Annotated in this window: 200 protein-coding genes, 6 tRNA genes and 4 pseudogenes (2 of these 210 only partly in view); 83 read left to right on the top strand and 127 right to left on the bottom strand. The window is 62.1% G+C overall.

The window, feature by feature from the left end; translation table 11 throughout:
* From OO258_RS03615 to bkdR, 3 genes are all read right to left on the bottom strand, one after another.
* Positions 1-804, bottom strand: partial view of an MFS transporter gene (locus tag OO258_RS03615; protein ID WP_110743637.1) — the 5' portion only. The gene continues 537 nt to the left of window position 1, outside the view; 804 of the gene's 1,341 nt are visible here — the first part of the coding sequence; it begins with the start codon at positions 802-804; its stop codon lies beyond the left edge, outside the window.
* A 128-nt stretch (positions 805-932) separates the two neighbouring features.
* On the bottom strand, positions 933-2,174 hold the full coding sequence (locus tag OO258_RS03610; protein WP_266028943.1) for a glutamine synthetase family protein: 1,242 nt from the start codon (positions 2,172-2,174) through the stop codon (positions 933-935).
* A 163-nt stretch (positions 2,175-2,337) separates the two neighbouring features.
* Complete coding sequence (gene bkdR / locus OO258_RS03605) at positions 2,338-2,823, bottom strand: Bkd operon transcriptional regulator BkdR (RefSeq protein WP_012273540.1); 486 nt, start codon at positions 2,821-2,823, stop codon at positions 2,338-2,340.
* A gap of 198 nt (positions 2,824-3,021) precedes the next feature.
* On the opposite strand from bkdR, the gene OO258_RS03600 reads away from it, so the two are divergent.
* The 4 genes from OO258_RS03600 to lpdA are packed head-to-tail and all read left to right on the top strand — an operon-like array spanning position 3,022 to position 7,968.
* Complete coding sequence (locus OO258_RS03600; protein WP_110743639.1) at positions 3,022-4,254, top strand: 3-methyl-2-oxobutanoate dehydrogenase (2-methylpropanoyl-transferring) subunit alpha; 1,233 nt, start codon at positions 3,022-3,024, stop codon at positions 4,252-4,254.
* A 1-nt stretch (position 4,255) separates the two neighbouring features.
* Positions 4,256-5,314, top strand: coding sequence for an alpha-ketoacid dehydrogenase subunit beta (locus OO258_RS03595; protein ID WP_266028879.1), 1,059 nt, complete (start codon positions 4,256-4,258; stop codon positions 5,312-5,314).
* Positions 5,315-6,586, top strand: a complete 1,272-nt coding sequence (locus tag OO258_RS03590; RefSeq protein WP_110743640.1) for a dihydrolipoamide acetyltransferase family protein — start codon at positions 5,315-5,317, stop codon at positions 6,584-6,586.
* Between the two features lie 2 nt (positions 6,587-6,588).
* Positions 6,589-7,968 carry a dihydrolipoyl dehydrogenase gene (gene lpdA, locus OO258_RS03585; RefSeq protein ID WP_266028878.1) on the top strand — a complete coding sequence of 460 codons (1,380 nt, stop codon included), beginning with the start codon at positions 6,589-6,591 and terminating at the stop codon, positions 7,966-7,968.
* Between the two features lie 89 nt (positions 7,969-8,057).
* On the opposite strand, the gene OO258_RS03580 is transcribed toward lpdA, so the two are convergent.
* The gene (locus tag OO258_RS03580) at positions 8,058-9,056 is read right to left on the bottom strand and encodes a sensor domain-containing diguanylate cyclase (RefSeq protein WP_266028877.1); all 999 of its coding nucleotides are present in this window, start codon (positions 9,054-9,056) and stop codon (positions 8,058-8,060) included.
* 213 nt (positions 9,057-9,269) lie between these two features.
* On the opposite strand from OO258_RS03580, the gene OO258_RS03575 reads away from it, so the two are divergent.
* Positions 9,270-9,392: a hypothetical protein gene (locus tag OO258_RS03575; RefSeq protein ID WP_266028876.1), complete on the top strand. Its 123-nt coding sequence runs from the start codon at positions 9,270-9,272 to the stop codon at positions 9,390-9,392.
* Here OO258_RS03575 and OO258_RS03570 read toward each other — a convergent pair.
* The 8 genes and pseudogenes from OO258_RS03570 to pyk all read right to left on the bottom strand — a co-directional run bounded on the left by OO258_RS03570 (position 9,389) and on the right by pyk (position 19,001).
* Complete coding sequence (locus OO258_RS03570; RefSeq protein ID WP_266028875.1) at positions 9,389-9,676, bottom strand: DUF1330 domain-containing protein; 288 nt, start codon at positions 9,674-9,676, stop codon at positions 9,389-9,391. The two genes, OO258_RS03575 and OO258_RS03570, sit on opposite strands and share 4 nt — an antisense overlap.
* 174 nt (positions 9,677-9,850) lie before the next feature.
* Positions 9,851-10,489, bottom strand: a complete 639-nt coding sequence (locus OO258_RS27565) for a methyl-accepting chemotaxis protein (RefSeq protein WP_416309186.1) — start codon at positions 10,487-10,489, stop codon at positions 9,851-9,853.
* Positions 10,490-10,960: 471 nt separating this feature from the next.
* Positions 10,961-11,878: pseudogene (locus tag OO258_RS27560) on the bottom strand (cache domain-containing protein); the annotation flags it as partial.
* A gap of 192 nt (positions 11,879-12,070) precedes the next feature.
* The gene (gene gpmI, locus OO258_RS03560; protein WP_266028873.1) at positions 12,071-13,594 is read right to left on the bottom strand and encodes a 2,3-bisphosphoglycerate-independent phosphoglycerate mutase; all 1,524 of its coding nucleotides are present in this window, start codon (positions 13,592-13,594) and stop codon (positions 12,071-12,073) included.
* A 13-nt stretch (positions 13,595-13,607) separates the two neighbouring features.
* Entirely contained in the window at positions 13,608-15,230 is a 1,623-nt protein-coding gene (locus OO258_RS03555; protein ID WP_266028872.1) for an NADP-dependent glyceraldehyde-3-phosphate dehydrogenase, read from the bottom strand.
* A gap of 70 nt (positions 15,231-15,300) precedes the next feature.
* Positions 15,301-16,056: a triose-phosphate isomerase gene (gene tpiA, locus OO258_RS03550; protein ID WP_266028871.1), complete on the bottom strand. Its 756-nt coding sequence runs from the start codon at positions 16,054-16,056 to the stop codon at positions 15,301-15,303.
* 14 nt (positions 16,057-16,070) lie between these two features.
* Complete coding sequence (gene eno / locus OO258_RS03545; protein WP_416309181.1) at positions 16,071-17,540, bottom strand: phosphopyruvate hydratase; 1,470 nt, start codon at positions 17,538-17,540, stop codon at positions 16,071-16,073.
* Between the two features lie 12 nt (positions 17,541-17,552).
* Positions 17,553-19,001, bottom strand: a complete 1,449-nt coding sequence (gene pyk, locus OO258_RS03540; protein ID WP_266028941.1) for a pyruvate kinase — start codon at positions 18,999-19,001, stop codon at positions 17,553-17,555.
* 611 nt (positions 19,002-19,612) lie between these two features.
* On the opposite strand from pyk, the gene OO258_RS03535 reads away from it, so the two are divergent.
* The 4 genes from OO258_RS03535 (at position 19,613) to OO258_RS03520 (ending at position 25,377) form a co-directional block, all read left to right on the top strand.
* On the top strand, positions 19,613-21,016 hold the full coding sequence (locus OO258_RS03535) for an NAD(P)/FAD-dependent oxidoreductase (RefSeq protein WP_266028870.1): 1,404 nt from the start codon (positions 19,613-19,615) through the stop codon (positions 21,014-21,016).
* Positions 21,003-22,241 (top strand): NAD(P)/FAD-dependent oxidoreductase, encoded by a 1,239-nt coding sequence (locus OO258_RS03530; protein WP_266028869.1) that lies wholly within the window; start codon positions 21,003-21,005, stop codon positions 22,239-22,241. The genes OO258_RS03535 and OO258_RS03530 overlap by 14 nt, the downstream gene beginning before the upstream one ends.
* Before the next feature lie 27 nt (positions 22,242-22,268).
* Positions 22,269-23,684, top strand: a complete 1,416-nt coding sequence (locus OO258_RS03525) for a glycerol kinase (RefSeq protein WP_266028868.1) — start codon at positions 22,269-22,271, stop codon at positions 23,682-23,684.
* Between the two features lie 229 nt (positions 23,685-23,913).
* Entirely contained in the window at positions 23,914-25,377 is a 1,464-nt protein-coding gene (locus tag OO258_RS03520) for an amino acid permease (RefSeq protein WP_266028867.1), read from the top strand.
* Positions 25,378-25,437: 60 nt separating this feature from the next.
* Here OO258_RS03520 and OO258_RS03515 read toward each other — a convergent pair whose 3' ends face one another.
* Positions 25,438-26,214, bottom strand: a complete 777-nt coding sequence (locus OO258_RS03515) for a DeoR/GlpR family DNA-binding transcription regulator (protein ID WP_266028866.1) — start codon at positions 26,212-26,214, stop codon at positions 25,438-25,440.
* A gap of 430 nt (positions 26,215-26,644) precedes the next feature.
* Between OO258_RS03515 and eutH the strand changes: the two genes are divergently transcribed.
* Together eutH and OO258_RS03505 are read left to right on the top strand one after the other, a co-directional pair.
* Positions 26,645-27,889, top strand: coding sequence for an ethanolamine utilization protein EutH (gene eutH / locus OO258_RS03510; protein ID WP_266028940.1), 1,245 nt, complete (start codon positions 26,645-26,647; stop codon positions 27,887-27,889).
* 46 nt (positions 27,890-27,935) lie between these two features.
* Positions 27,936-28,292, top strand: a complete 357-nt coding sequence (locus tag OO258_RS03505; protein ID WP_266028865.1) for a DUF1937 family protein — start codon at positions 27,936-27,938, stop codon at positions 28,290-28,292.
* Here the strand turns inward: OO258_RS03505 and OO258_RS03500 are convergent.
* From OO258_RS03500 to OO258_RS03490, 4 genes and pseudogenes are all read right to left on the bottom strand, one after another.
* A pseudogene (locus OO258_RS03500) lies at positions 28,285-28,503 on the bottom strand (ATP-binding protein); the annotation flags it as partial. The gene OO258_RS03505 and the pseudogene OO258_RS03500 overlap by 8 nt on opposite strands.
* Positions 28,504-28,681: 178 nt before the next feature.
* The gene (locus tag OO258_RS27555; protein ID WP_416309185.1) at positions 28,682-29,470 is read right to left on the bottom strand and encodes a methyl-accepting chemotaxis protein; all 789 of its coding nucleotides are present in this window, start codon (positions 29,468-29,470) and stop codon (positions 28,682-28,684) included.
* 66 nt (positions 29,471-29,536) lie between these two features.
* Positions 29,537-30,304: pseudogene (locus OO258_RS27540) on the bottom strand (HAMP domain-containing protein); the annotation flags it as partial.
* Between the two features lie 106 nt (positions 30,305-30,410).
* Positions 30,411-31,223, bottom strand: a complete 813-nt coding sequence (locus tag OO258_RS03490; protein WP_416309180.1) for a hypothetical protein — start codon at positions 31,221-31,223, stop codon at positions 30,411-30,413.
* Positions 31,224-31,850: 627 nt separating this feature from the next.
* Here OO258_RS03490 and OO258_RS03485 point away from each other — a divergent pair.
* From OO258_RS03485 to OO258_RS03465, 5 genes are all read left to right on the top strand, one after another.
* Entirely contained in the window at positions 31,851-32,876 is a 1,026-nt protein-coding gene (locus OO258_RS03485) for an ABC transporter substrate-binding protein (RefSeq protein WP_266028862.1), read from the top strand.
* Between the two features lie 39 nt (positions 32,877-32,915).
* Positions 32,916-33,941, top strand: a complete 1,026-nt coding sequence (locus tag OO258_RS03480) for an aromatic ring-hydroxylating oxygenase subunit alpha (RefSeq protein WP_266028861.1) — start codon at positions 32,916-32,918, stop codon at positions 33,939-33,941.
* 66 nt (positions 33,942-34,007) lie between these two features.
* On the top strand, positions 34,008-34,862 hold the full coding sequence (locus tag OO258_RS03475; RefSeq protein ID WP_266028860.1) for an ABC transporter ATP-binding protein: 855 nt from the start codon (positions 34,008-34,010) through the stop codon (positions 34,860-34,862).
* Positions 34,863-34,947: 85 nt separating this feature from the next.
* Entirely contained in the window at positions 34,948-35,676 is a 729-nt protein-coding gene (locus OO258_RS03470; RefSeq protein ID WP_323054370.1) for an ABC transporter permease, read from the top strand.
* A gap of 16 nt (positions 35,677-35,692) precedes the next feature.
* A complete protein-coding gene (locus OO258_RS03465) occupies positions 35,693-37,126 on the top strand; it encodes an amidohydrolase family protein (protein ID WP_266028858.1) in 1,434 nt (477 codons plus the stop codon).
* Between the two features lie 283 nt (positions 37,127-37,409).
* On the opposite strand, the gene OO258_RS03460 is transcribed toward OO258_RS03465, so the two are convergent.
* Positions 37,410-37,486 (bottom strand) — tRNA-Arg (locus OO258_RS03460).
* 111 nt (positions 37,487-37,597) lie between these two features.
* On the bottom strand, positions 37,598-38,191 hold the full coding sequence (phnN, locus tag OO258_RS03455) for a phosphonate metabolism protein/1,5-bisphosphokinase (PRPP-forming) PhnN (RefSeq protein ID WP_266028857.1): 594 nt from the start codon (positions 38,189-38,191) through the stop codon (positions 37,598-37,600).
* Positions 38,192-38,536: 345 nt separating this feature from the next.
* On the opposite strand from phnN, the gene OO258_RS03450 reads away from it, so the two are divergent.
* Complete coding sequence (locus OO258_RS03450) at positions 38,537-38,863, top strand: Arc family DNA-binding protein (RefSeq protein ID WP_003254499.1); 327 nt, start codon at positions 38,537-38,539, stop codon at positions 38,861-38,863.
* 126 nt (positions 38,864-38,989) lie between these two features.
* On the opposite strand, the gene mgtE is transcribed toward OO258_RS03450, so the two are convergent.
* The 22 genes from mgtE to acs form a co-directional block, all read right to left on the bottom strand.
* Positions 38,990-40,432 carry a magnesium transporter gene (gene mgtE, locus OO258_RS03445; RefSeq protein ID WP_110743646.1) on the bottom strand — a complete coding sequence of 481 codons (1,443 nt, stop codon included), beginning with the start codon at positions 40,430-40,432 and terminating at the stop codon, positions 38,990-38,992.
* A gap of 421 nt (positions 40,433-40,853) precedes the next feature.
* Positions 40,854-40,930, bottom strand: a tRNA-Arg gene (locus OO258_RS03440).
* A 73-nt stretch (positions 40,931-41,003) separates the two neighbouring features.
* A tRNA-Arg gene (locus OO258_RS03435) sits at positions 41,004-41,080 on the bottom strand.
* 74 nt (positions 41,081-41,154) lie between these two features.
* A tRNA-Arg gene (locus tag OO258_RS03430) sits at positions 41,155-41,231 on the bottom strand.
* A 71-nt stretch (positions 41,232-41,302) separates the two neighbouring features.
* A tRNA-Arg gene (locus OO258_RS03425) sits at positions 41,303-41,379 on the bottom strand.
* A 106-nt stretch (positions 41,380-41,485) separates the two neighbouring features.
* Positions 41,486-41,576, bottom strand: a tRNA-Ser gene (locus tag OO258_RS03420).
* 72 nt (positions 41,577-41,648) lie between these two features.
* Positions 41,649-41,837 carry a carbon storage regulator CsrA gene (csrA, locus tag OO258_RS03415; protein ID WP_003254503.1) on the bottom strand — a complete coding sequence of 63 codons (189 nt, stop codon included), beginning with the start codon at positions 41,835-41,837 and terminating at the stop codon, positions 41,649-41,651.
* A gap of 167 nt (positions 41,838-42,004) precedes the next feature.
* A complete protein-coding gene (locus OO258_RS03410; RefSeq protein ID WP_110743647.1) occupies positions 42,005-43,240 on the bottom strand; it encodes an aspartate kinase in 1,236 nt (411 codons plus the stop codon).
* A 102-nt stretch (positions 43,241-43,342) separates the two neighbouring features.
* A complete protein-coding gene (alaS, locus tag OO258_RS03405; RefSeq protein WP_146230340.1) occupies positions 43,343-45,967 on the bottom strand; it encodes an alanine--tRNA ligase in 2,625 nt (874 codons plus the stop codon).
* Between the two features lie 305 nt (positions 45,968-46,272).
* On the bottom strand, positions 46,273-47,280 hold the full coding sequence (astE, locus tag OO258_RS03400; protein WP_266028856.1) for a succinylglutamate desuccinylase: 1,008 nt from the start codon (positions 47,278-47,280) through the stop codon (positions 46,273-46,275).
* Between the two features lie 10 nt (positions 47,281-47,290).
* Positions 47,291-47,581: a topoisomerase II gene (locus tag OO258_RS03395; RefSeq protein WP_110743650.1), complete on the bottom strand. Its 291-nt coding sequence runs from the start codon at positions 47,579-47,581 to the stop codon at positions 47,291-47,293.
* A gap of 13 nt (positions 47,582-47,594) precedes the next feature.
* Complete coding sequence (astB, locus tag OO258_RS03390) at positions 47,595-48,944, bottom strand: N-succinylarginine dihydrolase (protein WP_266028855.1); 1,350 nt, start codon at positions 48,942-48,944, stop codon at positions 47,595-47,597.
* A 23-nt stretch (positions 48,945-48,967) separates the two neighbouring features.
* Entirely contained in the window at positions 48,968-50,431 is a 1,464-nt protein-coding gene (gene astD / locus OO258_RS03385) for a succinylglutamate-semialdehyde dehydrogenase (RefSeq protein ID WP_266028854.1), read from the bottom strand.
* The gene (gene astA / locus OO258_RS03380; RefSeq protein WP_110743653.1) at positions 50,432-51,460 is read right to left on the bottom strand and encodes an arginine N-succinyltransferase; all 1,029 of its coding nucleotides are present in this window, start codon (positions 51,458-51,460) and stop codon (positions 50,432-50,434) included. It lies immediately after the preceding gene.
* A 78-nt stretch (positions 51,461-51,538) separates the two neighbouring features.
* On the bottom strand, positions 51,539-52,558 hold the full coding sequence (gene aruF / locus OO258_RS03375; protein WP_110743654.1) for an arginine/ornithine succinyltransferase subunit alpha: 1,020 nt from the start codon (positions 52,556-52,558) through the stop codon (positions 51,539-51,541).
* Between the two features lie 135 nt (positions 52,559-52,693).
* Positions 52,694-53,914, bottom strand: a complete 1,221-nt coding sequence (locus OO258_RS03370) for an aspartate aminotransferase family protein (RefSeq protein ID WP_110743655.1) — start codon at positions 53,912-53,914, stop codon at positions 52,694-52,696.
* A gap of 308 nt (positions 53,915-54,222) precedes the next feature.
* Entirely contained in the window at positions 54,223-55,203 is a 981-nt protein-coding gene (gene argR, locus OO258_RS03365) for a transcriptional regulator ArgR (protein WP_266028853.1), read from the bottom strand.
* Positions 55,204-55,301: 98 nt separating this feature from the next.
* Positions 55,302-56,066: an ABC transporter ATP-binding protein gene (locus tag OO258_RS03360; protein WP_016711851.1), complete on the bottom strand. Its 765-nt coding sequence runs from the start codon at positions 56,064-56,066 to the stop codon at positions 55,302-55,304.
* Positions 56,067-56,088: 22 nt separating this feature from the next.
* Positions 56,089-56,787, bottom strand: coding sequence for an ABC transporter permease (locus tag OO258_RS03355; RefSeq protein ID WP_110743657.1), 699 nt, complete (start codon positions 56,785-56,787; stop codon positions 56,089-56,091).
* Positions 56,784-57,473, bottom strand: a complete 690-nt coding sequence (locus tag OO258_RS03350; RefSeq protein ID WP_003254523.1) for an ABC transporter permease — start codon at positions 57,471-57,473, stop codon at positions 56,784-56,786. Before OO258_RS03350 ends, OO258_RS03355 begins: the two co-directional genes overlap by 4 nt.
* 88 nt (positions 57,474-57,561) lie before the next feature.
* Positions 57,562-58,347, bottom strand: a complete 786-nt coding sequence (locus OO258_RS03345; RefSeq protein ID WP_110743658.1) for an ABC transporter substrate-binding protein — start codon at positions 58,345-58,347, stop codon at positions 57,562-57,564.
* 507 nt (positions 58,348-58,854) lie between these two features.
* A complete protein-coding gene (acs, locus tag OO258_RS03340; RefSeq protein WP_110743659.1) occupies positions 58,855-60,816 on the bottom strand; it encodes an acetate--CoA ligase in 1,962 nt (653 codons plus the stop codon).
* 398 nt (positions 60,817-61,214) lie between these two features.
* On the opposite strand from acs, the gene OO258_RS03335 reads away from it, so the two are divergent.
* On the top strand, positions 61,215-61,469 hold the full coding sequence (locus OO258_RS03335; protein WP_003254526.1) for a DUF2790 domain-containing protein: 255 nt from the start codon (positions 61,215-61,217) through the stop codon (positions 61,467-61,469).
* A 152-nt stretch (positions 61,470-61,621) separates the two neighbouring features.
* Here the strand turns inward: OO258_RS03335 and OO258_RS03330 are convergent, their stop codons facing one another.
* Positions 61,622-63,181, bottom strand: coding sequence for a sigma-54-dependent transcriptional regulator (locus OO258_RS03330; RefSeq protein WP_110743660.1), 1,560 nt, complete (start codon positions 63,179-63,181; stop codon positions 61,622-61,624).
* A 256-nt stretch (positions 63,182-63,437) separates the two neighbouring features.
* On the opposite strand from OO258_RS03330, the gene phhA reads away from it, so the two are divergent.
* The 4 genes from phhA to OO258_RS03310 all read left to right on the top strand — a co-directional run bounded on the left by phhA (position 63,438) and on the right by OO258_RS03310 (position 66,232).
* Positions 63,438-64,226 (top strand): phenylalanine 4-monooxygenase, encoded by a 789-nt coding sequence (phhA, locus tag OO258_RS03325; protein ID WP_266028852.1) that lies wholly within the window; start codon positions 63,438-63,440, stop codon positions 64,224-64,226.
* Positions 64,227-64,265: 39 nt separating this feature from the next.
* Positions 64,266-64,622 (top strand): 4a-hydroxytetrahydrobiopterin dehydratase, encoded by a 357-nt coding sequence (locus tag OO258_RS03320; protein ID WP_110743662.1) that lies wholly within the window; start codon positions 64,266-64,268, stop codon positions 64,620-64,622.
* Between the two features lie 190 nt (positions 64,623-64,812).
* On the top strand, positions 64,813-64,941 hold the full coding sequence (locus OO258_RS03315) for a hypothetical protein (RefSeq protein WP_256590512.1): 129 nt from the start codon (positions 64,813-64,815) through the stop codon (positions 64,939-64,941).
* A 91-nt stretch (positions 64,942-65,032) separates the two neighbouring features.
* Positions 65,033-66,232, top strand: coding sequence for an MFS transporter (locus tag OO258_RS03310; protein ID WP_266028851.1), 1,200 nt, complete (start codon positions 65,033-65,035; stop codon positions 66,230-66,232).
* A 1,044-nt stretch (positions 66,233-67,276) separates the two neighbouring features.
* On the opposite strand, the gene OO258_RS03305 is transcribed toward OO258_RS03310, so the two are convergent.
* A complete protein-coding gene (locus OO258_RS03305; protein WP_266028850.1) occupies positions 67,277-70,297 on the bottom strand; it encodes an FAD-binding and (Fe-S)-binding domain-containing protein in 3,021 nt (1,006 codons plus the stop codon).
* 152 nt (positions 70,298-70,449) lie between these two features.
* On the opposite strand from OO258_RS03305, the gene OO258_RS03300 reads away from it, so the two are divergent.
* Entirely contained in the window at positions 70,450-71,334 is an 885-nt protein-coding gene (locus tag OO258_RS03300; protein WP_266028849.1) for a LysR substrate-binding domain-containing protein, read from the top strand.
* A 94-nt stretch (positions 71,335-71,428) separates the two neighbouring features.
* Here the strand turns inward: OO258_RS03300 and OO258_RS03295 are convergent, their stop codons facing one another.
* The 6 genes from OO258_RS03295 to OO258_RS03270 all read right to left on the bottom strand — a co-directional run bounded on the left by OO258_RS03295 (position 71,429) and on the right by OO258_RS03270 (position 77,819).
* Entirely contained in the window at positions 71,429-72,847 is a 1,419-nt protein-coding gene (locus OO258_RS03295) for an amino acid permease (RefSeq protein WP_266028848.1), read from the bottom strand.
* Between the two features lie 643 nt (positions 72,848-73,490).
* Positions 73,491-74,558, bottom strand: coding sequence for a 23S rRNA pseudouridine(2605) synthase RluB (gene rluB / locus OO258_RS03290; RefSeq protein ID WP_110743667.1), 1,068 nt, complete (start codon positions 74,556-74,558; stop codon positions 73,491-73,493).
* A 137-nt stretch (positions 74,559-74,695) separates the two neighbouring features.
* A complete protein-coding gene (gene scpB / locus OO258_RS03285; RefSeq protein ID WP_266028847.1) occupies positions 74,696-75,478 on the bottom strand; it encodes an SMC-Scp complex subunit ScpB in 783 nt (260 codons plus the stop codon).
* Positions 75,468-76,190: a segregation and condensation protein A gene (locus OO258_RS03280; RefSeq protein ID WP_266028939.1), complete on the bottom strand. Its 723-nt coding sequence runs from the start codon at positions 76,188-76,190 to the stop codon at positions 75,468-75,470. The genes scpB and OO258_RS03280 overlap by 11 nt, the downstream gene beginning before the upstream one ends.
* A gap of 125 nt (positions 76,191-76,315) precedes the next feature.
* Positions 76,316-76,945, bottom strand: coding sequence for an L-threonylcarbamoyladenylate synthase (locus tag OO258_RS03275; protein ID WP_110743835.1), 630 nt, complete (start codon positions 76,943-76,945; stop codon positions 76,316-76,318).
* Positions 76,946-76,958: 13 nt separating this feature from the next.
* A complete protein-coding gene (locus OO258_RS03270) occupies positions 76,959-77,819 on the bottom strand; it encodes a PHP domain-containing protein (RefSeq protein WP_110743670.1) in 861 nt (286 codons plus the stop codon).
* Between the two features lie 67 nt (positions 77,820-77,886).
* On the opposite strand from OO258_RS03270, the gene OO258_RS03265 reads away from it, so the two are divergent.
* The 5 genes from OO258_RS03265 to OO258_RS03245 all read left to right on the top strand — a co-directional run bounded on the left by OO258_RS03265 (position 77,887) and on the right by OO258_RS03245 (position 81,498).
* On the top strand, positions 77,887-78,480 hold the full coding sequence (locus OO258_RS03265; RefSeq protein ID WP_110743671.1) for a septation protein A: 594 nt from the start codon (positions 77,887-77,889) through the stop codon (positions 78,478-78,480).
* A 1-nt stretch (position 78,481) separates the two neighbouring features.
* Entirely contained in the window at positions 78,482-78,781 is a 300-nt protein-coding gene (locus OO258_RS03260; protein ID WP_015271283.1) for a YciI family protein, read from the top strand.
* A gap of 121 nt (positions 78,782-78,902) precedes the next feature.
* Entirely contained in the window at positions 78,903-79,580 is a 678-nt protein-coding gene (locus OO258_RS03255; protein WP_051099396.1) for a response regulator transcription factor, read from the top strand.
* 101 nt (positions 79,581-79,681) lie between these two features.
* Positions 79,682-80,098, top strand: coding sequence for a Spy/CpxP family protein refolding chaperone (locus OO258_RS03250; RefSeq protein WP_110743673.1), 417 nt, complete (start codon positions 79,682-79,684; stop codon positions 80,096-80,098).
* A gap of 59 nt (positions 80,099-80,157) precedes the next feature.
* Positions 80,158-81,498: a sensor histidine kinase gene (locus tag OO258_RS03245; RefSeq protein WP_266028846.1), complete on the top strand. Its 1,341-nt coding sequence runs from the start codon at positions 80,158-80,160 to the stop codon at positions 81,496-81,498.
* A gap of 85 nt (positions 81,499-81,583) precedes the next feature.
* On the opposite strand, the gene OO258_RS03240 is transcribed toward OO258_RS03245, so the two are convergent.
* A complete protein-coding gene (locus OO258_RS03240; RefSeq protein ID WP_266028845.1) occupies positions 81,584-82,141 on the bottom strand; it encodes an NAD(P)H nitroreductase in 558 nt (185 codons plus the stop codon).
* A 102-nt stretch (positions 82,142-82,243) separates the two neighbouring features.
* Between OO258_RS03240 and OO258_RS03235 the strand changes: the two genes are divergently transcribed.
* Positions 82,244-83,698, top strand: coding sequence for a TrkH family potassium uptake protein (locus OO258_RS03235; protein WP_266028844.1), 1,455 nt, complete (start codon positions 82,244-82,246; stop codon positions 83,696-83,698).
* On the opposite strand, the gene OO258_RS03230 is transcribed toward OO258_RS03235, so the two are convergent.
* A complete protein-coding gene (locus OO258_RS03230; RefSeq protein WP_266028843.1) occupies positions 83,655-84,716 on the bottom strand; it encodes an AraC family transcriptional regulator in 1,062 nt (353 codons plus the stop codon). The genes OO258_RS03235 and OO258_RS03230 overlap by 44 nt on opposite strands.
* Before the next feature lie 151 nt (positions 84,717-84,867).
* On the opposite strand from OO258_RS03230, the gene OO258_RS03225 reads away from it, so the two are divergent.
* On the top strand, positions 84,868-85,179 hold the full coding sequence (locus OO258_RS03225) for a DUF962 domain-containing protein (protein ID WP_266028842.1): 312 nt from the start codon (positions 84,868-84,870) through the stop codon (positions 85,177-85,179).
* A gap of 40 nt (positions 85,180-85,219) precedes the next feature.
* On the opposite strand, the gene OO258_RS03220 is transcribed toward OO258_RS03225, so the two are convergent.
* The gene (locus OO258_RS03220) at positions 85,220-86,011 is read right to left on the bottom strand and encodes a UDP-2,3-diacylglucosamine diphosphatase (RefSeq protein ID WP_266028841.1); all 792 of its coding nucleotides are present in this window, start codon (positions 86,009-86,011) and stop codon (positions 85,220-85,222) included.
* 126 nt (positions 86,012-86,137) lie between these two features.
* On the opposite strand from OO258_RS03220, the gene OO258_RS03215 reads away from it, so the two are divergent.
* Together OO258_RS03215 and OO258_RS03210 are read left to right on the top strand one after the other, a co-directional pair.
* Positions 86,138-86,905, top strand: a complete 768-nt coding sequence (locus OO258_RS03215; protein ID WP_266028840.1) for a helix-turn-helix transcriptional regulator — start codon at positions 86,138-86,140, stop codon at positions 86,903-86,905.
* A 107-nt stretch (positions 86,906-87,012) separates the two neighbouring features.
* Positions 87,013-87,903, top strand: a complete 891-nt coding sequence (locus tag OO258_RS03210) for a DMT family transporter (protein WP_110743680.1) — start codon at positions 87,013-87,015, stop codon at positions 87,901-87,903.
* Here the strand turns inward: OO258_RS03210 and OO258_RS03205 are convergent, their stop codons facing one another.
* On the bottom strand, positions 87,904-88,185 hold the full coding sequence (locus tag OO258_RS03205; protein WP_266028839.1) for a SelT/SelW/SelH family protein: 282 nt from the start codon (positions 88,183-88,185) through the stop codon (positions 87,904-87,906).
* A gap of 67 nt (positions 88,186-88,252) precedes the next feature.
* On the opposite strand from OO258_RS03205, the gene OO258_RS03200 reads away from it, so the two are divergent.
* On the top strand, positions 88,253-90,439 hold the full coding sequence (locus OO258_RS03200) for a patatin-like phospholipase family protein (RefSeq protein WP_266028838.1): 2,187 nt from the start codon (positions 88,253-88,255) through the stop codon (positions 90,437-90,439).
* A gap of 33 nt (positions 90,440-90,472) precedes the next feature.
* Here the strand turns inward: OO258_RS03200 and OO258_RS03195 are convergent, their stop codons facing one another.
* On the bottom strand, positions 90,473-90,910 hold the full coding sequence (locus tag OO258_RS03195) for a MarR family transcriptional regulator (RefSeq protein ID WP_110743683.1): 438 nt from the start codon (positions 90,908-90,910) through the stop codon (positions 90,473-90,475).
* A gap of 150 nt (positions 90,911-91,060) precedes the next feature.
* A complete protein-coding gene (recQ, locus tag OO258_RS03190) occupies positions 91,061-93,208 on the bottom strand; it encodes a DNA helicase RecQ (protein WP_266028837.1) in 2,148 nt (715 codons plus the stop codon).
* A gap of 244 nt (positions 93,209-93,452) precedes the next feature.
* Here recQ and OO258_RS03185 point away from each other — a divergent pair, with 244 nt between their 5' ends.
* From OO258_RS03185 to OO258_RS03175, 3 genes are all read left to right on the top strand, one after another.
* Positions 93,453-94,040, top strand: coding sequence for a YecA family protein (locus OO258_RS03185; RefSeq protein ID WP_110743685.1), 588 nt, complete (start codon positions 93,453-93,455; stop codon positions 94,038-94,040).
* 7 nt (positions 94,041-94,047) lie between these two features.
* A complete protein-coding gene (locus OO258_RS03180; protein WP_266028836.1) occupies positions 94,048-94,413 on the top strand; it encodes a YbaN family protein in 366 nt (121 codons plus the stop codon).
* Between the two features lie 310 nt (positions 94,414-94,723).
* Positions 94,724-96,082, top strand: a complete 1,359-nt coding sequence (locus tag OO258_RS03175) for a TolC family outer membrane protein (RefSeq protein ID WP_266028835.1) — start codon at positions 94,724-94,726, stop codon at positions 96,080-96,082.
* 114 nt (positions 96,083-96,196) lie between these two features.
* Here the strand turns inward: OO258_RS03175 and OO258_RS03170 are convergent, their stop codons facing one another.
* The 3 genes from OO258_RS03170 to OO258_RS03160 form a co-directional block, all read right to left on the bottom strand.
* Positions 96,197-96,796 (bottom strand): tRNA-uridine aminocarboxypropyltransferase, encoded by a 600-nt coding sequence (locus tag OO258_RS03170; protein WP_266028834.1) that lies wholly within the window; start codon positions 96,794-96,796, stop codon positions 96,197-96,199.
* Between the two features lie 84 nt (positions 96,797-96,880).
* Positions 96,881-98,446 carry a methyl-accepting chemotaxis protein gene (locus OO258_RS03165; RefSeq protein ID WP_266028833.1) on the bottom strand — a complete coding sequence of 522 codons (1,566 nt, stop codon included), beginning with the start codon at positions 98,444-98,446 and terminating at the stop codon, positions 96,881-96,883.
* A gap of 136 nt (positions 98,447-98,582) precedes the next feature.
* Positions 98,583-99,476, bottom strand: a complete 894-nt coding sequence (locus OO258_RS03160) for a LysR family transcriptional regulator (protein ID WP_003254585.1) — start codon at positions 99,474-99,476, stop codon at positions 98,583-98,585.
* 225 nt (positions 99,477-99,701) lie between these two features.
* Here OO258_RS03160 and speB point away from each other — a divergent pair, with 225 nt between their 5' ends.
* The gene (speB, locus tag OO258_RS03155; RefSeq protein WP_110743690.1) at positions 99,702-100,652 is read left to right on the top strand and encodes an agmatinase; all 951 of its coding nucleotides are present in this window, start codon (positions 99,702-99,704) and stop codon (positions 100,650-100,652) included.
* Positions 100,653-100,784: 132 nt separating this feature from the next.
* Complete coding sequence (locus OO258_RS03150; RefSeq protein WP_266028832.1) at positions 100,785-102,164, top strand: sodium:solute symporter; 1,380 nt, start codon at positions 100,785-100,787, stop codon at positions 102,162-102,164.
* Between the two features lie 70 nt (positions 102,165-102,234).
* Here OO258_RS03150 and OO258_RS03145 read toward each other — a convergent pair whose 3' ends face one another.
* Positions 102,235-102,363 carry a PA1414 family protein gene (locus OO258_RS03145; RefSeq protein ID WP_256122388.1) on the bottom strand — a complete coding sequence of 43 codons (129 nt, stop codon included), beginning with the start codon at positions 102,361-102,363 and terminating at the stop codon, positions 102,235-102,237.
* A 124-nt stretch (positions 102,364-102,487) separates the two neighbouring features.
* Complete coding sequence (gene ptrR, locus OO258_RS03140; protein WP_110743692.1) at positions 102,488-103,381, bottom strand: putrescine utilization regulator PtrR; 894 nt, start codon at positions 103,379-103,381, stop codon at positions 102,488-102,490.
* Between the two features lie 106 nt (positions 103,382-103,487).
* Here ptrR and OO258_RS03135 point away from each other — a divergent pair, with 106 nt between their 5' ends.
* Positions 103,488-104,660, top strand: a complete 1,173-nt coding sequence (locus tag OO258_RS03135) for an MFS transporter (RefSeq protein ID WP_266028831.1) — start codon at positions 103,488-103,490, stop codon at positions 104,658-104,660.
* A gap of 57 nt (positions 104,661-104,717) precedes the next feature.
* Here the strand turns inward: OO258_RS03135 and OO258_RS03130 are convergent, their stop codons facing one another.
* The 4 genes and pseudogenes from OO258_RS03130 to OO258_RS03115 all read right to left on the bottom strand — a co-directional run.
* Positions 104,718-105,644 (bottom strand): DMT family transporter, encoded by a 927-nt coding sequence (locus OO258_RS03130; protein ID WP_266028830.1) that lies wholly within the window; start codon positions 105,642-105,644, stop codon positions 104,718-104,720.
* A 105-nt stretch (positions 105,645-105,749) separates the two neighbouring features.
* The gene (locus OO258_RS03125) at positions 105,750-106,145 is read right to left on the bottom strand and encodes a transcriptional regulator (protein ID WP_266028829.1); all 396 of its coding nucleotides are present in this window, start codon (positions 106,143-106,145) and stop codon (positions 105,750-105,752) included.
* Between the two features lie 76 nt (positions 106,146-106,221).
* Entirely contained in the window at positions 106,222-106,476 is a 255-nt protein-coding gene (locus OO258_RS03120) for a BrnA antitoxin family protein (protein ID WP_266028828.1), read from the bottom strand.
* A pseudogene (locus OO258_RS03115) lies at positions 106,454-106,573 on the bottom strand (BrnT family toxin); the annotation flags it as partial. The pseudogene OO258_RS03115 and the gene OO258_RS03120, both read right to left, overlap by 23 nt.
* Before the next feature lie 171 nt (positions 106,574-106,744).
* On the opposite strand from OO258_RS03115, the gene OO258_RS03110 reads away from it, so the two are divergent.
* Positions 106,745-107,017 (top strand): hypothetical protein, encoded by a 273-nt coding sequence (locus tag OO258_RS03110; RefSeq protein WP_266028827.1) that lies wholly within the window; start codon positions 106,745-106,747, stop codon positions 107,015-107,017.
* 124 nt (positions 107,018-107,141) lie between these two features.
* On the opposite strand, the gene OO258_RS03105 is transcribed toward OO258_RS03110, so the two are convergent.
* Entirely contained in the window at positions 107,142-108,464 is a 1,323-nt protein-coding gene (locus tag OO258_RS03105) for a DEAD/DEAH box helicase (protein WP_110743698.1), read from the bottom strand.
* A 142-nt stretch (positions 108,465-108,606) separates the two neighbouring features.
* On the opposite strand from OO258_RS03105, the gene OO258_RS03100 reads away from it, so the two are divergent.
* A complete protein-coding gene (locus OO258_RS03100; RefSeq protein WP_266028826.1) occupies positions 108,607-109,908 on the top strand; it encodes a mechanosensitive ion channel family protein in 1,302 nt (433 codons plus the stop codon).
* Between the two features lie 117 nt (positions 109,909-110,025).
* On the opposite strand, the gene OO258_RS03095 is transcribed toward OO258_RS03100, so the two are convergent.
* From OO258_RS03095 to OO258_RS03080, 4 genes are all read right to left on the bottom strand, one after another.
* Positions 110,026-110,961 (bottom strand): AEC family transporter, encoded by a 936-nt coding sequence (locus OO258_RS03095; RefSeq protein WP_266028825.1) that lies wholly within the window; start codon positions 110,959-110,961, stop codon positions 110,026-110,028.
* A 1-nt stretch (position 110,962) separates the two neighbouring features.
* Positions 110,963-111,838 (bottom strand): carboxylate/amino acid/amine transporter, encoded by an 876-nt coding sequence (locus OO258_RS03090; RefSeq protein ID WP_266028824.1) that lies wholly within the window; start codon positions 111,836-111,838, stop codon positions 110,963-110,965.
* A 254-nt stretch (positions 111,839-112,092) separates the two neighbouring features.
* On the bottom strand, positions 112,093-112,692 hold the full coding sequence (locus OO258_RS03085) for an FMN-dependent NADH-azoreductase (protein WP_003254608.1): 600 nt from the start codon (positions 112,690-112,692) through the stop codon (positions 112,093-112,095).
* Positions 112,693-112,800: 108 nt separating this feature from the next.
* Positions 112,801-113,115: a hypothetical protein gene (locus tag OO258_RS03080; protein ID WP_025753884.1), complete on the bottom strand. Its 315-nt coding sequence runs from the start codon at positions 113,113-113,115 to the stop codon at positions 112,801-112,803.
* A 49-nt stretch (positions 113,116-113,164) separates the two neighbouring features.
* On the opposite strand from OO258_RS03080, the gene OO258_RS03075 reads away from it, so the two are divergent.
* The 4 genes from OO258_RS03075 to OO258_RS03060 all read left to right on the top strand — a co-directional run bounded on the left by OO258_RS03075 (position 113,165) and on the right by OO258_RS03060 (position 117,362).
* A complete protein-coding gene (locus OO258_RS03075) occupies positions 113,165-114,088 on the top strand; it encodes a LysR family transcriptional regulator (RefSeq protein WP_012273620.1) in 924 nt (307 codons plus the stop codon).
* Positions 114,089-114,101: 13 nt separating this feature from the next.
* A complete protein-coding gene (locus OO258_RS03070) occupies positions 114,102-114,914 on the top strand; it encodes an alpha/beta fold hydrolase (RefSeq protein WP_266028823.1) in 813 nt (270 codons plus the stop codon).
* A complete protein-coding gene (locus OO258_RS03065) occupies positions 114,908-115,465 on the top strand; it encodes a peptidylprolyl isomerase (protein WP_110743711.1) in 558 nt (185 codons plus the stop codon). The genes OO258_RS03070 and OO258_RS03065 overlap by 7 nt, the downstream gene beginning before the upstream one ends.
* A gap of 64 nt (positions 115,466-115,529) precedes the next feature.
* Positions 115,530-117,362, top strand: coding sequence for an ABC transporter ATP-binding protein (locus OO258_RS03060; protein WP_110743712.1), 1,833 nt, complete (start codon positions 115,530-115,532; stop codon positions 117,360-117,362).
* A gap of 105 nt (positions 117,363-117,467) precedes the next feature.
* Here the strand turns inward: OO258_RS03060 and OO258_RS03055 are convergent, their stop codons facing one another.
* Positions 117,468-118,595: a GNAT family N-acetyltransferase gene (locus OO258_RS03055; protein WP_266028822.1), complete on the bottom strand. Its 1,128-nt coding sequence runs from the start codon at positions 118,593-118,595 to the stop codon at positions 117,468-117,470.
* 262 nt (positions 118,596-118,857) lie between these two features.
* Here OO258_RS03055 and OO258_RS03050 point away from each other — a divergent pair, with 262 nt between their 5' ends.
* A complete protein-coding gene (locus OO258_RS03050; RefSeq protein WP_266028821.1) occupies positions 118,858-120,102 on the top strand; it encodes a putative porin in 1,245 nt (414 codons plus the stop codon).
* A gap of 201 nt (positions 120,103-120,303) precedes the next feature.
* On the opposite strand, the gene OO258_RS03045 is transcribed toward OO258_RS03050, so the two are convergent.
* Both OO258_RS03045 and hrpA read right to left on the bottom strand, forming a co-directional pair.
* Entirely contained in the window at positions 120,304-121,425 is a 1,122-nt protein-coding gene (locus tag OO258_RS03045) for a beta-ketoacyl-ACP synthase III (protein ID WP_266028820.1), read from the bottom strand.
* 174 nt (positions 121,426-121,599) lie between these two features.
* Positions 121,600-125,505, bottom strand: a complete 3,906-nt coding sequence (gene hrpA, locus OO258_RS03040) for an ATP-dependent RNA helicase HrpA (RefSeq protein ID WP_266028819.1) — start codon at positions 125,503-125,505, stop codon at positions 121,600-121,602.
* Positions 125,506-126,036: 531 nt separating this feature from the next.
* On the opposite strand from hrpA, the gene OO258_RS03035 reads away from it, so the two are divergent.
* The gene (locus OO258_RS03035) at positions 126,037-127,401 is read left to right on the top strand and encodes a glutamine synthetase family protein (RefSeq protein WP_266028818.1); all 1,365 of its coding nucleotides are present in this window, start codon (positions 126,037-126,039) and stop codon (positions 127,399-127,401) included.
* 24 nt (positions 127,402-127,425) lie between these two features.
* Entirely contained in the window at positions 127,426-128,733 is a 1,308-nt protein-coding gene (locus OO258_RS03030; RefSeq protein ID WP_266028817.1) for an NAD(P)/FAD-dependent oxidoreductase, read from the top strand.
* Between the two features lie 336 nt (positions 128,734-129,069).
* Here OO258_RS03030 and fadD1 read toward each other — a convergent pair whose 3' ends face one another.
* Together fadD1 and fadD2 are read right to left on the bottom strand one after the other, a co-directional pair.
* On the bottom strand, positions 129,070-130,767 hold the full coding sequence (fadD1, locus tag OO258_RS03025; protein WP_110743718.1) for a long-chain-fatty-acid--CoA ligase FadD1: 1,698 nt from the start codon (positions 130,765-130,767) through the stop codon (positions 129,070-129,072).
* A 295-nt stretch (positions 130,768-131,062) separates the two neighbouring features.
* Positions 131,063-132,751, bottom strand: a complete 1,689-nt coding sequence (gene fadD2 / locus OO258_RS03020) for a long-chain-fatty-acid--CoA ligase FadD2 (protein ID WP_110743719.1) — start codon at positions 132,749-132,751, stop codon at positions 131,063-131,065.
* Between the two features lie 218 nt (positions 132,752-132,969).
* On the opposite strand from fadD2, the gene OO258_RS03015 reads away from it, so the two are divergent.
* Together OO258_RS03015 and OO258_RS03010 are read left to right on the top strand one after the other, a co-directional pair.
* The gene (locus OO258_RS03015; RefSeq protein ID WP_266028816.1) at positions 132,970-133,914 is read left to right on the top strand and encodes an alpha/beta hydrolase; all 945 of its coding nucleotides are present in this window, start codon (positions 132,970-132,972) and stop codon (positions 133,912-133,914) included.
* Between the two features lie 34 nt (positions 133,915-133,948).
* A complete protein-coding gene (locus OO258_RS03010; RefSeq protein WP_266028815.1) occupies positions 133,949-134,419 on the top strand; it encodes a MaoC family dehydratase in 471 nt (156 codons plus the stop codon).
* A 126-nt stretch (positions 134,420-134,545) separates the two neighbouring features.
* Here OO258_RS03010 and OO258_RS03005 read toward each other — a convergent pair whose 3' ends face one another.
* The 5 genes from OO258_RS03005 to OO258_RS02985 form a co-directional block, all read right to left on the bottom strand.
* Positions 134,546-135,784, bottom strand: a complete 1,239-nt coding sequence (locus tag OO258_RS03005; protein ID WP_266028814.1) for an RNA polymerase sigma factor — start codon at positions 135,782-135,784, stop codon at positions 134,546-134,548.
* Entirely contained in the window at positions 135,784-136,269 is a 486-nt protein-coding gene (locus OO258_RS03000) for an SRPBCC family protein (protein WP_266028813.1), read from the bottom strand. The genes OO258_RS03005 and OO258_RS03000 overlap by 1 nt, the downstream gene beginning before the upstream one ends.
* Before the next feature lie 21 nt (positions 136,270-136,290).
* Complete coding sequence (locus OO258_RS02995) at positions 136,291-136,635, bottom strand: YciI family protein (protein WP_110743723.1); 345 nt, start codon at positions 136,633-136,635, stop codon at positions 136,291-136,293.
* A 44-nt stretch (positions 136,636-136,679) separates the two neighbouring features.
* The gene (locus OO258_RS02990) at positions 136,680-137,105 is read right to left on the bottom strand and encodes a YybH family protein (protein WP_266028812.1); all 426 of its coding nucleotides are present in this window, start codon (positions 137,103-137,105) and stop codon (positions 136,680-136,682) included.
* A 246-nt stretch (positions 137,106-137,351) separates the two neighbouring features.
* Positions 137,352-137,609: a DUF2790 domain-containing protein gene (locus OO258_RS02985; protein ID WP_110743725.1), complete on the bottom strand. Its 258-nt coding sequence runs from the start codon at positions 137,607-137,609 to the stop codon at positions 137,352-137,354.
* Positions 137,610-137,963: 354 nt separating this feature from the next.
* Between OO258_RS02985 and OO258_RS02980 the strand changes: the two genes are divergently transcribed.
* Positions 137,964-138,332, top strand: coding sequence for a GNAT family N-acetyltransferase (locus tag OO258_RS02980; protein WP_266028811.1), 369 nt, complete (start codon positions 137,964-137,966; stop codon positions 138,330-138,332).
* On the opposite strand, the gene def is transcribed toward OO258_RS02980, so the two are convergent.
* The 3 genes from def to OO258_RS02965 all read right to left on the bottom strand — a co-directional run bounded on the left by def (position 138,287) and on the right by OO258_RS02965 (position 140,153).
* Positions 138,287-138,823, bottom strand: coding sequence for a peptide deformylase (gene def, locus OO258_RS02975; RefSeq protein ID WP_266028810.1), 537 nt, complete (start codon positions 138,821-138,823; stop codon positions 138,287-138,289). The two genes, OO258_RS02980 and def, sit on opposite strands and share 46 nt — an antisense overlap.
* Positions 138,820-139,779, bottom strand: a complete 960-nt coding sequence (locus OO258_RS02970) for a YihY/virulence factor BrkB family protein (protein WP_110743728.1) — start codon at positions 139,777-139,779, stop codon at positions 138,820-138,822. The genes def and OO258_RS02970 overlap by 4 nt, the downstream gene beginning before the upstream one ends.
* Before the next feature lie 194 nt (positions 139,780-139,973).
* Positions 139,974-140,153, bottom strand: coding sequence for a CsbD family protein (locus tag OO258_RS02965; protein WP_110743729.1), 180 nt, complete (start codon positions 140,151-140,153; stop codon positions 139,974-139,976).
* A 243-nt stretch (positions 140,154-140,396) separates the two neighbouring features.
* On the opposite strand from OO258_RS02965, the gene OO258_RS02960 reads away from it, so the two are divergent.
* The gene (locus tag OO258_RS02960) at positions 140,397-141,869 is read left to right on the top strand and encodes a right-handed parallel beta-helix repeat-containing protein (protein ID WP_266028809.1); all 1,473 of its coding nucleotides are present in this window, start codon (positions 140,397-140,399) and stop codon (positions 141,867-141,869) included.
* 129 nt (positions 141,870-141,998) lie between these two features.
* Positions 141,999-142,379 carry a hypothetical protein gene (locus tag OO258_RS02955; protein ID WP_110743731.1) on the top strand — a complete coding sequence of 127 codons (381 nt, stop codon included), beginning with the start codon at positions 141,999-142,001 and terminating at the stop codon, positions 142,377-142,379.
* Here OO258_RS02955 and OO258_RS02950 read toward each other — a convergent pair whose 3' ends face one another.
* Positions 142,380-143,216, bottom strand: a complete 837-nt coding sequence (locus OO258_RS02950) for a S1 RNA-binding domain-containing protein (protein WP_110743732.1) — start codon at positions 143,214-143,216, stop codon at positions 142,380-142,382.
* A 129-nt stretch (positions 143,217-143,345) separates the two neighbouring features.
* Between OO258_RS02950 and OO258_RS02945 the strand changes: the two genes are divergently transcribed.
* Positions 143,346-144,206, top strand: coding sequence for a DUF6279 family lipoprotein (locus OO258_RS02945; protein ID WP_266028808.1), 861 nt, complete (start codon positions 143,346-143,348; stop codon positions 144,204-144,206).
* Between the two features lie 383 nt (positions 144,207-144,589).
* Here the strand turns inward: OO258_RS02945 and nadB are convergent, their stop codons facing one another.
* Positions 144,590-146,194, bottom strand: a complete 1,605-nt coding sequence (gene nadB / locus OO258_RS02940) for an L-aspartate oxidase (RefSeq protein ID WP_110742717.1) — start codon at positions 146,192-146,194, stop codon at positions 144,590-144,592.
* A gap of 435 nt (positions 146,195-146,629) precedes the next feature.
* Here nadB and rpoE point away from each other — a divergent pair, with 435 nt between their 5' ends.
* From rpoE to pdxJ, 10 genes are all read left to right on the top strand, one after another.
* Positions 146,630-147,211: an RNA polymerase sigma factor RpoE gene (gene rpoE / locus OO258_RS02935; protein ID WP_003252049.1), complete on the top strand. Its 582-nt coding sequence runs from the start codon at positions 146,630-146,632 to the stop codon at positions 147,209-147,211.
* Positions 147,212-147,242: 31 nt separating this feature from the next.
* Positions 147,243-147,833, top strand: a complete 591-nt coding sequence (locus OO258_RS02930; protein ID WP_110742718.1) for an RseA family anti-sigma factor — start codon at positions 147,243-147,245, stop codon at positions 147,831-147,833.
* A 12-nt stretch (positions 147,834-147,845) separates the two neighbouring features.
* Entirely contained in the window at positions 147,846-148,811 is a 966-nt protein-coding gene (locus OO258_RS02925) for a MucB/RseB C-terminal domain-containing protein (RefSeq protein WP_266028807.1), read from the top strand.
* A 209-nt stretch (positions 148,812-149,020) separates the two neighbouring features.
* A complete protein-coding gene (locus OO258_RS02920) occupies positions 149,021-150,421 on the top strand; it encodes a DegQ family serine endoprotease (RefSeq protein ID WP_416309184.1) in 1,401 nt (466 codons plus the stop codon).
* A 181-nt stretch (positions 150,422-150,602) separates the two neighbouring features.
* The gene (lepA, locus tag OO258_RS02915) at positions 150,603-152,402 is read left to right on the top strand and encodes a translation elongation factor 4 (protein WP_266028805.1); all 1,800 of its coding nucleotides are present in this window, start codon (positions 150,603-150,605) and stop codon (positions 152,400-152,402) included.
* Between the two features lie 5 nt (positions 152,403-152,407).
* Complete coding sequence (gene lepB, locus OO258_RS02910) at positions 152,408-153,262, top strand: signal peptidase I (protein WP_266028804.1); 855 nt, start codon at positions 152,408-152,410, stop codon at positions 153,260-153,262.
* Between the two features lie 163 nt (positions 153,263-153,425).
* Positions 153,426-154,115, top strand: coding sequence for a ribonuclease III (gene rnc, locus OO258_RS02905; protein WP_110742722.1), 690 nt, complete (start codon positions 153,426-153,428; stop codon positions 154,113-154,115).
* On the top strand, positions 154,108-155,010 hold the full coding sequence (gene era, locus OO258_RS02900) for a GTPase Era (RefSeq protein ID WP_003252061.1): 903 nt from the start codon (positions 154,108-154,110) through the stop codon (positions 155,008-155,010). The genes rnc and era overlap by 8 nt, the downstream gene beginning before the upstream one ends.
* 54 nt (positions 155,011-155,064) lie before the next feature.
* Positions 155,065-155,748 carry a DNA repair protein RecO gene (gene recO / locus OO258_RS02895; protein WP_266028803.1) on the top strand — a complete coding sequence of 228 codons (684 nt, stop codon included), beginning with the start codon at positions 155,065-155,067 and terminating at the stop codon, positions 155,746-155,748.
* 61 nt (positions 155,749-155,809) lie between these two features.
* On the top strand, positions 155,810-156,532 hold the full coding sequence (pdxJ, locus tag OO258_RS02890) for a pyridoxine 5'-phosphate synthase (RefSeq protein ID WP_416309183.1): 723 nt from the start codon (positions 155,810-155,812) through the stop codon (positions 156,530-156,532).
* A 49-nt stretch (positions 156,533-156,581) separates the two neighbouring features.
* On the opposite strand, the gene OO258_RS02885 is transcribed toward pdxJ, so the two are convergent.
* Both OO258_RS02885 and OO258_RS02880 read right to left on the bottom strand, forming a co-directional pair.
* Positions 156,582-157,964 (bottom strand): heavy metal sensor histidine kinase, encoded by a 1,383-nt coding sequence (locus OO258_RS02885; RefSeq protein WP_266028801.1) that lies wholly within the window; start codon positions 157,962-157,964, stop codon positions 156,582-156,584.
* Complete coding sequence (locus OO258_RS02880) at positions 157,961-158,635, bottom strand: heavy metal response regulator transcription factor (protein WP_110742726.1); 675 nt, start codon at positions 158,633-158,635, stop codon at positions 157,961-157,963. Before OO258_RS02880 ends, OO258_RS02885 begins: the two co-directional genes overlap by 4 nt.
* A 279-nt stretch (positions 158,636-158,914) precedes the next feature.
* On the opposite strand from OO258_RS02880, the gene OO258_RS02875 reads away from it, so the two are divergent.
* The gene (locus OO258_RS02875) at positions 158,915-159,118 is read left to right on the top strand and encodes a hypothetical protein (RefSeq protein WP_266028800.1); all 204 of its coding nucleotides are present in this window, start codon (positions 158,915-158,917) and stop codon (positions 159,116-159,118) included.
* Positions 159,119-159,186: 68 nt separating this feature from the next.
* Here OO258_RS02875 and cmoB read toward each other — a convergent pair whose 3' ends face one another.
* Complete coding sequence (gene cmoB, locus OO258_RS02870; protein ID WP_266028799.1) at positions 159,187-160,143, bottom strand: tRNA 5-methoxyuridine(34)/uridine 5-oxyacetic acid(34) synthase CmoB; 957 nt, start codon at positions 160,141-160,143, stop codon at positions 159,187-159,189.
* The gene (cmoA, locus tag OO258_RS02865; protein WP_266028798.1) at positions 160,140-160,883 is read right to left on the bottom strand and encodes a carboxy-S-adenosyl-L-methionine synthase CmoA; all 744 of its coding nucleotides are present in this window, start codon (positions 160,881-160,883) and stop codon (positions 160,140-160,142) included. The genes cmoB and cmoA overlap by 4 nt, the downstream gene beginning before the upstream one ends.
* Positions 160,884-161,083: 200 nt before the next feature.
* Between cmoA and OO258_RS02860 the strand changes: the two genes are divergently transcribed.
* A complete protein-coding gene (locus OO258_RS02860) occupies positions 161,084-162,274 on the top strand; it encodes an alpha-xenorhabdolysin family binary toxin subunit A (protein ID WP_266028938.1) in 1,191 nt (396 codons plus the stop codon).
* A 1-nt stretch (position 162,275) separates the two neighbouring features.
* Positions 162,276-163,211: an alpha-xenorhabdolysin family binary toxin subunit B gene (locus OO258_RS02855; RefSeq protein WP_266028797.1), complete on the top strand. Its 936-nt coding sequence runs from the start codon at positions 162,276-162,278 to the stop codon at positions 163,209-163,211.
* Between the two features lie 6 nt (positions 163,212-163,217).
* Here OO258_RS02855 and OO258_RS02850 read toward each other — a convergent pair whose 3' ends face one another.
* The 5 genes from OO258_RS02850 to OO258_RS02830 all read right to left on the bottom strand — a co-directional run bounded on the left by OO258_RS02850 (position 163,218) and on the right by OO258_RS02830 (position 172,523).
* Positions 163,218-163,610 carry a protease inhibitor I42 family protein gene (locus tag OO258_RS02850; protein ID WP_266028796.1) on the bottom strand — a complete coding sequence of 131 codons (393 nt, stop codon included), beginning with the start codon at positions 163,608-163,610 and terminating at the stop codon, positions 163,218-163,220.
* Between the two features lie 134 nt (positions 163,611-163,744).
* Positions 163,745-166,162 (bottom strand): endopeptidase La, encoded by a 2,418-nt coding sequence (gene lon / locus OO258_RS02845; protein ID WP_266028795.1) that lies wholly within the window; start codon positions 166,160-166,162, stop codon positions 163,745-163,747.
* 158 nt (positions 166,163-166,320) lie between these two features.
* Positions 166,321-168,732 carry a glucose/quinate/shikimate family membrane-bound PQQ-dependent dehydrogenase gene (locus tag OO258_RS02840; protein ID WP_110742739.1) on the bottom strand — a complete coding sequence of 804 codons (2,412 nt, stop codon included), beginning with the start codon at positions 168,730-168,732 and terminating at the stop codon, positions 166,321-166,323.
* 30 nt (positions 168,733-168,762) lie between these two features.
* The gene (locus OO258_RS02835; protein ID WP_266028794.1) at positions 168,763-170,097 is read right to left on the bottom strand and encodes a carbohydrate porin; all 1,335 of its coding nucleotides are present in this window, start codon (positions 170,095-170,097) and stop codon (positions 168,763-168,765) included.
* A gap of 386 nt (positions 170,098-170,483) precedes the next feature.
* Entirely contained in the window at positions 170,484-172,523 is a 2,040-nt protein-coding gene (locus OO258_RS02830; RefSeq protein WP_266028793.1) for a TonB-dependent receptor, read from the bottom strand.
* A 164-nt stretch (positions 172,524-172,687) separates the two neighbouring features.
* Here OO258_RS02830 and OO258_RS02825 point away from each other — a divergent pair, with 164 nt between their 5' ends.
* Both OO258_RS02825 and OO258_RS02820 read left to right on the top strand, forming a co-directional pair.
* A complete protein-coding gene (locus tag OO258_RS02825; RefSeq protein ID WP_003252112.1) occupies positions 172,688-172,909 on the top strand; it encodes a VF530 family DNA-binding protein in 222 nt (73 codons plus the stop codon).
* 1 nt (position 172,910) lies between these two features.
* Positions 172,911-173,546 (top strand): Pr6Pr family membrane protein, encoded by a 636-nt coding sequence (locus OO258_RS02820; RefSeq protein ID WP_110742744.1) that lies wholly within the window; start codon positions 172,911-172,913, stop codon positions 173,544-173,546.
* A 107-nt stretch (positions 173,547-173,653) separates the two neighbouring features.
* Here the strand turns inward: OO258_RS02820 and OO258_RS02815 are convergent, their stop codons facing one another.
* From OO258_RS02815 to OO258_RS02805, 3 genes are all read right to left on the bottom strand, one after another.
* Positions 173,654-174,415: a siderophore-interacting protein gene (locus tag OO258_RS02815; RefSeq protein WP_266028792.1), complete on the bottom strand. Its 762-nt coding sequence runs from the start codon at positions 174,413-174,415 to the stop codon at positions 173,654-173,656.
* Entirely contained in the window at positions 174,408-174,953 is a 546-nt protein-coding gene (locus OO258_RS02810) for a PadR family transcriptional regulator (RefSeq protein WP_266028791.1), read from the bottom strand. The genes OO258_RS02815 and OO258_RS02810 overlap by 8 nt, the downstream gene beginning before the upstream one ends.
* A gap of 89 nt (positions 174,954-175,042) precedes the next feature.
* Positions 175,043-178,192, bottom strand: a complete 3,150-nt coding sequence (locus OO258_RS02805) for a transglycosylase domain-containing protein (protein ID WP_266028790.1) — start codon at positions 178,190-178,192, stop codon at positions 175,043-175,045.
* A gap of 368 nt (positions 178,193-178,560) precedes the next feature.
* Between OO258_RS02805 and OO258_RS02800 the strand changes: the two genes are divergently transcribed.
* Positions 178,561-179,979 (top strand): amino acid permease, encoded by a 1,419-nt coding sequence (locus OO258_RS02800; protein WP_110742752.1) that lies wholly within the window; start codon positions 178,561-178,563, stop codon positions 179,977-179,979.
* Between the two features lie 40 nt (positions 179,980-180,019).
* Here the strand turns inward: OO258_RS02800 and OO258_RS02795 are convergent, their stop codons facing one another.
* Together OO258_RS02795 and OO258_RS02790 are read right to left on the bottom strand one after the other, a co-directional pair.
* On the bottom strand, positions 180,020-181,639 hold the full coding sequence (locus OO258_RS02795) for an FMN-binding glutamate synthase family protein (RefSeq protein ID WP_266028789.1): 1,620 nt from the start codon (positions 181,637-181,639) through the stop codon (positions 180,020-180,022).
* A gap of 160 nt (positions 181,640-181,799) precedes the next feature.
* Positions 181,800-186,074 carry a DEAD/DEAH box helicase gene (locus OO258_RS02790; protein ID WP_266028788.1) on the bottom strand — a complete coding sequence of 1,425 codons (4,275 nt, stop codon included), beginning with the start codon at positions 186,072-186,074 and terminating at the stop codon, positions 181,800-181,802.
* Positions 186,075-186,237: 163 nt separating this feature from the next.
* On the opposite strand from OO258_RS02790, the gene OO258_RS02785 reads away from it, so the two are divergent.
* A complete protein-coding gene (locus tag OO258_RS02785; protein WP_266028787.1) occupies positions 186,238-186,651 on the top strand; it encodes an NUDIX hydrolase in 414 nt (137 codons plus the stop codon).
* On the opposite strand, the gene metR is transcribed toward OO258_RS02785, so the two are convergent.
* The gene (metR, locus tag OO258_RS02780; protein WP_110742758.1) at positions 186,635-187,552 is read right to left on the bottom strand and encodes a transcriptional regulator MetR; all 918 of its coding nucleotides are present in this window, start codon (positions 187,550-187,552) and stop codon (positions 186,635-186,637) included. The two genes, OO258_RS02785 and metR, sit on opposite strands and share 17 nt — an antisense overlap.
* A 196-nt stretch (positions 187,553-187,748) precedes the next feature.
* On the opposite strand from metR, the gene OO258_RS02775 reads away from it, so the two are divergent.
* Positions 187,749-188,744 (top strand): alpha/beta fold hydrolase, encoded by a 996-nt coding sequence (locus OO258_RS02775; protein WP_266028786.1) that lies wholly within the window; start codon positions 187,749-187,751, stop codon positions 188,742-188,744.
* Positions 188,745-188,762: 18 nt separating this feature from the next.
* Here the strand turns inward: OO258_RS02775 and OO258_RS02770 are convergent, their stop codons facing one another.
* The 7 genes from OO258_RS02770 to OO258_RS02740 form a co-directional block, all read right to left on the bottom strand.
* Positions 188,763-189,098 (bottom strand): GlpM family protein, encoded by a 336-nt coding sequence (locus OO258_RS02770; protein ID WP_110742762.1) that lies wholly within the window; start codon positions 189,096-189,098, stop codon positions 188,763-188,765.
* Positions 189,099-189,123: 25 nt separating this feature from the next.
* Positions 189,124-190,452 carry a sigma-54-dependent transcriptional regulator gene (locus OO258_RS02765; RefSeq protein WP_266028785.1) on the bottom strand — a complete coding sequence of 443 codons (1,329 nt, stop codon included), beginning with the start codon at positions 190,450-190,452 and terminating at the stop codon, positions 189,124-189,126.
* Positions 190,449-192,353 carry a sensor histidine kinase gene (locus tag OO258_RS02760; RefSeq protein WP_266028784.1) on the bottom strand — a complete coding sequence of 635 codons (1,905 nt, stop codon included), beginning with the start codon at positions 192,351-192,353 and terminating at the stop codon, positions 190,449-190,451. The genes OO258_RS02765 and OO258_RS02760 overlap by 4 nt, the downstream gene beginning before the upstream one ends.
* Before the next feature lie 72 nt (positions 192,354-192,425).
* Positions 192,426-193,160 carry an amino acid ABC transporter ATP-binding protein gene (locus OO258_RS02755; protein WP_266028783.1) on the bottom strand — a complete coding sequence of 245 codons (735 nt, stop codon included), beginning with the start codon at positions 193,158-193,160 and terminating at the stop codon, positions 192,426-192,428.
* Positions 193,157-193,828, bottom strand: a complete 672-nt coding sequence (locus OO258_RS02750; protein ID WP_266028782.1) for an amino acid ABC transporter permease — start codon at positions 193,826-193,828, stop codon at positions 193,157-193,159. Before OO258_RS02750 ends, OO258_RS02755 begins: the two co-directional genes overlap by 4 nt.
* A complete protein-coding gene (locus OO258_RS02745) occupies positions 193,829-194,575 on the bottom strand; it encodes an amino acid ABC transporter permease (RefSeq protein WP_110742772.1) in 747 nt (248 codons plus the stop codon).
* Between the two features lie 146 nt (positions 194,576-194,721).
* Positions 194,722-195,639, bottom strand: coding sequence for a glutamate/aspartate ABC transporter substrate-binding protein (locus OO258_RS02740; RefSeq protein ID WP_110742774.1), 918 nt, complete (start codon positions 195,637-195,639; stop codon positions 194,722-194,724).
* Between the two features lie 331 nt (positions 195,640-195,970).
* On the opposite strand from OO258_RS02740, the gene OO258_RS02735 reads away from it, so the two are divergent.
* Positions 195,971-200,293 carry an NEL-type E3 ubiquitin ligase domain-containing protein gene (locus tag OO258_RS02735; protein ID WP_266028781.1) on the top strand — a complete coding sequence of 1,441 codons (4,323 nt, stop codon included), beginning with the start codon at positions 195,971-195,973 and terminating at the stop codon, positions 200,291-200,293.
* Between the two features lie 27 nt (positions 200,294-200,320).
* Here the strand turns inward: OO258_RS02735 and glpD are convergent, their stop codons facing one another.
* From glpD to OO258_RS02715, 4 genes are all read right to left on the bottom strand, one after another.
* Complete coding sequence (gene glpD / locus OO258_RS02730; protein WP_266028780.1) at positions 200,321-201,859, bottom strand: glycerol-3-phosphate dehydrogenase; 1,539 nt, start codon at positions 201,857-201,859, stop codon at positions 200,321-200,323.
* A 174-nt stretch (positions 201,860-202,033) separates the two neighbouring features.
* Entirely contained in the window at positions 202,034-202,789 is a 756-nt protein-coding gene (gene glpR, locus OO258_RS02725) for a DNA-binding transcriptional repressor GlpR (protein ID WP_266028779.1), read from the bottom strand.
* A gap of 141 nt (positions 202,790-202,930) precedes the next feature.
* Entirely contained in the window at positions 202,931-204,430 is a 1,500-nt protein-coding gene (gene glpK / locus OO258_RS02720; protein ID WP_266028778.1) for a glycerol kinase GlpK, read from the bottom strand.
* 51 nt (positions 204,431-204,481) lie between these two features.
* Positions 204,482-205,333 (bottom strand): MIP/aquaporin family protein, encoded by an 852-nt coding sequence (locus tag OO258_RS02715; RefSeq protein WP_266028777.1) that lies wholly within the window; start codon positions 205,331-205,333, stop codon positions 204,482-204,484.
* Positions 205,334-205,637: 304 nt separating this feature from the next.
* Here OO258_RS02715 and ybaK point away from each other — a divergent pair, with 304 nt between their 5' ends.
* The gene (gene ybaK / locus OO258_RS02710) at positions 205,638-206,108 is read left to right on the top strand and encodes a Cys-tRNA(Pro) deacylase (RefSeq protein ID WP_266028776.1); all 471 of its coding nucleotides are present in this window, start codon (positions 205,638-205,640) and stop codon (positions 206,106-206,108) included.
* A 38-nt stretch (positions 206,109-206,146) separates the two neighbouring features.
* Here the strand turns inward: ybaK and OO258_RS02705 are convergent, their stop codons facing one another.
* Both OO258_RS02705 and argF read right to left on the bottom strand, forming a co-directional pair.
* Entirely contained in the window at positions 206,147-207,256 is a 1,110-nt protein-coding gene (locus OO258_RS02705) for an ABC transporter ATP-binding protein (protein ID WP_266028775.1), read from the bottom strand.
* Entirely contained in the window at positions 207,253-208,173 is a 921-nt protein-coding gene (gene argF / locus OO258_RS02700) for an ornithine carbamoyltransferase (RefSeq protein WP_266028774.1), read from the bottom strand. Before argF ends, OO258_RS02705 begins: the two co-directional genes overlap by 4 nt.
* Positions 208,174-208,558: 385 nt before the next feature.
* Between argF and OO258_RS02695 the strand changes: the two genes are divergently transcribed.
* Entirely contained in the window at positions 208,559-210,667 is a 2,109-nt protein-coding gene (locus OO258_RS02695; protein ID WP_266028773.1) for a molybdopterin oxidoreductase family protein, read from the top strand.
* Between the two features lie 91 nt (positions 210,668-210,758).
* The gene (grxD, locus tag OO258_RS02690) at positions 210,759-211,094 is read left to right on the top strand and encodes a Grx4 family monothiol glutaredoxin (protein ID WP_266028772.1); all 336 of its coding nucleotides are present in this window, start codon (positions 210,759-210,761) and stop codon (positions 211,092-211,094) included.
* A gap of 56 nt (positions 211,095-211,150) precedes the next feature.
* On the opposite strand, the gene bfr is transcribed toward grxD, so the two are convergent.
* On the bottom strand, positions 211,151-211,624 hold the full coding sequence (bfr, locus tag OO258_RS02685) for a bacterioferritin (protein ID WP_110742790.1): 474 nt from the start codon (positions 211,622-211,624) through the stop codon (positions 211,151-211,153).
* A 200-nt stretch (positions 211,625-211,824) separates the two neighbouring features.
* On the bottom strand, positions 211,825-212,043 hold the full coding sequence (locus tag OO258_RS02680) for a bacterioferritin-associated ferredoxin (RefSeq protein ID WP_016488781.1): 219 nt from the start codon (positions 212,041-212,043) through the stop codon (positions 211,825-211,827).
* Between the two features lie 224 nt (positions 212,044-212,267).
* Between OO258_RS02680 and OO258_RS02675 the strand changes: the two genes are divergently transcribed.
* On the top strand, positions 212,268-212,870 hold the full coding sequence (locus tag OO258_RS02675) for a peroxiredoxin (RefSeq protein ID WP_012273884.1): 603 nt from the start codon (positions 212,268-212,270) through the stop codon (positions 212,868-212,870).
* A gap of 87 nt (positions 212,871-212,957) precedes the next feature.
* Here the strand turns inward: OO258_RS02675 and rnt are convergent, their stop codons facing one another.
* Positions 212,958-213,569, bottom strand: a complete 612-nt coding sequence (gene rnt / locus OO258_RS02670; RefSeq protein ID WP_236548543.1) for a ribonuclease T — start codon at positions 213,567-213,569, stop codon at positions 212,958-212,960.
* A 59-nt stretch (positions 213,570-213,628) separates the two neighbouring features.
* Entirely contained in the window at positions 213,629-214,675 is a 1,047-nt protein-coding gene (pyrC, locus tag OO258_RS02665) for a dihydroorotase (RefSeq protein ID WP_266028771.1), read from the bottom strand.
* Between the two features lie 130 nt (positions 214,676-214,805).
* Here pyrC and OO258_RS02660 point away from each other — a divergent pair, with 130 nt between their 5' ends.
* Both OO258_RS02660 and OO258_RS02655 read left to right on the top strand, forming a co-directional pair.
* Positions 214,806-215,768, top strand: coding sequence for a flagellar protein MotY (locus OO258_RS02660; RefSeq protein WP_266028770.1), 963 nt, complete (start codon positions 214,806-214,808; stop codon positions 215,766-215,768).
* 157 nt (positions 215,769-215,925) lie between these two features.
* Positions 215,926-217,143 (top strand): argininosuccinate synthase, encoded by a 1,218-nt coding sequence (locus OO258_RS02655; protein WP_110742796.1) that lies wholly within the window; start codon positions 215,926-215,928, stop codon positions 217,141-217,143.
* Between the two features lie 69 nt (positions 217,144-217,212).
* Here OO258_RS02655 and OO258_RS02650 read toward each other — a convergent pair whose 3' ends face one another.
* Positions 217,213-217,695 (bottom strand): hypothetical protein, encoded by a 483-nt coding sequence (locus tag OO258_RS02650; protein ID WP_266028769.1) that lies wholly within the window; start codon positions 217,693-217,695, stop codon positions 217,213-217,215.
* A 371-nt stretch (positions 217,696-218,066) separates the two neighbouring features.
* Between OO258_RS02650 and OO258_RS02645 the strand changes: the two genes are divergently transcribed.
* Entirely contained in the window at positions 218,067-218,690 is a 624-nt protein-coding gene (locus OO258_RS02645; protein ID WP_266028768.1) for a response regulator transcription factor, read from the top strand.
* 53 nt (positions 218,691-218,743) lie between these two features.
* Here OO258_RS02645 and OO258_RS02640 read toward each other — a convergent pair whose 3' ends face one another.
* The 7 genes from OO258_RS02640 to metG all read right to left on the bottom strand — a co-directional run bounded on the left by OO258_RS02640 (position 218,744) and on the right by metG (position 224,511).
* Positions 218,744-218,920 (bottom strand): PA3496 family putative envelope integrity protein, encoded by a 177-nt coding sequence (locus OO258_RS02640; RefSeq protein WP_177410695.1) that lies wholly within the window; start codon positions 218,918-218,920, stop codon positions 218,744-218,746.
* Positions 218,921-219,024: 104 nt separating this feature from the next.
* A complete protein-coding gene (gene nth / locus OO258_RS02635; RefSeq protein WP_266028767.1) occupies positions 219,025-219,663 on the bottom strand; it encodes an endonuclease III in 639 nt (212 codons plus the stop codon).
* A 4-nt stretch (positions 219,664-219,667) separates the two neighbouring features.
* The gene (locus OO258_RS02630) at positions 219,668-220,192 is read right to left on the bottom strand and encodes an Rnf-Nqr domain containing protein (protein WP_266028766.1); all 525 of its coding nucleotides are present in this window, start codon (positions 220,190-220,192) and stop codon (positions 219,668-219,670) included.
* Positions 220,185-220,787, bottom strand: coding sequence for an RnfABCDGE type electron transport complex subunit G (locus OO258_RS02625; RefSeq protein WP_266028765.1), 603 nt, complete (start codon positions 220,785-220,787; stop codon positions 220,185-220,187). Before OO258_RS02625 ends, OO258_RS02630 begins: the two co-directional genes overlap by 8 nt.
* Positions 220,784-221,758: an RnfABCDGE type electron transport complex subunit D gene (locus OO258_RS02620; RefSeq protein ID WP_266028764.1), complete on the bottom strand. Its 975-nt coding sequence runs from the start codon at positions 221,756-221,758 to the stop codon at positions 220,784-220,786. The genes OO258_RS02625 and OO258_RS02620 overlap by 4 nt, the downstream gene beginning before the upstream one ends.
* On the bottom strand, positions 221,755-222,303 hold the full coding sequence (locus OO258_RS02615) for an Rnf-Nqr domain containing protein (protein ID WP_266028763.1): 549 nt from the start codon (positions 222,301-222,303) through the stop codon (positions 221,755-221,757). The genes OO258_RS02620 and OO258_RS02615 overlap by 4 nt, the downstream gene beginning before the upstream one ends.
* A 168-nt stretch (positions 222,304-222,471) precedes the next feature.
* A complete protein-coding gene (gene metG / locus OO258_RS02610; protein ID WP_266028761.1) occupies positions 222,472-224,511 on the bottom strand; it encodes a methionine--tRNA ligase in 2,040 nt (679 codons plus the stop codon).
* Positions 224,512-224,668: 157 nt separating this feature from the next.
* On the opposite strand from metG, the gene apbC reads away from it, so the two are divergent.
* The gene (gene apbC, locus OO258_RS02605; RefSeq protein ID WP_110742810.1) at positions 224,669-225,763 is read left to right on the top strand and encodes an iron-sulfur cluster carrier protein ApbC; all 1,095 of its coding nucleotides are present in this window, start codon (positions 224,669-224,671) and stop codon (positions 225,761-225,763) included.
* A 206-nt stretch (positions 225,764-225,969) separates the two neighbouring features.
* Here the strand turns inward: apbC and OO258_RS02600 are convergent, their stop codons facing one another.
* Entirely contained in the window at positions 225,970-226,179 is a 210-nt protein-coding gene (locus OO258_RS02600; RefSeq protein WP_003254922.1) for a cold-shock protein, read from the bottom strand.
* Between the two features lie 328 nt (positions 226,180-226,507).
* On the opposite strand from OO258_RS02600, the gene dcd reads away from it, so the two are divergent.
* On the top strand, positions 226,508-227,074 hold the full coding sequence (gene dcd / locus OO258_RS02595; RefSeq protein WP_003258001.1) for a dCTP deaminase: 567 nt from the start codon (positions 226,508-226,510) through the stop codon (positions 227,072-227,074).
* Positions 227,075-227,168: 94 nt separating this feature from the next.
* Entirely contained in the window at positions 227,169-227,396 is a 228-nt protein-coding gene (locus OO258_RS02590) for a hypothetical protein (protein ID WP_110742812.1), read from the top strand.
* A gap of 6 nt (positions 227,397-227,402) precedes the next feature.
* On the opposite strand, the gene pdeM is transcribed toward OO258_RS02590, so the two are convergent.
* Both pdeM and OO258_RS02580 read right to left on the bottom strand, forming a co-directional pair.
* The gene (gene pdeM, locus OO258_RS02585) at positions 227,403-228,053 is read right to left on the bottom strand and encodes a ligase-associated DNA damage response endonuclease PdeM (protein ID WP_266028760.1); all 651 of its coding nucleotides are present in this window, start codon (positions 228,051-228,053) and stop codon (positions 227,403-227,405) included.
* Positions 228,050-229,569, bottom strand: partial view of a ligase-associated DNA damage response DEXH box helicase gene (locus OO258_RS02580; protein WP_266028759.1) — the 3' portion only. 934 nt of this gene lie beyond the right edge of the window; only the last 1,520 of its 2,454 coding nucleotides appear in the window; its start codon lies beyond the right edge, outside the window — the gene reads right to left on this strand; it ends in the stop codon at positions 228,050-228,052. Before OO258_RS02580 ends, pdeM begins: the two co-directional genes overlap by 4 nt.

Here is a 229,569-nt window from a genome sequence, read left to right as displayed (position 1 = left end):
ACTACGGATCAGCACCGCGCGGTCATAACGGTCCGACAACCAGCCCAGCGGCCACTGCACCAGCAGGCCGGCAAAGATGCAGCTGCCCATGAACAGACCGATCTGCTCGGTCGTCATGCCCTGGCTGGAGGCATACAAAGGCGCAAGGCCGTAGAACGAGCCTACTATCAGCCCCGAACCGAGTACCGTGCTGAGCGACTGCGGCACCCGCTTGATGAAGAACTTCGGCTCCATCGGCGCCGGGCGCAACGGCGCTGGGTGAATGCGCCGGGTCATCGCCACCGGTACCAGGCACAGGGCAAAACACATCGCCACCAGCATCAGCAGCTCAGGCCCGAGTTGCGGGTGTACTACCAGGATCAGCTGGCCAAGCACCAGCCCCAGGTACGAGGCAATCATGTAGCCGCTGAACACCGCACCGCGGTGCTTCACATCGGCCTGCTCGTTTAGCCAGCTCTCGATCACCATGTACTGGCACATCATGCCCAGGCCGACGATCATGCGCAGCCCGACCCAGGCCGGCAACCAGTTGGTCAGGCCATGGCCGAGCACCGCCGCACCGACGATACCGGCACAGGTCGCATAGGCGCGTATGTGCCCGACCCGGCCGATCAGCCGGTGTCCGACTTTGCCACCCAGCGCCAGGCCGAAGTAGTTGGCCGCCATCAGCGCACCAATCCACAGGCTGTCGACATGATCAGCGGCCAGGCGCAAAGCCAGGTAGGTACTAAGCAGGCCCGAGCCGATCAACATCATCAGCGCGGCGAAATACAACGACTGAAACGGCTTCCAGATATTTCGCATAGGTCCCGTGAAGCTCCCTTGGTCAGGTGGCGGGGGTGCTAGCAGCATAAGGGCAAAAACCACCTGGCGCAGGCCCCCAACTGCGATTTAACGGCGCTGGGGCGCGTCCGGTGCAGGTCGTGTCGCGATCAGGCCTGTGCTGCCAGCACCCGTCGCTCCCACGGGGTGATCTCGTCGAAGAAATCGCTCAGCTCCAGGGTCTTGCTGGCGATGTAGCCTTCGATGAACTCGCTACCGAACAGTTCCCGCGCCAGCGCACTGCGCTTGAGCCGCTCCAGCGCCGCATGCAGGGTGCAAGGGAGGGTCAGGTGTTCCGGCACCTCGAACTCGCCCTGGATGGCGGGCGACGGCTGCAAGCGCTGCTCGATGCCGTGCAGCCCGGCGGCCAGGCTGGCGGCGATGGCCAGGTACGGGTTGGCATCGGCGCCAGGCAGGCGGTTTTCCACCCGCCGTGCCACCGGCGCACTGGCCGGGATACGCAAGCCGGCGGCGCGGTTGTCCTCAGACCAGCAGGCATTGTTCGGCGAGGCATAGGGGTGGCAAAGGCGTTGGTAAGAATTGACATTGGGCGCGAACAGCGCGGTGAAGTCGGCCATGCACGCCTGCAACCCACCGATGAAGTGGTGGAAGGTGTCGGTCGGCAGGCCTTGCTCGTCGCTGAACACGTTGCGCCCGCTGTCAGCCTCGACCAGGCTCTGGTGAATGTGCATGGAACTGCCGGGCGTGCGCGCCAGCGGCTTGGCCATGCAGACCACCGTCAGCCCGTGCTTGAGCGCCACTTCCTTGAGCAGGTGCTTGAACAGGAAGGTCTGGTCGGCCAGCAGCAACGGGTCGCCGTGCAACAGGTTGATCTCGAACTGGCTGACGCCCATTTCGTGCATGAAGGTGTCACGCGGCAGGCCCAGCGCGGCCATGCACTGGTAGACCTCCTTGAAGAACGGCCGCAGGCCGTTGTTGGAGCTGACGCTAAATGCGCTATGGCCCAACTCGCGGCGGCCGTCGATGCCCAGCGGTGGCTGGAACGGTTGCTGCGGGTCGCTGTTGGGGGCGAACACGAAGAACTCAAGCTCGGTCGCCACCACCGGTGCCAGGCCCAGCGCTGCGTAGCGGTCGATCACCGCCTTGAGCTGGCCACGGGTGGACAGCGCCGAAGGCCGGCCATCCAGTTCGACGGCGTCGCAAATGGCCAAGGCGCGGCCGTCATTGCTCCAGGGCAGGCGGTGGACCTGGTTGCGCTCGGCCACCAGCGCCAGGTCACCGTCGTCGCTGCCGTAATATCTGGCCGCCGGGTAGCCGCCCATGATGCACTGCAGCAGCACGCCCCGGGCCATCTGCAGGCGGCGGCCCTCGAGAAAGCCTTCGGCGGTCATCACCTTGCCACGCGGGACGCCATTGAGGTCGGGGGTGACGCATTCGATTTCATCGATGCCGTGGAGCTGAGCAGTGCTCATGACGCTTGTCCTTGTTGTTGTAGGCTGACAACAACATAGGCTGTGGGTGTTTAAAATATCAAGCACCCTCCTTTACACGCCTCTACTCCCGCAAGGTCATGCCATTGGCCGGCAGTGGCAAGGCGGTCTTGTACCGCACCTGCTTCAAGGCAAAACTCGAGCGAATATTGGCCACCCCCGGCAACCGCGTCAGGTAGTCAAGAAACCGCTCCAGCGCCTGGATGCTCGGCAGCAGTACCCGCAACAGGTAATCCGGGTCCCCGGTCATCAGGTAGCACTCCATCACCTCGGGCCGTTCGGCAATTTCTTCCTCGAAACGGTGCAGCGACTGCTCCACCTGCTTTTCCAGGCTGACATGGATGAACACGTTTACATCCAACCCCAGCGCCTCGGGTGACAACAAGGTCACCTGCTGGCGGATAACCCCCAGCTCCTCCATGGCCCGCACCCGGTTGAAACAGGGCGTGGGCGACAGGTTTACCGAGCGTGCCAGCTCGGCGTTGGTGATGCGGGCGTTCTCCTGCAGGCTGTTGAGAATGCCGATATCGGTACGATCGAGTTTGCGCATGAGACAAAATCACCGGTTTCTTGTGTTTATGCGGAATGTTTATCTGCACCGCTCGGCAAAGGCAATCAACTTGAGAGAAAAATTCTCCTGCCGGACCACTAAGATGTAGATGACGCTGACCTACCAGTCACAAGCCGGTACTCAGCGGCGGCCGCTTCAGAGCTCACAAAAACAAATACCCGAGCGAGCGTAAAAAGCATGAACGAGTACGCCCCCCTGCGTTTGCATGTGCCCGAGCCCACCGGCCGGCCAGGCTGCCAGACCGATTTTTCCTACCTGCGCCTGAATGACGCGGGTCAAGCCCGTAAACCCCCTGTCGATGTGGATGCCGCCGACACCGCCGACCTGTCCTACAGCCTGGTCCGCGTGCTCGATGAGCAAGGCAATGCCCAAGGCCCGTGGGCCGAAGACATCGACCCGCAAATCCTCCGCCAGGGCATGCGCGCCATGCTCAAGACGCGGATCTTCGACAGCCGCATGGTGGTTGCCCAGCGCCAGAAGAAGATGTCTTTCTACATGCAGAGCCTGGGCGAAGAAGCCATCGGCAGTGGCCAGGCGCTGGCGCTGAACCGCACCGACATGTGCTTCCCGACCTACCGCCAGCAAAGCATCCTGATGGCCCGCGACGTGTCGCTGGTAGAGATGATCTGCCAGCTGCTGTCCAACGAGCGCGACCCGCTCAAGGGCCGCCAGCTGCCGATCATGTATTCGGTACGCGAAGCCGGCTTCTTCACCATCAGTGGCAACCTGGCGACTCAGTTCGTGCAGGCCGTCGGCTGGGCCATGGCGTCGGCGATCAAGGGCGATACCAAGATTGCTTCGGCGTGGATCGGTGACGGCGCCACCGCCGAGTCGGACTTCCACACAGCCCTGACCTTTGCCCACGTTTACCGCGCCCCGGTGATCCTCAATGTGGTCAACAACCAGTGGGCGATTTCTACCTTCCAGGCCATTGCCGGTGGCGAGTCGACCACGTTCGCCGGCCGTGGCGTGGGCTGCGGCATTGCCTCGCTGCGGGTTGACGGCAACGACTTCGTCGCCGTATACGCCGCCTCGCGCTGGGCCGCCGAACGCGCCCGCCGCGGCCTGGGCCCAAGCCTGATCGAGTGGGTCACCTACCGTGCCGGCCCGCACTCGACCTCCGACGATCCGTCCAAGTACCGCCCCGCCGATGACTGGAGCCACTTCCCACTGGGCGACCCGATCGCCCGCCTGAAGCAGCACCTGATCAAGATCGGCCACTGGTCCGAGGAAGAACACCAGGCCACCACGGCCGAGTTCGAAGCCGCGGTGATTGCCGCGCAGAAGGAGGCCGAGCAGTACGGCACCCTGGCCAACGGTCACATCCCGAGCGCCGCCTCGATGTTCGAGGACGTGTACAAGGAAATGCCCGACCACCTGCGCCGACAGCGCCAGGAACTGGGGGTTTGAGATGAACGACCATAACAACAGCATCAACCCGGAAACCGCCATGGCCACCACTACCATGACCATGATCCAGGCCCTGCGCTCGGCCATGGATGTCATGCTTGAGCGCGACGACAATGTAGTGGTGTACGGCCAGGACGTCGGTTACTTCGGCGGCGTGTTCCGCTGCACCGAGGGCTTGCAGAGCAAGTACGGCAAGTCCCGCGTGTTCGACGCACCCATCTCCGAAAGTGGCATCGTCGGCACCGCCGTAGGCATGGGTGCCTACGGCCTGCGCCCGGTGGTGGAAATCCAGTTCGCCGACTACTTCTACCCGGCCTCCGACCAGATCGTCTCGGAAATGGCCCGCCTGCGTTACCGTTCAGCCGGCGAATTCATCGCCCCGCTGACCCTGCGCATGCCCTGCGGCGGCGGTATCTATGGCGGACAGACCCACAGCCAGAGCCCCGAAGCGATGTTCACCCAGGTGTGCGGCCTGCGCACCGTCATGCCGTCCAACCCGTATGACGCCAAAGGCCTGCTGATTGCCTCGATCGAATGCGATGACCCGGTAATCTTCCTGGAGCCCAAACGCCTGTACAACGGCCCGTTCGATGGCCACCACGACCGCCCTGTAACACCGTGGTCGAAGCACCCGCACAGCGCCGTGCCCGACGGCTATTACACAGTACCGCTGGACAAGGCCGCCATTACCCGCCCTGGCAATGACGTGACCGTACTGACTTACGGCACCACGGTGTACGTGGCCCAGGTGGCCGCCGAAGAAAGCGGCGTCGACGCCGAGGTGATCGACCTGCGCAGCCTGTGGCCGCTAGACCTGGACACCATCGTCGAGTCGGTGAAAAAGACCGGCCGTTGCGTGGTGGTGCACGAGGCCACCCGCACTTGCGGCTTCGGTGCCGAGCTGGTGTCGCTGGTGCAGGAGCACTGCTTCCACCACCTGGAGGCGCCGATCGAGCGCGTCACCGGCTGGGACACCCCCTACCCTCACGCACAGGAATGGGCTTACTTCCCAGGCCCTTCGCGGGTAGGTGCGGCATTGAAAAAGGTCATGGAGGTCTGAATGGGCACGCACGTCATCAAGATGCCAGACATTGGCGAAGGCATCGCGCAGGTCGAGTTGGTGGAATGGTTCGTCAAGGTCGGCGACATCATCGCCGAGGACCAGGTGGTGGCCGACGTCATGACCGACAAGGCCACCGTGGAAATCCCCTCGCCGGTCAGCGGCAAGGTACTGGCCCTGGGTGGTCAGCCCGGGGAGGTGATGGCGGTCGGCAGCGAGCTGATCCGCATCGAGGTGGAAGGCAGCGGCAACCATGTGGATGTGCCTCAGGCCAAACAGGTCGAAACCCCGGCTGCCCCTGCGGCGGCCAAGCCAGAGCCGCAGAAAGAGGTGAAACTGGCTGCCTGCCAGCCCCCGGCCAGCCACGAGGCCGCGCCCATCGTGCCACGTCAGCCGGGCGACAAGCCGCTGGCGTCGCCAGCCGTGCGCAAGCGCGCCCTGGATGCGGGTATCGAGTTGCGCTACGTGCACGGCAGCGGCCCAGCCGGGCGCATCCTGCACGAAGACCTCGACGCCTTCATGAGCAAACCGCAAAGCAGTGCCGGCCAGGCACCGAATGGCTATGCCAAGCGCACTGACAGTGAACAGGTGCAGGTTATCGGCCTGCGCCGCAAGATCGCCCAGCGCATGCAGGACGCCAAGCGCCGCGTCGCACATTTCAGCTACGTGGAAGAAATCGACGTCACCGCCCTGGAGGCCCTGCGCCAACAGCTCAACAGTAAGCACGGCGACAGCCGCGGCAAACTGACCTTGCTGCCATTCCTGGTGCGCGCCCTGGTCGTGGCCCTGCGGGACTTCCCCCAGATCAACGCTACCTACGACGACGAAGCGCAAATCATCACCCGCCATGGGGCGGTGCATGTCGGCATCGCCACGCAGGGCGACAACGGCCTGATGGTACCGGTGCTGCGCCACGCCGAAGCAGGCAGCCTGTGGACCAACGCCAGCGAGATTTCGCGCCTGGCCAACGCAGCGCGCAGCAACAAGGCCAGCCGCGAGGAGCTGTCCGGCTCGACCATCACCCTCACCAGCCTCGGCGCGTTGGGCGGCATTGTCAGCACGCCGGTGGTCAACACCCCGGAGGTGGCGATCATCGGCGTTAACCGAATGGTTGAACGGCCCGTGGTGATCGATGGCCAGATCGTCGTGCGCAAGATGATGAACCTGTCCAGCTCGTTCGACCACCGCGTGGTCGATGGCATGGACGCCGCGCTGTTCATCCAGGCCGTGCGCGGCCTGCTCGAACAACCCGCCTGCCTGTTCGTGGAGTGAGCATGCAACAGATTATCCAGACTACCCTGCTGATCATCGGCGGCGGCCCAGGCGGCTATGTAGCAGCCATTCGCGCCGGGCAACTGGGCATTCCTACCGTACTGGTGGAAGGCCAGGCACTGGGCGGCACTTGCCTGAACATCGGCTGCATCCCCTCCAAGGCGCTGATCCACGTGGCCGAGCAATTCCACCAGGCCTCACGTTTTACCGAACCCTCGCCGCTGGGCATCAGCGTGGCGTCGCCGCGCCTGGACATCGGCCAGAGCGTCGCCTGGAAGGACGGCATTGTCGACCGCCTGACCACAGGTGTTGCAGCACTGCTGAAAAAGCACGGGGTGAAAGTGGTGCATGGCTGGGCCAAGGTACTGGACGGCAAGCAGGTCGAGGTCGATGGCCAGCGTATCCAGTGCGAGCATCTGTTGCTGGCGACCGGTTCCAGCAGTGTCGAACTGCCGATGCTGCCGCTGGGCGGGCCGGTGATTTCCTCTACCGAAGCCCTGGCACCGAAAACCCTGCCGCAACACCTGGTGGTGGTAGGCGGCGGCTATATCGGCCTGGAGCTGGGCATTGCCTACCGCAAGTTGGGTGCACAGGTCAGTGTGGTGGAAGCGCGCGAGCGCATCCTGCCGACCTACGACAGCGAGCTGACCGCGCCGGTGGCCGAGTCGCTGAAGAAGCTGGGCATCGCTTTGCACCTGGGCCACAGCGTCGAGGGCTACGAAAATGGCTGCCTGTTGGCCAGCGACGGCAAGGGTGGGCAACTGCGCCTTGAGGCCGACCAGGTGCTGGTGGCCGTGGGCCGCCGACCACGCACCAAAGGCTTCAACCTGGAATGCCTGGACCTGAAGATGAACGGCGCCGCCATTGCCATCGACGAGCGCTGTCACACCAGCATGCACAACGTCTGGGCCATCGGCGATGTCGCTGGCGAACCGATGCTGGCGCACCGGGCCATGGCCCAGGGCGAAATGGTGGCCGAGATCATCGCCGGCAAAGCCCGACGCTTCGAGCCGGCAGCGATCGCCGCCGTGTGCTTTACCGACCCGGAGGTGGTGGTGGTCGGCAAGACCCCGGAGCAGGCCAGCCAGCAAGGCCTGGACTGCATCGTCGCGCAGTTCCCGTTTGCCGCCAATGGCCGGGCCATGAGCCTGGAGTCGAAAAGCGGTTTCGTGCGGGTGGTGGCACGCCGTGACAACCACCTGATCGTTGGTTGGCAGGCAGTTGGCGTGGCGGTCTCCGAGCTGTCCACCGCCTTTGCCCAATCGCTGGAGATGGGCGCATGCCTTGAAGATGTGGCCGGTACCATCCATGCCCACCCGACACTGGGTGAGGCGGTACAGGAAGCGGCACTGCGCGCCCTGGGCCACGCCCTGCATATCTGACACTGAAGCGGCCAAGGCCGATTTGGCCCGCTGCGCCGTGAGGCGCCGCGGGTCTTTTTTCATTCAGGCCGCTCCACAATGACCGCGTACTATTCGGCTATGGCGTTCTTGCCGTTGCCCTTGGCCCGGTACAGCGCCTTGTCTGCCCGTGCCAACAGCGCAGGTTGATCCTCTCCGTCCTGCCTCTGCACCACGCCGTAGCTCATGGTCAGCCGGCACTCCCCCACCGGCTCCAGCTGCGCCATTACCTGGCGCAACCGCCCCGCTACATCCAGCGCCTCGCCCAGCCCGGTCTGCGGCAGCACGATGACAAACTCGTCACCCCCCCAACGCGCCAGCAGGTCCAGTTCGCGCAGGCAGCTACCTAGCGCTTGCACCACGCCTACCAATGCTGCATCGCCACGGGCGTGACCGTAACGGTCGTTGATAGGCTTGAAGTCGTCCATATCCATCGCGATCAGCGACAGCGGCTGGCGGAAGCGCTGCGCGCGTTCGCACTCCCGCTGCAAAACCTTCTCCAGCCGATAGCGGTTGGCAACATGGGTCAAGGCATCGCGCTCGGCCAGCTCGCGGTTTTCGTCAAGCTGCCGCTGTAACTGCTGGTTCACCCAGGACAGCTCACGGGTGCGTTCCGCCACCTGGCACTCCAGCGACTGGTTTTTCTGCTCCAGCTGCGCCACCAGGCGCTTGCCGGCGTCGATGTTGCGGTGGGCACCGAGCATGCGCGCTACCGAGCCGTCTGCATTACGGTCGATGATATGGCCGCTGTCTTCGATCCACAGGTAACTGCCATCCTGGCAACGGCACCGGTATTCGATGAGGTAACGTTCATTGCGCTGGCCAATGTAGGCCTCGAAATGCGCCATCACCCGCGGGTAGTCCTCGGGGTGAATGACACTCTCCCAAGTGAAGACGGTGTTGGCCATTGAGTGGCTGGAATAGCCAAGCATGGCGTACCAGCCGGGGTTGCGGTAGACGTAGCCGGTGTTGGCGTTCCAGTCCCAGATGCCATCACTGATCAACTCGAACAAGGTGCGCAGCTGCTGCTCACTGAAGCCGGCGGGTGCCGGCCGGGTTTCCTGATTCATCAACCCTCTCCCTGATGCCCAGCAACTGCGCGCCCACCAAGGGGCTGCCGACAATGTGTAATTAGCCGCAGGCGGCAAGATCCTGCCTCTGACGGGCAAGCATATGCCCACGGCAAGACGACCGGAATAGCTCCAGCGCCCTATTTTTGTGCAGCGCCGTCTGGCATGGCGTTTGCCGGTCTCCCTTGCCACTCACATTTCCAGGAGGATTTCATGACCATTGCCCTCAACGGTCTGGGCTGGCAGGCAGCGGTCAACCCGCAACAACAGACCACCGGCACGGACCCGGCGGCAGCCGATATGCCACAGTTCCGCCCGACAGTGCTGGCCAACTAAAGCTCACCCTCTAGAATGATAAGTTCACGCCGGGACGCCTGGGTGGCGAACGCTTTGGCCTGCACATAAGCTGGGTCGTTGTAGCAAGCTTTGGCCTGTTCCAGACTGGCGAACTCGACGATCAGCACACGCTTAGTGTTCAAGGCTTCGACCAAGCCCCCACCATTCAGCACCTTGAACTTCGCATCATATTTCTCACCGATGGGTTCCCACAGACGCCCGTATTCCGCCTGGGCCGCTTGGTCGACGATCTCACCGCCGAAGATGATCCAATAACCCTTCATTCTGCCATCCTTTCATTGATAACCCGTCGAGACGAGTCAGCCTCAAAGGCGGGGGTCGCTTTCAATGGTCGGATCTTTGCCCCCCAACAGTCCGGCGCTCACATCCAGCCTGTACCTGTGTCGTCCGTTGGGGATGGCAGCGCGTCCAGAACGCTGTTGGCGCCCCCTACATCCTTACTGCTTGCTCACATTAGCTAGACGCCGAGCAAGCCCTTGCATCGTATGGCTTAAACTACGCAACGTTGCGGCATCATGAGCACCTTTTTCACTGGATGAATGGATGCGCACAGCAAGTTCGTTAATTTCTTGTGTGACATGACTCTGCTCGTGTGCGGCAACTGCGATTTGCTGTGCTCGATCGACAATTTCAACGAAACCTGAAATTGCGACCTCGATCGATTGATTAACATTCTCGGACTGATCGCATGCCTGCCGGGTACTGAGTTCACCTGCCACCATCGTCGTTACAGCATTGGAGGAAGCCTGCCTAAGCGCACCGATCATATCTTGAATCTTATTCGCTGACGATTGCGTACGACCTGCCAGCGTTCGAACCTCATCTGCAACAACCGCGAAACCACGGCCTTGTTCACCCGCTCTGGCTGCCTCTATTGCAGCATTCAACGCCAATAAATTGGTTTGGTCAGATATAGATTTAATCACAGCCAGCACCCCGCTGACGTTTTCGATATCGTTTCCCAGCTGGGAGATGGCAGACGCAACGTGGGAAACATCCAAACTTAACGAAAGAATAGTCTCCCCATTCTGCTGCACCTGGAATTGGCTGGTACGGGCACTGCCTAGGGAATTCATAGCTGTCTCGGAGCAGTCGCTTGTGTTTTTAGCAACCTCATAGGCACTCGCAGCCATCTCGGTTACAGCAGTCGCAAGGAGCGCATTATCTTGTCGTTGCTGATCAGCCCTGTCGGCCATGGCAGCGGCTAGTTCTGCAACGGTATCAGCGTGATGCTCTAGCGCCACTGACTCTTGGCCAATGGTATTGAGCATTCCTTGCAAGCGTCCGGCGTACGCGTTGACAGCCTTGCGCAAAAGGCCAATCTCATCATCGCGGTTGATTTTGAGCCCCCCTACATCGCTTTGCGCGCCCAATCTATTGATCTGCTCGGTTGTTTCGCCAATCAATTTTAATAGCGCACGGCCCGCCACCCAGGCAACGCCAAACAGCACGATGAGCAATGGGATCAAAATCACCAGCATCTCGGTTCTGAGCGCACTCGCAATAGCCGTCATTGTGCTCGAAGGCGTGACCAACCCAACAATCCAGCCTGAACCAGGGACTGTTTCCATGCTCACGTATGCGGGTGAGTCAAATGAGGTGTCATGATCAATGTAGAGCGTTTTGGAAGCGTTGCCTTTTTCTTCGCTGCTACGGATAAAATCAGCGAACCAAGGATAGAACTGTAGAGCGGTGGAAGCCGTTGCTGCTTGAACGCCTGGCTCTACTTTCGGTAGGAACAGGACATTACCAGATTGATCGATTGCGAAAGCATACCCGCCAGTAACACTACCATTAGCCTTCAGAAAGTCCGCTATTCCACTGAGCGTCATATCGATCGTCGCGACACCAGAGAACGCCCCCTCCCGTTCGTACTGCACGGAGCAAGTCGTCATCAGAACTTTACTGACGGGATCCAGGTAGGCGTCCGACCACGCACATTTTCCAGGCTGTCCACTCTGCCCCTGCTTATACCAATCAGACGCTTGATAGGATGTTCCCGGAAGATTGTTGTCAGCGGAGAATTCAAGCGACCCTTGATTCGTCCTTGACCAGTACAAGCTATCGAGTTCCGTGCCCGGCGTAAAGGCTCCGGGCGCTGGCCATAACCCTCCCCCTGCTATCGCCTGATTACCTTCGCTATCAATAATTTTAGCTAGCGTAGGCTTCACCAGCTCATGGCTCAATGGTAGTGTTGCACCGACGTTTGCTAGTGCGACAGTACGCCCCTCGACCTCTGCAAGTCTGGCACTCAGTTGTCGAGATAACGCGAGCACGGATTGCTGGGAGGCGTTGACTTGAGAAGCGATAAGCTTCGGCTCCCCACGGAAGACGATCACCGCACAGATGACTAGCGCAATAAGCGTAACAATAAGAATCAAGGCAAGTGAGAATCGCGCAGCTATTGTTTTAGGCACAACCAGCCCGTCCTGGATTAGATATTTAAATGCAACAGCCGTAGGCATCGATACGCGCCAACCATCGTGAAATGCACGCCACATGCAAACTTACTGTTTATGGTTTTGTATTTTTGAGCATGGCGAATTGATTGATCACAGCGATGCAATTTATTCAGCCGGGGCCTTGATCTGTAGTTAGGGGTACTTCCACGGCAGCGCATGGGTGCTTAGCACCCATGCGTTCTCTCCGGGCAAGCGTCACCTGGAAATCAAATTATTTCCACTCATCTCCACTGGCACAGAAAGCTCTAAAATCCCCAAGATGGTAGGCGCCAAGTCGCATAAGCGGCCCTGATTCAAAGCCACACCAATCGCCTCGTTCGCCACATAGATCAACGGCACCGGGTTGGTAGTATGCGCGGTGTGGGCTTGCCTGGACTCAGGGTCAACCATCTGCTCAACGTTGCCGTGGTCAGCGGTGATCAGGCAGTGGCCACCGCTCTGCAAGGTTGCCGCTACCACCCTGGCCAAGCATTGATCGAGAGTCTCCACCGCTTTAACTGCCGCCTCGAATGATCCCGTATGCCCCACCATGTCGCCGTTGGCGTAGTTACAGACGATCAAATCGGTCTCACCGCTCAGGATCTCTTCCTCCAAGCGATCGGTAAGCTCGAAGGCGCTCATCTCAGGCTGCAGCTCATACGAAGCAACCAGAGGTGACTGAATCAGTATCCGCCGCTCACCAGCAAAGGGCTCTTCCCGGCCACCGTTGAAGAAGAATGTCACGTGAGCATATTTTTCGGTTTCTGCGATCCGCAGTTGGGTCTTACCCAGATTTGCCAGGTATTCACCCAAGCTATTCGAGATGGCTTCAGGCGGGAAAGCGCATGGCCCATCCAGATCATCGGCGTATCGGGTCAGCGTCAGCAAACGCTCTTTGGCTATTACCCCACACCGAGAGAACGCGTCGAAGGCAGGGGAAATCAACGCCTCACACAACTGCCGCGCACGGTCAGGACGGAAGTTCATGAAGATGATCGAGTCATCCGCACCGATCGGCTCAGCCGCTCCGATCACCGTGGCCTGGACGAACTCATCGGACTCCCCTCGCTCATAGGCAGCCTGTAGAGCATCACCGGCGGATAAAGCATGGTGTGCTGCTTCGCCTTGCATGATCAGGCGGTACGCCGACTCAACACGGTTCCAACGTTTGTCTCGATCCAATGCGAAGTAACGGCCAATGACGGTTGCGATCCGACCACACTGCTGCTGAGCAAGTGCATCTTCCAGTGCTGATATCGAGTCAGCTGCGCTCCTCGGTGGTGTGTCACGACCGTCAAGGAATGCGTGTACGTAGACCCGCTCGACGCCCTCCCCGGCCAGGATCTGACAGCCAGCAATGATCTGGTCGATGTGGCTGTGAACGCCGCCAGGCGAAAGCAGGCCCATCACATGGATAGCGCCGCCACGGGCTTTGGTGCCGTTCACCATCTCCATCAGGGCAGGATTGCTGGCAAAGGAGCCATCCTCGATGGCTTTGTTGATGCGGGTGAAGTTCTGATAAACGATCCGGCCCGCGCCGAGGTTCATGTGCCCGACCTCGGAGTTGCCCATCTGGCCATCAGGCAGGCCCACCGCTAAGCCCGAGGTCGCAATAAGGCTATGAGGGTATCGCTCGAACAACCCGTCTAACGTGGGCGTGCGGGCAGCGGCAAAGGCATTCGCTTCTACCTCCGCCCGCACACCGACCCCATCGAGGATGATCAGTGTGCAGGTAGCCATTTCAGGTACTCACTCAGAAGATGTAATCAGTGGTGAGGAAGCTCGACTCGCGGTTGCGAATGATGTCACTCACCAGCTCTTTGTTTTGCTCGTTGAACTTGGTGGCCACCAAGGTACGGATCGAGAACACCCGGAGCGCGTCGTGCACAGAGAGCGTCCCTTCGGCGGAGTTCTTGCGCCCGTTGAAGGGGTACGAATCCGGGCCACGCTGGCACTGGGTATTCAGGTTGATCCGCCCTACCTGGTTGGCGAAGACATCGACGAGGCGCCCAACCTGGTTGCGGTTGGTGCCAAAAATACTCAACTGCTGCCCGAAATCGGAATCCAGTACGTAGTCGATGACTGTCTGCAGATCGCGATACGGCACAACCGGTACCAACGGGCCGAACTGCTCTTCCTGGTAGATGCGCATATCAGCTGCGACCGGGTACAGGACTGCTGGGAAGAAGAACGAACCACGGGCTTCACCCCCACCCTGGTTGACGACGCGAGCCCCCTTCTCCAGGGCATCAGCGACCAAGTCATTGAGGAAATCGACCTTCCCCGGCTCTGGCAGCGGCGTCAAGGCAACGCCTGGTTCCCACGGCATACCGGGCTTGAGCGAGGCCAGCTTGTGGTGGAATTTCTCAAGGAACTGCTCGACCACATCCTCATGTACGAAGAGGATTTTCAGGGCGGTGCAGCGCTGGCCGTTGAAGGAGAGAGATCCGGTGACGGCTTCGTTGACCGCATTGTCCAAATCCACTTCGGGCAGGACGATTCCAGGGTTTTTCGCATCCAATCCCAAAGCAGCTCGCAGGCGGTGCGGGCGCGGGTGCAGTTTCTTCAACGCACTTGCGCCCTTGTTGGTACCAATGAATGCGAAGATGTCCACCTTCCCACTGGCCATCAGGGCGCTCACGGTCTCGCGACCACTGCCGTAGATCACGTTGATGACGCCAGCAGGGAAACTGTCGCGGAAGGCCTCCAGTAGCGGACGAATCAGCAAGACGCCGAACTTGGCAGGCTTGAAGACCACAGTGTTGCCCATGATCAGCGCAGGGATCAGTGTGGTGAAGGTTTCGTTCAGTGGGTAGTTGTATGGCCCCATGCAGAGGGTCACGCCCAGCGGTACACGGCGAATCTGGCCCAGAGTGTCCTGCTCCAGTTCGAAACGGCTTGAGCGACGATCGAGGTCTTTCAGGGCGTTGATGGTGTCAACGATATAGTCGCACGTGCGGTCGAACTCCTTCTCGGAGTCCTTGAGGTTTTTGCCGATCTCCCACATCAGCAACTTCACCACAGCAGTACGCTGCTCTCGCATACGAGCCAAGAACGCTTCAACGTGACGAATACGCTCGGCCACCCGCATAGTAGGCCATTCACCTTGACCGTTGTCGTAGGCTTTTACCGCTGCATCCAACGCGACCAGCGCAGCATCAGCATCCATCTCCGGGAAGCTTCCCAACACAACCTGTTGATCACCGTCAGGGGTGGAAAGATAAACAGGGCTGGTGACTTTGAGCAGGCTACCGCCCCAGCGCAGAAGCTGGCCGCCTACCAGATACTCGCGCTGCTCGACGGGCTCTCCCAGTCGATACGCTTCAGGGATCTCATTTACGGAAGGGAAGAGGTTGGCTAAGCGGTTACTGGTCATTTCGAGTTCTCTTGGAATAGTCTGAATGTTGGCGGGCCGGCACGCAGCCCGCTTCATGCGATCAAAGTTGTCAGGACTGGCCCGCCTTGCAGATGGACAGGAACGACAGTGCGTCCAGCGACGCGCCCCCTACCAGGCCACCATCGATGTCGGGTTGGCTGAACAACTCAGCGGCGTTGTCGCCTTTGACGCTGCCGCCGTAGAGGATGCGAGTTGTCCGCGCGACTTCTGGACTGATCTCGGCGATGTAGCGGCGAATGTGTTGATGTACCTCTTGCGCCTGCAGAGGGGTCGCGGTCTCCCCCGTCCCGATAGCCCAGACAGGCTCATAGGCGATGACACCCTTGCCCAGCTCCTCCACGCCCACGGCGTCCAGCACAGCCAGGAGCTGGTCATTTATGACGTTCAGGGTCTCCCCATCACGGCGCTGATCCAGCGTCTCGCCGACACACAAGACGGGAGTCAGCCCTCCGCTCAGGGCGGCCTTGAATTTGGCCGCCACCAACTCATTGGTTTCGCCGTTCAGGCTGCGACGCTCAGAGTGGCCGACCAGGACGTAGTGACACCCAACGTCCCGTAGCATTGAGCCCGAGATCTCACCGGTGAAAGCCCCTTGCTCTGACTCACTCAGGTTCTGTGCGCCCAAATGGATCGGTGAATGGATGACCAAACCCGCCAATTGCTCCAGATAGATAGCTGGTGGGCAGATGGCGACGTCAACGTTCTCCAGCTGATCCAGAGGTGCTAGAAATTTGGACAAGAACTCGGCATTGCTCCTTCGGGAGCCATTCATTTTCCAGTTGCCGATAACGAGCTTGTTTGCCATGTTCATCCGCCCCTTCACGATCTGCGGGAAAGAAGCGCTTCGGCGCTGTAAGGCGCACGCGCTTCAAGTGCTTCCTCGATGCGCAGGAGGCGGTTGTACTTGCCAACCCGGTCAGAGCGGCAGAGAGAACCTGTTTTGATCTGGCCTGCGCCAGTAGCAACAGCGAGGTCGGCGATGGTGGTGTCTTCGGTTTCGCCGGAACGGTGAGAAATCACCGCTGTGTAGCCTGCTTTCTGCGCCATACGAATGGCGTCGAAGGTTTCGCTCAGGCTGCCGATCTGGTTGAACTTGATCAGGATCGAGTTGGCGATGCCTTGTTGGATACCTTCGTGCAGAATCCGGGTATTGGTGACGAACAGATCATCGCCGACCAACTGAACCTTCTGGCCCAGTCGCTTGGTCAGGTGCGCCCACCCTTCCCAATCACTTTCGTCCATTCCATCTTCGATGGAGATGATCGGATACGCGTCGCACAAGCCAGCCAGATATTCAGCAAACTCAATCGACGAGAACGACTTGCCTTCGCCGGCCAATACGTAGCGCCCATCTTTGTAGAACTCTGAAGCTGCACAATCCAGGGCGAGGGTAATGTCTTTACCCAGCTCATAGCCCGAGCGGGACACGGCTTCCTTGATAACCACCAGCGCTTCTTCGTTAGACCCCAGGGACGGTGCAAAACCGCCCTCATCACCCACGGCGGTGCTCAGGCCGCGCTCACTCAGCACCTTCTTCAAGCAGTGGAACACTTCAGCCCCCATGCGCAAGGCTTCTCGGAAGCTTGTCGCACTCACCGGCTGAATCATGAACTCCTGGATGTCGATGTTGTTGTCAGCGTGCTCACCGCCGTTGATGATATTCATCATTGGAACAGGCATGGCCAAGCGCGGTTCAGCGCTGTACAACGAAGCCAGGTGCTCGTAGAGAGGGACGTTGAGAGATGCCGCAGCAGCTTTCGCCGTTGCCAGGGAGACCGCCAAAATCGAATTGGCACCCAGGATCGATTTCGCATCAGTGCCGTCCAGGGTGATCATTGCCTGATCGATCACCCGTTGGTTCAAAGCGTCGAGCCCCACAATCCGTTCGCGAATTGGATTGTTCACATTCTCCACGGCACGCATCACGCCCTTACCCTGGTAGCGCCAGGAGCCATCACGTAGCTCCAGAGCCTCACGGGATCCTGTCGACGCGCCGGAAGGAACACTCGCCTCCCCCACCACGCCACACTCCAAGGTGACGACGGCTTCAACGGTAGGGTTGCCACGAGAGTCCAGGATTTCGCGGGCGAATACATTTTGGATCAGGGTGTTCTTTTTCACAGGCGGTACCAACGGAGCTTTGTAGGTTGCGGTTTCAGAATCCAGGGTTAGCAGTTCCTGCTGCTCTGCCACTTGCACACGAAAGTCAAAATCACGCGGCCACTCAACAGCGCCTCGTAAATCCTGCTCATCCTGTTGCACAACGGCACTGCTAATCAGGTCGGTCATGGGGCACTCCTCTCAGTTGATGCGATCACCGACACGCACAATGCGCAGGGTATTGGTGCCGCCTTGCGCGTTGAGGTAGCTGCCTTTGGTGATGAGCACGTGATCACCTTCGGTGACTACACCTCGGCTCACCAGTTCATCGATGGCACGCTGGTTAACTTCATCGGTAGGAAGGGTGTCTGCATCGAACGGGACAGTGCTGACGCCACGGAAAAGCGCTACTCGATTCTGGGTGCGCGCATTGCGCGAGAACGCGAAAATGGGCAGGTGAGAGCGAATTCTCGACATGAGTCGCGGGGTATCGCCGGACTCGGTCATGCAGATGATTGCCTTCACGCCATCCAGATGGTTGGCGGCATACATGGCAGACATCGCGATCGACTCATCAATGCGATAGAAGACCTCGTTCATCCGATGCTTGGAGCGGTGAGCCAGAGGATGCTTTTCCGCACCCAGAATGACGCGGCACATGGCCTCGATGGTTTCGATGGGATAGGCGCCCGCTGCTGTTTCGGCTGAGAGCATCACTGCATCGGTGCCATCCAAAACGGCATTCGCGACGTCGAACACTTCTGCACGCGTAGGCAGAGACTGGGTGATCATCGTCTCCATCATCTGGGTTGCCGTGATCACCACACGGTTCAGCGTCCTGGCACGATCGATGATCAGCTTCTGAACAGCGACCAGCTCGGCGTCTCCGATCTCGACTCCAAGGTCACCACGCGCGACCATGACGCCATCGCAAGCCTCGATGATTGCATCCAGAATGGCAGTGTCTTGAACGGTTTCAGCGCGCTCGATTTTCGCTACCAAACCAGCCTGGCCTCCCGCCTCCAGCATCAGCTTGCGCGCCAGGTGCATGTCATCGGCGTCACGCGGGAACGACACGGCCAGGTAGTCAGCTTGCATGAGCGCTGCCGTCTTGATGTCCTCGCGATCCTTTTCGGTGAGGGCCGCAGCCGAAAGACCACCGCCTTTGCGGTTGATGCCCTTGTTGTTCGACAGAGGGCCACCCACCACAACGGTGCAGATCAACGAGCTCTCTCGTACTTCCTGCACCTCAAGCTCGATTCGACCATCATCCAGAAGCAAGATGTCGTGAGGACGGCTGTCGGTGATCAACGCCTTGTAGTCGATACCCACCTGGGTCGCATCACCTTCGTCCCGACCCAACCGGGCATCGAGCGTGAAGGTTTGCCCCTTGGCGAGTACGACCTTGGTGTCGGCGAACCGGGCGATCCGGATCTTGGGGCCTTGAAGGTCGGCCAGGACGGCGACGAAGCGGCCATGTTTCGCCGCCAGAGAGCGCACCAGTGAAGCGCGGCTCATATGGTCTTGCGCAGACCCGTGGGAGAAGTTGAGGCGAACGACATCGACACCGGCCTTGATCAGGCCTTCGATCATTTCAGGCGTATTAGTGGCAGGGCCGAGTGTGGCGACTATTTTGGTTCTGCGTTGCATAGCAGTGACATCTCGTTCAATGGGCACAGCCCAGGCTGGTGGGTGGTGAAACGCCGCACCATTTGTGCCGATGTCACTTTTTGCTGTGGGAATTACAAGCAAAAACACTATTTCAGTCATTATTCAGACATTTTTTTGACTGAACCTTTGTTTTATCGCGCGCACTGGATGTGGACCATGAATTCGAACTTCCACACGTCAAGCGCCTTAAAAGGCACCTGAAAGGGGTAAATCCTCTGGATTATCAGGAGCACAGGGTGTGTATCCGTAACACTTCAAGTTGAAATGTGTAGCACGGTATCAATCAGAGCATGTATGACCGAAGCCACATTTTAATGACCGTTTTTGAAGAATGCCCGATTAGATAGCACGCAATCCAAATCGGGCACCCTGCTCAACAACACCTGACCTAAGCGCAGTTGTCCCCGAAAGGCCGCAAAGCCCCATATAGAAGATGCCTCTATGAAACAGCGATGGATCTTCAGATAACAGAGACCGGGGCAATAACGACCGAATGGTCTTAATAATCGGTCAAAAAACCAACCATTCAGTCAGTGGCATGTGGGATGCACCCTCTTTGGCATAGCTGATTTATCCCAACAGGCAATAACATGACGAAACCATTACCTAATCACACCGATGTCTTCGACGTCGTCGTTGTCGGCGGCGGCGTTGTGGGATGCGCGATGGTGAGGCGTTTCACCTTGGAAGGTGCCAAGGTGCTTCTGCTGGAGAAGAGCTCCGACATTCTGTCGGGCGCCAGTAAAGGCAACAGCGCAATCCTCCATACCGGTTTCGACGCTCCTCGCGATAGCCTCGAACTGCGCTGCATGCAGGATGGTTACCAAGAGTACCTGGACATCCACTCCAAGATGAACCTTCCGCTGCTCAAGTCGGGCGCGATGGTAGTTGCCTGGAGTGAAGAGGATCTGGCGAAACTGCAGGGCATCGTTCAGCAGGCGCATGACAATGGCGTAGCTGACGTGCGGATCATTGACCGTGCACGAGTACGCGCTCTCGAACCTCACCTTGCAAACCATGCACTCGGCGCCGCTGAGGTGCCAGGCGAGTTCTTGATCGACCCTTGGTCTGCCCCGTTGGGCTACCTTCAGCAAGCCATGCTGCTGGGCGCCAAAACCCAGTTCAATGCCGAAGTCCTGGGTGGCCAGTTCGACGGTGAATTGTGGCGACTGCAGACCTCACAAGGGCCTTTCCAGACCCGCACCCTGATCAACTGTGCCGGGTTGTTTGGGGACATCCTTGAGCAGAATCTGCTGGGTGAATCCAGCTTCTCAATTCACCCCCGCAAGGGCCAGTTCGTGGTGTTCGACAAAGCAGCGTCGCGCTACCTCACGAACATCGTGCTGCCCGTGCCGAATGAGCGTACCAAAGGTATCGTGCTCACCAAGACCGTGTACGGCAACCTACTGGTAGGCCCCACCGCCGAAGAGCAGGATGATCGCATTCATGCTCGCCTTGACAGTGAAATTCTCGGCCAACTGGTAGAAGCAGCAGTAGAACGTATTCCAGCACTGGAAGGCATGCCAGTGACCGCGACGTACGCGGCCTTACGCCCTGCTTCTGAGAAAAAGGAGTACCGGGTACGCAAGGTGGAAGGCAAGAACTGGATCACCGTAGGTGGTATCCGCTCGACCGGTCTGACGGCAGCGCTCGGTATCGCCAAGCATGTCTTCAGCCTGTACGACTTCAAACACGAAGCACCTGCTAGCCTCTTGTGGCCCTCAATGCCAAACCTCGCCGAGCACCTCCCTCGTGACTACCAGAACCCCGGTTACGAAGAGATTGTGTGCCACTGCGAAATGGTCACGCTGCGAGAAATCAAAGCAGCCTTGAGCAGCCCTCTACCGCCCGGAGATATCGGCGGGCTCAAACGCCGAACCCGTGCGTGCATGGGACGCTGCCAGGGATTCTATTGTGGAGCGAGGGTCGCGGATCTGAGCGCTGGCCACCTCGCCATTCCTCTTGCTACAGGTGTTTGCCATGAGTCCCACTAACATCGAGAACGTCGACGTCGCCATCATTGGTGGTGGCCCGTCGGGACTTTCTGCAGCCATCGAACTGCGCAAGCAGGGCATCGGTAAGGTTGTAGTGATCGAGCGGGAGCCGGAAGCTGGTGGCATTCCTCGTCATTGTGGTCACCCGCCTTTCGGGTTCTGGGAGTACGGTCGTATCTACAGCGGGCCAGACTACGCCAAGCGCAACGTCAGCGAGGCCAGGAAAGCTGGCGTGGACATTCGCGTGCTGCACTCCGTGACCCGTCTCGGTGCTGATGGCCAACTGGACGTTGTAAGCCCTGCAGGGGCTATGCAGCTCCAGGCAAAACGAGTGCTCATCGCCACCGGTGCACGTGAGACACCACGCTCCGCGCGCCTGGTTGGAGGCGACCGGCCACTGGGCGTCATCAATACCGGTGCCTTCCAGTCCTACATTTACCTTGAGCACTTGAAGCCGTTCGAGCGCCCGCTGATTGTGGGTACCGAGTTGGTCAGCTTGTCCTCGGTGCTCAGCTGCCGAAAAGCGGGTATCAAGCCTGTGGCCATGATCGAGGCGAACCGCCGCGCAACTGCGCGGTGGCCGCTCTCGCTGTTCCCACGCCTGTGCGGTGTACCTATGCACTTTGGCGCGCAGCTTCAGGAAATTCACGGGACTGGCCGAGTCGAGGGCGCGAGCGTGAAGTTGGCAGATGGATCGATCCGCGAGTTTGAATGCGACGGCGTGCTGCTGACCGGGCGCTTTGTTCCTGAGTCCAGCCTGGTAAGGCTGAGTGAGCTCAAGCTTGACCTGAAAAGCGGTGGCCCGGCCATTGATCAATACGGCAGGTGCTCCGATCCAGCCTACTTCGCTGCTGGCAACCTGTTGCGCCCTATTGAGACCGCAGGCTGGTCATACCGTGAAGGTCGCAAGATCGCTTCTCTGATCGTCCGCGACCTGCGTGGAGAGTTGCCGGCCCCGGGCCAAGACATCGAGATCCTCTGCAAAGGCCAACTCAAACTTTGTGTCCCACAGCGCCTCACCCTGTCACCAGTGGAAGGCATGAAGAACCTGCAGATGCGAGTTAACCGCGCAGCACGTGGCCGCCTGCTGATAACCGCCGACGGTAAAGAGCTTTGGTCGCGTACCACGTCTGCTCTACCAGAGCGCCGAATTCTCGTCCCGATTGCATCGTTGAATGTACCGAAGGGCGTGCAGCAGATTGAAGTCGACTTTGTCGGCGAGTAAGAAGATAGCCGAGGAGACAACAAAAACATGCGTATCGCCGCGCTCGATCAAGGTACCACCAGCACCCGTGTCCTGGTCGTCACTCAGAATGGCTCCGCCGACATCCAGCAATCGCTTCGGCACCAACAACATCACCCGCATCCTGGCTGGGTAGAGCACGATCCAATCGAGCTCTTGAACAACCTCCAAAGCTGCCTGGAAGCAACGGGCAAAGTCGATGCCATCGGGATCGCAAACCAAGGCGAAAGCTGCCTGGCATGGGATGCGAAAACCGGTGAGCCGCTCTCACCCGTGATCGTCTGGCAAGATAACCGCACCGCTCCCGAAATCAGCCGTCTGCGCGCTACGGGTGCTGAGGCGCTGACCCTGGAGCGAGCTGGTCTTGCCCTTGACCCGTACTTCTCAGCAAGCAAATTGGCCTGGATTGTCCAGAACCTGCCCGCCGCCCAGCGTGCGCTGAAGGCAGGACGACTTCGCTTGGGCACCACCGACGCCTACTTTCTGGATAGGCTCACCGGTGTGTTTGCTACTGACGTCACAACAGCGTCGCGCACCTCGCTGATGAACCTGGCCACCGGGCAGTGGGATACCGAACTGTGCGAACTGTTCGGCGTGCCGATGGAGGCACTCCCCGAGATCCGCGACACCGTTGGGTTCTTCGGTGAAATCGGCGTTACCCCGGTCACCGCTTCGATCGTCGATCAGCAGGCCTCTTTGTATGGCCACGGCTGCCGTGCCGGCGGAGACGCAAAGATCACCTACGGTACAGGCGCCTTCGCCCTGACCGTCACGGGTGATCAGATCATCCGGGCCCCCGAAAAGGGCTTGCTTGCCACTATCGCCTGGCAAATTGCGGGCAAACCTACCTATGCCATGGACGGGGGTGTTTATGATGCCAGTGCCGCCGTGGAATGGGCGGGTCGACTCGGCCTCTTCAGTGATTTTTCGGAGCTCGCAGCCTTCAGTGAGCCCCCTGCAATTTCGCGCCGGCTTGCCTTCGTGCCAGCCCTCTCGGGCCTTGCTTGTCCGCACTGGGATCGCAGCGCTGCTGCCCTGTGGGTCGGCATGAGCGGCGGCACCACCCGCCAGGACATGTGCCAGGCACTTCTCGAAGGCGTCGCACTGCGCAGCGTCGAAGTGATTTCGGCCATGGACGGTTTCCTCAACGTAACCGACCAACTGTCCATCGATGGTGGCCTTGCACGCAGTCCGTATTTCGCGCAGTTCCTGGCCGATGCACTGCAGCGCTGCATCGTGACCCAGCGATTCGACGAACTGACCTCGTTCGGTTGCGCAGCCCTGGCGGCTAAAGGCATCGGTATTGAGCTCAAGCCTCCACGCAACACCAGCACCAAGTTCCGGCCACGCATCAGCGCGACCGAAGCCCAACAGTGGCGCGAGACCTTCTCCGATGCCGTAAAACGGTGCACAAGCTGGAGGTAAATCAGGCCGGGTAATCAGTGGTCACTCAGGGCAAAGTTTTCAAACTTTGCCCTGTGGTCACCAGCACCTTGGAGACATGCATTTTTGCCCGTTCCAGAAGAGGAAAAAGCACAAAACCACATCATTAAAGTCCATGGCATACCGCGTGCGTCGATAACAATAACTCACCCTGACGATCATGATCGGGACGAGTCTGCTTGATAGTGAACACACTTCAGGAGACATCCATATGTCAGAGAATACTCGGGCTCAGCTGAACGACGGCCCACCCGCCGAAGAGCAATACACGGCACAGTTCGAAAGAACGCTGGGCAAGTTCGAATCCTTCGCTGTCGCCTTCTCCTTCATCTCCATCACCACAGGCCTGTTCTCGACCTATGGCAGTATGCTGACTTCCAGCGGGCCCATTGGCATCTGGACGTGGCCGGTCGTCACCCTGGGCACCATTCTCGTTGCACTTGTGTTTGGGTTGCTGGCGAGCAAAATCCCACTATCCGGATTCAGCTACCAGTGGGCCAGCCGCTTGGTGAATCCGGTGCTGGGATGGTGGTTCGGCTGGGCAAGCTTCGCCTTCCTCTCCATCGTCACCGTGGCAGTAGACTATGGTCTAGCCCAGGTCGCACTGTTCCCCCTACTCGGATGGGAGTACAGCGCCTCTGCCGGCGCACTGACCACCCTCATCCTGATCCTGGTACAGACAGCTCTCATTATCTGGTCGACGCCGATTCTGACCAAAATCAACAATCTCGCCGTCGGCGCCGAAGTTGTCGCGGTGTTCGGACTCATCATTGCCATCGGCGCCGCCGTAGCGTTCTTCGGCAAAGGAAACACGTCCAACTTGCTGTCCACGGGTATTGTCCACAGTGACAACTACTACGGCTGGCTTGGCCCTTTCATGCTCTCGGGCCTGCTCGGTGCATTTACGCTGGTGGGCTGGGAATCGGCTGCCAACCTGGCTGAAGAAACGCACAATCCCAAACAGGTGGTACCCAAGGCGATGGTCAACGCCGTAGTCGTCAGTGGCGTGCTCGGAACGCTGTTCCTGATCGTCGTCAGCCTGGGCCTTGGCGACAACGTAGCCGAACTCACTCGAAGCTCAGCACCTGTAGCAGACGTCATTCGGATGACCCTGGGTGAAACCTTCAGCAAGGTGGTGTTGGTGGTGGTTTGCGTGGCCATCTTCGCCTGCGGTCTTGTGATCATGACCAGCAACAGCCGGCTCATCCATGCCATGGCCCGGGATGGCCGCCTACCCTTCTCTGAAAAACTGTCGATCGTGCCGAGGCCAACAGGCGGCCCATTGTGGGCAACGCTTCTGGCGTGTGTCGTATCGGTTGGCATCGTGCTGAGCTTCTACCGCTCACCTGACGCACTCACCCAATTGCTGGGGGCCGCGACACTGTTCCCGGCGCTGCTCTACAGCGGGACCGTGATGCTGTACATCTTCACCCGTCACAAGCATATCCATCATCCCGACGACTTCACCCTCGGCAAATGGGAATGGCCTGTGGTGGTCGGCGCAAGCGTATGGCTCTTCGTAGAGATGTGCGTCTTCATCATCCCAAATGATTTCCGCGTAGCACAGATGTACGTTCTGGCGTCCCTACTGGTGGGGGTCGTCGTGTTCGCGGCAGTATGGTTGTGCCGTAGAAAACAGCTGGAACGCATGCCCCCATTGGGCACCTATCTGTAACCTCGATCGGCTGGAGTGGCCCCTTGCCTGAGTGGGCCACTTGGTCATTCAGCGATTTACTCACTCCTGCCTATTACTGGCAGGCACTTCATGTACCTCGACATGGGCCTCAGCCAGGGCCTTCGCCAACTCGCCTACCGGCTTGCGATCGATAATCAACCGGTCAATCCGATCCAACGGGAACACCTGGAACAAGGCGCGCTTGCCCATTTTTGAGGAATCGGCGATGACAGTCAGGTAGCGGGTGCGTGCAATCATCGCCCGGGTGATCTCCGCTTCTTCGATCGAGAAGTCGAACGCTCCGTCGGCACTGAGTGCACCGATGGTCACCACGGCGTGCTCCGCGTTGAAGCGGGCGATCTGTTCCATCGCCAACGCCCCTGTGTTCTGAGCTGACTCTGGGCGGTACTCCCCACCAATCATGAAGACACGGTTACCACTTGCCCCAATGCTTTCGGCAATCATCAGCGAGTTCGTGATGACGGTGATCCGGCTCATCTTCGCTAGCTCACGTGCGAAAAAGAGCGTCGTCGTGCCGGTATCGATGAGGATGCTGTCCCCTGGTGAGTAAAGCCCTGCGGCGTAGCGTGCGACCATCCGCTTCTCTGCCGAGAACTCGTTCATGCGGGTTTGGAACGCATTCTCGTGCTCCCCGCGAGGGGGGAGCGATGCCCCTCCATGGTACTTGGTGACCTGGCCTTCTTCTGAAAGCACCGTCAGATCGCGACGGATCGTTTCTTGAGAGGTGCTAAGAGAGCGTGCCAGCTCCTCTACCGATATCCGCTCGCGCTGCCGCAGCAACTCCAATATGTGCTGTCGCCTTTCACTCGGACGCATCTCTACTCCTTATTCACATGCGGATGCCCCCAAAGGAAGCGGTATGTGTTACCGACGCACACATTTCAAGCATCGGTAACGCTCAAAGGCAAACGCTTGCCAACATCGCGCACCAATATTCTTGTGATTTCAGAAAGTTACCCACGGCCCTTGCAGCCCGCGCCCCTGATGGTTCTAGTCACAATACGCCGCCATTTTGACCGAATCCAGCCCAATTGATCCTCAAAACCACAGCAAATCAACGAGTGGCATGTGATGTGGTTAGTAAATGGTCAGAAACGATCGGAAGTCACATAGCCACTTGGTGAATATTCCGGCGATTCGCATTCACGTTGACGGGGTTCCCGATTTTGATCGGGAGCTAAACAAGAAAAATTTCCAAGACTGGCGGGTAATCCCGCTTGGTTATTGGGGGCATGAAGGTGAAGCCATGGCTGAGTTTGGAAATTATGTGATCTATCTGATCATGATGGGTGCGGTGATCGGTGCTTGCGCATCCGTTCTCAAGCCTGAGAGTGGTCTGGGTAAAGAGTTCGTGAACGGAATTCACTCAATCGGGCCCGTCTTCCTCGCTCAGGCGGGGATCATGATCTCCATCCCGTTCCTGTCGAAGTTCATCGAAATGGCCCTCGGCCCATACTTCAGCCTCATGGGATCGGACGTCTCGATCGCGGCACTCTCGATTATCGCAGTGGACATGGGTGGCTATCAGCTCGCGGACGCGATCGCAGCAAACCGCGACGTATGGATCACCGCCATGATTGTCGGCTACACGTCAGGCGCTACCATCGTCTATCTGATCCCGGTCGGCCTGATGATGCTGGATCGCAAGGATCACAAATACCTCGCCCTGGGAGCGATGGCCGGATTGATCAGCATCCCCTTTGCGGTACTTGCATCGCTGGTGATGATCACCTCGTTCAACTTGCCAGTGCGCGAAATCGTATCGACTAACTCGCCGGCTCTGCACTACCTGACGCTGGACTTCGTGGCGTGCCTGAAGCTCCTGACTCCGCTGTTCATCTTCTGTTTCGTGCTAGCCGCAGGCCTGCGCTACAGAGCCAATCTCATGGTCACCGGCTTCTTGGTATTCGGCAAGATCATGGACGCTTTCATCAAGATCATCCTGGCTCTTGCCATCGTGGAGCACTTCACTGGCTTCTTCATGAAGAACTTCGGGGTGTGGGGCTTCGATCCGATGTTTGCAGATCAGAAGGAGCTGTTCCGCGCGATCGAGATCGCGGGCTACATTGGCATCATGCTCGCCGGCACTTTCCCTATCTGCTTCCTGTTCAACAAATATTGCCGCCGCCCGATGGAAGTCCTGGGCAAGCAGCTCGGCCTCTCAGGCCCCGGTGCAGCCGCATTCGTCATGGTGTTCGCCAACATCATTGCGGTCTACCACATGTTCAAAAAACTGAATGCTCGCGACAAGGTGCTTTGCGTTGCACTGGGTGTATGTGCTCAAGCAACCATCGGCGACCACTTGGCATTCACCGCCAACTTCCAGCCCACACTGATCATGCCGGTGCTGCTGGCCAAGCTCTTCGGTGGCCTGCTGGCAGTCGGCATCGCAATTAAGATTTCTGTGCCTGCAGCCCTGCGCTATGAAGCTCAAGAAAGTGCGCAGCAAGATGAACTCGACTGCCCGCAAACAGCACTCCGTTCTGCCTGACCGGTAACCACCAGGCGATCACTCGCCGCCATTAATAGAGGTAAACATGCGTAAAATTTTCCTGGCCTGCCCCTACAGCCACGCCGACGCCAATGTCACCCACCAGCGCTTCCTGGCGTGCAACAAGGTAGCCGCCACCATCGTCGAGTCCGGCAACGCTGTGTTCAGCCAAGTCTCCATGTCCCACCCGATCAACCTGGCCTTCGAAGGCAAGGACAACGCTGCCATCGGCAAGCTCTGGGCACCAGTGGATGCAGTGTTCATGGACGTCATGGAAGAGCTGATCATCCTCGACCTACCAGGTTGGGATCTGAGCTCGGGCATCAAGCGGGAGATCGAGTTCTTCAAAAGCCGCGATCAAAAAGTGAGCTTGTGGTCTGAAGTCAGCCACGAGTTTCAATAACAGAAGGAGGCTGCGCGGCATGGCTCGGTAGCTTAAGATAAACCCGCGTGCCCGCGCCCTCCTCCGATCTGATCCTCACCTGCCCGCCGGATTGTTTGGCGAAACCACAGATCATCGACAAGCCCAGGCCGCTTCCAGCGCCGACCGGTTTTGTCGTGAAGAACGGCTCGAACGCTCTGGCCTGGGTGTCGGCAGTCATGCCCGTGCCAGTAGCGCGTTCTCGACCTGTGCAGGGTCGACCAGGGAGGTGCTCGACTGCGCATTCAACGCTACCCGCAAATTGAGGCGTAGACCACACCGGGGACCGCCGCGGTGAAGGTGCGCAGCAAGGCTGACATGCGGTCGCGTTCGGCCTCGGCTGAGCGGCGCGACTCGATGTCCAGTGCGCCTCACAGCCGAAAGCGCTTCATGATGCCGTTCAAGCCAATCGACAGGCTGGCCAGCTCCTGGCTCGCGGCGCTGATCTGGTCCGCACCCTCTGAGGTTTGTATTGCAAGATCTCTGATGTTCAACAGGTTGCGATCCACTTCCCGTGCCACCTGAGCCTGTTCTTCAGTGGCACTGGCCACCACCAGGTTGCGCTCGTGGATCGTGGTGGCGCCAGTGCTGATCTCGTCCAGTGCCTGCCCGGCCAACTCGGCTATTTGCAAGGTTTGCCCCACTTGCTGGCTATTGCTCTGCATCGCATCCACCACACGCGCCGTGCCGCTGCGGATGGCATTGACCATTTCCTCGATCTCCAGCGTCGAGCTCTGGGTGCGCGCCGCCAGCGCCCGGACTTCATCGGCCACCACGGCAAACCCGCGGCCCGCCTCACCCGCCCTGGCTGCCTCAATGGCGGCGTTGAGCGCCAGCAAGTTGGTTTGCCCGGCGATGGCACCAATCACATCGAGCACCTTGCCAACCTGCTGGGATTGCATCGACAGCGCTTCGATCTGCCGCGATGCCTCGTGCACATCGTCACTCATCTTGCTGATCGTGCTGATCGCCTCACCCACGCGCAGGCGCCCGCGACTGGCGGCGTCTTCCGACTGGCGGGAGATTTCCGAAGTGCTGACGGTGTTGCGCGCCACTTCTTCGACCGCGACACTCATTTCAGTCACGGCGGTGGCTGCCTGCTGAATCTCATCGCTCTGCCGGGTAAGGTCGCGGGAAGCCTGCTGGGTAATCGCCGACATCTCTTCGCTGGCCGCAGCCAACTGGTCAGAGGAATCGCCGATCAGCCGCAAGGCATCCCTGAGGCTGGCCTGCATGGCAGCCAACGCATGCATCAACTGGGTGGCCTCGTCTGCGCCGCTGGCGTGCACGGGGTGGGAAAGGTCGCCGCCTGCAATGTTCTGGGCCACGCCGATGGCTTCGCGCAGCGGGCTGACGATGCTGCGGGTCAACAGCCAGGCAAGGGCAATGGTCAGCACCAGCACCAGGCCGATGACGCCGAAGGTCAGGTACAGGGCGCGCTGGTAATCGTCGCGGGCCTTGGCCGTGTACTGTTCGGCGGTTTCGCTGCTGAGCTTGACCAGGTTGTCGTAGAGTTCGCCGATACGGTTGGAGATGTCCTGCATGGCGCCGCTGAGCATGGCCTGCATCTGTGGCACCTGATTCTGCTCGGACAACCTTTTGTACTGGTCGAGCAGCACGTGGTACTGCCCGATCAGCTGCTGCATTTCGGCAAACACCGGCTGGCCTGCCGCCGGCATCACTGCGCCATAGCCTTTGACGCCGTTGTCCAACAAGCCCTTGAGTACCTCCAGGCGCGCCAGGGTCGGGGCCAGCTGCGCAGGCTCGCGGGCAATGGCCATGCGCAGGGTGATGACCCGCAAACCCAGCATGTGGCTGCGGACCTCGCCCAGATAACGCGTGCCGACATTGGTCACCTGCTCGGTGTACACCACGGCTTCGCGCATGCTGGAGATCTTGTCGATGGAAAACAGCCCGAGCACCACCACAAGGGCGGCGATCAGGCTGAAACTCAGGTAAGAGCGGGTGGCGATGTTGAAGTGGCGCAGAGACATGGCGTCGCATCCGAGTGGCAGTGGAATGTACTGCCCATTACGTTCGGCATGGCTCGCAGAAGGTTGAGTGCCCGAATGCGCTTAGTGATCGATAATCGAACACTACTCAAAAGTGCGCCTTGAGCAACACACTCAGCGCATTCTGATCGGTCGGGAATCCGTGGCTGTCCTCGATCCCATACTTGTCCGACCAGTAATCCCACTCGACCCCCGCGTAAAACAGCTTCGGGGTGTGCCCCAACGCCTTGCCCACGTCGTATTTGACCTGCGGATTGAAGTGAAAACTCTTCGCCACATAGTCCGACGTGCCCTTGCGCCCAACGTCATTCACATACCACTCCAGGTAACCGTCGAAGAGAATGTCCGACCTTCCCAACGGCAGGGTCATCGCCCAGGTCGGGTTGATCTGCCATTGCCCTGATGCCTTGCCGGTGATGCCATCGGGCTTGCGGTAGTAGGTGTTGAGCGAAAAGCGGTCGAAGCCCGGGATCAGCAGGTCCACGGCAGGCCCCAGCAGGTATTTGCGGTTGCGCCCCTCACCGCGCTCGTAGGTGGCGGCGACCAGCACATCCTTGACGATGCCATAGCGCAAGTTCTGCCCGCTGACCTTGCCCAGGGACAAGCGCGGGGAGAATTCACCGTAGTAGGTGTAGCCGTCGTTGCCGGACAACCCGTTCGACCATTTGTTGTCGACGAACAGGAACACGTCGCCCCAGGTCCAGCCGCTGGCATGCTCGAAGGTGATGGTCTGCTGAATGTCGTTGCCGGTGCCGTCGACTTTGTAGTTATGGCCATACAGGTAGCTGAGGCTGTTGTCGCTCCACATCAACGGGCCGGCGTGCGCGCCGGCGCTGGCCAGGGCGCAGAGTGGCAGGAAGCTGTGGCATAGCCAGGCGAGGGGGTCGAGTTTCATGTGCATCCCTTGGGTCGAGGTCGGTGAGGTTCACCGGCAAGGGACGCAGCGGACGGACCTCTCCTCTGGCCACGGTGCAAACAGTGGCGCCACCCCTGCCGGGCGTGCGGCGCGAGGCCGCCAGAGCAATGTCCCATGCCATTTCAGGCACTGACCGCTTCTACTCGGCTTAGCCTTAGCAGGGCGCGTGCCAAGTGATCGAATACAGTCTGCTGCCGTTATTGTGGCCAATATGACTCCTGGATGAATACCAATAAACAGCCATATTGCGCACCTTAATAGCGCTGGCTATTGCTCCCTTGCACCTTCTCGGTTCACGACCTGCCCCCGCCATACGCACCCGGGCGCAGCGTAGGCGGCACTGAGAAATTGGCACGCTTCTGGCTTTGTCTACCCTCGAGTAGAAGCGGTCAGTGCCTGAAATGGCATGGGGCATTGCTCTTGCGCCTCCTATGGGGCGTACATCCGAGCGGATGTTTGCGCGCGGCCTGATGGCCCTGGGCAAGAGAGAAGTGTCGGCCGTGATCGTGCGTGCAATGCGCTATCTCTTGTGCCCCGTTCTTCCCGCTCGGTCCTGTTGCTGGCGTGCTCATGAGCACCCCGGCAGATTTCGAATCGAGGTGGAGAACAATCATGAAAAACCGCTTTGCTTTGACTCACCCGCTTCGCTCGCTGTTGGCAGCGGCGGTGCTCCCGGCAATGGTCGGCAGTGCCCCTCTGGCGATGGCCAACGACAAGGTCGTGTTGCTCACCTCCTGGTACGCACAGGCCGAACAAGGCGGCTTCTACCAGGCCGTGGCCGACGGGTTGTACGCGCAGGAAGGCCTGGATGTCACCATCCGCATGGGCGGCCCGCAGGTCAATGGCATGCAACTGCTGGTGAGCAAGCAGGCCGACTTCATCGTCAACTACGACCTGCAGGTCCTCAAGAGCGTAGAGCAAGGGCTGCCGGTGGTGGCGGTGGCCGCACCGTTCCAGGGTGACCCCCAGGGCTTGATGACTCACGCCGACGTCGCTGCCCTGGAGGGCCTGAAAAACAAGCAAGTGCTGGTGTCCACTTCCGGCCAGCAAACCTGGTGGCCTTGGCTCAAGGGCAAGTACCAGCTCGACGACAACCAGGCGCGGCCCTACACCTTCAACCTGCAGCCGTTTCTGGCAGGCGCCGACACCACCCAGCAGGCCTACGCCAGTTCGGAGCTGTTCCAAGCCATCAAGGCAGGCCAGAAACCCAATTTCTTCCTGTTCGCCGATGCCGGTTACCCGCCCTACGGCTCTACGCTGGTTACCCGCCAGGACGTCATCGAGCAGCATCCGGAACGCGTCGCAGGGTTTGTCCGCGCCTCGCTCCAGGGCTGGAAGCGCTACCTGGAAAACCCCGCTGCAGGCAACGCGCTGATCAAGCGCGACAACCCCAACATGAGCGATGAACTGCTGGCCTGGGGCGTCTCGACCCTCAAGCAGTACCAGCTGGTGACCGGTGGCGAGGCGGCCACCCAGGGCATCGGCACGATGAACGACGCCCGCTGGCAAGCCACGCGCGACTTCATGGTCGAGGCCGGCCTGCTGGGCGCCGCCGCCCCTTGGCAGAAGGCCTATACCACCCGCTTCGTGCAAGGCCTCAAGGTGCTGCCGGGCAACGTCCAGGCCGCCAGCCGCTGAACCCCATAAAAGCATTGAACGCCGTGAGGAAACTGGATCATGTTGGTCACCAAACAACCTGTGTTGCGCCGCTTCTGGTACGCCCTGCTGCCTATGACCGCCCTGGACGACGGGCCAAAACCATTCACCTTGCTCGGTGAAGCCCTGGTGCTGTGGAAGCGCCCCGATGGCACTCCGGTAGCGATGCGCGACCGTTGCTGCCACCGCACCGCCAAACTGTCCAAAGGCTTTGTCAGCGAAGACGGCAACATTGCCTGCGGCTACCACGGCTGGGAATACGACGGCAGCGGCACCTGCGTGAAGATTCCGCAGAACCCCACCGGTGCCATTCCGCCCCGCGCGGCAGTCAAGGCCTATCACTGCCAGGAAAAATACGGCTATGCCTGGGTCGCCCTGGACGATCCGCTGCAGCCGATTCCCGAGTTCCCCGAAGACGGCGCACCCGGCTACCGGCGTATCTTCCAGTTCTATGAGGAGTGGAAAACCAGCCCCCTGCGGGTCATGGAAAACGCCTTCGACAACTCGCATTTTTCCTTTGTGCACAAGGCCAACTTCGGCCTGTTCGACCAGCCGCAACCGGCCCGCTACGAATTTCGCGAAACCGATTACGGCTTCGAGGCGGAAACCCGCGTGCCAGTGCGCAACCCCGAAGAAAGCTTCGCCATCACCGGTACCCGTGCGCCAATCACCGAGCGCCACCTGGTCAACCGCTATTACCTGCCGTTCTCCCGGCGTTTTGGCTGCATGTACCCGGACAGCGGCATCCACCACATCATCTACAACTGCGCCACGCCGATCGATGACGGCCGGCTGATGCTGGTGCAGTGGCTGTACCGCAACGACAGCGAAGCACAGTGCTCGACCCAGGCGCTGATCGACTGGGACGCCGCGATCACCGCCGAAGACCGCGACATCCTCGAGGCCACCGACCCGGACGCCTGCGTCGATACCCGCCGGCGCGTCGAGCTGCACATGCCTTCGGACAAGCCCGGCCTGGTGATCCGCCGGCAACTGCAGGGCCTGCTCGAAGCCCATGGCGAAAGCGAAGTGTTCGCCAGCCACTGACCGCCTGTTCAGCGCCCCGGTGCGCCGGGGCATATGCAACCGCTCATTGCCCGTGGGGAGAGCGCCATGTTGATGCAGACCCTGTCCAAAGCCAGCGCCCAGTTGCAACTACCACCCAATACCGACGCCGTGGGTGCCGATACGCCGCTGTTCGCCAACCAGGTCGAAAAAACCTACGGCAACGGCACTCATGCCCTGAGCCGCGTCAAGCTGGCGATCCAGCGCGGAGAATTCGTGTCGTTGCTGGGCCCTTCGGGCTGCGGCAAAAGCACCTTGCTGAAGATGTTCGCCGGCCTCGAACAGCCCAGCGCCGGCCACGTACGCTGGTGGGGCAAGGATGCCCCCGGCGCTCACCCTCGCGCGGCCAGCGTTGGTCGAAACCTCGCGATGGTGTTCCAGGAAGCCACATTGATGCCGTGGGCCAGGGTGCAGGACAACGTGCGCCTGCCGCTGGACCTGGCGGGTGTGCCCAAACCCCACAGCCAGGCCAAGGTACAGGCCGCACTGGAGCAGGTAGGCCTGGGCGCGTTCGGCAATGTTTACCCGCGTGAATTGTCTGGCGGCATGCAGATGCGTGCGTCGATTGCCCGGGCATTGGCCACCGAGCCAAACCTGCTGCTGATGGACGAACCGTTTGGCGCGCTCGACGAGTTCACCCGCAACAAGCTCGACAGCGACCTGCGCCAGCTTTGGGCCGAGCGTGACCTGACGGTGGTGTTCGTCACCCACAGCATTTTCGAGGCGGTGTATCTCTCGTCGCGGGTCGTGGTGATGGGGGCTCGCCCCGGGCGGGTGATCGCCGATGTCGCCATCGACGGCCCGCAGGTACGCGACGAGGCCTACCGCACCTCCCCGGCGTTCATCGCGCAATGCGCTTACCTGTCCCAGCTGCTGGCCCAGGCCAACGGCGAACCGGCTTGAGGGCCCCTGAATGAGCCAAACCCCTGCTCCCTGGTTACGTAACCCCGTCGTGCTGCGCATCGTCTCGCCACTGCTTGTCGGCACCTTGCTGCTGGGTCTGTGGCAGCTGGCCTGCATCGCCTGGCAGGTACCGGTGTACCTGGTGCCATCCCCTGCAGACATCGGCCGCACGCTGATCATCGACGGCCCGATGCTGCTCGGGGCACTGTGGATGACCCTGAAAATCACCTTCCTGTCGTTCACCCTTGCGGTCGTCATCGGCACCCTGGCTGCGTTCGTGTTCGTGCAAAGCCGGGTGATCGAAGCCAGCCTGTTCCCCTACGCGATTCTGCTGCAGGTGACGCCGGTGGTGGCGATCGCCCCGCTGATCATCATCTGGTGCAGCGACACTACCGTGGCGCTGGTGATCTGCGCCACGTTGGTCGCGGTGTTCCCGATCATCGCCAACACGGTACTGGGCCTGCGCAGCGTCAACCCTGGGCTTGTCAACCTGTTCCGCCTCAACCGCGCCAGCCGCTGGCAGGTGCTGCTGCGCCTGCGCATCCCCAGTGCCTTGCCGTGCTTTTTCGCCGGCCTGCGGATTGCCAGCGGGCTGGCGTTGATCGGCGCCGTGGTGGCGGAGTTCGTGGCTGGCACCGGTGGGACCGGTGCGGGGCTTGCGTACCAGATCCTGCAAGCGGGCTTTCAACTCAACATTCCGCGGCTGTTCGCCGCCCTGGTGCTGATCGCCCTCACCGGCGTCGCGCTGTTCAGCCTGATGGCCCTGCTGGCACGCCTGAGCCTGCGCCACTGGCACGAAAGTGAACTGGGCTAAGCCCCTGGAGCCGTACATGAAGCAACATGCCGACAGCTGGCTGATACGTAACGCCAGCGCCATTCTCACCGGGCTACGCGGCGCGCCAGCGCGGCATGCCGGCCCAGACATCCGCATCAGCCACGGGCGCATCGCGGCCCTCGGGGCGCTGCAACCGCTGCCAGGCGAGCGGGTGCTCGACGCCACCGATTGCGTGGTCTACCCGGGGTGGGTGAACACCCACCATCACCTGTTCCAGTCGCTGCTCAAAGGCATCCCGGAAGGTATCGACCAAAGCCTGGGGGCCTGGTTGGGTGCAGTGCCCTACCGCTACCGCGGCCTGTTCGATGAACACAGCTTCCGCCTGGCGACGCGTATCGGCCTGGTGGAACTGGCCCGCTCCGGCTGCAGCACAGTGGCCGACCACCATTACCTGTACCTGCCAGGCATGGCGTTTGACAGCGCGCAGATCCTGTTCGAAGAGGCCGAGCGGCTAGGCCTGCGCTTCGTGCTGTGCCGGGGCGGGGCAACCCAGGTGCGCCAGGCCGAAGGCGCGGCAAGCGCTGGGCCGGAAACCCTGGATCAATACCTGAGTGACGTCGAGCGGCTGGTGCGCACCTACCACGACCCCGCCGCCGATGCCTGGCGCCGGGTAGTGATGGCCCCCACCAGCCCCCCGTATTCGATGCCCCCCGAGCACCTGCGCGAAACCGCCAGGGCTGCGCGCAGGCTGGGTATCCGCCTGCACAGCCACCTGAGCGAAACGGTGGAGTATCAGAACGAAGTCCAGCGCCGCCACAACCTGTCGCCGGTGGCTTTCTGCGCGGAGCACGAGTGGCTTGGCGCCGACGTGTGGTTCGCCCACCTGGTCAAGCTCAGCCACGAGGAAATCCAGCTGTTGGGCGCTACCGGCACTGGCGTTGCTCATTGCCCGCAGAGCAACGGCCGGCTAGGCAGTGGCATCGCTGACATCGTCGCCATGGAAGCGGCAGGTATGCCGATTTCGATCGGCGTAGACGGTGCCGCCTCCAACGAAGCCTGCGACATGATCAGCGAAACCCACGCCGCCTGGCTGATGCAGCGGGCCAAAGCTGGCGAGCGGGCCTTGCCAGCCTACGCCGGCGGCCAGCAGGAGGGCGGCGCGCATGTTGCCTGCGTGGAAGACGTGGTGCGCTGGGGCACTGCCGGTGGCGCGCAGGTGCTGGGGCTGGATGCACTGGGCACGCTGGAGGTGGGCAAGGCGGCGGACTTGGCGCTGTATCGGCTGGATCAGCCGCGCTACTTCGGCCTGCATGACGTAGGCATTGCGCCGGTAGTGGGCGGTGGCCGGCCGACATTGCGCGCATTGCTGGTAGGCGGGCGCCTGAGCGTGGAGAACGACGCGATTCCTGGTCTGGACCTGGCGGAACTGGGCAGCCAGGCGCGCGAGGCCGTGGTGCGGCTGCAACGGGCGGTGGGGGTGCGGGCGTGAGGTGGACAGTCGCTATTTCCAGAAGCTGGAAGGTGCCTAGGAAACCAGGGGCGATTCAGAGAGAGATTCAGCACCGGCGCAGGTCGGGAATTCGATCTGGGAGCTCATGATATTTCTCATCTAGCCATTGCCGTAGTTGATACTCCTGTGGGAAGCCCCGGCGAGCTAACAAATGCACCCATCGTGCACCCGTAGAGAAATAGGGAATGATCGAGAAAGCGTGAAGGTGCGGAAGGTGCGGAAGGTGCGGAAGGTGCGGAAGGTGCGGAAGGTGCGGAAATTATGGCGTCCCAGGGCAGGTTCGAACTGCCAACCTTCCCCTTAGGAGGGGGATGCTCTATCCAATTGAGCTACTGAGACGCAAGCACCTGCAGCGAGCGCTGCGAAGCGGGACGGCAAGCATGTTAACCAGCCCATTGCCGTTTGTCATGTCTGCGCCGGGCTTTTTCGCGTAATCCTTTTCTGCCACTGCTATGCCGCAGGCAAAACGCCCTGTTCGCGCAGCAATCTGAACAACCCCGAGACTGCATTATCCAGTGTGCTGGAGTTGTCGAGCACATGCACGGACGGGTCGGCCGCAGCCTGCAAGCGTGCGCTACGAGCCAAGCGCTGCTCCACTTCTTCTGCGCTTTCGCGACCACGCGCCAGCAACCGCTGGCGCAGTATCTCGGGTTGGACCTCGACCAACACTGCCAGCAGGTCCGGATAGCGCCGGCGCGCCTCTGCCAGATAGGCCCGCGAGCCATTCACCAGCACTGCCCTGCCTGACCCCAGCCACTGGTCGACCTGCTGTGGAATGCCATAGTCCAGGCCGTTGGCGTGCCAGTGCATGGCAAACGCACCCTGTGCAAGCAGGATCTGAAACTGTTCGGCAGAGACGCCATGCGCATCTTCGCCCCTGGCTTCGGCTGAACGAGTGATGACGCGGCGGGCAATGACCACCCCGGCCGCCGTCAGCCGCTCACGTGAAGCTTCGATCAGGGAATCTTTCCCCGAACCCGACGGTCCTATCAGAAATACCAGCCGCCCTGTCCCTGATCGGCGGTTGCTTGCGTCATGTTGCATAGCCACTATGCTCTATGGAGGGAAACCGGTGCATTTTAGGGGTTTTCCAACCCTTTTGCTGCGTTTTACCAGTTTTTGACGGCAAAAGTCTGACAGTTAGGTAAGCCGGACCATGTAAAACTTTTCAAACCAGTACTCATTTCTGATAATTGGTACTGGCATAAAGCCTTTATCCGGCTCACTATTTGTCACAGAATTGACGCCAAGGAAACGGCGACCATGAGGCAAGATGAACATCCATTTTTCACTGACGGTTGAACATTTTGTCGTCGCCACGGTCGTACTTCCACCCCGTGCGGCCAATTTGAGAACCGCTTCCCCTGAACCAAAATCCGGTCAATTTATATGCGCCCAATGAAACAGGCTATTTATTCGAGCCGCACCGCTGACAAGTTTGTCGTCCGCCTGCCAGACGGGATGCGTGAGCGCATTGCCGAGGTAGCGCGCAACCATCACCGCAGCATGAACTCCGAGATCATCGCACGCCTGGAGCAGAGCCTTATCCAGGAAGGGGCGCTGGGTGACGAGCTGAGCATGCGCCTGGACAGCCCTGAGCTGTCCCTGCATGAGCGCGAGCTGCTGCAACGCTTCCGCCAGCTTTCCCACCGCCAGCAGAACGCCCTGGTCGCCCTCATCGCTCACGATGTGGAAATGGCCGCCGACGCTTCCTGAAGGTTGCAGCGGACGCAAAAAAGCCAGCGCAAGCTGGCTTTTTTTATGGGAGGCCGGTTGCTGCAGCTACTGCACCAAGGCACGCCCTTGATGCAGTGCAAACGCCTTGCAACGGCGACAAACAGGCTACAGCAGGAACAACGTAGCCAGGCCCAGGAAGATGAAGAAACCGCCGCTGTCAGTCACAGCGGTGATCATCACACTCGCCCCCATCGCCGGATCGCGCCCCAGACGGGCCAGGGTCATCGGGATAAGCACACCCATCAGCGCCGCCAGCAACAGGTTCAGGGTCATCGCGGCAGTCATCACCACCCCCAGTGACCAGCTGCCGTATAGCCAGAACGCCACCGCACCAATCACCCCACCCCATACCAGGCCATTGATCAGCGAAACCGCCAACTCCTTGCGCATCAGGCGGCTGGTGTTGCCCGGCGACACCTGGTCAAGCGCCATGGCACGGACGATCATGGTGATGGTCTGGTTACCCGAGTTACCACCAATACCGGCAACGATCGGCATCAATGCAGCCAAAGCCACCAGCTTTTCAATCGAGCCCTCGAACACACCGATCACCCGCGAAGCCAAAAAGGCGGTAATCAGGTTGATCGCAAGCCAAGCCCAACGGTTGCGGAACGAGCGCCAGACCGAAGCGAAGATGTCTTCTTCCTCGCGCAGACCGGCCATGTTGAGGACTTCGCTTTCGCTTTCCTCACGAATCAGGTCGACCATTTCGTCAATGGTCAAACGGCCAATCAGGCGCTCGCCCTTGTCGACTACAGGGGCAGAGACCAGGTCGTAACGTTCAAAGGCTTGGGCTGCATCGTAGGCATCTTCCTCGGGCTGGAAGGACACGGGGTCAGTTGCCATGACCTCCGCTACCTTCTTCTCCGGGTCGTTGACCAGCAGGCGCTTGATCGGCAACACCCCCTTGAGGATGCCGTCGTAATCAACCACGAACAGTTTGTCGGTGTGGTTGGGCAACTCTTTCAGGCGGCGCAGATAGCGCAATACCACTTCCAGGCTCACGTCTTCGCGGATGGTAACCATCTCGAAGTCCATCAGCGCACCGACCTGCTCCTCGTCGTAGCTCAGCGCCGAACGCACACGTTCGCGTTGCTGGGCATCGAGGGTTTCCATCAGCTCGTGAACAACATCACGCGGCAGCTCAGGGGCCAGGTCGGCCAGCTCGTCGGCGTCCATTTCCTTGGCGGCAGCCAACAGCTCGTGATCGTCCATGTCGGCGATCAGCGATTGGCGAACCGAGTCGGACACTTCGAGCAAGATGTCGCCATCGCGATCCGAGCGCACCAGCTGCCAGACCGTCAGGCGATCTTCCAGGGGCAAGGCTTCGAGGATATAGGCGATGTCGGCAGGGTGCAGGTCATCAAGCTTGCGCTGCAGCTCGACGAGGTTCTGGCGGTGGACCAGATTTTCCACCAGGTCGTTGTGCGCGCCTTCCTGACGATGGGTAAGGTCTTCGACCACGCGCTGGCGCTGCAGCAGTTCGATCACCTGGGCCAGGCGATCCTGCAGGCTGTCTTGCGCTTTCTTTACTTCTACTTCAGTCATAGGCGAACTCCACTCCCAGCAGCGGAGCACGCCGGGAGAATCAATCGGTCAGATCTTTCTGTACGAATCTTGTTAGCGAGTAACTACTGGGTAAGTCCATGGTGGTTTTCCACAAGCCCCGGCGGGGCTGACGGGCGCAATCATACACTGCTAAAGCTGTCAGATCGCTTAAATTTTTGGCCAGAACAATCGTTTGCGCGATAAAGCTGGGACAACGCGTGAAGCTATCAGTGCGACGGTTGTTCTGCTTTGGAAAGCACATTTAATTTCGGGATGTGTGGCGCCATGGCGAATTCAGGGCTGCTGCGCGCCCAAGCTACGCCACACTTATTACAGGAGAGCTTAGATCGATACGGCCAACAATTCTGTGGCGCAGAAAAACAAAAAGCCCGCTCAATCGAGCGGGCTTCTTGATGGGGTATGGCGGACTCAGCAGGATTCGAACCTGCGACCGCTCGGTTCGTAGCCGAGTACTCTATCCAGCTGAGCTATGAGTCCGTGATGGTAGTTTTAGACCAGGTTACCACTGGTTGACTGAAATGGCTTTGCAAGCAGAACCACTTCAAGAAAGTGGCGGACTCAGCAGGATTCGAACCTGCGACCGCTCGGTTCGTAGCCGAGTACTCTATCCAGCTGAGCTATGAGTCCGCGATTGGCAGTTTTAAACCAGATTACCGCTGGTTGACTGAAGAAGCCTTGCAAGCATGGCCACTTCAAGAAAGTGGCGGACTCAGCAGGATTCGAACCTGCGACCGCTCGGTTCGTAGCCGAGTACTCTATCCAGCTGAGCTATGAGTCCGCGATTGGCAGTTTTAGACCAGATACCGCTGGTTGATTGAAGCAGCCTTGCAAACAAAGCCACTTCAAAAGTGGCGGACTCAGCAGGATTCGAACCTGCGACCGCTCGGTTCGTAGCCGAGTACTCTATCCAGCTGAGCTATGAGTCCGTGTCTTGCCGCGCATTATAGGTCGCTGAAACATTTTTGCAAGAAGCTTTTCGTTGTAAAACAACTACTTAGCGCTCTTACCGTTTACAGCGCCCTACGCAAATAATGGCGGTGAAGGGGGGATTCGAACCCCCGATACCCTTATGAGGTATACTCCCTTAGCAGGGGAGCGCCTTCGGCCACTCGGCCACCTCACCGCAACACGAGGCGAATATTAAAGAACCTCTTTCACCTTTGCAACCCTTTTTTTGAAAAAAACTTCAAAAAAATTAAAGGCTTGGCTCTTCATCCTTCTCTTTCTTGATCCGCAGGTAGATTTCCTCGCGGTGAACAGCCACTTCTTTCGGGGCGCTGACGCCAATACGCACCTGGTTGCCCTTTACGCCGAGCACCGTCACGGTGATCTCGCCGTCTCCAATGATCAGGCTCTCGGCGCACCGACGAGTCAGAATCAACATAGCTTTCTCCTTACGCAAAACATTCAGGGGTAACAGTCTGGGGTATCAGGGCCGGTCGCGGACGACGACCTGGCCCGGTTACGCGCCGCACAGTGCAGGACAGGGCCTGTACGGCGCGCAGAAACACGAAGGGCGCGGCACCGGCCGCGCCCTTCAAGGGCAGCGCCTTACTCGCCCTGTCGGGCCGGGGCGTCGAGGTCGAACGCGGTGTGCAGCGCGCGAACGGCCAGCTCCAGGTACTTCTCTTCGAGCACCACCGAAACCTTGATTTCGGAAGTGGAGATCATCTGGATGTTGATGCTCTCCTTGGCCAGGGCTTCGAACATGCAGCTGGCAACACCAGCGTGCGAACGCATGCCGACACCGACGATCGAGACCTTGGCGATCTTGGTGTCGCCGATCACTTCACGGGCACCGATTTCGCGGGCGGTGTTTTCCAGCACGCTCTGCGCCTTCTCGTACTCATTGCGGTGTACGGTAAAGGTGAAGTCGGTGGTGTTATCGTGAGCAACGTTCTGCACGATCATGTCCACTTCGATGTTCGAAGCACTGATCGGGCCGAGGATCTTGAAGGCTACGCCCGGGGTGTCCGGCACGCCGCGAATGGTCAGCTTGGCTTCATCACGGTTGAAGGCGATACCGGAAATGATCGGCTGTTCCATGGATTCCTCTTCATCAATGGTAATGAGGGTACCTGGACCCTCTTTGAAGCTGTGCAGCACGCGCAGCGGAACGTTGTACTTGCCGGCAAACTCCACCGAACGGATCTGCAGCACCTTGGAGCCGAGGCTGGCCATTTCCAGCATCTCTTCAAAGGTGATCTTCTCCAGGCGACGGGCCTGTGGCACAACGCGCGGGTCAGTGGTGTAGACGCCATCGACATCGGTGTAGATCTGGCACTCGTCAGCCTTCAACGCCGCCGCCAGGGCCACGCCGGTGGTGTCGGAGCCACCACGACCCAAGGTGGTGATGCTGCCGTGCTCGTCCACACCCTGGAAGCCTGCAACCACGACCACGCGGCCTTCCTTGAGGTCGGCACGAATCTTCTGGTCGTCGATTTGCAGGATGCGCGCCTTGTTGTGCGCGCTGTCGGTGAGAATGCGCACCTGGTTGCCGGTGTAGGACACCGCTGGCACACCACGCTTGATCAAGGCCATGGTCAGCAGGGCGATGGTGACCTGCTCACCGGTCGACACGATCACGTCCAGCTCACGCGGAACCGGCTGATCGGTGATCTGCTTGGCCAGGTCGATCAGGCGATTGGTTTCACCGCTCATGGCCGACAGCACAACTACCAGATCGTCGCCCGCTTCACGGTGTTTCTTGACCTTTTCGGCTACCTGCTCGATCCGCTCGATGGAACCGACAGAGGTGCCGCCAAATTTCTGTACGATCAACGCCATTTCAATGGTGCCTCAGCCCATACAGGGCCCCAAAAAACAATCCAACATGAAGGGGTGGACGGGAGTGGCCTGTGTGGCGACTGGCCCCTCCACCCCTTCATCTCAAAGTCCCTGCTCTGCGAATGGCACGGCCAGCGCCAGGGCCTGGTCCAGTGCAGCGACGTCGACGCCACCACCCTGGGCCATGTCCGGACGGCCACCGCCCTTGCCACCCACCGCCGCAGCGGCTTGCTTCATCAGATCGCCAGCCTTGAGTTGGCTGGAGAGGTCCTTGGTCACGCCGGCCACCAGCACGACCTTGCCCTCATGCTCGCTGCCCAGCAGGATCACTGCGTGGCCGAGCTTGTTCTTCAGCTGATCGACCAGGGCCAGCAGGGCCTTGCCATCCTGCCCATCCAGGCGGGCGGCGAGGACCTTGGCACCCTTGACCTCAACGGCCGCGTTGGAGAGATCATCCCCGGCGGCGCTGGCGGCCTTGGCCTGCAGCTGTTCCAGCTGCTTCTCCAGCTGGCGGTTGCGCTCAAGCACAGCCGACAACTTGTCGATCAGGTTGTCGCGGTTACCCTTGACCAGTTGCGCCGCTTCCTTGACCTGCTCTTCGGCAGCGTTCAGGTAGGCCAGCGCAGCAGCACCGGTAACCGCTTCGATGCGGCGCACACCAGAGGCTACGCCGCCTTCGCTGATGATCTTGAACAGGCTGATGTCACCGGTGCGCTTGGCGTGGATACCGCCGCACAGCTCGACCGAGAAATCGCCGCCCATGCTCAGCACACGCACAGTGTCGCCGTACTTCTCGCCAAACAGCGCCATGGCGCCCTTGGCCTTGGCGGTTTCGATGTCGGTCAGCTCGGTTTCAACCGGGGTGTTCTTGCGAATCTCGCGGTTGACGATGTCTTCCAGCTGCTTGATCTGCTCCGGCTTCACCGCTTCGAAGTGGCTGAAGTCGAAACGCAGGCGCTGGCTGTCGACCAGAGAACCCTTCTGCTGTACGTGCTCGCCCAGCACCTGGCGCAATGCTTCGTGCAACAGGTGGGTGGCGGAGTGATTCAACGAGGTGGCGTGCTGAACGTCGGCATCGACCTTGGCCTCGACTGGCGAACCGATCAGCAGCGCACCGCTGGCCACCACGCCGTGGTGCAGGAAGGCGCCGCCGGTCTTGGTGGTATCACGCACGTCAAAGCGTGCAGCACCTGCCTGCAGGAAGCCGCTATCACCGACCTGGCCACCGGACTCGGCGTAGAACGGCGTGCGGTCGAGCACCACAACGCCCTGCTCGCCTTCCCCCAGCTGGTCAACGGACTGGCCGTCCTTGTACAGCGCGATGATCTTGCCCTGGCCCTCGGTGGCGTCGTAACCGAGGAACTCGGTAGCGCTGTCGACCTTGACCAGGCTGTTGTAGTCCATGCCGAAGGCGCTGGCGGAACGGGCACGCTCACGCTGGGCGTCCATTTCACGCTCGAAGCCGGCTTCGTCGATGGTCAGCTCGCGCTCACGGGCGATGTCGGCAGTCAGGTCCATCGGGAAGCCGTAGGTGTCGTACAGTTTGAACACCACGTCGCCCGGTACCACGTCGCCCTGCAGCTGGGCCAGGTCCTGCTCGAGGATGCGCAGGCCTTGCTCCAGGGTCTTGGCGAACTGTTCTTCTTCGGCCTTGAGCACGCGCTCGATGTGCGCCTGCTGGCTCTTCAGCTCCGGGAAGGCTTCGCCCATTTCGGCGACCAGGGCCGCAACGATCTGGTAGAAGAAGCTGCCCTTGGCGCCCAGCTTGTTGCCGTGGCGGCAAGCGCGGCGAATGATGCGGCGCAGTACGTACCCGCGGCCTTCGTTGGACGGCAGCACGCCGTCGGCAATCAGGAAGCCGCACGAACGGATGTGGTCGGCGACCACTTTCAGCGAGGCCTGGCCGTCATTGCTGCAACCGATGGCCTTGGCTGCGGCAGCCAGCAGGTTCTGGAACAGGTCGATCTCGTAGTTCGAGTGCACGTGCTGCAGCACGGCGCTGACGCGCTCCAGGCCCATGCCGGTGTCCACCGACGGGGCTGGCAGCGGGTGCAGCACGCCATCGGCGGTGCGGTTGAACTGCATGAAGACGTTGTTCCAGATCTCGATGTAGCGGTCACCGTCTTCTTCTGGCGAGCCGGGTGGGCCGCCCCAGATATCCGCGCCGTGGTCGTAGAAGATCTCGGTGCAAGGGCCGCACGGGCCGGTATCGCCCATGGTCCAGAAGTTATCGGAAGCGTACGGCGCACCCTTGTTGTCGCCAATGCGCACCATGCGCTCGGCCGGCACGCCAACTTCCTTGGTCCAGATGTCGTAGGCTTCGTCGTCAGTGGCGTAGACGGTGACCCAGAGCTTTTCCTTGGGCAGGTTCAGCCATTTGTCCGAGGTCAGGAACGTCCAGGCGAACGTGATGGCATCGCGCTTGAAATAGTCGCCGAAGCTGAAGTTGCCCAGCATTTCGAAGAAGGTATGGTGACGCGCGGTGTAACCGACGTTTTCCAGGTCGTTGTGCTTGCCGCCCGCCCGCACGCACTTCTGGCTGCTGACCGCACGGGTGTAGGCACGCTTCTCTGCGCCGAGGAAGCAGTCCTTGAACTGGTTCATGCCTGCGTTGGTGAACAGCAGGGTCGGGTCGTTGTTCGGGATCAGCGAACTGGAGGCGACTCGGGTATGGCCCTGCTCTTCGAAGAAGCGAAGGAAGGCTTCACGGATTTCTGCGCTTTTCATAGGTTCTTCCACGGAAACGGCGGCCCTGTTGGGCAAACGCGTCGACGAAACGACGGCAAAGGGCCGCATTATATCGGTCCTGCGGTCTCGATGCAGTGTGTTTATACGATTGAAACCATCGTTTGGACGGTTTTTCGGGCTATGCAAACGAAAACGACATGACCGGATGCTAAATCCTGTGTTTCGCCACTGGCAAGCCAATTACCGCTTATGGGGAGGGAAAATGGAACAGGCGGTGAATTAAAAGGTTTTCATCATGGATAGGATCCGAAACTGCATCACCCGCGAAGCGGGTGACCCCCGCCTCAGCCCAGCCGCTGCCCAGAGTCCGGCACGATCAGGATCCCGGCGCGCAGGCCGTTCCTGACCTTGGGGTTGGGGAAGATGATGCGCGCGCCCTCCTCCTCGACCACCCAACGCATCTCGGCCAGGTCTTCAGCCAGCAGGTAGCCCTTGCTCAGCTCGGAGAAGTTCTCGATGTCCGCTGGCAGGTGCAGGTGGAAACTGTCGCTGTGCTTGATGATCTCGCGGGCGACACTGAACAGCTGCAGACCATCCAGCGAGCCCTCACCCTCTGGCTCGGTATGTTCGATGATGCGGATGAGCCGCTCTTCGAGCTTGTCGAGGTTGACCTGCTCGTTCTGGCCGAACGGGCGTGCTTTGCCCAGCTCCAGTGTGAAAGCTTCTGCTTCCAGCTGCTCGTAGGTGAAGGCGCTGAAGGTAATGGACGACTTGCTCTGCAGCAACACGGCCTCCATGCCCGCTGCGGCCAGCCGCGCCAACTCGCGGCGGGAATGCTTGCGCCCTTCCTTATAAGGGTACAAGGCAAACTGCTCGATCTTTGAACCCCGGATGGCAGTGTGCAGGTCGTAATGGAGGCGACTGCGCCCCGGCTTGCTGAAAAATACCCGGGCGAATTGCTCCAGCTCGGCAGCACGCAATGCCTCAAACCCGCTGGACAGCTCATGCCGGCCATTGAACAGGCGGTTGATGTCCTGCTCGATGAAGCGCTCGCCCTTGCGGATTGCCGGTGGGTTGCCGAACAGGAACAACACCCGCGCCTTGGGCTTTATCTTGCCATTGGCCACGCCGTGCAGCAGCCGTTCGAGCAACTCGATCGGCGCCGTTTCGTTGCCATGGATGCCGGCCGACAACAGCAAGTCCAGCCCGCAATCATCGGTTTCGGCCGGGCGCACCTCGAGTGCGCCCTCTCCCAACCAGCGCAAACGCGCCCCCTTGGGTGTCACTTGGGTCTTCTCGGCCGGTTCGTGATCGGTGAGGGTCAGCTCAAGCAATTTGCCAAGGGCGAGCATAGGGACTTCCTTAGTGTGTATGGCCGCAGTCGGGGCCATGGACGTGATCGTCGTCTTCAGCGACTTCGGCCGGCTCCATTTCCAGCTGCAGGCTGACCAGGTTGGTGGCCATCGGGCGCAGCAGCAAGTTGGCGTACTCGGTGTCGTCTTCCTCGACATCCACGCCGATCAGCAACTGGCCACGGCCGTCCTGCTGAATCCACACTTCCTTGCCTTGCCACACTACGGCGAACCGGGTGCAGGAGGTTTCCAGCTGGGTGCCGTCTTCGTCTTCGAGGATCAGGCGCAGGGCGTCGGTCATTACAATTCTCTCTTCAAGGTTGGCGTTGGAACGGGTACACCGAGCCCAACTTCAGGATCTGGGTCAAGTCGTCCAGTGCCGTACGGCATTCCAGCAGCAGTTGCGGGTCGGCCAGGTCCGCCTCGACGAGGCGGTCGCGATAGTGCTTGTCGACCCACTGCAACAGGGTGTCGTACAGCGGGGCGGTCATGATAACGCCTTGGTTGACCGCCGCCAGTTCCGTTTCCTTCAATGCCACACGCAAACGCAGGCAAGCCGGCCCACCGCCGTTCTGCATGCTTTGCTTGAGGTCGAACACCTTGACCTCCTTCACCGGGCCGCCCTGGCTGGTCAGCTGGCCGAGGTAGGCCCAGACCCGCTCGTTGTTGCGGCATTCTTCCGGCACCACCAGCAGCATGGAGCCGTCATCACGGCTGAGCAGCTGGCTGTTGAACAGGTAGGAACGCACCGCGTCCTCTACCGTCACCGCCGCCCGGGGCACGCAGATGGCTTGAAAGTTGCCAGCCTTGCTGGCCAGTTTAGCTTGCAGCTGGCCGAGTACCGCGTCGGTCTCGAGGAACGCGTCCTCGTGGTAGAACAGCACCTCCCCGTTCCCCACTGCAATTACGTCATTGTGGAACACCCCCTGGTCAATCACCGCCGGATTCTGTTGAGCGTAGACCACACCGTCATCGCTCAACCCATGCAACCGGGCCACGGCTTGCGAGGCCTCCAGGGTTTGCCGGGCCGGGTATTTCTGCGGTGCCGGGTAACGGTTGTCGAAGGCACTGCGGCCATAGACGAAAAACTCCACGCCAGCTTCGCCATAGTCGCGGCAGAAGCGCGTGTGGTTGGCAGCGCCCTCGTCACCGAACTGTGCCACGGCAGGCAGCGCTGCATGGTGGGCAAAGTGTTGCTCATGGTTGAACATGGCGCCGAGCACGCGGCTGGTGGTCGGGTGCTCGATGCTGCGGTGGTACTTGCAGTTGAGGTTGGCGGCAGTGAAATGCACGCGCCCATCGGCCGTGTCGGCGCTGGGGCTGACCGTGGCGGCGTTCGCCACCCACATGCTTGATGCCGAGCAACTGGCCACCAGCAACGGCATGGCTTCCTTGGCAGCCCGCTGGATCACTTCGGCATCGCTGCCACTGAAGCCCAGGCGGCGCAGCGCGGCCACGTCCGGGCGCTCCTGCGGCGCCAGTACGCCCTGCTTGAAGCCCATGTCGGCCAGCGCCTTCATCTTCGCCAGCCCTTGGCGCGCGGCCTCTCGCGGGTTGGACCCCTGCTGGCTGTTGCTCTGCGAAGCCACGTTGCCATAGGACAGGCCGCCGTAGTTGTGGGTAGGCCCCACCAGGCCATCAAAATTCACTTCATAGGATTTCATCGGCTAGGCTCCGTGACCTGTTGTTATAGGGTGACGCCCGGCGTCAGGGTCGCCGGCAAGGCAAGGCTGGCGGCCTCCAGCGAAGCCACGGGGTAAGCGCAGTAGTCAGCCGCGTAATAGGCACTGGCACGGTGGTTGCCACTGGCACCGACGCCACCGAACGGCGCAGTGCTGGCGGCGCCGGTCAGCTGCTTGTTCCAGTTGACGATGCCGGCACGGCTGCGCAGCCAGAAGTACTGGTAGCGGGCGCGCGAGTCGGACAGCAGCCCGGCGGCCAGGCCATACTGGGTGTTGTTGGCCTCATCGATGGCGGCGTCGAAGTCGGCGTAGCGGATCACTTGCAGCAGCGGGCCAAAGAACTCTTCGTCCGGGCGCTCAACCACCGCGGAGACATCGACAATACCCGGGGTCAGCAGCGCAGCATCGGCGTGCGGCTGGGTCATTTCCAGCAGTTTCACCGCCCCCTTGGCAGCCAGTTCAGCCTGGGCCGCCATCAGTGCCCGGGCCGCCTGCAGCGAAATCACCGAGCCCATGAACGGCGCCGGCTGCTCATCGAATGCCCCCACGGTGATGGTTTTGCACACCTCGACCAGGCGGGTGATCAGCGCATCACCCCAGGTACCTTGCGGTACCAGCAGGCGCCGCGCGCAGGTGCAGCGCTGGCCAGCGGAAATGAACGCTGACTGGATAATGGTGTACACCGCCGCATCGACGTCCTTGACCTCATCGACCACCAACGGGTTGTTGCCGCCCATTTCCAGGGCGAGGATCTTGTCCGGGCGCCCGGCGAACTGCTGGTGCAGCAGGTTGCCGGTGCGGCTGGAGCCGGTGAAGAACAGGCCATCGATACCCGGGTTGGCAGCCAGCGCCACGCCGGTTTCACGCGCGCCTTGCAGCAGGTTGAGCACACCCGCCGGCAGGCCGGCGGCGATCCAGCAGTTGACGGTCAGTTCGGCAACCTTGGGGGTCAGCTCGCTGGGCTTGAACACCACGCAGTTGCCGGCCAGCAGCGCCGGCACGATGTGGCCGTTGGGCAAATGGCCGGGGAAGTTGTAGGGCCCGAACACCGCCACCACGCCGTGCGGCTTGTGCCGCAGCACCGCCGTGGCGTCAGCCAGGGGGCCACTTTTCTCGCCCGTGCGCTCACGGTAGCTTTGTACCGAGATGGCCACCTTGTTGATCATGCTGGTGACTTCGGTCGCCGACTCCCACAGCGGCTTGCCGGTTTCCTCGCCAATGCACTGGGCCATGGCTTCGGCATGCACCTTCAACTGCGCGGCAAATTTCTCCAGGACATCGATGCGTGCCTCAAGGCTCAATTGCGCCCACGCCGGGAAAGCCTGACGCGCAGCCTGCACGGCTGCGTCCACCTGACGGGCATCTGCGCCCTGCCCTTGCCAGATCACGGCCTGGGTCACCGGGTTCAGCGACTGCAGGGTTTCGCCCTGGCCGGCCTGCCAATTACCTGCGATGTAATGCGTGGTCATTTATTGGGCCTCCCGGCTAGCCGACAGCGGCACGGCGCGCACATTGTCGCCGGCGCCCATACGCAGGCGCTTGGCAGTCAGCGGGTCGACCACCAACGTGCCGGCGGCCAGCCGCGCGGGTGCAGCGGTAATGCGGCAGTCGTCGCGCTTGCGGTTGTGAATGATGTAGGGGGTAGCGTCGTCGCCCGGCGTACCGACCGCCAGTACCAGGGTCTGGCTCTCGCGCACCGCGCGGATCCTGGCGGTGTCGCATTCGATGGCGGGGCCGGCATCAAAGATGTCGACGTAGCCCTGGTAGTTGAAACCTTCCTGCTTGAGCATGGCCAGCGCCGGCTCGGTGTCCTTGTGCACACGACCTATCACGTTGCGCGCCGCCTCGGACAGGAAGCAGGTATACAGCGGGAATTTGGGCATCAGCTCGGCGATGAACGACTTGTTGCCTACGCCGGTAAGGTAGTCGGCCTGGCTGAACTCCATCTTGAAGAAGTGCCGGCCCAGGCTTTCCCAGAACGGCGAGCGGCCCTGCTCATCGGACATACCGCGCATTTCGGCGATGATCTTCTTGCCGAACAGCTCGGGGAACTCGGCGATGAACAGCATGCGCGCACGCGACAGCAGGCGCCCGTTGAGCCCGGAGCGGTAGTCGCTGCGCAGGAACAGCGAGCACAGCTCGGAGTTGCCGGTCAGGTCGTTGGCCAGGAACAGCGTGGGGATTTCGCGATAGATCTTCAGCTCCTGCGAAGCACTGACGGTAAGGCCGACGCGGTAGTTGTACCAAGGCTCGCGCAGGCCGACGGCACCGGCAATGGCACTGATACCCACCACCATGCCCTCGTCGTTTTCCAGCACGAACAGGTAGTCGGTGTCGCCACGCTCGGCTTCGCCGCGGAAGCTCTTTTCCGCCCAGCCAACGCGATGCCGCAGGCGCTCTTCGTTGGCCGGCAGCGTGGTCAGCCCGGTAGTACCGGTGCTGCGTGCCAATTCGATCAACGCAGGCAAATCGCTGCTGCGTACAGGACGAACGATCATGCTATCTCCTTGTGCGGCGGCATCGGCCGGCGCGAAACTCTGCTAACGCATCAATCCCGAAACGTCTGTTGCCAGACCTCAGACCGCCACCAGGCGCACACTGGCGCCCTCGCCCACGCCCAGCGCTTCGGCTGCAGCCACGCTCAGGCTGACCGGCTTGCCCGGCACCCAGTCGAGGTCCAGCAATACCGCGCGGTAGTCCTGCAACTGGCCGTTGCACACCAGATAAGGGCGCCCGCCCTTGGCCGGCGCCTCTTCGATCTTCACCGGCACCACCCGGCTCTGGGCGATCGAGCGAATGCCCGAGGTGCGCGCATGCAAGGTCGGGCCGCCGTCGAAGATGTCGATGTAGTGTTCGGTTTCGAAGCCTTCACGCATGAGGATGTCGAAGGTGATCTGCGCCCGCGGGTGCACCTGGCCCATGGCTTCCTGCGCCAGGTCAGGCAGCAGCGGCACATAGATCGGGTAATGCGGCATCAGTTCGGCGAGGAAGGTACGGCTCTTCAGGCCGCACAGGTGCTCGGCATGGGCATAGTTGAGGTCGAAGAAGTTGCGCCCGATGGCATCCCAGAACGGTGATTCGCCTTGCTCGTCGCTGTAGCCGACGATCTCGGTCACTACCGAGTCGGCGAAGCGCTCCGGGTGTGCCGCCATGAACAGCAGGCGACCGCGCGAGTTGAGCTCGGCCCAGCCGCTGTTCACCAGCTCCGGCAACACATAGAAGCTGGTCAGCAGGCTATTGCCGGTGAGGTCATGACACAGCGACAGCACGTGAATCTTGTTGTGGATTTTCAGCTCGCGCGAGGCATGCACGAAGGTCTCGTTACGAAAGCTGTAGAACGGCTCGGAGTAGCCGGCCGAAGCGACGATGGCCGAGCAGCCGGCAAGCTTGCCGGTCTCGCTGTCTTCGAGCACGAAGAAGTAGCTTTCTTCGCCGTTGAAGCTGACCTCTGCGGCGAAGGAAGTCTCGGAGGCGGCAATCTTGTCGCCCAGACGAGCGGTGTCGTCCGGCAGCGAGGTGACACCAATGGGGCTGTCTGCAGCCATGCGCTGCACTTCGTTCAGATCAGCCATTTGCGCGGGGCGCATCACCAGCATGGTGTCACTCCTTTGGAATACGGGCCGCTCATGGCGGCACGGAAAAACGGCAGGCACACGGGCACCTGCACTGGAATCGGGTATCGCCGGCCCGGCACAACCCTGGCCGGGGCCGGCGAAGGGACCGCAGGCGTATCAGCCTTGGGTCAGGGTAGCCACGGCACGCTCGAAGCGGTCCAGGCCTTCATCGATATCGGCGTCTTCCACTACCAGGCTTGGCGCGAAGCGAACCACGTCCGGGCCGGCCTGCAGCACCATCACGCCTTCCTTTTCGGCGGCATTGAGTACGTCCTTGGCCTTGCCCTGCCAGGCTTCGGTCAGCACGCAGCCCAGCAGCAGGCCAACGCCGCGCACTTGGCTGAACAGGCTGTACTTCTGGCCGATCTGCTCCAGGCGGGTCTTGAAACGCGCGTGCTTGGCCTTGATGCCAGCCAGGGTTTCAGGGGTGTTGACCACGTCCAGTACCGCGCAAGCAACGGCGCAGCCCAGTGGGTTGCCGCCGTAGGTGGTGCCGTGGGTACCGACAGCCAGGTGCTTGGCCAGCTCGCTGGTGGTCAGCATGGCGCCGATCGGGAAACCACCGCCCAGGCTCTTGGCGCTGGTCAGGATGTCTGGGGTCACGCCGAAGTGCTGGTAGGCATACAGCGAGCCGGTACGGCCTACGCCGGTCTGCACCTCGTCGAAGATCAGCAGGGCGTTGTGCTCGTCACACAGCTTGCGCGCGCCTTCCAGGTAGGCCTTGTCGGCCGGCACCACGCCGCTTTCGCCCTGGATCGGCTCGATCACCACGGCGCAGGTCTTGTCGGAAATCTGTGCCTTCAGCGCTTCCAGGTCGTTGTAGGGCACGTGGCTGATGCCAGTGATCTTCGGGCCGAAACCATCGGAGTACTTCGGCTGGCCGCCGACACTGACGGTAAACAGGGTACGGCCGTGGAAGCTGTTCACGGTGGCGATGATTTCGTGCTTTTCCGGGCCGAAGCGGTCATGGGCAACGCGACGGGCCAGCTTGAAGGCGGCCTCGTTGGACTCGGCACCGGAGTTGCAGAAGAACGCACGGTCGGCAAAGGTGGCGTCCACCAGCTTGTGCGCCAGGCGCAGGGCCGGCTCGTTGGTGAATACGTTGGAGACGTGCCAGAGGGTGTTGGCCTGTTCGGTCAGGGCCTTGACCAGTGCCGGGTGGCAGTGGCCCAAAGCATTTACCGCGATGCCGCCGGCAAAGTCGATCAGCTCGCGACCCGACTGGTCCCAGACACGGGAACCCTCGCCTCGCACAGGAATGAAGGCCGCCGGAGAATAATTGGGGACCATGACCTGGTCGAAATCGGCACGTTGCACCGGGGCTTGCTCAACGGACATCTGATGAGTCTCCTGAAGAGGAACGCTGGCCTGGAAGTGGCGAGCGATGGGGGGATTGTAAGGACTGATCCGCGCCTGTCCTTGCGGCCAAGCGACAACTTGTTACAGCGCAAAACCCAGTTTTGACAAGGCTTTCGGCAATGCGACAAACACTGTCGCAATCGCGCAGTGTACGGGAGAGCGGGGGCTGGGTGAACGGGTGTTCACAGGCAAAGTGGAGAGGGTCGCGGGTGTGAGGCGTTGTTTTTGTGTTGTGCCGGATATCGAGCGCCGCCCGCGCGGCGCTCGATATCCGCCCTCCCGAAAGCTCAGCCTTTTTCAGCCGGCGCCGAGCTCAACTCAAACGGGCTGCTGCTGCGACGCTGATTACGGTCTTCGCGCGGCGTCGCACCAAAGAAGTTGCGATACGCACTGGAGAAATGCGGCCCCGAGGAGAAACCACAGGACAAGCCAATCTGGATGATCGATTTGCTGGTCTGCATCAGCATCTGACGCGCCTTGTTCAGCCGCAGCTCCAGGTAGTACTGGCTCGGCACGCGGTTCAGGTACTGCTTGAAGATGCGCTCCAGCTGCCGGCGCGAAACGCACACGTGCTGGGCAATTTCGTCGGTGGTCAGCGGCTCTTCGATGTTGGCTTCCATCAGCAACACCGCCTGGGTCAGCTTGGGATGACTGGAGCCCAGGCGATTCTGCAGCGGAATGCGCTGGCGCTCGCCGCCTTCGCGGATACGCTCGACAACCAGCTCCTCCGACACCGCACCGGCCAGCTCCGCGCCATGGTCGCGCGCCAGCACTGCCAGCAGCAGGTCGGTCACGGCCATGCCGCCGCAAGCCGTCAGGCGGTCGCGGTCCCAGTCAAACAGGTGACTGGTGGCGATGACCTTGGGGAAGCGCTCGGCAAAGTCATCCTGCCAGCGCCAATGCACGGCCGCCCGATAACCGTCGAGCAGGCCCAGCATCGCCAGCGGATACACCCCGGCAGACAGCCCGCCGATCATGCAGCCACTGCGTGCCAGCTGCTTGAGCGCCGCCGACAATGCAGCACCCACCGCCACAGGCGGCTCGTCAGCCAGCAGGAACAATTTGTGGTAGCCCTCCAGGCGGCCGTTCCACGGTTCGCCCGGCAATCGCCAGGCACCCTCCTGGGCAGGCTCGGCCTGCAGGAAGGCCATTTCGTAGACGACATCCGGATGCACCCGCTGCGCCACCTGCAACACTTCCTCGGCCAGCGCCAGGGTCAAAGGCCTGGTGCTGGGCCAGATGAGAAAACCGATTCGCTGGGTGCTCATAGGGTACGGTCCGAAACCTGAGGTCGTTCGAGTCTGTGCGCCGGGTCAGGCTGCGCTCGCCGCGCAGCATGCCCTATTCTGGTGCAAAAATGCAGCTTTTACTTCAGGCTGCCCGAAAGGAACTGCTTCAAGCGCTCCGACTGCGGGTTGGCCAGCACTTCGCGCGGGCAGCCGGTTTCTTCCACCAGGCCCTTGTGCAGGAACACCAACTGGTTGGACACCTCGCGGGCAAAACCCATTTCGTGGGTGACCACGACCATGGTTCGGCCTTCCTGCGCCAACGCCTGCATCACCTTCAGCACATCGCCGACCAGCTCCGGGTCGAGCGCCGAGGTCGGCTCGTCGAACAGCATGACCTCAGGCTCCATGGCCAGCGCACGGGCAATTGCCACACGTTGTTGCTCACCACCGGACATGTGACCCGGGAAGGCATCCTTGCGATGGGCAACACCCACCTTGGCCAGGTAATGCTCGGCCTTTTCCAGGGCTTCCTTCTTGTTCACGCCCAGCACATGCACCGGCGCTTCGATGATGTTTTCAAGTGCAGTCATGTGCGACCACAGGTTGAAGTGCTGGAACACCATCGACAGACGCGAGCGCATACGCTGCAGCTGGCGCGGGTCGGCAGCCTTCAGCGCGCCGTCCTTGCCGGCGACCAGCTTCAGCTCTTCGTTGTTGAGCAGGATCTTGCCGGCGTGCGGCTGCTCCAGCAGGTTGATGCAGCGCAGGAAGGTCGACTTGCCCGAACCGCTGGAGCCGATGATGCTGATGACGTCGCCGGCCTTGGCCGCCAGCGACACGCCCTTGAGCACTTCGTGGCTGCCATAGCGCTTGTGCAGGTCTTGGACTTCGAGTTTGTACATGCTGTCGATTCTCACAAAGCGGTCAGTGCTTGCGCGGCGCCAGGTAGCCGAGCCAGCGGCGTTCGGCCATCTTGAACAGGCGCACCAGGATGAAGGTCAGGCACAGGTAGAACACGCCCGCCGTGATGTAGGCCTCGAAAGGCAGGTAGTACTGGGCATTGACCGTGCGCGCGGCACCGGTGATGTCGATCAGGGTGACGATCGACGCCAGGCTGGTGGTCTGCAGCATCATGATCACTTCGTTGCTGTACTGTGGCAGCGCCCGGCGCAGGGCCGATGGCAGCAGGATGCGGCGGTACATCTTCATGCGCGACATGCCCATGGCCTTGGCCGCCTCGATTTCGCCGTGCGGCGTGGCCTTCAGGCTGCCGGCAATGATCTCGGCGGTGTAGGCACTGGTGTTAATGCCGAACGCCAGGCAAGCGCAGAAGGTGGCGCTGGACAGCAGCGGCCAGAATACGCTTGCCCGCACAGCCTCGAACTGGGCCAGGCCATAGTAGATCAGGAACAGCTGCACCAGCATTGGCGTACCGCGAATCACGTAGGTGTACAGCCATGCGGTCATGTTGACCAGCGGCTGCTTGGACACCCGCATCAGGCCCAGCGGTATGGCCGCCAACAGGCCGAAAAACAGCGAAATCGCCAGCAGCTTGAGGGTGGTCAGCAGGCCGCCGAAGTACAGCGGCAGCGCCTCCCAGACGACGTTGTAGTCGAAAATCATAGTTCAGCCACCTTGACGCCCACCGAGTAGCGGCGCTCCAGATACTTCAGCGCCAGCAACGAGACACTGGTCAGCACCAGGTACAGCGCCGCCACAGCCAGGAAGAAGGTGAAAGGCTCGCGGGTGGCGTCGGCCGCCTGCTTGGCCTTGAACATCATGTCCTGCAGGCCGACGACCGAGATCAGCGCGGTGGCCTTGGTCAGTACCAGCCAGTTGTTGGTGAAGCCCGGAATGGCCAGGCGAATCATTTGCGGCACCTGGATGCGGAAGAACACCTGCCGCGGGCTCATGCCATAGGCCACGCCGGCCTCGGCCTGGCCCTTGGGGATGCCCAGGAACGCGCCACGGAAGGTTTCCGACAGGTAGGCGCCAAAGATGAAGCCCAGGGTACCGATGCCCGCGATCAGCGGGTTCAGGTCAATGTAGTCTTCGTAGCCGAGCAGCGGTGCCACCCGGTTGATGATGTCTTGCCCGCCGTAGAAGATCAGCAGGATCAGGACCAGGTCCGGAATGCCACGGATCACCGTGGAATACAGGTCGCCCAGCCAGGCCAGCCAGCGCACCGGCGACAAGCGCAGCGCCACACCGATCAGGCCGAGCACGATGGCCAGGGCCATCGACGACAGGGCGAGCTGCAGCGTCAGCCACGCCCCGTCGAGGATGACTGCCCCGTAGCCTTTCAACATGATGAGGTCCTCGACCTAGAGAATGAAAAATGGTGCAAACCTCAGAGCCTCTGCTGTTTGCACCATTGCACAGGTGAAACCCGACGCCTTAGTTCGAGTCTGGACCGTAGATGTCGAAGTTGAAGTACTTCTTCTCGATTTCTTTGTACTTGCCGTTGGCCCGGATGGCGTCGATGGCCGCGTTGATGCGGTCGACGTTGGCCTTGTCGCCTTTGCGCACGGCAATGCCGATGCCGTCACCGAAGTACTTGGCGTCGGTGAAGGCCGGGCCTACGAAGGCGAAGCCCTTGCCGGCGTCGGTCTTGAGGAAGCCGTCTTCCAGCAAGGTAGCGTCAGCCACGGTGCCATCGAGGCGGCCGGCTGCCACATCCAGGTAGATTTCGTTCTGAGTGCCGTAAGGAACAACGGTGGCACCCTTGGCGCCCAGCACTTCCTTGGCGAAGCGGTCGTGGATCGAGCCGCGCTGCACGCCGATCTTCTTGCCCTTGAGTTCATCCAGGCTGTCGCTGACGCTGGTGCCGTCCTTCATCACCAGGCGTGCCGGGGTCAGGTAGTAGCGCTTGGTGAAGTCGACCGATTTCTTGCGGTCTTCGGTGATCGACATGGACGACAGGATGGCGTCGATCTTGCGCACTTTCAGCGCCGGGATGAGGCCATCGAATTCCTGCTCGACCCAGGTGCACTTGGCTTTCATCTCTTCGCACAGGGCGTTGCCGATGTCGTAGTCGAAGCCGGCGATGCTGCCGTCAGGTTGCTTGAAGGCGAAGGGTGGGTAGGCAGCCTCGATGCCGATTTTCAGCGGCTTTTCATCGGCGTGCGATACCAGGGAAAACACGGACAGCGCCAGGGCGCCAAGCAGTGCAAGCTTCTTCATCAGGTAACTCCATCGGTACGGGGCAATACAAGGCAGGTAACGGCTGCCCGATATGCGAATGAGTACAACGCGAGCCGCGCAGGGTTCGACCAAGGCCGCATACCACGAGCGAGTGAGTGGCATTTTAACGACAGCCCGGTAGTCGATATTTCTTCAAAGCGACAACTACTTACAGAAGCGCCTGAAACCGCTGCGGGCGATGTTGACAGCCATTGCAAAATATGCAAAAGCGCAAGAAATAGAACCTATAGACCTAGCAATTCCTGGGCCTATTATTGGCAAAGCCTTGAACTACGGCAAGTGTAGCGTGCTGTGTTGCACAAAATGGCTAAAGGAATGCACCGAAACGGGCCGGAATTGTTTCCTGAAGCCCCGATAGTGTGCAGGGGCGGTGACAGAACGGTTACCGATGATTGTCGGGTAACAGTAAAGCAAAAACCCCGCCGGTTGCCCGGGCGGGGTTTGTGGACTGCCTCAAACTTTACGGGATCGTATGCGACGCGACGGTCAGGCCGAAGCCAGGTTCATGGCCTTGTGGGTATCGATCAGGTGCTGCACCACACCCGGGTCAGCCAGGGTCGAGATGTCGCCCAGCGCATCGTACTCACCCGTGGCGATCTTGCGCAGGATACGGCGCATGATCTTGCCCGAACGGGTCTTCGGCAACCCCGGCGCCCACTGGATCACGTCCGGCGAAGCGATGGGGCCGATCTCCTTGCGCACCCAGTTCTTCAGCTCCAGGCGCAGCTGCTCGTTGGCCTCTACACCGGCATTCAGGGTGACGTACACATAGATACCCTGCCCCTTGATGTCGTGCGGCACACCCACTACCGCAGCCTCGGCCACCTTCGCGTGGGCCACCATCGCGCTCTCTATCTCCGCAGTGCCCATGCGGTGGCCGGAGACGTTGAGCACGTCATCCACACGCCCAGTGATCCAGTAGTAGCCATCTTCATCGCGGCGCGCACCGTCGCCGGTGAAGTACATGCCACGGAAGGTCTTGAAGTAGGTATCGACGAAACGGTCGTGGTCGCCGTACAACGAACGCGACTGGCCCGGCCACGAGTCGAGGATCACCAAATTGCCCTCGGCAGCACCATCGATCAGGTTGCCCAGGTTGTCCACCAGCGCCGGCACCACACCGAAGAACGGGCGAGTCGCCGAGCCCGGCTTCAGCGCCGTGGCCCCCGGCAGCGGGCTGATCAGTACGCCGCCGGTCTCGGTCTGCCACCAGGTGTCGACGATCGGGCAACGCTCCTTGCCCACGGTCTTGTAGTACCAGTTCCACGCCTCAGGGTTGATCGGCTCACCCACCGACCCCAGCAGGCGCAAGCTGGAGCCATCAGCCCCCTCAACAGCAGCCTGCCCTTCGGCCATCATGGCGCGGATAGCGGTTGGCGCGGTGTAGAGGATGTTGACCTTGTGCTTGTCGACGATCTTCGACACGCGGGTGATGTCCGGGTAGTTCGGCACCCCCTCGAACAGCAGCGTAGTGGCGCCGTTGGCCAGCGGGCCGTAGACGATATAGCTGTGGCCGGTGACCCACCCCACGTCGGCGGTGCACCAGTACACCTCGCCCGGGCGGTAGTCGAATACGCGCTCATGGGTCAGCGCGGCATACACAAGGTAACCGCCAGTGGTGTGCAGCACACCCTTGGGCTTGCCGGTCGAGCCAGAGGTATACAGGATGAACAGTGCCTCCTCGGCACCCATTTCTTTCGGTGCGCAGTGACTGGAGGCCACTTTCATCAGGTCTTCGTACCAGATGTCGCGGTGCTGGTGCCAGGCGATGTCACCACCGGTGCGCTTGCACACGATGATCTTCTGCACACTGTTGGTTTCAGGGTTGGTCAGCGCCAGGTCGACATTGCCCTTGAGCGGGGTACGACGACCACCGCGCAGGCCTTCGTCGGCAGTGATCACCACCTTGGACTTGCAGTCGATGATACGGCCGGCCAGCGCCTCGGGCGAGAAGCCGCCGAACACCACCGAGTGGATCGCACCGATACGGGCACAGGCCAGCATGGCGACCACGGCTTCGGGGATCATCGGCATATAGATGGTGACCACGTCGCCGCGGTGTACGTCCTGGCCACGCAGGGCGTTGGCAAACTTGCAGACCTGCTCGTGCAGCTCGCGGTAGGTGATGTTGCGGTGTTCGGAAGGGTCATCGCCTTCCCAGATGATGGCCAGCTGGTCGCCGCGCTCTTCGAGATGACGGTCCAGGCAGTTGGAGGAGACGTTCAGAGTGCCGTCGGCGAACCATTTGATATCGACGTGGTGGTCGTCAAAGGAGGTCTGCTTGACCTTGGTGAACGGCTTGATCCAGTCGATACGCTGGGCCTGCTCGCGCCAGAAGCCGTCCGGGTTGATCACCGATTGCTGGTACATGGCCTTGTAGGTGGCCTCGTCGGTCAGGGTAGTGGCCGCAACCTCGGGACGAACGGGATACAGTGGAGCCGCACTCATCTGTGTTACCTCGGTGTAATAGTTGTTTTTGTATGGAACCGTTTGTAACTGTACCAGAGCGACAAAAGCCATTCGACGTTGGTAGTAATTTGGCACGACCGTCCCGGCAAAGCGCTCTGGCATGCGCATTACAGCCCGCACAGAAAGAAACCGACCGGCATTGACAGCGGATTGTTACAGATTCTGCCAAAACACTTTATCAAAACACCCACTGTTTCAGCCTTGTGCACAGCCCTAAAATTCACCTCGCCAGCAACGGCAAGGCGATTAACAACTGGTAACAGCCCCCACGAAGGCACACGTTAATCTCCCTCTCATTCCGATAGTTAAAACTTGCTGTACTCGCGGCGCCATAAGCGCCGCGTGCCCCCTCACGACCTTAGACAGGTAAATAGAAAATGAAAGCTTTACTGGTATTGGTACTTGGCAGTCTTTGCGGCGCGGCGATGGCCGGCGAAGCCAAAGATGCCGAGCAGATTCCGGTTGAACAGTACAGTTACTCGCAGCACCTGGACATTGCCCGCGTCATCTCGATGAGCGAAGTGCCCAATGTGTGCGAAGTCGTGCCAGCGCGCATGACCTACGAGGACTCCCAGGGCCAGAAGCACATTCTCGAATACCGCGTGATGGGGAACGGCTGCTCTAACGGCTGATACCTTGGAATCGGGGGCCCTGCGGGCCCCTATCGCGACACAAGGCCGCTCCCACAGGTAATGCGCTCAGCCAGAGTACAGCGTATTACCTGTGGGAGCGGCCTTGTGTCGCGAAAGGACTGCAACGCAGTCCCAGGTTCTTTGCCCAACAACTAATCCGCCGACTTGTTAAGCGAGTAATCCCTCAACTTGTTGGCAATTGTCGTGTGCGAAACACCCAGTCTTTTGCCCAAGGCCCGACTACTGGGAAACTCACCTATCAAACTTTCCAGCACCGCCTTTTCAAAGCGCCCTACTATCTGCGAAAGATCCCCTTCCAGCGAAAACTCACCCAACGGTTGCCGCACGCCATAATCCGGCAAGCGGATATGCTCGCTTTTAACCACGCCGCCGTCACATAACGAAACCGCCTGGAACAAAACGTTTTCCAACTGCCTTACATTACCTGGCCAGTGGTACTGCCCAAGTTTATCCATTGCCGCCGGTGCCAGGCGCGGCATGGCGCAGCCAATCTGTCGACTGGCCTGATCGAGAAAATGCTGCACCAACCCCTCCAGGCCATCCATGCATTCCCGCAAAGGCGGAATGTGCAGCGACAACACGTTGAGGCGGTGATACAGGTCCTGGCGGAACTCGCCACGGGCACACAGTTCGGACAGGTCCACCTGGGTCGCGCAAATCACCCGCACGTCCAGGTACACCTCTTCGTCGCTGCCCACCCGGCGGAAGCAACCGTCCTGCAGAAAACGCAGCAGCTTGACCTGCAGGCGCGGGCTCATTTCCCCTACCCCGTCGAGGAACAGCGTGCCACCGGCAGTCAGCTCCAGCAGCCCGAGCTTGCCCTCCGCCCGCGCCCCTTCGAATGCCCCAGGGCCATACCCGAACAACTCGGTCTCGGCCATCGACTCGGGCAAGCCGGCGCAGTTCAGCGCCATCAACGGCGACTGCCCACGCGGGCTGGCCAGATGGCAGGCGCGCGCCAGCAATTCCTTGCCGGTGCCGGTCTCACCCTCGATCAGCAACGGTGCATCCAGCGGTGCCATGCGCCGCGCTTCGCGCACCACGGCGGCCATGACGCGCGAACTCTGGAAGATACTGTCAAAGCCCCGCAGCTCCTGCTTGCGCACGTTGTAGATGCGCTCGCCGATACGGTCGGCACGGTGCAGGGTAAGCACGGCACCGGCCAGCGCCTCGCTTTCGTCATGCTCGGACTGCAAGGGCGCGATATCGGCCAGAAATACATCGCCCTTCACCTTGATACGCAGGCCATTGATGCGCGACTTGTTGGCCCGCACCAGTTCTGGCAGGTCGAAGTCCTCGACATAGCGTGCAAGCGGCATACCTGGCACCTCGTCCACCCGCACCCCCAGCAGCTGCGCAGCGGCGCGGTTGGCCGCGACGATGCTGCCACCCATGTCGATCGACAGCACCGGGAAGTCCAGCGCCCCTAACAGTGCATTCAGCTCCATGTGACGGCGCTCACTGGGCATCAGGCCCACACGCTTGACGCCGAACACGCCGGCTATGGCCTCGAACTTCGGCCGCAGGGCCTGGAATTGCAGGTTGATCAGGTTGGGGCAGTGTAAATAGATCGCATTGCCATGGTCACCGCCCACCTCGCCACGCAGCACATTGATGCCGTACTCCACCAGCAAATTGAGGATGTCGCGCAGGATGCCAATGCGGTTCTGGCAGTGCACTTTGATACGCATGAGGGGCTCTCGCAGCGCCAATGTTTTTCAACACCGCGCAGAAAAGTCGTAAAGATAAGCTGACAAAAACAACGAAAACGCCAGCCAGATGACCAGGATTTTCCGACACTTGGGCAATTTTGTAAAATTATCGTTACAAAAATGAGCCTGTCGCGCTCTGCCGACCGTTGCCGGCCTCGTGCAAAACAGCCAGCGGAGGGATATTCCTTAGGTATGTCCTGCACATAACAAGAAAAGCCCTCACCAGGAGAGCCTTATGAAACAGACGCAATACGTGGCTCGCGAGCCCGATGCGCATGGTTTTATCGACTACCCGCAGCAAGAGCATGCGGTATGGAACACCCTGATCACCCGCCAGCTGAAAGTGATCGAAGGCCGCGCGTGCCAGGAATACCTGGACGGCATCGACCAGCTGAAACTGCCGCATGACCGCATTCCGCAGCTAGGCGAAGTCAACAAGGTACTGGGCGCCACGACCGGCTGGCAGGTTGCCCGGGTACCGGCGCTGATCCCCTTCCAGACCTTCTTCGAACTGCTGGCCAGCAAGCGCTTCCCGGTCGCCACCTTCATCCGCACCCCGGAGGAGCTGGACTACCTGCAAGAGCCGGACATCTTCCATGAAATCTTTGGTCACTGCCCGCTGCTGACCAACCCATGGTTTGCCGAATTTACCCACACCTACGGCAAGCTTGGCCTGGCCGCGACCAAGGAACAGCGCGTATATCTGGCGCGCCTGTACTGGATGACCATCGAGTTCGGCCTGATGGAAACCACCCAAGGCCGGAAGATCTACGGTGGCGGCATCCTCTCGTCGCCGAAGGAGACCGTCTACAGTCTGTCTGGCGAACCCGAGCACCAGGCCTTCGACCCGGTCGAAGCCATGCGTACGCCGTACCGCATCGACATCCTGCAGCCACTGTACTTCGTACTGCCGAACATGAAACGCCTGTTCGACCTCGCCCACGAAGACATCATGGGCATGGTCCACAAAGCCATGCAGCTGGGGCTGCACGCACCGAAATTTCCACCCAAGGTCGCCGCCTGAGCGACCTTGCCGATAACAACTCGAACCGGAAAAGATCTCATGAATGCCTTGAACCAAGCCCATTGCGAAGCCTGCCGCGCCGACGCCCCGAAAGTCACTGACGAAGAGCTGGCTGTACTGATTCGCGAAATTCCGGATTGGAACATCGAAGTACGTGACGGCCACATGGAGCTGGAGCGCGTGTTCCTGTTCAAGAACTTCAAGCACGCCCTGGCCTTCACCAATGCCGTGGGCGAAATCGCCGAGGCCGAAGGCCACCACCCAGGGCTGCTGACCGAGTGGGGCAAGGTCACCGTGACCTGGTGGAGCCACTCGATCAAAGGCCTGCACCGCAATGACTTCATCATGTGCGCCCGCACTGACAAGCTCGCGGAAGCCGCTGAAGGCCGTAAGTAAGCACCGAGACAAAGGGGCCAGATGGCCCCTTTTTTCATGGGGAAAATGTGCGCTGTTCGCCCGTAAAACCGACAAGCGAACGGGAAAAAATCCAAACTGTCATCCAGACTTGTGTATCCTGCCCCAGCTTTGCGAAGCTTCAAACGCGCCTGGCGCAGACTTTTCAATCACACTTGCGAGGAACGACGAGATGCATGAGATCCCGAATCTTCCCTTCCCAAGCCTGAACCCAGAAGAGCCAACCGTGACCGTTCACGCCGAACCGGCAGCTGCCGTCGAGCAGGATGGTGACGATCAACCCAGCGCTGACCAGGAATAACTGCGCATCCCCCGACTGTGTGAAAACGGCTGACCTGCGGGCCACCCCCGTCATCACGTTTTCACACCGTCCAGAACTTACGTAGGCCCCCATGCCCGACTCACCGCGCCCCCTTGCGGTCACCCTGCAAGTCGTTTCCATCGTCCTTTTCACCTTCATTGGCTACTTGAACATCGGCATCCCGCTGGCCGTGCTGCCTGGCTATGTGCACAACGACCTGGGCTTCAGCGCCGTGGTCGCCGGGCTGGTGATCAGCGTGCAATACCTGGCCACCCTGCTCAGCCGCCCTACCGCCAGCCGCATCATCGACAACCACGGCAGCAAGAAAGCCGTGATGTACGGCCTCGCCGGCTGTGGCCTCAGCGGGGTGTTCATGCTGGCCTGCGCTTTTCTCACGCACATGCCGTGGCTGAGCCTGACCTGCCTGCTGGCCGGCCGTTTGGTGCTGGGTAGCGCCGAAAGCCTGGTAGGCTCGGGCTCGATCGGCTGGGGCATTGGCCGGGTGGGCGCCGCCAACACGGCCAAGGTCATCTCCTGGAACGGCATTGCCAGCTACGGCGCACTGGCCATCGGCGCCCCCCTGGGTGTGCTGATGGTCAAGGCCCTGGGGCTCTGGAGCATGGGCGTGAGCATCATCCTGCTGTGCACGCTCGGCCTACTACTGGCCTGGCCCAAGCAGGCCGCGCCCATTGTCAGCGGCGTGCGCCTGCCGTTCCTGCGGGTGCTGGGCAAGGTGTTTCCGCACGGTTCGGGCCTCGCACTGGGCTCGATCGGCTTTGGCACCATCGCCACATTCATTACCTTGTACTACGCCAGCCGAGGCTGGGCCAATGCCGCACTAACTCTCAGCCTGTTTGGTGCCAGCTTCATCAGCGCACGGCTGCTGTTCGGCAACCTGATCAACCGGATTGGCGGTTTCAGGGTGGCGATCGCTTGCCTGTCGGTTGAAACATTAGGCTTGTTGATACTGTGGCTGGCGCCCAGCGCTGAGTTGGCGTTGGCGGGGGCCGCGCTTAGTGGGTTTGGTTTCTCGCTGGTGTTCCCGGCATTGGGCGTGGAAGCGGTTAACCAGGTGACAGCGGCCAACCGCGGGGCGGCAGTGGGGGCGTATTCGCTGTTCATCGACTTGTCGCTAGGGGTGACCGGGCCGCTGGTGGGCGCAGTGGCGGCAGGGTTCGGGTTTGCTTCGATGTTTCTGTTCGCGGCTGCGGCGGCGGCTTGCGGGCTGGTGTTGAGCTTGTATCTGTACAGGCAGGCGCGGCGGCACAGAGATCGGGTACAAGCACCCTGACGCTCGTGTTGCCTGCACTTGCCCTATTGCCGCAGCAGGGACCGCATCAATCATGACTGACGCGGCCCGCGTGGAAGCAACTGCATTGCTCAATCCTAGAATCTAGCGCGGTCGCTGTGGGCTTGGGGCTGATGCAGTACCTGTGGAAACAACTGGCTTGCTCAATTTCCAGAATCTAGCGCAATCACTGTGGGAGTGGGCTTGTCCCGCGAACACGGGCGAAGCCCGTGCCATCCACCCTGTTGGATGCTTCGCGGGACAAGCCCGCTCCCACAGGTACCCCCGCAGGCTTGAGGCTGATGCAGTACCAGAGGAAACAACTGGCTTGCTCAATTTCCAGAATCTAGCGCAATCCCTGTGGGAATGGGCTTGTACCGTGTTGGATTCTTCGCGGGACAAGCCCGCTCCCACTGGTTACCCCGCAGGCTTGAGGTTGATGCAATACCAGGGGGAAACAACTGGCTTGCTCAACTTCTGGAATCTAGCGCGATCCCCTGTGGGCTTGTCCCGCGAACACCGGCGGAGCCGGTGCCATGCACCGTGTTGGATGCTTCGCGGGACAAGCCCGCTCCCACAGGTACCCCGCAGGCTTGAGGCTGATGCAGTACCTGGGGAATCAACTGGCTTGCTCAATTTCCAGAACATAGCGCAATCCCCTGTGGGAGCGGGCTTGTCCCGCGAACACGGGCGAAGCCCGTGCCATGTACCGTGTTGGATGCTTCGCGGGACAAGCCCGCTCCCACAGGCACACCGCAGGCTTGAGGCTGATGCAGTACCTGGGGGAACAACTGGCTTGCTCAATTTCCAGAATCTAGCGCGATCCCCTGTGGGAGCGGGTTTACCCGCGAACACCGGCGGAGCCGGTGCCATGCACCGTGTTGGATTCTTCGCGGGACAAGCCCGCTCCCACAGGTACCCCCCGCAGGCTTGAGGCTGATGCAGTACCTGGGGAATCAACTGGCTTGCTCAATTTCCAGAATCTAGCGCGAGCCCTGTGGAAACGGGTTTACCCGTGAATGGGCTGCCAAGCAGCCCGCCAAGGGCCTAGCGCCGGGCGTACTGCAAGACCACCTCAAGCGGGTGGCGCATTTTCCGCTCGGTCATGCGCTTGACCTGGCTACGGCATGAATAGCCCGTGGCCAGCGGCTCGCCTTCCTTGTCCAGCTTGGTCGCCCAGCTCTGCTCGAAGATGGTCCGCGAGGTTTCCTGGTTGCGCGCCTCATGCCCGTACGTACCGGACATGCCGCAGCAGCCGGTGGCTTCGGTAACCAGTTTCAGCCCCAAGCGGGCAAATACCTGCTCCCACTGCCGTGTGCTGGCCGGCACGTTGGTCTTCTCGGTGCAGTGCGCCATCAGGCGGAAGTTGCCCGGCGCGGTAGGCGCCTGTTCGGGCAGCACATCCATCAGCCACTCCTGCGGCAACAGCACCTGCGGGCAACCTTCCAGGCCTGGCACCTTCTGGTACTCCTGGCGGTAAACCAGGGTCATGGCAGGGTCCAGGCCCACCAGCGGCACGCCGCAATCCGCCAGGGCCTTGAGCTGGGTGGCATTGCGGATCGCGGCCTTGGCGAACGCACCGAGGAAGCCCTGCACGTGCAGCGGCTTGCCGTTGGCGCTGTACGGTGCCAGGAATACGCGGTGGCCCAGGCGGTGGGCCAGGTCGATGAAGGCCGACAGCAGCGGCGTTTCGAAGTAACGGGTGAAGGCGTCCTGCACCAGCACGATACTGCGCTCGCGCTGGGCAGGGGTCAGCTCACGCAGCGCCGGCACCGTGGCCACGCCAACGCGGCAGCGGGTCAGGGTGGCCTGGAAGTTGAAACGGCTGATCAGCGGGCTATCGACCATGCCGACCTTGTCAGCCAGCAGCTTGCTCACCCACTTCGACCCCATCACTGCGTTATACAGGCCTGGCGCGTGCGCCAGGTAGGGGATGGTGAACTCCAACGAGCCGATCAGGTAGTCGCGCAGCGGGCGCTGGTAGCGGCCGTGGTACAGCTCGAGGAAGCGCGAGCGGAAGTCTGGCACGTTGACCTTGATGGGGCACTGCCCGGCGCACGACTTGCACGCCAGGCAGCCGGCCATGGCGTCGTACACCTCATGGGAGAAATCAGCCTGGCCCTGGTTGCGTGCGCGATTGTTGCGCAGGCGTGCCGGCAGCCCCTTGAGCCACGACACCTTGTTGCGCGCCGCAGCCAGAACGTCGATGTTCGCTTCGCCCTGCAGGCGCAGCCACTCGCGCATCAACGAGGCACGACCCTTGGGCGAATGCTGGCGTTCGCGGGTGGCCTTCCACGACGGGCACATGGCATCGTTGGGGTCGTAGTTGTAGCAGGCACCGTTGCCGTTGCAGTGCACGGCGCTAGGGAAGTCCTGCCACACACGCTCGTCGATGGTGCGGTCGAGGTCGCCACGCAGGGTTACACCATCGACCTTGGTCAGGCCCTCGGAGCTGTCCGGTGGGGTGCAGATCTTGCCCGGGTTGAGCTGGTTGTACGGGTCGAAGGCGCCTTTCAGGCGCTGCAACGCCGGGTACAGTTCACCGAAATACTCCGGCACATATTCCGAACGCAAACCCTTGCCGTGCTCGCCCCACAGCAGGCCGCCGTAACTTTTGGTAAGCGCCGCCACGGCGTCGGAAATCGGCTTGACCAGTGCGGCCTGGGCCGGGTCTTTCATGTCAAGCGCCGGGCGCACGTGGAGCACGCCGGCATCGACGTGGCCAAACATGCCGTAGGCCAGGCCATAACCATCGAGCAGCGCGCGGAAGTCGGCAATGTAGTCGGCCAGTTGCTCCGGTGGTACAGCCGTGTCCTCGACGAAAGGCTGCGGGCGCACTTCGCCTTCGACGTTGCCCAGCAGGCCCACCGAACGCTTGCGCATGGTGTAGACGCGGGTGACCGCCTCAGCGCCCTCGGCCAGGGTGTGGCCCAGGCGCTCGACACTGGTGTCGTTCTGCAGGTGCTGGATGAACGCTTGTACCTTGGCATTGACCTCGGCTGGCTCGTCACCACAGAACTCCACCAGGTTGATCCCCAGGGTCGGGCGCTCAGGGTCGGCCGGGAAATACTCGGCAACGCTGTGCCAGACGATGTCTTTCATCGCCAGCATCAGCACCTTGGAGTCGACCGTCTCGATCGACAGCGGCTTGTGCGCCATCAGCGCATTGGCGTCACGCAGGGCATCCATGAAACTGGAGTAGCGCACGTTGACCAGCACCGCATACTTGGGGATCGGCAGCACGTTGAGCTTGGCTTCGACCACGTAACCCAGCGAGCCCTCGGCGCCACACAGCACACTGTTGAGGTTGAAGCGGCCCTGCTCATCACGCAGGTGCGCCAGGTCGTAGCCGGTCAGGCAACGATTGAGCTTGGGGAAAGTGGTCTCGATCAGCTCGGCCTGGGTTTCCTGGATGTCCCGCGCCATGCGGTACACCTCGCCAACCCGACCAGGCGCGGCGCAGGCCTGCTCCAGTGCGGCATCGTCGATCGGCAGGCTGTGCAGGCGCTCGCCGCCGAGCAGCACGCTGTGCAGCTCCAGCACGTGGTCGCGGGTCTTGCCGTAGGTGCAACTGCCCTGGCCGCTGGCGTCGGTGTTGATCATGCCGCCGACGGTGGCACGGTTGGAGGTGGAGAGCTCAGGCGCGAAGAACAACCCGTGTGGCTTGAGCGCAGCGTTGAGCTGGTCCTTGACGGTACCTGCCTGCACCCGCACCCAACGTTCCTCGACGTTGATTTCGAGAATGTTGTTCATGTGGCGCGACAGGTCGACGACGATGCCGTCGGTCAGCGACTGGCCATTGGTACCGGTACCGCCGCCGCGCGGGGTCAACTTGACCTCCCTGAAGCGTGGCTCGCCCATCAGCGTGGCGACCCGCGCCACATCGTCGGCATCCAGCGGGAACACCGCTGCCTGTGGCAGGCGCTGATAGATCGAGTTATCGGTGGCCAGCACCGTACGGGTGGCATAGTCGGCACTGATCTGGCCACGGAAGCCGCTATGGCGCAGGGCTTCAAGGAATTCGGGGTAGTTGGCGCTCGGTGCAACGGTCGACAGCTGGGCGATCATCGAAGGATGGCCTCTTGATATTGGCTAATTCACGGGATTCCTGACGCCCCGGCATGGGTTCAGGCATGCGGGGATGACGTATAGGCCAATGTTCCTGTAGTTTGGCTTCAGGGGCAAACGGATAATCCTGCCGCTATCAATGACCTTTATGAATGAATTACCGCCACCTGACACCTTCCATGTCGCTGCTGCTGGCATTCGAGGCCGCCGCCCGGCATGAAAGCTACACCCGCGCCGCTGCCGAATTGTCGCTGACCCAAAGCGCGGTCAGCCGGCAAGTGCAGGCACTGGAACAACAACTGGGCCTGACCCTGTTCCGCCGCGAAGGCCGCCAGGTGCAGCTTACCGATGTTGGCCGCCTGTACCAGCGCGAGCTCAGCGAGGCGCTGGGGCGCATCCGCAGCGCCACATTGCAGGCGCTGGCCTACCAGTCCGGGGTCGGCACTTTGCGCCTGGCCACCCTGCCGACATTCGGCTCGAAATGGCTGTTGCCGCGACTGCACGCGTTCTACAGCGCTCACCCGGGTATGCTGGTGCACATCCATTCACGCATCGAAGCCATCAACTTCGACACCAGCGAGATCGATGCCGCCATCGGCGTGGCCAGCCACGACCTGCCAGGGCTGATCTGCCATCGCCTGCATGCCGAGGAACTGGTGGTGATTCTGCCGCCGCAGGCCGCTGCCGACAGTAAAAACTGGAGCCCGGCCAGGATCAGCGAGGAGGTGCTGCTCAACGTGGCCAACAACCCGCATGCCTGGGGCGAGTGGTTCTCGCACCACGGCCTGCCCCACCGAGCGATGCGCCTGGGGCCCAGTTTCGAGCTGACATCGCACCTGATCCAGGCCGTGCGAGCCGGGATCGGAATCGGGCTGGTGCCGCGCATACTGGTGGAGGAAGAACTGGCCAAGGGTGAGCTGCACAGCCCGGGGGTGGCGTTTGCCAGCCAGCGCAGCTATTACCTGATCTACCCGCCGAGGAATGAGGCGCTGCCGTCGCTGCGAGCATTCAGGGGATGGTTGCTGGAACAGATCTGATTGTCGCCTGTACCCGCGCACCGGCCCGCACCGGCAACAAAAAACCCGAAGCCACTCACGTGACTCCGGGTTTTGGCATACCGCCTAGGGTGCCTTACTTGGCCACAGTCTCAACGGTACCGCCCGCATTCAGCTGGCGACGCTGTTTGAGCATGTACACCACGAACATCGCAATCAGCCACACCGGGATCGCGTACACCGACACCTGGATACCCGGAATCATCAGCATGATGCCGAGGATCAGCACCACGAAGGCCAGTACCACATAGTTACCGTACGGGTACCACAACGCCTTGAACAGCGGCTTCTGGCCGGTACGGTCGAGGTGCTGGCGGAACTTCAAGTGCGAGTAGCTGATCATCGCCCAGTTGATCACCAGGGTGGCTACTACCAGCGACATCAGCAGTTCCAGGGCGTTTTGCGGCATCAGGTAGTTGAGCAGCACGGCAACGAAAGTCACGGCAGCCGACACCAGGATCGAACGCACAGGCACGCCGCGCTTGTCGACTTTGGCCAGCGATGCCGGTGCATCGCCCTGCTCGGCCATGCCCAGCAGCATACGCGCGTTGCAGTAGGTACCACTGTTGTACACCGACAGCGCCGCAGTCAGTACCACGAAGTTCAGCAGGTTGGCTGCCACATCACTGCCCAGCAACGAGAACACCTGCACGAACGGGCTGCTGCCATAGCTGCCACCCGAAGCGTCGATGCTGGCGACCAGGTTGTCCCAAGGGGTCAGCGACAACAGCACCACCAGGGCACCGACATAGAAAATCAGGATGCGGTAGATGACCTGGTTGATCGCCTTGGGGATCACGGTCTTCGGCTTGTCGGCCTCGGCAGCGGTAAAGCCGAGCATTTCCAGGCCACCGAAGGAAAACATGATGAAGGCCAGGGCCATTACCAGCCCGCTGACGCCATTCGGGAAGAAGCCGCCGTGCGACCACAGGTTGGCCACGGTGGCGTCAGGGCCGCCGCTGCCGCTGGTCAGCAGGTAGGCACCCAGGCCGATCATGCTGACGATGGCCACCACCTTGATGATGGCAAACCAGAACTCGGCCTCTCCGAAGAACTTCACGTTCATCAGGTTGATGGCGTTGATCAGCACGAAAAACGCTGCGGCGGTCACCCAGGTCGGGATCTCCGGCCACCAGTAGTGAACATACTTGCCGACCGCCGAGAGCTCCGACATGCCCACCAGAATGTACAGCACCCAGCAGTTCCAGCCCGACAGGAAGCCGGCGAAACCGCCCCAATAGGTGTGGGCGAAATGGCTGAACGAGCCGGCCACCGGCTCTTCGACGATCATCTCGCCAAGCTGGCGCATGATCATGAAGGCGATGAAGCCGCAGATAGCGTAGCCAAGGATCATCGACGGGCCGGCGGATTTCATCACGCCTGCCGAGCCGAGGAACAGGCCGGTACCAATCGCGCCGCCGAGGGCGATCAACTGGATGTGGCGGTTCTTCAGGCCCCGTTTGAGCTCGCCTGAATGCATGTTTTGTCCACTCATGAACGAAGTCACCTGCATTGTTTTTATCTGTGACGGAATCGGACCCACCGCGCTCGTGGCGCAGCGGAATGGGCAAGGTGGTTACCTTGGGTTTCTTGACCTCAGGTGCCGCCGGGGCGGGTCAACCAGGCGTGATCAAGAGTGCGCGGTACGCAAGAGGGTCACAGGTAAAACGCGGCGCACTGTATACCCCTGCAAGCGCGCAGGCGTCAACGCGTTGCATCGTTTCCTTGGGAAAAAACGCAGCGATCCTGTGGTATGGGCCTTGATAGGCAACGTGATCGGCGTACATGGCGCCTCCATTTGTTGTTTTGTCAGCCGGCCTCTTCGGGCAGGCTCTTGCACACGGCAATGGCGGCTATAACACCGTGGGGCGGGGGTTTGGGCAAGGGTGGGCAGGACATGGGCGGGGCATTGCCAGCGTCAAGAGCGGCAAGGTTTGTTTACAAGATCGGGCATATTCTGAAATGCAGGCTGAAATAAGCCAGGCTTGTATAGTTTTATTTACAAGGCGGTTCAAGAACTTGCCAGTCATCCGAAAAATTCTTTTTCTTCAATATCTTGAGGTGGTTTTGCCGCCCCCACTTCTCACAGGCATAAAAAAACCAGCCCGAAGGCTGGTTCTCTCTACCGCAAAGGCCTGTCAGCCACGCGGCTTGCCGCGACCACGGCCTGCCGGCTTGTCACCATCAGGCTTGCCCGGGCGCTTGCGCATCTCGCTTGGGCGCTCGGCCACGGCGCTGCCGCGGCTGCCCTTGCGCGGGGCTTCTTCACGCGGTTGACGCGCAGGGCGTTCGCCAGCGGCTGCGCCCTCCTGCGCCGGGCGCAAGTTGCGCACGCGCTCGCCACGGCCCAGTGGGCGAGACGATTTGCGCTGCATACGCTCCATCTTGTCCTTGGCCTTGAGGTTCAGGGTTGGCAGCGCAACTGGCTGCAATCCTACTTCAGCGGCCAGGATGTCGATCTCGCCCTGGGACATTTCCCGCCAGCGGCCCATCGGCAGGTCGGAATTGAGGAACACCGGGCCGAAACGCACGCGCTTCAGGCGGCTGACCACCATGCCCTGGGATTCCCACAGGCGACGCACTTCACGGTTACGACCTTCCATCACCACGCAGTGGTACCAGTGGTTGAAGCCTTCGCCACCGGGTGCCTTCTGGATGTCGGTGAACTTGGCCGGGCCGTCTTCCAGCATCACGCCAGCCTTAAGGCGCTCGATCATCTCGTCATCCACTTCACCACGCACACGTACCGCGTACTCACGGTCCATTTCGTACGACGGGTGCATCAGGCGGTTGGCCAGTTCACCGTCGGTGGTGAACAGCAGCAGCCCGGTGGTGTTGATGTCGAGGCGGCCGATGTTGATCCAGCGGCCTTCTTTCGGCCGTGGCAGGCGGTCGAACACGGTCGGGCGGCCTTCCGGGTCGTCACGGGTGCAGATTTCGCCATCGGGCTTGTTGTACATGATCACCCGGCGAGTGGCCTCGGCGGCTTCCTCGCGCTTGATCAGCTTGCCGTCAACGGCAATGGCGTCGTGCAGGTCGACGCGCTGGCCGAGGGTGGCCTCGACGCCATTGACCTTGATACGGCCCTGGCTGATCCAGGCCTCGACATCACGGCGCGAGCCCACGCCAATGCGTGCCAGCACTTTCTGCAGCTTTTCGCCGGATGGCGGGGTGATCTCGGTATCTTGCAGGTCTTGCTCACTCATCTGGGCACCTCCCGGTGTAGGAATGAAAAAGGGGTTTCTGGCGACGGAAGCGCCAAAAGGTCGCGCATCATACGCGTTTCGCCGTGGGAACGCACTGGAGATTAGAGGGTTTTGTGCGGGCCGGGAGGGGTTTCTGCCTAATGGTGATGGGTTGGCTGTGCCTTGCCCTCTTCTTCCGCAGAAGCCTCGGGCTCTTCTGAACGCAGGTCATCGAAGTCGGTTTTCAACCCCTCTTCCATGGCATCCAGTTCCACCAGCAAGCTGCGGAAGCTGGTTTCCTCCTTCGGCTCGCCCACCGCTTCCTCCTCACCGAGGCTGGCATCGGCCAACGCCTGCAAATGCGCCGGTACCGGCGCATCATCCGGGTCAAGCACAGGCTCGGGCTCCATCTCGCGCAGCTCGGCCAAGGCCGGCAGCTCGTCCAGGCTTTTCAGGTTGAAGTGGTCGAGAAACGCCTTGGTGGTGGCAAACATCGCCGGGCGCCCGGGCACTTCGCGGTAGCCGACCACGCGTATCCACTCGCGCTCCATCATGGTCTTGATGATGTTGCTGTTCACCGCCACGCCACGCACGTCTTCGATCTCACCACGGGTGATCGGTTGGCGGTAGGCGATCAACGCCAGGGTTTCCAGCAAAGCCCGCGAATAGCGCTGCGGGCGCTCCTCCCACAGGCGCCCGACCCAGGGCGCAAAGTCTTCGCGAATTTGCAGGCGGTAGCCGCTGGCCACCTCCTTCAGCTCAAAGGCGCGGCCGTTGCACGACTTGCCCAGCACCTCCAGGGCCTGCTTGAACACCTTGGGCTCGGGGCGCTCGGCCTCCTCGAACAACTCGTAGAGGCGGTCCAGGGATTGCGGTTTGCCCGACGCCAGCAAAAAGGCTTCGATCAGCGACGCCAGGTCGCGGGGTTCATTAAGGTTCATCGGGTTCTTCAACAAGCGCCGGGCGAAGCCGCACATGGATGGCGGCGAAAGGTTCATTCTGCACCAGTTCGATCAGCGATTCCTTCACCAGCTCAAGCACCGCCATGAAGGTCACCACCACGCCCAGCTTGCCTTCGTCTGCGCCGAACAACTCGACGAACGGCACGAAAGCGCCGCCCTTCAGGCGTTCCAGCACCTGGCTCATGCGCTCGCGGGTGGACAGGGTTTCACGGGTGATCTGGTGGCTTTCGAACAGGTCATTGCGGCGCATTACCTCGGCCATGGACACCAGCAGCTCCTCCAGGCTGACCTGCGGCAACAGCTTGCGCACCTTGGCCTGCGGGGCCTCCAGGCGGGGCACTACCACGTCACGGCCAACCCGCGGCAATTCGTCGATGCCCTCGGCGGCGGCCTTGAAGCGCTCGTACTCCTGCAGGCGGCGGATCAGCTCGGCGCGCGGGTCGCCCTCCTCTTCCTCGATGTCGGCGGAGCGCGGCAGCAGCATGCGCGACTTGATCTCGGCGAGCATGGCCGCCATCACCAGGTACTCGGCAGCCAGCTCCAGGCGTACGCTCTTCATCAATTCGACGTAGCCCATGTACTGGCGGGTGATCTCTGCCACCGGGATGTCGAGGATGTCGATGTTCTGCTTGCGGATCAGGTACAGCAACAGGTCCAGCGGGCCTTCGAAGGCTTCAAGGATGACCTCCAGGGCGTCTGGCGGGATGTACAGGTCCAACGGCAGCTCGGTGAGGGCTTCGCCGTAGACCAGCGCCAGTTGTAACTGCCGAGGCTCCTCGGCCTGTTCGGCCGGCGCCTCGGGCGCTTCCACCTGGCTCACGCGTTGACCAGGAACGGTGTCGGATCGCCGCAGCCTTCGCGGATCAGCTCCGGCTCGTCACCGGACAGGTCGATGATGGTCGATGCCTTGAGGTCGCCGAAACCACCGTCGATCACCAGGTCGACATGGTGCTCCAGGCGCTCACGAATTTCGTAGGGGTCGGTCATCGGCTCGTCGTCCCCCGGCAGGATCAGGCTCACGCTCATCAGCGGCTCGCCCAGCTCGGCCAACAGCGCCAGGGTAATGGCGTGGTCCGGCACGCGCAGGCCGATGGTGCGGCGCTTTTCGTGCAACAGCAGGCGCGGCACCTCCCGGGTACCGTTGAGAATGAACGTGTAAGGCCCTGGCACATGGGCCTTGAGCAGGCGGAAGGTGCCTGTGTCGACCTTGGCATACAGCCCCAACTGCGACATATCGCAGCACATCAGGGTGAAGTTGTGGGTCTTGTCCAGGCCGCGCAGGCGCCGCACGCGTTCGATCGCCGCCTTGTCGCCAATCTGGCAACCCAAGGCATAGGCCGAATCGGTGGGATACACCACCACTCCGCCCTTGCGGATGATCTCCACCGCCTGGCGGATCAGCCGCTGCTGCGGGTTCTCCGGATGAATCTGGAAAAATTGGCTCACGTAATCGTCCTGTTCATACCGCCATAGGCTGTTCATGGCTGAATCGGCGCCACAGAGGTGGCAGGTCCTCGGGCAAAGGCCGGTAGGCACCGATCTCGCCCCAGGTGCCGGGGCCGTGGAAATCACTGCCAGCGCTTGCCAGCAGGCCGAACTCACGGGTAAGGATGGACATGGTGCCCACTTGCTCGGCAGGCATCATCCCGTTGACCACTTCGAGCGCCTGCCCACCTGCCTGAATATAGTCGGCAATCAGCCGTCTGCGCTTGCTGCGGGTCAGGTCGTAGTGCATGGGATGCGCCAGGCTCACCCAGGCGTTGGACTGCCGTAGCGTAGCAACGGTTTCGTCAAGGGTCGGCCAATGCTGTTTCACGTCACCCAACTTGCCGGCGCCCAGCCATTTGCGAAACGCCTCGCCCCGGTCCTTGACGTGCCCGGCACGTACCAGGTACTCGGCAAAGTGCGGGCGCGCCGGGGCATTGCCGCTATCGCCCAGCTCGTGCTGCACGGCGCGGGCGCCTTCAAGGGTGCCGGGCATGCCCTTGGCGGCCAACCGTTTGTCAATTTCTTCGGCGCGCAGCCAGCGGCCACGGTGCAACGCTTCGATCGCCGCCAGCAGCGGCGGCGCATCAAGCGGGAAGTCATAGCCGAGCACGTGGATAGTGGCGCCACCCCAGGTACATGACAGCTCTACCCCGCTGACCCAGTGCATGCCCCGCTCAATGCACGCCTGGTGCGCCTCGGGCAGGCCTTCGATGGTGTCATGGTCGGTCAGTGCCAGCGTTTGCACCCCATGCTCATGGGCCCGGGCAACCAGGATCGCGGGCGACAGGGCGCCGTCGGAGGCCGTGCTGTGACAGTGCAGATCAACATTCATGGAGGAGCGCTTTCGCTGGAATCGATGTTTGTTATTATGCCGTCACATCCCGATTCTGGCTGCCATTGTGAAACAATTCATCGATTTCATCCCGCTGCTGCTGTTCTTCATCGTCTACAAGCTCGACCCGCGCCCCATGGAAGTCGCCGGCCACAGCTTCGAATTCGGCGGCATCTACAGCGCCACAGCCATGCTGATCATCAGCTCGCTGGTGGTGTACGGTGCGCTGTTCCTGCGCCAGCGCAAGCTGGAAAAAGGCCAGTGGCTGACCTTGGTCGCCTGCCTGGTCTTCGGCGGCCTGACCCTGACCTTCCACAGTGAAACCTTCCTCAAGTGGAAGGCACCGGTGGTCAACTGGTTGTTCGCCCTGGGCTTTGCCGGCAGCCACTTCATCGGCGACCGGGTACTGATCAAGCGCATCATGGGCCACGCCCTGACCCTGCCGGATGCCATCTGGGCCCGCCTGAACCTGGCCTGGATCGCCTTCTTCCTGTTCTGCGGCGCGGCCAACCTGTTCGTCGCCTTCACCTTCCAGGACTTCTGGGTGGACTTCAAGGTGTTCGGCAGCCTGGGCATGACCGTGATTTTCCTGGTGGCGCAAGGCGTGTACCTGTCGCGCCACCTGCACGACGACCCTTCTACCTCCAAACCCAAGGATTGACATGCTCTACGCCATTATCGCCAGCGACGTCGCAAACTCCCTGGAAAAGCGCCTGGCTGCCCGCCCGGCGCACATCGAGCGCCTGCAGCAGCTCAAGGCCGAAGGCCGCGTGGTGCTGGCCGGCCCGCACCCGGCCATCGACAGCAACGACCCTGGCGAAGCAGGCTTCAGCGGCAGCCTGATCGTTGCCGAGTTCGATTCCCTGGCCGCAGCGCAGGCTTGGGCTGATGCTGATCCGTATATTGCGGCAGGTGTCTACGACAAGGTTGTGGTCAAGCCCTTCAAGCAAGTGCTGCCTTGATCCGAGTCCGCACCGCGTCAGCAGCTTCGCGGTGCGGCAGTTATGCGGTTGCCATCAGTCTGCGGTATCTTTGCCACTGGCGGCCGATATAACCGCCGTCAATGGTTGAATTGAGTGAGTCATGAGCGAGCTGTTACTGATTGATGATGACCAGGAGCTGTGCGAGCTGCTCGGCAGCTGGCTGACCCAGGAAGGGTTCACTGTACGTGCCTGCCACGACGGCCACAGCGCACGCCAGGCCCTGGCCGAGCACGCCCCCGCTGCCGTGGTGCTGGATGTGATGCTGCCCGATGGCAGTGGCCTGGAGTTGCTCAAGCAGCTGCGCAGCGAGCATGCGGAACTGCCGGTGCTCATGCTTTCGGCGCGTGGTGAGCCACTGGACCGCATCCTCGGCCTGGAACTGGGCGCCGACGACTACCTGGCCAAACCCTGCGACCCGCGTGAGCTCACTGCCCGCCTGCGCGCGGTGCTGCGTCGTAGCCACCCCACCGCTACCACCAGCCAGGTAGAGCTGGGCGACCTGGTCTACAGCCCTGCACGTGGCGTGGCCAGTATCGATGGCCGCGAAATGACCCTGACCCTGTCCGAAAGCCGCATTCTCGAAGCCCTGCTGCGCCAGCCCGGCGAACCGCTGGACAAGCAGGAACTCGCGCAGATCGGGCTGGGCCGCAAGCTGACCCTGTACGACCGCAGCCTGGACATGCACGTCAGCAACCTGCGCAAGAAGATCGGCCCCCACGCCGATGGCCGGCCACGCATCGTCGCGCTGCGCAGCCGTGGCTATTACTACTGCCTCTGACCATCTTTACCGAGCCTTTACCATCCGCTGACTGCGCTTGACGGTGATCTCCCTAGACTGTGCTCATCCGGTAACCACCGGCCTATGAAAGGAGAGACACCATGCGCAAGACCCTTATCGCCCTGATGTTCGCCGCCGCCCTGCCGACCGTAGCCATGGCCATGCCTGATGGCGGCCCGCGTCACGACGGCCCGCATCATCGCGGTGACGCGCCTTTCCAGCAACTGGACCTGAGCCGCGACCAGCGCCAGCAGATCGGCAAGCTGATGGGCGAGCAGATGCAACAGCGCCGCGACATCACCGAGCGTTACCTGTCCAAACTGCCGGCCGCCGACCAGAAGGCCATGAAGGACGAACTGCAAGCCAGCCGCACCAAAACCGACACCGCCGTGCGCAACCTGCTCAAGCCTGACCAGCAGAAGAAGTTCGACGAACTGCAAAAGGAACGCGCCGCCAAGAAAGCCGAGTGGCAAGAGTTCCAGGCCTGGAAAGCTGAAAAAGGCAACAAGGCCCAGTAAGCTGTCCGCCCAATGCCCGGCCCGCCCAAGCGCGAGCCGGGCTTTTTCTGTTTTAGGAGGTGCACTTGCGTTCACTGTTCTGGCGCATCCTGGCCAGCTTCTGGCTGGCCATCACCCTGGTCGCAGGCCTGTCGATCCTGCTGGGCCACATGCTCAACCAGGACGCCTGGATCCTCAGCCGCCACCCGGGCCTGAACACGCTGGCCAGCCAGTGGGCGAGGCATTATGAGCAGGAAGGCCTGGAGGCGGCGCAGCAGTTCCTGGAGCAGCGCAAGGGCCGTTACAAGATAGACGTGCAGGTGCTCGACGACAGTGGCGAGGCGGTGGTGCCCGGTACCTTCCCACGCCGCGCGGCAGCCTTCGAGGCGCGCCAGCACAATGACCAGCGGCGCTTGCCGTGGCGCCGGCTGACCGAGGAATACACCAGCCCAGACACCGGCGAAACCTACCTGCTGATCTACCGCATCCCCCACCCGGCACTGGACGCCTGGCATCGTGAAAGCCTGATGTGGCCACTCAGCGCGCTGGGTATTGCCTTGGTGGTACTGACCCTGTTCAGCCTGCTGGTGACCTTGTCCATCACCCGCCCGCTAAGCCGCCTGCGCAGTGCCGTGCACGACCTGGGCCAGAGCACCTACCAGCAGAACAGCCTGGCCCGGCTTGCCGCACGGCGTGACGAGTTCGGGGTACTGGCCAAGGACTTCAACAAGATGGGCGCGCGCCTGCAAAGCACCATTGGCAGCCAGCGCCAGCTGCTGCGCGATGTGTCCCACGAACTGCGCTCGCCGCTGGCCAGGCTGCGTATCGCCCTGGCCCTGGCCGAGCGCGCCGAGCCTGAGCAGCGGCAAGCGCTGTGGCCACGCCTGACCCGCGAGTGCGACCGCCTGGAAGACCTGATCAGCGAAATCCTCACCTTGGCCCGGGTCGACGCCGAACAAGCTCATGCCGAACCGGTCGACATCAACGCCTTGCTCGGCAGCGTGCGCAAGGACGCCCTGCTGAGCGCGCCGGATCAGGACGTGCGCCTGGAGGCGCAGCCGGGGTTGAGTTTGCAGGGTTGGCCAACGTTGATCGAGCGTGCCGTGGACAACCTGCTGCGCAATGCCCTGCGCTTCAATCCGGTGGGCCAACCGGTCGAGGTCAGCGCCGCGCGCGAGCAGGACCGGATCGTGATCAGCGTGCGTGACCACGGGCCTGGGGCGGCAGCAGAGCACCTGGCACAACTGGGCGAGCCGTTCTTCCGCGCGCCGGGGCAAGAAGCGCCGGGGCATGGCCTGGGGTTGGCGATTGCGCGCAAGGCTGCGGAGCGCCATGGCGGTAGTTTGGTGCTGGGCAATCATCCACAGGGTGGGTTTGTGGCCAGGCTGGAGTTGCCCTTGGCGGAAGCGGCAGGCAGTTGATGTGATGTAAAGGCGCCTGGCCTCTTCGCGGGTTCACCCGCGAAGAGGCCGGAAGCCTTGGTACATGAATCAGCCCAAGGCCAGGTTACTCACCCCAGGCACTGACAAAATCAGCCGTTTCCAGGACCGGCGCGGTACGCGGCTCGGTCAGCGGCGTGCCGACATACAGGTAGCCAATCAGCTCCTCGTTCTCAGCCAGCCCCAGGCCCTTGTGCACATGGGCATCAAAGGCCATGTCACCGGTACGCCACACCGCACCGATGCCCTGCGCATGCGCAGCAATCAGAATGCCGTGCGCCGCACAGCCCGCCGCCAGGCGCTGTTCGGACTTGGGCACCTTGAAGTGGTCTTGCAGCGTGGCCACCACCACGATCAGCAACGGCGCGCGCAGCGGCATGGCGCGAGCCTTGTCCAGCGCAGCCTGGCTGGCATCACCCTTTTGCTGCACCGCTTCGGCGAACAGCTCGCCCAATTTCTCGCGGCCCTGGCCTTCGATGGTCAGGAACCGCCACGGCCGCAGCTGGCCATGGTCCGGGGCACGCAAGGCGGCCTGGAACAGCGCCTCGCGCTGGGCGGCATTGGGCGCTGGTTCGGTCAGGCGTGGCACGGAAACACGGTTGAGCAATGCGTCGAGAGCCTCCATCGGCTACCCTCCTGGCAGTTGAATGTGCAGCCATTCTAGCGTTTACATCATCAGACCCATAGGTAGAATGGCGCCCTTCCAAATCGAGTCAGAGCAGATCACATGGCGTTGCCGACCTTAAGGATCATTGGTTTCATCATCGGCATCTTCCTGATTACCCTGGCCGTAGGCATGGCCGTGCCCATGGCGACCCTGGTGATCTTCGAGCGCACCGGCGACATGCCGTCGTTCCTCTGGTCCAGCCTGATCACCTTCATCGCCGGCCTGGCCCTGGTGGTGCCGGGGCGACCCGAACACGTGCACCTGCGCCCGCGCGACATGTACCTGCTCACGGTCAGCAGCTGGCTGGTGGTGTGCATATTCGCCGCCCTGCCGTTCCTGCTGACCCAGCACATCAGCTACACCGACGCCTTCTTCGAGAGCATGTCGGGTATCACCGCCACCGGCGCCACTGTGCTCAGCGGGCTGGATACCATGTCGCCGGGCATTCTCATGTGGCGCTCGATGCTGCACTGGCTTGGCGGCATCGGCTTCATCGCCATGGCGGTAGCGATCCTGCCGCTGCTGCGCATCGGTGGCATGCGTCTGTTCCAGACCGAATCTTCCGACCGCTCCGAGAAGGTCATGCCGCGCTCGCACATGGTCGCCAAGTCGATCGTGGGGGTTTACGTCGGCTTCTCGATCCTCGGCGCACTGGCCTTCTGGTGGGCCGGCATGAGCCCGTTCGATGCCATCAACCATGCGATGTCGGCAATCTCTACAGGCGGCTTTTCCACCTCGGACCAGTCCCTGGCAAAATGGGATATCCCGGCAGTGCACTGGGTGGCAGTGGTGGTGATGATCATGGGCAGCCTGCCGTTCACCCTGTACGTGGCCACCCTGCGTGGCAACCGCAAGGCGCTGATCCGCGACCAGCAGGTACAGGGCTTGCTGGGCATGCTACTGGTCACCTGGCTGGTGCTGGGCACCTGGTACTGGTACAGCACCAACCTGCACTGGCTGGATGCCCTGCGACACGTGGCACTGAACGTGACCTCGGTGGTCACCACCACCGGCTTCGCCCTGGGCGATTACAGCCTCTGGGGCAATTTCTCGCTGATGTTGTTCTTCTACCTGGGCTTCGTTGGTGGCTGCTCCGGTTCGACTGCAGGCGGCATCAAGATCTTCCGCTTCCAGGTCGCCTACATCCTGCTCAAGGCCAGCCTCAACCAGCTGATCCACCCGCGCGCGGTGATCAAGCAGAAATACAACGGCCACCGTCTCGACGAAGACATCGTGCGCTCGATCCTGACATTCTCGTTCTTCTTCGCCATCACCATCTGCGTCATGGCGCTGCTGCTGTCACTGCTGGGCGTGGACTGGATGACCGCATTGACCGGCGCCGCCGGCACGGTTTCGGGTGTGGGCCCGGGCCTCGGCGAAGTGATCGGCCCTTCGGGCAACTACGCTACGCTGCCGGACGCAGCCAAGTGGATCCTCGCCGCCGGCATGCTGCTCGGCCGGCTCGAAATCATCACGGTGCTGGTATTGTGTATGCCGGCGTTCTGGCGTCACTGAGCCCTTCGGCCTCAGTGCCCAGGCGGGCGCGGTACTCGCTGGGCGTGGCATCGAACCAGCGGCGGAACGCCCGGTAGAAATTGCTGGGGTCGGCAAAGCCCAGCAGGTAGGCGGTTTCCAGCAGGGTCATGCCCGGTTGGGCAAGGTACTGTTCGGCCAGTTCGCGGCGGGTGTCGTCGAGCAAGGTCTGGAAGCTGGTGCCCTCCTCCTGCAAGCGCCTTTGCAAGGTGCGCTGCGACAGATGCAGGGCCTGGGCCAGGGTTTCACGCTTGGGCTCACCCTGCGGCAGAATACGGCACAGCACCTGGCGCACGCGGTGGGTAACCCGGCTTTCGGAAAAGCGCGCCAGGTACTCCCCGGCAAAGCGGTCATGCAGCACCGCCATGGCTTCGTTGGCGGTGGGCAGTGGCGCCTCCATGTCGGCCCGCTCGAACACCAACGCATCGTGCGGTGCACCGAACACCAGTGGCGAATGGAACGCCGTCTTGTACGGCTCGACATCCTTGGGCTGCGGCCCCTGCACCAGTACCCGCCGCGGCTGCACCGGCCGGCCGCTCAGCCACTTGCACAGCGCCAGCGCGCAGGCCAGCGAGGCTTCGGCACTGTGCCGGGTCGGCGGCAGGTGGTCGCCATGCACGGTGAGAATCAGCGAATAGCCCTCGGCACCGAGGACGAAGCTGAGGTCGGAGCTTTCGGCGATGATGCGCTGGTACCGCACCAACCGTTCGAAGCCCTCGGCCAGGGTGCGGCTGGACATCAACGCATAGCCCACCACATGGAATGACGCTGGCCGCACCACACGCGCCATGTTCAGGCCGATGGCCTCGTTGCCCGACAACTCCACCGCCAGTTGCCAAAGCCGGGTCATGGAGTCTTGAGGGAAGCGCGCATCAGGGTCGTCGAGGGCGGCGAAGTCCAGCCCCAGCTGCTTGAACATGGCCCGGCAGTCCAGCCCTTCCAGTTCAAGTGCTTTCACGATCCCTGATGCCCAGCTGGCTGACGTGGTTCTTTCACTCATGACAGGCTCTTCCCTGACCGCTCCTGCGGTGAACCCCAAGGATATTCAATTGGCGCCTATTGTCACTGGTAGGCACTGCCAATCACTCTAGACTCGAATCAGGCTCCACGCCGTGCATCTTGTCCAGAAGTATTAATCCCGGAGTACTGCCATGAACAGCACAGCGCAGTTTCGCAGTTTTGCCGAATTCTACCCGTACTACCTGGGGGAGCACAGCAACCCTACTTGTCGCCGCCTGCACTTTGTCGGCACCAGCCTGGTGATCGCCCTGGTGGCCTACACCATCGGCAGTGGCAAATGGTTGCTGCTGCTGGCCGTGCCGGTGTTCGGCTACGGTTTTGCCTGGGTCGGGCATTTCTTTTTCGAGAAGAATCGGCCGGCGACCTTCACCTATCCGCTTTATAGCCTGGCCGGGGATTTCGTGATGTTTCGCGATATTCTGCTCGGCAAGCTCAAGCTGTAGGATTTCCAGGGCCGCGTCGCGGCCCCATGGCCCTCGAGCCTTACACCAACGCCCGCACCGCCGCTTGCGCCTGCGCCAGACGATACAGCTCGATACTGCCATCCCAGTGCTCGATCAACGCCGTGCACGACTCCACCCAATCCCCGCAATTGAGGTACTCCACCTCGCCCACCTTGCGGATCTCGGCGTGGTGGATATGCCCGCACACCACGCCATGAAAACCACGCCGGGTGCACTCGTGGGCAATCGCAGCCTCGAAATCGCTGATGAAGTTCACCGCCCCTTTGACCTTGTGCTTGAGGTACGCGGACAGCGACCAGTACCCGTAGCCGTAACGCGCGCGCCAATGGTTCAGCCAGCGGTTGAGCACCAACGTGAGCTCGTATGCACGGTCACCGAGAAACGCCAGCCAGCGGTGGTAGCGGGTAATCACGTCGAACTGGTCGCCATGGATCACCAACAACCGGCGGCCATCAGCGGTCAGGTGCTCGGCTTCGTCGACCAGCTGGATATTGCCCAGGATCAGCCTGGAATACCGGCGCAGGAACTCGTCATGGTTACCGGTGACGTAGATCACCTCGGTGCCGCGCTTGCTCATGGTCAGCAGCCGGCGAATCACGTTGGTGTGGGCCTGCGGCCAGTAAATCCCGCCACGCAGCTTCCAGCCATCGATGATGTCGCCCACCAGGTATACACGGTCGGCCTGGTAGCCCTTGAGAAACTGCGACAGGTGTTCGGCCTGGCAGTCGCGGGTGCCAAGGTGCACGTCGGATATCCACAAGGTGCGCACGCGTTGCTTGCGCGAGGGGCGGGACAGTTCGGCATGGGTCATGGGCAAGCTCCGGCGCAGTTTGCTGGAGACTGGCAGGCGCGCATGACAGCGCCGTGGCAAATCGGTGACGAGTGATGGTGAGCAGCGAATCGGGCACAATGGGCCTTTGCCTTGCGAGGACGCCCCATGATCGTCGGCCCGATCCTCTCCCTGCGCCACTACCGCGACAGCCTGATCGCCCATAGCCACGAACACCCGCAACTGGTGTTCGGCCTGCGCGGCCGCCTGGCGTTCGAGGTGCAGGGGCAAGGTGCGGGGGTCGCCCGCCAAGGGTTGGTCGTGGTGCCGGCCGGCGCTCACCACACCTGTGCCAGCGATAAGGGCAGCGAATGCCTGGTGCTGGATGTGCCCGGAGACCACTGGCTGCGCGAGCAGCTGGGCGAGCATGCCGACGCCAGCCGGCGCCTGCTCGACCGCCCCGCCACCCTCGCCCTGGATGCACGCCAGCAGCAACTGGTGGACTGGTTGGCGGCCAGCCCCATGGACGACCCGCTGATTGCCCGGCAAGGCGCAGCGCTGTTGCTGGCCAGCCTGAACGCCACGACAGCAGCCAACGTGCGCCCCAGCCAGCGACTGCCCTATGCAGCCTTCGATGCGCACATCGAGCAGCATGCAGCCTACCCGCTGCAGGTCGCCGACCTGGCGCGCATCGCCGGCCTGTCCAGCGCTCGGCTGCACGCGCGCTTTACTGCCGAGTGTGCGATGACGCCAATGGACTACATTCGCCAGCGGCGCTTGCTCAAGGCACGGCGGTTGGTAGTACAGACCGCGCTGCCCATGGGTGAAATTGCGGCGCAGGTGGGGTATGGCTCGCAGAGTGCGTTTTCGGCGGCGATGTTGCGGGCGTTCGGGTGTACGCCATTAGCTTTGCGGCGAGAGCCTGGCGACAACTGACAGCAGTCTTGCGACAGAACGCGTTTGCCTGAGCCTATACACTGAGCCTGTACCGCACCTTTCGTGGGCGCGCCCCACGGCGTGAAGATCTTGAGCAAGGACCCATCATGAACCACCGTACCGCCCTCGGCGCGCTGCACATTGGCGCGCTGTTCTTCGGCCTCACCGGCGTCTTCGGCAAGTTGGCCGCCAGCGCAAGCCCGGCAATCATCGTGTTCGGCCGCGCCGCCTTCGCTGTGCTTGCCCTGGCCCTGTTCGCCAGTGTTGCCGGCCCGGGCTGGCAACGTCTAGGCAGCCAGGACGTGCGCCGACTGTTGCTCGGCGGCGTGCTGCTGGCCGGCCACTGGGTCAGTTTCTTCATCGCCGTCAAAGTCGGCGGCGTGGCCATCGCCACCCTCGGTTTCGCCAGCTTCCCGGCCTTTACCGTGATCCTTGAAGGCCTGCTGTTCCGCGAACGCATTCGCCGCAACGAGGCAGTGCTGGTGCTGCTGGTGAGCATTGGCCTGGTACTGGTCACACCGGCCTTCGACCTGGCCAGCGAGGCCACTGGCGGCCTGCTCTGGGCACTGCTGTCCGGGCTGCTGTTCTCGCTGCTGTCGCTCACCAACCGCGTCGGCTCCGGGCGCTTGCCTGCGGTACAGGCAGCGCTGTGGCAAAACCTGGTGGTAGGCCTTTGCCTGCTGCCGTTCGCAGCACCAGGCCTGCCAGGCGTGGCGCCCATGGACTGGCTGTGGATCGCGCTGCTCGGCATCTTCTGCACCGGCGTGGCACACAGCCTGTTCGTTGCCAGCCTGGCGGTGATCAAAGCACGTACCGCTGCCGTGGTGTTCGGCATGGAGCCGGTCTACGGCATTGCCGTGGCCTGGGTGGTGTTTGCCGAAACCCCCACCGTGCGCATGCTGCTGGGCGGCGCGCTGATCATCTTCGCCATCGTACTGTCCAGCCGCCTGGCGGCCGAGCAGCCCCCCAGGCAGCGGCCAGTGGCCGAGGGCGCCTGATCAGCGATCGTTGTGACCCAGGTCGCGCTGCGGGTCGATCTGGTCGCGGACCCGCTGCTTCAGCACCTTGGCTTCGGGGAAACCACCGTCGGCCTTGCGTTCCCAGATCTGCACTCCATCGCAGGCAATGCGGAAGATGCCGCCGGTACCAGGTTCCAGCGCCACTCGGCCAAGGTCGTCGGCAAAGGTGCTGAGCAGTTCCTGCGCCAGCCAGGCAGCGCGCAGCAGCCACTGGCACTGGGTGCAATACGTGATGACGATTTCCGGCTTGCTGTCGGCCATGGTGAAACATCTCCAGGTGGGGGGCCGCTTATACTAGCGGTCTTTAGCCCACGGTTTGAGACTCACGATGCGCCGTTTGCTGTTCTGTTTCCTGTTCACCCTCACCTCGCTCGCAGCAAGCGCCGCCGAACCGGCCAGGCCCAAGGTCGGCCTGGTTCTATCCGGTGGCGCCGCCCGTGGCCTGGCCCACATCGGCGTGCTCAAGGCCCTCGAAGAACAAGGCGTACGCATCGATGCGATTGCCGGCACCAGCATGGGCGCGGTGGTCGGCGGGCTCTATGCCTCGGGCTACAGTGTCGAGGAACTGGAAAAGCTCGCCACCACACTCGACTGGCAACAGGCACTGTCCGATGCCCCGCCGCGCAAGGACGTACCGTTCCGACGCAAGCAGGATGACCGCGATTTCCTGGTCAAGCAGAAGCTCAGCTTTCGCGATGATGGCAGCCTGGGCCTGCCGCTGGGCGTGATCCAGGGCCAGAACCTGTCACTGCTGCTGGAAAGCAAGCTGGCGCACACCGCCGACACCCGGGATTTCGACAAACTGCCCATCCCTTTCCGCGCGGTGGCCACCGACATCGCCAGTGGCGAAAAGGTGGTGTTCCGCCGTGGTCACCTGCCCCAGGTCATCCGCGCCAGCATGTCGATTCCGGCGGTATTCGCCCCGGTCGAACTGGATGGCCGCCTGCTGGTGGACGGCGGCATGGTCGACAACATACCGGTCGATGTCGCCCGTGAAATGGGTGTGGACCTGGCCATCGTGGTCGATATCGGCACCCCATTGCGGGACCGCAAGCAATTGCTGACCGTAGTCGATGTGCTCAACCAGTCGATCACCCTGATGACCCGACGCAATTCGGAAGAACAACTGGCCAGCCTGCACCGCGACGACATCCTCATCCAGCCGCCACTGGCCGCCTTTGGCGTAACCGACTTCGGCCGCGCGCGGGACATGATCGACGCCGGCTACCGCGCCACCCGCCTGCTCGAGCCTCGCCTCGCCGCCCTGCGCCACCCTGAGGGCGACAGCAGCCTGGCCGTGGCCCGTTCGCCACGCCAGCGCACGCCAACGATCACCGCGATCAGGATCGAGAACGACTCCAAGGTCAGCGACGACGTGATCCGCTCATACATCCGTCAGCCGATCGACGCACCGCTGGAGCTGGACCGCCTGCAAACCGACATGGGCACGCTGTACGGCCTGGACTACTTCGACCGGGTGCAGTACCGCGTGGTGCACAAAGGCGACGACAACACCTTGGTCATCAACGCCCGCGGTCGACGCGGCGGCACCGACTACCTGCGTCTAGGCCTGAACCTGTCGGACGACCTGCGCGGCGACAGCGCCTTCAACCTGGGCGCCAGCTACCGGGTCAACGGCATCAACAGCCTGGGTGCCGAGTGGCTGACCCGTGGCCAGATCGGCGACCAGCAAGAGCTGTACAGCGAGTTTTACCAGCCGCTGGACGTGGGCTCGCGGTACTTCATCGCGCCGTACCTGGACTTCAGCTCACAGAACATCGAGGCCACCCTGGACAACGACCCCGTCGCCGAGTACCGCCTCGAGCGCTATGGCTTTGGCCTTAACCTCGGGCGGCAGATTGGCACCAACGGTGAAGTGCGCCTGGGCGTGGGCAAGGCATGGGGCGAGGCCGAGGTACGCATTGGCGACCAGGACCTGCCCAAGGTCAGCTTCAACGAAGGTTTCTATGAACTCAAGTATTCGTTCGACACGCTCGACAACGTGTATTTTCCGCACAGCGGTGAGGACATTGGCCTGACTTTGCGCAAGTACGACAAGTCACTGGACTCCGACCAGGATTACCGGCAGTGGCTGTTCAACCTGGACAAGGCCATCAGCAGCGGGCCCAACACCTTCGTGCTGGGCGGGCGGTATGGGCGCACGCTGGACGATACCGAAGTGGTGACGTCGAGCTTCGTGATGGGCGGCGCGCGCGAGCTGTCAGGCTTCCGCCAGGACTCGGTGTCGGGCCAGAACGTGAGCCTGATGCGCATGGTCTACTACCGCCGGCTGACGCCGCGGGCCTACGTGCCGCTGGACTTCCCGCTGTACATTGGCGGGTCGCTGGAACGTGGGCGCGCGTGGAACAACGACAACGAGTTCGACAGCGGCTACATCAATGCAGCGAGCATCTTCCTGGGGCTGGAGACACCGTTGGGGCCACTGAACTTCAGCTATGGCACCAACAGTGCGCATGAGCAGGCGGTATACCTGAACCTGGGGCATACCTTCTGAAACGTGCACTGCTCCGGTAACGTTCGGGCTATTTCAGGATTTTTCGAGGTTGGCGAGGATCTTGGCATGCACCCGCATGCACACCTGCAGGTCAGCCTCATCCACGCCGTTGAACAGCTCCACCCGTAGCTGGTTGGCGATGGTTTCGATCTGCTCGATCAGCGGCTTGGCCGGCGGGCACAGCAAGATCTTCTTGGCCCGCCGGTCTTCCACCACCGCCTGCCGGCGCACCAGGCCTTGTGCTTCGAGGCTGTCCAGCAGCCGCGCCAGGGTCGGGCCTTCGACGCCCACGCTCTGGGCCAGCTCACGCTGGGTGGGGGCTTCTTCGAAGCGGGCCAGGTGCAGCAACACCAGCCAGCGCGCCTGGGACAGGTTGAGCCCGGCCAGGCGGCGGTCCAGCTCGGCACGCCAGCCCCGGGACATCTGGGCCAGCTGCATGCCGAAGCGGTGTTGGTTGTCGGTCAGGGGCATAAGCAACTCATTGAGTAGATCTAATTATTAGGCAGCTAACCATGCCCGGCCCCACGAGGCAAGGCTCGGGCACGCTTGCGTGTTCGATAATCGTCAAAAAGCATGACAAAGGTCAGCAGATGGCGCTTTTGCCTTCGATCCTGCCGATGCCTACAGCTCGAACTCCGCCGCCAGCGCCGCGCGGACGCAATACAGCACGCCTTCAGGCACCCGTGCGCCAAACAGCGGGGCAATCGTCGACACCGGGGGCAACTCGCCTTCGCCATCGAGGAAGGCATCCTGCACTTCCATCAGCAGGTCTTCCGGCAGGTCGAGGGCCTGGTCCAGGCTCAACTCCTGTCGCCCCAGCGCCTCGGCCAGCAGGCTGTACACGTTCTTCTCGCTGCAGTTGAGCTGCCCGGCGATCTGTGCCGGGGTCATGCCGGCCCGGGCCAGGCTGACCAGCTCGTGGCGCAGGTCCAGGACCACTTTCGGCGCCTCTTCGGTGCCACCGCTGTTGTTCAGCACCTCGAGGAACGCCTGGCCATAACGCTCCAGCTTGCGCGCGCCCACGCCGCTGACCTGGGCCATGTCGCTGAGGCTGACCGGCTGGCTGCGCAGCATCTCCAGCAGCGTCGAGTCGGGGAAGATGACGTAGGGCGGCACACTGTGCTCTTCGGCCAGCTTGCGCCGCAGGGTACGCAGGGCTTCCCAGAGCTCGCGCTCTTCGGCGCGCACCAGCTGGCTGGCGGGGCTGCCGCCGCCGGAGGACGAGGCCTTGGCGGTTGTCTGCGGCTTGAGGTCACGGCGCAGTTGCAAGGTCACCTCGCCGCGCAACAGTGGCCGGCAGCTGTCGGACAGGCGCAGGCCGCCGTAGCCCTCCAGGTCGATATCGACCAGCCCGCGCGCCACCAACTGGCGGAACAGCGAACGCCACTCGGCTTCGGCCATGCCCTTGCCCACGCCAAACACCGAAAGCTTCTCATGCCCAAAATTGCGCACTTTCTCGGTGTCCTTACCCAACAGCACATCGACCAGGTGGCCGACGCCGTAGCGCTGGCCGGTGCGGAATACCGCCGACAGCGCTTGGCGCGCCGGCTCGGTAGCGTCCCAGGTCTGGATGTTGTCGACGCAGTTGTCACAGTGCCCGCAAGGTTGTTCGAGGGTTTCGTCGAAGTAGGCCAGCAGCGACTGGCGACGGCAGCGGGTTTCTTCGCACAGCGCCAGCATGGCGTCGAGCTTGTGCTGTTCGATGCGCTTGTGGCGCTCGTCGCCTTCCGAGTTCTGCAGCATCTGCTTGAGCATCACCATGTCCTGCAGGCCGTAGGCCATCCAGGCATCGGATGGCAGGCCATCACGGCCGGCACGGCCGGTTTCCTGGTAATAGGCCTCCAGCGACTTTGGCAGGTCGAGGTGGGCAACGAAGCGCACGTTGGGCTTGTCGATGCCCATGCCGAAGGCAATGGTGGCGACCATGATCAGCCCTTCCTCGTTGAGGAAGCGGTGCTGGTTGGCCGCTCGTGTCTCGGCAGCCAGGCCGGCGTGATACGGCAGTGCCGGGAAACCCTGGTCACAAAGGAACGCAGCGGTTTCATCGACCTTCTTGCGCGACAGGCAATAGACAATGCCGGCGTTGCCACGGCGCTCGCCGAGGAATGCCATCAGCTGCTTGCGCGGCGCTTCCTTGGGCACGATGCGGTAGAAGATGTTCGGCCGGTCGAAGCTCGACAGGAAGCGCTCGGCCCCTTGCAGATGCAGGCGCTGGACGATCTCTTCGCGGGTACGCATGTCGGCGGTGGCGGTCAGGGCGATGCGCGGCACATGCGGGAACAGCTCGGCCAGCTGGCCCAATTGCAGGTACTCGGGGCGGAAATCGTGGCCCCATTGCGACACGCAGTGCGCCTCGTCGATGGCGAACAGCGAGATGTCGAGGTCGCGCAGGAAGTCGAGCATGCGCGGCTGCACCAGGCGCTCCGGCGCCAGGTACAGCATTTTCACCTCGCCCCGGCGCAGGCGCCCGGCCAGGTCGCGCTGCTGCTCTGCGGTCAGCGTGGAGTTCAGTGCGGCTGCCGCCACGCCCAGCTCGTCCAGGGTGGCGACCTGGTCGTCCATCAGCGCGATCAGTGGCGAGACCACCACAGTCAGGCCCGGGCGCAGCAGCCCCGGCACCTGAAAACACAACGACTTGCCGCCACCGGTGGGCATCAGTACCAGGGCATCGCCGCCATTGGCCACGCATTCGATGATCGCTGCCTGGCGCCCTCGGAAACTGTCGTAGCCGAAGATATCCTTGAGAACGCGCTGAGCCTGTTCGAGCATGTGCAACTCCAAATCGCCGTACCATCCTGGGGACAGGCTGGACGAAAAACCCGCCCCGCACACGCCAAATGCGTAAGCGGTTTTTGCCAGGCAGCCGGCAAAACCTGCCCCTGGATTGAAAATCGCGGAGTATACCGCAGCACCGCGCTGCGCAGGACACCACGGTGACAGACGTTCCCTTTGCCCCGCTGCCGCTGCAAGGTGCTAGAATTCGTTATCGTTTATTCCCCAAGGTAGCCCTGTAATGTCCTTCGCCGAGCAACTGACCCGCCTGCAAGCCTTCCTCGACGCCGACGAGCTGCACGAAGAAGCGCTGGACTATGTCGCCGCCCACGGCTACCTCACTGCCTTGTCGATCAACGCCGAGGACGTGCCCGAGCGGGAGTGGATCGACGCCCTGTTCGCCGAAGAGCCGCACTACGCCAGCGAAGCCCAGCGCACCGAAATCGAGGCCACCCTGGTGGCGCTGAAAGCGCACATCGCCCGCCAACTGGCCAGCGACGACGAATTCGAACTGCCGTGCGACCTCGACTTGGGCGACGAGCCGGACGATTCCGACCTGCGCGGCTGGTGCATCGGCTTCATGGAAGGCGTATTCCTGCGTGAAGAGGCGTGGTTCGAAAACGCCGAGGAAGAAGTCAGCGAGATGCTGCTGCCGATCATGGTCGGCTCGGGCCTGTTCGACGAGCAGCCAGAGTTCGCCGACATCGCCAGCAACGCCAACCTGCAGGACGACATGATCGTACAGATTCCCGAAGCGCTGACTGCGCTGTTCCTGCTGCTGCACGCTCCTGACGAAAAGCCGGCGTTGCTCAAGCCACGCCACCACTAAGCCGCCTGTGCGCTACCTGCTGCTGGCCACCGGCTGGCTCAGCGTTGCGTTGGGGGTGTTGGGGATATTCCTGCCGGTATTGCCCACCACCCCGTTCCTGCTACTGGCGGCAGCCTGCTTTGCCCGCAGCTCGCCGCGCTTTCACCACTGGCTGGTCCATCACCCCAAGCTCGGGCCATGGATTCGCGACTACCTCAGTGGTGAAGGCATACCCCTCAGGGGCAAGGTCTACGCCATCGGCCTGATGTGGGCCAGCATCGGCCTGTCGTGCTACCTGGTACCGCTGTTCTGGGCGCGTGCCTTCATGTTGACCAGTGCCGTGCTGGTCAGCCTGTACATCCTCCGCCAAAAAACCCTGCACAAACCAAAGTGACAATATTTTGTCGCCAAATATCAAATTTGCCTAACAACCCTTTTATTTATCTGAAATGGTTCTGGAACCGCACGAAACCCTTGCAATCACTGGATCGAATGGATTTCTGCGGGGTCGACAGATGATTATTTGGACAAACGCGTTAGACAATTAAAATATTACATGGCACATTGATATGAATAAATCTTCTTATCTATCGCGGTGAATGTACTTAGCTGTGTGGTTAAAAACCTGCAACACTATATGCGATAAATTATCGTCATTTTTTTGGCGATCAGCAGGATCAATTCCAGGATCAGGGAGATGTACCATGCGCGTTTTGAACCCCATCACCAGTGCATTACTGTTGGCCCTGGCGAGTGCCAACGTACAGGCGATGTCGATCACCGAGGCTGTCCAAAGCGCCGTGGACTACCACCCACAAGTCAGCTCCAACCGTAACAGCAAGCTGTCGGCCGACGAAGACGTGAAGTTCGCGCGTGGTGGCTACTACCCGTCCGTGGACCTGGTCGCCGGCTACGGCCGCCAGCGTTCTGACAACACCACTACCCGTGCTGAAGGTAACCACAACAAGGAAACCCTCAACTACACGCAGTCCGAGCTGCGCCTGCGGCAGATGATCTTCGACGGCTTCAATACCTCGAATGAAGTGGGCCGTACGGAGGCTGTCTCCACCTCTCGCGCCTACTACACCCAAGCAGTGGCCCAGGATGTGGCCCTGCGAGCGGTCGAGGTGTACCTGGAAGTGCTCAAGCGTCGTGAGCTGGTGACCCTGGCCAAGAACAACCTGCAAGCCCACTTGCGGGTCAATGACCAGATCGGCCTGCGTAACGAGCGTGGTGTCGGCAGCACTGCCGACCTTGACCAGTCCCGCGCCCGTCGCGCTCTGGCTGAGAACAACCTGGACACCGCAGAAGTCGACCTGGCCGATGCCGAGGCCAACTTCTTCAGCGTGATCGGCCGCGCGCCGGACGAACTGGAAAGCCCGCAGACCATCAAGGGTGAAGTGCCTGTCACCCTCGACGAAGCACGCGACGGCATGCGCCAGAACAACCCGTACATCAAGTCGGCCCAAGCTGACGTGAACGCCGCCGAGCAGCAGTACGAAGTGGGCAAGTCGACCTTCTACCCGCGCTTCGATGCCATTCTGGCGACCGGTGCCAACAACAACACCGGCGGCGAGAAGGGCCACAACAACAACGACTGGCAAGCCGGCGTCGAGATGAACTACAACCTGTTCCGCGGCGGCAGTGACAAGGCTCGCCTGCAGTCCGACGCGCACAAGATCAACCAGGCCCTGGATATTCGCAACAACGCCCTGCGCGAACTGACCGAGAACCTGAGCCTGGCGTGGAACGCCATGAACAACGCCAGCAAGCAGCTGCCGACTGCGCGTGAATACGCCGAAACAACCAAGCGCGTGCGCGCGGCCTACCAAGACCAGTTCGGCCTGGGCCAGCGTACCCTGCTGGACGTGCTGGACAGTGAGAACGAACTGTACAACGCCGACCGCCGCTACACCGAAGTGCGTTACACCGAGGAGTTCTCGCGCTACCGCGTGCTGGCGACCATGGGTGAATTGCTGACCAAGCAGCGTATTTCACTGCCGCCAGAGGCGCTGGCAACGACCGAAGTACGTACCGAGGCGCGCTTGCCAGAGATGCGTTGATCGGGCTGAGAGTACCGGGGCCGCTTTGCGGCCCTTTTGCGTCTCACGGCCGCGCATTGTAGCCACTTGCCTGCTTCGCGCAGTGAGCCTGCCCCACAGGCCCTCCCTGCCCCCTCATCCGTCACCATGGTTACGTTGATACGTCTCCTCGCCCATGGCCCTGATCTGCCCCTCGATCAAGGCCTCGAACGGTGCCAGCAGCGTATCGAAACAGGCCGGCGGCTCCAGCGCGTTCAACGCCCCCACCACCGCCTCGATGGTCGACAACGCTCCCGCTTCCGGCGCCTTGCGCAAGCGATAGCGTGAAGCTGCCACCTGCCCCAGCGTGACCCGCGGCAAGGTCTCCAGCAACGGGTTCAGGTACAGCAGCTTGCGCGCCTTGCGCCAGGTGCCGTCGGGCACGATCAGCAGCAACGGCTTGTCGCACCCATCGTCATACGCGGTCAGCACCTGGGCGTCGTCGCCAGGGAACAGCAGCGCAGGCCGGTAGCCAGGGGTAGCCAGTAACTGTGCGAGGTCATCGAATACCTCACCTACCCGCAGCTCGGCATTACGCAGGCCAAGGGCGGCCAGCCGGGCAGTATTCAGCGCATGAGCGGTTTCACTGGGGTGCTGCAACAGGATCACTCGGGTACGGCTGTCGAGCGCTGGAATCAGCGGGCATAGGCAATGGTCGAGCGGGCGCTGGCAGCGCTCGCAACGGGGTCTGGGCATGGGGGTCTCCTTGGCGGGGACATTTTGCCACAGAACCTGCGCCCGCTCTGCCAGCGGATGGGCCGCAAGGCGGCCCCAGCGCTTTCAGCGGTTGAACCGTTCCGCCAGGCTATGCAGATACTCTGCCATGCGCTCCAGGTCCTGGCTGATCTCCGCCCCTTGCCTGGCCTGCCCGGCACTCTGATCGCACAGCTGGGCAATCCGCACGATCTGCTGGTTGATGTCCTCGGCCACATGGCTTTGCTGTTCCGACGCCGTGGCCATCTGCTGACTCATGCCAGTGATGCGGCTGACCGCCTGGGCAATCCCGCCCAAGGCGGCCTGCACCGCCTCGACACTGTGCACGCTGTCGCGCGATATCTGCTCACCACGGCTGGCAGTACTCACCGCCCGTTCCGCCCCGGCACGCAACGACGCGATGATCTGGTGAATTTCCTCGGTCGAAGCGCGCGTGCGCTGGGCCAGCGAGCGTACCTCATCGGCCACCACGGCAAACCCTCGCCCCTGCTCGCCGGCGCGCGCCGCTTCAATGGCGGCGTTGAGCGCCAGCAGGTTGGTCTGTTCGGCAATCGAGGTAATCACGTCGACCACGCTGCCAATTGACTGGGTCTGCTCAGCCAAGGCATTCACCGCCTGACCAATGTCGTTGACCGCATCGCTCATGCTGCCCATGGCTTTAAGGCTCTGCAGCGCCAGCTCGCTGCCCTGCTGCGCCAACTGGTCGGCATCTCCTGCGGCATGCGCCGTGCTCTGCACGTTGTGAGTGACCTGCTGGATGGTTGCCGCCATCTGTGCGATGGCCGTGGCCGACTGGTCGGTCTCGCTGCGCTGGCGGTCGAGCATCTGCGCCTGTGCATCGGACAGGTCGGAGGATTGCGCGGCCCGCGACTTCACCCCAACCCCGGCATCCACCAGGCGCGTCAGGGCCGTTTGCAAGCGGGCCTCCTCACTGATGATGGCCAGATCCAGCTGGCCCTGCAGGCCCGGGTTGTCGCTGTAGGTCAGCGCCACCAGCGGGCTGGTGAAGGCCTTGGGGTGCTCGGCCAGCGTGCGGCGGATGGCCTGGTTCTGCCGATGCTCCACCAGGTACCAGGCCAGCAGCAGGCTGGCCATCAGCACCCCGAGCGCCGCGTAAGGCGGTAGCCACAAGTAGCCCGCTGCCGCCACCAGGCCCGCACCCATCAGTGGCCAGCCGTGGCCCAGGCCATGCCCCATGCGGGCTACCCACGATACCGGCGCGCGACCATCGCGCAAGCGCGCGTACAACGCCTCGGCGCGGCGGATCTGCTCACGCGTTGGCACCGAGCGCACCGACTCGTAGCCGCTGATGCGGCCTTGTTCGTAGACCGCCGTGACATAGGCGCTGACCCAGTAATAATCACCGTTCTTCGCCCGGTTCTTGACCACGCCCATCCACGGCTTGCCCTGCTTGATGGTTTCCCACATGTGGCCGAACACCGCCGGCGGCATGTCGGGGTGGCGTACCAGGTTATGCGGTTGACCGACCAGCTCGTCATAGGTGAACCCGCTGATCGCCACGAAGGCGTCGTTGCAATAGGTGATGCGGCTGTTGAGGTCGGTGGTGGATATCAGCCGTTGTTCGCTGGGGAAGGTTCTTTCGTGCTCAGTGACGGGCAAGTTCATGCGCATCTTGGGCGATCCTTGCAGGATGAAATTAAGGGAAATCATCAGCGCAAGTTGATATGTAGCAGAGCGCTATCAGGTTAGCGGTCCGCTTCTGCCGAAATTTAACGCCGCCCGACGGAATACATGAACACGGGGCCACTCAACCCACGTTAAGCTGGCTTTTCAACAGGTCACGGAAGGTCTGGATCAGCGGTTCTCGGCTACGCCCGCGGCGGATGATCAGCGAGAACGGCGCCTGGTAGCCAAAGGTGGACGGCGACAGCACGCGCAGGTCGCCCTTGTCGACCCAGGCCTGGGCATAGTGCTCGGGCAAGTAACCGATATAGGCGCCGGACAGGATCAGGATCAACTGCGCCTCCATACTCTCCACGGTCGCCGCACTGTGCTTGAACCCATGCCGGGCCAGTTCTGCCTGGCTCCAGTAACCACGCCCGACCATGCGCTGCTGGGTCACCACCTGCTCGGGGATACGCCGTTCGGCATACAACGGGTGGCGGCTGCTGCAGTACAGCCAGTGCTGTTCGCGGTACAACGGCTGGTACAGCAGGCCGCTCATGCGCGAGGAAAACGCGCCGATCGCCAGGTCCAGTCGGTTGTCCTGCACACCCAGTTGCAGTTCGTACGGGCTGGACACCGACAAGTGCAAGTGCACCGCCGGGTGCTCCTGACTATAGGCACCGATGGCCTCGGCCAGCGGCAAGGCTCGATCGCCGACCGTGGAGTCGATCACACCCAGGTTGAGGGTGCCGCGCAACTCGCCCTTGAGTGCGGCGGCGTATTGCTCGAAACCATCCAGTTCGGCTAGCAGGCGCAGAGTTTCCTGGTGGAACAGCTCGCCCTTGCTGGTCAGGCTGAAACCACCCCGGCCGCGGTGGCACAGCACGATACCCAGCGCGCCTTCCAGCTGGCTCATGTAGGTACTGATGGCCGACGTCGACAGGTTCAGCTCGCGCTGGGCGTTGGCGAAGCCCTGGTGGCGCACAACGCTGATGAAGATGCGCAGCAGTTTCAGGTCGGGCAAGGTCGAGGCCATGGTGCAACGTTTCCACAAGGGTAGTGCCGCGCAGTCTAACCGCTCTGCCGGGCTTTAGTTCAGAAATTCCTGAACTAAGTATTTGTCGGTAGCGATTCTTCCCCGGCACTACCTTGCGCAGACTTGGCCGAAATGTCCCTGCCCGCCGGCAAAAGCACAGTTGAAAGGCGCGCGGCGGCACAGGTTCGAACAAACAGAACAATCGACCGACTGATGAGGCCCACCGTGGACAAGACTCTCCACCAACCACTGGGCGGCAACGAAATGCCGCGTTTCGGCGGCATCGCCACCATGCTCCGTCTGCCCCACCTGCAAAGCGCCGAAGGCCTGGATGCCGCGTTCATCGGCGTGCCGCTGGACATCGGCACCTCCCTGCGCTCCGGCACCCGCTTCGGCCCACGGCAGATCCGCGCCGAATCGGTGATGATCCGTCCGTATAACATGGCTACCGGGGCTGCGCCGTTCGACTCGCTGTCGGTGGCCGACATCGGCGACGTGGCGATCAACACCTTCAACCTGCTGGATGCCGTACGCATCATCGAAGAAGCGTACGACCAGATCGTCGAGCACAACGTGATCCCGATGACCCTGGGCGGCGACCACACCATTACCCTGCCGATCCTGCGTGCGCTGCACAAGAAGCACGGCAAGATCGGCCTGGTGCACATCGATGCCCACGCCGACGTCAACGACCACATGTTCGGCGAGAAAATCGCCCACGGCACCACCTTCCGCCGCGCCGTCGAAGAAGGCCTGCTCGACTGCGACCGCGTGGTGCAGATCGGCCTGCGCGCCCAAGGCTACACCGCCGACGATTTCAACTGGAGCCGCCGCCAGGGCTTCCGCGTGGTCCAGGCCGAGGAATGCTGGCACAAGTCGCTGGAGCCGTTGATGGCCGAAGTGCGGGAAAAAGTGGGTGGCGGGCCGGTCTACCTGTCGTTCGACATCGACGGCATCGACCCGGCCTGGGCCCCGGGTACCGGTACCCCGGAAATCGGCGGCTTGACCACTATCCAGGCAATGGAGATCATTCGCGGCTGCCACGGCCTGGACCTGATCGGCTGTGACCTTGTCGAGGTCTCCCCACCTTACGACACCACCGGCAACACCTCGCTGCTGGGTGCCAACCTGCTGTTCGAAATGCTCTGCGTGCTGCCTGGCGTGGTGCGTCGCTAATACCGCTCTACCCCGGCAGGAGCCATGAGGGAGGGCCACTGAGGCCCGCCAACACAAGAAAAGACCGCCGGGCGCCGTGCAGACGCCCGCGTGGTCGATCTCGCCATAATAAAGATAATCGGGAGACCCCCAATGGCCTTGGACATCATTGTTGTAATGATCTACACCGCCGGCATGCTAGGGCTTGGCTGGTATGGCATGCGGCGCGCAAAAACCCATGAAGACTACCTGGTAGCCGGGCGCAACCTTGGCCCGGTGCTGTACATGGGTACCATGGCCACGACCGTGCTCGGTGGCGCTTCCACCGTCGGCACCGTGCGCCTGGGCTACGTCCACGGCATCTCCGGGTTCTGGCTGTGCGCAGCCTTGGGCCTGGGCATCATCGCCATCAACCTGTTCCTCGCCAAACCCTTGCTGCGCCTGCGTATCTTCACCGTGACCCAGGTGCTCGAGCAGCGCTATAACCCTACCGCCCGCCAGGCCAGCGCCGTGATCATGCTGGCCTACGCGCTGATGATCGGTGTGACCTCGACCCTGGCCATGGCCACCGTATTGCAGGTACTGCTGGACCTGCCGTTCTGGGCGTCGCTGATGCTCGGTGGCGGCGTGGTGGTGCTGTACTCGACCATCGGCGGGATGTGGTCGCTGACCCTGACCGACATCGTCCAGTTCGTGATCAAGACCGTCGGCCTGATGTTCATCCTGCTGCCGGTGTGCCTGTACAAGGCCGGTGGCTGGGATACCCTGGTGGCCAAACTGCCGGCGGCCAGCTTCCAGCTGACCACCATTGGCTGGGACACCATCATCACCTACTTCCTGATCTACTTCTTTGGCATCCTGATTGGCCAGGACATCTGGCAGCGGGTGTTCACTGCCCGCGATGAAAAGGTCTGCCAGCGTGCCGGTACTACTGCCGGTGTGTACTGCGTACTGTACGGCCTGGCCTGTGCGGCGATCGGCATGGCAGCACACGTGCTGATGCCCGACCTGGCCAACCCGAACAATGCCTTCGCCGAGATGATCAAGACCACCCTGCCAGATGGCATTCGTGGTTTGCTGATGGCGGCAGCCCTGGCGGCCATGATGTCCACCGCAAGCGCCGGCCTGCTGGCGGCCTCGACCACCGTGACCGAAGACCTGCTGCCCAAGCTGCGAGGCGGCAAGCAGTCGAGCCTGGGCATGAGCCGCCTGTTCACCTTGCTCACCGGCCTGGTGGTGCTGGGCATCGCGCTGATGGTGAATGATGTGATCAACGCCCTGACCCTGGCCTACAACCTGCTGGTCGGCGGCATGCTGATCCCGCTGATTGGCGCCATCTTCTGGAAACGTGCAACCACTTCCGGTGCAATTGCCAGCATGTCGCTGGGCTTTGCCACCGCGCTGCTGTTCATGTTCAAGGATGGGCTGGAGGCCAACACGCCGATCTACTACAGCCTGGTCATTGGCCTGGTGAGCTTTGTGGTGGTGAGCCTGCTGTCGCGCAAGCCGGCGGCCGCGGCGACACTGGCCTGATCTACAACCTGTAGGGGCACACACAAAAAGGCCGCTGCACCCACCCAGGTGCAGCGGCCTTTGGTCTTTCTCAGCGACGGCGCGATTGGCGCTTGCGCTGCTCTTCATCAGTCGGGATCGGCACCGGCTGCAAGGGTGGTGGAATCAGCCCCAAGGCGACGGCCAGGTCGTGGAGCCAGTTTGACAGTGGTTTATTCATAATGCCCCCTTGACGGGTCAGCCTCACGGCAAATCAATCCTGCGATGTTTCATACAGATCATAGCCCGATGTCCTGTATTACGCATGCCTCTGCTCTTACAGATATGGGCCATTTTGACTCGGATCAAGCCGTGGCGGCGCATTCCGACGACTGGTCAATCGTTTCGCTTTGTTGCAGGTCGATCCAGGCCTGCAAGTTTGCCCCGCGCATACCTTGGCGCCACATCAGCCAAGTGACCGCCTGATCGAACGGCGCTTGCAATGGATGCACCCTTACCCGATCGCGCCCGGGCAGGCTGTCGAGCATCGACCGGGCCATCATAGCCACCCCCGCGCCAGCGATCACGCACGCCAGCATGCTCTGGTACGACTCGATTTCCATTACCCGGCCCATCGGCGTGTGCGCATGGGCATACCAGGCCTCCAGGCGCATGCGGTACGAACAGCCTTGGCGGAAGGTGAACACCGCCTTGCCCGCCACATCCTTGGCGCCGTGCACTGGCGGGTGTTCAGGGCTGGTGATCAGCACCAGTTGTTCATCGCACAACGGTACACCGTCAAGACCGGCCAGGTTGAGCGGGCCGTCCACCAGAGCAGCATCCAGGCTGTGGTTGAGCAGGCCTTCGAGCAATTCACCGCTGGGCGCGGCGCGCACCTGCAGGTTCACTGCCGGGTAAGCCTGGTGGTAACGCGCCAGCAACGCCGGCAGGTGGGTGGCGGCCGTGCTGTACATGGTCCCCAGCACGAAATCCCCGGCAGGCTGGCCGCCACGCACTGCGGCCAACGCCTCGTCGCGCAGCGCTGACATACGGTTGGCGTAGTCCAGCAGCACCTTGCCTGCCGGTGACAATTGCAAACGCTGGCGCTCACGCAGGAACAGCTCGACGCCCAGCTGTTCTTCAAGCTGGCGCAGGCGCGTCGACAGGTTTGACGGTACCCGATGCAGGCGCTCGGCGGCACGGGTGATGGAACCCTCCTCGGCGACCGCCTGGAAGATACGCAGCTGGCTGAACTCCACGATATTCTCCAAAACAGAACAACTTGATCATCATTATTCAATTTTATTGAAAAAGAAACCGTTCTAACCTGCCGGCCATCGCTTACATACGTGCAGGAGACCTGTCATGTCGCCACTCTCTCAATTGCTGGCCAGCGCTGTGGCGCTGATGATGGCCATGGGTATCGGCCGCTTCGCCCTCACACCACAACTGCCGCAACTGATCGCCGAGGGCCAGTTCGACCTGACGGTCGCTGGACTGGTGGCAGCGGCCAACTACCTGGGTTACTTCATTGGTGCGGTAGACGCCATGTTCGCCCGCTCCCCCGGCCAGGTGCGCCTGCGCCTGCATGGGGGGCTGTGGCTGTGCGTGGTGCTGACCTTGGCCTCGTGGCGCGCCGACGGTTTCTGGCCGCACCTGCTGCTGCGTTTTGGCACTGGCCTGGCCAGCGCCTGGGTGTTGGTGATGATCACCAGCCTCAGCCAGCAGGTGGCCAATGCCCATAACCACCAGCGCCTGGGGGCTCTGGTATTCGCCGGGCCCGGCCTGGGGATTGCCGTCACCGGCCTGCTGGCCCTGGTGGCACATGTGCTGGGACTGGGTTCGGCAGCGCTGTGGCTGATCTACGGCATGGCCGCGCTGGCGATGCTGGTGGCCATGCGGCGATGGCTGCCATGTACGCTGCAAGCGGCGCCAAGCCCAACGCCTGCGCGCCATGGCCCGACCCGCAGTGTCGGCATCGGCCGCCTGGGGTTGGTGTATGCCTTGTATGGCATCGGTTACATCCTGCCGGCCACCTTCCTGTCCCAGATGGCCAACCAGCAGTTCCGCGGGCAGTGGCTGGCCGACCTGTTCTGGCCGGCGTTTGGCCTGGCGGCTGCGCTGGGGGTGCTGCTGGTGAGCCTGCGCCGCGGCGGGCACACTTCGGCTTGGCTCACCGCCACCCTCTGGCTGCAGGGAATCGGTGTGCTGGCTTGCCTGATGGGCGGGGGTATCGGGTTGGCGTTGGGCGTGGTGCTGTGCGGCGGGCCGTTCCTGGCCTGCATGCAATTGGTGATGCAACGCTCGCGGGAGCTGGCGCCGCATGCCACACAGCGCAATGCCGGGCTGCTGACCGCGTGCTTCGCCCTGGGGCAGTTGAGCGGGCCGTTACTGGCGGCGCTCAGCAGCCACTACAGCGGCGGGCTGCAACCGGCGCTGATGCTGGCGGCGGGTGGCTTGGGAGTGGCTGGCGGGCTGGTGCTGATGGCCGGCAGAACACGGCAGGCTGGTGGCTTCCAGGCCAGGGTCACACCCTGAATAATGATTGATTGATCCGGCCTCTTCGCGGGCTCACCCGCGAAGAGCCGGCACACTTCACCCGACAAGCCGTCGCAACTGCTGCTTCACCCAAGGTTCGGCACTCACCAGGACCACACCCAGCAACACCATCAACGCCCCCACCACAAAATTCGCGCTCAGCGGTTCATCCAGCAGCACGACACCAAAGGTCACCCCGAACAATGGGGTAATGAAGGAAAACACCGCCAGGTTCGACGCCAGGTACTTGCGCAGCAGCCAGAACCAGGTGAGGTAGCTGACGAACGACACCACAATCCCCTGGAACAATACGCTGCCCATCGCCAGCGGCGTCAGCGACACCGCGCCGATCTGTCCGCTGAGCAGTGCGATCAGCAACAGCCCAGCAAAACCGACCGCCAGCTGATAGAACAGGGTCAAGGTCGCCGGCGCCTCCGACAATCGCGAGCAGCGCACCACCACCGTGGTCGCGCCCCAGGCCAGCCCGGCGATCACGCCAAACGCGTCACCCAGCAAGGTACGACCGTCCATGTGCTCGAATGACATGCCACCGGCAAACGCCATGGCAATGCCGCCGAATGCCAGCAGAATCCCCAGCCATTGCAGCAGCCGCAAGCGTTCACTGGCCAACCGAAAATGCAGCCCCAACGCGGTGAACACGGGCGCGGTGTAGAGAAACACCGACATGTGTGCCGCCGATGTCAGTTTCAGCCCTTCGGCAATGAACAGAAACTCCACCCCGAACAGCCCGCCCGCCACCAACCCGGCGCGCCAGGTACTGCCGACCTGCTCCCAGCCACCCCGCCAGCACAGCATCAGGCCTACCAGCACAGCGGCAATGCCATTGCGCAGTGCCGCCTGCATCACCGGGGCGATGTCGACGGCGGCGGTCTTGATCAGCACCTGCTGGCAGCCCCATATCAGGCAAAGGCCCAGCATTACCTGGAAGGCAAAGGCGTCAGGGTTCTTGCGGACCGCGCTCATAAGCGGGCCTCTGGGGTGATCGTTGGCATGGGCAAGACTCGGCAGCTTTCAGAAGCGACCGATTATCGGGTTTTGAACGCTGCACATGCCAGCCTTAAAACGACATCAAGCAATCTGTGCCTTCGCAGATACCTGGTCGAATGTCGTTTCGTCCAGCGCATCTTCCTGCTCATCCAGCACCTGGCGCGGGTGCTCGAAGCCGGGGATGCTGCTGTCGATCAGGCTCATCAAGCGCGAGCCGCGTTCGGTCAGGACAAAGTTTTCGCCATTGCCGCCGTCCTCTTCAGGCCGGCATTCAATGAATCCGCGCTCGAATAGCAGCTTTTCATATTCGCATGCACGGGTTTTCAGATGATCCACGTCACCCACCGGCTCACCCTTGGCGGCCAGTGCGGCGGCGTGCTGCTCGGCATAGGGGCGTGGCGTGAAGCTGTGACCGCCGCCGTTCTGCACCTCGTGCAGCAAGCGTTCGATCAGGTCCCAGTCGTAGACGATGCTCATGGCTACGGGCTCCTGCTGTGGACGGAAGGGGTACACAGGTTGGGACCAGCCAGGGTTGCCAAGCGTTCAGAAGCGTTTAGCGCTGACGTTGTTGTGCTTGCATGTACTGGCGCAGCAACTGATTGATCCGGGTCTGGTAGCCGCTGCCCTGCTCCATGAACCAGGCAAGGACATCTGAGTCCAGTCGAATGGTCACCGTCTGCTTGGCGGGAACGCGCAGCTCGGCCTGGCGGAAAAAGTCGTGGTCCAGTTCAGGGATATCTGATGTGTCGATATCCTTGTCGTCCTGTCGAGCCAGGCGGCTCCAGTCAGTTTTCGATGATTTGGTCATAGTACCTGGCCTCCCGTTTGGTGGCTTTTCTTGCAGAAATGATGCGAATCACCTCACCCCGGCTCTCCGTGTACACGACGACACCTATCAGCGCCTTTCCTTTGAGACTAGAGCGATGTAGCGCGCTGCTCAACGGCTCTGGAGGGAGATGGCTGCGTTTCAGAAATGGGCTACGACCATCAAGGAAATCATCCATCGGTCGCAAGCCCTGAACTTCCCTGCACCCACAGCCCTCCACCGGGCACCACCACCGCCGGAGGTTGAAAGGATGAAACCGCTATTGCCCATAGCCTGTGCCACTGCCCTGCTCTGCGCCCTGCCCGCTTGGGCCTGCACACCTGAAGAAGCAACGCAGAAACGTGAGGAACTGGCCGGGCTGGTCACTCAGTTGACCGAGCAGAACCCGCAAAAGGCCAAGGAGATCAATGATGAGCTTCAGGGAATGGAGCTGGGGACGGCGAGCAAAGACTTGCCCGACAAGTGTCAGCTGATCGACAAGCGGATCAAGGAATTGAAGGAAGCGGAAAAGAAGGCTGATTAGTTGTTGGGCCGACGGGCCTTGTAGCGGGTGAACCCGTTCCCACAAGACCGCTCGGCACTCAAGGTCAGTGCGGCACCTGTGGGAGCGGGTTCACCCGCGAAGAAGCCGACAGGGCTACCGGATGTTACTCGGCAGCAGGCTTGCGCTTCTTCAGCGGCGCCAGGCCGTCAGCACTGGCCAGAGGCGCGTTGGCCTTCGGCTTGGCAGTAGGCTTGCGCTTGGCGGCAGCTTTCTTCTCGCCAGTCTTCTTGTCGACTTTCTTCTTCTTGGCGCCTGCCGCCTTACCCGAAGCCTTGACCTTCTTCGGCCCGCTGTAAGTCCCCTTCACTTCCTTGATCACGCGGCGCTCGAACTGTTGCTTGAGGTAGCGCTCGATGCTCGACATCAAGTTCCAGTCGTTATGGGTGATCAGCGAAATCGCCAGGCCTTCACCACCCGCACGGCCGGTACGGCCTACGCGGTGCACGTACTCATCACCGCTGCGGGGCATGTCGAAGTTGATCACCAGGTCGAGGCCGTCGATATCCAGGCCACGGGCTGCCACGTCGGTCGCCACCAGCACCTTGGAGCTGCCCTGCTTGAAGCGCTCGATGGCCAGCTTGCGGTCCTTCTGGTCTTTCTCGCCGTGCAGCACGAAGGCCTTCACATCCTTGGCCACCAGGTGACCGTAGATGCGGTCGGCCATGGCGCGGGTATTGGTGAAGATGATCGCCTTGTCGAAGGTTTCGTTAGCCAGCAACCACTGCGCGATCTGCTCTTTATGCTGGTCGTGGTCAGCGGTGATGATCTGCTGACGGGTGCCTTCAGCCAGCTGCGAGACGCTGTTGAGCATCAGGTGCTCAGGGTCTTTCAGCACCTTGCCAATGATGTCACGCAGCGCTGCGCCACCGGTGGTGGCGGAGAACAGCAGGGTCTGTTCGCGGTTCTCGCACTCCTTGCACAGGCGCTCCATGTCTTCGGCAAAGCCCATGTCGAGCATGCGGTCGGCTTCGTCCAGGATCAGCACCTGCACGTGGGACAGGTCGAGGTTGCCGGCATTGAGCTGCTCGAGCAGACGACCCGGGGTGCCGATCAGCACGTCGGGCACCTTGCGCAGCATGGCGGCCTGTTCCTTGAAGTCTTCACCGCCAGTGACCAGGCCCGACTTGATGTAGGTGAACTGCGAGAACAGCTGTACCTGCTTGAGGGTCTGCTGGGCCAGTTCGCGGGTTGGCAGCAGGATCAGTGCGCGAATCTCCACGCGGCGCTCGCGCAGGTCGACCAGGCGGTTGAGCAACGGCAGCACGAAGGCGGCCGTCTTGCCGCTGCCGGTCTGCGCGGTCACGCGCAGGTCACGCCCTTGCAGGGCCAAGGGGATGGCCGCTGCCTGCACCGGGGTTGGCTCGACAAATTTAAGCTCGGCCACGGCTTTAAGCAGGCGTTCATGCAGGGCGAATTGGGAGAACACGGAGGTAACCTCAGGCTAGTGCGGGAAATTCAGTTGCATAGGGTAACGTTTTCTGCCGCCTTAGCCGAATTTCTTTTGGCAACTTTGTCGCCATCCGCGCTCTAATGGCGCTTCGTTTCGCAAATAGACTGTACGCAAGCCCATGGATATTCAACGAATCTGGCGTGACTCCCTCGACCTGTGGGGCACCCTCGACCAACATCCCATGCTCCATGCAGCCATAGGCCTGGCGGTGCTCCTGCTGATCTCCCTGATCGTCGGGCGTCTGGCACGCTTCCTGATGCTGCACGGTGCCCGCCTGCTGGCCCGCCAGCCTGCGCTGAAATGGCTGGACGACCTGCGCCACAACAAGGTTTTCCACCGCCTGGCGCAAACCACCCCGTCACTGGTGCTGCAGTTCGGCCTGAAGCTGGTGCCTGAGCTGTCCGACACCGCCCAGCACTTCCTCGGCAATGTCGCCCTGGCCTTTACCCTGCTGTTCATGACCATGGCGCTGTCATGCCTGCTGGATGCCTTGCTCGACATCTATGCCCGCACCGAACACGCCCGCACCCGCTCGATCAAGGGCTACGTGCAGTTGGCCAAGATGATGCTGTGGATCTTCGCCTCGATCGTCATCGTCGCTACCCTGATCGACCGCTCGCCGCTGTTACTGCTGTCCGGCCTGGGTGCCATGTCGGCGGTGCTGCTGCTGGTGTACAAGGACACCCTGCTGTCGTTCGTCGCCAGCGTGCAGCTGACCAGCAACGACATGCTGCATGTCGGGGACTGGATCGAGATGCCGCAGGTAGGCGCCGATGGTGACGTGGTGGACATCACCTTGCACACAGTGAAAGTACAGAACTTCGACAAGACCATCGTCTCGATCCCCACCTGGCGCCTGATGAGCGAGTCGTTCCGCAACTACCGCGGCATGCAGCAGTCCGGTGGCCGGCGCATCAAGCGCAGCCTGTTCATCGATGCGGCCGGGGTGCGTTTCCTCACCCGCGAAGAGGAGCAGCGACTGAGCCAGGTGCAGTTGCTGGGCGACTACCTGGCCGGCAAGCGCCAGGAACTGCAAATCTGGAACGACGCCCTGGGGCCTGTCGCCGAGCTGTCGGCCAACCGCCGCAAGCTGACCAACATCGGCACCTTCCGTGCGTTTGCCCTGGCCTATCTGAAGAACCACCCCAATATTCACCCGAACATGACCTGCATGGTGCGGCAAATGCAGACCACCGCCGAGGGCGTGCCGCTGGAAATCTACTGCTTCACCACCACCACGGTGTGGGCGGATTACGAGCGCATCCAGGGGGACATCTTCGACTACCTGCTGGCGGTGTTGCCGGAGTTTGGCTTGAGCTTGTATCAGCAGCCGAGTGGCAATGACATGCGGGTGGGTTTGGCCGGGCGTTCAGCCCAAGAGCCATTGCCTCGTCGCCTGGAAGAAATGAGCGAGGCTTGAGATTGCCGGGCTGCCTTGCCGCCCATTCGCGGGTGAACCCGTCCCCACAGGGACCTCACAGCCTTCAGCCGTGGTGCCATCCTGTGGGAGCGGGTTCACCCGCGAATGGGCCGGCAGCTACCCCCCATACCCCAGCAAGTACAACAGCCCGGTCAAGGTCACCAGCGAGGCCACGGTGGACAACAGGATCGTCCGCGAAATCAACCCCGCCTCACGGTTGTAATACTCCGCCAGCATGAACGGCCCAGTGCCGGTCGGCAGCGCTGCCAGCAGCACTGCCGAAGCCGCCCACATGCTCGGCAGGCTGAACACCTTGTACGCCAGCACCCAGGTCAGCACCGGCTGCCCTACCAGCTTCAAGCCCACCAAAGGCCATGGGCTGGCCTGCGCGCCCGGGCGTTTTTCTGCCAGGAACGCACCCAGCGATATCAAGGCGCAGGGCGTGGTGGCCAGCGCCAGCATATCGAGAAAGTGCAGCACCGGTTCGGCCAGCCCCAATCCGCTCATGGCCCAACCCGCCCCCGCCAGGGGCGAAATGACCAGCGGGTTCTTCGCCAGCGCCTTGCTCACCACCAGGATCGCCCGGCCCACCTGCCGTTCTTCCTGCAACCCGACCTCGATGAAGGTCAGCGAAATGGCAAACACCAGGCACACCACGATCAACGACGAGATCAGCGCCGGCTGCAGGCCCGCCTGGCCGAACAACAGCAGGCACAGCGGAATGCCGATATAGCCGGTGTTGGCGTAACCGGCACTGAGCCCGTCGATGCTCGATGCCACCAGGCCGTGGCCGCTGTACAGGCGCCACAGCAGCGTGACCACGAACATGGCCAGGGCGCCTGCGCCGAAGGCAACGATGAACCCTGGGTGCCAGATCTCGCTCCACGTGGCAGTGGCAGTGACCTTGAACAGCAAGGCCGGCAGGCACAGCCAGACCACCATTTTGTTGATTTCGGCGGCCGCCTTATCACCCAGCTTGTTGGTCTTGCGGCACAGGTAGCCGACCAGGATCAGGGCGAAGATCGGCGCAACGATGACCAAGAGGTTGTGCATGTCAGGCCTTGCCGGCCAGCGGCGCCTGTGCGCGCCCACCCAGGCGGCTCAGCCATACCGAGGCGAGGATGATCGCACCGCCGATGAAGAGCCGCCCCAGTGGTTCATGCTGGTTCCAGATAAGCAGGTTCAGCAGCAGCCCCACCGGCACATGCAGGTTGTTCATCACCGCCAGCGTACCGCCAGAAACCAGGCATGCACCTTTGTTCCACCAGTACAGCCCAAGCGCCGTCGGACAAAGCCCCAGGAACAACAGCACCAGCCATTGCACATCGGTACTCGGCAGATGCTGGGCGTTGCCGAAAAGCAGGAAGGCCGGCAGCACCACCAGCAAGGCGCCGAGGTAGAAGTAACCGAAGCGGGCGTAGTGCGGCAGGTCGCTGGGGTTGCGCGCGACCAGGTGGCGGTACAGCACCTGGCCGGCGGCGTAGGTGAAGTTGGCCAGTTGCAGCAGCAGGAAGCCGATGAAGAACTCACCGCTGATGCTGTCGAAACGGATCACCGCAGCGCCGGCCACGGCGACCAGCGCGGCCACTAGCGCCCAAGCGTTGAAGCGCCGGTTCAGGGCATCTTCGATCAAGGTCACGTGTAGCGGCGTCAGGATCGTGAACAGCAGCACCTCCGGTACGGTGAGCACACGGAAGCTCAGGTACAGGCAGACATAGGTGATGCCGTACTGCAGCGCGCCAATCAGCAGCATGGAACGCATGAAGCGTGGCTCGACCTGGCGCCAGCGGGTCAGCGGCAGGAACACCAGGCCGGCCAGGAGCACCCTGGCGAGCACTGCGAAATAGCTGTCGACGTGCCCGGCCAGGTACTCGCCGATCAGGCTGAAGGAAAACGCCTGGATCAGCGCGACGATTATCAGGTAGCCCATGGTTGCCTCTCGTGGATCAAGGCCGCGACCTTAGCGGGTTGCGGCGAAGAAGTTCAACCATGAGGAATGTAGGGGCTGTACCGGCCTCTTCGCGGGCACGCCCGCTCCCACAGGGACCTGCATATCTTCCGGCGAGCGAATAGGCCGGCACTGACCACCAAAAAACCCCAGGCATAAAAAAGCCCGGCCATACAACCGGGCAGGTACACCCAAAGGAGCAAAAACAGGTGTCAGGTTTGGGAATTCGTGAAGCCTCAGGCCACCGCTGCCAGCTTGGCCTTGGCCTGGTTGACGCCCTTCTCGTGGAACTCGCCACTCATGTTCAGGCCTTCGGCATGGATGAAGTCGACATCGTGGATGCCGATGAAAGCCATGACCTGGCGTAGGTACGGTTCCTGATGGTCACTGCTGGCACCCGCATGGATGCCGCCGCGGGCAGTAAGGACGATGGCACGCTTGCCAGTCAGCAAGCCCTGCGGGCCGGTCGGGGTGTACTTGAACGTGATGCCGGCACGCAGCACATGGTCCAGCCAGGCCTTCAGGGTGCTGGGAATGGTGAAGTTGTACATCGGCGCAGCCATTACCAGCACGTCGGCAGCAAGCAATTCATCAGTCAGTTCGTTGGAACGGGCCAGGGCCTCCAGCTCGGCGGCGCTGCGCTGTTCTTCGGGTTTCATCCAGCCGCCCAGCAGGTTCGCGTCCAGGTGGGGTACCGGGCTTACTGCCAGGTCGCGCACAGTGATCTGATCGGCCGGGTGGGCAGCCTGCCATTGCTGGATGAAATCCTTGGTCAGCTGACGGGAAACGGAATCTTGCTGACGGGCGCTGCTTTCGATGATCAGTACACGGGACATGGGATGCCTCCATCGGCAAAAAGGTTGCGATTCGATGGAGGTGAGATTAAGGCTTGACCTATCGATAAAAAAGCGTAAAAAGTGGGTTCAATCAATCGATTAATCAGTTTATTCCGCGCTGCAGCTCAAGGCGATCCGCAGTTTGATGATCTGCCGGTTGAATTTGGCGGTGACATCGACGCTTTTCCCGGCCGGCACGTTCACCCGGCGCACCCTTGGCGCCTCCGGGCCATTGCGGAAGGTGACCTTGCATGCCGCCGGGACCTGCCCATAGTTGTTGAGGGTGATGGCGCCAATGTCGTAGGCCGTGTCATAGGCGGTGTAGTCGAGCTTGACCCCGGTCAGCTCCTTTTCCACATCGATGGGATAGGCCATTGCCCCCAGGGGCAGGCACATCAGTATTGCCGCACAACATTTCTTCATGGGCCGCTCTCCTTGCAAAGAGCGCAGCTTAGGACAACAGGAGCGAAAGATGAAAGCGCCGCGCGTTACCCTTGACCAGTGGCGAACCCTGCAAGCAGTAGTCGATCACGGCGGGTTTGCCCAGGCCGCCGAGGCATTGCACCGCTCGCAGTCGTCGGTCAGCTACACCGTGGCGCGCATGCAGGAGCAACTGGGCGTACCCCTGCTGCGCATCGACGGGCGCAAGGCGGTGCTGACCGAAGCCGGCAATGTGCTGCTGCGCCGCTCACGCCACCTGGTCAAACAGGCCAGCCAGCTTGAAGACCTCGCCCACCACATGGAGCAGGGCTGGGAAGCCGAAGTACGCCTGGTGGTGGATGCCGCCTACCCCAGTGCCCGCCTGGTGCGTGCACTGGCCGCGTTCATGCCGCAAAGCCGTGGTTGCCGGGTGCGCCTGCGTGAAGAAGTGCTGTCCGGCGTCGAGGAAGTGATGCATGAAGGCATCGCCGACCTGGCCATCAGCAGCTACAGCATCGGCGGCTACCTGGGCGCCGAACTGAGCGCCGTGGAGTTCGTCGCCGTCGCCCACCCCGAGCACAGCCTGCACCGCCTGGGCCGTGAACTGACCTTCCAGGACCTTGAAAGCCAGTTACAGGTCGTGATCCGCGACTCCGGCCGCGCCCAGCCGCGTGACGTCGGCTGGCTGGGCGCCGAGCAGCGCTGGACCGTCGGCAGCCTGGGCACTGCCGCTACCTTCGTCAGCAGCGGCCTGGGCTTCGCCTGGCTCCCTCGGCACATGATCGAGCGCGAACTGCGCGAAGGCGTGCTCAAGCCCTTGCCGCTGGATCAGGGTGGCAGCCGCCACCCACTGTTCTACCTTTATTCGAGCAAAGAAAAGACCTTGGGCCCTGCCACGCAGATTCTCATCGACCTGCTGCGCAACTTCGACACCGCGCCACTGGACGTGCCCTTCGCAGCCCCCCCACAAGCCTGAGAGGACCGCGCCCATGGCCTGTTTCGAACATGAAGGATGCGCACTGCATTACGAGGAATACGGCCAGGGCGAACCACTGGTATTGCTGCATGGGCTGGGCTCCAGTTGCCAGGATTGGGAATTGCAGGTACCCGTGCTGAGCCAGCACTACCGGGTGATCCTCATGGATATCCGCGGCCACGGCCGCTCCGACAAGCCGCGTGACGGCTACCAGATCGCTACCTTCAGTGCCGACCTGCTGGCCCTGCTCGAACACCTGCACACCGGCCCGGTGCACTTCGTTGGCCTGTCCATGGGCGGTATGGTCGGCTTCCAGTTTGCCGTCGACCACCCGCAATGGTTGCGCAGCCTGTGCATCGTCAACAGCGCCCCTGAAGTCAAGCGTCGCACCCGCAGTGACTGGCTGTGGTGGCTCAAGCGCTGGGGCATGGCGCGCATTCTCAGTGTCGAAACCGTCGGCAAGGGCCTGGCCGAACGACTGTTCCCTAAACCTCACCAGGCTGACCTGCGCCAGAAGATGGCCCAGCGCTGGGCGCGCAACGACAAGCGCGCCTACCTGAAAAGCTTCGACGCCATCGTCGACTGGGGCGTACAGGAACGCATCGGCCGCATCAACTGTCCTACGCTGGTCATCGCGGCCGACCACGATTACACCCCGATACAACTGAAACAGCGCTACGTCGCCCTGATGCCCAACGCCAGGCTGGTGGTCGTCGACGATTCCCGGCACGCTACACCCCTCGATCAACCCGAGGTCTTCAACCAGACCCTGCTGCAGTTCCTCGCAGCCGCTTCCACCTCTCAAGGATCTTTGAGCCCATGCTGAAAAAACTCCTGCTCACCGCCTGCTCGGTCGCCTTCGCCACCAGCGTGATGGCCTCCGACAAGACCCCGCACGTTCTGCTGGACACCAGCTTCGGCCAGGTCGAAATCGAACTCAACGCCGAGAAGGCGCCTGTCAGCACCAAGAATTTCCTGCAATACGTCGACAGCGGTTTCTACAACAACACCATTTTCCACCGAGTGATCCCGGGCTTCATGGTTCAGGGCGGGGGGTTCACTGACCAAATGGTGCAAAAAGATACCCAGGCCCCGATCAAGAACGAGGCCAGCAACGGGCTGCAGAACACCCGCGGCACCCTGTCGATGGCACGCACGTCCAACCCGAACTCGGCCACCAGCCAGTTCTTCATCAACGTCGCCGACAACGACTTCCTCAACCCGGGCCGCGACGCCGGTTATGCCGTGTTCGGCAAAGTGACCAAGGGCATGGAAGTGGTCGACCAGATCGTCAACTCGCCGACCACCGTCAAGAAAGGCATGCGTGATGTGCCGAGCGACCCGGTGTACATCAAGTCGGCCAAACGCATCGACTGACCGCAGGCTTTCACAAGGATGTGAAACCGCCTGAGGGCCGGATGGAACAGGAGTGTCATCACCCATGCTGTACCGCCGTTTCGAACAACTGATCGACATCTTTCGCGAAGCCCCCAGCGAATCGCCACCGACGACCGTGTGGCCGTTCTACCTGTACTACCTGCGCCAGGTATGGCCCAGTTTTCTTGCACTGCTGGTGGTCGGCCTGTTCGCCTCGCTGATCGAGGTGGCGATGTTCAGCTACCTCAGCCGCATCATCGACCTTGCACAGGGCGAGCCCAACGCCAACTTTTTCAGCCAGCACAGCGGCGAACTGCTGTGGATGCTGGTGGTGATCCTGCTGCTGCGGCCAGTGTTCTTCGGCCTGCATGACCTGCTGGTGCACCAGACCATAAACCCGGGGATGACCAGCCTGATCCGCTGGCAAAACCACACCTACGTGCTCAAGCAGAGCCTGAACTTCTTCCAGAGCGACTTTGCCGGGCGCATTGCCCAGCGCATCATGCAGACCGGCAACTCGCTGCGCGACTCCGCTGTGCAGGCCGTGGACGCGCTATGGCACGTGCTGATCTACGCCATCACCTCGCTGGTGCTGTTTGCCGAGGCCGACTGGCGCCTGATGCTGCCGCTGCTGCTGTGGATCATTGGCTACATCGCCGCGCTCTGCTACTTCGTGCCGAGGGTGAAGGAGCGCTCGGTGATTTCTTCCGACGCCCGCTCCAAGCTCATGGGGCGAATCGTCGATGGCTACACCAACATCGCCACCCTCAAACTGTTCGCCCACACCGACTACGAGCAGCAATACGCCCGCGAAGCCATCCGCGAGCAGACCGAGAAAACCCAACTGGCTTCACGGGTGGTCACCAGCATGGACGTGGTCATCACCACCCTCAACGGCCTGCTGGTGGTCACCACCACGGGCCTGGCGCTGTGGCTGTGGAGCCAGTCGCTGATCACGGTCGGCGCCATCGCCCTGGCCACTGGTCTGGTGATCCGCATCGTCAACATGTCAGGCTGGATCATGTGGGTGGTGAACGGCATTTTCGAGAACATCGGCATGGTCCAGGACGGCCTGCAGACCATCGCCCAGCCGGTCACCGTCACCGACCGGCCCAATGCCCCGGCACTCAAGGTCAGCCGCGGCGCAGTGCGTTTCGATGATGTCGACTTCCATTACGGCAAGGCTGCCAATGTGATCGAAGGGCTCAACCTGGACATCCGCCCTGGCGAGAAAATCGGCTTGATCGGCCCTTCCGGCGCCGGCAAGTCGACCCTGGTCAACCTGCTGCTGCGTCTGTACGACGTGCAGGGCGGGCGCATCCTGATCGACGGCCAGGACATTGCCGAGGTCAGCCAGGCCAGCTTGCGGGCGCAGATCGGCATGATCACCCAGGATACCTCGCTGCTGCACCGTTCGATTCGCGACAACCTGCTGTACGGCCGCCCCGGTGCCAGCGATGCAGAACTGCAGGAAGCCGTGCGCCGCGCACGGGCTGACGAGTTCATCCCGCAGCTTTCGGATGCCCAGGGCCGCACCGGTTTCGATGCCCATGTAGGCGAACGTGGGGTCAAGCTGTCGGGTGGCCAGCGTCAGCGTATCGCCATTGCCCGGGTGCTGCTGAAGAACGCACCGATCCTGATCATGGACGAGGCCACCTCGGCGCTGGATTCGGAAGTGGAAGCGGCGATCCAGGAAAGCCTGGAGACGCTGATGCAGGGCAAGACGGTAATCGCCATTGCCCACCGGCTTTCCACCATTGCCCGTATGGACCGGCTGGTGGTGCTGGACAAGGGGCGAATTGTGGAGAGTGGCAGCCACAGTGAGTTGCTGGAGCAGCAAGGGCTGTATGCCCGGTTGTGGCACCACCAGACCGGAGGCTTTGTCGGGGTCGATTGACACCTGCGCGGCCTTTTCGCGGGTAAACCCGCTCCTACACAGGTTCGCTATCGTTGTAGGAGCGGGTTTACCCGCGAAAAGGCCGGCACAGGCAACACAGATCTCTCAGTCCCGGCGGTAGGGCAACATCCCCCGCGCCTCCTCGGCATACCCCTTGACCCCTTCCCGTTCCTGCAGCAGAAAATCCTCCACCGCCCGCCGCAACCCCGGGTGCAGCAGGTAATGCCACGACCGCGTCAACACCGGCTCGAACCCGCGGATCAACTTGTGCTCGCCCTGCGCCCCGGCATCGAAACGCTGGTAACCCTCGGCAATGGCAAAGTCCATACCCTGGTAGAAACACGTCTCGAAATGCAGCCGGTCGAACTCATCCAGGCAACCCCAGTAGCGGCCAAACAGGCTGTCGCCACCCACCAGGCTCAAGGCCATGGCCACATCTCGCCCACCCTGGCGGGCCATCACCACGCGCACCGCCTGGGGCATGCGCTCGGCCAGCAGGCTGAAAAATTCGCGCGTCAGGTAGGGGGCACGACGGCGCACCGCATAGGTGTTGGCATAGCACAGAAAGACAAAATCCCACTGTGCCTCGTCCAGTTCATCACCGCGGTACCAGCGGAAGTCGATACCCTGCCCCGCCACCTGCTCGCGCTCCTTGCGCATCTGCTTGCGCTTGCGCGAGCTAAGGCTGTCGAGAAAGTCCTGGAAATCGCGATACCCCCGGTTTTGCCAGTGAAACTGGCAACCCAGGCGCTCCATCCACCCAGGCAGGCCCGCCAACTGCGCGTCCAACGCCGGGTCGGTGAAATTGATGTGCGCGCCGGAAAGCCCACCCTTGCCCAGGTACTCCGGCAGAGCCTGCAGCATCAACAAACCGTCAGCCGGATCAGCCGCCAGCAGCCGTGGGCCGCTGACCGGGCTGAACGGTACAGCGCCAAGCAGTTTTGGGTAGTAGGCGATGCCGGCCCGCTCACAGGCATCGGCCCAGCCATGATCGAACACATACTCGCCATATGAGTGCCACTTACGGTACGCCGGCAACAGTGCCCGTACCTGCCCGTCACGCTCCAGCACCAAGTGCTCGGCGGCCCAGCCGGTGTTGCGCTGCACGCTACCGCTGTCTTCCATCGCGCTGAGGAAGGCATGGCACAGGAACGGTTGGCCCGCCGGCACCAGGGCATCCCAGGTGGCCGCCGGAAGATCACGCAAATGGGCAAGGCTGTACAGGCTGGTCACGGTTTTGGCTCGCGGTCGGAAGGCCTTCAGTATCACCAAGTAATGCCCGCCACTCAAATGACGAACGCCAGGCTGATCCTTTTATTCTCAATTACTTAACAACAGTGCCACTAATTAGACATTAATCTGTCATTGGCCCCCGCAATACTTGCGCCTGTTTTCCGGAACCCAAGAACCTGTCTATTCAGGCCCTTTCCGAAGACATGCCAACGCAGGGGCAGGCGCTTGAGCCTCCCCCATTTTTTTCAGTAGGGAGATCTTTATGCGTCTTGTTTCTACACTTACCGGAGTGAGCCTCACCGGCATGATGCTGGCTCTGAGTGCCCCGGCCAGTGCTGCTGTCGACGCCAAACTGCTCGAAATGCTCCGCGCCAATGGCTCGATCAACCAGGCGCAGTACAACGAACTGCAGGGCGACCTGGCAAAAGAAACCAAGGAAAAGGCCGACCAGAAAGCTCAGTCCGAACGTATGAGCTCCTTTGAACAAAAAGTGGCATGGGCCGCCAAGACCCAGATCAAGGGTGATGTGCGCCTGCGTTACGAAGACGTCAACGTCGACGACCCGAACAGCAGCAGCGGCAACCAGGACCGCCAGCGAGTGCGTGCCCGTGTCGGCTTCTACAGCGAGATCAACCCGCAGGTCGACGCTGGGGTCCGTATAGCCACTGGCAGCAGCGCTGACCGACGTTCGACCAACCAGAGCTTCGACAACTACTTCGACAAGAAGTCGCTGTGGGTCGACCTGGCCTATCTCGACTGGCACCCGACTGCAGTCCCTAACCTGCACCTGATTGGCGGCAAGATGCAACAGCCTTGGGTGAGCATGGGCGACATCATCTGGGATAGCGACATCAACCCGGAAGGTGTGGCTGCCACTTACAAGGCTGACCTGGGCGGGGCCGAAGTCTTTGCCAGCGCCGGTCAGTACACCCTGAAGGACAACGTCGATGGTGATGGTGTCCAGTACAAGCACGATGCGCAGGTTTACCACGGCCAGCTGGGCGCCAAGTTCGCCCCAGCTGATGTGCTCAAGCTCACCGTGGGCGCCAGCATTTATGGTTATGACAACGACAAGGAAGCGACCATCCTGCAGTCGTTCGGCAACACCACCAACGAGTTCAATCTGGTGGAAGGCTTTGGCCAGATCGACTTCACCGGCTTTGCCATTCCATTGTCGGCGTATGGTCAGTATGTAAAGAATACCGAGAGCACCGATGGCGAAGATCAGGCCTGGCTGGCCGGCTTGAAAACCAAAGTGGGCGCCTGGAGCCTGGATTACAACTACCGCGATGTGCAGCGTAATGCGGTGGTCAGCCTGTTCACCGATTCGGACTTTGGCAACGGCTTCACCGGCTCGCGTGGTCACAAGTTCAAGGTCGGTTACGAAATCGACAAGAACTTCTCCCTGGGTGCTGCCTACCTGATGGCCAAGACCGACCTGTCGCAGCTGCCGAACAGCAATGCTGACGTAGACACCCTGCAGGTAGACCTGGAAGCCAAGTTCTAAGCACCACCCTCCTCAGCTTCACGGTGAAGCGGGAAATGCCGACCCCATCCGGCGTTTCCCGCTTTTTTTTGCCTGTGTGAAATGCGCCGGCCCCTTCGCGGGCTTGCCCGCTCCCACAGAATCACCACAGACCTTGAGAACTGTGCTGTACCTGTGGGAGCGGGCAAGCCCGCGAAGAGGCCGTAACAGGCGCCTGATGAATCAGCGCTTGCGCAGAATCACGCTACCAATCGAATACCCCGCACCAAACGAGCTCAACACGCCCAACGAGCCTTTGCCCAGGTCATCCTGGTACAGGTGGAAGGCAATCACCGACCCCGCCGAGCTGGTATTGGCGTAACGGTCCAGAATCACCGGTGCCTCTTCCTCGGACACTTCACGCCCCACCAGTTTCTTGACGATCAACTGGTTCATGCTGAGGTTGGCCTGGTGCAGCCAGAAGCGCTTCACATCGCTCGGCTGCAGGTTGTTTTCCTGCAGGTGCTCGCCGATCAGCTCGGCCACTTTAGGGCACACTTCGCGGAACACCTTGCGGCCTTCCTGGATGAACAGCTTGTCTGCTGCGCCTTCGCCCTCTTCCGCCGCACGGTTGAGAAAGCCGAAATTGTTGCGGATGTTGTTGGAGAACTCGGTCCACAGTTTACTGCTGACGATGTCGAACTGGTGCGCCGAGGTGGCCTTGTCCGCGCGCTCGAGCAATACCGCAGTGGCAGCATCACCAAAGATGAAGTGGCTGTCGCGGTCACGGAAGTTCAGGTGGCCGGTGCACACCTCCGGGTTGACCATCAGCACTGCGCGCGCCTGGCCCAGGGCCACGCTGTTGGCAGCAGTCTGAATACCGAAGGTGGCCGAAGAGCACGCCACGTTCATGTCGAAGGCAAAGCCCTGGATACCCAGCGCCTGTTGCACTTCGATGGCAATCGCGGGGTACGGGCGCTGCAGGTTGGAGCAGGCGACGATCACCCCGTCGACATCGGCAGCGCTGCGGCCTGCGCGCTCCAGCGCCTGGCGGGCAGCTGCCACAGCCATTTCGCAGAGCACCGACGGTTCGTCGTTGCTGCGCTCAGGCAAGCGCGGCTTCATGCGCTGGGGGTCGAGGATGCCAGCCTTGTCCATGACGAAACGGCTCTTGATGCCCGAGGCCTTTTCGATGAACGCCGCGTCGGACACGGGGGCTGCTTCGATTTCGCCACGCTCGATGGCGGCGGCATTCTCCTGGTTGTACTGCTCGGACCAGGCATTGAAAGAGGCCACCAGTTCTTCGTTGGAAATGCTCTGGGCCGGGGTATACAGGCCGGTGCCGCTGATCACGACATTATGCACGGTCGTTCCTCTGGTCAAAGGCCATCGCCACGGGGCGCTGGCTGGAAATATGACAGGATAATGGCACTTCAGTACCAATAAAGGGGCGTACCCCGAACCCTGTGGAGCGGGCTTCCCCGCGAAGGGCCGCACAGCGGCCCCAAACTCACTGAAGTGTGCCACAAATCAAGGAAGTTAGCCTTCCACCTGACTCCACTGCTTGCTCAGTCTCTTGTCGGAAATCGGCACCTTCGTCCCCAACTGCTGGGCAAACAGCGACACCCGGTATTCCTCCAGCCACCAGCGGTACAAGGTCAGCTGTTCATCACGCTTGCCTTCCTGGGCATGCTTGTCGACCCGGGCCTTGTACTGCGCCCACAGGTTGGCCAGCTCGCCGCTCCACACCCGGTCTTTCTGCACTTGCGAACCCAGCTTCTCCAGGCGCAGCTCCACCGCCTTGAGATAGCGCGGCAGCTCCTTGAACCAGGCGGCCGGGGTCTCACGCACAAAGCCCGGGTACACCAGGTTGCCCAGTTGCTGCTTGATGTCGTTCAGCGCCACCGCCTGGCTCAGGTCGATCTTGCCCTTGAAGCGCTTTTGCAAGCCGTGCCACAACTTGAGCACTTCCAGCGTCTGCCGGGCCAGGCGCTCGGCATGCTCGGCCCAACTGCCGCGCTTGCGCTCGGCCAGCCCGGCCAGCGCTGCACCGTCACGCGGCAACGTCGCTTCACCGTCAAGGATGCAACTGTCGAGGCTCGCCAGCAGAATGTCCTCGACCAACGCCTCGACACGGCCCAGTTCGCGGTACAGCAGGCCCAGCTCGGTCAGGCCAGGCAGCTTGCCGCGCAGGAACTTGGCAGGCTCCGCCAACTGCTGCAATAACAAGCGCTGCAGGGCGCGGCGGTGCTGGAACTCGGCTTCAGCCTGGGTCGAGAAGCGGCCCTCACGCACGCTGCCGTTTTCCTCCACCAGTGCCGGGTAAACGGTCATCGACAGGCCGGCGATCTTCTGCTGGGCGGTCTGTTTGACCTCGCTGAACGCCTTGGCCTGCACCGGCTGCTCGCTCTTCTCGGTACGCGGTACGGCCAATGCAGCCTGGCTGGCGGCAGCAAAGCGGGCGGTCAGTTCGGCCAGGTCGCGGCCCTCGCCAAGGAACTTACCCTGGCCATCGACCACTTCGATATTCATGCGCAGGTGGCCCTCGACCAGGTTGACCGACTCGGCCCAGGCCTCATCGGACACCCGCACACCAGTCATGCGCAACAATTCCTGGCCCAGGGCCTGGGGCAGCGCGCCCTGGCCGAAGGCCATCCGCGCCAGCGAAGCCTTGACGAAGTCCGGCACCGGCACAAAGTTCTTGCGCAGGGCCTTGGGCAGGTTGCGCACCAACGCCACGCATTTGGCTTCCAGCAAGCCTGGCACCAACCATTCCAGGCGCTCGCCCGGCAGGCTCGGCAACAGCGGCGCCGGCACCCGCACGGTCACGCCATCACGCGGGTGGCCTGGTTCGAAGTGGTAGGTCAACGGCAGGCGCAGTTCCCCGACTTGCAGGCTGTCCGGGTACTGCGCCGCGGTGACTTCGCTGGCCTCGCGGGCCAGTACGTCTTCCTCGCGCATGATCAGCAGGTTCGGGTCCTTCTGGCTGGTCATGCGGTACCAGGCATCGAAGGTCGCGGTCTGGTGGATCTCCGCTGGCAAGCGCGCCTCGTAGAAGGCGTACAGGGTTTCTTCATCGGCGAGAATGTCGCGCCGACGAGCCTTGGCCTCCAGCTCATCGAGCTCTTCGAGCAGGCGTTTGTTCGCCGCCAGGCACTTGGCCCGCGACTGGATTTCACCGCCAACCAGGCCCTCGCGAATGAACAATTCACGCGAGGTCACCGGGTCGATCGGGCCGAAGTGTACCGGGCGGCGGCCAACCAGGATCAGGCCATACAGGGTGATCTGTTCATAGGCCACCACCTGCCCGCGCTTCTTTTCCCAGTGCGGTTCGAAGTGATTCTTCTTGATCAGGTGGGTAGCCAGCGGCTCGATCCAGTCAGGCTCGATCTTGGCAACCATACGCGCATACAGCTTGGTGGTTTCGACCAGTTCCGCGGCCATTACCCACTGCGGGCGCTTGCGACCGATACCGGAAGACGGATGCACCCAGAAGCGCCGCTGGCGGGCGCCCTGGTAATCGCCCTCTTCGGTTTTCTGGCCAATCTGGCTGAGCAGGCCGCTGAGGATGGCCTTGTGCACCTTCTGATAGTCAGACGGTTCCTTGTTGACTGCCAACTGCAGCTCGCGACAGATCAGCGACAACTGACGATGGGCATCGCGCCACTCGCGCAAGCGCAGGTAGTTGAGGAAATTCTTGCGGCACCAGTTGCGCAACGGGCTGGCAGTCAGGGCCTGGCGTTGCTCTTCGAAACCCCGCCACAAGTTGACCAGCGCGGCGAAGTCGGTATCGGCGTCCTTCCACTGCGCATGCGCCTGATCAGCGGCCTGCTGGCGCTCCGGCGGGCGCTCGCGTGGGTCTTGCACCGACAGCGCACTGGTAACGATCAGCACTTCCTGCAGGCTGCCCTGGCGTGCGCCTTCCAGCAGCATGCGGCCCAACCGCGGGTCAATCGGCAAGCGCGCCAACTGGCGGCCGATCGGCGTCAACTGGTTCTCGCGGTTGACGGCCGAGAGTTCCTGCAACAGGTTGAAGCCGTCGCTGATGGCCTTGCCATCTGGCGGCTCGATGAACGGGAATGCATCAATGGCGCCCAGGCGCAGGTGCAGCATCTGCAGGATTACCGCCGCCAGGTTGGTACGCAGGATCTCCGGGTCGGTAAACGCTGGCCGGCCGTTGAAGTCTTCTTCGCTGTACAGGCGTACGCAAATCCCCGGCTCGACCCGGCCGCAACGGCCCTTACGCTGGTTGGCACTGGCCTGCGACACTGCCTCGATGGGCAGGCGCTGGACCTTGGCGCGGTAGCTGTAGCGGCTGATACGCGCGGTACCGGTGTCGATCACATAGCGGATGCCAGGCACGGTCAGCGAGGTTTCCGCGACGTTGGTGGCCAGGATCACCCGGCGCCCGGTGTGCGACTGGAAGATACGCTGCTGCTCGGCTGGCGACAAACGCGCATACAGCGGCAGGATCTCGGTATGGCGCAACTGCGCCTTGCGCAGGATCTCGGCGGCATCACGGATCTCCCGCTCGCCCGGCAGGAAGATCAGCACATCACCCGGGCCCTTGCCCTCGCTGCGCTCGTGCTGGGCCAGCTCGTCCAGGGTAGCGAGGATGGCCTGGTCGACGGTGAGGTCGTCCTCGATCTGGTTGCCTTCTTCGTCCTGCTCGCTGGTCAGCGGGCGGTACCAGGTTTCCACCGGGAAGGTACGGCCGGAGACCTCGATGATCGGAGCGCCATCGAAGTGCCGGGAGAAGCGCTCCAGGTCAATGGTCGCCGAGGTGATGATCAGCTTCAGCTCTGGCCGGCGGTGCAGCAACGTCTTCAGGTAGCCAAGCAGGAAGTCGATATTCAGGCTGCGTTCGTGGGCTTCGTCGACGATGATCGTGTCGTAGCGTTCAAGGAAGCGATCATGCTGGGTTTCGGCCAGCAGAATGCCGTCGGTCATCAGTTTGACCAGGGTGTTGGCATCGCTCTGGTCTTCGAAGCGCACCTGGTAGCCGACCAGCCCGCCCAGCGGCGTGCCCAGTTCTTCGGCAACGCGCGCCGCCACGCTGCGTGCGGCGATCCGGCGTGGCTGGGTGTGGGCGATCAGGCCATGGCTGCCACGGCCCAGCTCCAGGCAGATCTTCGGCAGCTGGGTCGTCTTGCCCGAGCCGGTTTCACCGGCAATCACCAGCACCTGGTGTTCGGCCAGGGCCTTCTTGATTTCGTCACGCTTGGCGGCGATCGGCAGGTTGTCGTCGTAACGCACGGTCGGCACGCTCTGCTGGCGTGCGGTGACCTGGGCGCAGGAGGCCTGGACCCTTTCCACCCACTGCGCCAGCTTCGCCTCATCGGGGCGCTTGCGCAGTTCGTGCAGTTGCCGGCGCAGGCGATGGCGGTCGGCGATCATGGCGTGGTCGAGGTTTTGCAGCAGTTTGTCGATGGCGTGGTCAGTCATGGGGCTTTTTAATGATGCAGGTGAGCCTGCTTTTTCATGATCGGCATTCGAAGGTTGCGCGATTGTCGCAGATTTGCCGGCTCTCTGCTGCCAGTACCGGCCTCTTCGCGGGTGAACCCGCGCCCGCAGGTACCTCACAGAACTCAGCCCTGAAGCAATCCTGTGGAAGCGGGTTCACCCGCGAAGCGGCCGGCAGCAGTGACACGAATGTTTAGCCACGTGCGATGTGAAGGTTGCCATTCACTGCTTTAATCAACCTTACGCCGCATGTGAGTATCGAAGGCATGACTCCCACCCAGCCCATCGCCCCTCCGTCGTCGCGCCCTTCGCTCCCGAAGGCCCGCAGCCGTGCCGGGGAAAATCCGCTGGTGCACATCATCCTCGCCTTCTGGGCCTTGTGGCATTGCCGCCACGCCCGCCCACCGGACACTTCGCTCACGCCATTGTGAACAAACCCGGCCAGCGTCTGGCCGTTTGACTCAGCTGGGCCGCCTGTTTGCGCGGCCCTGCGCAGCCGTGAGCGAATCGATCATGCACTTTGCACCCATAGAGCACGCCAGCCGTTTCCTGGCCGACAACCCTGATATCGAGCTGTTCGAGCTGTTCATCCTCGACGCCAACGGCGTACCCCGCGGCAAACTGCTGCATCGCGACGAACTGCTGGCCGTCTACCAGACCGGCCGACCGCTGCCCAGCACCATCCTCGGCCTGACCCTGAACGGGGACGATGTGGAAAACTCTGGCCTGGTCTGGGACGTGGGCGATATCGACTGCCGCGCCTACCCGCTTGAAGGCAGCCTTGTACGCCTGCCCTGGCGCCGGGTGCCGACCGCCGCGGTGCAGGTGAGCATGCACCCGAGCGAGGGCTTGCCGGCCAGCATCGCCGACCCGCGCCATGTGCTGCTGCGCACCATCGAGGCACTGAACGCCGACGGCTACTACCCGGTGATGGCCTGCGAGCTGGAGTTCTACCTGCTGGACCAGCAGCGCGATGCCCAGGGCCGCCCGCAACCGGCGCTGGACAACGATGGCGGCCGCCCTCGCAGCACCCAGGTCTACGGCCTGCGCGAGCTTGAGCAGATAGAGCCGTTCCTCGCCGACCTGTACGCTGCCTGCAAGGCCCAAGGCATCCCGGCGCGCACGGCGATTTCCGAATACGCCCCGGGCCAGGTGGAAATCACCCTGGAGCACGGCGATGCACTGCAGGCAATGGACCAGGCGGTGCGCTACAAGCGCCTGGTCAAAGGCGTGGCGCATGCCCACGGCATGCAGGCCTGCTTCATGGCCAAGCCGTTCGCGCAGCTGGCCGGCACCGGCATGCACATGCACCTGAGCCTGGCCGACAACGCCGGCAACAACCTGTTCGCCAGCGACGACAAGGCCGGGACGCCCCTGCTGCGCCAGGCGGTGGCCGGCATGTTGCGGCACTTGCGCGAGTCGCTGTTGCTGTTCTGCCCCAACGCCAACTCGTTCCGTCGCTTCCAGGCCAACAGTTATGCGCCACTGGCGCCGACCTGGGGCGTCGATAACCGCACCGTGAGCCTGCGCGTACCGGGCGGGCCGGCCAACAGCCGGCATGTGGAGCACCGCATCTGCGGCGCCGACGCCAACCCCTACCTGGCTGCTGCGGCGATCCTTGCCGCCAGCCACCGTGGCATCCGCGAACAGCTGGACCCGGGCGCCCCGGTGGAAGGCAATGGCTATGCCCAGGCCACCGAACACCTGCCCACCGACTGGCTGACCGCCCTCGACGCCCTGCAGCATTCGCACTGGGCCCGCGAGGCATTGGGCGAGGACTTCCTTGGCGTGTACCTGAAGGTCAAGCGCGCCGAGTACCGCCAGTTCATGGCTGAAGTCAGCGAACAGGACTGGCGCTGGTACCTGCACCAGGCCTGAGCCCCTACAAAACAAGGAACACCCATGAACGCAGCATTGAACAACGGCCCGGCGCAGCGTGCGCCGTCCTACTACAGCGCCACCCTCAACGACCACACCGAGTACCCGCAACTCAAGGGCACTGTACAGGTGGATGTGGCGATCATCGGCGGCGGCTTCACCGGCGTGGCCACGGCAGTCGAACTGGCCGAACGTGGCTTGAAGGTCGCCATTGTCGAAACCAACCGCATCGGCTGGGGGGCCAGCGGTCGTAATGGTGGCCAGGTCACCGGCAGCCTGTCAGGCGACGAGGCCATGCGCACACAGATGCGCAACCATCTGGGCGCCGAAGTCGATGACTTCATCTGGCACCTGCGCTGGCGTGGCCACCAAGTGATCGAGCAACGCGTGGCGCGCTACGGCATCGACTGCGACCTCAAGCGCGGCCACCTGCATGCAGCGATGAAGCCGTCGCACATGAACGAGTTGCGCGCATTCGAAGCCGAGGCCCACCGCCGGGGCATGGGCGAGCAGGTGCAACTGCTCGACCGCGCTGCTGTGGCTGAGCACCTACAGAGCCCGTTGTACCAGGGCGCGCTGAAGAACCTGCGCAACCTGCACCTGCACCCGCTCAACCTGTGCCTCGGCGAAGCCCGCGCCGCGCACAGCCTGGGCGCGCTGATTTTCGAGAACTCCGAGGTGCTGGACATCGTCCACGGGCCGCGCCCGGCGGTAGTCACCGCCCATGGCCGGGTCGAAGCACGCCAGGTGATGCTGGCCGGCGACGTGTACCACAAGCTGGAAAAGCGCCAGCTCAAGGGCAAGATCTTCCCGGCCATGGGTGGCATCGTCACCACTGCTCCGCTGGGTGAACTGGCCGAGCAGATCAACCCGCAGGACCTGGCGGTGTACGACTGCCGCTTCGTGCTGGACTACTACCGCCTGACGGCCGACAAGCGCCTGCTGTTCGGCGGCGGCGCCAACTACTCCGGCCGTGACTCACGGGATATCGAAGCCGAACTGCGCCCCTGCATCGAACGCACGTTCCCGGCCTTGAAGGGCGTACCGATCGAATTCCAGTGGAGCTGCGCCATGGGCATCGTGGTCAACCGCATCCCCCAGCTGGGCAAGCTGTCGGATAACGTTTGGTATTGCCAGGGTTATTCGGGGCACGGCATTGCCACCAGCCACATCATGGGCGAGATCATGGCCGAAGCGCTGACCGGCACTCTGGAAAAGTTCGACACCTTCGCCCAGTGCAAGCATGTGCGGGTGCCAATGGGGGACTTGCTGGGGAACCCGCTGCTGGCGGCGGGGATGTGGTATTACCAGATGCTTGAGAAGCTGCGCTGAGTTGACGAACTGTGGAGGAGCAACTGGCTTGCTCAATTTCTGCAGTCTAGCGCGATCCCTGGGGCTTGAGGCTGATGCAGTACCTGGGGAAACAACTGGCTTGCTCAATTTCTAGAAGCTAGCGCGACCCCCTGTGGGAGCGGGCTTGTCCCGCGAACACGGGCGAAGCCCGTGCCATGCGCCGTGTTGGATGCTTCGCGGGACAAGCCCGCTCCCACAGGTACCCCCGCAGGCTTGAGGCTGATGCAGTACCTGGAAAGCTGGCACGATAAAGTGGAGCGGCCTTGCGCCCCTTTCGCGACACAAGACTCCCACAATGACCGTTCGGCGTTCTGATCAGGCGATCTTCTTCAAGCCCTGCTTCTTGAGCTCTTCATCACGCAGTTCGCGGCGCAGGATCTTGCCCACGTTGGTGGTCGGCAGCGAATCGCGGAACTCGATCAGGCGTGGCACCTTGTAGCCGGTCACGTTGGCACGCATGTGCTCCATCACCTGCTCCTTGGTCACGGTCATGCCCGGCTTGACCACGATGAAGACCTTGATCACCTCACCCGACTTCTCGTCCGGCACACCAATGGCCGCGCACTGCAATACGCCCGGCAAGGCTGCCAGCACGTCTTCCAGCTCGTTGGGGTATACGTTGAAGCCCGAGACCAGGATCATGTCCTTCTTGCGGTCGACAATTCGCATGTAGCCATCAGGCTGGATCAGGGCGATGTCGCCGGTCTTCAGCCAACCTTGGTTATCGAGAATCTCGGCAGTGGCGTCTTCGCGCTGCCAGTAGCCCTTCATGACCTGCGGGCCCTTGACGCACAGTTCACCCACTTCGCCCAACGGGAGCTCGATGCCAGCGTCGTCGATGACCTTGCACAGGGTCGATGGTACCGGAATACCGATGGTGCCGACCTGGTTGGCCTCCGCCGGGTTCACCGCTGCCACCGGGCTGGTTTCGGTCATGCCGTAGCCTTCGCAGATGGCACAACCGGTAACGGCCTTCCAGCGCTCGGCCACGCTCAGCTGCAAGGCCATGCCGCCCGACAGGGTGATTTTCAGAGCCGAGAAGTCCAGGGCGCGAAACGCTTCGTTATTGCACAGGGCAACGAACAGTGTGTTGAGGCCGACAAACCCGCTGAACTTCCACTTGCCCAGTTCCTTGACCATCGCCGGCAGGTCACGCGGGTTGCTGATCAGCACGTTGTGGTTGCCGATCAGCATCATGGCCATGCAATGGAAGGTAAACGCGTAGATGTGGTACAGCGGCAGCGGGGTGATAAGGATTTCGCAGCCTTCGTGCAGGTTCGAGCCCATCAGCGCCCGGCACTGCAGCATGTTGGCCACCAGGTTGCGGTGGGTCAGCATGGCGCCCTTGGCCACGCCAGTGGTGCCGCCGGTGTACTGCAGCACCGCCACGTCGCTGGCCTGCGGGTTGGCCTCGATTACCGGCTGGCCCCTGCCCAGCGCCAGCGCGTCATTGAAGCGCACGGCCTGCGGCAGGTGGTAGGCCGGCACCATCTTCTTCACGTACTTGATCACGCTGTTGATCAACAGGCGCTTCAGGGGCGGGAGCAGGTCGGCCACTTCTGTGACGATAACGTGCTTGACCTGGGTCTTGGGCACCACCTTTTCGGCCAGGTGGGCCATGTTGGCCAGGCACACCAGGGCCTTGGCGCCCGAATCGTTGAATTGGTGTTCCATCTCCCGCGCCGTGTACAGCGGGTTGGTGTTGACCACGATCAGCCCGGCGCGCATGGCACCGAACACCGCGACCGGGTATTGCAGGACATTGGGCAACTGCACGGCAATGCGGTCACCCGGCTTGAGGTCGGTATGCTGCTGCAGCCAGGCAGCAAACGCCCCCGACAGCGCATACAACTCGCCATAAGTGATAGTCTTGCCCAGGTTGCTAAAGGCCGGTTTGTCGGCAAAGCGTTGGCAGGATTGCTTGAGTACCGCCTGGATGTTGGGGAATTCGTCAGGATTGATTTCCGCCGTAATCCCGGCTGGGTACTTATCCTTCCAAAAATTTTCGATCATGGAAGCCCACTCCTTCAGCAACAGCGAAGTTCGATTCACGCGTCGATGCGTTTATTATTGATATGAGATGACGGCTCATTGCAAACCGGATCATCTGAAAGCGGGCCGAGAGTAACAGCTTTGCCTAGGGTCGCCTAGAGGCCAAAACAGGCTTCACGGTCACAAAAATGACTCAATGAACAATACAAGTCATTTTTAGAGTAATTATCCAAAATGTCGCAGATCAGGCTGTATTCAGCCTGTTAGAGCGGTTTTTAAGCATTCGCGGGCGAGCCCGCGAATGGCTAAGCACGTATCACGCGATATCCCGCAGCTCTCGCCGCAGAATCTTGCCCACCGGCGTCATGGGCAGCGAGTCGCGCAACACGATGTGTTTGGGCACCTTGTAGCCAGTGAAGTTGGCCTTGCAGTAGGCCTTCAACTCTTCCACGCTCAGCCCCCCCTCACGTGGTACCACGAACAGTTTCACTGCCTCACCGGAACGCTCGTCCGGCACGCCGATGGCTGCGCAGTTGGCAACCTTGGGGTGGCCCATCACCACGTCCTCGATCTCGTTGGGGTACACGTTGAAGCCCGAGACGATGATCATGTCCTTCTTGCGGTCGACGATACGGGTGAAGCCGTCCGGGTCGATCACCGCGATATCACCGGTCTTGAACCAGCCGTCTGCATCCAGCGCCTGCGCCGTAGCCTCGGGCTGCTGCCAGTAGCCCTTCATCACCTGAGGCCCTTTGATGCACAGCTCGCCACGCTCCCCCAGCGGCAGTTCGTTGCCGTCATCGTCGATCACCTTGAAGGCTGTGCCGGCAACCGGGATGCCCACTGTGCCCAGGCGCGCCAACTGGCCATAGGGGTTGGTGCTGGCCACCGGCGAGGTTTCGGTCAGGCCGTAACCTTCGACGATACGGCAGCCGGTAATGGCCTCCCAGCGTTCGGCGGTAGCCTTGACCAGCGCTGTGCCGCCGGAGTTGGTGACCTTCAGCGCCGAGAAGTCCAGCTGGCGGAAGCCGGGGTGATCCATCAGGGCGACGAACAGTGTGTTCAACCCCAGCAAGGCCGAGAACCGCCACTTGCCGAGCTCCTTGATGAAACCGGGGATATCCCGCGGGTTGGTGATCAGCACGTTGTGGTTGCCGGTGACCATCATGCACATGCAGTTCGCGGTAAACGCATAGATGTGGTACAGCGGCAGCGGCGCGATCATCACCTCCTGGCCGTCCTTGAGCAGCTTCTGCCCGTCGGGGCCGTGCTGCGAGAAGCAGGCCAGCACCTGCAGCATGTTGGCCACCAGGTTGCCGTGGGTGAGCATGGCGCCCTTGGCCAGGCCAGTAGTGCCGCCGGTGTATTGCAATACGGCGATATCGTCGAGGCTCAGCGGCACCGCTTTGGGCGACAGCCCGCGGCCTTGGCGCAGCACCTGCTTGAACGCAATGGCCTGGGGCAACCGGTAGGCCGGTACCATCTTCTTCAGCTTGTCGACCACCGTGTTGACCAGCCAGCCCTTGGCGGCGGGCAGCAGGTCGCCCATCTTCGCCTCGATCAGGTACTCGATGCCGGTGTCGGGCAGCACCTCCTGGACCCGCTTGCCAAACATGTTCAGGTACACCAACGCACGCGCGCCGCTGTCCTTGAACTGGTGGCGCATTTCGCGCTCGGTGTACAGCGGGTTGGTGTTGACCACGATCAGCCCCGCGCGCATGGCACCGAACACGGCAATGGGGTACTGCAGCACGTTGGGCATCTGCACCGCGATGCGGTCACCCGGCTGGAGATCGGTGTGCTGCTGCAGCCACGCGGCGAAGGCTGCCGAATGGCGCTCCAGGTCCGCGTAGCTGAGGGTGACCCCCAGGTTGCTGAACGCGGGGCGGTCGGCAAAGCGCTTGCAGGAGCGCTCGAACACCTCGACCACCGAGGTGTAGGCATTGATGTCGATGGTGGATGGCACGCCCGCAGGGCGCTTGTCATTCCAGAAGTCGGCTTGCATTTATTATTGTTCCTCTGCCTGGACCTGCACCGCGTCCTTTAGTCCTTTACCTCATCGCCTGCCGGCAAAAAGGCGTTGATCCGACGTTAGCAGGTAAGCCCGAGATGGCATACACGCCAAGTGCCGCCATTAACATTGTGAATCTTATTTGTGCCCTTCCTGCAATCCGGCCGGTTGTGCATACACTGTCCGGGTAACCCTGCGCACAAGGATCCGCCATGCCCCACGACGCCTTCTGGCTGCCCGCCAGTGAGCACTGCAGCCTGTATGTACACCAATGGCTGCCGGCCAAGCCGGTAAAGGCCGTGGTGTTGCTGGCCCACGGCATGGCCGAGCATGCCGGGCGCTACCAGCGGCTGGGCGACGCGTTGAGCGAGGCCGGCTTTGCCCTGTTCGCGGCCGACCAGCGTGGCCACGGGCGCACGGCCGAGCAGGGCAGTCTCGGCCTGTTCGCCCGCCATCATGGCTGGAATGCCGTGGTCAACGACCTCGGCCGGTTGGCCCAGCACATCGGTCAGCAGTACCCGTGCACACCGCTGTTCCTGTTCGGCCACAGCATGGGCAGCTACATCGCCCAGGCCTACTTGCTGCACCACAGCGCCAGCTTGCAGGGGGCGATTCTCAGCGGCTCCAACTTCCAGCCGGCAGCGCTTTATCGGGCGGCCCGGCTGATTGCCCGGCTGGAGGCCTGGCGCCAGGGTTCGCTGGGTAAAAGCGCACTGATCGAGTGGCTGTCGTTTGGTTCGTTCAACAAGCCCTTCACCCCTACCCGCACCGCATTCGACTGGCTCAGCCGCGACCCGGTCGAGGTCGACCTGTACGTCAACGACCCGCTGTGCGGCTTTCGCTGCAGCAACCAGCTTTGGCTCGACCTGCTGCAAGGCTTGGCGCAAATCAGCAAGCCGGGTAACCTCGCGCAAATCGATCCGAACCTGCCGATGCTGGTGATTGGAGGAGAATGTGATCCGGTCAGTGCCGGCAAGCGTCTCACCCACCTGGCTGACGCGCTGCGCGCGACCGGCAATCGACATGTCCAGCTGCGCGTCTACCCTGAAGCGCGGCATGAAGTACTCAACGAAACCAACCGTGACGAGGTCACCGCCGATATTCTCGGCTGGCTTGAACAGGCGCTGGCCCTTGGCCGCCCCGTGCGCAGTGAATGATCGCTGCCCTCGCCCAACGCTTAAGGAAGCACCGATGTCCCAGGTCACCAACACGCCTTACGAAGCCCTCGAAGTTGGCCAGACGGCCGAGTACAAGAAGTCCGTTGAAGAACGTGACATCCAGCTGTTCGCCGCGATGTCCGGTGACCACAACCCGGTTCATCTGGATGCCGAGTTCGCCGCCAAAAGCATGTTTCGCGAGCGTATTGCCCATGGCATGTTCAGCGGCGCGCTGATCAGTGCGGCAGTGGCCTGCACCCTGCCCGGCCCTGGCACCATCTACCTGGGCCAGCAGATGAGCTTCCAGAAGCCGGTTAAAATCGGCGACACCTTGACCGTGCGCCTGAAAATTCTCGAGAAGCTGCCCAAGTTCAAGGTGCGTATTGCCACCAACGTGTACAACCAGAACGATGAGCTGGTGGTGCAGGGCGAGGCCGAGATCCTTGCACCGCGCAAGCAGCAGACCGTCGAGCTGGTGTCGCCACCGAATTTCGTGGCTAGCTGAAGATTGATGTAGACCGCAACGGCCTCTTCGCGGGTAAACCCGCTCCCACAGGTACAGCACAATGCTCAAACCTGTGGTGATCCTGTGGGAGCGGGTTTACCCGCGAAGAGGCCAGCGCAGCCAACATCACTCGATGACTTTCAGGCGCTGCTCGATATGCCGCCGCTCCGGCGCCTGCCGGGTCAGCGCCAGCGCCTGCAGCCACGCCGCACGCGCCTCCCCCACCTGCCCCAGCTGGTAGTGCAGCTCGGCCCGCGCCGCATGCGCCAGGTGATAGTCCAGCAGTTCACCGCGCGCCAGAATCCCTTCGACTTCGCGCAGGCCAACCTCCGGCCCATCCCGCTTCGCGAGTGCCACCGCCCGGTTCAGTTCCACCACCGCTGACGGCCAATGCCGCTGCAACACGTCATACAGGCCGACGATTTCCGCCCAGTCCGTTTCACCTGCGGTTGCCGCTTCAGCATGCACAGCAGCAATAGCCGCCTGCACCGTGTAGGCACCAAAGGCCCGGCTCTGCAGGGCCTGGCGCACCAACTCGCAGCCTTCGGCAATGCGCGGCCGGTCCCACAGGCTCCGGTCCTGCTGCTCCAGCAGCACCAGGTTGCCATCAGCATCGGTGCGCGCCTGCTGCCGGGAGGCGTGCAGCAGCATCAGGGCCAGCAAGCCGACCGCTTCAGGGTCAGGCATCAACTGCACCAGCAACCGCGCAAGGCGGATGGCTTCATCGCTCAGGTCCTGCTGCAAAAGAGTCTCACCCGAAGACGCTGAATACCCCTCGTTGAACACCAGGTAGATGACCCGCAACACACTTTCCAGGCGCTCGGGAAGTTCGCTCAGCTCCGGCACCTGGTAAGGGATGCCGGCATCGCGGATCTTGGCCTTGGCACGGACGATGCGCTGGGCGATGGTGGCCGGGCTTTGCAGGAAGGCGCGGGCGATCTGCTCGGTGGTCAGGTCGCAGACTTCGCGCAGGGTCAACGGCACCTGGGCATCAGCCGACAGGGCCGGGTGGCAACAGGTGAAAATCAGCCGCAAACGGTCATCCGCCAGCAATTCTTCTTCGCTGGGGTCCTGTGCCTGGCTGTCGAGCAGCATGCTCAGGTCGGCCTGGGAGCGGTCGAAGCGGGCGCGCCGACGCAGCGCATCGATGGCCTTGAAACGCCCGGTGGACACCAGCCAAGCGCGCGGGTTGGCTGGGATACCGTCACGTTGCCAGCGCTCGACAGCGATGAAGAAAGCATCGTGCATGGCCTCCTCGGCCAGGTCGAAGTCACCCAGCAGGCGGATCAGCGTCGCCAGGATGCGCCGCGACTCCAGCCGGTACACTGCCTCGAGCTCGGCGCGTACCTGCACCAGTGCCGCCATCAGTCGGGCATCCGCTGGGTCACCACCTCCACCAGGCGGTCCAGGCTTTCTCCCCATCCCTGGTAGAAGCCCATTTCCTCATGGGTCCGGCAATCAGCGGCACTCCAGTGCCAGGCGCGGGCGGTGTAGCGGGTTTTGTCCAGCTCCTCGTCAAAGCTGATCACGGCAGTCATGAACGCCTTGTTCGAGGGGACCCAGCCAGGGCCGAAGGCATCGGTGAATACCAGACGGCGCGGCGCGGCAATTTCCAGAAAAACGCCCTGGTTCGGGTACTCACTGCCATCCGGTGCCCGCATCAGAGTGCGGAACAGGCCACCGGCCCACAACTGCATCTCGCACTCAGGGGTGGTCATGCCGTGCGGCCCCCACCACTGCATCAGCCACTGAGGTTCGGTCCAGGCGCGGAACACCTTGGCCGGTGGCGCGTCGATCAGGCGGCTGATAGACAACTCGTGTTGCGCTTGCGCAGTGGGTGCAAGGCTCATGCTGGTAGTTCTCCGTGGCAGTCAAAGTTGCAGTTCGCGCACTGGTCGCACTTCGACACTGCCCACTCTGGCGGCGGGGATGCCCTTGGCGATGTTCAGCGCTTCATTAAGGTCGCGGGCCTCCACCAGGTAAAAACCGGCCAGTTGCTCTTTGGTTTCAGCGAAAGGGCCGTCGGTCAGGCTCATGTGCCCGTTGCGTACTCGCACGGTGGTGGCTGTCTGCACTGGCTTCAACGCCTCGGCTGCGAGCATTCGCCCGGAGCCATGAATGGCCTCGGCGTAGGCCATGCACTCGGCGTCTTCCGGGCTGTCGGGCAGGCTGTGCAACAGCCCCTCGTCACAATAGACCAGGCACAGGTATTTCATGGTCGCCTCCAGGGCATTGGCAAAGTGCGTTTGGCGATAACGGCTCAGGGCTTGAGATCGAACAGGGCTTTTTGCGTTTGCATGTCGAAGGGGGCTGACCAATGCTCATGGACAACCTGCCATTGACCCGCCTGGCGACGATAACCCACGGTGGCGCGCATGAAGCCGCACTGGCTCTCGTCGTCAGCCGGCCCGCAGCGGTTAAGCCAGTGGGCCAGGGCCAAATCACCGGAGGCATGCACGGTCAGTTCGGCAAGTTCGAAGACCATGGCACCGGGACACATGCCGATGCACATTTGCCAGTGCGCGGTGTAGGCGGCCTTACCCTTGAACTGCAGGGCCTGGATGGCATCGAAGGCGACGATATCGTCAGCGTAGGGGGCGGTAATATTGGGGATGTCGCGATCGCGCACGGCTTGCATCCAGCGCTCGATCAATTGGCGGATCTCGGTTTCGGCTGCGGTGCTCATCGGGGGTTCCTCCGACAGGACAGGGTGTTTTGGCACACTGCGCGCGTGCCTTCACTCATGGTCGAATGGAGGAAGGTGGAATCGACAGAGGTGGAGATTATTTTATGCTGAGAGCATGCATCAGGGCCTAGCTGGTGAATGTTCTCGGGGGTTGGGCGTCTGGGAGATCGAGCGCCGCGCGGGCGGTGCTCGATCCCACAGGCGGTGAAGAGGCTGCGGCGACCACCTGGATCGCCTGACCTGCCGTCAGCCCTGCTGGCAACCCTCACCCATGGCACGATACTGGATGGTATGCACCTGGCCCTGGTGGTCTTCATAGGTCATGGTCGCAGGTACCACTTCGCAGACATTGGGGATGGTCGACAGGTTGATCACCCGCTTGATGTCCAGGTTCATCGAATAGTCGTACTGCTGGGCCACAGGCTGGCTGGAGACAGGTTGGGCCTCATCGGCGAGGGCGAACGAGGACATACCGACCAATGCAAGAATCAGTAATGGTTTCATGTGGTTTTGCCTTTTGAGCGTTCAAGCTGATCGATTGACTTCTATTGCCGTATCCGGCGCGGAGAAGTTGCCATCTACGGTGAAGATGGCACGAAGTACCGATCCCGCTTCGTACTGCCAGGGGGGATGAATAAAAGTCTACTCCCGGCCAACAATAGTTGAACCCCGAACTCGGATATTCACCCTTGCCGGATTTGCAACAATCTGCGACAAAGTGGCCGCAAATCTTCAGGCCAGAGCCTCTGGCCAGCTTTCAGGGTAGGGCGCGTCATTTCTGAAAATTTATCGTGTTCAAAACTTTCGGGCATAGAACGCCGGCTGCTGGACCATTTTTACCGCCAGCACGGCTCACGCATGCGTGCGGCCAGCGACGCCGACCTGTGGGTAACCAGGGGGCCGGGTATCATCGCCGGGCTGAGCCTGAGCAAAGTGGGCGAGGGTTTCTGGCTGACCGGGCTGTTCGTGGCGCCGCAGCGGCGCAGTCAAGGTGTGGCCGGGCGCCTGGTCGAGGCGGCGCTGGCACAGACTGACGGGCCGACCTGGCTGTTCTGCCACCCGGACCTGGCGCCCTTCTATCAACACCTGGGTTTCGCCCTGGCCCAGCAGTTGCCAGAGGCCCTGGCTAGCCGCCTGCAACGCTACCAGCGCAGCAAACGGCTGGTGGCGTTGCAGCGGGATCAGTCGTCGCTGGCTTCGAGCCCCGGGAACAGCACCTCGGTGTAGCCGAACTTGGCAAAGTCCTGGATACGCGACGGGTACAGACGCCCGATCAGGTGGTCGCATTCATGCTGCACCACCCGCGCATGGAAACCATCGGCGAAGCGGCTGATCGGGTTGCCTTGAGGGTCGATGCCTTCGTAACAGATATGCTTGAAGCGCGGGACCACGCCACGCAAGCCGGGCACCGACAGGCAGCCTTCCCAGCCGTCCTCGATCTCGCTTGAAGTCGGCGTGATGACCGGGTTCAGCAGGATGGTCTGCGGCACTGCTTCGGCATCCGGGTAACGCTCGCTGCGTTCAAAGCCGAAGATCACCAGTTGCAGGTCGATGCCGACCTGCGGCGCAGCCAGGCCCACGCCGCCGACATGGCGCATGGTTTCGAACATGTCGTCGATCAGTTGCTGCAGTTCGGCACTGCCGAGCATCTGCTCGGGCACGGGTGGAGCGATGCGCAACAGGCGTTCATCGCCCATCTTGAGGATGTCACGGATCATCTGGGGTTCGGCTCGGAAGGTTGGTGCTGGCTTGGTTGCGGGTGCTCATGACCCAGCACGGTGATGGTTTCCGGGGCCTTGTGCCCTTCGAAATCTTTCTCACCAGGGTTCTTGCCCTCGCTCGACATGTGCTCGATCACCGCGTTCATTTCGGCGCCAAGCAGCAGCACGGCGGCCGAAATATAGAAATACAGCAACAGCACGATGATTGCACCAATGCTGCCGTACATGGCGTTGTAGTCAGCGAAGGTTTTCACGTAGTAGGCAAAGCCCAGCGAGGCGACGATCCATACCACCACCGCCAGCACCGAGCCCGGGGTGATAAAGCGAAACTTCTGCTTTACGTCAGGCATCACGTAGTAGATCAACGCCACCGCCACCATCAACAGGATGACGATCACCGGCCAGCGCAGGATGGTCCACAAGGTGACGATGAACTCCTGCATGCCCACCTGCGACGCGATCCACTCCATCACCTGAGGGCCCAGCACCATCAGCGCAGCAGCCGCCAGCAGCATGCCGGCCAGGCCCACGGTGTAGAAAATGGACAGGGGAATGCGCTTCCAGACTGGCCGGCCTTCAGGCACGTCGTAGGCGGCGTTCATGGCGCTCATCATCAGCCGCACGCCGGCCGACGCGGTCCACAACGCAATCACGATACCCACCGACAACAACCCACCCTTGGACTGCTGCAATTGGTCGATCACCGGGTTGACCTGCTCGAGCGCTTGCGGCGGCAACACCAGTTCCGATTGCAGGCGCAACCAGGAGAAGAAGTCGGGGAGGTGCAGGAAACCGATCAGGGCAATCAGGAACAGCAGGAACGGGAACAGCGAAAACAGCGCCTGGTAAGCCAGCGCCGAGGCGTAGGTGGACATCTCATCGTCGAGGAATTCCTTGACGGTGCGCACCAGCACGCGGTGCAAGGGCAAGCCCTGCAGGGCGGAAAAAATCATAGCGTCTCCTTTCGCCGCTTGATCGATTCAACAGACAAGTCTAATAGACCGTGCCGATGCTGTGCTGCTCCCTGCCGTGTTTGAAGAATTTACTGACGATAATGCCGGCCTATTCGCGGGTGAACCCACAGGCACGCTGGGGGCCCTGTTAAAGCGAGTCTACCCGCGAAGAGGCCGGCACAGGCCTTCTCACATCAAGGCTTCTTCACCGCATCCTTGATGTCACCCTTGACCTGCTGCGCCTCGCCTTTGAGCTCCTGCGCCTTGCCCTCGGCGCGCAGCTTGTCATTGTCGGTCACTTTGCCAACACCCTGTTTCACGTTGCCGATCGCTTCGTTGGCCAGACCTTTCGCTTTGTCTTTAGTACCGCTCATGGCAAAACTCCTGCAAATGGAGACACGTGAACCGTGTCGACAGAGGGTGGACCCAACACCCTCTCCAAGAGTTTCAACGGATTTTCCAGCCACAAGCCGAGCGGTAAAGCTGCGGGCGAATACCGCACCAAATCGCTCTGGTAGCGCTACGCAGCCTGCGCAGCTGCCCTAGAATGCCCCGCAAAAGTCCGCCCCAAGCAGGCTGGCACACCACAAGAACAATGTTTCCGGATACCCGCACCCATGCGTTTGATGCCTGCGCTGGTGGCATTGCTGCCACTGCTCCCCCTGCCCGCCCTGGCCGCTGCACCGGCCAGCCCCGAAACCCTGCGTGTCGAGCGTTACGCCGACGACGGCCAGCCCGGTTCGCTGCGCTGGGCGATCGAAACCAGCAACCAGAATCCCGGCCACTACCGCATCGACATCGCTGCGGTCGGCAAGCCGCCCTATGTCATCCGCCCCAGCCGCGCGCTGCCGGAAATCAAGGGCCCGGTAAGCATCACCGGCCTGCCCTGGGCCCACGACGGCCAATACATCGCCATCGACGGTTCGGCGTACATCAAGGACCAGGGCGTGCGCACCTGCCCCGGCGCCCTGCCCGGCCAGTTCGGCACCAACGTGCGCACCACCACCAACCCCGGGCTGGTGCTGCGAGACACCCAGGGCGTGCACCTGAGCGGCCTGGAAGTACGCAATTTCTGCATCGGCATCCTGGTCAACCGCGCCAGTGGCAACGTGATCGAAGACAACCGCATCGTCGCCAACAAAGGCGGCGCTGGCATCATGCTGACCGGTGACGATGGCGCCGGTAACCCCACCGCTACCACCACGAACAACAACAAGGTGCTGCGCAACCAGCTGATCGACAATGGCGACGGCCTGGAGCTGACCCGTGGCGCGGCATTCAACCTGGTGGCCGACAACCTGTTCCGCTCTACTGCCGCCAACCCCGAGCCCTCCCAAGGCATCGAGATTCTGCTGGGCAACGACAACAGCGTGGTGCACAACCGCTTCGAGAACTACTCTGACGGCCTGCAGATCAACTGGGGCAAACGCAACTACCTGGCCGCCAACACCTTCAGCGGCAACTCGATCGGCGTCAGCGTTACCGGCGAGGGCAATATCCTCGACGCCAACCTGATCCACGGCAACCGCATTGGCGTGGCCCTGCGCCCCGAGCCGGCAGTAACCGCCACGCGCCTGAGCGGCAACCGCATCTGGGGCAACAGCCAGGACATCCGCCGTTGCGAAGCGGGCGGTTCTTGCGTGCCTGGCCAGCGCACAGGCGCGATCGTGTTTGGCGTGCCGGCCCAGGCGCATGCGTTGTACGTGGGTTCACGCGGGGTCGGGGCTGACCTGCCAAAGCAGGACCAGGCGATCATCTGCGACGCCCATGGCGAGCCCAAGCCATGCCTGCCGCTGCCTAACCATAACCAGCAGGCGCCTCGGCTGGTGGCACTGGAGGGCAATGTGCTGCGCGGAGAAGTGCAAGGGCCGGCGTCGAGCCTGTTGCGGGTGGAGTTTTTTGGTAACGCCGAGGCAGAAGGCACCGAGGCGGAGCAGTACCTTGGGGAGGTGCTGGTGAACAGCGACGACCAAGGGCTGGCGCGGTTTGCCCAGGTGCTGGAGAACGTGGACGGGTTGCGCAGCTTCACTGCGACTGTCACTACCGCTGATGGGGCCACTTCCGAGTTGAGCTCGCCGGTTCGGCGATAAGGCTACCGGCCTCTTTGCGGGCAAGCCTGCGAAGAGGCCGGAACAGGTAAAGCAGTTGGCAAACCTTGCTCCACTAACCGCCACCCCTCACAATGCAGGCCTTCATAGCGTCAACCCGCAGGAACCTGCATGAAACTCGACAAACCCGCCGCCATCGCCCGGCGCAACGAAGCACTGGCCCGCCCGGTGCTTAATAGCAGCAACACTTTGTTCGCCATCCTCGATCACAAACGCCACCTGTGGTGGTTCGAAGTGCCGGTGGCGCTGCTGGGCAAAGGCCAGGCCGACTGGGTCAACCTGCTGCTGCACACCCCGGAAAGCGATGAGCTACAGCACCTGAAGGTGCCCACCAATTTCCTCAAGGCGCACCTGGAGCGGATGGAAGTGCGCAAGCCCGGCAAGCGCCGCTCCACCATCAGCCTGGCCCTCAGCGCCGACCGCGACTCGCTGTTGCGCGACACCCGTCCGGGTGGTGAGCAGCTGGACTTCAGCACCTTCGTGCAGGCCTGATCAGGCCTTCTCGATGCGATCGTCATGGATGACGATCAGGCCCTGCTTGAACAACCCGCCAATCGCCTTCTTGAAGTTGCCCTTGCTGACGTTGAACAGCTTGCTGATCAACGCCGGGTCGCTCTTGTCACACACGCCCAGCACCCCGCCTTCAGCTTCCAGACGCGCCATGATCTGCTCTTGCAGGCTGTCGGCCAGCGCCGCACCCACCGGTTGCAGGCTGAGGGCGATCTTGCCGTCGTGGCGCAGCTCCTTGATGAAGCCTTTCTCGTGCATGCCCGAACGCAGGAACTTGAACACCTCGTTCTTGTGGATCAGACCCCAGTGGCGGTTGTTGATGATGGCCTTGAAGCCCATCGGGGTTTCGCCTGCCACCAGCAGCTCGACCGGCTGGCCCACCTTGTAGTCGGCCGGGGCGACGTCGAGGTAGCGGTCCAGACGCGACGTGGCGGTGATACGGCGGGTGCGCTTGTCGAGGTACACGTGCACCACGCAATAGTCGCCGATCTTCAGTGGCCGCGCTTCTTCCGAATACGGCATCAGCAGGTCCTTGGACAGGCCCCAGTCGAGGAAGATGCCGGCACCGTTGATGTCCTTGACCTTGAGGCTGGCAAACTCACCGACCTGCACCTTGGGCTTTTCGGTGGTGGCGATCAGCTGGTCTTCGCTGTCCAGGTAGATGAACACGTTCAGCCAGTCATCCACTTCGGTCTCGGCGTTTTTCGGGATGTAGCGCCCTGGCAGCAGGATCTCGCCATCGGGGCCGCCGTCCAGGTACAGACCGAAGTCCACGTGTTTCACGATTTGCAAACTGTTGTAACGCCCAAGCAGAGCCATTTCCAATGATCCTCAAGTCAAGGCGGCTATTCTACACCTGAAGCCAGCGCGCTGCCCGACCGCCGATGCAGTGGAACCGTCAGCCTCCACTTGCGTCTACCATCGGGCAGCCTCAGCAAGGAACAGCACATGCCCCTTCGCCTGTCCAAAGCCCTGCTTGTCACCATCGGTCTTGCCCTGGCCCTCGCCGCCTGCAGCCGCATGGACCTGGCCTACCGCAACCTCGACCGCCTGGTGCCGTGGTCGCTGGGCGACTACCTGGACATGAACCGCGAACAGAAGGCCCTGCTCGACGACCGCCTGAAGGAGCACCTGGCCTGGCATTGCAAGACTCAGCTGCCCGGTTACCTCGACTGGCTGGACCGGGTACGCGACATGGTCGCGGATGATCAGGTTACCGACCAGGCCCTGCAGCAGCGCACCCGTGAAGCCCGCCAGGCGATTGGCCGGGTCGCCGAAGCAATCACCCCATCGGCCACCGAACTGCTGCGCGGCATGAGCGACGCCCAGGTGGCGGAGATGCGCGAGGCGTTCCGCGAGGACATCGATGAACGGCAGAAAAAGTATGTGGACACCCCGCTGCCAAAACAGATCGCCCGGCGTAGCGAGCGCATGGAGAAACGCCTGACTCCATGGTTTGGCGAGTTGACGCCAGCCCAGAAGCAGCGGGTCCAGGCCTGGTCCACGGCGCTGGGCGACCAGAACCGGGAATGGATCGCCAACCGCGCTCACTGGCAGCAGCAGTTGCTGCTGGCGATGAACCAGCGCAACGACGCCACCTTCGAGCCGCGCCTGGCAACCTTGTTGCAGCGCAAGGAAAGCCTGTGGACACCGGAGTACCGGGCGGCTTACCAAAATACCGAGCAGCAGGCCCGCAGCCTGCTGGTGGACCTGGTGCAGCAGAGCACCCCGCAGCAGCGGCGATTCCTGCAAGAGCGCCTGGATAAGGTGCGTTCCAATTTCAGTGAGCTGAAATGTTTGAAGGGCTAATAGTGCAAAGCAGGCCTGGCCTCTTCGCGGGCCAACCCGTGCTTATAGCGTATTGATTCGGCAGTGACGCTGCAGGAGCAACTGTCGTGCTCAATTTCTAGAATCTCGCGCAATCCCTGTGGGAGCGGGCTTGTCCCGCGAACACCGGCGCAGCCGGTGCCATCCACCGTGTTGGATTCTTCGCGGGCAAGCCCGCTCCCACAGGTACCCCCGCAGGCTTGAGGCTGATGCAGTACCTGGGGAAACAACTGGCTTGCTCAATTTTCAGGATCTAGCGCAATCCCTGTGGGAGCGGGCTTGTCCCGCGAACACGGGCGAAGCCCGTGCCATGCACTGTGTTGGGTTCTTCGCGGGACAAGCCCGCTACGGCCGCGACGCGGTTTTCAGCGCGGGCTGAGGATGGTGTCCTTGGCCTCGTCCAGCATCCCCGGGTAATCCAGGGTGTAGTGCAGCCCGCGGCTTTCCTTGCGCTGCATCGCCGACAAGATCATCAATTCGGCTACCTGCGCCAGGTTGCGCAACTCGATCAGGTCACGGCTGACCTTGTAGTTGCTGTAGAACTCGTCGATTTCATCCAGCAGCAAACGAATGCGATGCTGCGCCCGCTGCAACCGCTTGCTGGTGCGCACGATGCCCACGTAGTCCCACATGAAACGCCGCAGCTCGTCCCAGTTGTGCGCAATGATCACATCCTCGTCCGAATCGGTAACCTGGCTGGCGTCCCAGCCGGGCAGGGCCTTGGGCATGGCCACCTGCTCCAGGTTCGCCTCGATGTCGGCAGCAGCGGCGCGGCCATAGACGAAGCACTCCAACAGCGAGTTGCTGGCCATGCGGTTGGCACCGTGCAGGCCGGTGAAGCTGGTTTCGCCAATGGCATACAGGCCCGCCACGTCGGTGTGGCCACGCTCGTCGACCATCACCCCGCCGCAGGTGTAGTGCGCCGCTGGCACCACCGGGATCGGCTGGCGGGTGATATCGATACCGAACCCCAGGCAGCGCTCGTAAACGGTGGGGAAGTGGCTCTTGATGAAGTCGGCCGGCTTGTGGGTGATGTCCAGGTACACGCAGTCCACGCCCAGGCGCTTCATCTCGTGGTCGATGGCGCGGGCGACGATGTCTCGCGGAGCCAGCTCTTCGCGTGGGTCGAACCGCGGCATGAAGCGTTCACCGTTGGGCAGGCGCAGCAGGGCGCCCTCGCCACGCAGCGCTTCGGTGATCAGAAAACTTTTTGCCTGCGGGTGGTACAGGCAGGTCGGGTGGAACTGATTGAACTCCAGGTTCGCCACCCGGCAACCGGCCCGCCAGGCCATGGCGATGCCGTCGCCGCAAGCACCGTCGGGGTTGCTGGTATAGAGGTAGACCTTGGCCGCGCCACCCGTGGCCAGTACGGTGAATCGCGCGCCGAAGGTGTCCACCTCGCCGGTGTTGCGGTCGAGTACGTAGGCACCCAGGCAGCGCTCGCCGGGCAGCCCAAGGCGCCGCTCGGTGATCAGGTCGACTGCTACGCGCTGTTCCAGCAACTGGATATTCGGGCGCAGGCGAGCCTGTTCCAGCAGCGTGGTAAAGATCGCCGCACCGGTAGCGTCGGCAGCATGGATGATGCGTCGGTGGCTATGGCCGCCCTCACGGGTGAGGTGGAACTCGAAGCCCCCATCGTCGACGCTGTAGTGTTCATCGCGGGTAAAGGGTACACCTTGCTCGATCAGCCACTGGATGGCTTCGCGGCTGTGTTCGACGGTAAAACGCACCGCGTCTTCATGGCACAGGCCACCGCCGGCATTGAGGGTGTCCTCGACATGCGACTGCACGGTATCGGTATTGTCCAGCACGGCGGCGACACCGCCCTGGGCCCAGAACGTCGAGCCATTGGCCAGGTCGCCCTTGCTCAGCACGGCTACGCGCAGGTGGCTGGGGAGGTTAAGTGCCAGGCTGAGACCGGCGGCACCGCTGCCGATCACCAGGACATCATGTTGGAATTGTTGGCTCATGTCGGGACACTAGTAATCTTTGGAAGGGGCACGGCACAATAGTCACGCGCCGATGGCATTGTGAAACTATCGTTAAACTGGGCCGGGTTGCCTTTATAGCAGCCCCGGGTGGCCAATTTCCATGCCACTTGCCAGGTTGCGTCAACCTTTGTGGGAACTTTCCGACATGGCCGGAAATCCTATGAAGGCTGCCCGCACGCCACAATTTGCCGCGGCGACGCAGGGCGGCAGGCCTAACCGGGCTGACCCCTGCGTATTCGAAACCTGATTATCGACGTAGCCGGCCGTGACCGCGCCGCGTCTTCCGTGCTAGCCGACCAAGGGCAGCAGGAAACTTGCTTGGAGGGGAGAACTTTTGCGCAAAGCCCGAGTCTATGGTTGCAAGCCTGAACGATGGCTGATGCAACGCTCCTTCGAGTTCACTGAGGAGTGTTCATGCTAACCCAGGAAGAGGATCAGCAGCTTGTCGAGCGCGTGCAGCGTGGTGACAGGCGAGCGTTCGATCTGTTGGTGCTGAAGTATCAGCACAAGATTCTCGGGTTGATCGTGCGGTTCGTTCACGATACCCACGAGGCCCAGGATGTAGCACAGGAAGCCTTCATCAAGGCCTACCGTGCGCTTGGCAACTTCCGCGGCGACAGTGCGTTTTATACGTGGCTGTACCGCATCGCCATCAACACGGCGAAGAATTACCTGGTGTCCCGTGGAAGACGGCCGCCAGACAGTGATGTGAGCTCCGAGGATGCGGAGTTTTACGACGGCGATCATGGCCTCAAGGATCTCGAGTCCCCAGAGCGCTCGTTGTTGCGGGATGAAATCGAAGGCACCGTCCATCGGACCATCCAGCAACTGCCAGAGGACCTGCGCACGGCATTGACCCTGCGCGAGTTCGACGGACTGAGTTACGAGGACATTGCCAGTGTCATGCAATGCCCGGTGGGTACCGTGCGCTCTCGAATCTTCCGCGCTCGGGAGGCCATAGACAAAGCCCTGCAGCCGTTGTTGCAGGAAACCTGAGACAGCGGCGACAGCCAAGAGAGGAACCGCCATGAGTCGTGAAGCTTTGCAGGAATCGCTGTCCGCGGTGATGGATAACGAAGCGGACGAACTGGAATTGCGTCGGGTGTTGAACGCCGTCGACGATGCCGAAACCCGTGCTACCTGGTCGCGTTACCAGGTTGCCCGTGCAGCCATGCACAAGGAGCTGCTGCTGCCTAACCTGGATCTCGCTTCGGCGGTATCTGCCGCGCTGGCTGACGAAGCCGTGCCGGCCAAGGTCAATAAAGGGCCTTGGCGCAGCATTGCCCGTCTGGCGGTTGCTGCTTCGGTTACCGTGGCCGTACTGGCTGGCGTACGTATGTACAACCAGGACGAGATCACTGGCGCCGAGCTGGCTGCCCAGCAACCTGCTCAGCAGGGCCTGAGCGTGCCACAAGCACAGGGCCCAGCCGTTTTGGCAGGCTATAGTGAAAGCAGTGAGCAACCGACCGGGCCGATGGCCAACGGCGTGCTGCAGAACCAGGCCGGCTGGGATCAGCGTCTGCCAGGCTACCTGCGCCAGCATGCCCAGGAGTCTGCGCTGAAGGGCACTGAAACCGCATTGCCCTACGCTCGCGCCGCTAGCCTGGAAAACCGTTAAGTAAGGAGGATCATGCGCGCGCTACCTCTCTTGTCGCTGCTGATTGGCAGCTGCATGACGGTGCCAGCGTTGGCGGCCAATTCTTCGCCCGAGGCGAGCGAGTGGCTGAACAAGCTGGCACAGGCCGAGCAAAAGCAGAGCTATCAAGGCTCTTTTGTCTACGAACGTAACGGCAGCTTCTCCTCCCATGACATCTGGCACAGGGTCGAAGGCGGCAAGGTCAGCGAGCGGCTGTTGCAGCTCGATGGCGCCGCCCAGGAAATCGTGCGCGTGGATGGCAAGGTGGAATGCGTGAGCGGGGCCCTGGCCAGCAGTGTCTCGGCACCCCCGGACACCTCGTCACGTGTGCTTGATCCCCTCAAACTGATGAGCTGGTACGACTTGAACGTGGCGGGCAAGTCACGGGTCGCCGGGCGCGACGCCGTGATTGTCACGCTCACCCCGCGGGACCAGCATCGCTATGCCTTCGAATTGCACCTGGATAAAAAAACCGGCCTGCCGCTGCGCTCGTTGATGCTCAACGACAAAGGGCAGTTGCTGGAGCGCTTCCAGATGACCCGCCTTGATACCGACGAACTGCCCAGTGATGCCGACATGCGTCCCGGGGCAGAGTGCAAGCCGGTGCGGCATGCCACGGCTACCAGCGACGACAGCGTCGCCGGCTGGCGCTCGGACTGGCTGCCGCCGGGCTTCGAGCTGGTCAACAGCTCGATGCGCAGCGACCCCAAGCGCAACAGCTCGGTCAGCAGCCTGATGTATGACGACGGCCTGGCGCGTTTCTCGGTGTTTCTCGAGCCGGTAAATGATGACGGCGGTACCGACATGCGCACCCAGCTGGGCCCGACTTCGGCGGTTTCACGTCGCCTTAACACCCCCAAGGGTAAGGTGATGGTGACCGTGGTCGGCGAAATTCCGCTGGGTACGGCAGAACGCGTCGCCCTCTCGATGCGCCCTCAGGACGCTCAGGCACGCCAGTAAAGGCGGGCCTTTGCGGGCTGTGCCAAGGTAGGCGGACATGCGGCTGAAATGAAATTAAAGCATTGTCATTTGCAATCCATCGGTAAATTTCCTATAGGTCAGGCTCTCAGGAGCCTGGCCTTTCCTGCTTTGTGCAGGGGCCTTTCTAAACTACCGCTCGTTGTGACGGGAGCCGTATGTCAATACCACGCTTGAAATCCTACCTAACGATGTTCGCCGCCGTGCTGATGCTCGGCCAGGTGCTCAGCGCCCAGGCCGAGGAAGCCCTGCCGGACTTCACCACCTTGGTCGAGCAAGCCTCGCCGGCGGTGGTCAACATCAGTACCAAGCAGAAGCTACCGGACCGCCGCGTCGCCCAAGGCCAGATGCCGGACCTGGAAGGGCTGCCGCCAATGTTCCGCGAGTTCTTCGAGCGCAACATGCCCCAGCAGCCGCGCTCGCCGCGCGGTGACCGCCAGCGTGAGGCGATGTCGCTGGGCTCGGGCTTCATCATTTCCAGCGATGGCTACGTGTTGACCAACAATCACGTGGTGGCCGACGCCGACGAGATCATCGTTCGCCTGTCGGACCGCAGTGAGCTGCAGGCCAAGCTGATCGGCACCGATCCGCGCACCGACGTGGCCCTGCTCAAGGTCGAGGGCAAGAACCTGCCGACCGTGAAGCTGGGTGATTCCGAAAAGCTCAAGGTGGGCGAGTGGGTCCTGGCCATCGGTTCGCCGTTCGGCTTCGACCATTCCGTGACCAAAGGTATCGTCAGCGCCAAGGGCCGTACCTTGCCGAATGACACCTACGTACCGTTCATCCAGACCGACGTGGCCATCAACCCGGGTAACTCCGGCGGCCCGCTCTTCAACATGAAGGGCGAAGTGGTGGGTATCAACTCGCAGATCTTCACCCGTTCCGGCGGTTTCATGGGCCTGTCGTTCGCTATCCCGATCGACGTGGCGATCGACGTTTCCAACCAGCTCAAGAAGGACGGCAAGGTCAGCCGCGGCTGGCTGGGCGTGGTGATTCAGGAGGTCAACAAGGACCTGGCTGAATCCTTCGGCCTGGACAAGCCGGCTGGTGCCCTGGTGGCGCAGGTGCTGGAAGACGGCCCCGCAGCCAAGGGCGGCCTGCAGGTGGGTGACGTGATCCTGAGCATGAACGGCCAGCCGATCGTCATGTCGGCCGACCTGCCGCATCTGGTCGGCAGCCTCAAGGACGGCGAGAAGGCCAAGCTGGAAATCATCCGCAACGGCAAGCGCCAGAACCTGGAGGTTGCCGTGGGTGCAATGCCGGATGACGACGCGGAGATCGGTACCGGCGCCGAAGGCACCGCCGAGCGCAGCAGCAACCGCCTGAGGGTATCGGTAGCCGACCTGACCGCAGAGCAGAAGAAATCCCTTGAGCTCAAGGGCGGCGTGGTCATCAAGGAAGTCCAGGATGGCCCGGCTGCGCTGATTGGTCTGCGCCCGGGCGATGTCATCAGCCACCTGAACAACCAGGCCATCGGTTCGGCCAAGGAGTTCACCGAAATCGCCAAGGAACTGCCGAAAAACCGTTCGGTGTCGATGCGTGTGCTGCGTCAGGGCCGCGCCAGCTTCATTACCTTCAAGCTCGCTGAATAAGCGGCTTGGCAAGGCGAAAAGGGCAGCTTCGGCTGCCCTTTTTCATGAATCTTCACAATTGAGTGAAGCATTGCTGTGTACAGTCGGACAGAGGAATCTCCCATAACCCAGCAGCTTAAGGTACAATTCCCGGCTATTTTTCGGCGGGCGTCCGGCTCGCAGCCTTTTCGAGTGTTGACCCGTGAGTGATTTGAGTCATATCCGCAATTTCTCCATCATCGCCCACATCGACCATGGCAAGTCGACGCTGGCCGACCGTTTCATCCAGATGTGCGGTGGCCTGTCGGCACGCGAGATGGAAGCCCAGGTGCTCGATTCCATGGACCTGGAGCGCGAGCGCGGTATCACCATCAAGGCCCACAGCGTCACGCTTCACTACAAGGCGCAGGACGGCAAGACCTACCAGCTGAACTTCATCGACACCCCCGGCCACGTCGACTTCACATACGAAGTCTCGCGCTCGCTGGCGGCCTGCGAAGGTGCACTGCTGGTTGTCGACGCCGGCCAGGGCGTCGAAGCCCAGTCCGTGGCCAACTGCTACACCGCCATCGAGCAGGGCCTGGAGGTCATGCCGGTCCTGAACAAGATGGACCTGCCCCAGGCTGACCCGGACCGCGTCAAGGACGAGATCGAAAAGATCATCGGCATCGACGCCACCGACGCCGTGGCGTGCAGCGCCAAGAGCGGCATGGGCGTGGACGAGGTGCTCGAGCGCCTGGTGCACTCGATCCCTGCGCCGGTAGGCGAGATCGATGCACCGCTGCAAGCGCTGATCATCGACTCCTGGTTCGACAACTACCTTGGCGTGGTCTCGCTGGTGCGCGTGCGCCAGGGCCGGGTCAAGAAAGGCGACAAGATCCTGGTCAAGTCCACCGGCAAGGTGCACCTGGTCGACAGCGTCGGTGTATTCACCCCGAAACACACCCAGACCGCTGATCTGAAAGCCGGCGAAGTAGGCTTCATCATCGCCAGCATCAAGGACATTCACGGTGCTCCGGTGGGTGACACCCTGACCCTGTCCTCGACCCCTGAGGTCGAAGTGCTGCCAGGCTTCAAGAAAATCCAGCCGCAGGTCTACGCCGGCCTGTTCCCGGTGAGCTCCGACGACTTCGAAGACTTCCGCGATGCCCTGCAGAAGCTGACCCTGAACGATTCGTCGCTGCAGTACATGCCGGAGAGCTCCGACGCCCTGGGCTTCGGCTTCCGTTGCGGCTTCCTCGGCATGCTGCACATGGAGATCATCCAGGAGCGCCTGGAGCGCGAATACGACCTGGACCTGATCACCACCGCGCCAAGCGTGATCTACGAGCTGGAACTGAAAACCGGCGAAACCATCGTCGTCGACAACCCCTCCAAGCTGCCGGACGTGTCGGCCGTGGCCGACTTCCGCGAGCCGATCGTCACCGCGACCATCCTGGTGCCGCAGGAGCACCTGGGTAACGTCATTACCCTGTGCATCGAAAAGCGTGGCGTACAGCGCGACATGCAGTTCCTCGGCAGCCAGGTGCAAGTGCGCTATGACATGCCGATGAACGAGGTGGTACTGGACTTCTTCGACCGCCTCAAATCCACCAGCCGCGGCTATGCTTCGCTGGACTATCATTTCGATCGCTACCAGTCGGCCAACCTGGTCAAGCTGGACGTGCTGATCAACGGCGACAAGGTCGATGCCCTGGCATTGATCGTGCACCGCGACAATGCCGCCTACAAAGGCCGTGCGTTGACCGAGAAGATGAAAGAACTGATCCCTCGGCAGATGTTCGATGTGGCGATCCAGGCAGCCATTGGCGGCCAGATCATTGCGCGGACAACCGTCAAGGCGCTCAGAAAGAACGTACTGGCCAAGTGCTACGGTGGTGACGTCAGCCGTAAGAAGAAGCTGCTTGAGAAGCAGAAGGCCGGTAAGAAACGCATGAAGCAGGTGGGCAACGTGGAAATTCCACAGGAAGCCTTCCTTGCCGTGCTCAGGTTGGATAGCTAGGTCCTATGTCGCTAAATTTCCCGCTGTTGCTGGTTATCGCCGTATTCGTCTGCGGTCTGCTGGGCTTGATCGACCTGCTGTTCCTGGCCCCGCGCCGGCGTGCGGCAATTGCCAACTATCAGGGCAGCGTAAGCCAGCCCGAGATGGCCGTGGTCGAGCGCCTGAACAAAGAGCCGTTGCTGGTCGAATACGGTAAGTCGTTCTTCCCGGTACTGTTCATCGTGCTGGTGCTGCGCTCGTTCCTGGTCGAGCCGTTCCAGATTCCTTCGGGTTCGATGAAACCGACCCTGGAAGTGGGCGACTTCATCCTGGTGAACAAGTTCTCGTACGGTATTCGCTTGCCGGTGATCGACAAGAAGGTCATCGAGGTGGGTGATCCGCAGCGCGGGGATGTAATGGTATTCCGCTACCCGAGCGACCCCAACGTCAACTACATCAAGCGTGTAGTGGGCCTGCCGGGCGATGTGGTGCGCTACACCAACGACAAGCGGTTGTTCGTCAACGGTCAGCCGATTGCCGAACAACTGGTGGGCAGCGAACCGGGCACCCTGGGCAGCGCCGAGCTGTACAAGGAAAAGCTCGGCGAGGCCGAACACCTGATCCGCAAGGAAATGAGCCGTTATCGCATGCCGCCGGACCAGCAGTGGACCGTACCGGCAGGCCATTACTTCATGATGGGCGACAACCGCGACAACTCCAACGACAGCCGTTTCTGGGATGACCCGAACATTCCCAAGGAACTGCACGGCATGGTTCCGGACCGGAACATCGTCGGCAAGGCCTTCGCAGTCTGGATGAGCTGGCCAGAGCCGAAACTCAGCCACCTGCCCAACCTGTCGCGGGTCGGCCTGATCCATTGATACCCTTCGGCGCTGTCCAGCAGACAGCGCCGAATGCATTTCTGACATAGGCTGTGTTCTCAGGGATCGGGAGATTCGCCGCACATCGCGCGGCGGACCACAGCCAAACAGTCTTTCAGGATGTTGATTTGAACAACGCGTTGAACAACCAACGGGTGGCCGCATGAGTGCTTCCCTTGCCCATCTCGAGCGAAAGCTCGGTTACACCTTCAAGAACCAGGACCAGATGCTCCTGGCGCTGACCCATCGCAGCTACGCCGGGCGTAACAACGAGCGCCTGGAGTTTCTCGGTGACGCCATCCTCAACTTCGTTGCAGGCGAAGCGCTGTTCGAGCGCTTCCCGCAGGCCCGCGAAGGCCAGCTTTCGCGCCTGCGTGCCCGCCTGGTCAAGGGTGAAACCCTGGCTCGTCTGGCCCGTGGCTTTGACCTTGGCGAGTACCTGCGCCTGGGTTCCGGTGAACTCAAAAGCGGCGGTTTTCGCCGTGAGTCGATCCTGGCCGATGCCCTGGAGGCGCTGATTGGCGCCATCTACCTGGACGCGAACATGGAAACGGCCCGCGAACGCGTACTGGCCTGGCTGGCAGACGAGTTCGAAGGCCTGACCCTGGTCGACACCAACAAAGATCCGAAAACCCGCCTGCAAGAGTTCCTGCAGTCGCGCAGCTGTGAGCTGCCGCGTTACGAAGTAGTGGATATCCAGGGTGAACCGCACTGCCGGACCTTCTTCGTCGAATGCGAAGTGGTGCTGCTGAACAACAAGAGCCGTGGTCAGGGCGTCAGCCGGCGTATTGCCGAGCAAGTCGCTGCCGCGTCTGCACTGATCGCCCTGGGCGTGGAGAATGGCAATGACTGATAGCAACCCGACCCGCTGTGGCTACGTAGCCATTGTCGGCCGCCCCAACGTCGGCAAGTCGACCCTGCTCAACCACATCCTCGGTCAGAAGCTGGCGATTACCTCGCGCAAGCCGCAGACCACCCGGCACAACATGCTCGGCATCAAGACCGAAGGTGATGTGCAGGCGATCTATGTCGATACCCCGGGCATGCACAAGGCCAACGACAAGGCGCTGAACCGCTACATGAACCGCAACGCCTCGGCGGCCCTCAAGGACGTCGACGTGGTTATCTTCGTGGTCGACCGTACCAAGTGGACCGACGAGGACCAGCTGGTTCTGGAGCGCGTGCAGTATGTGACCGGCCCGCTGATCATCGCGGTCAACAAGACCGACCGCATGGAAGAGAAAGCCGAGCTGATTCCGCACCTGCAGTGGCTCCAAGAGCAACTGCCGAACGCCGAGGTGATGCCGATTTCCGCGCAGCAGGGGCACAACCTTGAAGCGCTGGAAGCACAGATCGCCAAGCACCTGCCCGAGAACGATCATTTCTTCCCCGAAGACCAGATCACCGACCGTAGCAGCCGCTTCCTCGCCGCCGAACTGGTACGCGAGAAAATCATGCGCCAGTTGGGTGCGGAGCTGCCGTACCAGATCACCGTCGAAATCGAGGAATTCAAGCAGCAGGGCCATGTGCTGCACATCCACGCCCTGATCCTGGTGGAGCGCGACGGCCAGAAAAAGATCATCATTGGCGACAAGGGTGAGCGCATCAAGCGTATCGGCTCCGAGGCGCGCAAGGACATGGAAGTGCTGTTCGACTCCAAGGTCATGCTCAACCTGTGGGTCAAGGTGAAGGGCGGCTGGTCCGATGACGAGCGCGCACTGCGTTCGCTGGGCTACGGCGACCTGTAAGCCGCGCGCCGCTCCCACAAGGGCGAGTGCAACCCTCGGGGCGAGTGATTCTTAATGGAACAACCTGTCGGCCAGCCAGCCTATGTGCTGCACAGCCGTGCCTACAAGGAAACCAGCGCGCTGGTGGACTTTTTCACCCCGCAGGGCCGCATGCGCGCCGTGCTGCGTCGTGCACGCGGCAAGGGTGGCAGCCTGGTGCGGCCGTTCGTACCCCTGGAGCTAGAGCTGCGGGGGCGCGGTGAGCTGAAGAATGTCGGTCGCATGGACAGCAGCGGCATCGCCGCCTGGCTGCATGGCGATGCGCTGTTCAGCGGGCTGTACCTGAATGAGTTGCTGATGCGGCTGCTGCCCGCCGAAGCACCGTTTCCGGCAATTTTCGACCACTACACCCTGACCTTGCAGGCCCTGGGCGAAGGCCGCCCGCTGGAACCTCTGCTGCGTTCGTTCGAATGGCGGCTGCTTGATGAGCTGGGGTATGCGTTTTCATTGAGCCAAGACGTCAACGACCAGCCTATCGCTGCCGACGGTCTGTATCGCCTGCGCGTGGATGCCGGCCTGGAGCGGGTCGAGCTGTTGCAGCCCGGCCTGTTTCGCGGGATCGAGTTGCTGGCCCTGGCTGAAGCCGACTGGGACGCACCTGGCGCGTTGCTCGCCGCGAAGCGCCTGATGCGCCAGGCGCTGGCCGTTCACCTGGGGGCAAAACCCCTGGTCAGTCGCGAACTGTTTCGCAAGCGCTGATCACGACGTATGCTGTGTGGCTCAATCTTCAGGAGAGCCTTTCGTGACTCACAGCAACCGCATGCTTCTTGGCGTCAACATCGACCACGTGGCGACCCTGCGCCAGGCCCGCGGCACGCGTTACCCTGACCCGGTCAAGGCTGCTCTGGATGCCGAGGAAGCAGGCGCCGATGGCATCACCGTGCACCTGCGCGAAGACCGCCGGCACATCCAGGAGCGTGATGTGGTGCTGCTCAAGGATGTGCTGCAGACCCGCATGAACTTCGAGATGGGCGTCACCGAAGAGATGATGGCCTTTGCCGAAAAGATTCGCCCGGCGCACATCTGCCTGGTACCGGAAACCCGTCAGGAACTGACCACCGAAGGTGGCCTGGACGTTGCGGGGCAGGAAGCACGGATCAAGGCGGCGGTGGAGCGCCTGGCGCGTACTGGTGCCGAGGTTTCGTTGTTCATCGATGCAGACGAGCGGCAGATCGAGGCTTCGCGTCGGGTAGGCGCGCCGGCCATCGAGTTGCACACCGGCCGTTATGCCGATGCCGAAACCCCGACGGAAGTGGCGCAAGAGCTCCAGCGCATTGTCGATGGCGTGGCTTTTGGCGTGGGCCAGGGGCTGATCGTCAATGCCGGCCATGGCCTGCATTACCACAATGTGGAGGCGGTGGCGGCGATCAAGGGCATTAATGAGTTGAACATTGGCCATGCGCTGGTGGCACATGCCCTGTTCGTTGGTTTCAAGGCTGCTGTAGCCGAGATGAAGGCGCTGATCGTCGCGGCTTCGCGCTGATTTATTGGCTGCCTGTACTGGCCCTTTCGCGGCCAGCGCAGGCAGCCGATCACTCGGCGGCGAATACGAGGGTGAAGCGGGTAGGCCCCAACGGGCTGCTACTCACTTCGACCCTTCCACCGTGCAACTGCATGATCGACCTCACGATCGCCAGCCCCAGCCCGGTTCCGCCCTCCAGCCGCGAGCGCCCCGAGCCCACCCGGTAAAACCGCTCGAACAAGCGCTGCTGGTGCTCGGCCGCGATGCCAGGCCCCCGGTTCTCTACCGATAGACGTATCTCACCGCCCGCGCGCTCGATATGCAATTCGACGGGCTCATGCTCGGGACTGTGCCGAATGGCATTGCTCAGAAGGTTCGACAACACCCGCTGGAACATCAACCGGTCACCGAGCGCCGTGCCCCAGCCGCGAACCCGTAGCTCAACCGCTTTCAGCTCGGCACTGAAGGCAAACAACTCGACAACCCGTGCCGCCTCGTCAGCCAACGCCAAGGGTTTCAGTGCCACCTGCGCCTGCGGCTGGCTGACCTGGGCGAGGAACAACATGTCGTTGATGATGCGGTTGAGCCGGGTCAGCTCATCGATGCTGTCTTCCAGTACTTCGCGGTAGTTGGCGGTGTCCCGCTCACGGGCCAGGGTCACCTGTGCCTTACCCATCAGGTTGCTCAATGGCGTACGCAGTTCGTGGGCCAGATCGTCGGAAAACTGCGACAGCTGGCTGACACCTTGGTCGAGGCGGTCGAGCATCACATTGATACTGTGCGCCAGTTCTTCCAGCTCAAGCGGCAGACCACTGTCGGGCAGGCGATGCTGCAGGTCCTGGGCCGAGACCTGCCCGGCAATGCGCCGAAAGTGCCGCAGCGGCTTGAGGCCGCGCTGCATCAGCCACCAGGCGCCCGCACCGATCAGGACCAGCAGCAGCGGCAGCGCCAGCAAGGTGGAGTGCAGGTAGGCCTGCAACAGGGCGTTATCGTCGGCGCGGTTGAGCGACATCATGACCTTGACCGGGGTGTCGTCGCGCAGCTGCATCAGCCGGGTCACGGTGAGGATCTGGTTACCGCTGCTGTCGCGCCAGGCGTAGAAGGCCAGGCGGGCATGGGTGGGCAAATCGCCGACCTGCGACTCTAGCGCCGGCCCCAGGCTTAGCAAGTGCGGGTGTCGGCTTTCGAGGGCCAGCACGCTGAGGCTGAGGTTATCGTGCCCCATCACCAGGTCGAGCAGTGGGTGGGCCCGGCTGCCCAAATCCTCGCTGCGCAGGTCGACGCGCAGGTTGTGCTCGACCTGCAGCATTTTGCGCGTCAGGTCCTTGCGTGCGCGGCTGTCCAGCTCGTGATCGAGGGCGAACACGGCCAGGCAGCCCAGTAACAGCACCAGCGCAGCGCCCATCAGCGTCACGCTCAGGCCCAGACGTAGCGACAGGCTGGCGGTTTTCAAAAGCGGGCTTCCAGGACGTAGCCGACGCCGCGCAAGGTATGAATCAGCTTGTTGTCGAAGGGGTCGTCGATCTTTGCCCGCAGGCGCCGGATCGAGACCTCGACCACATTGGTGTCGCAGTCGAAGTTCATGTCCCACACCAGCGAAATGATCTGCGTGCGCGAAAGCACTTCGCCGGTCTGGCGCATCAGCAGGTGAAGTAGCGCGAACTCTTTGGCGGTCAGGTCGATGCGCTGCCCGCCGCGGTAGGCACGATGGCGGCCGGGGTCCAGCTCCAGGTCAGCGACACGCAGGGTGCTGGGCTGCAGTTGCTGGTCGTTGCGGCGCAGCAGGCTGCGGATGCGTGCCAGCAGTTCAGGGAACTCGAACGGCTTGAGCAGGTAGTCGTCAGCGCCCAGATCCAGGCCTTTGACCCGGTCGGCCAGGCGGCCGTGAGCGGTGAGCATCATGATGCGCGTAGAAGATTCGGCGCGCAGGCGCTGCAGTACGGTCCAGCCATCGAGCTCGGGCAGGTTGACGTCGAGGATGACCAGGTCGTAAGGCTGCTGGCGGGCCAGATGCAGGCCGTCGGTGCCGGTATGGGCGCAGTCGACCACGTAGCCGTTTTCGCGCAGGCCTTGGTGCAGGTAGTCGGCAGTACGCAGTTCGTCCTCGATGATGAGTAGGCGCATGGGGGGCTCGGTTCGATGAAAGGGCGCGATTCTCGACCCTGTAGTGACATCAGGGTCAAGGGGCAGGATGTTACGGCATGAGAGCAGGGCTGCAGCGCAGATAACGGATTTGTAATCCTGGCGTTATCTGGCTGTCTGTTCCGGCCTCTTACCGAGCAGGCCCACGACGAGGCCTGCATCAAACCCCACATTGCAGGACTGTAATCCCCGCCTCACCTTGCCGTTAGCCAGCCTCTGCCAGGATGGCCCTGTCTGATCGGTTATCACGAGGCAAACACGATGCACCTGACCAAGTACCTGCTGCTGGCCGCCCTGGCCCTGGGCAGCGCCAGTGTTTACGCCGAGGGCGGTGCGGAACGCTCCAGGCAGTTCTGGCAAGCGTTCCGCGAAGACCAGCAGCGCCTGCACGGTGACAAGCAGCAGGCCATGGCCGAACGCGAGCGCAAGGCGCAAGAGAACGCCCGCGAAGTGGCCAAAGACTAGGCAACAGCACCTGCGCTGCGACAGCTCCTCGGCGCAGGTGCATTCAGGCGCCCGGGTGGGCGCCTTTTTTATTTGCGCGCCACCAGCGTGGCGCGGCGTGGGGCCGGCAGCCCTTCGACGGTCTTGCTATGGTCATGCGGATCGAGGAAATCGCCCAGCGACTGATAGCGCATCCATTCGGTGCTGCGCTGCTCCTCGACGGTGGTCACGCTCACGTCGACGCAACGCACATCGCTGAAGCCGGCCCGGCGCAACCAGCGCTCAAGCGCGGGCACTGACGGCAGGTACCAGACGTTGCGCATCTGGGCGTAGCGGTCTTCAGGGACCAGTACCTGGTTTTCGTCACCCTCGATCACCAGCGTTTCCAGTACCAGCTCACCCCCTTTGACCAGGCAGTCCTTGAGCGCCAGCAAGTGCTCGATAGGTGAGCGGCGGTGATAGAACACGCCCATTGAAAACACCGTGTCGAAACCTTCCAGGTTGGCCGGCAGTTCTTCCAGGGCGAACGGTAGGTGCCAGGCGGGGAGTTCCGGCAGGTACTGCTGTACGGCCTGGAACTGGCAGAAGAACAGCCAGTTGGGGTCGACGCCAATCACCATGTCGGCGCCGGCACCGAGCATGCGCCACTGGTAGTAGCCGTTGCCACAGCCTACATCGAGCACGCGCTTGCCCTGGAGGTTCAGGTGAGGGCCGACCCGGGACCATTTCCAGTCCGAGCGCCATTCGGTATCGACGTGCACACCAAACAGGTCAAACGGCCCTTTGCGCCATGGCGACAGGCCCATCAATGCCTGGCGCATCTGTGCGCGGCTGCTGTCGTCGCAGTCGCAGTCCAGGCGTAATCCGTTGACCAGGTCGATTTCGCTGGGTTTCAAGGCGGGCAGGGCATCGAGTGCGCCGCGCCAACGGTCGAGGTCACCGTGGCCCTTTTCCAGCTTGGCGTCCAGTTGTGCTTGCAGGCCTTGCGACCAGGAAGCCAGGGGCGTGCCCGCCAGGCGGCGGACGAGGGGGGACAGATCGATCATGGCAGGGCTATCAACGAGGCAAAGTTAAGGCATTGGAACCAAGGCACCACTTTCGAGAAACCGGCGGCACGCAGGCGCTCCTGGTGGGCTTCGAGGGTATCGGGGCGCATCACGTTTTCAATGGCGCTGCGCTTCTGGGCGATTTCCAGTTCGCTGTAGCCATTGGCCCGCTTGAAGTCCAGGTGCAGTTCATTGAGCAGGTCCTGCTCTTGTTCATCGGCAAAGCGCAGCTTCTCCGAGAGGATCAGCGCGCCGCCAGGCAGCAGCGCCTGGCGGATGCGGCCCAGTAATGCCAGGCGCTGGTCGGGGGCGATGAACTGCAGGGTGAAGTTCATCGCCACTACCGAGGCGGGCTCGAAGGGCAGGGCAAGGATATCCGCTTCCAGCACTTGCACCGGCAGCAGCTCCTGGAACATCGAGTCCTGGGCGGTGAGGTACTGGCGGCAGCGCTCGACCATGGCGGCGGAATTGTCCACCGCAATCACCCGGCAGCCGTCGCTGCGCACATGGCGACGTAGCGACTGGGTGACAGCGCCCAGCGATGCGCCCAGGTCGTAAAGCGCAGTCCCTGGCTGGGCGAAGCGCGCGGCCAGCACGCCGAGGTTTTCGACGATGGTGGGGTAACCGGGCACCGAGCGCTTGATCATGTCCGGAAACACGCGCACCACGTCCTCGTTGAAGACGAAGTCAGGCACCTGCTCCAAGGGTTGGGAGAAAAGGCGGTCTGGTTGTTTGCTCACGGTGGGCTCGATACAGGGTGAAACGGGAGCGCATTTTATCCAATGGCTGCGCATCTTGCCATGGCAATGCTTCAGGGTCGGAGCATTCATGCGGATGGCAGTGAACTTTCCCACACTGTTTAGTTATTCGAGCCACTGTATTGAGTGGCGTGCGGGTGGAAACTTCAGTGGCCTTTAATCTATTGAGTTCATAGGTGATTATGAATACCGCCACAGGGCAGGAAGAACTGCCGGTAGAAGAACTGGACCTGGTGTCCAAAGTCAAAGTGTTGCCCGAACGCTATTTCTCATTCATTGAAAGTCGGCTGGGCGGCAGTCAGCAAGTTGGCGGTTTACTGACGCCTGAAAATTTGAAAGTTATCAAGCGCTACGTCAGTACTGTCCATCAGCTCCCCCGTACGCAGGTGGAGATAGAGAGGGAGGCTAATTACGCCGCCTTGGGTATCGAGGCGTCGATGGTCAATGACCTTTATGTCGCGCTGCATCGGCATGCCAATGAATGGGACAAACTGGAACGCAGCATAAAGCAGTTGGGGCCAGAAGTTGAACTGTTCGCCGAAAGCCTGGTACAGCGTGGCGGTAGCCTGTTGGAGAACCTTGAAAGCAGCGAAGTTTTCATGGCGATCAGGAAACGCAAGGCCGAGCAGGGCGACGATGTTTACACCGCGCAGCTGAGCGAAGAGGAGCAAGCGCAAATCGCCAATGTCCTGACCCGGGGCATTTCCGAGCTGGTCAGGGAAATTGAAGGTACCCAGCGGCGGATCGATGCCGTCGATGCCCGCGCGAACTGGTTCAACAGTGAAATCAAACGGGAGCTCAAACCGCGCATGGGGCGCTTGTTGAAGCACTTCGACGAGAAAGTTTCCCCGGAGAAAACACTGGTAAAGCGCAGGCAACTCGATGCGTGGGACGAGCAGATCGATGAGCTGAAATCCGAGTACGATGCCAATGTGGGTTACGCGTTCACCGGTATCCTGCTTGGGCCGATTGGCTTGGTGATAACCGGTGGTGTGTTCGGTACCAGGGCAGAAGAAATCAGGGCCACCAAGAATGCGCTCATTGAGCAGCGCGAAGAATTGGCGCGTGAGTTGGGCAACCTCGAGCCGGTCCTGAAAGATGTCGAGCGTGTTTCGACGCTGATCAGAGACTTGCAGTTCAGGTGCAAGGACCTCTCGGCGGCCACTAAACGGTTGGCGGATGTGTGGTTGTTCCTCGCTTCGTATGCCCATAACTCTGTCAGTGAGGCCAAAGAGCTGAGCACGATAGCCCAGCTTGAATCCTTCGTGCATGACTTCTCGGAAGTTATCAAGCCGTGGACAAAGATAGGCAGTATTTGCCATGTACTGTCCGAGTTGTTCAATGAGTTGGTTGAAGAGTACGAGGAAGCCTGATATGGATGTTGCCAAGACTGAAACCGTCATGCCCGATTTTTTACACATGCAAAACGTGCAGGAACGCATGTTCGAGCTCATGGAAGATTGGGAGATGAAAGTGCTTCCCGCAGCGCGCGAGCAGTTGGTTGAACTGCGCGCGCTGTTGCTGGTCGTCGAACGCGCGTTCAAGGAGAGCCTGATAGGCGGCATCGTGTTGCTGGACGAGCGGGATTTCATCCCGGGGAACGGGGGCATCGGTACGCACCACAGGCTTGCCAGTGTACTGGAGCGCTTGGGCCAGCATCATGCGCGGCTGGCAAATAAAAACCTGCGGCTGGAGCTGTTCTCGCTGTCGGCCATTGTCGACGCATTGGCGGCCGCGGAAGCACGAACGGATGTTCTTCAAGAACAGGCGGTCGCTTTCGATCAACGGTTGGCGACGTTGCGTCAACAGCGGGCAGATATCACCCAGGCTATCGAATTGTTCGAGAAGCCTTCGATTGCCAGCGCACTGAAGGGCCTCATCCCGAGTGACGACGAAATCGATCAGATCACAGGGTTGATCACCGACCCGAAACTTGACGCTGGCTTGCTCAAGGTTGTGACGCAGAAGCTCGCCAGTCACGCAGATGCGCTGGAGGGCGCCAAGACATTCAGCGACCTGGGCAAGGCCCGTGCCCGGCTCGATGCCAGAATCGATGAAGCATTGGGTGACCAGCGGCAGGTGCAGCGAGCCTTGCAAGCGGCGCGGAATGAACAGGAGGCAGTAAGCGCTTTGGCTGGTCTTGTGCCACTCAAGAATGAGTGGCTAAACGAGCTTCGCAAGGTTGAACTGGAGTGGCTGGCTCAGGCCGCGCCACTCAGTGCGACGATGGACCTGGACGCTGCTACGACTGCATTGAGGAGCCTGTGCGAATACCTGATGGTGGTACAGCTGAGGTATGACCGCATCTGATCCTGCTCAACGGACGACAACCTTGCAATCGAAGGTTTGCACCGGGGCAACGTCTGCGGCCCATGGCTGCTGGTAGACCAGCACCAGTTGTGCATCCCCGGTGCTGTTGGCCAGGAAGCGCCAGGTGGAAACACCGGCACTGCCGACCACGTCTTCATCCTCGGGTGCGCTGTATACCTCCGGGCCGAGGCTGCGGAGTACACTCGATGCGGGATTTTCTACACGCCAGCGATAGCCGGTTGAAGGGTTGCTGGGCAAGCTCAGGGTCAGTGCCTGGCCGACTTGCAGGCGCGTGGGGCATTCACTTTCGGCGTCCAGTTCGACGGGCTGCGTCGGCTGTTGGGCGCAGGCAGAAAGCAGGGCGAAGCTCAGGGGAACGAGCAGACGGGCGGTGGTCATGTTGGCTCCGGAGGCTGGCGATGCCCTCAGGATAACCGATGTTCGGTGCACAGTGCGCCTGACGCGGTCAGTGCAGCAGCGGCCATGTGTCGTGAAAGGACCGCAAAGCCGCTCCTGCACCGATTGCGTCAGCCTCAGAACAGGACTTTCGCCACGTCAGCAAAGCGTTTGGCGAAGTGCACCGTCATGCCCTCACGCAGATAGTCCGGCAGTTCTTCGAAGTCACCACGGTTAGGTTCCGGCAAGATCAGTTCGAAGATCTTCTGCCGCCGTGCTGCAATGACCTTCTCGCGCACACCGCCAATCGGCAGCACCTGGCCAGTGAGGGTCAGCTCGCCAGTCATGGCCACGCCTTTTTTCGGTGCCTGGTCGCGGGCCAGCGACAGCAGGGCGCTGGCCATGGTGATGCCCGCGCTAGGACCATCCTTGGGCGTCGCCCCTTCGGGGACGTGCAGGTGAATGAACGCTTCGTTGAAGAAGCCCGGGTCGCCACCAAACTGCTTCAGATTGGAATTGACGTAACTGTAGGCAATCTCAGCCGACTCTTTCATCACATCCCCAAGTTTGCCGGTCAACTTGAAGCCACGGCTGAGGGTGTGGATGCGGGTTGCCTCGATCGGCAGCGTGGCGCCGCCCATGCTGGTCCAGGCCAGGCCGGTGATCACGCCTTTGCCAGCCAGCACCTGCTCGCTGCGGAACACCGGCATGCCGAGTGCGGCCTCCAGGTCCTTGGGGCCAATCTTCAGTTTCGCTTGCGGGTCTTCCAGCAGCTTGACCACCGCCTTGCGTACCAGTTTGCCCAGTTGTTTTTCCAGCTGACGGACGCCGGCCTCGCGGGCATACCCTTCAATTACCAGGCGCAGGGCGCTGTCGCTGATGCTTAGGCTGGTCTTGGCCACACCGGCCTTTTCCAGCTGCTTGGGCCACAGGTGGCGTTTGGCGATGGCCAGTTTCTCTTCGGTGATGTAGCCGGACAGGCGAATCACTTCCATGCGGTCGAGCAACGGCCCGGGGATGGAGTCCAGGGTGTTGGCGGTGCACACGAACAGCACCTTGGACAGGTCGAGCCGCAGGTCGAGGTAATGGTCGAGGAAGTCGATGTTCTGTTCCGGGTCGAGGGTCTCCAGCAGCGCAGACGCAGGGTCACCCTGGTAGCTCTGGCCCATCTTGTCGATTTCATCGAGCATGATCACCGGGTTCATCACTTCGACGTCCTTGAGGGCCTGGACCAGCTTGCCAGGCTGTGCGCCGATGTACGTGCGGCGGTGGCCTTTGATTTCGGCCTCGTCGCGCATGCCGCCAACGCTGAAGCGGTAGAACGGCCGGCCGAGCGACTCGGCGATCGACTTGCCGATACTGGTCTTGCCCACCCCGGGCGGGCCTACCAGCAGCACGATCGAGCCGCTGATCTCACCCTTCCAGGCGCCCACCGCGAGGAATTCCAGGATGCGTTCCTTGATGTCATCGAGACCAGCGTGGTACTGGTCGAGCACTTTGCGCGCGTGCTTGAGGTCTAGCTTGTCCTTGCCGTACACGCCCCACGGCAGTGCGGTGGCCCATTCAAGGTAATTGCGGGTGACGGCGTATTCGGGTGAGCCGGTTTCGAGGATGGCCAGTTTGCCCATCTCTTCATCGATACGTTTGCGCGCCTGGGGTGGCAGAGTCTTGCCTTCGAGGCGCTGCTGGAACTGTTCCAGGTCGGCGCTGCGGTCGTCCTTGGTCAGGCCCAGCTCCTGCTGGATCACCTTGAGCTGTTCCTTGAGGAAGAACTCACGCTGGTGCTCGCCGATCTGCCGGTTCACCTCGGCCGAAATTTCGTTCTGCAGGCGCGCAACTTCCACCTCTTTGCGCAACATCGGCAGAACCTTTTCCATGCGCTTGAGCATGGGCACGCAGTCGAGCACTTCCTGCAACTGGTTGCCGGTGGCCGAAGTGAGCGCGGCGGCGAAATCGGTGAGCGGCGACGGGTCGTTGGGGCTGAAGCGGTTGAGGTAGTTTTTCAGTTCTTCACTGTACAGCGGGTTGAGCGGCAGCAGCTCCTTGATCGCATTGATCAGGGCCATGCCGTAGGCCTTGACCTCGTCGGTCGGTTCGGCGGGCTGGCGCGGGTACTCGACTTCGACCAGATAAGGCGGGCGATGGTGCTTGAGCCAGGTGCGGATACGGACCCGGGTCAGCCCTTGGGCGACGAACTGCAGCTTGCCATTTTCTCGGCTGGCGTGGTGCACCTTGACCAGAGTGCCGTACTGCGGCAGTGCCGCGGTGTCGAAGTGGCGGTGGTCTTCTGGCGGGGTGTCCATGAAGAACAGTGCCAGGCAGTGGTCGGGGGACTTGGCCACCAAGTCGAGGGTTTCGGCCCAGGGTTCTTCGTTGACGATGACCGGCAGCACCTGGGCCGGGAAGAATGGGCGGTTGTGGATCGGGATCACGTAGACCTTGTCCGGCAGCTGCTGGCCGGGCAGGGCGAGGGCGTGGCCGGGTTCGGCCGGGGTGGTGTGTTCGACTTCGCTGTGTTCGTCGGGGTGTTCCGGGAAATCCTGCTGGTTGCTCATGGGGCACCTGCGTGAATGGCTATGGTGCTTAGATGGGGCGGTGGGGAATGGGTTTCAATGGTAAACGAACGGAGCGGGGGAGGGTTTCATCTTTGATTGCCTGCACCGGCCGTTAGGCCGGTACAGGGGAATGAGCGCTGCAAGCAGGGCTCGGCAACTTACTCAGCCAATTTGTAAGCGATGATGTAGTCACCCATTTTGGTGCCCAGCGAGCCATGGCCGCCGGCGGTCACCAGCACATACTGCTTGCCATCCTTGCCGGTGTAGGTCATCGGCGTGGCCTGGCCACCTGCTGGCAGGCGAGCACTCCACAATTCCTTGCCGTTGTTCACGTCATAGGCGCGCAGGTACTGGTCGAGGGTACCGCTGAGGAAGCCGACGCCACCGGCAGTGACGATCGAGCCGCCCATGCTCGGCACGCCCACCGGCAGGCCGATCGGCACCGGGGTGCTGTCACGGGTGGTGCCGTTCTTGTGTTTCCACACCACCTTGTTGGTGAACAGGTCGATGGCGGCGACGTAGCCCCAGGCTGGGGCCTGGCACGGTACGCCGAGTGGCGACATGAACGGGTGCATGGTCACTGCATACGGCGCGCCGGTGTTGGGCTGCACGCCGCTGGTCTCGCTCTCGCGCTTGCTGCCTTCGGCAACCTGCTCACGTGGGACCATCTTCGATACGAAGGCCATGTAGTTGGGCGAGGTGAACAGCAGCTGGCGTACCGGGTCGACCGACACGCTGCCCCAGTTGAACACTCCGACGTTGCCCGGGTAGACCAGCGAGCCCTGCTCGGACGGTGGGGTGTACTGGCCTTCGTAGCGCAGCTCGCGGAACTGGATGCGGCACAGCATTTGGTCGAACGGCGTGGCGCCCCACATGGCCTGTTCGGTCAGCTCCGGGCCAAGCAGGTTCAGGTCGGAACGGGCCTGGGTCGGCGAGGTGTGGTCGCCCTTCACCGCGCCTTGCGGGGTGGGGATTTCACGGATCGGCACGATTGGCGTGCCGTCGCGGCGGTCCAGCACGTACAGGCTGCCTTGCTTGGTCGGCACGATGATTGCCGGTTTGACGCCATCGTTGGTCTTGAGGTGCACCAAGGTCGGCTGGCTGCCGACGTCCATGTCCCACAGGTCGTGGTGGGTGAACTGGTAGTTCCAGCGGGCCTTGCCGGTCGCAAGATCCAGGGCCACCACGCCGGCGCTGTACTTCTCGGCGCCCGGGGTGCGATCGGCGCCCCACTGGTCCGGGGTCTGGTTGCCCAATGGCAGGTAGATCATGCCAAGGTCTTCATCGACGCTGGCGATCGACCACATGTTGGCCGAGTTGCGGCTGTACTGCTTGCCAGCGGCCAATGGCTTGGTGTCTTCCGGATTGTTGCTGTCCCAGTTCCACACCAGGTGGCCATCGTGCACATCGTAGGCGCGGATCACCCCGGACGGCTCATTGGTCGACTCGTTGTCGGTGACGTGGCCACCGATGATCACCAGGTCACGGGTGATTGCGGCAGGCGAGGTGGAGTAGTAGCCCCCGGCCGTGAACGGGCCGATGCCGGTGGTCAGGTCGATGACACCCTGGTTGGCGAAGCCATCGCAGACCTTGCCGTTGTCGGCGTTGATGGCGATCAGCCGGGCATCTGCGGTTGGCAGGTAAAGGCGGCGTGGGCAGGCCTGGGCTACGGCCTGGCCTGCGTCGGTGATTTTCGGCGCTGGGCTGCCGTCGCGGCTGACGTAGCGGTTTTCGTCATAATACGAAACGCCGCGGCAAGTCATGTGGGCAAAGCCCTTGAAGGTGCCGGTCGGGCTCTTTACCTGCGGGTCGTAGCGCCAGATTTCCGCGCCGGTGTCCGGGTCCAGGGCCAGCAGGCGGCTGTGCGCGGTGCAGGCGTAGAGCATGCCATTGACCTTCAGCGGGGTGTTCTGGTTGGTCAGCTCCACCGGGTCGTTCTCAGTCGGCAAGTCACCAGTGCGGATGCGCCAGGCTTCTTCCAGGCGGTAAGCATTCTGCGGGGTGATCTGGCGCAGCGGCGAGTAGCGGTCGCCATGTTCGGTACGGCCATAGGCCTGCCATTCACCGTCAGGCATCGACGGGGCGGCGCTGGCCATTTCGCTGCTGTCCCGTCCCAGTTCGCCGAACACCTCGCCGGGGTGGGTGAACTGGCTGCCCAGGGCGCAGGCGCCCGAAGCGACCACAGCAACGCCGAGCAGGGCAGTGTTGACCTTGCTGGCCGGGCCGATCAGCGGGCGACGTGCCCACGGCAGCAGCAACACCACGCCGATGGCGAACCACAGCGCCAGGCGCGGTACCAGTTGCCACCAGTCCAGGCCGACTTCAAGCAGGGCCCACACGGTGCTGCCCAGCAACACCAGGCCGTACAGGCCCAGCGCGATGCGGCGCTGGGCTAGCAGCAGGGCACCCGACAGGGCAAAGCCGATACCGGCGATCAGGTAGTAAAGCGATCCGCCTACCTGGCTAAGCTTGATGCCGCCGGCCAGCAGGGCCAGGCCCATCAGTAACAGCAGCACGCCGATCAGGCGCGGTAGCCAGCGGCTTCCATGGTTGGCACCTTCAGTGCTCATCGTAGGTTCTCCGTCAGGTCGATAAAGGGGTTAGAAACTGCTCTGGATCTTCAGGCCGCCGATCAGGGCGCCATCGACCTGCGACACCCCGCCCGGGTGGCGGATGTACTGCAGGTTGGGGCGTACCGTGAGCCAGTCGGCCAGATGAATGCCGTAGTACAGCTCGGCGCTGTACTCGGTGTCCTGCACGGGCAGGAAACCAGGGTTGTCATAGTCGTCGATGCCTGCGGCCTGGTTGGCCAGGCGGGCGTTCTTGCGGTAGGCGGGGTTGACGTGCACGCGGGCGAGGGCGAAACCGATGTCGTCCTTGGCGCGGGCGTCGAAGGGCCCTTTGTATACCAATCCTGCCTGCACATAGTTGTCGATGGCATTGGTCTTCTTGTCGTGCACCGTGGCGTTGGCGAACAAGCTCAGGCCACGCGACTGGTCGGATGCCAGCGAAGTGACCTGCTGCTGGGCGCCGATCCACAAGCCGTGCTTGCTCGAGCTGCTGCGGTAGGCGGCGCCGCTGAGGGCTGCCGGCTGGCCGTTGCTGTCCTTGAGAACATCTTGTGCCTTGGCATTACTGTAGTAGTAGCCGGCGCGATATTCCCCTTTCAGGCCTTGGATACGTGGGCTCCATACCAGTTCGATCGGCATGACCGCGCCCTGGGTGCCGCTGCCGCTGAGCTTGAAACCGTTGCCCGACTCGAGGTTGGAGGGGTTCTGTTCGAACACCCCGACCTGGGCGTACAGCTCGGGGTTGAGGTTGTAGCGCACGCGCAAGGCCCACTGGCTGACCGGCCAGTTGTACCAGATACCGCCTACCCAGTTGCCAACCTGCGAGCCGCAGAAAGCCAGGTTCTGGAAGTCGCAAGGGAAACTGTTGAAGTCCTCGCCCTCACCGAAGCGGCCGAATTTCACATCCAGCGCGCCATCGAAGTACTTCTGCTTGATCCACAGCTGCGTCAGCCGCCAGGTTTCGCCGCGGCCCCAGACTTCCTGTGCCGAAGTGAAGCCGCCGACGCGCGGGTCGTTGATGCGGTCGTTGCTGATGTTGTCGCCGTGGCGCTCGGTGATGGTCAGCTGCACCTCGGTGTCGTGCCAGCCGAGGATCTTGTCCAGGTCAAGGTGGCTGCCAAAGGTGAACTGGTCGCTGTAGCGCGCGGTGCGGTCATGGTCGTAGCCGCCGCGCAGGTTGCTGCCCATCTCGCCGGTATAGCCAAGGGTGAAGTCATAGCCTCGTTCCAGCAACTGGCTGCGGGTGCCGCCCCAGTCGCCGAGCATCCACGGGGAGTCGCTGGCGAACATTTCGCTGGCGCCGACGGGGGTTGCCAAGGCGCTGAGGGCAAGGCCGATGTAACAGGATTTGGGCAGTTGGAGCATGAGATAGCGCTATCTTCTGATTATGGAAAAAACGGTAAGCGCATCGAAGGGCAGGCCCTTCAATGGATATGACGACAAGAGGTTGAAGTGAAGCGTTTCAGCTTCCGGCGGGGAGGATATAGGGGAAGTTGTAAGAAAAAAAGACAAATTGTCGCAGTTGATTGTTGCTGAACTGGCAACAGTCGTGGCCGGGTGAACCCGCCACAGAGATCGCATAAGGGCTGACAGATGTTGGCCACAAGATCTTCAGCGCCTGCGAGATCGAGCGCCGCGCGGGCGGCGCTCGATCTCACAGGCGCTGAAGAGGCTGTGACGGGCACTTGGCAACCCTGATGCCATTGCCAGAAACCATAGACTCTCCCACACCCATCTTCGTCGCTTCTGCTTCAGAAGGTCGTACGCAACCCCACTTCCACACTGCGCCCCGGCGCCGGTGCGATATCGCGCAGAATCGAGCTGGCATAGCGCACAGTCTGGTCGGTCAGGTTTTCGCCGCGTACGAATGCCAGCCACTGGCTCTGGCCAACCTCGAAGCGGTAGCCAACGCTGGCCCCCAGCGTGGTGTAGCCATCGGTGCTGGTTTCGTTGGCCGGCTTGCGGTGCTGCGACGAAGCGTGCTGCACGTCTACCCGCGCCTGCCAGCGATCCAGTTCCCAGACCAGGCCGCTGTTCAGGCGCAGCGGGGCGATGCGTGGCAGTGGCTCGCCGCTGTCCAGGTTCTTGGCCCGGGTGTAATCACCAGACAACTCCAACGCAAAGCTGCCGTAACGGTTTTCGAGCAGTTGCCAGCGGTCCTGGGCTTCGATTCCGTAGAAGCGCGCCCGCACACCTTGGTACTGATATTCCGGGTAGCCGTCGTCATGATCGTGGTCATCTTCGTCATGATCGTGATCATGCCCGCCCTCACGCAGGTTCCCGGTGCCGATCAGGCCGATGTAGTTGCGAAAATGGCTGTAGAACACCCCAACACTGCCCTTGTGGGTGCCGTTGTCGAAGCGCAGCGCCAGGTCAGCGGAAATGGCCTTTTCCTTGTTCAGGCTGGCATCGCCAACTTCATAAGCACCGGTGGCCACGTGGGCGCCGTTGGCATACAACTCGTAGAACGTTGGGGCGCGCTCGGTGTAGCCGAGGTTGGCCGCCAGCGACCAGATCGGGTCGAGCTGGTACACCGCGCCTGAAGACAGGCTGAAGGCGTTGAAGCTGCTGGCGCTGTCGGCGTCGACGAAGTTCTCGTTACCTTTGGCGTCCGGGTCTACGCGGGTGTGCTCCATACGCGCGCCCAGGCTAAGGTTCAGGCGCTCGGTGGCTTGCCACTGCTCCAGCATGAACAGCGCCAGGCTGTCGGTATCGGTTTGCGGGACGAAGGCTTCCTCGCCCAGGGCAGAGAATTCGTTGCGGCTGACCTGGGCACCGATCACCCCTTCAATCGGCCCGAGCGGCTGGTGGCGGGCTTCGATGCGGGCTTCGTAGCCCTTGTTCTTGAAGGTGGTATGGACCTCGCCTTCCTCGATTTCGCTGTGTTCGTAGTCGGTGTAGCCGGCATCTACCTTGACCGAGCTGAACGGGCCGTCGAGGTCGCGCAGCTCGGAGGCGAAGGCGTAGTGATCCTGCTTCATGTCCAGGCGCACGCCGGACTCGGCCACCGAGCCGTAGTTGCTGTCGTAGCGGCTGTACGACAGGCCGGCGTAGCCGTGGTCCCAGTGGTAGGCACCACCGATTGCCCCGCCGTCCTGGCGGCCGTCGCTGTTTTCCAGGCGGTGTTTGCTACCGGGCTCGTCGGCATCGCGCACTTTGGCGCTGCGTGCGTAGCCCGGGATGCGCAGGTCGTTGAACTGGCGGCTGTTGGCGTCCAGGTGCAGGGCGAAGGCGCCGTTGCCGGCCTCCAGCTTGCCGGCGCTGCTGCGGGTGGTGTCGGCGCCGCCGTAGCGCAGTTCACCGGCACCGTGGATGCCCTCGATCGGCGAGTCCGGGATGCGGTTGTCGAAGGTGTTGACCACGCCACCGATGGCATTGCCGCCATACAGCAAGGCGGCCGGGCCACGGACGATTTCGACACGGTCGACCGTCACCGGGTCCAGGGGTACGGCGTGGTCGTAGGACAGCGACGAGGCATCCAGGGCGCCGACGCCGTTGCGCAGAATGCGGATGCGGTCGCCGTCCAGGCCGCGAATGACCGGTCGGCTGGCGCCAGGGCCGAACCAGGTAGAGGCGACACCGGGCTGCTTGTTCAGGGTTTCACCAAGGCTGCCGTGCTGCTGTTGCAGCAGGTTGTCGCCTTCGAGCACGGTGCTGGGAGCCGCCAGTTGGCTGTTGCCCAGCGGGTTGGCGGTGATGACCTGGGGTTCGAGCTCTACGGCCTGGCTTGGCGATGAGGCCAGCCAGAGCGCAACGGCGAGAGGAGAGAGGCGAAGCGGTGAGTACAGCATGGGGATGGGGCGTTCCTTGGCAGAGGCTTTTATAGTGTTACAACATAACATAACTATTTCAGCACATAGGTTTTGCCCATGGCCAGCGATTTTTCTGTCGTCATGACTGATCCCACCCGCCACTACACTCGTGTAAGGTGCGCATCTTTCCTACGGAGTACAGCATGAGCACGGCCCAACACAACGCGCTGCACGGCAAGACCCTTGAACAGATCCTCACCGAGCTGGTGGCGCACTACCAATGGCAGGGCCTGGCCGAGCGCATAGACGTGCGCTGTTTCAAGAGCAACCCGACCATCAAGTCGAGCCTGACTTTTCTGCGCAAAACGCCATGGGCGCGGGAAAAGGTGGAGCAGCTGTACGTGAAACTGCAGCGCCAGGCCTGACATGCCACGCCGTCCCTGGTTGACCAGCATGGCCGTGCTGGGCTGGTTCGGCCTGGCCGTGCAGGTGTACTTGGTGCTGATAGCGCGATGGCAGGAGCAGGCCAGTCTTGTCGGCGGCCTGATCAATGTGTTCGGTTACTTCACCGTGCTGACCAACACCTTGGTGGCGACGGTACTTAGTTATGCGGCGTTTGGCCGGGAAGGTCGGGCCAAGCGTTTTTTCCTGTCGCCGCCGGTGAGCTCTGCGGTGGCCACCAGCATCGTCCTGGTGGCGCTTGCCTATAGCGTGTTGCTGCGCCATTTGTGGCAACCACAGGGTTGGCAATGGCTGGCTGACGAGTTGCTGCACGACGTCATGCCACTGCTGTACGCCTTGTACTGGTGGTGCGAGGTACCCAAGGGCAGGCTGCGCCTATGGCACCTGGCGCTGTGGGCGCTGTACCCGGCGGTGTACTTTGGCTATGCGTTGTGGCGGGGGAGTGAGATCGGCATGTATGCCTACCCGTTCATTGATGTGGCGAACTTGGGGTATGGGCAGGTGTTGCTCAATGCCATCGGGGTGCTGGCAGGCTTCTGGGGGATAGGGTTGGTGTTGCTGGGGCTGGACAAGTGGCGGGGTTTGAGCAGATTGGCTTAGCCTGCACAGGCCCTATCGCCGGCAAGCCAGCCCCCAACAGCCTTCTAGGGCTGTACGATTACTGTGAGGGCAGGCGTGCCGGCGATAGGCCTGGGACGGCACCCGGATCACTCGTCTTCCGCAGTCCCGTCGGCACGCCAGTAGGCTGCAGCCTTCAGCGCATCCTCAGGCACGCCCTTCTCCAGCAGCAGTGCCTTGGCCTGGCGGGTCAGGGCTTTTTCCAGCGCCACCCAGCCATACAACCGGCCTTGGGGCAAGGTCAGTTTCTTCACCAGTGCGAGCAGATCTTCCTGCTGCCTACGCACCCAGATCACTTCGACCTGCGCCATGCTCGGCAGTGGCTGGCGCTCCTGCTCGTCTTCGATCTGGATCACCGCCAGCACCTGGCGACCTGCCGGCAGTTCTTCCAGGCGCCGGCCAATCGCCGGAATGGCCGTTTCATCACCGATCAGCAGGTAGCTGTCGAAGATATCCGGCACCACCAGTGAAGCCCGCGGCCCCGCAATGTTCAGGGTTTGCCCGGGCGCGGCCTGCGCGGCCCATGTAGAAGCCGGGCCGTCGCCGTGCAACACGAAGTCGATGTCCAGTTCATTGGCCACCAGGTCGATGCGCCGTGGCGTGTATTCGCGCATGGTTGGCCGGGTGCCACCATCCTTGCCCAGGTTACGGGCTTCGATGGCCTGCTGCTGCTCCGGCGTCTCAGCGAACAACAGCTTGATGTGGTCGTCGCTGCCCAGGCTGGTGAAGCCTTGCAGTTCGGCGCCACCCAAGGTGACGCGGCGCATGCGCGGGGTCAGGTCGGTGACCCGCAGCACGTGCAGGCGACGCTGGCGGATCTCGTGGTTGACGCGGTGAATGGTGTCACTCATGGGCATTCTCCATGACAGGTTCTGCCGGCCCGGAGGCGATGGCCTTGGCGGTATGGTTGAGCAGGTCGCGAACCCGTTCGATTTCTTCAGGGGTCCAGCGGCCGCTGTGCATGTGCAGTGCGTGGCGCAGGTTGCCGACCGCTTCATGGATTTCTGGCGGGCGGTCGTGGCCGCGCAGGGCACGCTTGCTGACTTCGATGCGCATGCGCACGCCGTCCAGCGCCACGGCCTGCTCACCCAGGGCTCTGCGGCCAGCATCGGTGATGGCATACAGGCGCTTGCTGCCCTGCACCTGGCCGCTGATCAGTTCGGCTTCTTCAAGAAAATTCAACGTCGGGTAGATCACCCCGGGGCTGGGGCTGTAGCTGCCGTCGAACAGGTTTTCGATCTGGCGGATCAGGTCGTAGCCGTGGCCAGGCTGCTCGGCGAGCAGGTCCAGCATCAGCAGCTTGAGGTCACCGGGCGCGAAAACGCGGGGGCCACGCTCGCCACGGCCGGGGCGCCGCTCGAAGGGATCATGGTGTGTGTGTTCGCGCATGGGGGATGGGGCTCCGTCTTTGCGATATATCGTAAGATATTACTCAAGATATATCTAAAGACTAGCCCTCAATTGCCGATGATTATCATCTAGTTATTCGATGTAACCCCTTTTGCCGTTGCCGGGGTAAGCGCCACTTCTGGCGGCTTGCACTCATTCGGGTTGCCCGGCTGCAAGTACGGCATCAGGATCGGCGCCATCCCCTTGAGCACCTGTACCGGTAGCGCCGAGGTGAATTTGAACGCTTCCGCCGAGCGCCCCGGGACGAACGCGGTCAGCGTGCCGAAGTGGTTGTCGCCGAGGAAGAACACGAACGTTGCGGTACGGTTGAGCGAACGCGAGCCGATCAGGCGCCCGCCAGCACCAAAGCTTTCGATGCGGTTGTCACCAGTACCGGTCTTGCCACCCATTACCAGAGGCGTGCCGTCCTGCAATTTGAAGCTGCCAGAAATACGCCGCGCGGTACCGGCATCGACCACTTGCGACATGGCCCCCTTGAGCGCCCGCGCCACTTCCACCGGCAGAATCCGTACGCCCCGGTCCGGGTCGGTGATGAGCTTGGTTTCGTAGGGGGTGTTGGCAGCAAAGTGCAGGGTATCGATACGCAGGGTCGGCAGGCGGACGCCGTCGTTCTGAATGATCCCGACCAGTTCGGAGAGGGCGGCGGGGCGGTCGCCGGAACTGCCGATGGCGGTAGCCAGCGAAGGCACCAGGTGGTCGAACGGGTAGCCTACTCGCTTCCAGCGCTGGTGGATGTCGAGGAACGCTTCGATCTCGACCATGGTGCGGATGCGGCTGTCACGGGCGCCCTGGTGGCGGCTCTTGAACAGCCAGCCATACACCTCCTGGCGCTCGAAACGGCTGGCGTTGACCATTTCGCTCAGGGTCGAACTCGGGTTCTTCAGCAGGTAGCCGAGCAGCCACAGGTCCAGCGGGTGGACCTTGGCGATGTAGCCCTGGTCGGGCAAGTCGTACTTGCCCGGACCGTAGGCCTCGTACATCTCCGACAGGCGGCCGTCGGTCAGTTTGCCCAGGGCAATCTTGTCACCCTTGATATGGGCACGGACGAAGGCATTGAAGGTTTCCTGGCCCGCCTCCGGGAACAGGTACCGGTGCACTGCCGCCAGCCGCTGCGGCGTCACGCGCATGCTGTCGAGGAAGGTATCCAGGCGTTGCTGGGAAGTTTTGCGCTGGTATTTCTTCCAGAAACGCATCAGGTAGTTGGTGCCTTCCTTGTCGGCGAATCGGGCCAGGTATTCCTGGCGGCGTGGGTCGGCGTCATCCTTCAGCAGCGGCACACGGTTGTACGGCTGCTGGTAGGTCACGTAGCGCACCAGGTCGCGCATCAGGCGGATGAACGGCAGGTTGATCGACTCACGCAAGGCGTCCTTGAGGGTCGGGTTGCGGCTGTTGTCTTCCTTGCGGAAGTTGTTGAACACGTGCATGCCGCCGCCCGTGAAGAACGCCTCGCCGGTGTTGGCCGAGTACTTGCGTTCCAGCGCGGCATCCAGCATGGCATCCAGGCTTTGGTTCTTGCTGTTCTGCGTCAGCCATTCCAGCGACCACTGGGTGATGCGGTCAAGCTCGGCGACCTCGACTTTCTTCAGTTCGGCGGCCGGCTTGCCGGCGTACTTGTCATGCAGTTCAGCGATGATCTCCAGGTAAGTGGTAAGTACCCGCAGCTTGGCGGTCGAGCCCAGTTCCAGCTTGCTGCCTTCGTTGATGTCGAAGGGCTGGTTGGTGCTGTCAGTCTGCACGCGCACCCGCGAGCCGTCGGCGGTGCGTTCGAACAGGGTGAAGCTGTAGCTCACCTGGTCGGTCGTCTTGGCGGTGAGCAGGCGTTCGCCGATCAGGCCGATCTGCGCTGCGAAGGCCGGATCTGCCAGGTTTTTCAGGTACTGGCTGACCTGCAATTGCAGGTCGGCCTGCAACGTACTGGTGGCCGACACGTCGAGTCGGTCCAGGTCGTACAGCGGGCGGTTGAGCATGGCTGCCAGGCGGTTTCGCGCCAGGCTGATGCCTTTGTTGGTGACGATCGGCACGATGGTCGGCTGTGCGACCCAGTCGCGGTACACCGCCTTGCTGGCCAGTGCGGCGTCGGCCAGCGGTTGCTCGATGACCTTGTTGGCGGCGAGCACGCGGATGTGCGCGTCGGTCAGTTCGGCCAGCTCGACCCGGCCCTTGGACAAGTAGTGTGAGGGGCGGCGTTGGGCAATCATCAGCGACAGCACCTGGCGCAGGGCCAGGCCGCGTGCGGCCATGCTTTGCGGGTCGCTGGCGGTGGAGGTCAGGGCCTGGTTGACCTGGTCGAAGTCGGCGCCGTACCACACCCGCAGGCCCTCGGCCATGCCATGCACTTCACCATGCCCAGGCACGGCCGACAGCGGCACGCTGTTGAGGTAGTCACGCACGATACGCTGGCGCGCCTCAGTGGTGTCGGGGCCGCCCTGATAGGCCCGCACGCTGGCAGAAATCATCTGGCGGATTTTCTCGGCGCCCGACACGGTCAGGCCATCCGGTGAGTGGCGATACTTTTCCAGCTGCGTGGCCAGCGTGCTACCGCCGGCTGACTGCCCGGGCAGCGCCAGGTACTTGGCTATCTGGCTGTAGGCGGCCTTGGCAAAGCGTGGCCAGTCCACGGCCGGGTTGTTGCGTGGGTCTTTGGTATCGAGCAGGTCGCGGTTCTCGATGAACAGCAGGCTGTTGACCATCACCGGCGGGATTGCCGCAAAGTCCGGGTACAGGTGCTGCGGGTAGTTGTACTGGTAAAGCATGTCGCCGCGGCAGTCGGTAATCGAGAGGCCGGCCTGGATTTTTTCGATATAGGGCGCGAACAGCCCATGATCGACGTAGTTCATCAACGCCGGCGAGAACTTCACCTGCTCGCTTATGAGGTAGTCGCGTTTAAGCAAGCGCGGCAGGAATTCGCCCAGGGCGCTGTAGCCCAGGCGCTTGTCGAAAGGCCCGTCCCCGGGGTAGACGATGGCATCGCTGGGGCCAGGTTGCAGCGAATAGGTCAGGGTGCCGGCCAGTTTGCTGAATTCGCGCGATTGCAGCTCCGAGGTGCGGAACTCGTCATAGGCAGCGAAGCCGACGGCCACCAGTGCGACCAGCAGGATAAGGAGGATCAGCCGCCACCACAGCCGACGTTGACGAGGGGACTTCGGTTGTGGCGTCTCGGCCGGAGGTATCTCGGGTGCTTCCGTTCTGCTTGGTTCCGATTGCCACAGTGCGCCCATAGTCTTCTATCCGGCCAGGTGTTTTCGTCTTGCTTGCCTGAAGCTTAGACGTTGAGCGGGTAGGGTGAAAAATTTGTCGGAAGTGAAGAAACGTGGTGTAGGGCTATGCGGCTTTGGTGTGGGTTCCTTCATGCGTGGATGTTGCTATGGTGCCGCGGGCCCGGAGAACTCGCTGATTATTCCTGTATATACAGCGAAAATCCCTGCAACGGTCTTCCTATACTGCTGGCCCCCTTCGCCTTGCCGAGCGCTCTAGCCCGGCACACGGGCCGGCCCACAAGGCAGGCCTGGCAAGCCAACGCCACGCCTATCGGCAGGGCCGCTGCTGCACGAAGGTCAATCCAATAACAAAATGAGGTTGTATTGCTATGCCAGTCGGCAACCACCCTGCCCACGGCCATGCCACTGAAGGCGGCCCGCTCAAGCGCGAACTGGGCGAACGGCACATTCGTCTGATGGCGCTGGGCGCCTGTATCGGTGTCGGTCTTTTCCTCGGTTCGGCCAAGGCCATCGAAATGGCCGGCCCGGCCATCATGCTGTCCTACATCATCGGCGGCCTGGCCATTCTGGTGATCATGCGCGCCCTTGGCGAAATGGCCGTGCACAACCCTGTCGCCGGCTCGTTCAGCCGTTATGCCCAGGACTACCTCGGCCCGCTGGCGGGTTTCCTCACCGGTTGGAACTACTGGTTCCTGTGGCTGGTTACCTGCGTTGCCGAAATCACTGCGGTGGCCATCTACATGGGCATCTGGTTCCCCGACGTACCACGCTGGATCTGGGCCTTGGCGGCGCTTGGCAGCATGGGGGCGGTCAACCTGGTGGCGGTGAAGGCCTTCGGTGAATTCGAGTTCTGGTTCGCCCTGATCAAGATCGTCACCATCATCGCCATGGTCCTCGGCGGCATCGGCATCATTGCTTTCGGCTTTGGCAATGACGGTGTGGCAGTGGGGATCTCCAACCTGTGGAGCAACGGCGGCTTCATGCCCAATGGCGTGACCGGGGTACTGATGTCGCTGCAGATGGTGATGTTCGCCTATCTGGGCGTGGAAATGATCGGCCTGACCGCAGGTGAAGCGCGCAACCCTCAAAAGACCATTCCGCAGGCAATCGGCTCGGTGTTCTGGCGCATCCTGCTGTTCTACGTGGGTGCGCTGTTCGTGATCCTGTCGATCTACCCGTGGAACGAAATCGGCAGCCAAGGCAGCCCGTTCGTCATGACATTCGAGCGCCTCGGCATCAAGACCGCTGCCGGCATCATCAACTTCGTGGTCATCACTGCGGCACTGTCGTCGTGCAACGGCGGTATCTTCAGCACCGGGCGCATGCTCTACAGCCTGGCGCAGAACGGCCAGGCGCCAGCGGCCTTCGCCCGTACCTCGAAGAACGGCGTCCCACGCAATGCGCTGCTGCTGTCGATCGGCGCGCTGCTGCTGGGCGTGCTGGCCAACTACCTGGTGCCCGAGAAGGTGTTCGTCTGGGTAACTTCGATCGCCACCTTCGGTGCGATCTGGACCTGGGTGATGATCCTGCTGGCGCAGTTGAAATTCCGTGCCAGCCTCACCGTTGCCGAGCGCAAGGGGCTGAAGTACCGCATGTGGCTGTGGCCGCTGAGCTCCTACCTGGCCCTGGCCTTCCTGGTGCTGGTGGTTGGCCTGATGGCCTACTTCGAGGATACCCGGGTGGCGCTGTATATCGGCCCGGCCTTCCTGGTGCTGTTGACGGTGCTGTATTACACCTTCCGCCTGGCGCCGAAAGAGGTGCAGGGAGTGGCCAGTAGCGCTTCCTGATGTGAAATAGCCGGGGCCGTTTCGCGGCCCCGGCGCCCTGTCAGGCCGCCACCTCACTGTGCGGCTCAAAGCTGTCCGCCCGCGCCAGTTGCCACATTCGTGAATAGAACTGGCCATTCACTTCGCCGGTCAGCAACTCACCCGGTTTCAAGAACACATGCATCTGCGAGAACAGCTTGATCTCGGTCGCCGAGATGCGCCGCACCAAGTGCTTGGCCTCCAGTTGTGCCGGGTGCTCCAGGCCCGCGGCGGCAAGCATTTCTGCCAGGGCCCGCAAGGTGTTGTGGTGGAAGTTCAACACCCGTTGTGCCTTGTCCGGCACCACCAGCGCACGCTGGCGCAACGGGTCTTGCGTGGCTACGCCGGTCGGGCACTTGTTGGTGTGGCAGCTCTGCGACTGGATACAGCCGATGGCGAACATGAAGCCGCGCGCCGAGTTGGCCCAGTCGGCACCAATGGCCAGCACGCTGGCGATGTCGAACGCGCTGACGATCTTGCCGCTGGCGCCCAGCTTGATCTTGTCCCGCAGGTTCAGCCCGACCAGGGTGTTGTGCACGAACAGCAGGCCTTCACGCAGCGGCACGCCGATATGGTCAGTGAACTCCACAGGCGCCGCACCGGTGCCGCCTTCCTTGCCATCGACGACGATGAAATCTGGCAGGATGCCGGTTTCCAGCATGGCCTTGGCGATGCCCATGAACTCCCACGGATGGCCCAGGCAGAACTTGAAGCCCACCGGCTTGCCGCCAGACAACTCACGCAGCTGGGCAATGAACTGCATCATCTCGATGGGGGTGGAGAAGGCGCTGTGGCGTGATGGCGAGATGCAGTCTTCGCCCATCAGCACGCCACGGGTTTCGGCAATCTCCCGGGTGACCTTGTGTTTGGGCAGGATGCCGCCATGGCCGGGCTTGGCGCCCTGGCTCATCTTGATCTCGATCATGCGTACCTGCGGGGTGCGCGCCTGGGCGGCGAAGCGCTCGGGGTCGAAGCGCCCGTCTGGCGTGCGGCAACCGAAGTAGCCGCTGCCCAGTTCCCAGACCAGGTCACCACCGTGTTCGCGGTGGTACGGGCTGATGCTGCCCTCGCCGGTGTCATGGTGGAAATTGCCCAGCTTTGCGCCTTGGTTCAGCGCGCGGATGGCATTGGCGCTGAGCGAGCCGAAGCTCATTGCCGAGATATTGAAGATCGACGCTGAATACGGCTGGCTGCACTGTGGCCCGCCGACGACAATACGGAAGCTGGATGGGTCGGCCAGGGGCGCCGGGCGCATGGAGTGGCCGATGAACTCGAAGCCCGACTCGTACACGTCGATCAGGGTGCCGAACGGTTTGTCCGAGGCTTCGTTCTTGGCCCGGGCATACACCAGCGAGCGCTGCGCGCGGGAAAACGGCAGGGCGTCGCTGTCTGACTCCAGCAGGTACTGGCGGATTTCCGGGCGAATGGCCTCGACCAGGTAGCGGATGTTGCCCAGGATCGGGTAGTTGCGGCGTACCGCGTGGCGCTGCTGCACCAGGTCGAACAGGCCTATCAGGCTGAGGATTCCGGTGGTCAGGGTAAACGGCCATAGCCACTCGTGGTGGGTGAAGGGCAGGCTCACCAGGGTGAACAGAACACAGGCGGCGAAGAAGGCGTAGCGGCTGAGAAGTGACAGGCTCATACGGGGTCCTTGCGATGGCGCGGTCAGGCTCAGGGCCTGGAGGCAAACCCCGACCATAGCCAAGTTGCCGGGCCCTGCAAATTAAAATCGGGGTAGCGAAAATCATTCTCGAGTCGAGCGCGATTTGCCTGGCCGGGGCGCATACTCAGCACGAACGGCTTTACACGGGGCTGCGTAGCAGCTTCTGCCGCCAGCGCTCCTGCTCTGGTGCTGGTGCCTCGACCAGGTACGCGAAGCGCCCCGCCACCCGCACCGCCACCGGCACCCCATCGCGAAACAGCAGGCGATTGCCACTTACCGCCGGCACCTTCGCCCCCGGCAGCAACGACCCGATCAGGTTCAGCGGGTCACTGGCGCTCACCACCAGCAGCGTGCCGTCCACTTCCCGCCGCCGCACTTGCCGCAGCAAACCCACGGCTTCCGGCAAGGCGAACTGTTCACCGGCCAGCCCGGCAATGAAGCGCCCGCCCCGGATTTCGCCACGCGCCTCTAGCCGGTGATAGCAGCGCAGCAGTTCACGCCAAGGCGGCAGCACATCACTCTCGCGCTCCAGCAGCCGCCAGCAAACCACGCCATAACGCCGTAGCAGGGTGTGGGCGATGTGCTCAAGGCGCTGGCTGTCGTCCACAGTGCCAATGCGCAGCAATGCCCAGCGCCCGGCATGGGACATGCTGCTGGACAACGGCGCATGACCGCGTCGGCTGTTGCGTGACGCGCGCTTCGCCGCCGGGGTAATCAGGCTGCGCAAGCCAGTGAAACTGTCGGCGCCCACAAGGCCAGCACCGACCAGTTCCTGCAACGCTATTTCCAGTTCGCTGGGGAGCAGGTGTGCATCCTGTGTCAGTTCGTCAAAGAACAACGCGCCCTGTGTTCGCAGCACGTCGTGCACGCGTTGCGCACGCGGCCCCAGGCGTTCCGGGGAGGGTGCAGGCGCAAGGCTGCGCCACAGGCTCAGATGCTCACGCGCAAGCAGCACCAGCGGGGTGCTCGACAAGGTATTGCTCGACACGGTGGTGGCCAGCCGGCTCCAGGCGAACTGCCCACTGCGGCAGGCATCATCCAGCCACTGCGGGCTGTAGTCTTTGATACGCGCCGGCAGCAACTCGGCCTCCCAGGCCCCCGCCGCACTGGGGAAACCCTGCAACTGGCCCAGCACTTCGGTCACTGCTTGTGGCCCACGAAGGCGCTCTTCAGGCGCCAGGTGCTGCCAGTCGAACAGAAAGCGCATGAAGTCCTGCAGACTGACCGGTTCGATCTCGCGGCGCAGGCGCTTCACCGTGTAGCGGTGGATGCGCGCCAGCAAATGGCGCTCGCACCATTGCAGTTCGTCGGCACCAGGGCTGAAATGCCCGCGCAGCACATAACCTTCGGCTTCCAGCTGGGCCAGGGCCTGTTCGATTTTTACTGCGGCCAGGCCCAACGGGGCCGCAATCTGGGCTTGGGTCTGCGGGCCGCAGCCACTCAGGCGGGCACGCAGCAGTTCGCTCAGGGCAGTATCGGGGTCGATGACCAGATCGAAGCCGGGGAGTAGTTCCAGCACCGGCTCCAGACGCGCTGCTGGGTAAAGTGCCAGCATCAGGTTCAGGCGCTCACGGGCCAACCAGAGTTTTTCATCGGCCAGGCGCATGGCCCGCCCGGCCTTGGCCAGTTGCCTTAGCAGCAGATCCCAGCCGGGGTTGGCCTCGACCTCTGCCTGGCTGATGGCGCCCAGGCCCATCAGGGTTTCGTGCATTTCGTCGGGGTTGCCCGGCTGCGGCCAGGCCTCGGCCGTGACGGCGGCGATGGCATCGACGTCCAGCGCGCCGAGGTCGTCGCCGCTTTGCACCTCGCTCCAGCGCCGGTTCAGCACCGCCTGGGTACGCCGCTCTTCCAGCGGCGCATCGTCGAGAAACGCATATGGCCGGGCGTTCAGAATCGCCGCAGCCAGTGGCGAAGGGGCGGGCAGGTCGCGGCATAGCAGGCGCACCGCACCGCTTTCCATGCGCCGCAACAGTGCCAGCCAGCCTTCGCTGTCCATCGCCTCGTGCAGGCAGTCGTCGAGGGTTTGCTCGACCAGTGGGTGATCGGGGATTTGCCGTTCGCCTACGATATTTTCCAGGCAGGCGAGCTGGTCGGGAAACACGGCCGCTACCAGGTCTTCGCTCTTCATTCGCTGTATTTGTGGCGCCACCTTGCGTCCACCTACAAAGCGCGGCAGGGCCATGGCCACACCGGCGTTCCAGCGCCAGCGCACGCCAAACAGCGGCGCGTCCAGCACTGCCTGGATGAGGATTGGCTCGGCGCTGCGGCTGTTCAGGTAGCGCCATACTTCATCGAGCTCGAAGCTATGGCTGGTCGACAGCGACAACACGATGGCGTCCTCGCTGGCGGCCGCCTGCAACTCAAAGTTGAAGGTGCGGCAGAAGCGTTTGCGCAGGGCCAGGCCCCAGGCGCGGTTGATGCGGCTGCCATAGGGCGAATGGATGATCAGCTGGGTGCCACCGGATTCGTCGAAAAAACGCTCCATCACCAGCGTGTCCTGCGAGGGCAGGGCGCCGAGCACTTCGCGGGTGCGAGCCAGGTAGTCAAGTAACTGGGCGGCGCTGTCTTCGCCCAGTTCGAACGTGCCTTGCAACCACGCCAGCACCTCGGCGACGTCACCGCAGGCCTGCGTCAGCTGGCGGTCGATACAGGCTTGCAGCCGGGCCACGGCAGCCGACAGCTCATCACTGCGCCCCGGTGCTTCGCCCAGCCAGAATGGAATGGTGGGCGGTAGGCCATGAGCATCCTCCACCCGTACCCGGCCCGGCTCGACGCGCACGATGCGATACGAAGCATTGCCCAGCTGGAAGATATCGCCAGCGATGCTCTCCACTGCAAAGTCTTCGTTGACGCTGCCGATGTTCAACGCCTGCGGTTCCAGCAACACGCTGTAGTCGGCATTGTCGGGGATAGTGCCGCCGCTGGTCAGTGCGGTCAGCTGGCTGCCTCGGCGGCCACGCAGGGTGCCGATCACCACATCGCGGTGCAGGTAGGCACTGCGTACGCCCTGGCGGCCGTTGTAGCCCTCGGCCAGCATGCGCAGCAGCGCCTCGTAGTGGTGCAGGTCGAGTTCGGCGTAGGGGGTGGCTTGGCGCAGGCAGTCGAACAGGGCCTGCTCGTGCCACGCTTGGTTGCTGGCTTCGGCAACGATTTGCTGGGCCAGTACGTCCAGCGGTGCCCGGGGGATGTGCAGCTCCTCCAGTTCGCCCCGGCGCACGCAGTCGAGCAGCGCCACACATTCGATCAGGTCATCGCGTGAGGTGGGGAACAAGCGCCCCTTGGGTATGCCATCGACTTGGTGGCCCGCGCGACCCACTCTTTGCAGGAATGCGGCAATCGAGCCCGGAGAGGCGATCTGGCAAACCAGGTCGACGTCGCCGATGTCGATGCCCAGTTCCAGTGATGCGGTGGCCACCAGCACTTGCAGCTGGCCGCGCTTGAGTCGCTGCTCGGCATCCAGGCGCAGCTCCTTGGACAGGCTGCCATGGTGCGCGGCCACTGCCGTTTGGCCCAGGCGGTCGCTGAGGTGTCGGGTGATACGCTCAGCCAGGCGCCGGGTGTTGACGAATACCAAGGTGGTGCGATGTTCACGGGCCAGGGTGGCCAGGCGGTCGTAGACCAGGCCCCAGACATCGGTGGCCATCACTGCGCCCAAGGGTACCGGGGGTACTTCGATGGCCAGGTCGCGCTGGCGCGCATGGCCCACATCGACGATGGCGCAGGGGCGCCCGCTGCCGACCAGGAACTGCGCAACCCGCTCGACCGGGCGTTGCGTGGCGGACAGGCCGATACGCCGTAGCGGCCGGTCGCACAGTGCTTGCAGGCGCTCCAGGGTGAGCGCCAGGTGGCAGCCGCGCTTGTTGCCGGCCAAGGCATGGATTTCGTCGACGATCACGGTGTGTACGCTGCGCAGGCCTTCGCGGCCAGAGGCCGAGCCCATCAGCACATACAGCGATTCTGGGGTGGTCACCAGAATGTGCGGGGCCTGCTTGCGCATGGCGGCACGTTCTTTCTGCGGGGTGTCGCCGGTGCGCACGGCGGTGGTGATGCGTGGGGCGCTCAGGCCTTGGTCTGCGAGGGCCTGACTGATGCCTTCGAGTGGGGCCTGCAGGTTCAGGCGGATGTCGTTGGACAGCGCCTTCAGCGGTGAAACGTAGATCACCTGAGTGCGCGCGGGCAGCTCGGCCTGCTGCTCCAGGCCTTGGCGGAACAGTTCGTCGAGCACCGCGAGGAACGCGCTGAGGGTTTTGCCCGAACCGGTTGGGGCGGCCAGCAGCATCGACTGGCCGGCATGGATCAACGGCCAGGCCTGGGCCTGGGCAGCGGTGACCGTGGCGAAGTGGCGGCGGAACCAGGTGCTTACAGCGGGGTGGAACAGCTCGAGCACCGGGTGGTGTTTGGCGGGCAGGTTCATGAGTTGGTTATGGAGGGGCGTGGTCCCTTTGGCAAGGGGCCGTTCGTCTGGCAGGCCCGCCAAAGCCTGTCCTGGCGAAAGGGAAGGCACAGCAAACAGCGGTCTTGTCAGGGCAGTGACCCCATGGGATCCTCCCCAGCCAATTTTTCACCGAGCCCAGCCCATGGCTAACACCATCCGCATCGCCGCCGCCCTGCTGATCGACCCGCAGGGCCGCACCCTGCTGGTACGCAAACGGGGCACCGAAGCCTTCATGCAGCCCGGCGGCAAGATCGATGCCGGCGAAACACCGGTCCAGGCACTTGTGCGCGAACTGCACGAGGAACTGGGCTTGCACATCGACCCGGCCCAGGCAGTGCACCTAGGCCAGTTCAGCGCCCCGGCCGCCAACGAACCGGGCTTCGAGGTACAAGCTGAACTGTTTCGTGTCGACAGCGCGGCTGCGGTCGTCCCGGCTGCGGAGATCGAAGAGGTGGTATGGCTGGCTGCCGACCAGGCGCCAGCGATGCAGCTGGCACCGCTGACCCGTGACCTTATTCTGCCGCTGTATCGCCAGGCAGTCAGCGTACCGCGCTGACGCCGTCCAGGGTGGCGAACGAGGTGTCTTTGGCGGTCAGCAGGAAGTCGCGCATGTACGGCGCATCGAGCATGTCGGTGCGCACGGCAGCATAAAGCGTGGCGAACAGCCCTTTCTCCCCCAGGCGCTTGCCCTTCACATAGCCACGCGAGCTGTACTCGTGCAGCGCCCAGTGCGGCATGCCGCATACGCCCCGGCCGCTGGCCACCAGTTGCATCATCATTACCGTCAGTTCCGACGTGCGCACGGCGGCCGGCTCGATGTCGGCCGGCTCCAGGAACCGGGTGAAGATATCCAGGCGGTCACGCTCCACCGGGTAGGTGATCAGCGTCTGGTCAAGCAGGTCCTGCGGCACCACGTAGGGCTTGCTGGCCAACGGGTGCTGGTTGGCGACCGCCAGCATCGCCTCGTAAGTGAACAGCGGGACATAAGTGATGCCAGCCAGGTCCAGCGGGTCGGAAGTCACCACCAGGTCCAGGTCGCCGCGGGCCAGTGCCGGCAGCGGGGCAAAGGCAAAGCCGGAAGCCAGGTCCAGCTCTACTTCTGGCCAGGCATCGCGGAACTGGTCGATGGTCGGCATCAGCCATTGGAAGCAACTGTGGCATTCGATGGCCATGTGCAGGCGCCCGGCAGTGCCGCCGGCCAGGCGCGCAATGTCGCGCTCGGCGCCGCGCAGCAGCGGCAGGGTGGCATCGGCCAGTTGCAGCAGGCGCAGCCCGGCGCTGGTAAAGCGGATCGGCTTGGTCTTGCGCACGAACAGCGGCAGGCCCAGGCGCTCTTCCAGCTCCTTGAACTGGTGCGACAGCGCCGACTGGGTCAGGTGCAGGCGCTCGGCGGCCTCCACCAGGCTGTCGGCCTCGCGCAGGGCATGAAGGGTTTTCAGGTGGCGGATCTCCAGCACGGCTGACTCCGGGGCTCAAATATGAGTAAACAGGGGATGAGTTGAGTTTCCCTCATGTTGGCGCTGCTGTCGACTGGACTATCGGCCGCACCGTCTGGCGGCAGTCATGAAAATGTCACCGAACTGTGGCAGCGCGCCCGAACAGAATTCATCAGACTCGCGTTCTACTGGGGATCTGCATTCTGGTGTTTCTTTCATGCGGGCTTTTTGGCTTTTTCTGTTCTTCCTGTTGAGTGTGCCGGCAAGTTTTGCCGAACAGCGCTGTGACGCCCATGTGCCGGTGCAGCGTGCCGAACTCGGTGCCGTCAGCCTCGTGTACCAGAGCGTCGGCGCGCCGCGCGACCCGGCCTTGCTGCTGGTGATGGGCCTGGGCGGGCAGCTTATCCATTGGCCGGACGATGTGGTCGAAGCGTTGTGCCAGCAAGGTTTTCGAGTGATCCTCTATGACAACCGCGATGTCGGCCTGTCGCGCTGGAACCAGATGCCGCCGTCGGCCAACCTCACGGTCGAGCTGCTGCGCTACAAGCTGGGCTTGCCCGTGGCAGCACCCTATACCCTGACCGACATGGCCGATGATGGCTTGCGCCTGATGGATGCATTGGGTGTGCGCCAGTTTCATGTGCTGGGCGTGAGCATGGGCGGCATGATTGCCCAGCACCTGGCGGCGATGGCGCCCGAGCGCGTGCGCAGCCTGACACTGGTCATGTCCAGCTCAGGGGCGGCGGGGTTGCCGGCTCCCGACCCGGCGCTGGTGCAGTTGCTGGCCCGGCGCAGCGCGCCGAACCGTGAGGTGGCTATCGAGCAACAGGCTGACCTGCTGGCGGCATTGGGCAGCCCCGAGGTGCGGGACGACCGCGCAGTGTTGTTGCAACAGGCGGCGGTGGCATACGACCGCGCATTCAATCCGGACGGGGCCAAGCGCCAGATCATGGCGATACTGGCCGAGCCAAGCCGCGTTGCGTTGCTCAATCAACTGCGGGTACCGACCCTGGTGGTGCACGGTACGGCCGACCCGTTGTTGCCGGTGATGCATGGCGTGCACCTGGCGGCGCATATCCAGGGCAGCCAGCTGCGCCTGATCCCGGGGCTGGCGCACCGCTTCCAGGAACCGTTCAAGGCGCCGTTGCTGGGGGCCGTGTTGCCTTATTTGCAGGCGCACAGGCAAGAGGTCACGCACATCGCAGGGCTCTGAAGCCCGCGGCGATTTCGCTCAGTGCATCCGTACCCACACAGTCACCAGCACGGTCGCTGCCATCAGCCACGCCACCGTGGCCAGCGCCAGCGACGCCTCGAGGCGCATGCGGTCGACCAGCACATACAGGGTCGCCAGGTACACGAAGTACGGAATGATCGACCACATGCCAAACAGGATGGTGGTCTTCAGGTCGGCGATGCTGCGCCCCTTGCCGACGATGTAGTGGGCGATCAGGGCGAAGGTGGGGAACAGCGGTACCAGCCCGGCGATGTAATAGTTGCGTGTCTTCGACAGCACTGCCAGCAGCACGACTACGCCAGCGCCAAGGGCGGCTTTGAATACCAGGTCCACGTTGTCTTTCCAGTTGGGGTTGAGGTCAGCCGAGGCCGTATTTTTTCACTTTGTCGAACAGCGTGGTCTTGGCCATGCCCAGCTCCTGGCTGGCCTGGCTCAGGTTGCCGCCGGTGCGTTGCAGGGCATCGCTGAGCAGGTTGCGCTCAAACGCTTCTACCGCTTCGGCAAAGCCCAGACCCTGGCTGGCGCTTCCGCTGGGGCCTTTCTTGAAGGCTGGCAGGCCGAGGGCATGGCGCTCGGCGACGTTGCGCAATTCACGCACGTTGCCTGGCCAGTCATGGGCCATCAGGCGTGAAAGGGTCTGGCTGTCCAGCGTCGGTGTTTCGCGGTCGAAGCGCAGGGCCGACTGCTGCAGGAAATGTTCGAACAGTTGCAGGATATCTTCGCGGCGCTCGCGCAGTGGCGGCAGCTCCAGGGTTACCACGTTCAGCCGGTAATACAGGTCGCTGCGGAACTGGCCGCTCTGGCCCATGCTGTCGAGGTCGGCTTTGGTCGCGGCGATGACCCGGCAGTCCACCGGGATGCTCTGGTTCGAGCCCAGGCGCTCCAGGGTGCGCTCCTGTAGCACGCGCAGCAGCTTGATCTGCAGGTTGATCGGCATGCTTTCCACTTCATCGAGGAACAGCGTGCCGCCATTGGCATGTTCGATCTTGCCGATGCGGCGCTTGCCGGCACCGGTGAAGGCATTGGCTTCGTGGCCGAAAATCTCGCTCTCGAACAGGTTTTCCGGCAGGCCACCGCAGTTCAGCGCCACGAATGGCTGCCCATGGCGGCGGCTGAAGTCGTGCAGGCAGCGGGCGACCAGTTCCTTGCCGGTGCCGGTCTCGCCTTCAATCAGTACGTTGGCCGAGGTGTCGGCGACGTTGGCGATCAGTTCGCGCAGGTGCTCCATGGCTGGCGAGCGGCCAATGATGCGCCCCTCCAGGCTGCTCTGTTCGGCGAGCTGACGGCGCAGGGCAAGCACCTCGCGTGACAGCCCGCGTTGTTCCAGAGCGCGGCGCACCACGTCGACCAGGCGCTCGGGGGAAAACGGCTTTTCCATGAAGTCGTAGGCGCCGTTGCGCATGGCGCCGACCGCCATGTCGATATCACCGTGGCCGGTAATCAGTACCACCGGCAGGCTCCGGTCGCGGGCCTTGAGGCGGTTCAGCAGCTCCAGCCCATCGATGCCCGGCAGGCGGATATCGCTCACGACAATCCCGGCGAAATCGTCGCCGATGCGCTCCAGTGCCTGTTCGGCGCTGCCCACGCCTTCGCAGGCGATGTCTTCCAGGGCCAACGCCTGTTGGCAGCCGAGCAGCACATGCGGGTCGTCTTCGACGATCAGGACAGTAAGAGGCGCTTGGTTCATGGTTGCTCTGCCGATTCGGTAGGGGGAGAAACCAGCGGCAGGGCCAGGACGAAGGCCGTGCCGCCAGTGGCGGGGTGCTCGACGTTGAGGCTGCCCTTGGCGGCGGCAGCGAGGCTCGCCGACAAGGTCAGGCCCAGGCCCAGGCCGTGTTCGCCCGGTTTGGTGGTGAAGAAAGGTTCGAACAAGTGCTTGCGTGCCTCGGCGTCGATACCGTGGCCATTGTCGCGTACTTGCAGGCGGTACTTGTCACCCTGCAATTCGCCCTCGAGCCACAGCTCGGGCAGCGGTTGCGCGGCCATGGCGTCGAGGGCGTTGCCGATCAGGTTGACCAGAATCTGCTCCAGGCGGGTCTGGTCGATCGCCAGTTGCTGGTCGTCGAACTGCGGGTGCAACTGCAAATGGCAGGCGCTGATGCGGTTGGCCAGTACCTGCAACGTGGCTTCTACCGCCTTGGCCAGCGACGCCTGACCGCTGTCGTCGCCGCGTCGGGCGAACGAGCGCAGGCTGGCGGTAATGCGGCCCATGCGGTCGATCAGGTCGTTCATCGTGCGCAGGTTGGTGCTGGCGGTTTCCAGTGCCCCGCGCTCGAGGAAGCGCACGGTATTGCCTGACAAGGTGCGCAGCGCGGCCAGAGGCTGGTTCAGCTCATGGGCAATGCTGGTGGACATCTGCCCGATAGCGGCCAGTTTGCCGGCCTGTACCAGTTCATCCTGGGCGTGGCGCAGGGTTTGCTCGGCATGCCGGCGCTCGCGAATCTGGCCTTTCAGGCGTTCGTTGCTGGCGCGCAGGTCAGCGGTGCGTTCGGTAATCCGCCGCTCCAGCTGGCTGTTGGCTTCTTCCAGCGCCTCGCGTGCCGCCAGCCGGGTGGCGATGACCTTGCGCCGCTCGTTCCAGGCGATGCCGAGGATAGCCAGCAGGGCGAAAGCCACCCCCACCAGAATGCCTTGCACCATGGACTCGCGGCGCAAATCCTGCAGCGGGGTCAGCAGGGTGAAGTGCCACGGTGTATCGGCCAGCCGCCGCGTCTGTGCCAGGTAGGCAACTTCATGGGGTTTGCCCTGGGCCGTTTCGCTGTTGGCCGGGAAGGTCAGTTTTTCCACGCCATCGGCCAGGGTTTCGCGGCCCAGAGGCTGCAGCTCGTTCAGTGGCCACCAGTAGTATTGCAGGCTGCGCGCCAGGCGCTCCTTGATTTGCGGGGTCAACGGGCGCACCGACTTCAGGCGCCGGGCCGGGTCGCTGGAAAGAATGATGATGCCATTCTCGTCACTGACGAACGCCTCCAGGCGCGCACGCTGCCAGCGCTCTTCAAGCGTGTCCAGGCGCACCTTGATCACTGCCACGCCAATGATCTTGCCGTGTTCTTCCAGGCCATGGGCAAGGTAGTAGCCGGCTTCGCCAGTGGTGCTGCCAATGCCGTAGAAACGCCCGGGTTCACCGCGCACGGCCGTCTGGAAGTACGCGCGGAACGACAGGTCCTCACCCAGGAACGAATCGGCATCGCGCCAGTTGCTGGTGGCCTGGACCCGGCCATTGGTATCGAGGACGAAGATGGCCCGGCTGCGGCTGCGCCGGTTCAGGCCCTCAAGGTATTCGTTGACCGTCTGGCGCGAGCCGCCGTCCGGGTCGGTAAGCAGGTGCGAGACGCTGTCTTCCAGCTCTAGCAGGCTCGGCAGGTAGGTGTACTTGCTGATCTCGCTTTCCACCGTGCGCGCGTGCAGCTCCAGCTGGCGTTCGCCGTTTTCGCTGAGCGTGCGGATGCCATTGTTTTCGCTGATCAGGTAGCCAGCCACCCCAAGACCGACCATCAGCAGGATGACCAGTGGTGGCAATAGCAATTGGCGGAGCAGGCGGGATTTCACGGCAGGCTTGGCAGGGAGAAGAAGCGAAGGGTCGCATTTCATCACAGTGGCCTTGTCACGACCAGCGCCTGCTGCCCGAAGGGCAGCGGCGCCGACCGATCCAGTGATGCAAAATCAGTGTTGCAGGATCTTGCTAAGGAAGTGCTGGGTACGTTCGTGGCGGGCGCTCGGTTCGCCGAAGAACGCTTCCTTCTGGCAGTCCTCGATGATATTGCCCTTGTCCATGAAGATCACGCGGTTGGCCACTTTGCGGGCGAAGCCCATTTCGTGGGTCACGCACATCATGGTCATGCCTTCATGGGCCAGTTCGACCATCACGTCGAGTACTTCGTTGACCATTTCCGGGTCCAGCGCCGAGGTTGGTTCGTCGAACAGCATGACGATTGGGTCCATCGACAGGGCCCGGGCGATAGCCACGCGCTGCTGCTGGCCGCCTGACAACTGGCCAGGATGCTTCTTGGCGTGGGCGCTTAGGCCGACGCGGTCGAGCAGGGCCAGGCCCTTCTTGGTCGCTTCCGCCTCGCTGCGGCCCAGCACCTTGCGCTGGGCGATGGTCAGGTTTTCGGTGATCGTCAGGTGTGGAAACAGCTCGAAGTGCTGAAACACCATGCCGACCCGCGAGCGCAGCTTGGGCAGGTTGGTCTTCGGGTCGGCGATCGAGGTGCCATCAACCACGATGTCACCCTTCTGGAACGGCTCCAGCGCGTTGACGCATTTGATCAAGGTGGATTTGCCCGAGCCCGACGGACCGCAGACCACTACCACCTCACCCTTCTTCACTTCGGTGGTGCAGTCGGTGAGCACCTGGAAGTCGCCGTACCACTTGTTGACGTTCTTGATGGAAATCATACGGTGATCCTTTTTTGCAGGCGCTTGACCAGCCACGAAGCGGAGAAGCTGATGATGAAGTACACGACACCGGCGAAGATCAGGAACTCATGGGAGCGCCCGATGATGTCGCCGTTGGAGCGTGCCGAGTTGAGGAAGTCCACCAGGCCCACTGTGTACACCAGCGAGGTGTCCTGGAACAGGATGATGCTCTGCTGCAGCAGCAGCGGGGTCATCTTGCGGAAGGCCTGGGGCAGGATGATCAGGCGCATGGTCTGGCCGTAGGTCATGCCCAGGGCTTGTGCGGCGCCCATCTGGCCCTTGGAGATCGACTGCACGCCCGCGCGGACGATTTCGCAGAAGTAGGCGGCCTCGAACATCATGAACGCCACCACGCACGAGGTGAAGGCACCCACCGGGGTGTCCTCGCCGGTGATCCAGCGCAGCACGAACGGCACCGCCAGGTAGAACCAGGTGATGACCAGTAGCAGCGGGATCGAGCGGAAGTAGTTGACGTAGGCACCGGCCACGCGCGACAGCAGCTTGTTCGATGACAGGCGCATCAGGGCCAGGAGGGTGCCCAGCACGATACCGCCTACCACGCCCATGACCATCAGTTGCAGGGTCATGAGCATGCCTTCCCACAGCGCCGGCAGGGCAGGGATGATTTCGCTGAAGTCCATTTCCATTTACTTGCCCCCCACGGAGATCAGGCCAGGCACGGCGACTTTCTTCTCGACCATGCGCATCAGCAGCATCAGGCCCATGTTCAGGGTGAAGTAGATCAGCGTGGCCAGGGTGAAGGCCTCGAACAGGTTCGCGGAGAACTCGGCGGTCTGCTTGGTCTGGGCCAGCAGTTCCATCAAGCCGATCAGCGACGCTACCGAAGAGTTCTTGAACACGTTCAGGAATTCCGAAGTGAGCGGCGGAATGATGATCCGGTAGGCTTGCGGCAGCAGCACGTTGGTGTAGATCTGCGGCAGGCTGAAGCCCATGGCCCGGGCGGCGGCTTCCTGGCCGCGTGGCAGGGCCTGGATGCCGGTGCGCACCTGCTCGCACACGCGGGCGGCGGTGAACAGGCCCAGGCAGATGACCACGCTGATCAGTGCCGAGGTGGTCGGGTTGAGGTCCTGCTTGAACCATTCCTGCAGCCCTTCGGGCAGCAGGTCCGGCACCAGGAAGTACCAGATGAACAGCTGCACCAGCAGCGGCACGTTGCGGAACAGCTCCACGTAGGCGGTGGCGATACCCGATACCAGACGGTTGGGCACGGTACGCATGACGCCCAGCACCGACCCCAGCAGCAAGGCAATGATCCAGGCGGAAATGGCGATGGCGATCGTCCAGCCCAGACCGGTGACGTACCAGTCCAGATAGGTCTCGCTGCCGACGCCGGTGGACTTGAAGAACACGCCCCAGTCCCAGTTGTAATTCATCGGGATTTCCCCTCAGACGGTTGTTTCACGGGCACCTTCGAGCATCCGGGGGCGCTGGGCGCCCTCGGATGAAAGGGTAGACACTAATGCGTGGCCTGTCGGTTGAATCGTGTGCGGATGCGCACCAGGCCACTATTAACCGGGGATCAGGACTTCTTCTCGTCCGCCGCCTTGTCGGTCGGCTCGGCGATCAGTTTCTTCAGCTCGTCGCTCATCGGGAACTGGAGGTTCAGGCCCTTTGGTGGAATCGGCTGCTGGAACCACTTGTCGTAGCTCTTGTTGACTTCGCCCGACTTGAAGTAACCGACGATGGCGTCATCGACCGCTTTCTTGAAGGCCGCGTCATCCTTGCGCACCATGCAGCCGTAGATTTCGTACGACTGAGGGGTACCGGTGATGACCCAGTCCGCCGGCTTGCGGGCCTTGGCCATTTCGCCGGCGAGCAGGGCGTCGTCCATCATGAAGGCCACGGCGCGGCCGCTTTCGAGCATGTTGAACGCTTCACCGTGGTCCTTGGCGGAAATCACGTTCATCTTCATCTGCTTGTCGGCGTTCATCGCCTTGAGCAGGCGCTCGGAGGTGGTACCAGCGGTGGTCACCACGTTCTTGCCGGCCAGGTCCGGGAAGTCCTTGTAAGCAGGCTGACCGTCCTTGACCTTGGTCAGCAGGCGGGTACCGACTTCAAAGATACCGACCGAGAAGCCAACTTGCTGCTGGCGCTCGACGTTGTTGGTGGTGGAGCCGCACTCCAGGTCGACGGTGCCGTTCTGCACCAGCGGGATGCGGGTCTGGGAGGTGACGAGGTTGTACTTGACCTTGATGTCGGTGCCCAGTTGCTTCTTCAGGGCATCGACGACAGCCAGCTGGATGTCATGCGAATAACCCACGGGCTCGGGCTTGCCGGCCAGGTAGGAAAACGGGATGGAGGAGTCGCGGTGGCCCAGAGTGATGGTGCCCGAATCCTTGATCTTCTTCAGGGTGCCGGTCAGTTCTTCGGCCATGGCCGGCGAAGCGATCACAGCGGCCGCGATGGCGGCGCCCAGCAATTGACGAACGATACGCATCAAATTTTCCTCGACGTGTTTGTTTTTTTTATGGAGCCGTTGGCGGACTCTTTCGTTCAACGAATACAACAAGAAGCGGGTGCATTCGGCTACCAAGTGTAGAGCATGACTCGTGCCAAGCCCTGCTGTCGACCTTAAACCCCCTGTATTGCTCGCACTTGACAGTCTCGAGCGCTCACTGGGGTTCGCTATACCGAATAAATATCGTCTGCGCGTTCGGTTATCCGAACGTGCGCAGGCACACCTCCAGGCACCGGCTGCGGTAACTATGCAGTGCGTGGCAAGGGCCCAGACGTAGTGTGCTCTTCTCTTTGCCTGGAGAATTTCACAGATGCCCCCGCCCCGGTCCCCGAGCGATTCCATCGATAGCCTGATCGCCCAAAACCTGCCTGGATGGTTAGTCGACCACGCCCAGCCGGAACGGCTCGATGCGCTGCGTAACGCCCTGCGCCGCCAGGCGAACTGCAATGCTCGGCTTGGCCCGATCCTCCAGGCCATCCCTTCCTTGCAGGCCTACGCCGCACAGCTGCTCAAGACGAAGCTGCGCAAGAGCGGCTTCAGCAAGCCGGACGTGACTGGCTGGAAGGTGAGGGTGTCGCAGCGGCTGTTGCTGCCCAGCGCTTCGCCTGCCCTGCTGCGGCCCACCTATGTTCGCCGCTCCAGGCGCTCATTGCTGGAGGCGGCGCTGCATAACTACCATCGCAAGGAAACACGGCCCGGTCTGATGCTCAAAGGTGAACTGGTCGATGGCAACGGCAAGCGCCTGTCGATGAGCTTTCAAGCATTCGCCTCTGCGTGTCGCGAGGTCGACGCCGGCGGCAAGTACCAGGCGTTGCTCAAGCATCATTTACAGCCCGAAGATGGCCCGCAGGATGCGCCAGGTGAGGCTGTTTCCCGCCTGCACCGGCTGTTGGAGGCGAGTTTCAAGGCCAATTTCGAGGTGGCGATGCGGATCGCTGCGTTCAAACAGGAAATTGACGAGCGCACGTATTTTTTCCTGTTGCCACAGGTCGCCGAAAAGCCGGTGGTGCCCGCGCTGGTCGGCAGTGTAGTTCCCCGACAGTTGTACCTCTTGGGCCGCCCAGTTCAAGGCGTGCTGGCGCTGGAACTGGGCTCTTCAGCTGATGGCCCAGTGGAGTCGGTGGTGCTCTGGATCCCCAATGACCCTCGTCAGCCCGTCTCCCGTCATGCCAGCTGGGATGCACTCGACAAGTACCTTGGAAAGCGCTTCCGGGAGCCGGCATATCGTCGCTTTTTCGCACGCTTCATTAGCGAGCGTGAGCGGATCAATTTCTATCGGGTGTTGAACGAACGGGTCGCACAGGCACAGGCCGCCGACGTGGAACTTGACGCCCGTTCCGCACCGGTCACTGACACGCCGTTTGTACTGCTGCGCCGGCAATACCTCGCCAAGATCAGGGATGACGCCAAAGTGCTCGCCGTGCCCACCGATGTCGAAGATGACGAAGACCGCGAAGCGCGCATGCAGGGCTACAAAGAGCTGGGTATGAATTTGCTGAACGTGGCGGGGGCCTTCGTGCCGGTGCTTGGCGAAGTGCTGCTGGTGGCAAACGCGGTTCAGATTGCTGGCGAAGTTTACGAAGGGTACGAAGATTGGCGCATCGGTGATCGCGAAGGGGCGATGAACCACCTTTTCAATGTTGCCGAAAACGTCGTGGTCGGTGGGATGATCGCTGCTGGCAGCAAGATTGCCGTGCGCGCCCTTGAGCGTCTGGCCTTCGTGGATGACTTGGCACCCGTGTGCAACTCCGCCGGCAAGGTCAAGCTCATGGCCACGGATCTGCCGGGTTACGACGCGCAGCCTGTGCGGGGCGTCGGCGCTCAGGAATGGTTATGGCACCTCGATGAGGGATGCTATCGGGTGAAGGAGGATCCGCAGGATGGTCGCTCCAGGATCCAGCACCCTGGTCGTCCCAGTGCCTACCGGCCGGTGATCGAGCAGAATGGCGCCGGCGGCTGGCGCCATGAACTCGAAGCGCCCCAATACTGGGAGGGGCGGGCCAACCTGGTACGCCGGCTGAGTACCCCTCTGGCAGAAATACCGGAAGAGGCATGCGACTACCTGCTCCAGGTTACAGGGCTGAGTGAAGCGCAAATTCGCCGGTTGCACGTCGAACACATGGGCGCACCGGCACGGTTGCTCGATGCCCTGGAGCTCTATCAGGCGCATGAATTACATCCAGACTTCAGCGCGCCGCAGCTGGCGCAGTACGTTGCTGCCAGGCAAGTGCAGCCCAATGGCATCGAGCGGATGGTGCAGCGCGCTTTCCCGGGCCTGTCGGCTCGTTGTACGCGTGAGCTGCTTCAGCAATGCAGCGGTGCGCAGCTCGACACGCTCAGTAGCGCCCAGCGGATCCCTTTGGCATTGGCCGAGCGCGCACGCTGGTCACTGCGCGAAAGCCGCCTGGACAGGGCCTGTGCGGGTTTGTATCTGCCGCGTTGCGTCAACCCCGACACCGAACGCCTGGCTTTGGGCTTGCTGAAGCGTCAGCTGAACTGGCCGGACGCCATGCGCATCGAACTGCGCGAAGGGAGCCCGAGTGGAAGATATCTGGTTGGCGTCGGCGCCGAGACTGCGCACGATGTACGGTACATCGTGCGCCACAGCGACGGCTACCGCGCTGCCGGTCAAGGCACATCCGGCCCTTATCTGGCGGCACTGTTGGCTGCCCTGGACGAGGCGCAGACAGCCGATCTCGGCAATGCTGCTGCCAGCCCAGGCACCTTGGGCTCGTTGCTGATCGAGGCCGCTGCCGGTGATCGCACCCAAGCGGCTGAGCTGTGTGGCATGCGCCGACTGGGCGTTGGCCTGCGACCGCCGACCCGTTTCGGAGATGGGCGTATCGGTTATGCCTTGAGTGGGCGAGGTGAGGGCAGTCGGCGTGCCTTGGGGCGTGGTATTCACCAAGTGTTCCCGACCATGACGGACGGGCAGCTGCAGGCCTATCTGCTCGATCTGATGGAGCGAAGAGTAGGGCTGTGGGAGCACTACCGCCAGCTGACGGGGCAGTTGGCGCGCCTGCGGCAGAGCCTGCGCCAGTGGCGCAGGGATGCCAGTAACCCGCTCGACGCGCTACGCCGCCGTCGGGTCGCAACCGCCGTACGGCGAAGCTGGCGGCGCAAGATAACTGACGAGGCTGGGGACTACGCGCTGATTATCACTGGCGAACGGGTCGGTAGCCTGCCGGCTTTGCCGGAGGGGGTGAGCTTTGATCATGTAAGACGGCTGATCCTCAGTGACCTCGGCCTTGGTGAAATCGATGGCGACTTCCTTCGGCGCTTCCCCAACCTGGTTGAGCTCGACCTGTCCGGCAATCGGCTGACGGCGATCCCTTACGGCATTGAGCAGATGCCGCGCCTGCGGCAGCTGAACCTGCGGGGTAACGGGGTGATCATGGACGAGGGCGGTGAACTGCGTCTTGCCGGGATGAGCTCCCTGCGGTACCTGGACCTCAGCCACAATCCGCTGGGAAGGGCGCCGGTGCTGACCCGCCTCGGCAACTTGCGTGAGGTCAACTTGCGCTCTGCCGGCCTCCAAGCGTTGCCTGAGCGGATTTCCTTTCGTGCTCATGTGGACGTGCGTAACAACAACATCCGCACACTGCGTCGGGAGTTGCAGCAGCTGCGCTTGCAGATGCAGCAGTTGTCCTTGCACGACAATCCTCTTGGTGAAGCTGACGGGGTGCTGCTTGATGAGGCCCGAGGGGTGACCCCGGGGCAGTGGGGGTCGGCGTCCGCGCGCCATAGGGCAATCGACAGTGACCTGTTCAATACCTGGGCCAACAGTACAGCTGGTGCTGAGCGTGATCACCAGCAAGCCGTATGGACAGCGCTGCTTGAAGAACCTCGATCAGATGGATTGTTTCGCTTCCTGGCAGACTTCGTCCACGGCGAGGATTTTGAACAGCATCCCGGGCATTACCGCAGCCGTATCTGGCGGATTCTGGAAACGTGCGAACAGCACGAGCAGTTACGTCAACAACTGTTTCTCGAGGCATCTGGCCCACGCAGCTGTGAAGACCGTCTGCTGATACTGCTGGAGCAGATGGAGCTTGGTGTGCTGGTGCTGCGGGCTGTCGAGGATGCCCACGGCAGCAGGATGGAGACACGCTTGGTAAGCCTGGGCCGTGGCTTGTATCGATTGGACGAGGTCGACCGCCTGGCTACGCTGCACGTACAACGCATGCATGTGGAGCAGGCGCCCCATATCGATGAGATCGAGGTCAGGCTTTTCTACCGGCAGCGCCTTGCGCATCCGCTGGGCTTGCCTCTCGAGATCGACGAAATGCATTTTCCGGGTTTTGCCAACGTCACCACCACTGATCTGCTGCGTGCCCAGGACACGGTATTGCAGAACGAGTCAGCGGAGGCCCTGATTGCTTCGTTGGCACAGCGGCCTTTCTGGGAGCGATACGCGCGGGAGTTTCATGCTCAGCGATTTGAAGAACTGGTGCAACCCCTGCATCAGCGCATGGAAGCCGTCCAGGCTCAGGTCGATGAGCAAGTGATCAACGAAAGCGAGTTTCTACAGCGCTGTGAAGCACTGAGGACTGATTACGATCGCAGCGAACGCGCCTTGTTGGCGCGTTTGGCGCGTGAAGCCTATGACCGCTGGGCGAGTACGCCCCCTTGATGAACCAAGAGGGCTTCACCCTCACCGTCAGGCTGCGCGGCTATCGGCGCGCAGCTTGTGGACTTGTTGCAGGTACGCTTCCAGGGCCATCTGCTCTTGTGCGTTCAGCGACAGGCCCAGCTTGGTGCGACGCCAGAGGATGTCAGCGGCTTGCTCAGCCCATTCCTCCTCCAGCAGATAGTCCACCTCGCGGGTGAACAACCCAGCCCCGAGCGGTTGTCCGAGGTCCTCGGGCCCGTGAACGCCATCGAGCAGCCGCCACACACGGCTGCCGTAGGTGAGTACCCAGCGCCTGGCTATGTCAACGGGCAACCAGCCGAAACGTGCCAGCACGGCATCGACCAGCGCCTGTACCGTTGTCATGCCCTCTGCACCGGGCAGTGGCGCAGTGGCAGTCCAGGCGCCGCGCATCTGGGTAAAGAAGGGCTTGAGCTCAGCCATGGCCGATTCGGCCAGCTTGCGGTAGGTGGTGAGCTTGCCGCCGAATACTGACAGTAGCGGTGCCTGGCCTGTCTCTGCGGAAAGGGCGAGTGTGTAGTCCCGAGTGACCGCCGAAGGGTTGTCTGACTCATCGTTGCACAACGGACGAACGCCGGAGTAGGTATGCAGGATGTCGCCATGGCTCAGTTGATGGTTGAAGTGCTCGTTGACCACTTTCAACAGGTAATCTGTTTCCTGCCCGGTAATGGCGACTGCTGCCGGGTCGCCGCTGTATTCCCGGTCAGTGGTGCCGATCAGGGTGAAGCGGTCCAGGTACGGGATGCAGAAGACGATGCGCTGGTCTTCATTCTGCAGAATGTAGGCATGTTCGCCTTCATACAGGCGCGGCACGATGATGTGGCTGCCCTGGATCAGACGGATACCATAAGGGGCATCGAGCTTGAGGTCGTCCTTGATGAAGCTGGCCACCCAGGGGCCTGCTGCGTTCACCAGCGCACGGGCCTGGATCGTCTGAAGGCTTCCATCGGCGTGCTGCAGTTCAACCTGCCACAAGCCATCTACCCGTTCGGCGCGCAAGCAGCGGGTGCGGGTGTGAATCTGGGCGCCTAGCTCACGGGCTGCCATGGCGTTGAGTACTACCAGGCGGGCGTCGTCGACCGCACAGTCGGCATATTCGAAGCCACGGGTGATCGCCGGCTTGAGCGGATAGCCCGGGCCGAAACGCAGGCTGCGCGAAGCGCCCAGGCGCTTGCGCTTGCCCAGGTGGTCATACAGGAACAGACCGGCGCGGATCATCCAGGCCGGGCGCAGGTGCGGGCGATGGGGCAGCACAAAGCGCATGGGCTTGACGATGTGCGGAGCCTTGGCCAGCAGCACTTCACGCTCGGCCAGTGCCTCACGTACCAAGCGGAACTCATAGTGTTCAAGGTAGCGCAGGCCACCGTGGATCAGCTTGCTGCTGGCCGACGAGGTGTGCTGGGCCAAATCGTCCTTTTCGCAGAGGAATACCTTAAGGCCGCGACCCGCAGCGTCGGCAGCGATGCCCACGCCATTGATGCCTCCGCCGATCACGGCGAGGTCATAGCAGTTGGCGAGTGGTGGCTGGGACGAAACGGGCTGGGACACGGGCAAGGCCTCCTGAGGCTGTTCACATCGAATATGAACATTGATGTTCGTTTCCGAAAATATTAGCGCAAGAGAAATCCTGTCGCCAGTCAGTCTTCATAGAAAATACTGATCGGATGGCAATGAAATGAACATTTACGAAAACGGCGGGCCGCCAGCCGGCCCGCTAGCGGTTCACACCACTTCGAGGCGAATCTTGTTGTCGTTGAGCAGTTGGGTAAGTGCCGTCGTGGGCGCCTGGTCGGTCACCAGGCAATCGACAAGGTTGATGGACCCCAGCCGAACCATGGCGTTGCGCCCGAACTTGCTGGAGTCGGCGGCCAGAATCACCTGCCGGGCATTGGCGATGATCGCCTGCGATACGCGAACTTCCTGGTAATCGAAATCAAGCAGGCTGCCATCTTCATCGATACCGCTGATGCCAACCAGGGCGAAATCGACCTTGAACTGGTTGATGAAATCGACACTGGCCTGGCCTACCACGCCGCCATCGCGACGCACCGTGCCACCGGCTACCAGCACTTCGAAATCATCCTTGGCGGCAAGGATCGAAGCCACATGCAAGTTGTTGGTGATGACCTTCAGGTGGCTATGGTTGAGCAATGCCCGGGCAATCGATTCGGTGGTCGTGCCGATGTTGATGAACACCGATGCATGGTCGGGAATCTGCCGGGCCACGGCTTCGGCGATACGTTGTTTTTCGTCGCGCATCTGGTCGGCGCGCATGGCGTAGGCGGTGTTCTCGATACTTGAATCGTAAGCTGCGCCACCGTGGTAGCGGCGCAGCAGATTGAGCTCGGCCAGCTGATTGATGTCACGGCGGATGGTTTGCGGCGTCACGACGAACAGCTGCGCCATTTCTTCGATACTGACGTAACCGCGCTCGCGCACCAGTTCGAGGATTTGTTGTTGGCGTGGGGGCAGATTCATGGGCGGTCCTTTGGGGCTGCCGGACAAATTCTGCAATGATGCCGTAGGAAGGGGACTACGGCCAGTGGACGAACGCCATGGCCTTGCGCGGTCACTGTAGGATCGCCACACAAGGCCGCACCCACAGTGACCGCAGTGCGATCAAACCTCGTGATCTTCCCAGTCACGGGTACGTTCCACGGCTTTCCGCCAGCCGGCATACAGTTTCTCTTTCTGCGGCTCATCAAGCTGCGGACTGAACTCGCGCTCGATGATCGCCTTGTCGCGCAACTCATCCAGGCCGCTCCAGAAGCCACAGGCCAGGCCCGCGAGGTAAGCGGCGCCCAGCGCTGTGGTTTCGCGCATTTTTGGCCGCTCAACGCAGGTGCCGAGGATGTCCGCCTGGAACTGCATGAGGAAGTTGTTGGCCACCGCACCGCCATCCACGCGTAGCTCGGACAGGCGCTGGCCGCAGTCCTGCTGCATGGCGTCAAGTACATCGCGGGTCTGGTAGGCAATCGATTCCAGCGCAGCACGAATGATGTGGTCCACCTTTACCCCACGGGTCAGGCCGAACAACGCGCCACGGGCATACGGGTCCCAGTACGGCGCACCCAAGCCGGTGAAGGCTGGCACCAGGTACACCCCGTTGCTGTCCTTGACCTTGCTGGCGAAGTACTCGGTGTCGAGGGCGTCGTTGACGATCTTCAGTTCGTCGCGCAGCCATTGCACGGTGGAGCCACCGTTGAACACCGCGCCTTCCAGTGCATAGGCGACTTCCCCACGGGGACCACAGGCGATGGTGGTGAGCAGACCATGGGACGATGTCACCGCCTGGCTGCCGGTGTTCATCAACAGGAAGCAACCCGTGCCATAGGTATTCTTGGCCTGGCCCGGTTCCACGCACATCTGCCCGAACAGCGCCGACTGCTGGTCGCCGGCGATACCGGCGATGGCAATGCCGCTCTTGGTGTGGCCGTACACTTCCGAGGAAGGGCGCACCTCGGGCAGCATCTGGCGCGGGATACCAAGGATTTCCAGCAGCTTGTCATCCCACTGCAGGCTGTGAATGTTGAACATCAAGGTGCGGGAGGCGTTGGTGTAGTCGGTAACGTGCACCTTGCCACCGGAGAACTTCCAGATCAGCCAGGTATCGATGGTGCCGAACAGCAGCTCGCCGCGCTCGGCGCGCTCACGGGCGCCCTCGACATTGTCGAGGATCCACTTCAGCTTGGTGCCGGAGAAGTAGGGGTCGGTGACCAGGCCGGTGGTTTCGCGAATGTAGTCTTCATGGCCGTCACGCTTGAGCTGGGCACAGATCTCGGTGCTGCGGCGGCATTGCCAGACGATGGCGTTGTACACCGGGCGCCCGGTTTCCCTGTCCCACACCACGGTGGTCTCACGCTGGTTGGTGATGCCCAGCGCGGCCACCTGGGCGTGGCTGATGCCCGCCTGGGCCAAGGCCTCGACCATGGTCGCGCTTTGCGTGGCGAAGATCTCCATCGGGTCATGCTCGACCCAACCCGCCTGCGGGTAGTGCTGGGCGAACTCGCGCTGGGAGGTACCTACCACATTGGCGTCGCGATCGAAGATGATCGCCCGCGAACTGGTGGTGCCCTGGTCCAGGGCGATGATGTAGTTCTTATCCTGGGTGTCTGTCATGGTCGTAGGCCTTGCAAGAATTTGGGGTCAGGGCTGGGCGTGTTGCCGGCATCAATTGACTTGAGTATCGCCCTGGCGATTGTCATTTGTCTCAGGGTTCGCGGCGGGCACCACAGGCAGGTTGCGGGCAATCAGGCCGCGATAGGTCGCGGCACCCAGGCAAGCGCCAAGGATCGGTGCGAACACCGGAACCAGGAAATAAGGAATGTCCCGTCCGCCAGTGAAGGCGATTTCGCCCCAGCCGGCCAGGAAGGTCATGAGTTTTGGCCCGAAGTCGCGGGCGGGGTTCATCGCGAAGCCGGTCAGAGGGCCCATGGCACTGCCGATCACGGCGATCAGCAGGCCGATCAGCAGGGGCGCCATCGCGCCGCGTGGCAGGCCGTTGTTGTCGTCGGTCAGGGCCATGATCACTGCCATCAGGATGGCAGTGATGACCACTTCGACCAGGAATGCCTGGCCAGTGGACAGCGACGGGTGCGGGTAGGTGGAGAACACCGAGGCCAGTTCCAGGCTGGCTTCGCTACCGCGCAACATGGCGTGGGCTTGTTCGAAATCGAAGAACAAGTTGCTGTACAGGGTGTAGACCAGTGCCGCGCCACAGAATGCGCCGCAGACCTGGGCCAGCATGTAGAAGGGCAGCTTGCGCTTGTCGAAACCGCCGAACAGGGTGAGGGCGATGCTCACGGCCGGGTTCAGGTGCGCGCCAGAGATGCCGGCGCTGAGGTAGATGGCCATGCTGACGCCCACGCCCCAGATGATACTGATTTCCCAAAGACCGAAGCTGGCGCCTGCGACCTTGAGCGCGGCGACGCAGCCGGTACCGAAAAAGATCAGCAAGGCGGTGCCGAGGAACTCGGCCAGGCATTGGCTGGACAGGGTGGGTTGGCGTTGAGCAGTCGTCATGTATGACCTCGTTGTTTTTGTTGTGAGGCGCGTGGCGCTCGACAGCAAAGCCCGGGGTCGATCCCCATTGACCCCCGGGCGGATGTTGGAAATGCACCTTAAAAGGGCACCATTTATTCAGAAACGAAAAAATATAGACAAGAAACGCTGATGTCAAAGGTCGAAAGTGAACGACCAGTCACGAACTGGTCGCTAAAATCCGCCACGAACCCTCGTCCTAGAGGCGCGCGATTGCGGTGCGCTGGCTGGGATGTGGGAATTGTCCTAAAGTAGCCGCCGAGCCGTCCCAGACCGGAGCCCCTGCATGACCCCCGCCCTAGACCTGCTGAAGAAGCATCGCGCCGAGCACCGTGTGCACAGTTATGAACATGACCCGAAGTCGGCGTCCTATGGTCTGGAGGCGGCGGAGAAGCTCGGGCTCGACCCGCAGCAGGTATTCAAGACCTTGCTTGCGAGCAGCGAGAAGGGTGAGTTGCTCGTGGCCGTGGTGCCGGTGGTAGGTACCCTGGACCTCAAGGCCTTGGCTCAGGCGGCTGGGGTGAAGAAGTGCGAGATGGCCGACCCGGCGGCGGCACAGCGCGCTACCGGCTACCTGGTAGGTGGAATCAGCCCGCTGGGGCAGAAGAAGCGCCTGCGTACTTTCATCGATGACTCGGCGCAGCAGTTCGCAACCATCCATGTCAGTGCTGGACGGCGTGGGCTGGAAGTGGAGTTGGCGGCCGTTGTGCTGGCCGAGCATACCCAAGGCAAGTTTGCCGGTATTGGCAGGGGCTGAGCGTGTTGGGGCCGCAAAACGGCCCCTGGGATGCAGAATCAGGTCGCCGAACTGTACCGACGAACCCCGTTCTCCTGTCGCGTCAACTGCGCTGCAACGCTACCTGGCACCGGGAACAGCACCAGGTGGTCGGCCTTTACCGCAATCCCTACATCGTCGCCGAGCTGATGGTCGTTATGGCTGGGGAAAATGGCTTCCAGCTGGCTGCCGGTCGGCAGCTGCAGGCGGTACAGGGTCGAAGCCCCCAGGAAACTCTTGCCCACAACGTTCGCCCGTAACGGGCTGTCTGCTGCATGCACGATGTCGTCAGGGCGCAGCAGCACATCCACCGAGCTGCCTGGCGCCATGATGTAGGCCCGGTTGCCGCGCAGCTCACCCAGTTCGGTGTTGACCGCTTCATGGCTGCTCATCTGGCCACGGATGAAGTACCCCTGGCCAATGAAGCTGGCCACGAACGGCGTTTGCGGCTCATGGTAGAGGTTGTAGGGGGTATCCCATTGCTCCAGGCGGCCTTCCTTGAACACCCCGACCTGATCGCTGACGGCGAACGCTTCTTCCTGGTCATGGGTGACCAGAATGGCGCTGGTGCCACGGCTTTTGAGGATGTCACGCACTTCATGGCTCAAGCGTCGGCGCAGTTCCACGTCGAGGTTCGAGAACGGCTCGTCGAGCAGCAGCAGCTGCGGCTCTGGTGCCAGCGCCCGGGCCAGGGCGACGCGCTGCTGCTGGCCACCAGACAGCTCGTGCGGGTAACGCCCGCCGAGGCCACCCAGTTTTACCAGTTCGAGCATTTCTTCGATGACTGCGGCCTGGCGTGGGTGCTTGGCAATGCCGAAGGCAATGTTCTGCGCCACGGTCAGGTGCGGGAACAGCGCGTAGTCCTGGAACACCATGCCGATGCGGCGCTTTTCCGGGGCCAGGGTGAAGCCTGCGCGGGAAATCACTTCGCCGGCTAGCTGGATCTCGCCGTCGTGCACCGGCTCGAAGCCGGCAATCGCACGCAGGGTGGTGGTCTTGCCACAACCGGATGAGCCCAGCAGGCAACCGATGTCGCCTGCGTTCAGGTGCAGGTTGAGGTTCTGGACGATGCGCTGGTCGCCGTAGCCGCAGGCCAGGTTGCGCAGGTTGAGCAGTAGGGGTTGACTCATGCGTGGTGGTAAGCCGGTTCTACAAGGAATTCGAGAAGCGCCTTCTGTGCATGCAGGCGGTTTTCAGCCTCGTCCCAGGCGACCGAACGTGGGTCGTCGAGCAGGTCCTGGCTGATTTCCTCGCCACGGTGGGCGGGCAGGCAGTGCATGAAGAGGACATCGGGTGCCGCCAGGTCGAGCAGTTCGCGGGTGACCTGGTAAGGCGCGAAGTGCGCCAGGCGCCGTGCAGTTTCCTCCTCCTGCCCCATGGAAGTCCAGACATCGGTGACGACAAGGTGTGCGTCACGCACGGCTGCCTTGGCATCTCGGATGATCTGCACGCGGTCACCGCCCAGCGCCATGAAGCGCTGATCCGGCTCGTAGCCTTCGGGGCAGGCGATGCGCAGCTGGAAATCGAACTGCCTGGCGGCCTCGATATAGGAGTTGCACATGTTGAAGCCATCGCCGATCCAGGTCACGGTCTTGCCCTGGATCGAGCCGCGGTGCTCGAGGAAGGTCTGCATGTCGGCCAGCAACTGGCACGGGTGCGACTCGTCGGACAGGCCGTTGATGACCGGCACGCGCGATTTGGCGGCGAACTCGGTCAGGGTGCTGTGGGCGTGGGTCCGAATCATCACCACATCGAGCATGCTCGACAGCACGATGGCGCTGTCACCGATTGGCTCGCCTCGGCCCAGTTGGGTGTCGCGCGGGGACAGGAAGATGGCCTGGCCGCCGAGCTGGATCATCCCGGCCTCGAACGACACACGGGTACGGGTCGAGGACTTTTCGAAAATCATGCCCAGCACGCGGTTTTTCAGGGGTTCGAACAGCACGCCTCGCTTGCGCAGGTCCTTCAGCTCGATGCCGCGGCGGATCACCCCGAGCAATTCGTCGGTGGTGAAGTCCAGCAGGGAGAGAAAGTGCCTAGCGCTCATGATTGACTACCTTATCTGCAACTGTATGCAGGTCGACCGTATGGTTTTTTTTGACAACGGGAGTGACCTGCGGCGTAAGCCGCACGGGGCGGACGAAATAGGGAAAGGCGCAATACTATAAGTAAATGTCGCCTGAAGCCAAGGGGGGAAACAGCAGCCTGATTTCAAAGGGTGTTGCAAAGGGTGTCATCACCCGTTGGCCCGTGCTGTTCTTTATTTGCTACAGAAGGTTGTACACGGCTTGCTGGCAATTTGGCAAATCACTGTCGCAAATCGTGGGCCTGATGTCGGTGGATTCACGCGGCGAAGCACGCTGGCGGGGGGGAAGGGCTGGGCGCATAGTCACAGTCACGCAACATTCCACCACAACAAGGCAGAGGCGGCCATGACCAAGACCCTGCATCACCGTGCCTGTCACCTGTGCGAAGCAATCTGCGGGCTGAACATCGAAGTCAGTCACCAAAGCGACGGGCGGGCGCTGATCAGCTCGATCAAGGGCGACCCCCAGGACCCGTTCAGCCGTGGCCACATCTGCCCCAAGGCCGTGGCCTTGCAGGACATCCAGTACGACCCTGACCGGCTGCGCCAGCCACACAAGCGCGTTGGCGAGCATTGGCAGGCCATCGGCTGGGACGAGGCGTTCGCCCTGGCCGCCGACAAGTTGTGGGCGGTCCAGCAAGCCCACGGGCGCAATGCCGTGGCGGTGTATCAGGGTAACCCTAGCGTGCACAACTATGGCTTGATGACCCATAGCAACTACTTCCTTGGGCTGCTGAAAACCCGCAACCGCTTCTCGGCCACCTCGGTGGACCAGCTGCCACAACACCTGGTCAGCCACCTGATGTATGGCCATGGCCTGTTACTGCCGATCCCGGACATCGACCATACCGACTTCATGTTGATACTGGGAGGCAACCCGCTGGCCTCCAATGGCAGCATCATGACTGTGCCCGATGTGGAAAAGCGCCTGAAGGCCCTGCGTGCACGGGGCGGGCGGCTGGTGGTGGTTGACCCGCGGCGCAGCGAAACGGCGGCCATGGCTGACAGCCACCTGTTTATTCGCCCCGGTGGCGATGCGGCCTTGCTGTGCGGCGTGCTCAACACCCTGTTCGAAGAGGGCCTGGCACGCGGTTCCCACTTGCCGGTCAGCGGCCTGCAGCAAGTGCGCGAGGCCATTGCACCCTTCGGCGCCGAGGCCATGAGCGCACACTGCGGCGTTGCTGCTGCGGACATACGCCAGCTGGCGCGGGACTTCGCCGCTGCCGACCGGGCGGTGTGCTACGGCCGCATGGGCGTCTCGACCCAGGCCTTCGGCACGCTGTGCCATTGGCTGGTGCAACTGATAAATCTGGTCACCGGCAACCTCGACCGTGAGGGCGGAGTGCTATGCACCGAGCCCGCCGTCGACCTGGTGGCAAGCACCTCGGGTGGCCATTTCAACGCTTGGCAGAGCCGCGTGTCAGGTTTGCCCGAATACGGCGGCGAGCTGCCCGTGGCGGCGCTGGCCGAAGAAATGCTCACTGCAGGTGAAGGGCAGGTGCGCGCCTTGGTGACGGTGGCTGGCAACCCGGTGCTGTCAACGCCCAATGGCCGTCAGCTGGATACGGCGCTAGAGGGGCTTGAGTTCATGCTCAGCATCGACCTCTACATCAACGAAACCACGCGCCATGCCGACCTGATCCTGCCTTCTACCTCGGCGCTGGAAAACGACCACTACGACAGCACGTTCAACTTGCTGGCCGTACGTAACGTCACCCGCTTCAACCGGGCGGTTCTGGCCAAGCCGGACGGCGCCCTGCACGACTGGGAGATTTTTGTCGGCCTGGCTCAGGCGTTTGCCAGGCGTGCCGGGCTGGAGCTGAAACCGACTTGGGCGCCGGCGCAGATGATCGACCTGGCGCTGCGCAAAGGGCGCTACGGTGAAGCAACGCCTTGGCAGCTATCGTTGGCCACGCTGGATGAGCACCCCCATGGCATCGACCTCGGGCCATTGCGCGCCAGCCTCGCGGGGCGTCTGGCAACCGCCAGCAAGGCTGTCGAAGCTGCGCCTCAGGTGCTGTTGGATGACTTGCAGCGCCTGGCCCAACAGGCGCCACCGGCGCCGGGCGAACTGCTGCTGATCGGTCGGCGCCACGTCCGCAGCAACAACTCGTGGATGCACAACTTCCATCGCCTGGTGAAAGGCAAGCCTCGCCATCAGTTGTTGATGCACCCTCAAGACTTGCAGCTGCGGCGCCTTCAGGATGGCCAGCGGGTACGCATCCGCTCACGCACCGGCAGCCTGGAAGTCGAAGTGCAGGCCAGCGAGGACATGATGCCGGGCGTGGTCAGCCTGCCCCATGGCTTCGGTCATGGTCGCCAGGGCGTGCACATGCAGATTGCCCGGGCGCAACCTGGGGTAAGTGCCAATGACCTGACCGACGAGCGCCTGCGCGACCCGGTTTCCGGTAACGCTGCACTCAATGGCGTACCCGTGCAGGTGGAGGCCGCTTGAGGGACGGCAAGGCCGAGCACACGGGTCGGCTTTCCGATACAATGCCTCACCGTGCCGACGACCGCGTCGGAAAGTTCAGCTGAGGTGCTAGATGGATATCATCGATACGATCAAAGAGCAGATTGCCAACAACACCATTCTGCTTTACATGAAAGGCTCGCCGAATGCCCCGCAGTGCGGGTTCTCGGCCAAGGCATCCCAGGCTGTGATGGGCTGTGGCGAAAAGTTCGCCTACGTCGACATCCTGCAGAACCCGGAGATCCGCGCCAACCTGCCAAAGTACGCCAACTGGCCGACCTTCCCGCAGCTGTGGGTAGCCGGTGAGCTGGTCGGCGGCAGCGACATCATGCTGGAAATGTTCGAGACCGGCGAGCTGCAGACCCTGATCAAGGACGCTGCTGCCAAGGCCAAGGCCTCCGAAGCCTGATTTTCGGCAAGCATAAAAAAACCCGCGTGATGCGGGTTTTTTTATGAGGCGGATATTTACTCTTCGCCCATCTGCGACTGCAGGTAGTTCTCGATACCGATCTTGTCGATCAGCCCCAGTTGGGTTTCCAGCCAGTCGATATGTTCTTCCTCGGCTTCGAGGATGTCTTCGAGCATGTCACGCGAGCCAAAGTCGCCAGCAGTCTCGCAGTGGGCGATCGCTGCCTTGAGATCGGCCAGGCCTTTCTTCTCGAGTTTCAGGTCGCACTCGAGCATTTCCTTGGTGTGCTCACCGATCAGCAGCTTGCCCAGGTCCTGTACGTTGGGAATGCCTTCGAGGAAGAGAATACGCTTGATCAATTTGTCAGCGTGCTTCATCTCGTCGATCGATTCCTTGTACTCGTGCTTGCCGAGCTTGTTCAGGCCCCAATCTTCATACATGCGGGCGTGCAGGAAGTACTGGTTGATCGCGACCAGCTCGTTTCCGAGGATCTTGTTGAGATGCTGGATGACGCTTACGTCGCCTTTCATGTGGGTTCCTGCCCTGTTGAAGTGTGCCAATACAGAGAAGTCTGAGCCCGATACTAAGGTGTGTCAAACCTAAGTTGTTGAATAATAAGTGAAAATTAATAGGAATAAGAATGTTTGTGAACCGCGTTGGAACGCTAACTTATTGAATCTTAGGCATAAAAAAACCGGACGCTTGGTCCGGTTCTTTGAAATCTGGCTTTTCAGGCGGCGGTAAATTCTACCGGGTAGGGCAGGGCTGCCTGGCTGACCTGAAGCTCGGTCAGGGTCTCACGGACTACTTCCTTGGCCAGGCAGGCGCATTTGCCACACTGGCTGGCGACATTGGTCGCGGCTCGCACTTCCTTGTAACTGCAGCATCCTTCATAGATCGCATCGCGGATCTGTCCGTCGGTAACGCCGACACAAAGACACACATACATAAGGGCTGACCATCGCTGGTTGAGTCGATGGGTTGGAGCTTAATGTTAATGAGAATGCTTGTCAAAGGACTTTCTGAAAGGGCCGTGCTTGAGCGACCGGCGGTTGCCTGATCGTTGGATTCGGCCTGTCACCAGAAGCCGTGTATGATGGTCGGCCTTTGTTGGATGTCGGGCAAGCCCGTCTGGCCCGGCAAACGGTTTTTCACCCTCATCAGGAGATTACAATGAGCGTACTCGTTGGTAAGAAAGCCCCCGATTTCACCGTTCCGGCCGTGCTGGGCAATGGCGAGATCGTTGACAGCTTCAACCTGGCTTCGGCCATCAAGGGCAAGTACGGCCTGGTGTTCTTCTACCCGCTGGACTTCACCTTCGTCTGCCCGTCCGAGCTGATCGCCCTGGACAACCGCATCCCTGACTTCCAGGCGCGCAACGTGGAAGTGATCGGCGTGTCGATCGACTCGCACTTCACCCACAACGCCTGGCGTAACACCCCGGTCAACAACGGCGGCATCGGCCAGGTGAAGTACACCCTGGCTGCCGACATGACCCACGAAATCTGCAAGGCGTACGACGTAGAGTCCGAAGGCGGCGTGGCCTTCCGTGGCGCCTTCCTGATCGACACCAACGGTGTTGTCCGTTCGCAGATCATCAACGACCTGCCACTGGGCCGTAACATGGACGAGCTGCTGCGCTTGGTCGACGCCCTGCAATTCCACGAAGAGCACGGCGAAGTCTGCCCTGCCAACTGGAAAAAAGGCGACAAAGGCATGAACGCTTCGCCAGAAGGCGTTGCTGCCTACCTGAGCGAGAACGCCGGCAAGCTGTAATTGCTGCGTGCATGAAAAAACCGGCCCTGGTGGCCGGTTTTTTTGTGCCTGGCTTTGGGGCGTACGAAGCGGCCCCAGAACCCTGACTCAGTCGTTGAAGTCGCGCCAGCCGCCCATTTCTTTCCAGCGGTTGACGATGCCGCAGAACAGCTCGGCCGTCTTCTCGGTATCGTAACGCGCTGAGTGCGCCTCACGCCCGTCGAAGTCGATGTCGGCGCTCTGGCAGGCCCGCGCCAGCACGGTCTGGCCGTATGCCAGGCCGGCGAGGGTAGCGGTGTCGAAGCTGGAGAACGGGTGGAACGGGTTGCGCTTCAGGTCATTGCGCGCCACTGCCGCATTGAGGAAACCCAGGTCGAAGCTGCTGTTATGACCGACCAGGATCGCCCGCTTGCAGCCATTGGCCTTGAGCGCCTTGCGCACACCGCGGAAGATATCGGTCAGCGCGCTCTCCTCGCTGACGGCCATGCGCAGCGGGTGGTCCAGCTTGATCCCGGTGAACTCCAGCGCCGCTTGCTCGATGTTGGCGCCCTCGAACGGCTCCACGCGGTGGAAGTAGGTGTGTTCGGGGAACAGGAAGCCTTTCTCGTCCATGCCGATGGTAACGGCGGCAATTTCCAGCAATGCATCGGTAGCGCTGTTGAAACCACCGGTTTCCACATCCACCACTACCGGCAGGTAGCCGCGGAAGCGCTCGGCCATGGGGTGGCGCGAACCGCTGCTGCCCTGGGTGTCCAGGTCGTCTTCGTAGAGGTCTTCGCTCACGCGTTTTCCTCCAGCAGGCGCCAGCGCAGTTTTTCACCGGCGCGCAGTGGCACTATGGTCTGCTCGCCAAATGGCAGGTTGTCCGGGGCAGTCCATTCTTCGCGGACCAGGGTAATGGTGTCGGTGTTTGCTGGCAGGCCATAGAAGGCCGGGCCGTGCAGGCTGGCAAAGCCTTCCAGCTTGTCCAGCGCGTTACGCTGCTCGAACGCTTCGGCGTACATCTCGATGGCCGCGTAGGCGGTGTAGCAACCGGCACAACCGCAGGCGGCTTCCTTGGCGTGACGAGCGTGTGGAGCCGAGTCGGTGCCCAGGAAGAACTTCGGGTTGCCGCTGGTGGCCGCATCCAGCAGCGCCACCTGGTGGGTGTTGCGCTTGAGGATCGGCAGGCAGTAGAAATGCGGGCGAATGCCGCCAACCAGCATGTGGTTGCGGTTGTACAGCAGGTGCTGGGCGGTGATGGTCGCGCCGACGTTGGCCGGGGCCTCGGTGACGAACTGCGCGGCGTCGCTGGTGGTGATGTGTTCGAACACCACCTTCAGCGTCGGGAAGCGCTCGACCAGACGGCGCATGTGCTCGTCGATGAAGCGCTTTTCGCGGTCGAACACGTCGATCTCGCTGCGGGTGACTTCACCATGCACCAGCAGCGGCATACCAGCTTCCGCCAGTGCCTCTATGGCTGGGAAGATGTTGTCGAGGCTGGTCACGCCCGAATCGGAGTTGGTGGTGGCGCCGGCTGGGTACATCTTGGCGGCGTACACGAAACCGCTGGCCTTGGCCGCGCGGATGTCCTCGGGGCTGGTGCGGTCGGTGAGGTACAGCACCATCAGCGGCTCGAAGCGGCTGCCGGCCGGGCGGGCAGCCAGAATGCGCTGACGGTACTCATCGGCCTGCTGGGCATTACGCACCGGAGGAACCAGGTTGGGCATGATGATGGCACGGGCGAAGGTACGCGCCACATCGCCAACGGTGTGGGGCAGGACGGCACCATCGCGCAGATGGATGTGCCAGTCGTCGGGGCGCAGGAGGGTCAGGCGATCGGACATTGGGGATTCCAGGCGGGTCGAACTCAAGCCCCAATCCTACCGGAAAACCCCGGGGCGAGCACGGCTATCAAGTTTTCCGGACAGCGTCCGATAGCCTGCAGGTAAGCCGTCAGAATTTGTGGAGCCGCCCGTGCGCCAGCGTTACCTAGCCCTCTTGACCCTGTTCGCCAGCCTGCCGGCCGGCGCACTGACTTTCCAGACGCGCATGGAGAACATTGCCTGGAGGGTCGAGGGTGACCAGTTCGAGTGTCGCCTGATCCAGCCGATCGACGGTTTTGGCAGTGGTGAATTCGTGCGCCGAGCGGGCGAGCAGCCCGTGTTCCAGCTGCGCTCGGACAGTAACGTGCTGGGGGCCGGCAACGCCAGTTTGCTGGCGGCAGCGGCGCCCTGGCAACCGGGGCGGGGCGATATCAACCTGGGTAATGTGCGCCTGGCCCGCACGGGTGTGCTGTTCAGCTCGTCCCAGGGCCAGGCCAGCCGCCTGATCAATGGCTTGCTTGATGGGCGCAGCACGGTGGTGCGCAATTACACTGCAGAGGCGGGCAGGCCGATGGAAGTGCGGGTGCTGCCGGTCAGCTTCGCCAAGGCTTACAACGACTACCAGGTATGTGCCGGCAAGCTGCTGCCGATGAATTACGATCAGGTGCGCCAGACCCAAGTCGGTTTCCCGGGGGGCGGTATCGAGCTGGATGAGGCGGCCAAGGCTCGGCTGGACGTGATCCTCGACTACATGAAAGCCGACCCGACGGTAAATCATGTCGAGCTCAACGGCCACTCCGACAATAGCGGTAACCGCCTGACCAACCGCGACCTGTCGCGCCGCCGGGCATTGGCAGTGGCCGACTACCTGAAGGCCCATGGGGTGGCGGAAGAGCAGATTACCGTGCGCTTCCATGGCGAGCGTTATCCGCTGGCGAAGAACAACAGTGCGGCGAATCGAGCGCGGAATCGGCGGGTGAATATCGAGCTGGATCGGGTGGCGGTGGTTGAGAAACCGGTGGAAAAGCCGGCAGGGCAAGTGGCGCCGGTCGCTGCGCCAGCACCGGCGGCGGCGAACCCGGCTACCGCCGTGCCCGGTGCGAAGGTGCCGTGAAGCCATCAGTCTGCTGCCAGGTCATACCGCAAAAGATATCCGTCGCGCCTGCGAAAGTTCTTGTCGCTTTGTCGTCAGAAGCTGTCGCCCCACTGTAAATTTATCCGCAACGCCGTTAGAATCGACCCCTTTCCGTACAACCCCGTGGAGTGATGGCATGGCGGACGTAAAAAAGGTCGTACTGGCGTATTCCGGCGGCCTTGATACTTCGGTGATTCTCAAGTGGCTGCAGGATACCTACAACTGCGAAGTGGTGACCTTCACCGCTGACCTGGGTCAGGGCGAAGAGGTCGAACCGGCCCGTGCCAAGGCTCAGGCAATGGGTGTGAAAGAGATCTACATCGACGACCTGCGCGAAGAGTTCGTGCGTGATTTCGTATTCCCGATGTTCCGCGCCAACACCGTCTACGAAGGCGAGTACCTGCTGGGTACTTCCATCGCCCGTCCGCTGATCGCCAAGCGCCTGATCGAAATCGCCAACGAAACCGGCGCTGACGCCATTTCCCATGGCGCCACCGGCAAAGGCAACGACCAGGTACGTTTCGAGCTGGGCGCGTATGCGCTGAAGCCAGGCGTGAAGGTCATTGCTCCATGGCGCGAGTGGGACCTGCTGTCCCGCGAGAAGCTGATGGACTACGCCGAGAAGCACGGCATCCCGATCGAGCGTCACGGCAAGAAGAAGTCGCCGTACTCGATGGACGCCAACCTGCTGCACATCTCCTACGAGGGCGGTGTCCTAGAAGATACCTGGACCGAGCACGAAGAAGACATGTGGCGCTGGAGTGTCTCGCCTGAGAACGCACCGGACCAGGCCACTTACCTCGAGCTGACCTACCGCAACGGTGACATCGTTGCCATCGACGGCGTCGAGAAGTCCCCGGCCACCGTCCTGGCCGACCTGAACCGCATCGGCGGTGCCAACGGCATCGGCCGCCTGGACATCGTGGAAAACCGCTACGTCGGCATGAAGTCGCGCGGCTGCTACGAAACCCCTGGCGGCACCATCATGCTCAAGGCCCACCGTGCCATCGAGTCGATCACCCTGGACCGCGAAGTCGCTCACCTGAAAGACGAGCTGATGCCGAAGTACGCCAGCCTGATCTACACCGGCTACTGGTGGAGCCCGGAGCGTGTGATGCTGCAGCAGATGATCGACGCTTCGCAGGTCAACGTGAACGGCGTGGTACGCCTGAAGCTGTACAAGGGCAACGTGACCGTGGTTGGCCGCAAGTCGGACGATTCGCTGTTCGATGCCAACATCGCGACCTTCGAAGAAGATGGCGGCGCCTACAACCAGGCTGACGCTGCCGGCTTCATCAAGCTCAACGCCCTGCGCATGCGCATTGCTGCCAACAAGGGCCGTTCGCTGCTCTGATAGCTGGCTTGTGCAACGAAAGCCCTGGCTCATGCCAGGGTTTTTTTTGCCTGCGGAAAACCAGTGCGTTCAACAGTGGTGTTGAGCGATATCGCGATCAAGTGCACTGATCGACAGCTGTGCACATTGACGTTTATCCAGGTTGCAAAAGCGCCAGGTGCGCGTTGGTCCAGGCGGTTGGGCAAGGGCATGGAGGAGTTGCCGCTCCATCATGCGCTGGGCCTCGGGCCCGGAGAACATGAAGGTGAGCGGTTCGTCCGCCAATACCTCTGGGGCATCATTGGCCACTGCGGCTGTAGCCTCGCTGTTCGGTGATGGCGTACTGTCGTGTGTCGTTCGTGCAGCGGGCGAGTTGTAGAACGACTTGGAATTGAAGTTCAGTGTCAGGAAAAACAGTGCCGTCAGAAAGAACGGAAAGCCCACTAAAAACCAGGTGTAGAGATTTTGGCTGGACTCGCTGAGAAACGGCAGCGTGGCGAGGGCGGAAGCTTCGATGATCCCCGAGAAGATGGCAATGATCGTCAGCGGGGCGACAGGTTGTGCTTGGGGCATGGGGGGCATCTTCAGCGATTTTGTCCATCTTTACCTGACGGCCGCGATCAACTAAAGACTGGAGTGCTTTCCGGGTGAGGCGTAAATGGCCACACGCAATGCTTTGTTGGTTATTCACCGTGCTCGAATTGAATGTTTCTTCAAGCTGCAGCGCGTTTTCGGCTGACGCCTATTAACCGTGGGTTAATACGGTGAATTTCGGTAATAAGGACTTTGCTTGTTACAACCATAGTCGTGATGTGTAGGAAATTTCTGTAAGTGTTGTGAGTTTATTCTGCCCTTGTGTTTCCTCGGCAAATCGCCGCGCCAGCAGGCGTCCCGTCGGTTATGGTGACATGCCAGAGCAACAACAATGAATGAATGGATGTCGCATGAATAAAGTGCTTATCGTGGATGATCATCCGGTCATACGCCTTGCCGTACGCATGCTGATGGAACGGCATGGGTATGAAGTCGTGGCAGAGACCGACAATGGAGTGGCTGCGCTGCAGCTGACACGGCAACACCGGCCGGATATTGTGGTGCTGGATATCGGTATCCCGAAACTCGATGGCCTGGAGGTGATCGCCCGCATGGCGACATCGAGCCCGGGCAGCAAGGTATTGGTTTTGACATCGCAGGCGCCGGGCAACTTTTCAATGCGCTGCATGCAGGCGGGGGCGGCAGGTTACGTGTGCAAGCAGCAGGAGCTCACCGAGCTGCTAAGTGCCATCAAGGCGGTGTTGTCGGGTTACAGCTACTTCCCCAACCAGGCCATGCACGCTTCACGTGGCAGGGCGGCGGCCAGCGAGACCGACATGGTCAACCGCCTTTCGGCGCGTGAAATGACGGTGCTGCAGCAGCTTGCGCGAGGGCGTTCGAACAAGGAAATTGCCGACAGCATGTACCTCAGCAACAAGACGGTCAGCACCTACAAGTCGCGCTTGTTGCTGAAGCTCAATGCGCGCTCGCTGGTCGACCTGATCGAGCTGGCACAACGTCAGGGTCTGAACTGACCGCCTGGCCTTGAAGCCTCCAGCCAGGAGGCTTTGCCAGGGGCACCGGTGGGCTACAGATCGTAGTCGAAATCGGCCAGCTGCTTTTGCAGGCGCCGCTCTTCCAGCATGTTGTCAATGGTACGGCGCTTGCTCAGGTTGGTCTTTGCGGTTTCCACCTGCGGTTCCGCGTCATCGTCTGCGGCAACAAAATCATCTTCGATCGACAGGTCGTCTTTATCGGCACTCATGAGTCGCTCCAAGCCAAGGGGCCATTGGCCGTCCTTATAACCAGAAAGCAGACGCTGGTAAAAAAGATTTTTTCAATCGTGGTGATGGGTTTTCAGCTATCGCCTCAATCGTCAGAGGTTTTGTGCTTGTACTCGCACAGGTCTTCGATCCTGCAGCTGCCGCATCTTGGCTTGCGCGCCTGGCATACATAGCGCCCGTGCAGAATGAGCCAGTGGTGGGCGTCGAGCAGGTAATCCTTGGGTACGAATTTGACCAGCTTCTTTTCCACTTCCAGCACCGTCTTGCCTGGCGCGATACCTGTGCGGTTACTGACGCGGAATATGTGGGTGTCCACCGCCATGGTCGGTTGGCGGAATGCTGTGTTCAGCACCACGTTGGCGGTCTTGCGGCCAACACCGGGCAGCGCCTCCAGGGCTTCGCGGGTTTCAGGTACCTGGCTGGCGTGGCGCTCGATCAGCAGCCGGCAGGCCTCGATGACGTTCTTGGCCTTGCTGTTGTACAGCCCGATGGTCTTGATGTATTCGCTAAGGCCTTCAACCCCGAGGGCATAGATGGCCTCGGGGGTATTGGCGACGGGGAACAGGCGGGCAGTGGCCTTGTTGACGCCGACGTCGGTGGATTGCGCGGACAATGTCACCGCTACCAGCAGTTCGAACGGGGTGGTGTAGGCCAGTTCTGTCTTTGGGTCGGGGTTGTCTTCGTGCAGCCTGCGAAAAATCTCCAGGCGTTTGGCGGCATTCATGAAATCAGAGCTTTCCTTGACGGCGGGAATGGGCGGAGCCCGGACGCAGACGATTGTACAAGGCCAGCAGCAGTCCGAGCAGTAGCAGCGCACCTGGGGCCAGGGTGGCCAGGTGCAGGTTGGCAAATTCGGCCAGCCATTGGCGAATGGCGCCGAGCAGCAGGCAAACGGCGAATACAGCGCCGAGGTTGCTGGCAAGCAGTCGCCAGCGCCCCTCTTCGGGAAGCAGGTGGTCGCTGGCCAGGCATAGCAGGCACAGCAATTGTGGATAGTAGCCAAGAGCAAGTGCCATTGGCAGCGACCAGGCACGCAGGGCCATCTGCAGGCAACTGGCCAAGGCTGCCAGCAGCAGCAGGCTGGCCACGACATAGGCGCAATTCGCCAGGCGCTGGCGCAGGGGGGCCAGCAACAGTTGGTGCAGGCCGCCCATCACGATTGCGCACAAGCCAATGGCGGCGCCTTCGCGCAGGGTCCGGGTGGCGCCCAGCAGGGGCACCAGGCTTACCCCCAGTAGATACAGCCTATTCATGCCCGTTTTCCTTCAGTAGAACGCTGCGCTGCTCATCGAAATAGCCAAGCGCCTCCTGCAGTGCAGTGATGACTGCGCGTGAGGTCACGGTTGCGCCCGCCAACTGGTCAAAGTCGCCTTGGTCCCGTTTCAGCGCCCAATGATCGCCCAGATCGCGGTTGGCAAACTGCTCCAGCCAGTGCAGCTTCGGGTCGCCCAGGCGCGCACCCAGGCCAGGGGTTTCCTGCTGTTCAACCACCTGGCTGCTGATCAACCGGCCGTTTATGGCAATGGCCACGCTCAGCACGATCGGCCCGGCATAGCCCTGGGTCTGGGTGATCAGGATAATGGCAGTTGGCTTACCCGCCTGTGTCGCTCGGTAAGCCGCCAGGATTCGGCTGTTGGGCCGCTGGGCGGCGGGCGTGGGCAGTGGATTGTCCAAAGGCTGGTTGTCATGAATACCTGCTGGCAGTACGGCCAGCCGCTGGCGGTTTTGCAGCTGCTTCTCGGCATTGGCGATGGCCGGGCTGGTCCACTGCCGCCAGGCCAGGGTGGCAGACACCGCCAATGCGCACGTCAGTAACAGCAAGCCTGCGTCTCGTGCCAGGCGTTTCATCGGCCGGCCTGCTGATGCCGCATGGCCAGGCGGTCGAGCGTCGGTGACATCAGGTTCATCAGCAAAATGGCGAACGCCGTGCCATCCGGGTAGCTGCCCCATGTGCGAATCAGGTAGATCAGCAGCCCTGCACCCAGGCCGAAGCCAAGCCTGGCCCACGCGTTCTTGGGGCCGGACACCGGCTCGGTCGCAATGAAGAACGCCGCCAGCATGGTCGAGCCCGAGAACAGGTGCAGCAACGGCGAGCCGTTGGAGTCCGAACCGGAACCGTTCCAGCCCAGCAGGCTGAACACCAACAGCCCTGCCAGCAGACCGAGTGGCGCATGCCAGCTGATCACTTTGCGCTGCAGCAGGAACAGGCCGCCGAGCAGGAAGGCCAGGTTCACCCATTCACTGCCTCTGCCGCCAATAGCGCCGAACCCCGGATGGGTGGCAAACAGCTCTTCGATGGTGAGGCTGCGATTGTGGCGCAGCCCGTCGAGAATGGTCGGCCGGGCCCACGCGTCGATCTGTTCGCCACCGGCAGACAATTGCTGCAGGCTGTCGACCAGGCCAGGTGCTGGCCCAGGCCAGTGGTTCATCTGCAGCGGGAAGCTCAGCAACACGAAGGCATAACCAACCATGGCCGGGTTGTACAGGTTACGCCCCACGCCACCGAAGGCCTGCTTGCCGATGCCGATGGCAACGCATGTGGCTACTACCGGCAACCACCATGGCGCCAGGGTCGGCAGCGCGGCCGCCAGCAATACGGCAGTCACCAGTGCGCTGCCGTCATTCAGCGCTGCAGTGCACGGCTGGCCACGGAGCTTCAGCAGCGCGGCTTCACTCAAGAGTGCGGCGCAGGCGCACAGCAACAGGTTCAGCAGCATACCCCAGCCGTGCAGCCACAGCAGCGCCAGCAGGCCGGGCACACAGGCCAGCAAAACCAGGCCCATGCTCGCGCGCAGTCGTGGGTCGGGTGGGCTAGTCATTGAGCGAACATGCCGTTGAAGCCGGAAAAGGCCATGGCCATTACGCCAGCGCCGATCAATTCAAGGGGCAGGCCGCGCAGTACGCCGGGGATATCGGCGTGCTCGGTGCGTTGGCGCAGGTCGGCGAACAAGGCCAGTGCCAGCCAGAAACCTGCGCCCGCCAGCACGCCTTGCAACAGTGCGGCAAGCCAGGGGCTGCTGTCGCTGGTCTGTTGCAGGGCAAGCCCCAGGACTACGGCATTGCTCGACAGCAGCGCTGGCAACGCCGCAACGGGCCAGGCCGGGCGCAACTTGGCCAGCAGCCGTGGCAGGCCCCAGGCGAGCAGCGCTAGCCATGGCAGAAGCAGGAACAGTGCAAGGTCGAGGGCGTGCAGCGGAGCCAGTATCCCGCGCACCAGCACTTGCGCACCGATCACGCCCAGGGCAATGCACAGGGCGCAGGCCAGGCCGTGCACATGCAGATGCAGCCGGGAAACGGGCTGTGGTGGTTGGCACAGGTGATTGACCAGCGCAGCGCTGATCAGGACCAGGAGGAAATCGCTCATGAGAAAACGATAGCCGGGAATCGGGGGGGGTGGTCCGGTGATTGGCGCCGAAGCCTTGGGGCCGCTTTGCGGCCCTGTCTCAACACAAGGCCGCCCCCACAGGTGTGCGCTTGCACCCGGCAGGACCGGCGTTGCGATGGGCTGCGAAGCAGCCCTCGGCAAGGTTGCTTACTTGATGCGCTGCCCTGGCTTGGCGCCGCTGTCCGGGCTCAGCAGGTAGATTTCTTCGCCGCCAGGGCCCGCCGCCATGACCATGCCTTCGGATACGCCAAAGCGCATTTTGCGTGGTTTGAGGTTGGCCACCATCATGGTCAGGCGACCTTCCAGCTTGGACGGGTCGGGGTAAGCCGACTTGATACCGGAGAATACGTTGCGGCGCTCGTCACCAATGTCCAGGGTCAGTTGCAGCAGTTTGTCGGCACCCGGTACAGCCTCGGCCTTGACGATCAGCGCTACGCGCAGGTCGACCGCGGCGAAGGTGTCGAACTCGATTTCTGCGGACAGCGGGTCCTTGGTCAGCTCGCCGTTGCCTGCCGGGGCTTTGGCTTCGGCTGCCAGCAGGTCTTCCTTGCTGGCCGCGACCATGGCTTCCACCTTGGCCGGCTCGATGCGGCTCATCAGCGCCTTGAACGGGTTCAACGGGTGGTTTTCCAGGCGCGACAAGTGGTCGTTCCAGGTCAGCGGGGCCACGTTGAGGAAAGCTTCGGCGTCGGCCGCCAGCAGGGGCAACACTGGCTTGAGGAAGATCACCAGCTGGCGGAACAGGTTGATGCCCTGGGCGCAGATGGCCTGCACTTCATCCTGCTTGCCTTCCTGCTTGGCCAACGACCAGGGCGCTTTGTCGGCGATCCACGCGTTGGCACGGTCGGCCAGCGCCATGATCTCGCGCATGGCACGGCCGAAGTCGCGGCCTTCGTAAGCTTCAGCGATGGAGGGGGCCGCTGCCAGGAAGGCCTCGGTCAGCTCAGGGGCAGCATCACCGCTGACCATGACACCGTCGTTGCCCTTGTGGATGAAGCCGGCGCAGCGGCTGGCGATGTTGACCACCTTGCCAACCAGGTCGGAGTTGACCTTCTGCACGAAGTCTTCAAGGTTCAGGTCGAGGTCATCGACGCCGCGACCCAGCTTGGCTGCGTAGTAGTAGCGCAGGTATTCCGGCTGCAGGTGATCGAGGTAGGTGCGGGCCTTGATGAAGGTGCCGCGCGACTTGGACATCTTGGCGCCGTTGACGGTCAGGTAGCCGTGCACGTTGACTGCGGTCGGCTTGCGGAAGCCGGCGCCTTCGAGCATGGCTGGCCAGAACAGGGCGTGGAAGTTGACGATGTCCTTGCCGATGAAGTGATACAGCTCGGCCTTCGAGTCTTGATTCCAGAACGCGTCGAAGTCCAGTTCCGGGCGGCGGGCGCAAAGGTTCTTGAAGCTGGCCATGTAGCCGATCGGTGCATCCAGCCACACGTAGAAGTACTTGCCTGGCTCGCCCGGGATTTCAAAGCCGAAGTACGGTGCATCGCGGGAAATGTCCCATTCCTGCAGGCCGGAGTCCAGCCATTCGGCCAGCTTGTTGGCGACCGCGTCCTGCAGGGTGCCGCTACGGGTCCATTGCTGCAGCATGGCCTGGAAGTCTGGCAACTTGAAGAAGAAGTGCTGGGAGTCGCGCAGTACCGGGGTGGCACCGGAGATCGCCGACTTGGGGTTCTTCAGCTCGGTTGGCGCGTAGGTGGCGCCGCACTTTTCGCAGTTGTCGCCGTACTGGTCTTCGGCCGCACACTTGGGGCAAGTGCCCTTGATGAAGCGGTCAGCGAGGAACATGCCCTTTTCCGGGTCGAAATACTGCGTCACCGAACGGGTAGCGATGTGGCCGGCATCACGCAGGCGCGAGTAGATCAGGCTGGACAGCTCGCGGTTTTCTTCACTGTGGGTGGAGTGGAAGTTGTCGAAGTCCACCAGGAAGTCGGCGAAGTCGCTGCTGTGCTCGGCCTGGACATTGGCAATCAGTTGCTCCGGGGTGATGCCTTCCTTTTCGGCGCGCAGCATGATGGCCGAGCCGTGGGCGTCGTCGGCGCAGACATAGATGCACTGGTTGCCGCGCAGTTTCTGGAAGCGCACCCACATGTCCGTCTGGATGTACTCCAGCATATGGCCGAGATGGATCGATCCATTGGCATAGGGCAGGGCGCTGGTAACGAGAATCTGACGTGGCTCGGACATGGTGGCTCGGCTACTTATCTGGCTCGGGGTAAAAATGAGGGTGATCGGCCACTATAAAGGGCTGGCGAAGATATTTCACCCCGCAAGCGCATCTGCTGACGATTGACGGGTTAGGATAGGCGCCTGTTTTACATTCAGTTTGCCAATGGGAGTCTCCATGAGTGCCGTCACCCGTGCCGCCGTCGAAGGCGTGCTTCGCCAGTACACCGACCCCTACCTGAACCAGGACCCGGTCAGCGCCGGTTGCGTGCGCGCCATCGATATCCAGGGCGGGCAGGTCCGCGTGCAGTTGCAGTTGGGGTATGCCGCAGGGCTGTTCAAGAACGGCTGGGCGCAGGTACTGCAGACTGCCATCGGCAACCTGGAGGGCGTCAGCGGCGCCGAGGTGTCGATCGACTGCGTAGTGGCTGCGCACAAGGCCCAGGCCCAGGTCCCGGCCATGGCCAACGTCAAGAACATCATCGCCGTGGCCTCGGGCAAGGGCGGGGTGGGCAAGTCGACCACCGCGGCCAACCTGGCCTTGGCCCTCGCCCGCGAAGGTGCACGGGTGGGTATTCTCGATGCCGACATCTACGGCCCAAGTCAGGGCGTGATGTTCGGTATCGCTGAAGGCACCCGGCCACAGATCCGTGAGCAAAAGTGGTTCGTGCCGATCAAGGCCCATGGGGTAGAAGTCATGTCCATGGCATTCCTCACTGACGACAATACGCCGATGGTCTGGCGTGGCCCCATGGTTTCGGGCGCGCTGCTGCAGTTGGTCACCCAGACTGCCTGGGACGACCTGGATTACCTGGTGATCGATATGCCGCCAGGTACCGGTGACATCCAGCTGACCCTGGCGCAGAAGGTACCGGTCGCCGGTTCGGTGATCGTGACCACGCCGCAGGACCTGGCCTTGCTGGATGCCAAGAAGGGCGTGGAAATGTTCCGCAAGGTCAATATTCCGGTGCTGGGCGTGGTCGAAAACATGGCCGTGCACATTTGTTCGAACTGCGGCCATGCCGAGCACCTGTTCGGCGAAGGTGGTGGCGAGAAGCTGGCCAGCCAGTATGGTGTCGACCTGCTGGCGTCGCTGCCATTGTCGATGCTGATTCGCGAGCAGGCTGACAGCGGCAAGCCGACGGCGGTTGCCGAACCGGAAAGCCAGATCGCCATGGTTTACCAGGAGCTGGCCCGCCAGGTGGGGGCGCGGATCGTGTTGCAGGAAGCTGCGGCGCCGGCCATGCCGAGCATTACCATCACCGAAGACTGACGCATTTCCTGTGGGAGATTGCCCAACCGCTTGGGCTGCGGCGCATGGCACCGGCTTTGCCGGTGTTCGCGGGGCAAGCCCGCTCCCACAAAGTCCCGGCAAAATGAGTCAGTCTATGGGAGCGGCCTTGCATGCAGGGCCTTTCACAGGCATAAAAAAACCCGCCAGAAGGCGGGTTTTTTTGAAAGCTAGGAAGCGAGATCGACTTAGGCGATCTGAACTTCTTCAGCCTGCATGCCTTTCTGGCCGCGGGTAGCGACGAAAGTAACAGCCTGGCCTTCTTTCAGGGTTTTGAAGCCGTCAGCTTGGATGGCTTTGAAGTGCACGAACAGGTCGTCGCCCGACTGAGGGGTGATGAAGCCGTAGCCTTTCTCATCGTTGAACCACTTAACAACACCGGATTGACGGTTGGACATTTTTCTGTCTCCTTGGACAATTTGATAACGGTCAGGAAAAACCCTGCCCGGGACTGAGCGCAAAGAGAGCAGAAAATTCAGCGATGGGCCGATCAGGATCGTGCATCAAACTAGAGATTCTCGGTGTCACGTGCAGCACAGTGGCGTCACCTTACCCCACTTTCCGCAACCTGCCAATGGTCTGAAGGCGCTTTACGCAAATTCGGATCGACGGCGGCTACAACCCCCGCCCGGCGCGGGATGCGGCAGGGAACTTTAACCTGGGCGCCGGGACCGGTAAGATGCGCGTCACGATTTTCACCACGCAACTCTTCAGGACACCCCCGCCATGAGCATCAAATCGGACAAGTGGATTCGCCGCATGGCGCAGGAACACGGCATGATCGAGCCGTTCGTCGAGCGCCAGGTGCGCGGCGAGCAGGACAGCCGGGTCATCTCCTTCGGCGTTTCCAGCTACGGCTACGACGTGCGCTGCGCAGACGAATTCAAGGTGTTCACCAACATCAATTCCGCCACCGTCGACCCGAAAAACTTCGATGCCGGCAGCTTTGTCGACATCAAGAGTGACGTGTGCATCATTCCGCCAAACTCGTTCGCCCTGGCCCGCACCGTCGAGTACTTCCGCATCCCGCGTGACGTGCTGACCATCTGCTTGGGCAAGAGCACCTACGCCCGCTGCGGCATCATCGTCAACGTCACCCCGCTCGAGCCCGAGTGGGAAGGCCACGTGACGCTGGAGTTCTCCAACACCACCACGCTGCCGGCGAAGATCTACGCCAACGAAGGTGTGGCACAGATGCTGTTCCTGCAGTCCGACGAAGAATGCGAAGTGTCGTACAAGGACCGTGGTGGCAAATACCAGGGCCAGCGCGGCGTCACCCTGCCGCGTACCTGAGCCGACAAGCGCGGGGAATTACCCGCGCCTTTGGCACTCCAACCTGATAATGCTGCTGCGCATGATGTGTAGCGGCTCACGTCAGGAGCAGCCAATGAAACTCCACCCCGCAATCAGTGCCAAGCTGGCAGGCCTGCAGCCCAATCACGTCGGGTTGTTGCCCTGGTCACTACTGGCGCACCCGCTGCCGATGCAGGCGGGGGGCGTGCCCCACCAGCCTGATCCCGATACCCCGCAACCTGCGGAGCCTGGTGAATCTCCCCCCATGGAGCCCGGCGAACCGACCTTGCCAGACGAGCCACCTCCAGCACCGGTGGCCTGAGCGCCGCTACAGTGGCCAGACGCGGCCGGCGCCGGCCAGGTAAACCTGGCTGGTGCTGGCAGGAGTGACCTCCCAGCCACCTGTGAATTCACCGAATGCCGGTAGCAGGCTGACCTGCGCATCGATCAGGAAGCACGGCAGGCGCAGGCGTTGACGGGCCTTGCCGCGCAAGACGAAGACCGGGTGCACGTGGCCTGCCAGTACCGGGTGTGTCGGGTGGGCCTTGGGTTCATGTTGCAGCGCAAAGGGGCCCAGAATCCACGGTTCGTCCTGCACTTCGATATTCAACGAAGCAGGCGGATCGCCGGCGTTGCGATCATGATTGCCGCGAATTAGCACGATTTTCAGGTCCTGATGCCGTTCTCGCCAGGCATACAGGCGCGCTAGCGTTGCGGGTGCCCGGGCTGTGCGCGCATGCAGAAAGTCGCCTAGCACGATCAGTCGTTCGCAGTCATAGGCCTCCAGCAAGGCGTCCAGGCGGGCGAAATTCGCCTCGGTAGTGCCGCGCGGCACAGGTTGGTGCAACGCGCGATAGCTGGCGGCCTTGCCGATATGCACATCGGCAACCAGCAGGGCGCGCTGTGCTGGCCAGTAAATGGACTTGTCCGGGAGCAGCCATAGAAGCTGGCCGCAGTGCTCGATGGCCTGATGGTTCATTGTCCCGCGCCTGCCGCGTGCTCCAGCTCCGCAACCATCCGCGCAATCCGGTCCGCCAGTTTTTCGGTACTCAAAGTTTCGCGCATTCCCTCCACCAACAAGGCGAACGCCAGCGGCCCTGGCCGCTTCAGTGCCTGCAGGTCCAACCGCAACCCATTCATTTTCAGCAGCTGCCGGTGCAACCGTTCAATCTCCAGTTCTTCACTCAATACCTCATCCCGCGCCTGGCCAAGCAGCAGGTTACCCGCATCATGCTTGCGGAACACTTCGTAGAACAGCCCGCTGGACGCCTGGATCTGCCGGGTGCTTTTTTGCGCGGCCGGGTATCCGCCAAACACCAGCCCAGCAATCTGGGCAATTTCGCGAAAGCGCCGTAGCGCCATCTCCCCCGCATTCAGGCTGGCCAGCACATCCTCCAGCAGCTGCTCGGTGCTCAGTGCCTGGGGCAGATGCGTAGCCCAGTCCACATTCCCCGGGCTGAGCAGTTCGAACCCATAGTCATTGACCGCGATCGAAACCGAAAGTGGCTGGGTGCGGCTGACCCGCCAGGCAATCAGGTTGGCCAGGCCCAGGTTGGCCATGCGCCCGGCGAACGGGTACAGGAACAAGTGCCAGCCCTGGCGGGACTTGAAGGTTTCGGCCAACAGCGTCCCGGTTGTGGGCAAGGCTGACCATTGCGCCTGCAGTGCCAGCAATGGGCGCACTGCGCGCATCTCCGGGCCGTCGAAGCGTTCATGGGCAGCCGCGTCGAGCTGTTCGACCAGCGCATCGGCCAGTTCGCTCGAGAGCGGCATGCGCCCACCGTTCCAACGGGCTACCGCAGCCTTGCGCGCGGTGCTGCGACGCACATAGGCGGTCATGTTCTCAACGCGCACCAGTTCCAGTACCCGCCCGGCAAACACCAGCGTATCGCCGGGCCGCAGGCGGGCGATGAACGCTTCTTCGACACTGCCCAAGGTCTTGCCGCCACCGCCCTTGCTCCAGAATTTCAGTTGCAGGTTGGCATCGCTGACGATGGTACCGATGCCCATGCGGTGGCGACGAGCGAGGCGTTCGCTGGCCACTCGATACACCCCGTCGGCCTGGCGCTCAACGCGCTGGTAGTCGGGGTAGGCGGTAAGTGAACTGCCGCCGTGGCAGACAAAATCCAGTGCCCACTGCCACTGGCTGTCGCGCAACCCGGCAAAAGCCCACGTGCTGCGCACTTCGGCCAATAGTTGCTCGGGGTGAAAGCCACTGCCCAGGGCCATGCTGACCACGTGCTGCACCAGCACGTCCATGCACAGGCGCGGTGAGAAGCGGGCTTCGATGTGCCCGGCGGCCAGTGCCTGCCGGGCCGCCGCCGCCTCGACCAGTTCCAGGCTGTGGGTAGGCACCAGCGTGACTCGCGAGCGCCGCCCAGGCGCGTGCCCCGAGCGCCCCGCCCGTTGCATCAGCCGCGCAATGCCTTTGGCTGAGCCGATCTGCAGCACCCGCTCCACTGGCAGGAAGTCCACGCCCAGGTCCAGGCTGGAGG

The organism is Pseudomonas sp. DCB_BI (genome assembly GCF_026240995.1).
Taxonomy (GTDB): domain Bacteria; phylum Pseudomonadota; class Gammaproteobacteria; order Pseudomonadales; family Pseudomonadaceae; genus Aquipseudomonas.
The sequence above is the reverse complement of the archived record's forward strand: the minus strand, read 5'-3'. Positions and strand labels throughout refer to the sequence as shown.

Bases quoted from the DNA above. Each gene is read 5' to 3' on its own strand.
- metG (WP_266028761.1), bottom strand. From the start codon at position 224,511: ATGTCCGAGCCACGTCAGATTCTCGTTACCAGCGCCCTGCCCTATGCC.
- OO258_RS03085 (WP_003254608.1), bottom strand. From the start codon at position 112,692: ATGTCCCGTGTACTGATCATCGAAAGCAGCGCCCGTCAGCAAGATTCC.
- OO258_RS02625 (WP_266028765.1), bottom strand. From the start codon at position 220,787: ATGAAACGCCTGGCACGAGACGCAGGCTTGCTGTTACTGACGTGCGCA.
- tpiA (WP_266028871.1), bottom strand. From the start codon at position 16,056: ATGGCAAACAAGCTCGTTATCGGCAACTGGAAAATGAATGGCTCCCGA.
- nadB (WP_110742717.1), bottom strand. From the start codon at position 146,194: ATGAGCCAACAATTCCAACATGATGTCCTGGTGATCGGCAGCGGTGCC.
- OO258_RS03100 (WP_266028826.1), top strand. From the start codon at position 108,607: ATGGATATTCAACGAATCTGGCGTGACTCCCTCGACCTGTGGGGCACC.
- OO258_RS02825 (WP_003252112.1), top strand. From the start codon at position 172,688: ATGAGCACGGCCCAACACAACGCGCTGCACGGCAAGACCCTTGAACAG.
- OO258_RS03175 (WP_266028835.1), top strand. From the start codon at position 94,724: ATGCGCGTTTTGAACCCCATCACCAGTGCATTACTGTTGGCCCTGGCG.
- OO258_RS03225 (WP_266028842.1), top strand. From the start codon at position 84,868: ATGAACAGCACAGCGCAGTTTCGCAGTTTTGCCGAATTCTACCCGTAC.
- rpoE (WP_003252049.1), top strand. From the start codon at position 146,630: ATGCTAACCCAGGAAGAGGATCAGCAGCTTGTCGAGCGCGTGCAGCGT.
- OO258_RS03570 (WP_266028875.1), bottom strand. From the start codon at position 9,676: ATGAAGGGTTATTGGATCATCTTCGGCGGTGAGATCGTCGACCAAGCG.
- OO258_RS03150 (WP_266028832.1), top strand. From the start codon at position 100,785: ATGGCCTTGGACATCATTGTTGTAATGATCTACACCGCCGGCATGCTA.
- OO258_RS03515 (WP_266028866.1), bottom strand. From the start codon at position 26,214: ATGCGTCCGAGTGAAAGGCGACAGCACATATTGGAGTTGCTGCGGCAG.
- rluB (WP_110743667.1), bottom strand. From the start codon at position 74,558: ATGAGTGAGCAAGACCTGCAAGATACCGAGATCACCCCGCCATCCGGC.
- OO258_RS03000 (WP_266028813.1), bottom strand. From the start codon at position 136,269: ATGAGCCTTGCACCCACTGCGCAAGCGCAACACGAGTTGTCTATCAGC.
- OO258_RS03480 (WP_266028861.1), top strand. From the start codon at position 32,916: ATGTTGGTCACCAAACAACCTGTGTTGCGCCGCTTCTGGTACGCCCTG.
- glpK (WP_266028778.1), bottom strand. From the start codon at position 204,430: ATGACAGACACCCAGGATAAGAACTACATCATCGCCCTGGACCAGGGC.
- OO258_RS02735 (WP_266028781.1), top strand. From the start codon at position 195,971: ATGCCCCCGCCCCGGTCCCCGAGCGATTCCATCGATAGCCTGATCGCC.
- OO258_RS02675 (WP_012273884.1), top strand. From the start codon at position 212,268: ATGAGCGTACTCGTTGGTAAGAAAGCCCCCGATTTCACCGTTCCGGCC.
- OO258_RS02820 (WP_110742744.1), top strand. From the start codon at position 172,911: ATGCCACGCCGTCCCTGGTTGACCAGCATGGCCGTGCTGGGCTGGTTC.
- OO258_RS02830 (WP_266028793.1), bottom strand. From the start codon at position 172,523: ATGCTGTACTCACCGCTTCGCCTCTCTCCTCTCGCCGTTGCGCTCTGG.
- OO258_RS03030 (WP_266028817.1), top strand. From the start codon at position 127,426: ATGAACGCAGCATTGAACAACGGCCCGGCGCAGCGTGCGCCGTCCTAC.
- OO258_RS02785 (WP_266028787.1), top strand. From the start codon at position 186,238: ATGGCTAACACCATCCGCATCGCCGCCGCCCTGCTGATCGACCCGCAG.
- OO258_RS03555 (WP_266028872.1), bottom strand. From the start codon at position 15,230: ATGACCAGTAACCGCTTAGCCAACCTCTTCCCTTCCGTAAATGAGATC.
- OO258_RS02590 (WP_110742812.1), top strand. From the start codon at position 227,169: ATGAAACTCCACCCCGCAATCAGTGCCAAGCTGGCAGGCCTGCAGCCC.
- OO258_RS02980 (WP_266028811.1), top strand. From the start codon at position 137,964: ATGCGTGCGGCCAGCGACGCCGACCTGTGGGTAACCAGGGGGCCGGGT.
- cmoB (WP_266028799.1), bottom strand. From the start codon at position 160,143: ATGATCGATCTGTCCCCCCTCGTCCGCCGCCTGGCGGGCACGCCCCTG.
- OO258_RS03580 (WP_266028877.1), bottom strand. From the start codon at position 9,056: ATGAATCAGGAAACCCGGCCGGCACCCGCCGGCTTCAGTGAGCAGCAG.
- OO258_RS03525 (WP_266028868.1), top strand. From the start codon at position 22,269: ATGCGTATCGCCGCGCTCGATCAAGGTACCACCAGCACCCGTGTCCTG.
- fadD2 (WP_110743719.1), bottom strand. From the start codon at position 132,751: ATGCAAGCCGACTTCTGGAATGACAAGCGCCCTGCGGGCGTGCCATCC.
- alaS (WP_146230340.1), bottom strand. From the start codon at position 45,967: ATGAAAAGCGCAGAAATCCGTGAAGCCTTCCTTCGCTTCTTCGAAGAG.
- pyrC (WP_266028771.1), bottom strand. From the start codon at position 214,675: ATGTCCGATCGCCTGACCCTCCTGCGCCCCGACGACTGGCACATCCAT.
- OO258_RS02775 (WP_266028786.1), top strand. From the start codon at position 187,749: ATGCGGGCTTTTTGGCTTTTTCTGTTCTTCCTGTTGAGTGTGCCGGCA.
- OO258_RS03080 (WP_025753884.1), bottom strand. From the start codon at position 113,115: ATGAAGAAATGTTGTGCGGCAATACTGATGTGCCTGCCCCTGGGGGCA.
- OO258_RS03410 (WP_110743647.1), bottom strand. From the start codon at position 43,240: ATGGCGTTGATCGTACAGAAATTTGGCGGCACCTCTGTCGGTTCCATC.
- astD (WP_266028854.1), bottom strand. From the start codon at position 50,431: ATGACCACGCATTACATCGCAGGTAATTGGCAGGCCGGCCAGGGCGAA.
- hrpA (WP_266028819.1), bottom strand. From the start codon at position 125,505: ATGACTGACCACGCCATCGACAAACTGCTGCAAAACCTCGACCACGCC.
- OO258_RS03090 (WP_266028824.1), bottom strand. From the start codon at position 111,838: ATGGGCTACCTGATAATCGTCGCGCTGATCCAGGCGTTTTCCTTCAGC.
- OO258_RS02875 (WP_266028800.1), top strand. From the start codon at position 158,915: ATGCACCTGACCAAGTACCTGCTGCTGGCCGCCCTGGCCCTGGGCAGC.
- OO258_RS03350 (WP_003254523.1), bottom strand. From the start codon at position 57,473: ATGTTGAAAGGCTACGGGGCAGTCATCCTCGACGGGGCGTGGCTGACG.
- OO258_RS02925 (WP_266028807.1), top strand. From the start codon at position 147,846: ATGCGCGCGCTACCTCTCTTGTCGCTGCTGATTGGCAGCTGCATGACG.
- OO258_RS02755 (WP_266028783.1), bottom strand. From the start codon at position 193,160: ATGATTTCCATCAAGAACGTCAACAAGTGGTACGGCGACTTCCAGGTG.
- OO258_RS03575 (WP_266028876.1), top strand. From the start codon at position 9,270: ATGACCATTGCCCTCAACGGTCTGGGCTGGCAGGCAGCGGTCAACCCG.
- OO258_RS03095 (WP_266028825.1), bottom strand. From the start codon at position 110,961: ATGCACAACCTCTTGGTCATCGTTGCGCCGATCTTCGCCCTGATCCTG.
- OO258_RS02790 (WP_266028788.1), bottom strand. From the start codon at position 186,074: ATGAACCTGCCCGCCAAACACCACCCGGTGCTCGAGCTGTTCCACCCC.
- dcd (WP_003258001.1), top strand. From the start codon at position 226,508: ATGAGCATCAAATCGGACAAGTGGATTCGCCGCATGGCGCAGGAACAC.
- OO258_RS03160 (WP_003254585.1), bottom strand. From the start codon at position 99,476: ATGGCCTCGACCTTGCCCGACCTGAAACTGCTGCGCATCTTCATCAGC.
- OO258_RS03505 (WP_266028865.1), top strand. From the start codon at position 27,936: ATGCGTAAAATTTTCCTGGCCTGCCCCTACAGCCACGCCGACGCCAAT.
- OO258_RS02715 (WP_266028777.1), bottom strand. From the start codon at position 205,333: ATGACGACTGCTCAACGCCAACCCACCCTGTCCAGCCAATGCCTGGCC.
- gpmI (WP_266028873.1), bottom strand. From the start codon at position 13,594: ATGGCTACCTGCACACTGATCATCCTCGATGGGGTCGGTGTGCGGGCG.
- OO258_RS03355 (WP_110743657.1), bottom strand. From the start codon at position 56,787: ATGATTTTCGACTACAACGTCGTCTGGGAGGCGCTGCCGCTGTACTTC.
- OO258_RS03165 (WP_266028833.1), bottom strand. From the start codon at position 98,446: ATGCGCATGAACTTGCCCGTCACTGAGCACGAAAGAACCTTCCCCAGC.
- OO258_RS02695 (WP_266028773.1), top strand. From the start codon at position 208,559: ATGACCAAGACCCTGCATCACCGTGCCTGTCACCTGTGCGAAGCAATC.
- OO258_RS02920 (WP_416309184.1), top strand. From the start codon at position 149,021: ATGTTCGCCGCCGTGCTGATGCTCGGCCAGGTGCTCAGCGCCCAGGCC.
- OO258_RS02740 (WP_110742774.1), bottom strand. From the start codon at position 195,639: ATGCGTATCGTTCGTCAATTGCTGGGCGCCGCCATCGCGGCCGCTGTG.
- OO258_RS02620 (WP_266028764.1), bottom strand. From the start codon at position 221,758: ATGACTAGCCCACCCGACCCACGACTGCGCGCGAGCATGGGCCTGGTT.
- OO258_RS03135 (WP_266028831.1), top strand. From the start codon at position 103,488: ATGTCGCCACTCTCTCAATTGCTGGCCAGCGCTGTGGCGCTGATGATG.
- lpdA (WP_266028878.1), top strand. From the start codon at position 6,589: ATGCAACAGATTATCCAGACTACCCTGCTGATCATCGGCGGCGGCCCA.
- mgtE (WP_110743646.1), bottom strand. From the start codon at position 40,432: ATGACTGAAGTAGAAGTAAAGAAAGCGCAAGACAGCCTGCAGGATCGC.
- OO258_RS02750 (WP_266028782.1), bottom strand. From the start codon at position 193,828: ATGGAAATGGACTTCAGCGAAATCATCCCTGCCCTGCCGGCGCTGTGG.
- OO258_RS02840 (WP_110742739.1), bottom strand. From the start codon at position 168,732: ATGAGCACTGAAGGTGCCAACCATGGAAGCCGCTGGCTACCGCGCCTG.
- OO258_RS02990 (WP_266028812.1), bottom strand. From the start codon at position 137,105: ATGAGCACCGCAGCCGAAACCGAGATCCGCCAATTGATCGAGCGCTGG.
- argR (WP_266028853.1), bottom strand. From the start codon at position 55,203: ATGAGCACCCAGCGAATCGGTTTTCTCATCTGGCCCAGCACCAGGCCT.
- OO258_RS03170 (WP_266028834.1), bottom strand. From the start codon at position 96,796: ATGCCCAGACCCCGTTGCGAGCGCTGCCAGCGCCCGCTCGACCATTGC.
- OO258_RS03465 (WP_266028858.1), top strand. From the start codon at position 35,693: ATGAAGCAACATGCCGACAGCTGGCTGATACGTAACGCCAGCGCCATT.
- OO258_RS03070 (WP_266028823.1), top strand. From the start codon at position 114,102: ATGGCCTGTTTCGAACATGAAGGATGCGCACTGCATTACGAGGAATAC.
- OO258_RS03185 (WP_110743685.1), top strand. From the start codon at position 93,453: ATGTCCTTCGCCGAGCAACTGACCCGCCTGCAAGCCTTCCTCGACGCC.
- OO258_RS03210 (WP_110743680.1), top strand. From the start codon at position 87,013: ATGAACCACCGTACCGCCCTCGGCGCGCTGCACATTGGCGCGCTGTTC.
- OO258_RS03255 (WP_051099396.1), top strand. From the start codon at position 78,903: ATGAGCGAGCTGTTACTGATTGATGATGACCAGGAGCTGTGCGAGCTG.
- OO258_RS02810 (WP_266028791.1), bottom strand. From the start codon at position 174,953: ATGCGCGAACACACACACCATGATCCCTTCGAGCGGCGCCCCGGCCGT.
- lon (WP_266028795.1), bottom strand. From the start codon at position 166,162: ATGAGCAACCAGCAGGATTTCCCGGAACACCCCGACGAACACAGCGAA.
- astE (WP_266028856.1), bottom strand. From the start codon at position 47,280: ATGCTCGCCCTTGGCAAATTGCTTGAGCTGACCCTCACCGATCACGAA.
- OO258_RS03270 (WP_110743670.1), bottom strand. From the start codon at position 77,819: ATGAATGTTGATCTGCACTGTCACAGCACGGCCTCCGACGGCGCCCTG.
- OO258_RS03360 (WP_016711851.1), bottom strand. From the start codon at position 56,066: ATGTACAAACTCGAAGTCCAAGACCTGCACAAGCGCTATGGCAGCCAC.
- OO258_RS02600 (WP_003254922.1), bottom strand. From the start codon at position 226,179: ATGTCCAACCGTCAATCCGGTGTTGTTAAGTGGTTCAACGATGAGAAA.
- OO258_RS02805 (WP_266028790.1), bottom strand. From the start codon at position 178,192: ATGGGCGCACTGTGGCAATCGGAACCAAGCAGAACGGAAGCACCCGAG.
- lepB (WP_266028804.1), top strand. From the start codon at position 152,408: ATGTCGCTAAATTTCCCGCTGTTGCTGGTTATCGCCGTATTCGTCTGC.
- OO258_RS03395 (WP_110743650.1), bottom strand. From the start codon at position 47,581: ATGACCGACGCCCTGCGCCTGATCCTCGAAGACGAAGACGGCACCCAG.
- acs (WP_110743659.1), bottom strand. From the start codon at position 60,816: ATGAGTGCGGCTCCACTGTATCCCGTTCGTCCCGAGGTTGCGGCCACT.
- OO258_RS02760 (WP_266028784.1), bottom strand. From the start codon at position 192,353: ATGAAATGCGACCCTTCGCTTCTTCTCCCTGCCAAGCCTGCCGTGAAA.
- nth (WP_266028767.1), bottom strand. From the start codon at position 219,663: ATGAATGCCGCCAAACGCCTGGAGATTTTTCGCAGGCTGCACGAAGAC.
- eno (WP_416309181.1), bottom strand. From the start codon at position 17,540: ATGACCGACCTGATTAGCAGTGCCGTTGTGCAACAGGATGAGCAGGAT.
- OO258_RS02640 (WP_177410695.1), bottom strand. From the start codon at position 218,920: ATGAGTGCCGATAAAGACGACCTGTCGATCGAAGATGATTTTGTTGCC.
- OO258_RS02655 (WP_110742796.1), top strand. From the start codon at position 215,926: ATGGCGGACGTAAAAAAGGTCGTACTGGCGTATTCCGGCGGCCTTGAT.
- OO258_RS02860 (WP_266028938.1), top strand. From the start codon at position 161,084: ATGAATACCGCCACAGGGCAGGAAGAACTGCCGGTAGAAGAACTGGAC.
- OO258_RS02795 (WP_266028789.1), bottom strand. From the start codon at position 181,639: ATGAGCCTGTCACTTCTCAGCCGCTACGCCTTCTTCGCCGCCTGTGTT.
- OO258_RS03250 (WP_110743673.1), top strand. From the start codon at position 79,682: ATGCGCAAGACCCTTATCGCCCTGATGTTCGCCGCCGCCCTGCCGACC.
- OO258_RS03120 (WP_266028828.1), bottom strand. From the start codon at position 106,476: ATGACCAAATCATCGAAAACTGACTGGAGCCGCCTGGCTCGACAGGAC.
- OO258_RS03130 (WP_266028830.1), bottom strand. From the start codon at position 105,644: ATGAGCGCGGTCCGCAAGAACCCTGACGCCTTTGCCTTCCAGGTAATG.
- OO258_RS02800 (WP_110742752.1), top strand. From the start codon at position 178,561: ATGCCAGTCGGCAACCACCCTGCCCACGGCCATGCCACTGAAGGCGGC.
- glpR (WP_266028779.1), bottom strand. From the start codon at position 202,789: ATGAATCTGCCCCCACGCCAACAACAAATCCTCGAACTGGTGCGCGAG.
- OO258_RS03345 (WP_110743658.1), bottom strand. From the start codon at position 58,347: ATGAAGAAGCTTGCACTGCTTGGCGCCCTGGCGCTGTCCGTGTTTTCC.
- OO258_RS03485 (WP_266028862.1), top strand. From the start codon at position 31,851: ATGAAAAACCGCTTTGCTTTGACTCACCCGCTTCGCTCGCTGTTGGCA.
- OO258_RS02945 (WP_266028808.1), top strand. From the start codon at position 143,346: ATGCCCCTTCGCCTGTCCAAAGCCCTGCTTGTCACCATCGGTCTTGCC.
- OO258_RS03600 (WP_110743639.1), top strand. From the start codon at position 3,022: ATGAACGAGTACGCCCCCCTGCGTTTGCATGTGCCCGAGCCCACCGGC.
- OO258_RS03335 (WP_003254526.1), top strand. From the start codon at position 61,215: ATGAAAGCTTTACTGGTATTGGTACTTGGCAGTCTTTGCGGCGCGGCG.
- OO258_RS02615 (WP_266028763.1), bottom strand. From the start codon at position 222,303: ATGAGCGATTTCCTCCTGGTCCTGATCAGCGCTGCGCTGGTCAATCAC.
- OO258_RS03490 (WP_416309180.1), bottom strand. From the start codon at position 31,223: ATGCACATGAAACTCGACCCCCTCGCCTGGCTATGCCACAGCTTCCTG.
- OO258_RS03590 (WP_110743640.1), top strand. From the start codon at position 5,315: ATGGGCACGCACGTCATCAAGATGCCAGACATTGGCGAAGGCATCGCG.
- pdeM (WP_266028760.1), bottom strand. From the start codon at position 228,053: ATGAACCATCAGGCCATCGAGCACTGCGGCCAGCTTCTATGGCTGCTC.
- csrA (WP_003254503.1), bottom strand. From the start codon at position 41,837: ATGTTGATTCTGACTCGTCGGTGCGCCGAGAGCCTGATCATTGGAGAC.
- phhA (WP_266028852.1), top strand. From the start codon at position 63,438: ATGAAACAGACGCAATACGTGGCTCGCGAGCCCGATGCGCATGGTTTT.
- OO258_RS02815 (WP_266028792.1), bottom strand. From the start codon at position 174,415: ATGAGTGACACCATTCACCGCGTCAACCACGAGATCCGCCAGCGTCGC.
- OO258_RS02630 (WP_266028766.1), bottom strand. From the start codon at position 220,192: ATGAATAGGCTGTATCTACTGGGGGTAAGCCTGGTGCCCCTGCTGGGC.
- OO258_RS03010 (WP_266028815.1), top strand. From the start codon at position 133,949: ATGTCCCAGGTCACCAACACGCCTTACGAAGCCCTCGAAGTTGGCCAG.
- OO258_RS03315 (WP_256590512.1), top strand. From the start codon at position 64,813: ATGCATGAGATCCCGAATCTTCCCTTCCCAAGCCTGAACCCAGAAGAG.
- pyk (WP_266028941.1), bottom strand. From the start codon at position 19,001: ATGCAACGCAGAACCAAAATAGTCGCCACACTCGGCCCTGCCACTAAT.
- eutH (WP_266028940.1), top strand. From the start codon at position 26,645: ATGGCTGAGTTTGGAAATTATGTGATCTATCTGATCATGATGGGTGCG.
- fadD1 (WP_110743718.1), bottom strand. From the start codon at position 130,767: ATGATCGAAAATTTTTGGAAGGATAAGTACCCAGCCGGGATTACGGCG.
- OO258_RS02650 (WP_266028769.1), bottom strand. From the start codon at position 217,695: ATGCCCCAAGCACAACCTGTCGCCCCGCTGACGATCATTGCCATCTTC.
- OO258_RS02960 (WP_266028809.1), top strand. From the start codon at position 140,397: ATGCGTTTGATGCCTGCGCTGGTGGCATTGCTGCCACTGCTCCCCCTG.
- OO258_RS03220 (WP_266028841.1), bottom strand. From the start codon at position 86,011: ATGACCCATGCCGAACTGTCCCGCCCCTCGCGCAAGCAACGCGTGCGC.
- astB (WP_266028855.1), bottom strand. From the start codon at position 48,944: ATGAAATCCTATGAAGTGAATTTTGATGGCCTGGTGGGGCCTACCCAC.
- OO258_RS02995 (WP_110743723.1), bottom strand. From the start codon at position 136,635: ATGAAATACCTGTGCCTGGTCTATTGTGACGAGGGGCTGTTGCACAGC.
- OO258_RS27555 (WP_416309185.1), bottom strand. From the start codon at position 29,470: ATGTCGGCGATTACCCAGCAGGCTTCCCGCGACCTTACCCGGCAGAGC.
- OO258_RS03145 (WP_256122388.1), bottom strand. From the start codon at position 102,363: ATGAATAAACCACTGTCAAACTGGCTCCACGACCTGGCCGTCGCCTTG.
- OO258_RS03230 (WP_266028843.1), bottom strand. From the start codon at position 84,716: ATGAGTGAAAGAACCACGTCAGCCAGCTGGGCATCAGGGATCGTGAAA.
- OO258_RS03235 (WP_266028844.1), top strand. From the start codon at position 82,244: ATGGCGTTGCCGACCTTAAGGATCATTGGTTTCATCATCGGCATCTTC.
- OO258_RS02850 (WP_266028796.1), bottom strand. From the start codon at position 163,610: ATGACCACCGCCCGTCTGCTCGTTCCCCTGAGCTTCGCCCTGCTTTCT.
- OO258_RS27565 (WP_416309186.1), bottom strand. From the start codon at position 10,489: ATGAATTCCCTAGGCAGTGCCCGTACCAGCCAATTCCAGGTGCAGCAG.
- ybaK (WP_266028776.1), top strand. From the start codon at position 205,638: ATGACCCCCGCCCTAGACCTGCTGAAGAAGCATCGCGCCGAGCACCGT.
- OO258_RS03610 (WP_266028943.1), bottom strand. From the start codon at position 2,174: ATGACCGCCGAAGGCTTTCTCGAGGGCCGCCGCCTGCAGATGGCCCGG.
- OO258_RS03125 (WP_266028829.1), bottom strand. From the start codon at position 106,145: ATGAGCATCGTCTACGACTGGGACCTGATCGAACGCTTGCTGCACGAG.
- OO258_RS03370 (WP_110743655.1), bottom strand. From the start codon at position 53,914: ATGTCCGTTGAGCAAGCCCCGGTGCAACGTGCCGATTTCGACCAGGTC.
- OO258_RS03075 (WP_012273620.1), top strand. From the start codon at position 113,165: ATGAAAGCGCCGCGCGTTACCCTTGACCAGTGGCGAACCCTGCAAGCA.
- recQ (WP_266028837.1), bottom strand. From the start codon at position 93,208: ATGCTCGAACAGGCTCAGCGCGTTCTCAAGGATATCTTCGGCTACGAC.
- scpB (WP_266028847.1), bottom strand. From the start codon at position 75,478: ATGAACCTTAATGAACCCCGCGACCTGGCGTCGCTGATCGAAGCCTTT.
- OO258_RS02965 (WP_110743729.1), bottom strand. From the start codon at position 140,153: ATGAGCGGTACTAAAGACAAAGCGAAAGGTCTGGCCAACGAAGCGATC.
- astA (WP_110743653.1), bottom strand. From the start codon at position 51,460: ATGATCGTTCGTCCTGTACGCAGCAGCGATTTGCCTGCGTTGATCGAA.
- OO258_RS03320 (WP_110743662.1), top strand. From the start codon at position 64,266: ATGAATGCCTTGAACCAAGCCCATTGCGAAGCCTGCCGCGCCGACGCC.
- phnN (WP_266028857.1), bottom strand. From the start codon at position 38,191: ATGCAACATGACGCAAGCAACCGCCGATCAGGGACAGGGCGGCTGGTA.
- OO258_RS03110 (WP_266028827.1), top strand. From the start codon at position 106,745: ATGAAACCGCTATTGCCCATAGCCTGTGCCACTGCCCTGCTCTGCGCC.
- OO258_RS03205 (WP_266028839.1), bottom strand. From the start codon at position 88,185: ATGGCCGACAGCAAGCCGGAAATCGTCATCACGTATTGCACCCAGTGC.
- aruF (WP_110743654.1), bottom strand. From the start codon at position 52,558: ATGCTGGTGATGCGCCCCGCGCAAATGGCTGATCTGAACGAAGTGCAG.
- OO258_RS02930 (WP_110742718.1), top strand. From the start codon at position 147,243: ATGAGTCGTGAAGCTTTGCAGGAATCGCTGTCCGCGGTGATGGATAAC.
- rnt (WP_236548543.1), bottom strand. From the start codon at position 213,569: ATGGCCGAGCGCTTCCGCGGCTACCTGCCGGTAGTGGTGGATGTGGAA.
- OO258_RS03295 (WP_266028848.1), bottom strand. From the start codon at position 72,847: ATGAGTGGACAAAACATGCATTCAGGCGAGCTCAAACGGGGCCTGAAG.
- era (WP_003252061.1), top strand. From the start codon at position 154,108: ATGACTGATAGCAACCCGACCCGCTGTGGCTACGTAGCCATTGTCGGC.
- OO258_RS02880 (WP_110742726.1), bottom strand. From the start codon at position 158,635: ATGCGCCTACTCATCATCGAGGACGAACTGCGTACTGCCGACTACCTG.
- OO258_RS03260 (WP_015271283.1), top strand. From the start codon at position 78,482: ATGCTCTACGCCATTATCGCCAGCGACGTCGCAAACTCCCTGGAAAAG.
- OO258_RS03215 (WP_266028840.1), top strand. From the start codon at position 86,138: ATGATCGTCGGCCCGATCCTCTCCCTGCGCCACTACCGCGACAGCCTG.
- OO258_RS03200 (WP_266028838.1), top strand. From the start codon at position 88,253: ATGCGCCGTTTGCTGTTCTGTTTCCTGTTCACCCTCACCTCGCTCGCA.
- OO258_RS02745 (WP_110742772.1), bottom strand. From the start codon at position 194,575: ATGAATTACAACTGGGACTGGGGCGTGTTCTTCAAGTCCACCGGCGTC.
- OO258_RS02705 (WP_266028775.1), bottom strand. From the start codon at position 207,256: ATGAGTCAACCCCTACTGCTCAACCTGCGCAACCTGGCCTGCGGCTAC.
- OO258_RS03015 (WP_266028816.1), top strand. From the start codon at position 132,970: ATGCCCCACGACGCCTTCTGGCTGCCCGCCAGTGAGCACTGCAGCCTG.
- pdxJ (WP_416309183.1), top strand. From the start codon at position 155,810: ATGCTTCTTGGCGTCAACATCGACCACGTGGCGACCCTGCGCCAGGCC.
- OO258_RS03595 (WP_266028879.1), top strand. From the start codon at position 4,256: ATGAACGACCATAACAACAGCATCAACCCGGAAACCGCCATGGCCACC.
- OO258_RS02985 (WP_110743725.1), bottom strand. From the start codon at position 137,609: ATGAAACCATTACTGATTCTTGCATTGGTCGGTATGTCCTCGTTCGCC.
- OO258_RS03475 (WP_266028860.1), top strand. From the start codon at position 34,008: ATGTTGATGCAGACCCTGTCCAAAGCCAGCGCCCAGTTGCAACTACCA.
- bfr (WP_110742790.1), bottom strand. From the start codon at position 211,624: ATGAAAGGCGACGTAAGCGTCATCCAGCATCTCAACAAGATCCTCGGA.
- OO258_RS03195 (WP_110743683.1), bottom strand. From the start codon at position 90,910: ATGCCCCTGACCGACAACCAACACCGCTTCGGCATGCAGCTGGCCCAG.
- rnc (WP_110742722.1), top strand. From the start codon at position 153,426: ATGAGTGCTTCCCTTGCCCATCTCGAGCGAAAGCTCGGTTACACCTTC.
- apbC (WP_110742810.1), top strand. From the start codon at position 224,669: ATGAGTGCCGTCACCCGTGCCGCCGTCGAAGGCGTGCTTCGCCAGTAC.
- OO258_RS03050 (WP_266028821.1), top strand. From the start codon at position 118,858: ATGCGTCTTGTTTCTACACTTACCGGAGTGAGCCTCACCGGCATGATG.
- argF (WP_266028774.1), bottom strand. From the start codon at position 208,173: ATGAGCGCTAGGCACTTTCTCTCCCTGCTGGACTTCACCACCGACGAA.
- grxD (WP_266028772.1), top strand. From the start codon at position 210,759: ATGGATATCATCGATACGATCAAAGAGCAGATTGCCAACAACACCATT.
- OO258_RS03535 (WP_266028870.1), top strand. From the start codon at position 19,613: ATGACGAAACCATTACCTAATCACACCGATGTCTTCGACGTCGTCGTT.
- OO258_RS03035 (WP_266028818.1), top strand. From the start codon at position 126,037: ATGCACTTTGCACCCATAGAGCACGCCAGCCGTTTCCTGGCCGACAAC.
- OO258_RS03520 (WP_266028867.1), top strand. From the start codon at position 23,914: ATGTCAGAGAATACTCGGGCTCAGCTGAACGACGGCCCACCCGCCGAA.
- recO (WP_266028803.1), top strand. From the start codon at position 155,065: ATGGAACAACCTGTCGGCCAGCCAGCCTATGTGCTGCACAGCCGTGCC.
- OO258_RS03450 (WP_003254499.1), top strand. From the start codon at position 38,537: ATGCGCCCAATGAAACAGGCTATTTATTCGAGCCGCACCGCTGACAAG.
- OO258_RS03305 (WP_266028850.1), bottom strand. From the start codon at position 70,297: ATGATCGCCCAGCTGTCGACCGTTGCACCGAGCGCCAACTACCCCGAA.
- OO258_RS02950 (WP_110743732.1), bottom strand. From the start codon at position 143,216: ATGGCTCTGCTTGGGCGTTACAACAGTTTGCAAATCGTGAAACACGTG.
- OO258_RS03060 (WP_110743712.1), top strand. From the start codon at position 115,530: ATGCTGTACCGCCGTTTCGAACAACTGATCGACATCTTTCGCGAAGCC.
- OO258_RS02680 (WP_016488781.1), bottom strand. From the start codon at position 212,043: ATGTATGTGTGTCTTTGTGTCGGCGTTACCGACGGACAGATCCGCGAT.
- OO258_RS02955 (WP_110743731.1), top strand. From the start codon at position 141,999: ATGAAACTCGACAAACCCGCCGCCATCGCCCGGCGCAACGAAGCACTG.
- OO258_RS03300 (WP_266028849.1), top strand. From the start codon at position 70,450: ATGAATTACCGCCACCTGACACCTTCCATGTCGCTGCTGCTGGCATTC.
- OO258_RS03005 (WP_266028814.1), bottom strand. From the start codon at position 135,784: ATGGCGGCACTGGTGCAGGTACGCGCCGAGCTCGAGGCAGTGTACCGG.
- OO258_RS02970 (WP_110743728.1), bottom strand. From the start codon at position 139,779: ATGATTTTTTCCGCCCTGCAGGGCTTGCCCTTGCACCGCGTGCTGGTG.
- OO258_RS03330 (WP_110743660.1), bottom strand. From the start codon at position 63,181: ATGCGTATCAAAGTGCACTGCCAGAACCGCATTGGCATCCTGCGCGAC.
- OO258_RS03240 (WP_266028845.1), bottom strand. From the start codon at position 82,141: ATGGAGGCTCTCGACGCATTGCTCAACCGTGTTTCCGTGCCACGCCTG.
- def (WP_266028810.1), bottom strand. From the start codon at position 138,823: ATGATCCGTGACATCCTCAAGATGGGCGATGAACGCCTGTTGCGCATC.
- OO258_RS03310 (WP_266028851.1), top strand. From the start codon at position 65,033: ATGCCCGACTCACCGCGCCCCCTTGCGGTCACCCTGCAAGTCGTTTCC.
- OO258_RS02645 (WP_266028768.1), top strand. From the start codon at position 218,067: ATGAATAAAGTGCTTATCGTGGATGATCATCCGGTCATACGCCTTGCC.
- OO258_RS03530 (WP_266028869.1), top strand. From the start codon at position 21,003: ATGAGTCCCACTAACATCGAGAACGTCGACGTCGCCATCATTGGTGGT.
- OO258_RS02765 (WP_266028785.1), bottom strand. From the start codon at position 190,452: ATGAACCAAGCGCCTCTTACTGTCCTGATCGTCGAAGACGACCCGCAT.
- OO258_RS02835 (WP_266028794.1), bottom strand. From the start codon at position 170,097: ATGCTCCAACTGCCCAAATCCTGTTACATCGGCCTTGCCCTCAGCGCC.
- bkdR (WP_012273540.1), bottom strand. From the start codon at position 2,823: ATGCGCAAACTCGATCGTACCGATATCGGCATTCTCAACAGCCTGCAG.
- OO258_RS03065 (WP_110743711.1), top strand. From the start codon at position 114,908: ATGCTGAAAAAACTCCTGCTCACCGCCTGCTCGGTCGCCTTCGCCACC.
- OO258_RS02855 (WP_266028797.1), top strand. From the start codon at position 162,276: ATGGATGTTGCCAAGACTGAAACCGTCATGCCCGATTTTTTACACATG.